The 230,686-nt window shown below is 49.4% G+C and carries 221 protein-coding genes, 1 pseudogene and 3 riboswitches (2 of these 225 only partly in view); of the genes and pseudogenes, 177 read left to right on the top strand and 45 right to left on the bottom strand.

All coding sequences use genetic code 11. The annotated features are described in order from the left end of the window. The 3 genes in view from AC0VZ8_RS20335 to AC0VZ8_RS20325 are tightly spaced (at most 51 nt apart) and all read left to right on the top strand, a layout consistent with a single transcriptional unit that may run on beyond the window. On the top strand, window positions 1–167 hold the 3' end of the coding sequence (locus tag AC0VZ8_RS20335) for a Gfo/Idh/MocA family protein (RefSeq protein WP_071220291.1). 994 nt of this gene lie to the left of the window's left edge; only the last 167 of its 1,161 coding nucleotides appear in the window; its start codon lies off the left edge, out of view; it ends in the stop codon at window positions 165–167. Window positions 168–218: 51 nt separating this feature from the next. After that, entirely contained in the window at window positions 219–950 is a 732-nt protein-coding gene (locus AC0VZ8_RS20330) for a ThuA domain-containing protein (protein ID WP_071220292.1), read from the top strand. A gap of 20 nt (window positions 951–970) precedes the next feature. Then, a complete protein-coding gene (locus AC0VZ8_RS20325; RefSeq protein WP_475484224.1) occupies window positions 971–2,077 on the top strand; it encodes a Gfo/Idh/MocA family protein in 1,107 nt (368 codons plus the stop codon). Window positions 2,078–2,212: 135 nt separating this feature from the next. On the opposite strand, the gene AC0VZ8_RS20320 is transcribed toward AC0VZ8_RS20325, so the two are convergent. Together AC0VZ8_RS20320 and AC0VZ8_RS20315 are read right to left on the bottom strand one after the other, a co-directional pair. After that, complete coding sequence (locus tag AC0VZ8_RS20320; protein WP_071220294.1) at window positions 2,213–2,905, bottom strand: pentapeptide repeat-containing protein; 693 nt, start codon at window positions 2,903–2,905, stop codon at window positions 2,213–2,215. A gap of 136 nt (window positions 2,906–3,041) precedes the next feature. Beyond that, on the bottom strand, window positions 3,042–4,871 hold the full coding sequence (locus AC0VZ8_RS20315; protein ID WP_475484223.1) for a DUF2334 domain-containing protein: 1,830 nt from the start codon (window positions 4,869–4,871) through the stop codon (window positions 3,042–3,044). 178 nt (window positions 4,872–5,049) lie between these two features. Between AC0VZ8_RS20315 and AC0VZ8_RS20310 the strand changes: the two genes are divergently transcribed. The 3 genes from AC0VZ8_RS20310 to AC0VZ8_RS20300 all read left to right on the top strand — a co-directional run bounded on the left by AC0VZ8_RS20310 (window position 5,050) and on the right by AC0VZ8_RS20300 (window position 7,184). Next, a complete protein-coding gene (locus AC0VZ8_RS20310) occupies window positions 5,050–5,577 on the top strand; it encodes an N-acetyltransferase family protein (RefSeq protein ID WP_475484222.1) in 528 nt (175 codons plus the stop codon). 97 nt (window positions 5,578–5,674) lie between these two features. After that, the gene (locus AC0VZ8_RS20305; RefSeq protein WP_475484221.1) at window positions 5,675–6,763 is read left to right on the top strand and encodes a redoxin domain-containing protein; all 1,089 of its coding nucleotides are present in this window, start codon (window positions 5,675–5,677) and stop codon (window positions 6,761–6,763) included. Window positions 6,764–6,860: 97 nt separating this feature from the next. Next, the gene (locus AC0VZ8_RS20300; protein WP_071220298.1) at window positions 6,861–7,184 is read left to right on the top strand and encodes a hypothetical protein; all 324 of its coding nucleotides are present in this window, start codon (window positions 6,861–6,863) and stop codon (window positions 7,182–7,184) included. Between the two features lie 209 nt (window positions 7,185–7,393). Here the strand turns inward: AC0VZ8_RS20300 and AC0VZ8_RS20295 are convergent, their stop codons facing one another. Beyond that, window positions 7,394–8,287, bottom strand: coding sequence for a hypothetical protein (locus AC0VZ8_RS20295; protein ID WP_475484220.1), 894 nt, complete (start codon window positions 8,285–8,287; stop codon window positions 7,394–7,396). Window positions 8,288–8,647: 360 nt separating this feature from the next. Here AC0VZ8_RS20295 and AC0VZ8_RS20290 point away from each other — a divergent pair, with 360 nt between their 5' ends. The 10 genes from AC0VZ8_RS20290 (at window position 8,648) to AC0VZ8_RS20245 (ending at window position 19,120) form a co-directional block, all read left to right on the top strand. Next, a complete protein-coding gene (locus AC0VZ8_RS20290) occupies window positions 8,648–9,499 on the top strand; it encodes a WXG100 family type VII secretion target (protein ID WP_475484219.1) in 852 nt (283 codons plus the stop codon). A 17-nt stretch (window positions 9,500–9,516) separates the two neighbouring features. Next, a complete protein-coding gene (locus AC0VZ8_RS20285) occupies window positions 9,517–9,717 on the top strand; it encodes a hypothetical protein (protein WP_260065386.1) in 201 nt (66 codons plus the stop codon). A gap of 5 nt (window positions 9,718–9,722) precedes the next feature. Then, window positions 9,723–10,043: a DUF4176 domain-containing protein gene (locus AC0VZ8_RS20280; protein WP_475484218.1), complete on the top strand. Its 321-nt coding sequence runs from the start codon at window positions 9,723–9,725 to the stop codon at window positions 10,041–10,043. A 201-nt stretch (window positions 10,044–10,244) separates the two neighbouring features. Beyond that, a complete protein-coding gene (locus AC0VZ8_RS20275) occupies window positions 10,245–12,314 on the top strand; it encodes a bifunctional aldolase/short-chain dehydrogenase (protein ID WP_475484217.1) in 2,070 nt (689 codons plus the stop codon). 109 nt (window positions 12,315–12,423) lie between these two features. Then, a complete protein-coding gene (gene rhaA / locus AC0VZ8_RS20270) occupies window positions 12,424–13,689 on the top strand; it encodes an L-rhamnose isomerase (protein WP_475484216.1) in 1,266 nt (421 codons plus the stop codon). A gap of 71 nt (window positions 13,690–13,760) precedes the next feature. After that, window positions 13,761–15,230 carry a rhamnulokinase gene (locus tag AC0VZ8_RS20265; protein ID WP_475484215.1) on the top strand — a complete coding sequence of 490 codons (1,470 nt, stop codon included), beginning with the start codon at window positions 13,761–13,763 and terminating at the stop codon, window positions 15,228–15,230. A 30-nt stretch (window positions 15,231–15,260) separates the two neighbouring features. Beyond that, window positions 15,261–16,037, top strand: a complete 777-nt coding sequence (locus tag AC0VZ8_RS20260) for a DeoR/GlpR family DNA-binding transcription regulator (protein WP_475487730.1) — start codon at window positions 15,261–15,263, stop codon at window positions 16,035–16,037. A 105-nt stretch (window positions 16,038–16,142) separates the two neighbouring features. Then, window positions 16,143–16,880, top strand: coding sequence for a (Fe-S)-binding protein (locus AC0VZ8_RS20255; protein ID WP_475487729.1), 738 nt, complete (start codon window positions 16,143–16,145; stop codon window positions 16,878–16,880). Then, window positions 16,867–18,387 (top strand): LutB/LldF family L-lactate oxidation iron-sulfur protein, encoded by a 1,521-nt coding sequence (locus tag AC0VZ8_RS20250; RefSeq protein ID WP_475484214.1) that lies wholly within the window; start codon window positions 16,867–16,869, stop codon window positions 18,385–18,387. The genes AC0VZ8_RS20255 and AC0VZ8_RS20250 overlap by 14 nt, the downstream gene beginning before the upstream one ends. Beyond that, window positions 18,380–19,120, top strand: coding sequence for a LutC/YkgG family protein (locus AC0VZ8_RS20245; protein ID WP_475484213.1), 741 nt, complete (start codon window positions 18,380–18,382; stop codon window positions 19,118–19,120). Before AC0VZ8_RS20250 ends, AC0VZ8_RS20245 begins: the two co-directional genes overlap by 8 nt. Before the next feature lie 185 nt (window positions 19,121–19,305). Here the strand turns inward: AC0VZ8_RS20245 and AC0VZ8_RS20240 are convergent, their stop codons facing one another. Continuing rightward, window positions 19,306–20,160: an SDR family oxidoreductase gene (locus tag AC0VZ8_RS20240; RefSeq protein WP_475484212.1), complete on the bottom strand. Its 855-nt coding sequence runs from the start codon at window positions 20,158–20,160 to the stop codon at window positions 19,306–19,308. 287 nt (window positions 20,161–20,447) lie between these two features. Here AC0VZ8_RS20240 and AC0VZ8_RS20235 point away from each other — a divergent pair, with 287 nt between their 5' ends. Together AC0VZ8_RS20235 and AC0VZ8_RS20230 are read left to right on the top strand one after the other, a co-directional pair. After that, complete coding sequence (locus tag AC0VZ8_RS20235) at window positions 20,448–21,956, top strand: UDP-N-acetylmuramoyl-L-alanyl-D-glutamate--2,6-diaminopimelate ligase (RefSeq protein ID WP_475484211.1); 1,509 nt, start codon at window positions 20,448–20,450, stop codon at window positions 21,954–21,956. Window positions 21,957–21,979: 23 nt separating this feature from the next. Continuing rightward, window positions 21,980–23,065, top strand: coding sequence for a PQQ-dependent sugar dehydrogenase (locus tag AC0VZ8_RS20230; protein WP_475484210.1), 1,086 nt, complete (start codon window positions 21,980–21,982; stop codon window positions 23,063–23,065). A 222-nt stretch (window positions 23,066–23,287) separates the two neighbouring features. Here the strand turns inward: AC0VZ8_RS20230 and AC0VZ8_RS20225 are convergent, their stop codons facing one another. Continuing rightward, entirely contained in the window at window positions 23,288–23,935 is a 648-nt protein-coding gene (locus AC0VZ8_RS20225; RefSeq protein WP_071220311.1) for a helix-turn-helix transcriptional regulator, read from the bottom strand. A gap of 293 nt (window positions 23,936–24,228) precedes the next feature. On the opposite strand from AC0VZ8_RS20225, the gene AC0VZ8_RS20220 reads away from it, so the two are divergent. The 11 genes from AC0VZ8_RS20220 to AC0VZ8_RS20170 all read left to right on the top strand — a co-directional run bounded on the left by AC0VZ8_RS20220 (window position 24,229) and on the right by AC0VZ8_RS20170 (window position 36,387). After that, complete coding sequence (locus tag AC0VZ8_RS20220) at window positions 24,229–24,465, top strand: indolepyruvate ferredoxin oxidoreductase subunit alpha (protein ID WP_015736133.1); 237 nt, start codon at window positions 24,229–24,231, stop codon at window positions 24,463–24,465. Between the two features lie 864 nt (window positions 24,466–25,329). Beyond that, entirely contained in the window at window positions 25,330–26,490 is a 1,161-nt protein-coding gene (locus AC0VZ8_RS20215; RefSeq protein ID WP_220684710.1) for an ROK family transcriptional regulator, read from the top strand. Window positions 26,491–26,518: 28 nt separating this feature from the next. Next, window positions 26,519–27,523, top strand: a complete 1,005-nt coding sequence (locus AC0VZ8_RS20210) for an asparaginase (RefSeq protein WP_194543403.1) — start codon at window positions 26,519–26,521, stop codon at window positions 27,521–27,523. A gap of 94 nt (window positions 27,524–27,617) precedes the next feature. Beyond that, window positions 27,618–29,207 (top strand): glutathione ABC transporter substrate-binding protein, encoded by a 1,590-nt coding sequence (locus AC0VZ8_RS20205; protein ID WP_260065404.1) that lies wholly within the window; start codon window positions 27,618–27,620, stop codon window positions 29,205–29,207. Between the two features lie 114 nt (window positions 29,208–29,321). Further along, on the top strand, window positions 29,322–30,248 hold the full coding sequence (locus AC0VZ8_RS20200) for an ABC transporter permease subunit (RefSeq protein ID WP_071220315.1): 927 nt from the start codon (window positions 29,322–29,324) through the stop codon (window positions 30,246–30,248). 12 nt (window positions 30,249–30,260) lie between these two features. Continuing rightward, window positions 30,261–31,169 carry an ABC transporter permease gene (locus tag AC0VZ8_RS20195; protein ID WP_071220316.1) on the top strand — a complete coding sequence of 303 codons (909 nt, stop codon included), beginning with the start codon at window positions 30,261–30,263 and terminating at the stop codon, window positions 31,167–31,169. A gap of 15 nt (window positions 31,170–31,184) precedes the next feature. Further along, window positions 31,185–32,189, top strand: a complete 1,005-nt coding sequence (locus AC0VZ8_RS20190) for an ABC transporter ATP-binding protein (RefSeq protein ID WP_071220317.1) — start codon at window positions 31,185–31,187, stop codon at window positions 32,187–32,189. Then, window positions 32,186–33,175 carry an ABC transporter ATP-binding protein gene (locus AC0VZ8_RS20185; protein WP_475484209.1) on the top strand — a complete coding sequence of 330 codons (990 nt, stop codon included), beginning with the start codon at window positions 32,186–32,188 and terminating at the stop codon, window positions 33,173–33,175. Before AC0VZ8_RS20190 ends, AC0VZ8_RS20185 begins: the two co-directional genes overlap by 4 nt. 46 nt (window positions 33,176–33,221) lie before the next feature. After that, on the top strand, window positions 33,222–34,682 hold the full coding sequence (locus AC0VZ8_RS20180) for a leucyl aminopeptidase family protein (protein ID WP_475484208.1): 1,461 nt from the start codon (window positions 33,222–33,224) through the stop codon (window positions 34,680–34,682). 29 nt (window positions 34,683–34,711) lie between these two features. Next, window positions 34,712–35,398 (top strand): copper homeostasis protein CutC, encoded by a 687-nt coding sequence (locus tag AC0VZ8_RS20175; protein WP_475487728.1) that lies wholly within the window; start codon window positions 34,712–34,714, stop codon window positions 35,396–35,398. A gap of 35 nt (window positions 35,399–35,433) precedes the next feature. Further along, window positions 35,434–36,387: an ROK family protein gene (locus AC0VZ8_RS20170; protein ID WP_071220321.1), complete on the top strand. Its 954-nt coding sequence runs from the start codon at window positions 35,434–35,436 to the stop codon at window positions 36,385–36,387. A 394-nt stretch (window positions 36,388–36,781) separates the two neighbouring features. On the opposite strand, the gene AC0VZ8_RS20165 is transcribed toward AC0VZ8_RS20170, so the two are convergent. Next, on the bottom strand, window positions 36,782–37,309 hold the full coding sequence (locus AC0VZ8_RS20165) for a hypothetical protein (RefSeq protein ID WP_475484207.1): 528 nt from the start codon (window positions 37,307–37,309) through the stop codon (window positions 36,782–36,784). Window positions 37,310–37,567: 258 nt separating this feature from the next. Then, window positions 37,568–37,698, top strand: a riboswitch (cyclic di-AMP (ydaO/yuaA leader). A 3-nt stretch (window positions 37,699–37,701) separates the two neighbouring features. Between AC0VZ8_RS20165 and AC0VZ8_RS20160 the strand changes: the two genes are divergently transcribed. Next, entirely contained in the window at window positions 37,702–38,178 is a 477-nt protein-coding gene (locus tag AC0VZ8_RS20160; protein WP_071220323.1) for a C40 family peptidase, read from the top strand. Window positions 38,179–38,403: 225 nt separating this feature from the next. Here the strand turns inward: AC0VZ8_RS20160 and AC0VZ8_RS20155 are convergent, their stop codons facing one another. Next, window positions 38,404–39,678 (bottom strand): stalk domain-containing protein, encoded by a 1,275-nt coding sequence (locus AC0VZ8_RS20155; RefSeq protein ID WP_475484206.1) that lies wholly within the window; start codon window positions 39,676–39,678, stop codon window positions 38,404–38,406. A 228-nt stretch (window positions 39,679–39,906) separates the two neighbouring features. Between AC0VZ8_RS20155 and AC0VZ8_RS20150 the strand changes: the two genes are divergently transcribed. After that, entirely contained in the window at window positions 39,907–40,296 is a 390-nt protein-coding gene (locus AC0VZ8_RS20150; protein WP_083397606.1) for a 2Fe-2S iron-sulfur cluster-binding protein, read from the top strand. 94 nt (window positions 40,297–40,390) lie between these two features. Here the strand turns inward: AC0VZ8_RS20150 and AC0VZ8_RS20145 are convergent, their stop codons facing one another. Then, entirely contained in the window at window positions 40,391–41,248 is an 858-nt protein-coding gene (locus AC0VZ8_RS20145; protein WP_475484205.1) for an AraC family transcriptional regulator, read from the bottom strand. A 205-nt stretch (window positions 41,249–41,453) separates the two neighbouring features. On the opposite strand from AC0VZ8_RS20145, the gene AC0VZ8_RS20140 reads away from it, so the two are divergent. The 4 genes from AC0VZ8_RS20140 to fucU all read left to right on the top strand — a co-directional run bounded on the left by AC0VZ8_RS20140 (window position 41,454) and on the right by fucU (window position 46,027). Continuing rightward, window positions 41,454–43,247 carry an L-fucose isomerase gene (locus AC0VZ8_RS20140; protein WP_475484204.1) on the top strand — a complete coding sequence of 598 codons (1,794 nt, stop codon included), beginning with the start codon at window positions 41,454–41,456 and terminating at the stop codon, window positions 43,245–43,247. 25 nt (window positions 43,248–43,272) lie between these two features. Further along, window positions 43,273–43,932, top strand: coding sequence for a class II aldolase/adducin family protein (locus AC0VZ8_RS20135; RefSeq protein ID WP_475484203.1), 660 nt, complete (start codon window positions 43,273–43,275; stop codon window positions 43,930–43,932). A 73-nt stretch (window positions 43,933–44,005) separates the two neighbouring features. Then, the gene (locus AC0VZ8_RS20130) at window positions 44,006–45,517 is read left to right on the top strand and encodes a rhamnulokinase (protein ID WP_475484202.1); all 1,512 of its coding nucleotides are present in this window, start codon (window positions 44,006–44,008) and stop codon (window positions 45,515–45,517) included. Between the two features lie 81 nt (window positions 45,518–45,598). Further along, window positions 45,599–46,027 (top strand): L-fucose mutarotase, encoded by a 429-nt coding sequence (gene fucU, locus AC0VZ8_RS20125; RefSeq protein WP_475484201.1) that lies wholly within the window; start codon window positions 45,599–45,601, stop codon window positions 46,025–46,027. A 332-nt stretch (window positions 46,028–46,359) separates the two neighbouring features. Here the strand turns inward: fucU and AC0VZ8_RS20120 are convergent, their stop codons facing one another. The 3 genes from AC0VZ8_RS20120 to AC0VZ8_RS20110 form a co-directional block, all read right to left on the bottom strand. Beyond that, a complete protein-coding gene (locus AC0VZ8_RS20120) occupies window positions 46,360–46,671 on the bottom strand; it encodes a YbjQ family protein (protein WP_260065419.1) in 312 nt (103 codons plus the stop codon). 250 nt (window positions 46,672–46,921) lie between these two features. Further along, on the bottom strand, window positions 46,922–47,647 hold the full coding sequence (locus tag AC0VZ8_RS20115) for a type II toxin-antitoxin system prevent-host-death family antitoxin (protein ID WP_475484200.1): 726 nt from the start codon (window positions 47,645–47,647) through the stop codon (window positions 46,922–46,924). Window positions 47,648–47,834: 187 nt separating this feature from the next. Continuing rightward, a complete protein-coding gene (locus tag AC0VZ8_RS20110; protein ID WP_475484199.1) occupies window positions 47,835–48,698 on the bottom strand; it encodes a helix-turn-helix domain-containing protein in 864 nt (287 codons plus the stop codon). Window positions 48,699–48,901: 203 nt separating this feature from the next. On the opposite strand from AC0VZ8_RS20110, the gene AC0VZ8_RS20105 reads away from it, so the two are divergent. Then, window positions 48,902–50,581 carry an ABC transporter substrate-binding protein gene (locus AC0VZ8_RS20105; protein ID WP_475484198.1) on the top strand — a complete coding sequence of 560 codons (1,680 nt, stop codon included), beginning with the start codon at window positions 48,902–48,904 and terminating at the stop codon, window positions 50,579–50,581. A gap of 124 nt (window positions 50,582–50,705) precedes the next feature. Further along, window positions 50,706–52,226, top strand: a complete 1,521-nt coding sequence (locus AC0VZ8_RS20100) for a glycoside hydrolase family 43 protein (protein WP_475484197.1) — start codon at window positions 50,706–50,708, stop codon at window positions 52,224–52,226. 138 nt (window positions 52,227–52,364) lie between these two features. Here AC0VZ8_RS20100 and AC0VZ8_RS20095 read toward each other — a convergent pair whose 3' ends face one another. Then, the gene (locus AC0VZ8_RS20095; RefSeq protein ID WP_475484196.1) at window positions 52,365–52,865 is read right to left on the bottom strand and encodes a DUF4183 domain-containing protein; all 501 of its coding nucleotides are present in this window, start codon (window positions 52,863–52,865) and stop codon (window positions 52,365–52,367) included. A 522-nt stretch (window positions 52,866–53,387) separates the two neighbouring features. On the opposite strand from AC0VZ8_RS20095, the gene AC0VZ8_RS20090 reads away from it, so the two are divergent. The 3 genes from AC0VZ8_RS20090 to AC0VZ8_RS20080 all read left to right on the top strand — a co-directional run bounded on the left by AC0VZ8_RS20090 (window position 53,388) and on the right by AC0VZ8_RS20080 (window position 56,118). Further along, a complete protein-coding gene (locus AC0VZ8_RS20090) occupies window positions 53,388–53,801 on the top strand; it encodes a DUF4183 domain-containing protein (RefSeq protein WP_071220334.1) in 414 nt (137 codons plus the stop codon). Window positions 53,802–54,064: 263 nt separating this feature from the next. Beyond that, complete coding sequence (locus AC0VZ8_RS20085; protein ID WP_475484195.1) at window positions 54,065–55,561, top strand: amidase family protein; 1,497 nt, start codon at window positions 54,065–54,067, stop codon at window positions 55,559–55,561. 20 nt (window positions 55,562–55,581) lie between these two features. Continuing rightward, window positions 55,582–56,118 carry a hypothetical protein gene (locus tag AC0VZ8_RS20080; RefSeq protein ID WP_475484194.1) on the top strand — a complete coding sequence of 179 codons (537 nt, stop codon included), beginning with the start codon at window positions 55,582–55,584 and terminating at the stop codon, window positions 56,116–56,118. A 144-nt stretch (window positions 56,119–56,262) separates the two neighbouring features. Here the strand turns inward: AC0VZ8_RS20080 and AC0VZ8_RS20075 are convergent, their stop codons facing one another. Further along, the gene (locus AC0VZ8_RS20075) at window positions 56,263–56,544 is read right to left on the bottom strand and encodes a CD3324 family protein (protein WP_006211013.1); all 282 of its coding nucleotides are present in this window, start codon (window positions 56,542–56,544) and stop codon (window positions 56,263–56,265) included. A gap of 439 nt (window positions 56,545–56,983) precedes the next feature. Between AC0VZ8_RS20075 and AC0VZ8_RS20070 the strand changes: the two genes are divergently transcribed. The 11 genes from AC0VZ8_RS20070 (at window position 56,984) to AC0VZ8_RS20020 (ending at window position 70,726) form a co-directional block, all read left to right on the top strand. Next, window positions 56,984–58,702 (top strand): GAF domain-containing sensor histidine kinase, encoded by a 1,719-nt coding sequence (locus AC0VZ8_RS20070; protein ID WP_475484193.1) that lies wholly within the window; start codon window positions 56,984–56,986, stop codon window positions 58,700–58,702. Next, window positions 58,680–59,345, top strand: coding sequence for a response regulator (locus AC0VZ8_RS20065; RefSeq protein ID WP_475484192.1), 666 nt, complete (start codon window positions 58,680–58,682; stop codon window positions 59,343–59,345). The genes AC0VZ8_RS20070 and AC0VZ8_RS20065 overlap by 23 nt, the downstream gene beginning before the upstream one ends. 179 nt (window positions 59,346–59,524) lie before the next feature. Continuing rightward, window positions 59,525–60,085, top strand: coding sequence for an NADPH-dependent FMN reductase (locus tag AC0VZ8_RS20060; protein WP_475484191.1), 561 nt, complete (start codon window positions 59,525–59,527; stop codon window positions 60,083–60,085). Then, window positions 60,082–61,794, top strand: a complete 1,713-nt coding sequence (locus AC0VZ8_RS20055) for a VOC family protein (RefSeq protein ID WP_475484190.1) — start codon at window positions 60,082–60,084, stop codon at window positions 61,792–61,794. Before AC0VZ8_RS20060 ends, AC0VZ8_RS20055 begins: the two co-directional genes overlap by 4 nt. A 103-nt stretch (window positions 61,795–61,897) precedes the next feature. Continuing rightward, window positions 61,898–62,440: an NADPH-dependent FMN reductase gene (locus tag AC0VZ8_RS20050; RefSeq protein ID WP_475484189.1), complete on the top strand. Its 543-nt coding sequence runs from the start codon at window positions 61,898–61,900 to the stop codon at window positions 62,438–62,440. Between the two features lie 119 nt (window positions 62,441–62,559). Beyond that, a complete protein-coding gene (locus AC0VZ8_RS20045; protein ID WP_475484188.1) occupies window positions 62,560–64,179 on the top strand; it encodes a response regulator in 1,620 nt (539 codons plus the stop codon). Next, complete coding sequence (locus tag AC0VZ8_RS20040; RefSeq protein ID WP_475484187.1) at window positions 64,176–65,972, top strand: cache domain-containing sensor histidine kinase; 1,797 nt, start codon at window positions 64,176–64,178, stop codon at window positions 65,970–65,972. Before AC0VZ8_RS20045 ends, AC0VZ8_RS20040 begins: the two co-directional genes overlap by 4 nt. Then, window positions 65,969–66,949, top strand: a complete 981-nt coding sequence (locus AC0VZ8_RS20035; protein WP_071220344.1) for a substrate-binding domain-containing protein — start codon at window positions 65,969–65,971, stop codon at window positions 66,947–66,949. The genes AC0VZ8_RS20040 and AC0VZ8_RS20035 overlap by 4 nt, the downstream gene beginning before the upstream one ends. Window positions 66,950–67,083: 134 nt before the next feature. Further along, the gene (locus AC0VZ8_RS20030; protein ID WP_071220345.1) at window positions 67,084–68,583 is read left to right on the top strand and encodes a sugar ABC transporter ATP-binding protein; all 1,500 of its coding nucleotides are present in this window, start codon (window positions 67,084–67,086) and stop codon (window positions 68,581–68,583) included. A 34-nt stretch (window positions 68,584–68,617) separates the two neighbouring features. After that, on the top strand, window positions 68,618–69,586 hold the full coding sequence (locus tag AC0VZ8_RS20025) for an ABC transporter permease (protein WP_475484186.1): 969 nt from the start codon (window positions 68,618–68,620) through the stop codon (window positions 69,584–69,586). A gap of 114 nt (window positions 69,587–69,700) precedes the next feature. After that, the gene (locus AC0VZ8_RS20020; protein WP_475487727.1) at window positions 69,701–70,726 is read left to right on the top strand and encodes a substrate-binding domain-containing protein; all 1,026 of its coding nucleotides are present in this window, start codon (window positions 69,701–69,703) and stop codon (window positions 70,724–70,726) included. Between the two features lie 223 nt (window positions 70,727–70,949). Here AC0VZ8_RS20020 and AC0VZ8_RS20015 read toward each other — a convergent pair whose 3' ends face one another. Then, window positions 70,950–71,495, bottom strand: coding sequence for an AAA family ATPase (locus AC0VZ8_RS20015; RefSeq protein WP_475484185.1), 546 nt, complete (start codon window positions 71,493–71,495; stop codon window positions 70,950–70,952). A gap of 395 nt (window positions 71,496–71,890) precedes the next feature. Here AC0VZ8_RS20015 and hxlA point away from each other — a divergent pair, with 395 nt between their 5' ends. The 3 genes from hxlA (at window position 71,891) to AC0VZ8_RS20000 (ending at window position 73,596) form a co-directional block, all read left to right on the top strand. After that, window positions 71,891–72,523, top strand: a complete 633-nt coding sequence (hxlA, locus tag AC0VZ8_RS20010; protein WP_475484184.1) for a 3-hexulose-6-phosphate synthase — start codon at window positions 71,891–71,893, stop codon at window positions 72,521–72,523. Between the two features lie 6 nt (window positions 72,524–72,529). Then, a complete protein-coding gene (gene hxlB, locus AC0VZ8_RS20005; protein WP_071220349.1) occupies window positions 72,530–73,093 on the top strand; it encodes a 6-phospho-3-hexuloisomerase in 564 nt (187 codons plus the stop codon). An 83-nt stretch (window positions 73,094–73,176) separates the two neighbouring features. Next, the gene (locus tag AC0VZ8_RS20000) at window positions 73,177–73,596 is read left to right on the top strand and encodes a winged helix-turn-helix transcriptional regulator (RefSeq protein ID WP_071220350.1); all 420 of its coding nucleotides are present in this window, start codon (window positions 73,177–73,179) and stop codon (window positions 73,594–73,596) included. A gap of 534 nt (window positions 73,597–74,130) precedes the next feature. On the opposite strand, the gene AC0VZ8_RS19995 is transcribed toward AC0VZ8_RS20000, so the two are convergent. The 3 genes from AC0VZ8_RS19995 to AC0VZ8_RS19985 are packed head-to-tail and all read right to left on the bottom strand — an operon-like array spanning window position 74,131 to window position 75,505. Continuing rightward, a complete protein-coding gene (locus AC0VZ8_RS19995) occupies window positions 74,131–74,427 on the bottom strand; it encodes a putative quinol monooxygenase (protein ID WP_475484183.1) in 297 nt (98 codons plus the stop codon). Between the two features lie 10 nt (window positions 74,428–74,437). Beyond that, window positions 74,438–75,076: a nitroreductase family protein gene (locus AC0VZ8_RS19990; protein ID WP_113061100.1), complete on the bottom strand. Its 639-nt coding sequence runs from the start codon at window positions 75,074–75,076 to the stop codon at window positions 74,438–74,440. A gap of 27 nt (window positions 75,077–75,103) precedes the next feature. Beyond that, complete coding sequence (locus tag AC0VZ8_RS19985; RefSeq protein WP_475487726.1) at window positions 75,104–75,505, bottom strand: MarR family winged helix-turn-helix transcriptional regulator; 402 nt, start codon at window positions 75,503–75,505, stop codon at window positions 75,104–75,106. Between the two features lie 255 nt (window positions 75,506–75,760). Here AC0VZ8_RS19985 and AC0VZ8_RS19980 point away from each other — a divergent pair, with 255 nt between their 5' ends. Then, window positions 75,761–76,012 carry a YolD-like family protein gene (locus tag AC0VZ8_RS19980; RefSeq protein WP_113061102.1) on the top strand — a complete coding sequence of 84 codons (252 nt, stop codon included), beginning with the start codon at window positions 75,761–75,763 and terminating at the stop codon, window positions 76,010–76,012. Window positions 76,013–76,093: 81 nt separating this feature from the next. Here the strand turns inward: AC0VZ8_RS19980 and AC0VZ8_RS19975 are convergent, their stop codons facing one another. The 3 genes from AC0VZ8_RS19975 to AC0VZ8_RS19965 form a co-directional block, all read right to left on the bottom strand. Further along, entirely contained in the window at window positions 76,094–77,197 is a 1,104-nt protein-coding gene (locus AC0VZ8_RS19975) for a CobW family GTP-binding protein (protein ID WP_475484182.1), read from the bottom strand. Beyond that, the gene (locus AC0VZ8_RS19970; protein ID WP_475484181.1) at window positions 77,197–78,171 is read right to left on the bottom strand and encodes a TIGR03943 family putative permease subunit; all 975 of its coding nucleotides are present in this window, start codon (window positions 78,169–78,171) and stop codon (window positions 77,197–77,199) included. Before AC0VZ8_RS19970 ends, AC0VZ8_RS19975 begins: the two co-directional genes overlap by 1 nt. A gap of 97 nt (window positions 78,172–78,268) precedes the next feature. Further along, window positions 78,269–79,279, bottom strand: coding sequence for a permease (locus AC0VZ8_RS19965; protein ID WP_475484180.1), 1,011 nt, complete (start codon window positions 79,277–79,279; stop codon window positions 78,269–78,271). A 157-nt stretch (window positions 79,280–79,436) separates the two neighbouring features. Next, window positions 79,437–79,516: riboswitch (ZMP/ZTP riboswitch) on the top strand. Between the two features lie 64 nt (window positions 79,517–79,580). On the opposite strand from AC0VZ8_RS19965, the gene AC0VZ8_RS19960 reads away from it, so the two are divergent. The 5 genes from AC0VZ8_RS19960 to AC0VZ8_RS19940 all read left to right on the top strand — a co-directional run bounded on the left by AC0VZ8_RS19960 (window position 79,581) and on the right by AC0VZ8_RS19940 (window position 84,008). Next, the gene (locus tag AC0VZ8_RS19960; RefSeq protein WP_475484179.1) at window positions 79,581–80,429 is read left to right on the top strand and encodes a bifunctional 5,10-methylenetetrahydrofolate dehydrogenase/5,10-methenyltetrahydrofolate cyclohydrolase; all 849 of its coding nucleotides are present in this window, start codon (window positions 79,581–79,583) and stop codon (window positions 80,427–80,429) included. A 324-nt stretch (window positions 80,430–80,753) separates the two neighbouring features. Next, a complete protein-coding gene (locus AC0VZ8_RS19955) occupies window positions 80,754–81,554 on the top strand; it encodes a Cof-type HAD-IIB family hydrolase (protein ID WP_475484178.1) in 801 nt (266 codons plus the stop codon). Between the two features lie 350 nt (window positions 81,555–81,904). Then, window positions 81,905–82,252 carry a PadR family transcriptional regulator gene (locus tag AC0VZ8_RS19950; protein WP_475484177.1) on the top strand — a complete coding sequence of 116 codons (348 nt, stop codon included), beginning with the start codon at window positions 81,905–81,907 and terminating at the stop codon, window positions 82,250–82,252. A 2-nt stretch (window positions 82,253–82,254) separates the two neighbouring features. Beyond that, window positions 82,255–83,271 (top strand): HAAS signaling domain-containing protein, encoded by a 1,017-nt coding sequence (locus AC0VZ8_RS19945; RefSeq protein WP_475484176.1) that lies wholly within the window; start codon window positions 82,255–82,257, stop codon window positions 83,269–83,271. Between the two features lie 257 nt (window positions 83,272–83,528). Next, window positions 83,529–84,008, top strand: a complete 480-nt coding sequence (locus tag AC0VZ8_RS19940) for a hypothetical protein (RefSeq protein ID WP_475484175.1) — start codon at window positions 83,529–83,531, stop codon at window positions 84,006–84,008. Window positions 84,009–84,371: 363 nt separating this feature from the next. On the opposite strand, the gene AC0VZ8_RS19935 is transcribed toward AC0VZ8_RS19940, so the two are convergent. Beyond that, window positions 84,372–85,415 (bottom strand): glycine-rich domain-containing protein, encoded by a 1,044-nt coding sequence (locus AC0VZ8_RS19935; protein WP_475484174.1) that lies wholly within the window; start codon window positions 85,413–85,415, stop codon window positions 84,372–84,374. A 222-nt stretch (window positions 85,416–85,637) separates the two neighbouring features. Between AC0VZ8_RS19935 and AC0VZ8_RS19930 the strand changes: the two genes are divergently transcribed. From AC0VZ8_RS19930 to AC0VZ8_RS19920, 3 genes are all read left to right on the top strand, one after another. Beyond that, window positions 85,638–85,841 (top strand): hypothetical protein, encoded by a 204-nt coding sequence (locus AC0VZ8_RS19930; RefSeq protein WP_475484173.1) that lies wholly within the window; start codon window positions 85,638–85,640, stop codon window positions 85,839–85,841. 28 nt (window positions 85,842–85,869) lie between these two features. Next, window positions 85,870–86,145 (top strand): hypothetical protein, encoded by a 276-nt coding sequence (locus AC0VZ8_RS19925; protein WP_071220365.1) that lies wholly within the window; start codon window positions 85,870–85,872, stop codon window positions 86,143–86,145. Between the two features lie 125 nt (window positions 86,146–86,270). Further along, window positions 86,271–86,897 (top strand): DedA family protein, encoded by a 627-nt coding sequence (locus tag AC0VZ8_RS19920; protein WP_071220366.1) that lies wholly within the window; start codon window positions 86,271–86,273, stop codon window positions 86,895–86,897. A gap of 19 nt (window positions 86,898–86,916) precedes the next feature. On the opposite strand, the gene AC0VZ8_RS19915 is transcribed toward AC0VZ8_RS19920, so the two are convergent. Further along, complete coding sequence (locus tag AC0VZ8_RS19915; RefSeq protein ID WP_260065457.1) at window positions 86,917–87,126, bottom strand: hypothetical protein; 210 nt, start codon at window positions 87,124–87,126, stop codon at window positions 86,917–86,919. A gap of 241 nt (window positions 87,127–87,367) precedes the next feature. Between AC0VZ8_RS19915 and AC0VZ8_RS19910 the strand changes: the two genes are divergently transcribed. The 7 genes from AC0VZ8_RS19910 (at window position 87,368) to AC0VZ8_RS19880 (ending at window position 94,273) form a co-directional block, all read left to right on the top strand. Further along, window positions 87,368–90,226 carry a Na+/H+ antiporter subunit A gene (locus tag AC0VZ8_RS19910; protein ID WP_475484172.1) on the top strand — a complete coding sequence of 953 codons (2,859 nt, stop codon included), beginning with the start codon at window positions 87,368–87,370 and terminating at the stop codon, window positions 90,224–90,226. 2 nt (window positions 90,227–90,228) lie between these two features. Continuing rightward, window positions 90,229–90,567 (top strand): Na(+)/H(+) antiporter subunit C, encoded by a 339-nt coding sequence (locus AC0VZ8_RS19905; protein ID WP_071220369.1) that lies wholly within the window; start codon window positions 90,229–90,231, stop codon window positions 90,565–90,567. Beyond that, window positions 90,560–92,041, top strand: a complete 1,482-nt coding sequence (locus AC0VZ8_RS19900; protein WP_475487725.1) for a Na+/H+ antiporter subunit D — start codon at window positions 90,560–90,562, stop codon at window positions 92,039–92,041. The genes AC0VZ8_RS19905 and AC0VZ8_RS19900 overlap by 8 nt, the downstream gene beginning before the upstream one ends. 5 nt (window positions 92,042–92,046) lie before the next feature. Beyond that, a complete protein-coding gene (locus tag AC0VZ8_RS19895) occupies window positions 92,047–92,526 on the top strand; it encodes a Na+/H+ antiporter subunit E (protein WP_071220371.1) in 480 nt (159 codons plus the stop codon). Then, entirely contained in the window at window positions 92,523–92,816 is a 294-nt protein-coding gene (locus AC0VZ8_RS19890) for a Na(+)/H(+) antiporter subunit F1 (RefSeq protein ID WP_071220372.1), read from the top strand. The genes AC0VZ8_RS19895 and AC0VZ8_RS19890 overlap by 4 nt, the downstream gene beginning before the upstream one ends. Next, window positions 92,800–93,195, top strand: coding sequence for a monovalent cation/H(+) antiporter subunit G (mnhG, locus tag AC0VZ8_RS19885; RefSeq protein WP_071220373.1), 396 nt, complete (start codon window positions 92,800–92,802; stop codon window positions 93,193–93,195). Before AC0VZ8_RS19890 ends, mnhG begins: the two co-directional genes overlap by 17 nt. A 196-nt stretch (window positions 93,196–93,391) precedes the next feature. Continuing rightward, entirely contained in the window at window positions 93,392–94,273 is an 882-nt protein-coding gene (locus tag AC0VZ8_RS19880; protein ID WP_475484171.1) for a GNAT family N-acetyltransferase, read from the top strand. Window positions 94,274–94,359: 86 nt separating this feature from the next. On the opposite strand, the gene AC0VZ8_RS19875 is transcribed toward AC0VZ8_RS19880, so the two are convergent. Together AC0VZ8_RS19875 and AC0VZ8_RS19870 are read right to left on the bottom strand one after the other, a co-directional pair. Continuing rightward, window positions 94,360–95,013, bottom strand: coding sequence for a TVP38/TMEM64 family protein (locus AC0VZ8_RS19875; protein ID WP_071220376.1), 654 nt, complete (start codon window positions 95,011–95,013; stop codon window positions 94,360–94,362). Between the two features lie 188 nt (window positions 95,014–95,201). Then, window positions 95,202–96,035: a lysostaphin resistance A-like protein gene (locus AC0VZ8_RS19870; protein ID WP_475484170.1), complete on the bottom strand. Its 834-nt coding sequence runs from the start codon at window positions 96,033–96,035 to the stop codon at window positions 95,202–95,204. A 339-nt stretch (window positions 96,036–96,374) separates the two neighbouring features. On the opposite strand from AC0VZ8_RS19870, the gene AC0VZ8_RS19865 reads away from it, so the two are divergent. Both AC0VZ8_RS19865 and AC0VZ8_RS19860 read left to right on the top strand, forming a co-directional pair. Beyond that, window positions 96,375–96,983, top strand: coding sequence for a TetR/AcrR family transcriptional regulator (locus AC0VZ8_RS19865; protein ID WP_071220378.1), 609 nt, complete (start codon window positions 96,375–96,377; stop codon window positions 96,981–96,983). Between the two features lie 108 nt (window positions 96,984–97,091). Continuing rightward, a complete protein-coding gene (locus AC0VZ8_RS19860) occupies window positions 97,092–97,958 on the top strand; it encodes a YitT family protein (RefSeq protein WP_071220379.1) in 867 nt (288 codons plus the stop codon). A gap of 259 nt (window positions 97,959–98,217) precedes the next feature. On the opposite strand, the gene AC0VZ8_RS19855 is transcribed toward AC0VZ8_RS19860, so the two are convergent. Continuing rightward, a complete protein-coding gene (locus AC0VZ8_RS19855; protein WP_071220380.1) occupies window positions 98,218–98,430 on the bottom strand; it encodes a hypothetical protein in 213 nt (70 codons plus the stop codon). Window positions 98,431–98,479: 49 nt separating this feature from the next. Next, complete coding sequence (locus AC0VZ8_RS19850) at window positions 98,480–99,052, bottom strand: thymidine kinase (RefSeq protein ID WP_260065463.1); 573 nt, start codon at window positions 99,050–99,052, stop codon at window positions 98,480–98,482. A gap of 337 nt (window positions 99,053–99,389) precedes the next feature. Between AC0VZ8_RS19850 and AC0VZ8_RS19845 the strand changes: the two genes are divergently transcribed. The 6 genes from AC0VZ8_RS19845 to AC0VZ8_RS19820 all read left to right on the top strand — a co-directional run bounded on the left by AC0VZ8_RS19845 (window position 99,390) and on the right by AC0VZ8_RS19820 (window position 111,669). Beyond that, window positions 99,390–101,138 (top strand): RNA polymerase sigma factor, encoded by a 1,749-nt coding sequence (locus tag AC0VZ8_RS19845; RefSeq protein WP_475484169.1) that lies wholly within the window; start codon window positions 99,390–99,392, stop codon window positions 101,136–101,138. 147 nt (window positions 101,139–101,285) lie between these two features. Beyond that, window positions 101,286–102,188, top strand: a complete 903-nt coding sequence (locus tag AC0VZ8_RS19840; protein ID WP_475484168.1) for an EamA family transporter — start codon at window positions 101,286–101,288, stop codon at window positions 102,186–102,188. 230 nt (window positions 102,189–102,418) lie between these two features. Next, window positions 102,419–103,162, top strand: a complete 744-nt coding sequence (locus tag AC0VZ8_RS19835) for a GTP pyrophosphokinase (RefSeq protein WP_100537787.1) — start codon at window positions 102,419–102,421, stop codon at window positions 103,160–103,162. Between the two features lie 534 nt (window positions 103,163–103,696). After that, on the top strand, window positions 103,697–105,094 hold the full coding sequence (locus AC0VZ8_RS19830) for a protoporphyrinogen oxidase (protein ID WP_475484167.1): 1,398 nt from the start codon (window positions 103,697–103,699) through the stop codon (window positions 105,092–105,094). After that, window positions 105,091–105,654, top strand: a complete 564-nt coding sequence (locus AC0VZ8_RS19825; RefSeq protein ID WP_475484166.1) for a DUF1697 domain-containing protein — start codon at window positions 105,091–105,093, stop codon at window positions 105,652–105,654. The genes AC0VZ8_RS19830 and AC0VZ8_RS19825 overlap by 4 nt, the downstream gene beginning before the upstream one ends. A gap of 792 nt (window positions 105,655–106,446) precedes the next feature. Continuing rightward, window positions 106,447–111,669 carry an S-layer homology domain-containing protein gene (locus AC0VZ8_RS19820; RefSeq protein WP_475484165.1) on the top strand — a complete coding sequence of 1,741 codons (5,223 nt, stop codon included), beginning with the start codon at window positions 106,447–106,449 and terminating at the stop codon, window positions 111,667–111,669. A 102-nt stretch (window positions 111,670–111,771) separates the two neighbouring features. On the opposite strand, the gene AC0VZ8_RS19815 is transcribed toward AC0VZ8_RS19820, so the two are convergent. The 3 genes from AC0VZ8_RS19815 to AC0VZ8_RS19805 form a co-directional block, all read right to left on the bottom strand. After that, window positions 111,772–112,722, bottom strand: coding sequence for a glycoside hydrolase family 43 protein (locus AC0VZ8_RS19815; protein ID WP_475487724.1), 951 nt, complete (start codon window positions 112,720–112,722; stop codon window positions 111,772–111,774). A gap of 292 nt (window positions 112,723–113,014) precedes the next feature. Beyond that, window positions 113,015–114,244, bottom strand: a complete 1,230-nt coding sequence (locus tag AC0VZ8_RS19810; protein WP_475484164.1) for an aminopeptidase — start codon at window positions 114,242–114,244, stop codon at window positions 113,015–113,017. 126 nt (window positions 114,245–114,370) lie between these two features. Beyond that, window positions 114,371–114,742, bottom strand: coding sequence for a MerR family transcriptional regulator (locus AC0VZ8_RS19805; RefSeq protein ID WP_071220396.1), 372 nt, complete (start codon window positions 114,740–114,742; stop codon window positions 114,371–114,373). A gap of 205 nt (window positions 114,743–114,947) precedes the next feature. On the opposite strand from AC0VZ8_RS19805, the gene AC0VZ8_RS19800 reads away from it, so the two are divergent. Continuing rightward, a complete protein-coding gene (locus AC0VZ8_RS19800) occupies window positions 114,948–116,534 on the top strand; it encodes an MDR family MFS transporter (protein WP_475484163.1) in 1,587 nt (528 codons plus the stop codon). A gap of 110 nt (window positions 116,535–116,644) precedes the next feature. Here AC0VZ8_RS19800 and AC0VZ8_RS19795 read toward each other — a convergent pair whose 3' ends face one another. From AC0VZ8_RS19795 to AC0VZ8_RS19785, 3 genes are all read right to left on the bottom strand, one after another. Beyond that, a complete protein-coding gene (locus AC0VZ8_RS19795; protein WP_113061135.1) occupies window positions 116,645–117,466 on the bottom strand; it encodes a carbohydrate ABC transporter permease in 822 nt (273 codons plus the stop codon). Between the two features lie 16 nt (window positions 117,467–117,482). Beyond that, a complete protein-coding gene (locus AC0VZ8_RS19790; RefSeq protein ID WP_071220399.1) occupies window positions 117,483–118,442 on the bottom strand; it encodes a carbohydrate ABC transporter permease in 960 nt (319 codons plus the stop codon). An 81-nt stretch (window positions 118,443–118,523) separates the two neighbouring features. Continuing rightward, window positions 118,524–119,780, bottom strand: coding sequence for an ABC transporter substrate-binding protein (locus tag AC0VZ8_RS19785; RefSeq protein ID WP_194543333.1), 1,257 nt, complete (start codon window positions 119,778–119,780; stop codon window positions 118,524–118,526). Between the two features lie 438 nt (window positions 119,781–120,218). Here AC0VZ8_RS19785 and yqeK point away from each other — a divergent pair, with 438 nt between their 5' ends. The 7 genes and pseudogenes from yqeK to AC0VZ8_RS19750 all read left to right on the top strand — a co-directional run bounded on the left by yqeK (window position 120,219) and on the right by AC0VZ8_RS19750 (window position 129,904). Then, on the top strand, window positions 120,219–120,848 hold the full coding sequence (gene yqeK, locus AC0VZ8_RS19780) for a bis(5'-nucleosyl)-tetraphosphatase (symmetrical) YqeK (protein WP_475487723.1): 630 nt from the start codon (window positions 120,219–120,221) through the stop codon (window positions 120,846–120,848). 29 nt (window positions 120,849–120,877) lie between these two features. After that, a complete protein-coding gene (locus AC0VZ8_RS19775) occupies window positions 120,878–121,609 on the top strand; it encodes a metallophosphoesterase family protein (protein ID WP_475484162.1) in 732 nt (243 codons plus the stop codon). A gap of 288 nt (window positions 121,610–121,897) precedes the next feature. Beyond that, window positions 121,898–123,329, top strand: a pseudogene (locus AC0VZ8_RS19770) (SWIM zinc finger family protein). A gap of 26 nt (window positions 123,330–123,355) precedes the next feature. Continuing rightward, entirely contained in the window at window positions 123,356–125,218 is a 1,863-nt protein-coding gene (locus AC0VZ8_RS19765) for a HEAT repeat domain-containing protein (RefSeq protein WP_475484161.1), read from the top strand. Window positions 125,219–125,234: 16 nt separating this feature from the next. Next, entirely contained in the window at window positions 125,235–126,338 is a 1,104-nt protein-coding gene (locus tag AC0VZ8_RS19760; RefSeq protein WP_071220404.1) for an ATP-binding protein, read from the top strand. Beyond that, window positions 126,317–128,689, top strand: a complete 2,373-nt coding sequence (locus tag AC0VZ8_RS19755; RefSeq protein ID WP_475484160.1) for a DUF5682 family protein — start codon at window positions 126,317–126,319, stop codon at window positions 128,687–128,689. The genes AC0VZ8_RS19760 and AC0VZ8_RS19755 overlap by 22 nt, the downstream gene beginning before the upstream one ends. A 3-nt stretch (window positions 128,690–128,692) precedes the next feature. Further along, window positions 128,693–129,904, top strand: coding sequence for a VWA domain-containing protein (locus AC0VZ8_RS19750; RefSeq protein WP_475484159.1), 1,212 nt, complete (start codon window positions 128,693–128,695; stop codon window positions 129,902–129,904). Between the two features lie 96 nt (window positions 129,905–130,000). On the opposite strand, the gene AC0VZ8_RS19745 is transcribed toward AC0VZ8_RS19750, so the two are convergent. Continuing rightward, complete coding sequence (locus tag AC0VZ8_RS19745; protein WP_201259381.1) at window positions 130,001–130,177, bottom strand: hypothetical protein; 177 nt, start codon at window positions 130,175–130,177, stop codon at window positions 130,001–130,003. Window positions 130,178–130,412: 235 nt separating this feature from the next. Between AC0VZ8_RS19745 and pxpB the strand changes: the two genes are divergently transcribed. From pxpB to AC0VZ8_RS19725, 4 genes are all read left to right on the top strand, one after another. Continuing rightward, entirely contained in the window at window positions 130,413–131,132 is a 720-nt protein-coding gene (pxpB, locus tag AC0VZ8_RS19740; RefSeq protein WP_475484158.1) for a 5-oxoprolinase subunit PxpB, read from the top strand. After that, window positions 131,129–132,133, top strand: a complete 1,005-nt coding sequence (locus AC0VZ8_RS19735; protein ID WP_475484157.1) for a 5-oxoprolinase subunit C family protein — start codon at window positions 131,129–131,131, stop codon at window positions 132,131–132,133. The genes pxpB and AC0VZ8_RS19735 overlap by 4 nt, the downstream gene beginning before the upstream one ends. Window positions 132,134–132,139: 6 nt before the next feature. Beyond that, the gene (locus AC0VZ8_RS19730) at window positions 132,140–132,898 is read left to right on the top strand and encodes a LamB/YcsF family protein (RefSeq protein ID WP_475484156.1); all 759 of its coding nucleotides are present in this window, start codon (window positions 132,140–132,142) and stop codon (window positions 132,896–132,898) included. A 65-nt stretch (window positions 132,899–132,963) separates the two neighbouring features. Next, entirely contained in the window at window positions 132,964–133,602 is a 639-nt protein-coding gene (locus AC0VZ8_RS19725) for a pyroglutamyl-peptidase I (protein ID WP_475484155.1), read from the top strand. Window positions 133,603–133,772: 170 nt separating this feature from the next. Here the strand turns inward: AC0VZ8_RS19725 and AC0VZ8_RS19720 are convergent, their stop codons facing one another. From AC0VZ8_RS19720 to AC0VZ8_RS19710, 3 genes are all read right to left on the bottom strand, one after another. Then, the gene (locus AC0VZ8_RS19720) at window positions 133,773–134,174 is read right to left on the bottom strand and encodes an immunity 7 family protein (RefSeq protein ID WP_475484154.1); all 402 of its coding nucleotides are present in this window, start codon (window positions 134,172–134,174) and stop codon (window positions 133,773–133,775) included. Window positions 134,175–134,193: 19 nt separating this feature from the next. Beyond that, on the bottom strand, window positions 134,194–136,347 hold the full coding sequence (locus tag AC0VZ8_RS19715; protein WP_475484153.1) for a restriction endonuclease fold toxin: 2,154 nt from the start codon (window positions 136,345–136,347) through the stop codon (window positions 134,194–134,196). Window positions 136,348–136,539: 192 nt separating this feature from the next. Further along, window positions 136,540–137,673, bottom strand: a complete 1,134-nt coding sequence (locus AC0VZ8_RS19710) for a phosphodiester glycosidase family protein (RefSeq protein WP_475484152.1) — start codon at window positions 137,671–137,673, stop codon at window positions 136,540–136,542. Between the two features lie 234 nt (window positions 137,674–137,907). Between AC0VZ8_RS19710 and AC0VZ8_RS19705 the strand changes: the two genes are divergently transcribed. The 3 genes from AC0VZ8_RS19705 to AC0VZ8_RS19695 are packed head-to-tail and all read left to right on the top strand — an operon-like array spanning window position 137,908 to window position 139,846. Continuing rightward, the gene (locus AC0VZ8_RS19705) at window positions 137,908–138,276 is read left to right on the top strand and encodes a GntR family transcriptional regulator (protein ID WP_009591066.1); all 369 of its coding nucleotides are present in this window, start codon (window positions 137,908–137,910) and stop codon (window positions 138,274–138,276) included. Next, window positions 138,276–139,166: an ABC transporter ATP-binding protein gene (locus tag AC0VZ8_RS19700; protein ID WP_475484151.1), complete on the top strand. Its 891-nt coding sequence runs from the start codon at window positions 138,276–138,278 to the stop codon at window positions 139,164–139,166. The genes AC0VZ8_RS19705 and AC0VZ8_RS19700 overlap by 1 nt, the downstream gene beginning before the upstream one ends. After that, entirely contained in the window at window positions 139,163–139,846 is a 684-nt protein-coding gene (locus AC0VZ8_RS19695; protein ID WP_475484150.1) for a hypothetical protein, read from the top strand. Before AC0VZ8_RS19700 ends, AC0VZ8_RS19695 begins: the two co-directional genes overlap by 4 nt. Before the next feature lie 17 nt (window positions 139,847–139,863). Here AC0VZ8_RS19695 and AC0VZ8_RS19690 read toward each other — a convergent pair whose 3' ends face one another. Then, a complete protein-coding gene (locus tag AC0VZ8_RS19690; protein WP_475484149.1) occupies window positions 139,864–141,189 on the bottom strand; it encodes a voltage-gated chloride channel family protein in 1,326 nt (441 codons plus the stop codon). 72 nt (window positions 141,190–141,261) lie between these two features. Continuing rightward, window positions 141,262–141,322, bottom strand: a riboswitch (Fluoride riboswitch). 233 nt (window positions 141,323–141,555) lie between these two features. Here AC0VZ8_RS19690 and AC0VZ8_RS19685 point away from each other — a divergent pair. The 4 genes from AC0VZ8_RS19685 to AC0VZ8_RS19670 all read left to right on the top strand — a co-directional run bounded on the left by AC0VZ8_RS19685 (window position 141,556) and on the right by AC0VZ8_RS19670 (window position 146,487). Then, on the top strand, window positions 141,556–142,611 hold the full coding sequence (locus AC0VZ8_RS19685) for a FecCD family ABC transporter permease (protein ID WP_475487722.1): 1,056 nt from the start codon (window positions 141,556–141,558) through the stop codon (window positions 142,609–142,611). Then, window positions 142,611–143,645, top strand: a complete 1,035-nt coding sequence (locus AC0VZ8_RS19680; protein WP_475484148.1) for a FecCD family ABC transporter permease — start codon at window positions 142,611–142,613, stop codon at window positions 143,643–143,645. Before AC0VZ8_RS19685 ends, AC0VZ8_RS19680 begins: the two co-directional genes overlap by 1 nt. A 94-nt stretch (window positions 143,646–143,739) precedes the next feature. Beyond that, window positions 143,740–145,455: an ABC transporter ATP-binding protein gene (locus tag AC0VZ8_RS19675; protein WP_475484147.1), complete on the top strand. Its 1,716-nt coding sequence runs from the start codon at window positions 143,740–143,742 to the stop codon at window positions 145,453–145,455. 33 nt (window positions 145,456–145,488) lie between these two features. Continuing rightward, entirely contained in the window at window positions 145,489–146,487 is a 999-nt protein-coding gene (locus tag AC0VZ8_RS19670; RefSeq protein ID WP_475484146.1) for an ABC transporter substrate-binding protein, read from the top strand. Window positions 146,488–146,656: 169 nt separating this feature from the next. On the opposite strand, the gene AC0VZ8_RS19665 is transcribed toward AC0VZ8_RS19670, so the two are convergent. After that, the gene (locus AC0VZ8_RS19665) at window positions 146,657–147,061 is read right to left on the bottom strand and encodes a winged helix-turn-helix transcriptional regulator (protein ID WP_475484145.1); all 405 of its coding nucleotides are present in this window, start codon (window positions 147,059–147,061) and stop codon (window positions 146,657–146,659) included. A gap of 191 nt (window positions 147,062–147,252) precedes the next feature. Between AC0VZ8_RS19665 and AC0VZ8_RS19660 the strand changes: the two genes are divergently transcribed. The 3 genes from AC0VZ8_RS19660 to AC0VZ8_RS19650 all read left to right on the top strand — a co-directional run bounded on the left by AC0VZ8_RS19660 (window position 147,253) and on the right by AC0VZ8_RS19650 (window position 150,327). Continuing rightward, window positions 147,253–148,458, top strand: coding sequence for an MFS transporter (locus tag AC0VZ8_RS19660; RefSeq protein WP_475484144.1), 1,206 nt, complete (start codon window positions 147,253–147,255; stop codon window positions 148,456–148,458). 110 nt (window positions 148,459–148,568) lie between these two features. Next, complete coding sequence (locus AC0VZ8_RS19655; RefSeq protein WP_475484143.1) at window positions 148,569–149,414, top strand: aldo/keto reductase; 846 nt, start codon at window positions 148,569–148,571, stop codon at window positions 149,412–149,414. Between the two features lie 118 nt (window positions 149,415–149,532). Next, window positions 149,533–150,327, top strand: a complete 795-nt coding sequence (locus AC0VZ8_RS19650; RefSeq protein ID WP_475484142.1) for an SDR family NAD(P)-dependent oxidoreductase — start codon at window positions 149,533–149,535, stop codon at window positions 150,325–150,327. Window positions 150,328–150,353: 26 nt separating this feature from the next. Here AC0VZ8_RS19650 and AC0VZ8_RS19645 read toward each other — a convergent pair whose 3' ends face one another. Next, window positions 150,354–151,214: an AraC family transcriptional regulator gene (locus AC0VZ8_RS19645; RefSeq protein WP_475484141.1), complete on the bottom strand. Its 861-nt coding sequence runs from the start codon at window positions 151,212–151,214 to the stop codon at window positions 150,354–150,356. Window positions 151,215–151,406: 192 nt separating this feature from the next. On the opposite strand from AC0VZ8_RS19645, the gene AC0VZ8_RS19640 reads away from it, so the two are divergent. Next, complete coding sequence (locus AC0VZ8_RS19640; RefSeq protein ID WP_475484140.1) at window positions 151,407–153,287, top strand: beta-L-arabinofuranosidase domain-containing protein; 1,881 nt, start codon at window positions 151,407–151,409, stop codon at window positions 153,285–153,287. A gap of 83 nt (window positions 153,288–153,370) precedes the next feature. Here the strand turns inward: AC0VZ8_RS19640 and AC0VZ8_RS19635 are convergent, their stop codons facing one another. Then, window positions 153,371–154,804 carry an MDR family MFS transporter gene (locus tag AC0VZ8_RS19635; RefSeq protein ID WP_475484139.1) on the bottom strand — a complete coding sequence of 478 codons (1,434 nt, stop codon included), beginning with the start codon at window positions 154,802–154,804 and terminating at the stop codon, window positions 153,371–153,373. A 238-nt stretch (window positions 154,805–155,042) separates the two neighbouring features. Here AC0VZ8_RS19635 and AC0VZ8_RS19630 point away from each other — a divergent pair, with 238 nt between their 5' ends. From AC0VZ8_RS19630 to AC0VZ8_RS19535, 20 genes are all read left to right on the top strand, one after another. Then, on the top strand, window positions 155,043–155,420 hold the full coding sequence (locus AC0VZ8_RS19630; RefSeq protein ID WP_475484138.1) for a winged helix-turn-helix transcriptional regulator: 378 nt from the start codon (window positions 155,043–155,045) through the stop codon (window positions 155,418–155,420). 185 nt (window positions 155,421–155,605) lie between these two features. Beyond that, on the top strand, window positions 155,606–156,139 hold the full coding sequence (locus tag AC0VZ8_RS19625; protein ID WP_475484137.1) for a hypothetical protein: 534 nt from the start codon (window positions 155,606–155,608) through the stop codon (window positions 156,137–156,139). Between the two features lies 1 nt (window position 156,140). Beyond that, the gene (locus AC0VZ8_RS19620; RefSeq protein ID WP_475484136.1) at window positions 156,141–156,989 is read left to right on the top strand and encodes an aminoglycoside phosphotransferase family protein; all 849 of its coding nucleotides are present in this window, start codon (window positions 156,141–156,143) and stop codon (window positions 156,987–156,989) included. Window positions 156,990–157,312: 323 nt separating this feature from the next. Further along, window positions 157,313–158,320, top strand: coding sequence for a LacI family DNA-binding transcriptional regulator (locus AC0VZ8_RS19615; protein ID WP_475484135.1), 1,008 nt, complete (start codon window positions 157,313–157,315; stop codon window positions 158,318–158,320). 41 nt (window positions 158,321–158,361) lie between these two features. Further along, window positions 158,362–160,158 carry an L-fucose isomerase gene (locus AC0VZ8_RS19610; RefSeq protein WP_475484134.1) on the top strand — a complete coding sequence of 599 codons (1,797 nt, stop codon included), beginning with the start codon at window positions 158,362–158,364 and terminating at the stop codon, window positions 160,156–160,158. Between the two features lie 12 nt (window positions 160,159–160,170). Continuing rightward, entirely contained in the window at window positions 160,171–161,847 is a 1,677-nt protein-coding gene (locus tag AC0VZ8_RS19605) for a ribulokinase (protein WP_475484133.1), read from the top strand. Window positions 161,848–162,062: 215 nt separating this feature from the next. Further along, window positions 162,063–163,172 carry a glycoside hydrolase family 172 protein gene (locus AC0VZ8_RS19600; protein WP_475484132.1) on the top strand — a complete coding sequence of 370 codons (1,110 nt, stop codon included), beginning with the start codon at window positions 162,063–162,065 and terminating at the stop codon, window positions 163,170–163,172. Between the two features lie 45 nt (window positions 163,173–163,217). Then, on the top strand, window positions 163,218–164,327 hold the full coding sequence (locus AC0VZ8_RS19595; protein ID WP_475487721.1) for a DUF4185 domain-containing protein: 1,110 nt from the start codon (window positions 163,218–163,220) through the stop codon (window positions 164,325–164,327). A gap of 73 nt (window positions 164,328–164,400) precedes the next feature. Continuing rightward, window positions 164,401–165,801: an ABC transporter substrate-binding protein gene (locus AC0VZ8_RS19590; RefSeq protein WP_475484131.1), complete on the top strand. Its 1,401-nt coding sequence runs from the start codon at window positions 164,401–164,403 to the stop codon at window positions 165,799–165,801. 91 nt (window positions 165,802–165,892) lie between these two features. After that, the gene (locus AC0VZ8_RS19585) at window positions 165,893–166,780 is read left to right on the top strand and encodes a carbohydrate ABC transporter permease (protein WP_260065530.1); all 888 of its coding nucleotides are present in this window, start codon (window positions 165,893–165,895) and stop codon (window positions 166,778–166,780) included. Between the two features lie 21 nt (window positions 166,781–166,801). After that, window positions 166,802–167,626: a carbohydrate ABC transporter permease gene (locus AC0VZ8_RS19580; protein ID WP_260065532.1), complete on the top strand. Its 825-nt coding sequence runs from the start codon at window positions 166,802–166,804 to the stop codon at window positions 167,624–167,626. A gap of 30 nt (window positions 167,627–167,656) precedes the next feature. After that, the gene (locus AC0VZ8_RS19575; RefSeq protein WP_475484130.1) at window positions 167,657–169,882 is read left to right on the top strand and encodes a DUF6259 domain-containing protein; all 2,226 of its coding nucleotides are present in this window, start codon (window positions 167,657–167,659) and stop codon (window positions 169,880–169,882) included. 68 nt (window positions 169,883–169,950) lie between these two features. Next, on the top strand, window positions 169,951–171,900 hold the full coding sequence (locus AC0VZ8_RS19570) for a DUF4185 domain-containing protein (RefSeq protein WP_475484129.1): 1,950 nt from the start codon (window positions 169,951–169,953) through the stop codon (window positions 171,898–171,900). 38 nt (window positions 171,901–171,938) lie between these two features. Next, entirely contained in the window at window positions 171,939–173,957 is a 2,019-nt protein-coding gene (locus tag AC0VZ8_RS19565) for a hypothetical protein (RefSeq protein WP_475484128.1), read from the top strand. A gap of 14 nt (window positions 173,958–173,971) precedes the next feature. Beyond that, window positions 173,972–175,054: a glycoside hydrolase family 172 protein gene (locus AC0VZ8_RS19560; protein WP_475484127.1), complete on the top strand. Its 1,083-nt coding sequence runs from the start codon at window positions 173,972–173,974 to the stop codon at window positions 175,052–175,054. A 100-nt stretch (window positions 175,055–175,154) separates the two neighbouring features. Further along, a complete protein-coding gene (locus AC0VZ8_RS19555) occupies window positions 175,155–176,168 on the top strand; it encodes a LacI family DNA-binding transcriptional regulator (protein ID WP_475484126.1) in 1,014 nt (337 codons plus the stop codon). A 331-nt stretch (window positions 176,169–176,499) separates the two neighbouring features. Further along, window positions 176,500–177,456 (top strand): acetamidase/formamidase family protein, encoded by a 957-nt coding sequence (locus tag AC0VZ8_RS19550; protein ID WP_475484125.1) that lies wholly within the window; start codon window positions 176,500–176,502, stop codon window positions 177,454–177,456. A gap of 41 nt (window positions 177,457–177,497) precedes the next feature. Beyond that, window positions 177,498–178,226, top strand: a complete 729-nt coding sequence (locus AC0VZ8_RS19545; RefSeq protein WP_475484124.1) for an alpha/beta fold hydrolase — start codon at window positions 177,498–177,500, stop codon at window positions 178,224–178,226. Between the two features lie 41 nt (window positions 178,227–178,267). Further along, a complete protein-coding gene (locus AC0VZ8_RS19540; protein WP_475484123.1) occupies window positions 178,268–179,314 on the top strand; it encodes a P-loop NTPase family protein in 1,047 nt (348 codons plus the stop codon). Between the two features lie 213 nt (window positions 179,315–179,527). After that, window positions 179,528–180,001 carry a DUF3574 domain-containing protein gene (locus AC0VZ8_RS19535; RefSeq protein WP_071220445.1) on the top strand — a complete coding sequence of 158 codons (474 nt, stop codon included), beginning with the start codon at window positions 179,528–179,530 and terminating at the stop codon, window positions 179,999–180,001. Window positions 180,002–180,097: 96 nt separating this feature from the next. Here AC0VZ8_RS19535 and AC0VZ8_RS19530 read toward each other — a convergent pair whose 3' ends face one another. Next, window positions 180,098–181,036 (bottom strand): DNA-3-methyladenine glycosylase family protein, encoded by a 939-nt coding sequence (locus AC0VZ8_RS19530; protein ID WP_475487720.1) that lies wholly within the window; start codon window positions 181,034–181,036, stop codon window positions 180,098–180,100. A gap of 195 nt (window positions 181,037–181,231) precedes the next feature. On the opposite strand from AC0VZ8_RS19530, the gene AC0VZ8_RS19525 reads away from it, so the two are divergent. From AC0VZ8_RS19525 to AC0VZ8_RS19435, 19 genes are all read left to right on the top strand, one after another. Beyond that, window positions 181,232–181,843: a bifunctional transcriptional activator/DNA repair enzyme AdaA gene (locus AC0VZ8_RS19525; RefSeq protein WP_260065547.1), complete on the top strand. Its 612-nt coding sequence runs from the start codon at window positions 181,232–181,234 to the stop codon at window positions 181,841–181,843. Next, window positions 181,815–182,363: a methylated-DNA--[protein]-cysteine S-methyltransferase gene (locus AC0VZ8_RS19520; RefSeq protein WP_475484122.1), complete on the top strand. Its 549-nt coding sequence runs from the start codon at window positions 181,815–181,817 to the stop codon at window positions 182,361–182,363. Before AC0VZ8_RS19525 ends, AC0VZ8_RS19520 begins: the two co-directional genes overlap by 29 nt. Next, complete coding sequence (locus AC0VZ8_RS19515; protein ID WP_475484121.1) at window positions 182,356–183,069, top strand: 2OG-Fe(II) oxygenase; 714 nt, start codon at window positions 182,356–182,358, stop codon at window positions 183,067–183,069. Before AC0VZ8_RS19520 ends, AC0VZ8_RS19515 begins: the two co-directional genes overlap by 8 nt. Window positions 183,070–183,155: 86 nt before the next feature. After that, entirely contained in the window at window positions 183,156–183,974 is an 819-nt protein-coding gene (locus AC0VZ8_RS19510) for an SPL family radical SAM protein (protein ID WP_475484120.1), read from the top strand. Window positions 183,975–184,150: 176 nt separating this feature from the next. After that, window positions 184,151–184,915: an SDR family NAD(P)-dependent oxidoreductase gene (locus AC0VZ8_RS19505; RefSeq protein WP_475484119.1), complete on the top strand. Its 765-nt coding sequence runs from the start codon at window positions 184,151–184,153 to the stop codon at window positions 184,913–184,915. A gap of 303 nt (window positions 184,916–185,218) precedes the next feature. Then, window positions 185,219–185,314: a competence inhibitor ComI gene (gene comI, locus AC0VZ8_RS19500; protein WP_427488427.1), complete on the top strand. Its 96-nt coding sequence runs from the start codon at window positions 185,219–185,221 to the stop codon at window positions 185,312–185,314. A gap of 451 nt (window positions 185,315–185,765) precedes the next feature. Next, window positions 185,766–186,326, top strand: a complete 561-nt coding sequence (locus AC0VZ8_RS19495) for a DEAD/DEAH box helicase family protein (RefSeq protein WP_475484118.1) — start codon at window positions 185,766–185,768, stop codon at window positions 186,324–186,326. Between the two features lie 302 nt (window positions 186,327–186,628). Next, window positions 186,629–187,174, top strand: a complete 546-nt coding sequence (locus tag AC0VZ8_RS19490; RefSeq protein WP_475484117.1) for a P-loop NTPase family protein — start codon at window positions 186,629–186,631, stop codon at window positions 187,172–187,174. Between the two features lie 24 nt (window positions 187,175–187,198). Next, window positions 187,199–187,795 carry a hypothetical protein gene (locus AC0VZ8_RS19485; RefSeq protein WP_475484116.1) on the top strand — a complete coding sequence of 199 codons (597 nt, stop codon included), beginning with the start codon at window positions 187,199–187,201 and terminating at the stop codon, window positions 187,793–187,795. A gap of 607 nt (window positions 187,796–188,402) precedes the next feature. Next, window positions 188,403–188,930 (top strand): AAA family ATPase, encoded by a 528-nt coding sequence (locus AC0VZ8_RS19480; RefSeq protein ID WP_475487719.1) that lies wholly within the window; start codon window positions 188,403–188,405, stop codon window positions 188,928–188,930. Between the two features lie 214 nt (window positions 188,931–189,144). Continuing rightward, entirely contained in the window at window positions 189,145–189,573 is a 429-nt protein-coding gene (locus tag AC0VZ8_RS19475; RefSeq protein ID WP_475484115.1) for a GNAT family N-acetyltransferase, read from the top strand. A gap of 107 nt (window positions 189,574–189,680) precedes the next feature. After that, window positions 189,681–190,280: a transglutaminase-like domain-containing protein gene (locus AC0VZ8_RS19470; RefSeq protein ID WP_475484114.1), complete on the top strand. Its 600-nt coding sequence runs from the start codon at window positions 189,681–189,683 to the stop codon at window positions 190,278–190,280. A gap of 73 nt (window positions 190,281–190,353) precedes the next feature. Next, window positions 190,354–190,866: a DUF6886 family protein gene (locus AC0VZ8_RS19465; protein WP_475484113.1), complete on the top strand. Its 513-nt coding sequence runs from the start codon at window positions 190,354–190,356 to the stop codon at window positions 190,864–190,866. 121 nt (window positions 190,867–190,987) lie between these two features. Beyond that, window positions 190,988–191,566 (top strand): P-loop nucleotide/nucleoside kinase family protein, encoded by a 579-nt coding sequence (locus AC0VZ8_RS19460; protein WP_475484112.1) that lies wholly within the window; start codon window positions 190,988–190,990, stop codon window positions 191,564–191,566. 3 nt (window positions 191,567–191,569) lie between these two features. After that, window positions 191,570–191,992, top strand: a complete 423-nt coding sequence (locus AC0VZ8_RS19455; RefSeq protein ID WP_475484111.1) for a hypothetical protein — start codon at window positions 191,570–191,572, stop codon at window positions 191,990–191,992. Window positions 191,993–192,022: 30 nt separating this feature from the next. Continuing rightward, entirely contained in the window at window positions 192,023–192,559 is a 537-nt protein-coding gene (locus AC0VZ8_RS19450; protein ID WP_475484110.1) for a hypothetical protein, read from the top strand. Window positions 192,560–192,622: 63 nt separating this feature from the next. Beyond that, window positions 192,623–193,156: a GNAT family N-acetyltransferase gene (locus tag AC0VZ8_RS19445; RefSeq protein WP_475487718.1), complete on the top strand. Its 534-nt coding sequence runs from the start codon at window positions 192,623–192,625 to the stop codon at window positions 193,154–193,156. A 147-nt stretch (window positions 193,157–193,303) separates the two neighbouring features. Further along, window positions 193,304–193,912, top strand: a complete 609-nt coding sequence (locus tag AC0VZ8_RS19440) for a YdcF family protein (protein ID WP_260065580.1) — start codon at window positions 193,304–193,306, stop codon at window positions 193,910–193,912. 383 nt (window positions 193,913–194,295) lie between these two features. Beyond that, window positions 194,296–195,756, top strand: coding sequence for a chitinase (locus tag AC0VZ8_RS19435; RefSeq protein ID WP_475484109.1), 1,461 nt, complete (start codon window positions 194,296–194,298; stop codon window positions 195,754–195,756). Window positions 195,757–196,035: 279 nt separating this feature from the next. Here the strand turns inward: AC0VZ8_RS19435 and AC0VZ8_RS19430 are convergent, their stop codons facing one another. Both AC0VZ8_RS19430 and AC0VZ8_RS19425 read right to left on the bottom strand, forming a co-directional pair. Next, complete coding sequence (locus AC0VZ8_RS19430; protein ID WP_475484108.1) at window positions 196,036–198,423, bottom strand: Ig-like domain-containing protein; 2,388 nt, start codon at window positions 198,421–198,423, stop codon at window positions 196,036–196,038. Between the two features lie 167 nt (window positions 198,424–198,590). After that, complete coding sequence (locus tag AC0VZ8_RS19425; RefSeq protein ID WP_475484107.1) at window positions 198,591–199,946, bottom strand: cytochrome P450; 1,356 nt, start codon at window positions 199,944–199,946, stop codon at window positions 198,591–198,593. Window positions 199,947–200,141: 195 nt separating this feature from the next. On the opposite strand from AC0VZ8_RS19425, the gene AC0VZ8_RS19420 reads away from it, so the two are divergent. The 12 genes from AC0VZ8_RS19420 (at window position 200,142) to AC0VZ8_RS19365 (ending at window position 211,066) form a co-directional block, all read left to right on the top strand. Continuing rightward, window positions 200,142–200,747 carry a TetR/AcrR family transcriptional regulator gene (locus tag AC0VZ8_RS19420; RefSeq protein WP_475484106.1) on the top strand — a complete coding sequence of 202 codons (606 nt, stop codon included), beginning with the start codon at window positions 200,142–200,144 and terminating at the stop codon, window positions 200,745–200,747. A gap of 182 nt (window positions 200,748–200,929) precedes the next feature. Next, window positions 200,930–201,625 carry a YkoP family protein gene (locus tag AC0VZ8_RS19415; protein ID WP_475484105.1) on the top strand — a complete coding sequence of 232 codons (696 nt, stop codon included), beginning with the start codon at window positions 200,930–200,932 and terminating at the stop codon, window positions 201,623–201,625. A gap of 87 nt (window positions 201,626–201,712) precedes the next feature. After that, the gene (locus tag AC0VZ8_RS19410) at window positions 201,713–202,984 is read left to right on the top strand and encodes an alcohol acetyltransferase (RefSeq protein ID WP_475484104.1); all 1,272 of its coding nucleotides are present in this window, start codon (window positions 201,713–201,715) and stop codon (window positions 202,982–202,984) included. After that, window positions 202,981–203,658, top strand: coding sequence for a DUF6320 domain-containing protein (locus AC0VZ8_RS19405; protein ID WP_071218661.1), 678 nt, complete (start codon window positions 202,981–202,983; stop codon window positions 203,656–203,658). Before AC0VZ8_RS19410 ends, AC0VZ8_RS19405 begins: the two co-directional genes overlap by 4 nt. A gap of 12 nt (window positions 203,659–203,670) precedes the next feature. Continuing rightward, window positions 203,671–204,273 carry a GNAT family N-acetyltransferase gene (locus AC0VZ8_RS19400; protein ID WP_311200623.1) on the top strand — a complete coding sequence of 201 codons (603 nt, stop codon included), beginning with the start codon at window positions 203,671–203,673 and terminating at the stop codon, window positions 204,271–204,273. 211 nt (window positions 204,274–204,484) lie between these two features. Further along, a complete protein-coding gene (locus tag AC0VZ8_RS19395; RefSeq protein ID WP_260065744.1) occupies window positions 204,485–206,224 on the top strand; it encodes a sensor histidine kinase in 1,740 nt (579 codons plus the stop codon). Window positions 206,225–206,255: 31 nt separating this feature from the next. After that, a complete protein-coding gene (locus tag AC0VZ8_RS19390) occupies window positions 206,256–206,993 on the top strand; it encodes a LytR/AlgR family response regulator transcription factor (RefSeq protein ID WP_260065596.1) in 738 nt (245 codons plus the stop codon). Between the two features lie 194 nt (window positions 206,994–207,187). Next, on the top strand, window positions 207,188–208,639 hold the full coding sequence (locus AC0VZ8_RS19385; protein ID WP_071218657.1) for a carbon starvation CstA family protein: 1,452 nt from the start codon (window positions 207,188–207,190) through the stop codon (window positions 208,637–208,639). Between the two features lie 197 nt (window positions 208,640–208,836). Further along, on the top strand, window positions 208,837–209,481 hold the full coding sequence (locus AC0VZ8_RS19380; RefSeq protein ID WP_260065598.1) for a hypothetical protein: 645 nt from the start codon (window positions 208,837–208,839) through the stop codon (window positions 209,479–209,481). A gap of 22 nt (window positions 209,482–209,503) precedes the next feature. Then, window positions 209,504–210,031, top strand: coding sequence for a MauE/DoxX family redox-associated membrane protein (locus tag AC0VZ8_RS19375; protein WP_475484103.1), 528 nt, complete (start codon window positions 209,504–209,506; stop codon window positions 210,029–210,031). Window positions 210,032–210,041: 10 nt separating this feature from the next. Continuing rightward, a complete protein-coding gene (locus AC0VZ8_RS19370; RefSeq protein WP_260065600.1) occupies window positions 210,042–210,581 on the top strand; it encodes a thioredoxin domain-containing protein in 540 nt (179 codons plus the stop codon). 14 nt (window positions 210,582–210,595) lie between these two features. Beyond that, the gene (locus AC0VZ8_RS19365) at window positions 210,596–211,066 is read left to right on the top strand and encodes a hypothetical protein (protein ID WP_071218653.1); all 471 of its coding nucleotides are present in this window, start codon (window positions 210,596–210,598) and stop codon (window positions 211,064–211,066) included. A 28-nt stretch (window positions 211,067–211,094) separates the two neighbouring features. On the opposite strand, the gene AC0VZ8_RS19360 is transcribed toward AC0VZ8_RS19365, so the two are convergent. Continuing rightward, entirely contained in the window at window positions 211,095–211,271 is a 177-nt protein-coding gene (locus AC0VZ8_RS19360) for a hypothetical protein (protein WP_260065603.1), read from the bottom strand. Window positions 211,272–211,309: 38 nt separating this feature from the next. On the opposite strand from AC0VZ8_RS19360, the gene AC0VZ8_RS19355 reads away from it, so the two are divergent. From AC0VZ8_RS19355 to AC0VZ8_RS19255, 21 genes are all read left to right on the top strand, one after another. Continuing rightward, the gene (locus AC0VZ8_RS19355) at window positions 211,310–211,714 is read left to right on the top strand and encodes a NusG domain II-containing protein (RefSeq protein WP_475484102.1); all 405 of its coding nucleotides are present in this window, start codon (window positions 211,310–211,312) and stop codon (window positions 211,712–211,714) included. Between the two features lie 409 nt (window positions 211,715–212,123). After that, window positions 212,124–213,080 (top strand): metallophosphoesterase family protein, encoded by a 957-nt coding sequence (locus AC0VZ8_RS19350; RefSeq protein ID WP_475484101.1) that lies wholly within the window; start codon window positions 212,124–212,126, stop codon window positions 213,078–213,080. A 53-nt stretch (window positions 213,081–213,133) separates the two neighbouring features. After that, window positions 213,134–213,259: a hypothetical protein gene (locus tag AC0VZ8_RS19345; protein ID WP_260065605.1), complete on the top strand. Its 126-nt coding sequence runs from the start codon at window positions 213,134–213,136 to the stop codon at window positions 213,257–213,259. Window positions 213,260–213,263: 4 nt separating this feature from the next. Then, a complete protein-coding gene (locus AC0VZ8_RS19340) occupies window positions 213,264–213,893 on the top strand; it encodes a hypothetical protein (RefSeq protein ID WP_475484100.1) in 630 nt (209 codons plus the stop codon). A 186-nt stretch (window positions 213,894–214,079) separates the two neighbouring features. Continuing rightward, a complete protein-coding gene (locus AC0VZ8_RS19335; RefSeq protein WP_475484099.1) occupies window positions 214,080–214,625 on the top strand; it encodes a GNAT family N-acetyltransferase in 546 nt (181 codons plus the stop codon). 23 nt (window positions 214,626–214,648) lie between these two features. Continuing rightward, window positions 214,649–214,927: a DUF402 domain-containing protein gene (locus tag AC0VZ8_RS19330; RefSeq protein ID WP_475484098.1), complete on the top strand. Its 279-nt coding sequence runs from the start codon at window positions 214,649–214,651 to the stop codon at window positions 214,925–214,927. 34 nt (window positions 214,928–214,961) lie between these two features. Further along, window positions 214,962–215,378, top strand: coding sequence for a hypothetical protein (locus AC0VZ8_RS19325; RefSeq protein ID WP_071218648.1), 417 nt, complete (start codon window positions 214,962–214,964; stop codon window positions 215,376–215,378). Window positions 215,379–215,412: 34 nt separating this feature from the next. Then, window positions 215,413–215,970: a GNAT family N-acetyltransferase gene (locus tag AC0VZ8_RS19320; RefSeq protein WP_475484097.1), complete on the top strand. Its 558-nt coding sequence runs from the start codon at window positions 215,413–215,415 to the stop codon at window positions 215,968–215,970. Between the two features lie 130 nt (window positions 215,971–216,100). Continuing rightward, window positions 216,101–216,847, top strand: a complete 747-nt coding sequence (locus tag AC0VZ8_RS19315) for a GNAT family N-acetyltransferase (RefSeq protein ID WP_220684822.1) — start codon at window positions 216,101–216,103, stop codon at window positions 216,845–216,847. Window positions 216,848–217,042: 195 nt separating this feature from the next. Next, a complete protein-coding gene (locus AC0VZ8_RS19310; protein ID WP_475484096.1) occupies window positions 217,043–217,765 on the top strand; it encodes a class I SAM-dependent DNA methyltransferase in 723 nt (240 codons plus the stop codon). Between the two features lie 15 nt (window positions 217,766–217,780). Further along, window positions 217,781–218,260: a GNAT family N-acetyltransferase gene (locus tag AC0VZ8_RS19305; RefSeq protein ID WP_475484095.1), complete on the top strand. Its 480-nt coding sequence runs from the start codon at window positions 217,781–217,783 to the stop codon at window positions 218,258–218,260. Window positions 218,261–218,381: 121 nt separating this feature from the next. Beyond that, window positions 218,382–218,966 carry a GNAT family N-acetyltransferase gene (locus AC0VZ8_RS19300; protein WP_475484094.1) on the top strand — a complete coding sequence of 195 codons (585 nt, stop codon included), beginning with the start codon at window positions 218,382–218,384 and terminating at the stop codon, window positions 218,964–218,966. 9 nt (window positions 218,967–218,975) lie between these two features. Then, window positions 218,976–219,209 (top strand): hypothetical protein, encoded by a 234-nt coding sequence (locus AC0VZ8_RS19295; protein ID WP_339218017.1) that lies wholly within the window; start codon window positions 218,976–218,978, stop codon window positions 219,207–219,209. 26 nt (window positions 219,210–219,235) lie between these two features. Further along, on the top strand, window positions 219,236–219,934 hold the full coding sequence (locus AC0VZ8_RS19290; protein WP_475484093.1) for a YjjG family noncanonical pyrimidine nucleotidase: 699 nt from the start codon (window positions 219,236–219,238) through the stop codon (window positions 219,932–219,934). Between the two features lie 142 nt (window positions 219,935–220,076). Next, complete coding sequence (locus AC0VZ8_RS19285) at window positions 220,077–220,724, top strand: HAD family hydrolase (protein WP_339294173.1); 648 nt, start codon at window positions 220,077–220,079, stop codon at window positions 220,722–220,724. 331 nt (window positions 220,725–221,055) lie between these two features. Further along, complete coding sequence (locus tag AC0VZ8_RS19280; RefSeq protein ID WP_339294172.1) at window positions 221,056–221,673, top strand: YqaA family protein; 618 nt, start codon at window positions 221,056–221,058, stop codon at window positions 221,671–221,673. Beyond that, window positions 221,673–222,209 (top strand): phosphatase PAP2 family protein, encoded by a 537-nt coding sequence (locus AC0VZ8_RS19275; protein ID WP_339294171.1) that lies wholly within the window; start codon window positions 221,673–221,675, stop codon window positions 222,207–222,209. The genes AC0VZ8_RS19280 and AC0VZ8_RS19275 overlap by 1 nt, the downstream gene beginning before the upstream one ends. Window positions 222,210–222,231: 22 nt before the next feature. Further along, window positions 222,232–223,473 carry an MGDG synthase family glycosyltransferase gene (locus tag AC0VZ8_RS19270; RefSeq protein WP_220684827.1) on the top strand — a complete coding sequence of 414 codons (1,242 nt, stop codon included), beginning with the start codon at window positions 222,232–222,234 and terminating at the stop codon, window positions 223,471–223,473. 17 nt (window positions 223,474–223,490) lie between these two features. Continuing rightward, complete coding sequence (locus AC0VZ8_RS19265; RefSeq protein ID WP_071218637.1) at window positions 223,491–224,126, top strand: DedA family protein; 636 nt, start codon at window positions 223,491–223,493, stop codon at window positions 224,124–224,126. Window positions 224,127–224,303: 177 nt separating this feature from the next. Further along, window positions 224,304–224,669: a glyoxalase superfamily protein gene (locus AC0VZ8_RS19260; RefSeq protein WP_194543251.1), complete on the top strand. Its 366-nt coding sequence runs from the start codon at window positions 224,304–224,306 to the stop codon at window positions 224,667–224,669. Then, window positions 224,666–225,574 carry a hypothetical protein gene (locus tag AC0VZ8_RS19255; RefSeq protein ID WP_339294169.1) on the top strand — a complete coding sequence of 303 codons (909 nt, stop codon included), beginning with the start codon at window positions 224,666–224,668 and terminating at the stop codon, window positions 225,572–225,574. The genes AC0VZ8_RS19260 and AC0VZ8_RS19255 overlap by 4 nt, the downstream gene beginning before the upstream one ends. A gap of 116 nt (window positions 225,575–225,690) precedes the next feature. On the opposite strand, the gene pdxR is transcribed toward AC0VZ8_RS19255, so the two are convergent. After that, window positions 225,691–227,118 carry a MocR-like pyridoxine biosynthesis transcription factor PdxR gene (gene pdxR / locus AC0VZ8_RS19250; protein WP_339294168.1) on the bottom strand — a complete coding sequence of 476 codons (1,428 nt, stop codon included), beginning with the start codon at window positions 227,116–227,118 and terminating at the stop codon, window positions 225,691–225,693. A gap of 113 nt (window positions 227,119–227,231) precedes the next feature. Between pdxR and AC0VZ8_RS19245 the strand changes: the two genes are divergently transcribed. The 4 genes from AC0VZ8_RS19245 to AC0VZ8_RS19230 all read left to right on the top strand — a co-directional run. Beyond that, window positions 227,232–228,212, top strand: coding sequence for an aldo/keto reductase (locus AC0VZ8_RS19245; protein WP_339294167.1), 981 nt, complete (start codon window positions 227,232–227,234; stop codon window positions 228,210–228,212). A gap of 60 nt (window positions 228,213–228,272) precedes the next feature. Continuing rightward, window positions 228,273–228,797, top strand: a complete 525-nt coding sequence (locus AC0VZ8_RS19240; protein ID WP_339294166.1) for a YfiT family bacillithiol transferase — start codon at window positions 228,273–228,275, stop codon at window positions 228,795–228,797. 158 nt (window positions 228,798–228,955) lie between these two features. Beyond that, window positions 228,956–229,957, top strand: a complete 1,002-nt coding sequence (locus AC0VZ8_RS19235) for a Gfo/Idh/MocA family protein (RefSeq protein WP_339294165.1) — start codon at window positions 228,956–228,958, stop codon at window positions 229,955–229,957. 30 nt (window positions 229,958–229,987) lie between these two features. Continuing rightward, window positions 229,988–230,686: the 5' portion of an AraC family transcriptional regulator gene (locus tag AC0VZ8_RS19230; RefSeq protein WP_475484092.1), read on the top strand. It continues 249 nt past the right edge of the window; 699 of the gene's 948 nt are visible here — the first part of the coding sequence; it begins with the start codon at window positions 229,988–229,990; its stop codon lies off the right edge, out of view.

Below are 230,686 nucleotides of genomic sequence, written 5' to 3'. Positions count from 1 at the left end.
GTTTCGAGCACACCTTTACGCATGAAATCCTGGAGCTATCGACCGCTATTTCCGAGGGAAGGCAGCCTGTGCCGAATTTCGAGGATGGCGTGAAATGTCAGGCTGTGCTGGAAGCCGTGGATAAATCCATTGAAGAACGCCGCTGGGTGCGGTTGTCGGAAATGTAATCAAGTCATTTGGCCAATTCTGGCCGGACACATAAAAAAGGAGTGCTACACATGAAAAAGGCTTTGATCGTATGGGGCGGCTGGGACGGACATGAACCTGAGCAGGTTGCCGGCATTTTCGCGGAATTGCTTCGGGCTGAGCAATATGAGGTTGAGGTATCCGACACGCTGGATGCTTTTAATGATGCAGAGAAACTTCAGGCCTTGGATCTGATCGTGCCGGTATGGACGATGGGAGAAATATCGAAGGAGCAGGTGGGCAACGTATCGCTTGCCGTGCAGAAGGGAACCGGCTTGGCGGGCTGTCACGGCGGCATGTGCGATTCGTTCCGCAACAATGTGGATTGGCAGTTCATGACCGGAGGTCAATGGGTTGCGCATCCGGGTAACGATGGCGTGAAGTACCAGGTTGAGATTAAATCGAGCTCCAGCCCGCTGGTGGAAGGGATGCAGGATTTCACGGTGGTCTCCGAGCAGTACTATCTGCATGTGGATCCGGCCGTTGAAGTGCTGGCAACCACTCGCTTTCCGGTTGTGGCCGGACCGCATCTGCTGAACAAAGCGGTTGATATGCCGGTAGTATGGACGAAGCGCTGGGGATATGGACGGGTCTATTACAATTCCCTCGGCCATCATGCCGACATCGTCGATATGCCGCAGGTGAAGGAAATGATGCGCAGGGGACTGCTCTGGGCTGCTGAAGGAAAAGCATTATATTCGGGTTCGGACATGAGTGTGTTTACGGAAGGTCAAGGCTACACAGGCATGGGAGACAGCCAATAAGGCAGAAGGAGACTTGGATCATGAAGAAAGTAAAGGTTGGCATCATTGGCTGCGGAAAAATCAGCGGCATCTATATGGAAAACTGCCATAAGTTCGATATCCTGGAGCTGACGGCGTGTGCGGATATCGATCGTGCCCGTGCCGAGGAACAGGCTGCCAAGTATCATATTCCGAATGTATACACTACCGATGAGCTGCTTGCAGATCCCGAGATTGAGCTGGTCATTAATCTGACGATACCTGCACTACACGCGCAAATTATGCTGGATGCACTGCAAGCCGGCAAGCATGTGTACGTGGAAAAGCCCCTTGGGGTAACCCGTGAAGAGGGTAAAGCGGTGCTGGATATGGCTGCGTCCAAAGGACTACTCGTCGGATGTGCTCCAGAGACATTTCTTGGAGCCGGTATCCAAACGGCACTGAAGCTGATTGAAGACGGGCGCATTGGCAAGCCGATTGCAGCGACCGCATTTATGATGAGCCGCGGACATGAGCATTGGCATCCCGATCCGGAATTTTATTACGCCGCCGGTGGTGGTCCGATGTTCGATATGGGGCCTTACTACCTGACGGCGCTGGTTCAGCTTCTGGGACCGATCCGTCGTATTAGCGGCATGACCGGAACGGCCCTTACGGAGCGGACGATTACCAGTGAGAAAAAACAGGGTCAGAAAATTCAAGTGGACATTCCTACTCACGTGGCTGGACTTATGGAGTTTCATAACGGCGCGATTGGCACGCTGATTACGAGTTTTGATGTATTTGGAGGCAGCACGCTTCCTAATATTGAAATCTACGGCACTAAGGGCACGATGCTCGTCCCGGATCCCAACGGCTTTGGCGGCTCGGTTCAATATCGATTGACCGGAGAAACCGAGTGGACGGAAGAGCCGCTGCTTCCCGGGTATAACGAGAATACAAGAGGGATCGGCCCGGCGGATATGGCCTACGCCATCCGCAGCGGAAGAGCTCATCGTGCGAGCGGCGAGCTTGCCTATCATGTGCTTGAAGCCATGTGGGGCTTCCATGATGCTTCCGATGAAGGCAAGCGCTATGAGATGGTCAGCACCTGTGATATCCCGGCGCCGCTCCCGCTTGATTTGCAGAAATACATCCTTGATCAATAATAGGATGATTTAAGAAAGCGGCTTAACCCGAAAGGTCCAAGCGGACCACGGAGTAAGCCGCTTTATGCTGTGCACGTATATACGTTCCCCTGTAAACGAACGATCCTGATTATATGGGCCAAGTATAACTTAAGGTCATTCTTTCACGACAAGACCGAATATTTTGGTTAACGGGATGGCTTGATGCGGCGATATGATGCATCCTTGAAGATCTTCCAGGGTCACGCCAATGTTATGAAAGTCCGTTCGGCTTAAGTCGATTCCCGCAAGCTTCGTGCCGGAGAACTGCGACTGGTCGATCTGGCAATCCACAAATTCCACCTTGCTTAATTCGGAATGATAAAAATCCGATTTTATGAGCGAGGTGGATTGGAAGGACACCTGCTTCATGTTAGCAAAACGGAACGTAGCGTAGTCGCCCGTACAATGATCGAATACGACATTACGGATGGTGGCTGCCGTCAAGTCGAGCCCCAGAATTTTGCAATGATTGAATTGTACGCGGTACATAATGGCCTCACTGAGATCGACGTTGGACAAGTCGCAGTGGTTAAACACAAGATCCGTTAGTTCGGCATGGTGGAGCGTGACGTGCTGGAACGTAACATTATGGAATATCATTTGATCGAATTGAACCTTGTCGGCTGAAATATAAGACAGGGTCTCGTCCTGACAAGAGGACTGAATGAATGAGGATTCATCGTCAACACCGGCATCGGATAGAATCATAGGCTCAAGCTGCTTGGGGAGCTTGGGTTTCACGATTTTGACTGGGGATGATGGAGTGGCTGTATTGTTGTTAGAATTGCTTTTGCTATTGGATGACATGAATTCTCCTCCAAATATAGAAATAAGTATAGAGATGATCCTATAGAGTCTTTCTACGTTCTTTCTCTGATGACAGACCGCGTATAGCGGAGTTTTGAAATGACCCGGTTTCGTTGTATAGAAGTATATCATGTCCTTATCCGATTGTCCGGTCCCTGGAATTGATGGCCGCGTCCAAGGTACCGCCAAGCCGATTCGGAGACCACGCCAGCAGACTGACACGGCCATTGCCCGTCAGATCGCCAAGGAAAGGTGTCATCCGTTCTCCGGCAACCCAGGGCCCAAACCGTTCTTCCTGCCGCCCGAAGGCGGTCCCGGAGCTATATAGAACGAACCAGTTCCCTGCGGTGTGTTCAATGAGAATTAAATCTTCCAGCCCATCGCCATCCACGTCGCCAAGCATCATGGATATGGATGAACCCATTGGACTCTTGGAGGAATACCAATCTCCCGCGTCCACGAGCTGTTTCCCGGTGCTTAACCAGACCTGGCATGTGCCTGAGTCGGAATTCCACACAACCAGGTCATCCAGCCCATCGCCATTCACATCTCCTATGGAGAGTATCATGCCTTCACCCCGTACGGAAACCTCATGCTGAATTAGGGGAGAATTAAAATCACGCCCGGAGCTATAAGCAATGGCGGCTTTCCCTGTAACAGGGTCCCATAAAAATAAATCATGTCTGCCGTCCCCGTCAAAATCTCCCGTAAGAGCTTTCCAGTCCACGGCTCCAGATTCACAGAGCCAATGACCCGAAGGTACTAAACGGCTGCCTGAGCCCAATGCAACCTCACATATCCCAAGCTCCGCATTCCATACAGCCGCATCGATGCTGCCATCTCCATCATAATCGCCAGCCATCGCAGTCCCACCCGGGTATAGCGGCCAGTCTGCCAACATGGGGCGTATATATCGTATGCCATTATGGATTTTCATGGGGAACCCGACCTCAAGAGCAGCGTCGTACCATAGGTTGTTGGTCTCGTCCCGGACGATCCATCGATCCGGCAGCCCTTGTCTCTTGGCGTGCAGAAACTTAGGGTCTTTCATGGCCATCCTGTCCAGCAATCGGGTTTCCCTGAAATCCGGTATGAAGGGCATGATCGAGGTTATGGACACAAACGTTTTAGACTCTCTCTTGAAGGCTTGAATGATTCTTCTGAGCGGTGAATGCTCGTCATACTGTACAGTGCCATCAGCAAGGAAGCGGATATAGGGAAATTCGAGATAGGGGTGGTAAAAGAATGAAGCCAGTTCGCGTGGACCTGTGAAATCCTGCAATGTCCGTTCCATCCGAGTGACTTCTTCCTCGATCTTATCACCTGCCACATAATAAAGCGGAGTGGGAACGTAGATCGTCCCGTTCGTTAACGGATCGTCCGGGATGTGCTGTAGTGCGGCTGTCCTTGCATCCGGGCTGGAAGGCGGTGATTCATAGAGGATGCCGTTACAGATCTCGATAATATGCCGCTGGACAGATGAAGCGGTATAATGAGGAGTTTCATACCAAACCGCCGGAAGACCAGCTCTTTGAAACATCTTATGAGCCTGCTGTATCCGCTGATAAGCATAAGATTGCTGCAGCTGACGGAGCGAATGGACCGTTTCGGGCGGGTCATCTGGAGGACAGTCGGCGCTGCATTCGGAATAAGCAAATTCGAATCCGTCGCCGCTAACCGATCCCCCGTACTGATGCGTATATCCATGAATACCAATCGAGGCGCCAAGGTCTACCATCGTCTGCAGCAGCCGGACAAATCGAAGGGAAGCTCCATCATGCTGATCATCTATCGACCGATCCACATGATGTGCCGGATCTACATACCGCGGAATGACGGCCAGATGAAAGGGAATCTGCAGCTGATGCAGGAACTGTGCGATTACCAGCAGCTTTGCCTGTTGTTCTTCCGTCTCATACCAGCCGCCCGGACCGATATCTTCAAGCCGTATCAATGCCTTATTCAATCAAGATGCGCTCCTTCCAATGCCAGCTGTTTTCGAGATAGCGATATCCGGATATATTTATGCCGGGAATGGGCATTTCGTCATCGGGGATGAAGCGTTCACGAAGAAAAAAGAGGATCGCGGAGCGTGTCCGCGAATACATAGGGATTAAGATATGGACAGGAGGAAGAGGAAGTTCATGCATATTAGACACGCAAATGAACAGGATGCAGCAGGCATCGCTAACGTCCATGTGAACAGCTGGAAAACGACGTATAAGGGGATCGTGGAAAATCGCTTTTTAGAAAATTTGTCTGCTGCGGATCGGGTTGAAAGCTGGCGCCGTAAGCTTGCCAATATGCCGGAGGACGAACAACTTCTGGTCATTGCCGATGAAGATGGCAAGGTATACGGGTTCATGTCTTACGGCACGGAGCGAGAGCAGAAGATTTCTGATGAAGGAGAACTATACGCGATCTATCTCCTGAAAGAGATTCAGGGGATGGGCTGGGGACGGGAGTTGTTTGCGAGGCTGAAGGAGTTTCTGCAAAAGAACGGGTATCGTTCTTTACTGGTCTGGGTGCTGGAAGGTAATTCGGCTGAGCATTTTTATAAACATATGGGCGGTCAGGAACGGAGACGAAAAGAAATTGTAATCGGCGGAAAAACGCATACGGAAGTGGCTCTGCTGTGGAGTTCCATTGACCGGATTGGCTCCTTCTCCTGAAAAATGCCCCGCTTAAGTTTACATTAGAGAGGGAATCTATTATGATGAGGATATACCCCGGTGGGTAATTGTTTTGCCGACCTGAGGAGGTTTGTATTTGAGTATAATTCCGATAGGTCCTTTTATGATGAGGGCCGACATCGTGATTTTTCTGATCTGTGCGGCGGCCGGATTTGCTGCGCTTCGAATTCGTTTGCGCCAGATGCCGCAGCGGGAATGGATCCTGGACACTTATTTATCTGTACTTATCATCGGTTTTATTTCATGGAAATTCGGGATGCTGGTGTTCGATCCGATCCGCACCATTCAGCATCCCGCCTCGCTTATTTACATGACCGGCGGCACGAAGGGAATATGGCTTGGGGCCGTTCTAGCCCTGGTCTACGCAGCTCTGCGCTGGAACAAAAAAAGGGAGAATTCAGGTTTGCTGCTGAAGTCCGCACTGTTGTCGGCAATTGCAGGCGGATGGGCCGGGTATGTATTCCAGTGGTTGTGGGCGGACGGGGCCGCTGTAAACTCTTCATTATTCTATATGCTATTATTCGGCATATTGCTAACGATGAGCTGGCTTCAATTCCATTCTCCGCTGTCCCGCTTTCTTACTCTGGGATTAGGAAGAAATGGAGCGGTGCTGCTCATCATGGGGGCTCTCTTCGTGTGGGTAATCTATGACTTTGCTTTGACCGCGGGCAGCGAGCGAGAAGCGAACGTATCTCCGAATGTGGAAAGCAATTCGGATACCATTGCTGAAGGCTTAAAGCCCGGACTTCGCGCACCGGATTTTTCGCTGATGAATCGGGAAGGGCAGGAGGTCAAACTGTCCGATTATCGGGGGAAAACCGTTCTTCTGAACTTCTGGGCCTCCTGGTGCCCGCCATGCAAGGTAGAAATGCCCTATATGCAGGATTTTTACGACAAATATCAGGATGAGAATGTAATCATTCTGGCTGTCAATATGACGCATTTGGAAAATAGCATGAGTGAGGTGCAATCTTTCATCGAGAAAAATGGCTTAACCTTCCCTGTCCTATACGACCAGAGCGGAGCAAGCACGAGACGATATGAGGTGGTGGCCTATCCAACCACCTACGTCGTTAAGCCGGATGGTGTGATATCAGAGCGGTTCCAAGGCGCTATCGACGAAGATTTAATGGTTAGGGCCTACCGTAAGGCTAGTGATAAGTAAGGTTCAATTGCGGATTTTTGGTGACGTGGACATCTATCTCTGCCGCCTTCTCCCCAGGGGGAATATAATACACAAACGCTGGGGAGGGGGAGATAGAGTGCAGCCAATACCAATTTCGGCAGAAGGATGCAAAGGTTACGTCGGCAAAACCGTTTGCGCTGTCATGCGTGATGGAACAGAAGTCGTGGGGACCATACGCGGTGTACATGATCGAGGCCTTGAACTCGAATTTGCGAACCCATCCGCATATATATTGTCCACAAAAGGCAAGAAGGGCAAAAAATCTTCGAAGTCTACTAAAGGCGGTGCGCACACGTCCGCATTCGGACCTTACGGTTACGGCGGATATGGTTGGGGAGCCAATGTGTTTGCTTGGGAAGCCATTGCGCTGTTGTTCCTCATTCCGTTTTTGTTTATTTAAGCGGTCAAAAAGGCTTTAGATTACGGGCGCAGTGTTTTTATAGAAGAGACAGGCGGGGAAATCCCCGGTACTGTCTCTTTTTTTTAGATATCAGAAAGTATAAACTTCGAAGCATGGGCCTTCCTGATACCGCAAGAAAAACATCCTATAAACGAGGTCTGTCTTCTGAGAAAGTTCGTCGATAGACGCTATTCTTTCTTGTGCTAGCCTTATACATTACGAGTGGAGTGGGCATTGTGGATGGGTTCAACGGATGTATTCGATTGACTGAGCAGCCATATAACCGGTGTGAATGAGACAAGAAAACAGCTGCCCGCCAGAATCGGAAGCAAAGACCATTCGGCGATGGAGTATCCAAGAAACGTCTGCCATCCAATGGCGATTAATCCGAGCAAATACGCCAAGCCGCTAATATGGATCAGTATCGGTTTAACCGCAGGATTGACGGATTTTCTGATGGACAGCCACGCCATAAAAGGGATCGCCTGCAGAGCATGGAACCCTAGACCGTGCAGCCAGATGATATTGCCGTCGATCCCGGTATAGCGTCCCGCATTGATGGAAATCCATATGCCGGCTGCAAAAGATACCAGCACCGCGATCATGGCATAACGAATGCCGAGTCCGAGTTCCGGATGGGCTTGCATTACACGCTTGCGGAAGTACTGTGCGCCAAGGATCAGGTAGAATACGATAAGCAGAATCGCAACAGCAGGAAAAATAGCCGAGATGACATGATCAAAGGTCGAGCCGTTCTGTACGAACCGCGGATCGACACCGCGGAAGTTTTGAACGGTTTCGGCGAAGTAGGAGAACAGAACGAGCGGAATATAACACCAGCGGTAGATCGATTTGCTTCGAGGCCTCATACCGGAAACCGGTAAAATGATGGCGGTTGATATGATAAAGATCCCCAGGGCCGCGTTGAAGGAAAACGCTTTGGAGATATCTCCATCAGGCGAGACAGGTCCTCCATTCAGCAATACCCATATCCCGCATATTCCGGCTAACAAAAACCCGAGCAGCCCCGTCAGCAAAAGCCAAGTCTCCTGCTTATACAGCTTGATCGCCCGGTTCGTCGCTTCACGTGCAAGTTGATTCATATGAATGACACCCTCTCCGTAAATATGAATTGTCTATAATCTACAGGAGAATGGGGGTGACTTTAACGGGCTGGGGATGTAAGGGGACCCTGTACGCCGGAATGATTTCAAGGCTGGACTAAAGCCGGGGATGAAGCGAGTGTTAATCAGGACGGGAGAGGAACGGAGCCAGTTCTTTTTTACTAGATTAGGCACTAAGAAATGAACCTCTCGCTTGATTGCCCCTTTCCTGTATACCTACTAAAATTGAAAAATGTGGTTATTCACGAGTTCGACCGGTTAATAGGTTTATGGAATTGAAATTTGCATTTAGACTGCCTGAAGAGCAGAGGCAAAAAAGACAGAAGGGGCGTCCGTATTATGTCCAATCGAATTTTAGTTACACCCGAGCAGTTGGAGCAGGTATCCACGCAATTTGCGCAGTCAGGGCAACTTAGCAGCGATATGGTGGAGCGGCTCCAGCGAAGCATTCATGAAATGGAAGGCCAGTGGCAGGGGATGACCCGTGAGCGGTTTTTCGGGGATTACCAGCAAGCCAGGGCAACCATGATCAAATTCGTAGAGTGCTTACAATCGATATCCACCGAACTGAAGCAAATTTCCGTCAAATTCCGTTCCACGGATGAGATGGTGAACGGTGCTTCCGCTGGAGGAGCAGTTGCCGGTGCAGGTATTCTGGCTGGAGCAGCCTCCGGAACCGGAATCGCCACGGCAGCTGCAGCAGGCTCTGCAACCATGGCTTTCGGTGTTTCTGCAAAATCTTCAAGTAACCCGCTGGATGCAGCACTTAAAGGTGTAAATGTGGAAGGCAGCGTAATCAAGCATGAAGAGAATGGGTTATTCGCCAAAGCCATAACAGGCAGCGCAGGAGCCAGCCTTACCGAAGGAGCGCATGCCAGCGGGGCCGTTGTAGAAGCAGGCTATGCTAATGATCATGTCGAAGGATCGGTTAGCCTGGTTAAGGCCGAGGTTGAGGCGGCCGTTAAGGATGGCACGCTCAGTGTTGGGGCTGAAGCTACATTAAACAAGTATGAAGGCGGCGTGAATATTCCGCTTCCATGGACGGATAAGGAGCTGCATATTGGAGGTTCCGCTTCACTCGGCGTACTCGGCGCATCCGCTGAGGTGGGGAAAAGCGGTTTAAAGTTCCACGTGCCGTTAGGACCTGGAGCAAGCCTTGTCGGGCTCGGAGGAGCGATTACGGTAAAATAGAAGGGGGAGCACCGCCGATGAGCGATAAACAAAAACGGTTCAAATACATAATGGTGATCATTGCTGTTGTCGGTGTACTGGGCACCGTGATTCCCAATCTGCTTGACACAAGTTACGCAGCTGCGGAAAAAGCAGTCATTTGCCTATCCTTTCTCATTGGAATACCGCTCGTTGTGTCGATTGTATATTGGATCGGTAAAAAAATATTGAAGGGTTGATTAACATGGAACAGCAAGAGCAAACGGAACAGAAGCTGCTGCCAATCGGATCTGTAGTCAAGTTCAAGGAATGGGACCAGACGCTGATGATCTATGGTCGGATGCAGAACGACTCCAAGACGTTGAAGCGTTGGGATTACGTGGCCTGCTTCTACCCTCACGGGAATCTGACCGCGGATTCCAATATCTTTTTCAACCATAAAGACATTTCGGAAATTGTATTTATGGGTTACGTCAATGAGGAAGAAATTGCGTTTCGTGATGCATTGATCGAAGGAATTGCGAAGGCGGATCAAATGGCAGCCGCAGGCCCGGACAAATCATAGGTTTATCATATAGCAGCATAGCAGCTCTGTTCAGAGGCAACTCTGGCAGGGCTGCTTTTTTGTTTGTAACAGATTCACAGTGCGTAATCAAATATAAATCTGTGTTTATTTTTGAAAATATACTATTCAAAGATAAACGGGCGTGATATTATGAGAAACAAATGAAAGCAAATTCATATGGTCAATCGGAGGGGAAACTTCATGGTTCAAAGCTTATGGGAACAGTCAAAGGCACAGCAGGCACAAAATACATTGGATGAGCTGGTCTACCGTTCGAATTTAATCGGGTCCGACCGGCGTGTATGCAACTGGGGCGGCGGCAATACATCCAGCAAAACAACGATTCAGGATTTTCGCGGCAAGGACATAGAGGTTATGTACGTAAAAGGCAGCGGATCGGATCTGGCTACCATGAAAGCGGGCAATTTCACAGGCTTGCGGATGGAGGACATCCGGCCATTGTTCGAAAGGGATTCGATGTCGGATGAAGAGATGGTGGCTTACCTGGGTCACTGCATGGTCGATTCGAAGCACCCGCGCGCATCCATTGAAACGCTGCTGCACGCGTTCTTGCCGTTTCGGCATGTGGACCATACACATCCGGATGCCATTATCAGCTTATGCTGCGCCCATAACGGCAAAGAATTAGCCCAGGAGATTTTTGGCGACCGATTTGTGTGGGTACCTTACGTTCGCCCTGGATTTACGCTGTCTAAGATGATTGCCGAAGGGGTGTTGGCTAATCCGAAAGCCGAGCTTGTGCTTATGGAGAAGCACGGGCTTGTCACTTGGGGCGATACATCGGAAGACTGTTACGCACAAACGATTCGTATCATTAGTGAAGCTGAAGCCTTCATCGAAGCGCGAGTGAATAACGACAAGCTGTTCGGTGGCCGGAAGTTCGCCCCACTGGCCTCGGAAGTGCGCCGCAGCATTGCCGCCGAAGTGATGCCCGCGGTCCGCGGTGCCGTCAGCGATGTGAAGAAGATGATCCTGTCCTTCGACGATCAAGAGGATGTGCTGGACTTTGTCGGCGGTATCGATTCGCCGAAGCTGTCCCAAGTAGGCGCAGCTTGCCCCGATCATCTGGTTCATACCAAGGTAGTTCCTCTCTTCATCGACTGGACACCTGATGCTGAAGATGTCGAAGGCCTTAAGGCAAAGCTGATCGAAGGCATTGCAGCATACAAAGAGCAGTATCAAGCTTATTTTGATCGCAACCATCATGAAGGCGATATCATGTTCGAGGCGGCTCCGCGCGTCATTCTTATTCCGGGCATCGGCATGATCAACACGGGCAAGAGCTGGGCGATGTCGCAAGTCAGCGGCGCCCTGTATCATCGGGCGATTGCGGTCATGCGCGGCGCGACGGCCCTGGGCGATTTTGTATCCCTGAGTGAAAATGAATCCTACAACGTGGAGTATTGGCCGCTGGAGCTGTATAAATTGAGTCTCGCACCGGCAGAAGCGGAGTTTTCGCGCCAGATCGCTTTTATCACCGGAGGAGCAGGCGGTATCGGAAGTGCCACGGCCCGCAGGCTGGTAGCTGAAGGCGCACATGTCGTTTTGGCGGATTTGAACCTGGAAGGCGCACAGCAGGTAGCCGAGGAGATCAATGCAAAATACGGGGAGAATCGGGCATTTGCTGTTAAAATGGATGTAACCGACGAAGAGGCCGTGAAACGCGCCTATCGAGAAACCTCCATCACTTATGGCGGTGTTGACATTATCGTCAACAATGCGGGCCTTGCGACATCCAGCCCGTTTGACGAGACATCGCTGAAGGAATGGAATCTGAACATGAACGTGCTGGGCACAGGTTATTTCCTGGTTGCGCGGGAAGCCTTCTCGTTGATGAAGACACAGGGCGTTGGCGGAAGCATGGTGTTTGTGGGATCGAAAAATTCGGTCTATGCCGGCAAAAACGTGACTGCATACAGCTCCGCAAAAGCATTGGAGGCTCACCTGGCTCGCTGCATTGCTGCGGAAGGCGGAGAATACGGCATTCGAGTCAATACCATTCTTCCGGATGCCATTCTGCAAGGCTCCGCGATCTGGAATTCGAACTGGAGAAACGAGCGGGCAGCAGCTTACGGGATTGAACCGGATCAGCTCGAAGAGCACTATCGTAAACGCACGACGCTTCTTGTCAACATCTATCCGCAGGATATTGCCGAAGGCATCGCTTACTTTGCATCATCAAGATCTTCGAAGACAACGGGCTGCATGTTGACAATTGACGGCGGAGTGCCTGCTGCGTTTACTCGCTAAATCGAATGAAGATATGACGCATCTACCGCAAGAAATCAAGATTTCTTATTAAGATGGGAAGCTGGGTCAGAGATGACCTAGCTATCCTTATCATACGGGAGGTTATGGGATGAGGCAGGATGTTGCAAGGAACTTTGAAGAAGCGAAAAAGCTCTATGGGCAGCATGGCATCAACGTGGACGAAATTTTGACGGAACTTGAACGCATCAAAATCTCCATTCACTGCTGGCAAGGAGACGATGTCCGGGGATTCCTGTTTCGCGACCAAGAGCTGTCCGGGGGCATATCCGTGACCGGAGAATATCCAGGCGCTGCAGGAACGCCGGAACAGCTGCGGGCCGATCTGGAAAAAGCGATGTCGCTCATTCCGGGATCCCACAAGGTGAACCTCCACGCGATCTACGCGGATACCGACGAGACTGTTGATCTGGATCATCTGGAGCCGAGGCACTTCCAATCTTGGGTGGATTGGGCCAAAGAGCAAGGAATCGGACTCGATTTTAATCCGACCTGCTTCTCCCACGACAAAGCGAAGGATGGGTTTACGCTGAGTCATGCCGATCCGGCAATCCGTCAATTTTGGATTGAGCATTGCAAGGCATCGCGAAGAATCGGGGCTTACTTCGGCGAACAGCTGGGTCAAACCTGCGTGACGAATATCTGGGTTCCGGATGGTTACAAGGATATGCCGGTAGACCGAATGGCGCCGAGGCAGCGGCTGAAGGATGCGCTGGATGAGATTTTTGCTGAAGATATTAATCCGCAATGGAACCTCGATGCCGTCGAGAGTAAACTGTTCGGACTGGGCTCCGAGGCTTACGTTGTGGGTTCGCACGAGTTCTACATGGGATACGGCATTCGGAACAACAAGCTGATCTGCCTGGATGCGGGTCACTTCCATCCAACCGAGAGCATTGCCGGCAAACTGTCATCGCTTGCTCTTTTCACCGACGGACTTCTCCTTCATGTCAGCCGGCCGATGCGCTGGGACAGCGATCATGTCGTCATCATGGATGATGAACTGACCGAGATTGGACGCGAGCTGGTGCGCAATAACCTGCTGGATGTTACCCATATTGGACTGGACTTTTTTGATGCCAGCATTAACCGCATCGCCGCGTGGGTTATCGGTACCCGAAATACGATAAAGGCGCTGCTGCGTGCCAAGCTGGAACCTGTCGATCGGCTGAAGCAGGCCGAACTTGAAGGCGATTACACGACCCGCCTGGCGTTAACGGAAGAGTTTAAATCCTATCCGTTTGGAGCGGTGTGGGATTATTACTGCGAACGTATGGGCGTACCTGTTAGAGAAGAGTGGCTGTCCGAAGTGAAACAGTATGAACGGGATGTATTGCTGAAACGTACGCAAGCATGAGAAGAGATTGAATATCACTCGGGCTCGTGCCTGAATCGTTGATTATGATCTGACAAGGAGGCTGGGGAGCGTTGAGCGTTCTTGCATTTGATTTGGGCGCAAGCAGTGGCAGGGCCATGCTGGGCCAATGGAACGGCCGAATCATCGACGTAACGGAAATTCACCGGTTCCCGAACGATCCGGTTCGAATCGGCGACCGTTTCCAATGGGATATATTGCGGATCTACCACGAGATGAAGCAGGGCTTGCTCCGATTGAAGGGGCAGCATAGCCTGCCGACGAGCATCGGGATTGATTCCTGGGCGGTGGATTTCGGGCTCCTGGATCGAAGCGGGGAGCTGCTCATGAATCCGTATCATTATCGGGACACGCACACGGATGGCGTGATGGAACAGGTCTTCCGGGATGTGCCGCCTGCCGAGATCTTTGATCGGACGGGGATTCAGTTCCTCTCATTCAACACGATCTATCAGCTGGCTTCCTTGCAGCGGAAGAAGCCCTACTTGCTTCAAGAAGCCGAGCGTTTTCTTATGATTCCCGATTTGCTGCGCTACTTCTTGACCGGCGAGATGGCGAATGAATTTACGAACGCTACTACAACGCAGCTGTATAACCCGCTTTCGGCGAGCTGGGATGATCATCTCTTGAAATCATTGAATATTCCTCATAAGTTATTTCATCCTGTTTCTCAGCCCGGTACGCATGTTGGAGCTCTGAGATCTTCCGTCACGGAGGAGCTGGGGATCCCGCCGATTCCGCTCTATACGGTTGCAGAGCATGATACGGCTTCCGCCGTGGTCGCGGTTCCGGCTATAGAGCGTTCGTTTGCTTATTTGAGCTGCGGTACCTGGTCGCTGATGGGAACTGAAGTCGATCAGCCTGTCATTCATGAACGGGCCAGAGAGCTGAACTTCACGAATGAGGGAGGAGCCTACGGCACGTACCGACTGCTCAAGAATATCATGGGGCTTTGGATTCTGCAGGAATGTCAGCGGACCTGGGGACGAGAAGGGTTAACGTACTCCTATCCCGAATTGGTTAAGATGGCGGATGCGGCGCCGGCATTTGCTTGTTTTATTGATCCCGATGATCCCGTATTCCTCCCAGCCGGAGATATGCCGAAGCGTGTAGTGGAATACGCGGCGCGCACAAACCAGAGCGTTCCGCAGGATGCAGGCGCTCTTGTACGCTGCATTATGGAGAGCCTGGCCATGCAGTACCGTTATGTGCTGGAGTTGACCGAGGAATTGTCGGGGCAAAAATTTCAGGGCTTGCATATGGTGGGCGGTGGCATTCATAATGAAACATTATGCCAGTGGACTGCGAATGCGATAGGGAAACCCGTATGGGCCGGACCTGCGGAGGGCAGTGCCATCGGCAATATGGCCGTGCAGTGGATCGCGCAAGGCGAGCTGTCCGATATATGGGAAGCACGCGCAGTCATTAGAGAGTCCTTCCCGGTCAAGACCTACGAGCCTAAGGAAACTTCCTTATGGGAGGAGGCCTACGGGGTGTTCGGTCAGCGAACCGGGAAGAGATAGAATATACGAACAGTAAGGATGGGCGGTATGATGCTGGTTGCAGAACGATATGAGAAAATAGTACAGTTGGTCAACGAAAGAGGGAGCATCCGAGTCTCCGAGCTGAGTCAGCTCTGCGGTGTAACGGAAGAAACGATTCGCCGCGATCTTGACAGGCTGGAGCAAGCAGGGCGCTTGCGCCGTTCCCATGGCGGAGCGGTTAGCGTGAAGGATCAACCGGAAATTCAGCGGTCGCAGCCGGAAATACCGTATGCTGAGCGGGAAATCATGCATGCGCTGGAGAAGCAGCGGATCGCGGAGGAAGCGGTCAAGCGAATCCATCCGAATGATCGCATCTTGCTGGATGCAAGCTCTACGGCTTGGTACATGGCAAAAATCATACCGGATATTCCGATGACCGTGCTGACGAATTCGATTAAGGTGGCCGCTGAGCTGAGCACCAAGGAAAGGGTTCAGGTGATTTCCACAGGCGGCATTCTGGCTCATCGTTCCCTGTCCTTTGTCGGTCCGCTTGCGGAACGCTCGCTGGATGCTTACTACGTGGATAAAGCCTTTCTATCCTGCAAGGGTGTGCATATCGAGCGGGGCCTTAGCGAATCCAATGAGCTTCAGGCGAGAATCAAGCATAAAATGATCGGAATGACAGATGAGACCATTCTGCTCGCCGATGCCAGCAAATTCGGCACGCAGGCTTTTGCGCAGGTTGCCGATCTATCCCAAGTGAATCTGATCATTACCGATCGCCGATTGACGGAAGAGGAAGCGGCACCTTATCGAGCTTTGGGCATCAAGATCGAATCTGTATAGAGCAAGCTTCTATAACATAGCAGCATGGAATCCCCCCGTTCCGGGGGGTTCTTGCTAGAGGCCGATTCTTCGGTCCATATCCTGATGATTAGCGGGGTGAAGATGTTGAAGATTTCATTATTTGTCACTTGTCTCAGCGATGCCTTGTTCCCACGGGTAGCTGAATCGATGGCAAGATTGCTGGCAAGGTACGGCGTGCAGCTGGAATTTCCGGAAATCCAGACCTGCTGCGGCCAACCGGCCTACAACAGTGGTTATTGGGATGATGCTCGCATCAGTGCCAAGACGATTCTGGACGCTTTTGACGATAGCGACTTTGTGGTGTCTCCTTCCGGCTCCTGCACGTATATGATTCATCATTACCCGGATTTGTTCAAGGACGATCCCTTATACTTGGATAAAGCGAAAGCGCTTCAATCCAAATGCTATGAGTTTACGCAATTCCTGGTTGACGTGCTGGGCGTGACCGATGTTGGCGCCGACTATCCACACAAGGTAACCTATCATCCATCCTGTCACGGAAGCCGCCTGCTCGGGGTGAAGGAGCAGCCAATGAAACTGCTTAGCCAAGTCAAGGGACTGGAACTTGTTCCCTTGCCTTTTGCCGAGGATTGCTGCGGGTTCGGGGGAACGTTTGCCGTGAAAATGGCGGATATTTCAGGCGCGATGGTAACGGAGAAAAGCGATCATGTGCTGGAGACCGAGGCGTCCGTGCTTGTCGGTCTCGATATGGCCTGCCTTATGAATATTGCCGGCAATCTGCGCCACCGGGGCGAGAAGGTTCAGGTCAAGCATTTGGCCGAACTGTTGTATGAGGGGGTGAGCGTACATGAGCACAGCTGAATCGAAAGCGCAAACGGTTAAGGAACGCGCAGGTTACGCTCTCAATAATGATTTTCTGCGCAATGCGGTGAAGTTTACGACAGAGCGGCTGCGTCTCGGCAAGAAGCTCGCGTCGGAGGAGCATGGCAACTGGGATGCGTGGAGGGAACGGGGACGCCAAATCCGGCTCCATACTATCGCTCACCTGGATTATTATTTGAATGAGTTTGCTGAGCAGGCCAGGGCGAACGGAGCCCATGTCCATTTTGCGGAGACGGCGGAAGAAGCCGTCGCGATCTCCCTTGAGATTGCGAAGCATAAATCGGCCAAGTCCGTCGTGAAATCAAAATCAATGGTGTCCGAGGAGCTGCATCTGAACAAGGCGCTCGACTCGATCGGAGTGGAGGCCGTCGAAACGGATCTCGGCGAGTATATTATTCAGCTGGCGGATGAAACGCCTTCTCATATCATCATACCCGCTATCCATAAGAACCGTTACCAGATTGCGGAGCTGTTGTCCGCAGAGGCAGGCGAAACGCTGCCGCCCGATACGGCGATTATGGCAGGTTTTGTCCGCATGAAGCTGCGAGAGAAGTTCCTTGAAGCGGACATTGGCATGACGGGGTGTAATTTTGCGATTGCCGAGACGGGTTCGATGGTGTTGTTCGAGAATGAAGGCAATGCCCGCATGGTGACGACGGTGCCAAAGACACAGATTACCCTGATGGGCATGGAGCGAATTATTCCGTCATGGGCGGATCTCGAAGTCATGGCTACCTTGCTGCCGCGTTCGGCGACCGGTCAGAAGCTGACGGTATACATGTCCGGTATCAGTGGTCCGAAGAGAGAACTGGATGCCGATGGACCGGATGAAATGCATATTATCATCATTGATAACGGCCGTTCTCTTCAGCTCGGGGACCCCGAATTTCAGGAGCTGCTTAACTGTATACGCTGCGGCGCCTGCCTGAATGCCTGTCCCGTATATCGCCATATTGGCGGGCACGCTTATGGGGGCACGTATAGCGGCCCAATCGGTGCCGTATTAACGCCTGCCTTGAACAAGAACGTCGCGGAATGGGACGATATTGCGAACGCATCCAGCCTGTGCGGCGCTTGTTATGAAGCATGCCCCGTGAAGATTCCGCTGCATGATATGCTGGTATCCCTGCGCCGTCGGAAGATTGAAGCCGGACGCGGTGACAAGCTGGAAGCGATGGGCATGAAGGGCTTCTCGGCGATCATGGGGAATGCCAAGCGTTATCGCAGCGTGGTATCCCTCGGAAAGTGGGGCCAGAAATTAGTGGTTCGAGGCGGGGAGATTCGAACGCGGATCGGACCTTTGAAGGGGTGGAATTCATACAGGGTAACCCCAAGTCTCCCCAAGCAATCCTTCCGTGACCGATGGTCGGAGATGGAGCAGGATATTCGCGGAACCTCCGGGACAATGGACCCTGAAATCGCCAACCGATTGAAGGAGCGGCTTCAGCAGCAGAAGTTCGGAAAGGGGGAGAAGGCCCATGACTAACGAAACCGATCGCAGCTGGCTGAGCCGTCTTGAAGAACAGTCTCGCAAGAAGCAGGAGCAGTTCATGAATGGAATTGCAGCGAAGCTGGGCAGAAGCCGGGTTCGCACCGCTCCGGAGCATCCTTTCCGCGGTGCCCCCGATTTCTGGAATGAGTTTGAGTGGCCGATTGAGGAGAGGATTACGCAGTTTACCGCCAACTTTGAAGCGGCAGGAGGCCATGTGGTAAGGCTGAGCCACCGCGAAGAGGTCAGCCGGTTTATTAGGGACAAAGCGATGGAGATGAGTGCGGCTACGATTCTTCGTCAGCAGGAAGACGCGCTGGACCGCCTGGGGCTGGAAGAGAGCTTGCCGGAGGCGCTTGTTCTCTCCTGGAATGAGGCAGCGGACACGGACTGGAGGGCTGTCGCTGCCAGAGCTGATTTTGGTGTCGTCATGGCGGATTATGCTGCGGCTTACACCGGTTCGATTACGGTGAAATCGACCCCGCATAAAGGACGTTCGGTCAGCCTGCTGCCGACCGTGTTGATAGCCATTATTCCAATAGAGCGAATGGTTACCCGACTAGGCGAGATTCTGGTTCAGTTTGATCAGGCCGGACGCGAGCAGCTGCCGGCGGGAATCCATTTCATCTCGGGCCCGAGCCGTTCCGCCGATATCGAGAACGATCTTACGATTGGCGTTCACGGGCCAGGCATCGTGTACGCCCTGCTGGTCGATTCCTATGAGAATTAACGAATAACACAGGTTACAGGATTAGCCCCAAGCAAGAGCAGTTACGGCATGCTCACTGGCTTGGGGCTAATTTTAGATAAGGGAATATATAAGTTTGCAGTGAAACTGATAATCGATAAGTTTCCTCTGAATGCAGTCTGTCAACTGTAGAAGCACGACGATAGATGTTTTTCTTAAGTATGGGGTTATTTGCCCCTGCGTGTCAGTTCGGCCAGCCGATCCCATTGCTCATGGGTCACTTCCGCCAGGTCGTTGAATTGTCCCGCGCCCTGCAGCCATTCGCCGCCATCGATGGTGATCACGTCACCATTAATATAACCGGCATAATCGGAAATGAGAAACGCGGCGAGATTAGCTAATTCCTCTGCATCCCCTACGCGCTTTAGGGGGATGCGGTCGATCATCTTTTGCTCCAGGTCCGGCGTGGGCGATAATCTTGACCATGCGCCTTCAGTCGGGAATGGACCCGGGGCGATCGCGACTTGTCGGATCCCGTAAGGGGCCCACTCCACCGCGAGGGAACGTGTCAGCGCAAGCACGCCCGCTTTTGCGGCTGCAGATGGGACCACATAGCCAGAGCCTGTTGAAGCATATGTTGTGACGATGTTGAGCATCGTTCCGCTTTTGCCCTGCTCAATCCAGCGTTTGCCGACTTCAAGGGTTGCGTAGAAGGTGCCGTGCAGCACGATGTTCAGCACGGCATCCACAGCCCGAGGAGAGAGGCGCTCGGTGGGGCTGATGAAGTTCCCGGCTGCATTGTTGACAAGCACGTCAATACCTCCATAATGCTGCTCTGCCGCATCAACAAGAGCCGATATCTGCGCAGGGTCTCGAACGTCGCAGCTTTTGTACCATACCTCGCAGCCTTGCTGTTTTAATTCTTCAGCGGTCTGCTGAAGAACTTCCTCCCGGCGTCCGCATATGGCGAGTTTAGCGCCAAGCTGCGCGAGCTTCTCTCCCATGGCCCGACCAAGGCCCGTGGCCCCTCCCGTAATCAATACGACTTTATTTTGAAGCAAATCGTCCGTGAACGGTCCCATCGATGGTTCTCCTTTCAAGCAGATATGGAATAACGGAGCGGATTCTCGAAACGCGTCCTATATTCAGCAGGCTGCATCAACCATTTCAAAAATTGCAACCGCTTACTTCCAGCGTAACATGGTTAACACTTCCAGTCATCACATTCTTGTTTCAGAATGCCCTTGCTTGGTTAGGTTAATAAGAAATGCTGGTTAAAACAATACATAGTCGTAAATTCTACATCCTATATATCACACTGCCACCTGACCCTGGGATTTTGATTACATCACGAGATGAGGAACTTGACATGATTCTGAAATCACTGACGGAGCGGCTGATTCTTAAGACGATAACGGGCAGCACTTCTGTGGATATCACGAACCTGGATACAGATTCAAGAGAGATCCGGCCTGGCGGCTTGTTCGTCTGTGTTCCAGGCTTTCACGTGGACGGTCATGACTATGCCCGGCAGGCGATACGTAACGGCGCTGTTGCCATTGTGGCTGAACGGGAGCTGCCGGGACTACCAGGAAACGTTACACATATAACGGTACCGGATACCAGAAGAATTCTGCCGATTCTTGCAAACGCCTTTTTTGGAGATCCCACGCAGCGATTGAAACTGATCGGAATTACCGGGACAAACGGCAAGACAACGACAACCCACATGGTAGAAAAGATTCTGAACGACGCTCACCGCAAAACGGGCATTATTGGCACACTGTATATGAAGATCGGAGATCATATGGAGAAAACGCTGAATACGACGCCGGATACGATTCAGCTGCAGCGTTATTTTCATACGATGGTCACCCATGGCGGAGACTATGCCGTATTGGAGGTGTCCTCGCACGGATTGGATATGGGGAGAGTGCGCGGATGCGATTTTCAGACTGTTGTCTTTACGAATTTGTCGCATGATCATCTGGACTTTCATCAGAATATGGAGAGCTATCGCAATACGAAGGAGCTGTTGTTCACCCAGTTGGGCAACAGTAATCGTGACATGCTGAAGAAGGCGATCCTGAATGCCGACGATGAAGCATCGTCCTATTATGCAAAACGGACATCCGCACAGATCGTAACCTATGGCATTCGTAACGAGGCCGATGTTCGGGCAACGCATATTCAAAACATGCCGGAGGGCTGCAAGTTTCATGTAGAAACGCCATGGGGACACGGCGACTTCAGTCTGAAGGTGCATGGTGTTCACAACGTGTATAACGCGCTTGCCGCCATGACCACTTGCTTGCTGGAAGGGATACCGCTTGAAGAAATCTGCAGAAGTCTTCAACATTTTGCAGGGGTTGATGGACGATTTCAAGAAATAGAGACGGGACGAAGATTTCGCGTGGTTGTGGATTATGCGCATAATCCGGATGGACTTAAGGCAACATTGCAATCGGCCAAGGAAATAACGGCGGGCAAAATGATATGCGTGATGGGCTGCCGGGGCGAAAGGGATCGGTTGAAACGTCCGATCATGGCGGACATTGCAGCTTCATATTCGGATTATGTGTTGTTCACGACGGACAATCCATTCTCGGAGGATCCGGAGCAGATTTTGGCTGAGATGCTGGGAGGCTTAACCTCACATGAGGCAGGGAATTGGGAGGTTATCCTGAACCGTAAAGAAGCCATTCAACGAGCTGTGGAATTGGCTGGTGACGAGGACAGGATCATTATTACCGGACGAGGACATGAGACCCGGTATGTAGCAGGCAGCCAGATCGAATCGTTTAGCGATGAGGATATTGTGATGCGTTCATTACAGGACATGGGGCAAGGCATCCAGATGATGACACCGGAGCTATAAAATTACCCGGGAGGTGCTGGATTTTGAAACGAAAGGGACTTGGCGCTGCGTTAACCGCGGTTGTGCTGCTTCTTGCTGCTTGTACACAGACACCCCCTGCTAAGGAAGAAGGGAGGCAGGAAGACCACCGGGAAGAGAAAAATGATTCCTCGTATCATGTGCTTGCAGAGCAGTTGAGGACACCTTGGTCGATCGATTTTGACGGCGATACGATATATGTCAGCGAGCGGGAAGGAAACATCGTTCAGATCAAGGACGGCACACGAACCAGGCAGTCGGTACAAACCGAGAAGCCGGTCGTCCACCAAGGAGAAGGCGGATTCCTGGGCTTTGCGTTAGCCCCGGATTTTCAGGATTCCGGCAAGGCCTTTGCCTACCACACCTATGATCAGGATGGAAAGGTTATGAACCGGTTGGTTCTTTTGAAGCAGGACGGGAATCAATGGACAGAGTCGCAAGTCTTCCTGGAGCGTATTCCCGGCTCTAATGTGCATAACGGAGGCCGAATTGCAATCGGACCCGACGATATGCTCTACGTAACGACAGGAGATTCGGGAGAAGGAGAGCTTGCGCAAAACCAGGAAAGTCTAGCAGGCAAAATCTTGCGATTGACGCTGGATGGCAAGGTCCCGGCGGATAATCCGACTGCAGGCTCTTATGTCTATACGCTAGGTCATCGGAATTCGCAGGGCTTGGCCTGGAATTCGGAAGGTGAATTGTACAGCTCAGAGCATGGACCGTCAGGTACGCCTGGCGGACACGATGAGATTAATGAGATCACGGCTGGCAGCAATTACGGCTGGCCCGAGATCTATGGCGATGATAGGTTAGAAGGCATGAAGCTCCCGATTTACCATAGCGGCGAAACGGCAATCGCACCTTCCGGCATCGCTTTTGATGATCAGGACCGCTTGTACATGGCAACTCTTCGCGGCCAGATGTTGTACCAATTTCGGCCGGAGAACGCCTCGCTTGAGGTCGTGTTGGAAGGTGAAGGCAGATTAAGAGACGTCAAAGTCCATGACGGCAAAACCTATGTCATTACCAACAATACGGATGGCCGGGGTGTGCCTTCCGATCAGGATGATCGACTGCTGGTGCTGAAATAATTCAAAGAATTGCACATGTCTTGCGATTTAAGAGAATAGATATAGGACAAGTACACTAAGAAAAACGTCTATCGACGTACTTTCTCAGAAGACAGACCGCATATAGCGGAAGTTTTTCTTGCGAGATAAGGTGGGTAAGCCACTGAAGTCTATACTTTCTTATCTCTTAACAAAAATGGCCCCTTCCCGTATGGAAGGAGCCTGATGTGGCAATAACAGATATTATGTTTGCTTGGCTTCGGTTTGTTTTCGAATACGGTATACACATTTTTTGTCGCCCTTGGCAAGGCATTCGGTCCGTTCCACATCCGCTTCCAGCAAAGATTGAAACAGGTCAAGCTCACAGCGGCATGCGTGTTGGAACCGGTTGGCTACCTGGGATATAGGGCAATTCAGTTCCTCGAGGAGATATTCTTCCTCGGTGACTTTTTTGTAATCCACCATATATCCGTTGTCATTCTGAATCTGAGCAAGGGCAGCAACCCGATCTTCTAGAGCATCGGCTTTCACCGTAGGCGTATACTTGTTCAGCAATGTATCCTTACGCTTGTCGAACAGCCGTGAAATCATTTCGTCACCGGCCTCATCCTGCAGCTCGTTCAGCAGATCGAGTGCAAGCGCATGATAGTTCTTAGGGAAAAAATCCTCGGCGGATTCCGTAAGACTGTATAAGGAGACGGGTCTTCCCATCGGCTGTTTCACGGTTCGATAGGTGATGTAACCCTCACTCTTCAAGCTTTCCAGATGGCGCCGGACGGCCATGCCTGTTATACCCAGTGCCTCGGTTATGGATTTTGTGCTGAGTTCACCATTTATTTTTAACATTTGCATGATATACTCGCGGGTACTGTATGCGACTTCTTGATCCACTATAATCACCGCCTTGTTTCTCGATGAATGCTTTCTTTTTCAACTAAAAAGGTTAAAAAGCAATATGTCTCATCTTATGTCTTTACCTTCTATAAGTCAACCGGAATGGCAGTTTTTGAGGCTATCAACACACGGTTTATTGACAATTGGCATGATTAACCACATAATTACGATATATTTTAGTATAAAAAGTATAGAAAACAAGGAATGGATGAAGATCGAGACTTTGCAATGATAGCCAGTCGAAAGATTTGAAAGAATTAATTATTACACTCGGGAAGGTGGAATGACGGATGTATGTTATTGGGTCAGCTTGTATCGAAGAGAAAGCGGGAGAATGCGTTGACGTTTGCCCTGTGGATTGTATAGAAGAAGGAGATGACCAGTTCTACATCGATACCGATATTTGTATCTCTTGCGGGGCTTGTGAAGCGGCTTGTCCGGTGGCGGCCATTTTCTATTTTGAGGATCTGCCGGAAGACCAAAAGCATTATTTCGATAAAGCGGTTGAATATTACAAGAACAAGTAGGGCGCTCGGGCGCTCCGGTTTGAGTCTATCGGGCGCTCCGGTTTGAGTCTATCCGCTCTGTTGTCCGTCCGTTTCCGGAATGGATATAGGCAAGGTAGAAACGGACTCCCAAAGGATCGGCTATCCTCAAACCTCCGCTGGTGGGAAAGTTCAAGAAGAAAGATCAAAAGACTAAAGATAAGAGATTAAAGATTCAATGATTAAATATAGAAGAGCAAGGATTACAAGTTCTAAATCTATATGTGATGCGATCAAATAAATGCGGCTACGATTAATAGTCGGAAAATAGAGCGATGTTCAAGCTGCGCTCATGCGTTAATCAAAAATACGTGTTCTAAATACATAAGCCATCCGGGATATTCGAGGCCCCTCGAATTAATTTCTCGGGTGGTTTAATTCGTTATGGGCGGATCGTGCAAGGAAGCACCTGAAAACCTAGGACCCTACCGAAAATATGACATGTTTCTTCCAATTAAAGCCACCCGGGATGAAGAATGTTCCAATCATTCTTTTCTTGGGTGGCTTTATTCATGAGTTGAAAGGGCGGTGTTATCTACATTTTAGAAGATTCTGCGTCAAGTTGATGTCATATTGTGCGCGCAGCGTGGTCATTTGTATGTATACACGAGATTGAATTTCTTTCGCAAAATAGTGAAACACTTACATTTCCAGAAACAAAAAAATAATAATTTAAATGTGTCATATATATTGACACATTTACAAAACACGTTTTATTATTAATATCACTGGAGAATAAAAATAATAAACTTGATAATAATCACGGTTTTTTGATGATTTCGGATCGTTTTATTTGAAAAAATGATCTTATTAATCTACTGGTGAAATTAAATAGGGGATGTCTTCATGAAAAAGCATGATCAAGACTTTATGAAGCGGCAGAACAGACTCACAGTATTCCAAATCATCAAGAACGAACAGCCGATTTCAAGAGCAGCTATTGCCAAACAGACGGGAATGAGTCCGACAACGGTCAGCCGGATCGTATCGGAGCTGACGGAAGAAGGGTACGTTCACGAAACCGAAGAACAAGCCTCGGCCGGACGCGGAAGAAAGTCCTCCTTAATAAGACTGCTGGATACGGCGGTCATCTCGATTGGCGTTGAGCTTGATCGCCATCAAGCCAATATTGGATTCATCGATGTTCAGGGAAGCGTATTGTGCAGCGGCAGTTTTCCGAGATCGCCGGAGGATACGGCAGAAGCCACAGTAGCCCGAATTGCGGACACCATTGAAGAACTCATCTCGGAATGCGATATCGATCGCAGACGGGTGGTAGGGATTGGCGTGGGACTGCCGGGCATTATCGATGTTGATGCCGGAGTGGTCAATTTCTCGGTACAGCTTGGTTGGAAGAATGTGAGGCTTGCCGAGAGACTCAAGGAATTAACCGGGCTTCAATCGGTCGTAGACAATGAGCTGAAGGTAAAGGCATTGGCGGAGCAGCTTAAAGGATCGGCATACGGCTCCAACCGGACGGTCCTCCTTGGGTTCGGTAATGGCGTAGGCTCAGCACTGATCCTGGAAGGGGAGATTTACCGCGGGGTGACCAACAGCGCAGGGGAAATCGGACACACGACGGTGGACCCTGAAGGTATGATGTGCGACTGCGGAAAAGCCGGTTGCCTCCAAACCTATATCAATATACCGTCCTTGTTGTCGGAAGCCAGCAAGATTAAACCCGTTCGTACGATTGAGGAACTGTTCGCGGAAAGACGGGCTGGAACACGATGGGCGACCTATTTAATCGATAGAGCCCTTGCGTATATGGCGATTACGATTAATAACGTCGTCAGCATGTATAATCCGGACAGCGTCATATTGAGCGGCGAGATCCTGGACAAGTTCCCTGAAGTTTACGAAGAGATCACCGATCTGTGCTACTCACAGTATATCTGGGAACCGCTTCAGGATTCCTTTACGATTGTCCGCTCCGAGCTTCACGAGCATGGGGTCATCATCGGATCGGGACTTGTCGCGCAGGATCGTTATTTTCAACTGAATTAATTCATCTGGAGATCGGGGGAGCAACATCATGGGATTTGTGCCATTAGTAGAGGAATATCGCGGGAATGTACTGGAGAACATCCACTACGGAGCGATCAGTGTTGTAGACGAGAACGGTAATGTGGTTTACGCAGCGGGTGATCCGCATCATATGACTTTTCTGAGATCAGCGGCTAAGCCGTTTCAAGCCATACCTGTGATGAAACGCCGGATTGACGAAGTGTATGGACTAACTGGGGAAGAAACGGCATTGTTTGCTGCCTCCCACCGTGGTGAAAGCTTCCACATTGATGCACTGGAATCTATTTTGAAGAAAACCGGGATTCAGGAAGAAGCGCTTCACTGCTGCGCAACTTATCCACTGAACGAGGATGCCAAGGCGCAGCGCCATAGGGATCATGAGGACAAACGTCGGATCTTCCATAACTGCTCGGGCAAGCACAGCGGCTTGATTGCCCTATGTAAGCATATGGGCTGGGACGAGAGCACGTATTACAAGCCGGAGCATCCGGTTCAGCAAGAGATCATTGAGACGCTGGCTTATTTTGCCGAGGTTCCAGTTTCCTCGATCCCGCAAGGCATTGACGGCTGTGGCCTTCCCATCTTCGCGCTTCCGCTGGACCGTATCGGATACAGCTTCCTTAAGCTGGCTTGCCCGGATTTGATCGAGGACGCAGAGACGGCGGAAGCAGCTGCCAGAATGGCAAAACGGATGAATGAGTATCCGGATATCATTGCAGACACCAAGTTTGTGTGCTCAGCCTTGCTCCGGGACCACAATCTGACTGCCAAGGGCGGCGCCAAGGGCGTGTACGGCATCGGTCTTCGGAAAGAACGCTTGGCGATCTCGCTTAAAGTGTCCGATGGCTCCGAGCAAGTCTGGCCATGCATCATCGCTTCTATTCTGGAGCGCCTGGGTTACAGCGATCAGTCTACGATCGACCGCTTGTATGCGCTGGTTCCGAATGAGATTTTCAATGATGGCGGTACGCTGGTTGGGAAGCGACGCGCGGTGTACGAATGGAATGTTTAAGCTGTGAGGAACTCAAGGCGATCGGCAGGAAGTTATATGCTGAAGCGGCGAGTGAATCTATAGATATTCACTACATCAAAGGGGGAGTAAAACAATGAGATTCAAAGGTAGAACATGGTCACTGCTCATGCTGCTGCTCGCATTTACGATTGTTGCGGCAGGCTGCGGCGGAAACAGCGGAAGCGGCAAAGGGGCAAGTGAAGGCGGCGAAGAGAGCAAGCCGGTGACAAAAGATAACAAAGATGTTGTCATTGCGATTAACGCCAACTTCATTACGCTTGACCCTCACAATGCCGGAGACACGCACTCCATTTCCGGTGCACGCACGATGTACGAAGGTTTGATGGGCTTCAACGAGAAGATGGAACTCGTTCCTGTACTGGCTGAAGACTACAAGATCAGTGAAGACGGCCTGACGTACACATTCAATCTGCGCCAGAACGTGAAATTCCATGATGGAACGGATTTCAACGCAGAAGCCGTAAAAGCCAACCTGGATCGCATCATGGATGAAAAGAACAACCTTAGAATGCGTAAAAGCTTCTCTGCCGTCGCCGATGTTCAAACTCCAGATGACCACACGGTTGTCATCACCCTTAGCCAGCCGTACAACGCTTTCTTGAACAAGACCGCGATGGCGCTGATGATCAGCCCGAAAGCGCTCAAAGAAAGTGCTGACATCACGAAGAATCCTGTAGGTACGGCAGCATACAAGTTCAAGGAATGGATTCAAGGTGACCGCCTTGTTGTTGTAAAGAATGAGGATTACTGGCAAGAAGGTCTTCCGAAGGTGGACAGCATTACGTTCAAACCGGTACCGGAGAACGGTTCCCGGATCGCGATGCTGAAAACGGGCGAAGCGGACTTCATTTATCCTATGCCGACTGAGCAGGTGTCCGAAGTAGAAGGTGATTCCAATATCGTCATTGACAAGATCGATTCCACGATCGTTCGTTATATCACCCTTAACACCATGAAGAAGCCTTACGACGATCTGAAGGTTCGTCAAGCCATCAACTATGCAATCGATAAAGATGCTTACATTAAAGTTGTTAAATCCGGACTGGGCTCGAAGTTGAAGTCTTCCATGTCTTCCATGACACAGCACTATTCCGAGCAATCCGGTTATGATTACGATCTGGAGAAAGCAAAATCCCTCTTGGCGGAAGCAGGCTATCCGGACGGATTCGAAGCAGAGCTCTGGGGAGAGAATGATTCCGAAACGATGAAAGGCATGCAGTTCATTCAGCAGCAGCTGGCTCTTGTCGGAATCAAAGTCGACGTGAAATCGATGGAGGGTGCAACCCTGTCCGACCAGATTAACTCGGCTACGCCGGAAAACGCAAAAATTCAAATGTGGTATGTAAGTTGGTCACCTTCGTCCGGTGATGCTGACGGCGCAACCAAAGGTCTGTTCAGCAGCGAGTTCTTCCCTCCGGCTGGTTCCAATACCGCTTACTATAAGAACGACAATGTAGACCAATGGATCAAGGATGCCAACGCATCCGTCAAAGCTGAGGATGCAAAAGAAATCTATGCCAACATCCAAAAGCAAATCTGGGAAGATGCTCCTTGGGCATTCCTCGGGGTCGATCAGGTCATTACCGGCAAGAGAGCTTATCTTGAAGGCGTTAAAGCCCTTCCGGACGGATCGATCAGCGTGATCAACGCAGAAGTCAAATAATCAGGCAGCGAAGAGCTTGTTAAACGTATACCTTGTGGTGGGCCGCCTCTTGAATCAATAAGGAAGCGGCCCATCGTATTTTAAAAGCAGGCATGTTGAAAGGAGGCACATCCTTTGGGAAGATATGCAATTCAGAGGCTGCTGGGTGTTATCCCGCTGTTGTTCGTTGTATCCATTCTTGTATTTATGTTCATTCACCTTATTCCTGGAGATCCGGCACGACTTGTTGCAGGTAAGGATGCCACCCTTGAGGAGATCAACGGGATTCGAGAGCAGCTAGGCTTAAACTTGCCGCTATGGCAGCAGTATGTGAACTACATGAGTGATCTGTTGAAGGGTGACTTGGGTGTATCTGTTACTTCCAATCTGCCGGTAACGGACATGTTGGAAAGCCGGTTTTTCCCGACCATTGTCCTGACCTTTACCAGCCTTGGCTGGGCATTGGTTATTGGTCTGATCATTGGTATCATATCTGCCGTCAATCGCGGAAAATGGCCGGACTATATCGGAATGTTGACTGCAATATCCGGTATTTCCTTGCCAGGATTCTGGCTTGGTCTTGTACTGATTCAAATTTTCTCCGTTGAGCTGGGTTGGTTTCCAACAGGCGGTGTCGACAGCTGGCAATCCTATATTCTGCCTTCTTTTACGCTAGGGGCCGGGATTATGTCCATGCTGGCGAGATACTCCCGTACGTCGATGCTCGAAACGATGCGCGAGGATTATGTCCGGACCGGACGCGCGAAGGGTCTGCGGGAATTCGTCGTTGTCGGAAGGCATGCGCTGCGCAATTCCTTGATTCAGGTCGTAACCGTTGCAGGGCTGCAGTTCGGATTTTTGCTGGGCGGTTCGGTTATGGTTGAGACCGTATTCAGTATTCCCGGCATGGGGCGTCTCTTGGTAGATTCCATCGCGTTCCGGGATTACACCGTGATTCAAGCGCTTCTATTGCTGTTCGCAGCCGAATTTATCCTGATTAACCTGATTGTTGATTTATTGTACGGTGTACTGAATCCAAAAATCCGGTATGCATCGAAATAGGAGGGGGAACCCATGAGCGACAATTCAACAGTGACGGTCCATTCCTCCGTACCGGAGGATATGCTTGCAAAGAGCCAGGCAACTGGCAAATTCAGAGCGTTTACATCTAAATTCATGAAGCAAAAGCTTGCCGTAATATCAAGCGGATTTATCTTGTTACTACTTGTGCTGGCGGTGATCGGTCCGCATATCGTTCCGTATCCTCCGAATGAGCCCAACTACGATGCGATGATGCAAGGCCCGTCGGCTGCCCACTGGGCGGGCACGGATGAGTACGGCCGCGATATTCTGAGCCGCTTGATTGACGGAACACGGTTGACCATGGCGGTCAGCTTAAGTGCTGTATTCATATCCGCAGTTCTTGGCACGATTCTCGGCCTGATCAGCGGCTATTATGGCGGCTGGATCGACCGTCTCATTATGCGGGGCAGTGACGTCATGTTTTCCTTTCCTGACCTGCTGCTAGCCATTGGAATCGTAGCGATTTTGGGGCCGGGATTATCCAATGTGGTGATCGCGGTGGCGGTCTTTGGCACACCGTCGTTTGCCAGAATTATCCGAAGTGTAACACTCTCCGCGAAGGAGTCTTTATATGTAGAGGCGGCAAGATCGATGGGGGCCAAGCATAACCGGATTATATGGAAGCATATTTTTCCCGAGACGGTTCCCAGCATCATCGTCAACGTGTCGATGCGAATCGGCGGCGCCATTCTGGCAGCTTCTTCGTTAAGCTTCCTCGGACTCGGGGCCAAGCCGACAGAACCGGACTGGGGCGCTATGCTCAGTATGGGACGCGATTACTTAAGTATTGCACCGCATATCGTGTACTACCCGGGACTTCTGATATTCCTGACTGTGCTTGCATTCAATCTGATCGGTGACGGACTGAATGATGCCCTTGATCCGAAGACCAAAAACTAATAGGGGGGATAGATCGTGACGCAAACATTGCTTGAAGTAAAGGGTCTCAAAACGGAATTCAAACGCGATGGCTCATCGGTGCTTGCCGTAGCAGGGGTCGATTTTCACATCAATAAAGGCGAAGTGCTTGGACTCGTGGGTGAATCCGGATGCGGCAAAAGCGTGACCTCCCTGTCCATCATGAGACTTCTTAAGGATACGCCCGGCCGAATATCCGGGGGCTCGGTAAGTTTTGAGGGCAAGGATCTCGTACAAATGTCGGAAAAAGAAATGCGCCGTTATCGCGGAAACGAGCTGGCCATGATCTTCCAGGAACCGATGACATCCCTGAATCCCGTCCTTCGTATCGGGAAACAACTGGAGGAATCCATCATGCTGCACTTGGGATATAGCCGCAAGAAAGCGCGGCAGCATGCCATCGACTCCCTCAAACTAGTCGGCATTCCGCGGGCGGACGAGGTCGTGGATGACTATCCGCACCAATTGTCCGGCGGTATGAGGCAGCGGGTCATGATTGCGATGGCGATGTCCTGCAATCCGAAGCTGTTGATTGCCGATGAGCCGACCACGGCCCTTGATGTCACGATTCAAGCTCAGATCCTGGATCTGATGAACCGACTCAAGACCGAGCAGGAAATGGGCATGCTGCTCATTACCCATGACCTTGGCGTCGTGGCCGAAATGTGCGACCGGGTGGTTGTTATGTATGCAGGCAGGGTCGTGGAAGAGGCAACGGTTGAAGAGCTGTTCGAGAACCCTCAGCATCCATACACCAAAGGGCTCATTCATTCAGTGCCCAAGCTTCGACAAAAGGTACGCCGTTTGGAATCCATTCCAGGGAATGTGCCGGATCTGCGGAACATGCCGCAAGGCTGCAAGTTTGCTCCGCGATGTCCGTTCGTCATGGAGCAGTGCCTCTCCCAGGAGCCGGAGCTTCTCCCTGTCGCACATGATGAACATCGCAAGAGCCGCTGCTGGCTGACACAGGAAGGTCACACGAAGGGAGGAGAAACCGCATGAAAGAAACACCTCTATTAGAAGTAAAGAATTTGCAGAAATCATTCACGGTGAAAAAAGGATTCTTCGGTACATCCAAGCAGCTTCGTGCCGTGGATGGAATCTCCTTCGCGATCCATAAAGGCGAGACCTTCAGTCTGGTTGGCGAAAGCGGCTGCGGCAAATCGACCACCGGCCGCCTGGTGACCCGTCTGCTGACGCCGAATAGCGGCGAGGTGCTGTTTAACGGAACGGATATTAGCGGATACAACGAGAATCAGATGCGCCCGCTGCGCAAAGACATGCAGATGGTCTTTCAGGATCCGTACGCCTCTCTTAATCCAAGGATGAAAGTCAAAGAACTGGTAGCGGAGCCCTTGCTGATTCATACCAAGCTGAGCACCAAAGAGCGGGACAAACTGGCCTGCGAGCTTCTGGAAACGGTCGGATTAAACAGTTTCCATGCCGAGCGTTTTGCTCATGAGTTCAGCGGCGGTCAGCGGCAGCGGATCGGCATTGCCAGAGCGCTGTCCGTGCGTCCGAATCTAATTGTTGCCGACGAGCCTGTGTCCGCGCTGGATGTTTCCATCCAATCGCAGGTGCTGAACCTGCTGCAGGATCTTCAAGAGGAATACGGCCTGACTTATCTGTTCATCTCCCATGATCTCAGCGTGGTTGAGCATATCAGCGACCGAATCGGCGTCATGTATTTGGGAGCGCTCGTGGAGACCGCCGATAAAGATACGCTGTATGATCGCCCGCTGCATCCTTACACTCAAGCGCTGCTATCTTCGGTACCCGTTCCGGATCCGAAGCAGAAGAAGGAACGGATCATTCTGAAGGGTGATCTGCCTAGTCCGGTGAATCCTCCGACAGGCTGCCGCTTCCATACACGCTGTCCTTCCTGCATGGAAGTGTGCAAACAGATTACGCCGGTCTATCGTGAGGTTGAGCCGGGCCATCAGGTGGCATGCCATTTATATGACGATGAAATCATGAAAAACGCTTAACAAACGCTTAACAGCGATGATTCTCTTATAGAGGAGGGAAGGCTCGATGAACATCACAATAGATGAAGCTCACCTGGCAGATACTTCGATTTATGTGGTTTATGAGGGCGAGGAGTCTCATTTTCGTTTAACGGAATCTCGAAAGCAGCGCATGACGCTGACGTGGTTCTTTGGCCGCTCCGATCAAGAAGCGGATGATCTAATTGTCGGCATGGGGCAGCGTTCAAAGCTGACGTTGGAGCAAGTGCGCAGAACAGGCGCATCAGCCGCGAGAGCATTGCTCAAGGAGAATAAAACAAGCGCAGCGCTGATTCGCCCCTCAGTCCGCGGCGTCGGGGCATCTTCCCGGATTTCGATAGAGGATGAACTCCAGGCGTGGGTTGAAGGCTGGATGTATGGACTATATCAATTCAATAAGCATCGCGGGGTCACGGCCAATCTGCAATCCCTGTCTCTTCATCTTCGACTGGAAGACTGGGAGGGGCTTTCCCGTGAAGATCTGGAAGCCATTATACAGACGGCAGAAATCCGGATCGAAGGGACGCAGTTCACCCGTGACCTGGTGAATGAGTCTCCGGAAACGTTAAATCCGGAAGCGTTCGTAGCGGTTGTTGAGGACCGTTTCAAGAAGGCACCCGTTCAGCTACATGTGTATCGCGGACAAGAGCTCCATGATCGGCAGATGAACGGTCTGATCGCCGTGGGAGCCGGCAGCAAGCATGAGCCTGCCATGATTGAGATTGCCTATAATGGGGCGGGTTCCGAGAAGGAGAGCCCTCATATTATACTCATCGGCAAAGGTGTAACCTTTGATATGGGCGGTATGAACGTTAAAATCGGCCGAGACATCAGCGATGCTCGTATGGATATGGGAGGCGCTGCAGCGGTCGTGGGTGCCATGGATATTCTGGTATCGCAAAAAGCTCCGGTACGCGTAACGGCGCTGATCGCCGTTGCGGATAATTTATCGGGACCGGATGCGATGCTACCATCTTCCGTCGTTCATTATCCGAACGGTTTAAGCGTTCAGGTCGCCAATACGGATGGGGAGGGCAGATTGATCATTGCCGATGCACTGCTGCATGCAGCGAATCTTGGCGCAGATAAAGTGATTGATATCGCAACCCTCACCGGTAATGTCGGAGCCGCATTGGGCTTGGAGATTGCGGGCATCTGGGGCGACCCACAGATTACGGCCGATTTGGTTGAGATCGGTGAGCGTAATGGAGAGCGCGTATGGCCTATGCCGCTGATGGACGAGTACGAATCAGAGCTTAGAAGCGATTATTCCGATCTGAAAAATGTCGGTACGTCCACTTTGGCTGGCGCTATAACGGCTGCGCTGTTTATCCGTCATTTTGTGGCGGATTCCATGGAATGGGTGCACATCGATATGGCGGGCACGGTCCAGTATAAACGGGAATTCCCTCATTCCGCAGCGGGTGCTACCGGATACGGCGCGAGATTGCTCGCGGATTATGTGGAGAAGCAGTTTTCCCATGCATAAAGAATCAACTTCAATAAGGAGTGACGATGATGCTGCTTGAAATAATCGCAACATGCGTGGATGATGCCATCACAGCAGAGCAGAATGGCGCGGACCGCCTGGAATTGATCACGGCGATCACCGAAGGCGGGCTTACGCCGGGAATCGGGCTTGTAGAAGAGGTTGTGAAAGCCGTTCAGATTCCTGTTCATGTCATGGTCAGACCTCATAGCAGATCCTTTGTGTACAACGAACATGATATAGCTACCATGATCGCGGAGGTGAAGGCGATCCGCAAGGCAGGCGCAGCTGGCGTAGTAATCGGCATGCTGACTCCGGAAGGAAAGATTGACGAGGTCTCCTTAGTCAAAATGCTGGAATGGACAGGGGATATGCAGGTCACGTTCCACCGGGCTTTTGATGAATTGGAGGATCAGTTCGAAGGGCTGCGTACATTGCAGAAATACCGGTCGGTTACCCGCGTCCTAACGTCTGGCGGACCGCAGCCTGCACCGCAAGCCATCCCGAGAATTCGGGAGCTCGTGGAACATACGGAAGGAAGCGAGCTTAAAATATTGGCAGGCAATGGCCTGAAGTGGGAAATCATACATGATTTTATCGACCAGACCGGCGTGAGCGAGGTGCATTTCGGCTCCGCTGTCCGGTATGGCCGATCAGGGCTGAAGCCCATTGATCCGGTTGAGCTGCGATCATTGGCTGACAGCTTACATCAATAGAAGTAGCAAACCTATCGGAAACAGGTGAACAAAAATTGCAAACCGTATTGAATAAACAGCAAGAATTTGTGGTTGGCGTTGACCTTGGGGGTACGAAGATCGCGGCAGCGCTCTTTGATTCCGAAGGACAGCTGCTGAACCGGGAGCAAATGGAGACGGCAGGAGCCCGTACGGCCGAGGAAGTGGTTACGAGAATTACGAATATGATTCGCAGCGTCTCGGGCGGCCAATCGCTCCGAGGGATTGGCATGGCTTCGCCGGGAACGGTTAACAGCCGGGAGGGCATTGTCATTCACGGGACGAATCTGCCGCAATGGACGAATGTTCCCCTCAAAGCATGGATGGAACGTGAGCTGCATACGGAAGTTCAGGTGCTGAATGATGCTAATGCAGCCGCATGGGGAGAGTATGTAAGAGGTGCTGGAAGAGGGGCGACGAACATGGTGTACGTGACGCTGAGCACCGGTATCGGCTCAGGCATCGTGCTGGATGGGAAGCTGTTCCTGGGCAGCAGTTCCTTTGCTGGGGAACTGGGACACCATATCATTGATCCCAGCGGTCCGCAGTGCAATTGCGGCAGCCACGGCTGTTGGGAGGTATTTGCTTCTGGAACAGCCATCGGACTCGCAGCATCCCAGCGAATGCTTACCCAGCCAAGTGTCATATCAGAACTGGCTGCAGCTGATGCGGGAGTGAACGCCAAGCATGTATTCGAGGCCAAACGTCTTCAAGACCCCGTTGCAGTGGAGGTCATTGATCGTGCCATCTATTACATGGCGCTTGGACTGGTTAACGTCATTCACAGCTTTAACCCCGATCGCATCGTCATTGGCGGGGGTGTGAGCAGAGCTGGTGAGCTGTTGTTCCCGCAGCTGCGGGAAATGACGGATAAGCTGGTCATGCCGTCCTATTTAGGGACGTACGAGATCGTTCCTGCAGGACTTCGGGACGATGTTGGTCTGGTTGGAGCTGCGGCTTTGTTCCAGTAGCATAGGCCTGAAGAGAATGATACGAATAGGATCAATGATAAATAGATACCAGAAAGAGCGCTCGGAATGACGACGTAGTATCAAGTTACCTAGCTAAAGAGAAATCAACAAAAGCCGCCCTTCTGAGGGCGGCTTTCCAATTATTTATAGAGAGAGCGGGAAACGGAGCGATCATTTATTTGCGTCATAAGTCCGTAACAAGTAACAAGTGATAGGAGTGAACCGTAAACCGTCATCCGTTTGCACTTGAGTCGATTTTTTTGGTTTCTGGTTAGGTTTGTTTGTATCCGACAAACAATAAACGGTTGCTCGCACTTTCCCGCCCGCCGGCGGAAACCGCCGGCTCCAAACCCGCACGTGGGGTGACCTGCAGGCTTGGAGCCGGCGGCTGTCGCTATTCCATGTACTTGGATGCGTCAAACGTAATCAGAGATGTATGATTGGCATGCTCAATCAGCGAAGAGAGCTTGGTTACCTCGCGTTCCTTCTTGCGGGCTTGCGCCTGATAAGCCTCCGGATCATATAAGGCGACGTTGAACAGCGTTATGGCACCGTCTCCGCTGCCACGGCTGCTCTGGCGCTCCAGCTTCTTGCGGGAGCCGAGTTGGGCAAGCTGTCCAATATCGCTGCGTATTTGTTTGGCCAGCTCGATCGCTTCCATGATCGTAATGTCGGAGCCGTTCCAGGGAATAGTCTGCGTGGTATTGGAGATTGCCATCAGCAAATCCAGCTTCCTATAATCCGCCGAGGCCGCTTCGATTTCTTCCGTAATGGCATCCACGCTGCGCGTAGGGTATTCCGCCGTCTCCCCTTTTTCAATGATCGTGCTGCTATTGTTCAAGCGTTCCGACATCAACTGATTGATGAGACGGTTAATTGCTGCCCGGACAGCTAGTGCTTCTGCCATCGTTATTTGACTCATAAGTGATGGATCACCTCTTTAATTTCATTCTATTATGTAAACGTAAAGATTTGTAAAAAGTTGCTAGATTAATTAAAAAAGCAGCGCGAAAAGAAAAACAGAGTTACATAATTGTCATGACTGAGTGAGAGGGTGAACTAAAATCCGACCGAAATTCTTCATCATTACGACAGCTCCGAACATAAAACGATAGATTTTTAGGATATGATTGACAGCATCCTTGCTTGTATACTATATTAAGAGAAGGTTACAAAACGTTAATGAATTTTGCCGAATTTCGTTTGTGAAAACGGGGGAACCGTCTTGGGTGAATTACTCTTGTATAGAGAGTATAGGGAACCTTCAACCGAACCCTTAGCTAACTCCGTAGGCATCGAAGGAGAGAACATATTTTGAAGAAGTTTGTCATCACCTTGCTAGGGTCTGCAATTATTTTTTCTTCTGGTGCCGTTTCAGCATTTGCTGATCAACAACCGAATTTTCAGTATCAAGTGAAGCAATTGGTAGGAACTCCATACAAATGGGGCGGAACAACTACCAGCGGGTTTGATTGCTCCGGATTTATACTGTACATGTTTAGAAATTTCGATATTGATCTTCCGCGCACTTCCCAAAGCCAGGCTAAAGCGGGCGAACATGTGGATCGTGAAGATCTGCGGGTTGGAGATTTGGTATTCTTCAATACAAGCGGTAGCGGAATTTCCCATGCAGGCGTATACATTGGTGACGGACAATTTGCACATGCTTCCAGCAGCAAGGGAGTCAGAATCAGCAAGCTTAGCGATTCCTATTACGAGCCGCGTTATGTCACGGCACGTCGTGTTTTGAGTCAAGAAAACTATGCAAAGCTGGTAGGAAGCGCAAGCTAATTGGATAACGCAGCCATTTAGGGTACGATACATAACCAGAAAGCCTGACAAAGGGATGACCTTGTCAGGCTTTCTTTTTTAGATATTGGAAAGTATAAACTTCGAAGCTTGTGACTTTCTGATATCGCAAGAAAAACTTCTACTAACTGCGGTCTGTCATCTGTGAAGGTACGTCGATAGACGCTTTTCTTACTAAAAGCTATCATCCCACAAGGGGGTGTTCGGTTACTCCTTAACAACAGAGGCATTCACGGCAGCTTCCATTCCATTGTTATAGAGGCGGAACAAGCCTAGGCGCCAAAAAGCAGCACCTTTCAGGTCATAACGTTTGGCCAAGCCGAGTTTATCGTCCACGGAAGTGGCGGTTTCGCTAAATAGGCTGATGCCGAGGAGGAGCTTCTGCTTCGGGACGCCTGCTTGGAGTGCCGACTGAATCGCTTGGTCCACCATACTGTTCGGTTCGGGAACCTGAGATTTGGTTCCGACCGGATTGTACTGATAAGCCATAACAATCAGGTCATCGGCGATGGAGGCCAGTGTTTTGTAATCATAGCCTTTATAAGCGCTGTTCAGTGGCGGCACCGCTAAGGATAGGGCAATGTCATGGGGCAATGCTGTCTTCAATTGCTTGACATAATCATTGAGCAGCTTCTGCTGTTTCACCGCATCCAGTTTAAAACCGAGCCCTTCAAAATCAAGCACAACTCCGCCAAATCCGTTCTCCGCTACCGCGGCTGTGATGCCTTCAATGGACTTTTGGCGCAGGCTGCTGTCGCTCAGAACTTTGGTTAATTCACCATTTCCGTCCAAGGCGTAAACCATAAGATATGGTTTAATCTCCCGATCTGCTGCGTTTGCCACAATCGATTGCGGCGTAACGTCGCCGGCCGCCGCAGGCAGACGATACTCGTCGCCTTGAAGTGTAAACTGACCTTCCCGATCAATGCGGCTCCAGCCGAAGGCGACTGAATTCATGGAGGCTACGAGATCCCGCTCTTGGAAAGATTGCAAAGCGTAAAAGGCTCTCAAATGCATTTCGCGCTGCGGCGACACGAGGGAGACCGTGCGAGTCGCCTGATTCCAGCCCACATTAACGCCGAATTGGCTGCTGAATGAGCTCAGCGGAATCAGAACGCGGCCTTCCCGCTGGACAGGGGGAGCGGCCAGCTTCACTTTTTTACCGTTGACGGTTGCGCTCGAGCTCCCGACTTGAAGCAGCACTTCCGTCGTTTGACCCTTCACCTCGCCAATGGCCTTCACGGTTTGCGTCTTGCTATTCCACGTGATTTGAATGCCCAGTGCTTCTCCAACCGTCCGGAATGGAACGTAGGTGACCCCTTTGTCAACCCGCGGAGCCGTATCGAAGGTTAGCGTAACGTCATCCAGCTTTACCGATATGGCAGGCTCTGCATGTACCTGGCTAACATGGGGGGTGATGCCGAGCAGGGATAAGGCAAGAACGGCAGCAGCAGCTGTTTTTCCTATTTGTTTGTGCAGCATGCTTATGTATTTCCTCCGATCCATTAAAATAATAGAATGATTTCATAGAATATGGAATTGGGTCTAGCATACGTTAGTATAGCAAAATTTTCATAGAGTTCCAATTCCATGATGTCAATGTCATAGAATCGATAAGAGTAAGCATGTTGAATTTTTAAACTTTCCAGTATAATAAATGAAGGATTTGATACATAACCTGATGATGACATGCATAGGGGGATAATACGGGTGTTTAAATTCTGGAAGAAGAAAAAGGGCGGGGATAGCGGAGACAAAGCCTCGATCCCTGCAGCGGAAGAGATGATGGAAGCCGTACCGGATCCGATCATTGAACTTGCAGGCCGTGAGGTTCGCCGCAGCGTGGCGCCTGTTCTTGGCATGACGGTGCTTGATCTGGCCGAGCGGAATGAGGTGGACTGGAACTCTTTTTGCAAAAGAGGAACTTGTGCGCGCTGCCGCTGCATGGTGGTGGAGGGAATCGAATATTTGTCCGAGCCCAGTCTGGCCGAAGAGCGGCGCCTGGATCCAGAAGAAATCGAAGAAGGCTACCGACTGGGATGCCAGAGCAAGATCGAAGCTGTCGGTCCCATCAAAATCAAGCATGCCCCATACTTTTGACGACATCGAAGGCAGATTGCCGTTCATATTTAAAAAGCAGGCAGCCGTACCACAACGGCTGCCTGATTTGCTGGAAAGATAAAATTGCAATCCCTTACTCCATACCCAGTTTGCTCTGTTCCCGGAACGAGCTCGGCGTTTGACCGGTAATTTTTTTGAATAACATCGAGAAGTACTTATCATTGCCGTAACCGACTTGGGAAGCAACCTCATGTACCGGCATTTCGGAATCCGCCAGCAGGCGCTTGGCCTCTTCAATCCGGCGGGATATCAAGTAATTGAAGGGGGAATCGCCGACTTCTTTTTTGAATAGATGGGATAAATAATGCTGACTGACATACATCGTATCGGCAATGTCCTTGAGACTGATGCTCTGGGTATAGTTGGTGTCGATAAAGTGTTTGGTCCGCAGCGCGATTTCGTTCTTGCCCTTCAAGGACTGGAATTGGTGTTTAACGTCCACAATGCGATAGATTACGGTAATCAATGACATCAGCAGGTTGGTGCTCAGCGTTTCATACCCCAGCACCTGCGAATCGCATTCACGGAGGATCTCGGAAAGATAGCTCTCCACTTTATAGGCGTATTTCTCACAGGATATGACTGGCTCCACATAGGCCGGGAGCAGCATTCCCTGGGGAACCCCTTCAATGTGAAGCGAATCCACGCCGCAGTAGATCACCTTGAAAGGTCCGTCCGTGATGGATCTTTCCTCATGAGGAATGCCGGGGTTATATATCGCGACATCGCCCTTGTGGAGTTCGTATATTTTTCCTGCAATCGTGAATTCTCCGCATCCTTCTACAACATAGATGATCTCGCAGAAATCATGAATTTGTGGCGGTCCATAAAAGAAGTCCTCGTCCACGACCTGCCCGGCAAAGAGCAGCTCCGGATTTTTGATGAAGCGGAAATGATCGCTTTTGCTATGCGAGATTTCAATCTTTGGCACGGTCTTGTCTCCCTCCTGGAAAGCAACATCCTCTACCTAATTATAATGCAAAACGCTGTTTCATGCGGAAATCGTTTACATCTGCTATTCGGGATGGTTCACTGTCTTGCTGAAATTAGGATCCGATATAACAAAATAGTGGGTTATCTCTTGCACCGAATCATCTTACAATGATGTCATAATCCTTATAGGGGGCGTTACATACATGACAATTGAAAACGATTACAGATGGCGGGACGGATTTCCGAGAATCGGGATTCGCCCTACGATAGATGGAAGACGGAGAGGGGTTCGCGAATCTCTCGAGGAACAGACCATGAATCTGGCAAAGGCCGTCGCCGAGATGTTGACGAAGGAGCTCAAATATCCGAACGGCGAGCCGGTTGAATGCGTGATTGCGGATACGTGCATTGGCGGAGTGGCCGAAGCGACTGCAGCCGCCAAAAAATTCAAAAATGCCGAAGTCGGCCTAACCATAACCGTTACGCCTTGCTGGTGTTACGGCACCGAGACGATGGATGTCGATCCTTCGCGTCCAAAGGCGGTATGGGGCTTTAACGGAACAGGACGTCCAGGCGCGGTTTACCTGGCCGCGGTACTGTCGGCCCATGCCCAGAAGGGGCTTCCTGCATTCGGTATCTATGGCGAAGACGTTCAGGATGAAGGGGATACTCGTATTCCGGACGACGTTCAAGAGAAACTTCTGCGTTTTGCACGGAGCGGTTTAGCTGCAGCGTACATGCGCGGACAATCGTATTTGTCCATGGGCTCGGTGTCGATGGGTATCGCCGGCTCGATCGTGGACGACAGCTTCTTCCAGGAGTATCTGGGCATGCGGAACGAATATGTAGATATGAGCGAGTTTACGCGCCGCTTGGAAGAGGGCATCTATGATCCTGAAGAATATGAACAGGCGCTTGCTTGGGTGAAGGAGAACTGTACGGAAGGACCGGATAACAATCCGGATCATCTCCAGAACAGCCGGGAGCGCAAAGATCTGGAGTGGGAAACCGTCGTCAAAATGACGCTGATCACCCGCGATTTGATGATCGGTAATCCGCGCCTGAAGGAGCTTGGCTTTGAAGAGGAGGCGCAGGGCCACAGCGCTATCGCTTCCGGATTCCAAGGTCAGCGGCAGTGGACGGATCATTCCCCTAACGGTGACTTCCTGGAGACGATCCTCAACTCCTCCTTCGATTGGAACGGCAGACGTTCGCCGTATATCGTGGCAACCGAGAATGACAGCCTGAACGGAGTCGGCATGCTGTTCGGATACCTGTTAACCAACACGGCACAGATTTTCGCGGATGTGCGTACTTACTGGAGTCCGGCTTCGGTAGAACGGGTTACCGGCTATAAGCTTGAAGGAAAAGCAGAGAATGGCATCCTGCATCTGATCAATTCCGGCTCGGCTGCATTGGATGGAACAGGCGAGCAGGAGTTAGACGGCAAACCTGCCATGAAACCATTCTGGGAGATCACGGATGAAGAGGTCGATCGCACGCTGAAGGCCACCCAGTGGAGACCGGCTAACTTGGAGTATTTCCGGGGCGGCGGTTACTCGACCGACTACTTGACGCGCGGCGGCATGCCGATGACGATGTTCCGTCTTAACCTGGTAAAAGGGCTTGGTCCCGTGCTGCAAATTGCCGAAGGCTATTCCGTGGATCTGCCGGCGGAGGTACACGACACGCTCGACAAGCGAACAGACCCGACATGGCCAACGACCTGGTTTGTGCCGAATCTTACGGGACAGGGTGCATTCTCAAGCGTTTATGAGGTCATGAACCAGTGGGGCGCTAACCACGGCGTAATCAGTTACGGACATATCGGAGCGGATCTCATCACCCTGGCCTCGGTCCTGCGTATTCCGGTCAACATGCATAATGTGCCAGCCGAAGAGGTGTTCCGCCCACGTGCATGGGGAATGTTCGGAACGACCGATCCGGAGAGCGCGGACTTCCGCGCTTGTCAGAACTTCGGTCCTCTATATAAATAAATGTTAACGAGAGGAGTAGGAGAACATGCTGAACATGGAAACGAGAAATGAGCTCTGCAAGTATGCCAAAAAAATCGTCGACAGCGGACTCGTTGTAGGACCGGGAGGAAACATCAGCGCGAGAGCCGGGGACAAAATGTATTTGTCTCCGAGCGGTTTTGCGCTGGAGGAGATTGAGCCGGAGCAATGGATCGAAGTCGATATCCCGACCGGCGATATTACCGATATAGGATTACGGCCTTCGTCCGAAGTGCTGATGCACCTGTATGGTTACCGCAGCAAGCCCGATATCGGGGCGATGGTGCATACACATCCATCCCACTGCATTGCCTTTACGTTGGTTGAGAGGGAGCTGCCGGTGATGTTTCCGGACCAGGCGGCATTGGTTGGACGTACGGCATACATCCCTTACATCATTCCTACGACAGATTTGCTGGCAGATGCCGTCGCGGAGAAAGTAACGACGGCCAGTTCCATCCTGCTTGGTAACCATGGACTGGTTACAACCGGCCGGAATCTGCGTGAAGCGTATTACCGAACCCAGGTAGTTGAGGAGAGCGCCAAAATTTTTCTGAGCGCCAAGGCTGCCGGCACACCGGTGCCGCTAACAGATCAGGAAGTGGATGATATCGCTGCGCTGGAGAGCGAAGATTATCGTATTCAGCTCCTGCAGAAGATGAAATAGAAAGATTGTGGATCAGATCCGGTTGTTCAAACTCGGATCGATATAGTACTCATGGTGAGAAAGGATGCGGCTTATGAGCAATTCATCCGCGGTGCTTGCGTTTGACTTGGGGGCCAGCAGCGGCCGGGCGCTGCTGGGCGAGATCACCTCTGCTGATCATGAATCGCCCGGCATGCTGAAGATTACCGAGATTCACCGCTTTGCCAATATACCCGTCCAGATGGGACAGCATTTGCACTGGAATTTCCCGATGCTGCTCCAGGAGGTTAAGCATGGCATCCGCAAAGCGTTCCAAGCCGGCTATCAGCCGGTCAGCTATGGCATCGATTCATGGGGCGTCGATTATGGACTGATTGACCGTAACGGGGAGCTCATCGGAGTTCCTTATCATTACCGGGATCTGCGGACGGAAGGCATGGTGGAGGAAACCTGCGAGCAGGTCGGGAGAGAACGTCTGTTTCAAGAAAGCGGACTGCAATTCATGCCGTTTAACACGATCTTCCAGTTAAATGCGATGCTCAAGTCAAAATCTCCGATGCTTGATATTGCAGATAAGTTCCTACTCACTCCGGATCTTCTGAACTATTATCTGACGGGGGTCCAGGCGTGCGAGTTCACCATGGCCACCACGACTCAGCTCTATCATGTTACAGAAGGCAAGTGGAATGAGCCCTTAATGGAGGAGCTGGGGCTTTCCGCATCCCTGTTCATTGAACCCGTACAACCGGGAACCGTAATTGGAAGGCAGCAGGATGCCGTAGCGCAAGAGCTGGGCGTTCCGGCGATTAAAGCGATTGCCGTGGCATCACATGATACGGAATCCGCCGTGGTAGCCGTTCCTGCAAACACCTTCCGATTTGCCTATCTTGTATGCGGTACCTGGTCGCTTCTCGGAACCGAGCTTCCGGAGCCGCTTGTCCATACGGATGTGCTGGAAGAAGACTTCTCCAATGAGGGTGGAGCTTATCAAACCTTTCAATTGCTGAAGAATATCATGGGTCTTTGGATTCTTCAGGAGTGCAAGCGGCAATGGGAGAATCAAGGATTGACGTATTCATTTGCTGAGCTAGTTGAACTCGCTCAGAACGCAGAATCGTTCCGCAGCTTCATTAACCCGGATGACCTGCGCTTCATGAATCCGGCGGATATGCCGGCTGAAATCCGGGATTATTGCCGGGAGACAGGGCAGCCCATTCCTCGTAGCACCGGAGAGTATGTCCAGTGCATACTGCAAAGCTTGGCTATGAGATACCGGGAAGTGCTTGAGCGAATGGAGGTTCTGACAGGGCACCGCTACAATGGGCTCCATATGGTTGGCGGCGGCATTCAAAACGAGCTGTTGTGCCGTTATACGGCCAATGCCTTGGGCCGAACGGTGTGGGCAGGACCGATTGAGGCAAGTGCCATCGGGAACATGCTGGTTCAATTTGTGGCGAACGGCACATTGCGCAATCGGGAAGAGGGAGTGGAACTCGTCAAGCGGTCTTTTCCGCTTGCCTGGTACGAGCCTGAGTCCAACGAGGATTGGGAGGCAGCATTCCAGCATTACAAGTCCATTGTCGAACAACAGCAGATACAACCGTAAGGTTAAGGAATTCTTAGAGAATGACGTCTCCTAACATATCCAAGCCTTACATCCAAATTCGATAGAGAAGGATGTCATATCATGCTAAAAGGCATATCTCATGTGCTCTCGCCTGAACTGTTGAAGATTCTGATGGAGATGGGGCACGCGGATGAAATTGTGCTCGGCGATGCCAATTTTCCTGCAGCCAGTCATGCCCAGCGGTTGGTCCGGGCAGACGGACACGGAATTCCTGCGTTATTAAACGCGATATTGCCGTTATTTCCGTTGGATACGTACGTTGAGTCCCCGGTAGCTCTGATGGCTGTGACGCCAGGGGATACCGTAGAAACTCCGATCTGGAATGAATACCGTGAGATCGTGAAGCAGTTTCATCCCGTTCCTGTACAATTTGATGAGGTAGAGCGATTCTCGTTCTATGAGCGGGCGAAGAATGCTTATGCCATCGTGTCAACCGGCGAAAAAGCGCTGTATGCCAATATTATCCTTAAAAAGGGCGTAGTCGTTTAGAATAATTGATTCAATAGTTAAAGATAAGATCGCTGCGGCGGTCTTTTTTTTCGGTTTCAGTTTGGGCTTTCATTAATATTGCTTCATTAATGACGCTTTCCAGACGAACCATGGACAAAACCATGACATGAAAGGGCTACAAAAAGAAGAGACAACCTGAGATCGACAAACAATCGAAAGATTTGCTGATACCTACATTCCAGCCATTTTGGTTATGTTTACAACACTGATTCAAGTACTTAGGTGATGGCACCATAAAGACAAACAGGCAGCCGGTTAGACCGGCTGCCTAGGAACTTCAAGAATTTCAAGAACTTTCAGAAAACTACCGGTTATACCACCACTGCTGTTCCGCTGACGGCCACCATCAGCATTCCCTCACGAATGACCTCATAGTCGATGTCCACCGCTACAATAGCGTTGGCCCCCATTCGCTCAGCCTTGTCTTTCATCTCGGTAAACGCTACATCCCTTGCTTCCTGCAGCTTGTTCTCGTAGGCACCAGAGCGCCCACCAACAAAATCGGTAATGGATGCCATAAAGTCCCTCACTACATTAGCGCCCATAATGACTTCGCCGTTCACAATGCCGATATACCTTTTAACCGGGTAACCTTCAATGGTAGATGTTGTTGTAATAATCATTGATCTTCCTTCTTTCAAGTGTTTTTTAAATAGCGTTTACGAGTAAAACCACCTTTCACCTGATGCTGATTTGGATTGCGGTACTAGGAAGTATACGATCGTTTACCAGCGTGAGTGCTTTCTTTTAGTACGCCGACAGAAGAGAATTGGTTTCATGAATGGGCGTAAAAAGACAATTATAAGATGGAAAATGCTTATTGAAGTTGCAAAACAGGTGGCTGAATAGGCGGTGTTTCCTAATGTATAGTAGTCACGCAAACAAATCTTGCATTGAAACCTGTAAGCCTGGATAAAGTTTGGATTCCGCAAAGGAGTCATGGGCATGCGAGAAGTAGTTCACATCCGCGATCTCGCCGTCGGACAAGGAAAAGAGGATGACTTGAGCTTTCATCGGATCAATGATCCAATACTCTTTTACGCCGCATTGCCGGTATAGATCAAGCTTCGGGATCATGTCCTTGCTAAGCGTGGACGGAGACAACACCTCGATGACGAGGTCAGGCGTACCCATATAATTCCCCTTCTCATTGATTTGATCTTTATCGCAAATGACGACCAGATCCGGCTGTACGACACAGATATTTGTCTCCTCCTTCTTCAATGTAATATCAAGTGGAGAAGTCAGCGGTGTACAGGGTTTTCCTTTGAACCAATTGTAAAATGTGCCGTGCAGTTCATTAACCGCATGTTGGTGGTTGTATGAAGGGGAAGCCATGTTATACACGACCCCGTCGATCAGCTCGTGGCGTTGTTCCGAGCCTTCGGTTAGTTCCAGGAAATCCTCGTAAGTGACGATGTCATTGTCGGCTGTATACTTCACAGCCCCCTCTCTCAGGACAGGTTCATCTGTGCCGGCATAGGCTATTAATTTGGCAATATCTCTGCCGTTTCTCGTCACGATGATGTCCTCGCCAGCCTCAGCTAACTTAAGATACTTTCCGAAATTGTTTTGCATATCGGTGGAAGTCATTCTCATAAATTTCACCTCGTTTTAGCTAATTTGAGTCTATAATAGCTAAATATAGGGAGTATTTCAATTAATTTAGCTAATTTAAAGGTGGAATGATATTTTTTCGAACAGTTTGCTTCTGCTGCAGGATCTAAGGTTGCATTGAAACTCACGGGTTTGTGGCGGACGGTATTTCTCGTGCCTTGCAAAGTGCTTACCTGCGCTTTCGGTACACTTTAGGAGATTGGCCAAACACCTTCGAGAACTGTCGGGTAAAATAATTGCTGTCGTTGAATCCGCTCTGATAAGAAATTTCCGAAATCGGAAGGGTTGTCGTCTTTAACAGCCTGCATGCGTGCTCCAAGCGGAGCTGCAGAAGATAGGCGAAAGGCGTTGTTTGGTAATAGGACTGGAATATCCGATTCAAATGCCTGACGGATATATTGGATTTGGCCGCAATTTCTTCGCGGGTAATGGGCTGCAAATAGTTATCCTCCATATAGGAAATGGCTTTCGCCAAATGCATCAGATTAATTTGGGCTCCGTGACGCTCTTGCTTTTCATACTGCCGTGACAGTTGGACGACGAGCTCCATAAATCGCGAACGCAGGATCGTCTGGTAGCCCTGCAGCTTGTTCGCGTATTCCTCAATCATGAAGTCAACAACCGAGGATACGTAATCCAGACTAGAGATCGGCAGGCTCATCTTGCTCATGGCGTGGTTGATATTGCGGTAATACGGCTCCAGAACGAAAAGCGCTTGGTACCCGTTCGATCTTTTGAACTCAGGACCCGCCAATTCCAGCATCTCGGGCTTATACATGATGTTGCAAATACGAAATTCATGCGGATCTTTATATCCATGGGAGGTTGTGCCGTTAATGACAAAGACGTCCCCTTTCTTGATAAACGATTCCTCTGTGTTGACGATATGGGTGGCATTCCCATGCAAAACGATAACGAGTTCGGAGAAATCAACATGGTGATGCACGTACATATCCTCTTCGTGTCCGCCGTATTGAATAAAGAACTTAAACTGCTCATCCGTCGTAAACCAGCCCAAATGTACGCTTCTCATTCGGCCACCCTCCCAAGTCTATTATCAGTATCTTGATGTCCTTATCATGCTATATTCAGGCTCTAATATCAAGGAATAAGGACACAACTAGAAGATATAATAGGGTCTGAGTGTGAGTCGTCCTGAACCATTCATACAAAAAAGGCTTTGAAAACTTGATCTGCTGGCGACTGACAAGAAGATATTGAACAGGGGGTAAAGGCATGAAACACTGGAAGGGATTATCGCGGCTCTTGGCCATGATGCTGCTGGTTACGTTTATTCTGGCTGCGTGCAGCAGCGGTGACAGCGGCAATTCCGCAGGCAGCGAAGGAGATGATTTGAAACCGGTTACAATTACGTATTTCAGCGCCGATTCGAATGCGAACTGGGCAAGTATGCAGGATGCCGTCGGCAAAAAGCTGGCCGAGACGACCGGCGTTACGATCCAAGCCGAATTTGCGGTTGACGGTTCCAATCAGAAGCTGCCGCTGATGGTAGCGAGCGGCGAATATCCGGATCTCGTTTACGCTAAAGGCGATGCGAATCTGTTCGTTGATTCGGGCGCTTTTATCGACCTTACCGATTTGATCGAAGAACATGCACCGAACCTGAAAAAGCTCTATGGGGATTACATGAACCGTCTGAAGTGGAGCAACGAGGATGAATCGATCTATGTCCTTCCGACGCTGAATGCCGTGGATCATCAGCAATTGGATGCCGGCGGAAACTTTCATATCCAGCATGAAGTGCTGAAAGAGCTCGGTTATCCGGAAATCAAGACCGTCGAGGATTTTGAGAAGGCGCTGAAGGATTATTATGAGAAACACCCGACGATCGACGGTCAGCCAACGATTCCGTTGACGCTCAATGCGGATGGCTGGCGATTCATGATCTCCGTAACGGATGCGGCCGTGATTGCTACCGGTTTGTCAGGGGACGGGGAGTATTATGTTGATCCGGAAACGTATGAAGCGAAATTGCATTACAGACGTCCGGAGGACAAGGAATACTTCCGCTGGTTGAATCATCTCAACGCCACGGGCATATTGGACAATGAAACGTTCGTTCAGAAGACGGACCAGTACGAAGCAAAGATCGCCTCGGGCCGCGTCCTTGGCGTCATTGACGCCGATTGGGGGTTTGGAAACCCGACGAATGCGCTGAGAACGGCCGGCAAAGAGAATCGTACCTATGCGAGATTCCCGATCCAATTGGATGAGACGACCAAGGACGCTTCGTTCCAGAATGCGGGGTATGCAGCAGGCTGGGGCGTAGGCATCACGACACCCGCGAAGGATCCGGTACGGATCATCAAGTTCTTGGATTATCTGGCTTCCGAAGAAGGGCAAATTTTGATGAACTGGGGCATTGAAGGGGAGCATTACGATGTCAAGGACGGCAAACGCGTCATTCCGGAGGACGTGCAGGACCGTAAAGTTAACGACAACGCCAGCTTTACCAAAGAGAGCGGAATTGGATTATACAACAGTTTGTTCCCTCGTTACGGTGACGGCGCGATGGATTCGACCGGAAATTATTATACGACCAACTTCCCAGAACAAATTAAAGCCAACTATACGCCATCCGCCAAAGAAACGCTGAAAGCGTATGGAGCGGAAATGTGGAAGGATCTTTGGCCAAAGTCGGAAGAATTTCCGACGAAGCCGTGGGGTGCGGCATATCTTATTTCCCCGCCGATCGACTCCAATATTGCAATCACCTACAAGCGGGTTGAAGAGATTGTTCGTAAACGCATTCCGGAAATCATCCTTGCGGACCCGTCCCAATTCGATGCCCTTTACGATCAGTTCATTCAAGATTTGAACACTGCCGGGGCGGAAAAAATGGAGCAGGAATATTCGGAGCTGGTTCGTGAACGGGTGGAGCTGTGGAATAACTGAACCGTTTGATTTGAGGGGCAGGCACAAAGCTGCCTCTCTTTTGTGCCAATCTGTTTATCACCATTGTTTCATAGACCATTGTTCCTTAGACATAAAATAAGGCGTGTAGAGGAGTGTCGATTTCATGAAGTTTAGCAACCCCATCCTACCGGGCTTTTATCCGGATCCCAGCATTTGCCGGGTTGGCGAAGATTATTATTTGGTCACGAGCACGTTTGAGTATTTTCCGGGCGTTCCCATCTTTCATAGCAAGGACTTGGTAAATTGGAAGCAAATTGGCCATTGCCTTACATCCGAAAAACAACTGCCCCTTAAGAACGCCGGGAGCTCAGGGGGGATTTATGCCCCGACCCTTCGCTATCATGAGGGCTGGTATTATATGACGACAACCAACGTCAGCGGAATCGGCAACTTTTACGTCAAAAGCAAGGATCCTGCAGGTCCTTGGTCTGATCCGATCCCTGTTGCCCAGCAAGGCATAGATCCTTCGCTGCTATTTGACGACGATGGTCGCGTTTATTTTCAGACGGCTTGCTACGGCGATGAGGGAGAGGGCATTTATCAATGCGAAATCGATATTGCAAGCGGCAAGAAGCTGACGGAGAGCCGCTTAATCTGGAGAGGAACCGGGGGAGCCAGTCCGGAAGCCCCGCATTTATACAAAATAGACGGTCTGTACTATTTAATGATTGCCGAGGGCGGAACCGAGTACGGACATATGGTCACGGTCTCGCGAAGCCGACATCCTTACGGGCCGTATGAGCCTTGTCTCCATAATCCGATTCTGTCCCATCGAAGCAGGAGAAGCCCCATTCACGCGACAGGGCACGCGGATCTGGTGCAGGCTCAGGATGGCACGTGGTGGGCCGTTTTCTTGGGAATCAGGCCGGTTTCATACCCCATGCGCCATCATCTCGGCAGAGAAACTTATCTGGCTCCAGTAACATGGACGGCGGACGGTTGGCCGAGCATCGGTTTCGAGGGAAGGGTCGAGCAGGTAATGGACAGTCCTCAGCTGCCGGAATGCCGATGGCCTGCAAAGCCGTCCAGAGACGATTTCGATCATGCCTCCCTCGGTTTGGACTGGGTCTTTTTGCGCAACCCATTACCAGGGAGCTGGTCGCTGCAGGAACATCCGGGATATCTCGTGCTGCGGGGCAACCCATCGTCATTGAACGACGCGGCATCCCCTGCTTTTGTCGGGCGACGATTAAGCCACTTTTCCTGCAATATATCCGCTGCTCTGGACTTTGAGCCTGCAAACGAGGGGGAAGAAGCGGGATTAACCGTTTTTATGAATGAAAGGTATCATTATGATCTGGCCGTAAAGCTTATAAACGGGGAAAAAACGATCATATTCAGACGTACCGTGGGGTCGCTAAGCGTAGAACAAACCAGCCGATGTCCGGAGGGGCCTGTCGTGTTACGAATCGAAGCAATGCCCGAGCATTTCCGATTCTCCATGGGGCAAAGCTCATCGGAGTTCCTGAATATGGGATCAGGTGAAACCCATCTGCTTGCGACGGAAGTAGCCGGCGGATTTACAGGGTTAATGATTGCTATTTACGCGTTCGGCGACAACGGAACAACCCCTGCGCTGTTCGACTGGTTTGATTATGAGGTCATCGATACCCGGGCCGAATAGTCGAAATCGATAAGATAAAAGAGATGGGACCGTTTCTTTCGGTAACATGTTAAGTAGCAGAGAAAGAAGACATCTTCCTTGCGGAGATGTCTTTTTCGTGAACCTTGCTACCCGCCGCAGCGGTTCTTTGCTCATCGTTCAAGCCACCACCTGAGCGGTAAGATACAGCACCTCCAGCAAGATCGGCGTTCCGGCCAGAAGCACATCGCCGGGAGAATACAAAGTTAGTGCCTCCGATGTGATGGTGTGGATTCGGCCTTCCTGAATCATGCCGTTGATATAAACCGTTGAGGAGGTGTTCTGACCGACCGAAATGCTCTGAAATGTATGATTTCCGTCATCATCCGTAAATTGTCCGGCAGATATGACGAAGGGAGCATCCAGATTAACCTCGGACATCAATACGTAAAAATAGCGAAGCGTGGTCGGCAGTACAATGATCTCCGGCACGATCACGCTTCCGGGTAATCCTTGGATGCCCTGTGGACCAGGGGGACCGGGAGGACCCGGAGGACCTTGAGAACCTGGGATGCCTTGCACCCCGGGAATGCCTTGAATCCCCGGAAAACCAGGCAGCCCTTGGGGACCCGTCTGACCCGGAATGCCGGATGCTCCGGCGGGGCCCGGTAGACCTGGCACGCCTGGAGGCCCTTGAATGCCAGGTTCACCTTGCAGACTTGGATTACTTGGCTGTCCAGGCAATCCAGGTAATTCAGGTAATCCTTTAGAGTTCCTTATCGGTTGTGTTTCCGACCATTCAGATGGAATGATGGCCGGATAATCGGATCTGGTCTTGCGCGGTCGGAATCTTTTTCTATTGCTAGGTGATACGACACGTTTACATTGGCGCTTCTTGAGGTTTCTGTGTTTGTGATGCCTAGAGGATTTTATTATTGGAGACCGCTTCCGTTTAATCACGGGAGTTTTCAGTCTTATCACCGCCCCGGATGAATGTATGTACTTAGTTTATGTCATCGGTGGGGGAGTCGAGTGGACATATATCCTTTGCTTACGGATATATTGACCGGATCATACGTCATTCTCTCATTTATTTTTGCTTGAATAGGGAGAATGCTGGGATCAAAACTTAAAAACTATCATTTAATGATAATATGGCAAAGAGTCATAGTTGCAACATCCCTAATTAGGAGGAGTGATGATATGCCCGTTATTAAACCTATCATTACCGCTATCGCAACGGTTCCCGTTGCAACTGGCGGAACGATCACCACAACGGTAACGCCAGCGGTAACCCGTTATTTTGCACTGATCGCCGAGGGTATGATTGGAGCAGACTCGATTACCATGCCGGCAACGAGTTTTGTCGATGATGCCGAAGCAGCCGTGACAGCATTCCCCGCGTTGACAGGTTCAGAATACTTTAATGTGTATATCAACGGCATGCTTCAACAACTTTCCTTATCGACATTAACAACTGCCAGCTTGGTGCTCGATACGACGGATGTTCCGGTGGGCATACCGGTGTTATTGGAAATCGCCAGTTTCACGAACACAGCATCCGCTATCACGACACAGCCGACGATATCAGCGCCGGTCATTACGATCATAAGTTAATCGTCAAGGAAAGGGTTGCCCTGATCAATAAGATTAGGGCAATCTTTTTTAAAAAAAGGAGCGGATCAAGAAGTCATTCTTGGTCGGCTTTAAAGTCTGATAACATGCAGGTAGTGCTCGCGATTACGCATTAATAAGAGGGATTTTGTTCCTATATCCCGAATTACATATAGGATCCTGAAACGTTTGGAGGCTAAAATATGAAACATTAATCCCCACCATCTACCGTAAGTTCAGAAAGATAAGTCAGGGGGACTATATATATGATCAAGGATAAAAAAGCATGGATTGTGGAAGCAACCATTTCGGATATGCAGCATGCAATGGCAGAGGGGTGGATGACTTCAGTAGAGTTGGTTCAATTGTATCTGGAGCGGATCGGGGTATATGATGGAATTCTCCGATCAATCCTTGAGGTAAACCCTGAAGCGCTGCAAATTGCCGAGGAGCTGGACCTGGAGCGCAAGGACCAGGGTGCAAGAGGATTGCTTCACGGGATTCCCATCCTGCTTAAGGACAATATCGACACCGGAGATCGGCTGCATACGAGTGCCGGCTCCATCACCCTTGCGGATTCGTTTGCTGCCAAAGATTCCTTTGTTGCTGCGAATCTGCGTAAAGCGGGTGCTGTTATTTTGGGCAAGAGCAACATGACCGAATGGGCGAACTTTATGTCCCCGACTATATGGGCAGGATATTCGTCAAGAAACGGTCTTACATTAAACCCATACGGTCCAGGGGAAATGTTTGTTGGTGGTTCAAGTTCAGGCTCCGGTGCTGCGGTGGCGGCGAATTTGGCCGCAGCGGCCATTGGGACGGAAACATCAGGATCGATTATCAGTCCTTCCAGCCAGAACAGCCTGGTTGGCATTAAGCCGACGATTGGACTGGTAAGCCGTTCAGGTATCATACCTATCACTCACACACAGGATACGGCAGGTCCAATGACCAGAACGGTGCAAGATGCAGCGATTCTGCTTAGCGCGATCGCGGGAGCTGATGATCTGGACGAAGTGACCAAGATCGATCCTCAAAAAAGGGTGGAGGACTACACGGAGTATCTGGATTCGAGTTATTTGAAGAAAGCCCGAATCGGGATCCCCCGATACTACTATAAGCACCTGGATCGGGATAGACTAGATATTGTAGAGTCCGCCATTGAAGTGCTGCGGAATCAAGGAGCTACCATAATTGATCCGGTGGAGCTGCCTTGCCAGGATACCAAATGGGACGCCAATGTCCTTCGCTATGAGTTCAAAAAATATGTCAATGATTATTTGGCGAACGTAGATGCGTCTCTGCCTGTTCATTCGCTAGCCGAGGTTATCGCTTATAATGAGGCACACGCCGAGGTTGCCTTGAAATATGGACAGGGCACATTGATTTGGGCCGAGGAAACGAGCGGCACGCTGACCGAAACAGAGTATCTTAAGAGCAAGCAGAAGAATAAAGAAATGGCGGGAGCTAGAGGGATTGACCATGTTTTGCAGGCGTATCAGCTGGACGCCCTGCTGTTTCTGGGTAATGAATATGGACCGGATTTGGCTGCCCGGGCAGGGTATCCATCGGTAACCGTTCCCGGCGGCTATGCCGAGAATGGCGTCATTGCGCCGGGAGGATATATTACGAAGGGGCCACAGGGCATTACGTTCATCGGGACGGCATATAGCGAGCCCGTGCTGATCCAATTAGCCTACGGCTTTGAGCAGGCTGCCCAGCATCGCGTGCCACCGAGGTTTTCATCCCCGTCATCAGAGTAAAAGAGAGGTGAAGTTCCATCATGCCGCGCAATTTGGAGTATGTTCCTTACGGTTACGAGCCCCCAAAGCCGACAACCAAAGGAACCTTAATATTCTACGACCTCTTCGAGCAGGTTCAGGAGGATTTGGAGCAGGCCGCTGCCATTTTAGAAGAACGGTCATTTGTAAAATTGGTGTTGTATCCGCTGCATGAAGAGACAGCGAAGCGGATGTTCAAGGAGCCGGTCAGCCCTTATTACAAGCGGGAGAAACAGCTTCAGGAATGGATCAAAGATCATGCAGGATCATCGGTTGTGATTGAACCTTTCGAGTCGAAACGAAAAAAATACACGCCGATCGATACTGCGCTTCGTCATCTGGCAGAGAAATACGGAAGTCCCCATTTTCTTATTCTGACACCTGAGATGGCAAATGCGTTTGCCTCCTTTTCCTCCTTCGAGGAATGGATTGTGAAGCTGAGGCTAATCCTCTTGTCTGAGCCGCCGTATCTGCACCCGCGATTGGAGAAATTTCGCCATCGTTGGGATGTCGCAGGGGAGAAGCCGGAAAATCGTTAGGGTATAACAAATGCCCGACTGTAGATTCGCCTGCAGCCGGGCATTTTCTGTTATGCAGTATCGTTCATATAAAATGGAAAGGACTGCGCCCCAAGGGAACAGTCCTATGTTAATCCGTGAGCAGACCGTTAAATCTCATCGATTTTAGGTCCCTACGCGGGTAAGTTTACTTATGATCTTGCGCACGCTTTCTCCAGACAGGAAGTAGGTCCGTTCCAATTCCTCAATGGACCGTCCTTTGCAATAAGCGCGATACATTTCTTTATTTCGACTTTCGATGCGTTGTTTGGAACCGCTTAACTCTCCCCAGCCGGCTCTTTGCTCGCTCTGTTTCGGTATGTAGAGTAATTCTCCATCTATATACTGTTGAATTTGCTGCAGCAGCTCGGGGGGAAGCACTTCTCTTCCGTTCTTGTAATGGCCCATCGATGCCCTCCTCTTTCTGTATACATATTTAAGCTATCGCTGAGTTTCAAAACAATTGCATTGATCATGCTTGCCCTCCTCCTTTCGTGATATTGGTTTTTTTGGATTTTTTGAATTATTGGATTTAAAAATAGATATAGGGAGCCCGCAGCGGGCTCCCATTTTAACGGATATTCGCTTTACGCGAATACCACCTCACGGATCTGAATCATTGCAATCAGCCTCCTTTCAGCTCATTTCGTCGGCCCCGACTTCTATATTAAGCCATATGTAGGTGGGAATTTGCAAGAGATAAAACAATATTAATTGTTTTTTACCAAAATTCATGGGGTGAATGATTTGAGAAAAGCCCGAAGGGCTCCATAGGGATTTTGATGGTGTGTGACAGGATTATATAATATAGTTACTTCAGAATGCAAAAAAGAAGGAGCTTTCATGTATGTCCAATCACGATCCGCATATTCAGGAGTTAATTACGCTGAAGACGATCGCAGAAACATTGAACGAGTCCAATGAGCTTGGCCCCATGCTGGACGTTGTTATTGCCAAGCTGTTGGAACTAACCGGACTTACGACCGGTTGGCTGTTCCTGGTGGAAGATCGGGGAACGCATGAATTCGTAGCCAGCCGGAATTTGCCGCCTGCCCTGAGCCGGAACGATAACGAACCTATGAGATGCGGCAGCTGCTGGTGCCTGGAGCGTTACGATGACGGACGTCTGAAAAATGCCGTGAACATATTGAATTGCAAACGTCTGGATAACGCCGTTCGGTATCAGTGGGGGGATACGGAAGGCATAACCCACCATGCAACCGTTCCGCTGCGATCCGGCAGCCGCAGGTTCGGCGTACTGAATGTGGCTGCACCCGGGAAGCTGCATTTCACTAAAGAGGAACTGGCGCTGCTGGAATCGGTTGCCTACCAAATCGGCAGCGCCATTGAGCGCATGCGGCTATATGCAGCGGAGCAGCGCCGAGCGGATTTGTTTGCCCGGCTTGGGGAATATAGCAGCGCACTCGGTGCTTATGCTTCCCAAGCGGTTAACCGGGCTGAATTAACGAAGCAAGTCATGAGTTTAATGGGCCGCTACTTTGACTGGCCGGTTGCCGCATTGCTGGAGCCTGTCGGCAGCGAAATGACGCTGCGTGCCCTCTACAGCAGAGGGCAGACGACGCTGCCCCATGCCGAATTTTCGCTTGCTGAAGCCGCACGAATCCGTGCTGGCAAGGGAGAGGTCAATCCGAACCTGGTGAGTGCACAAGACGCACAGCGGCTTGCAGATCTTTTGGTTGAACAGGGATGGATATCCTCCATCTCCCGAGCGGTTGCGGTTCGGCTGGCGGCTGCCGGGGACACCTCATTTGGACTGCTTTTGGTAGGGTTCGATCATTACGGCGATTCGTACTGGGCGGATATCGAGGTGGTCGAGGCACTGGCTGAACATATCGGCATGACCCTTCAACGCATCCGTCTGGAGGAAAACCGGCGGGAGCTCGCAAGAATGGATGAACGAAATCGTCTCGCCCGAGACCTCCACGACTCGGTAAGCCAAACCTTGTTCTCGCTGGTCATGATGTCCAAGGGGGTGGGGGGAATGCTAGCCGCGGAGCCACATGAGGAGACAGGCATGCTGCAGGACACCATCCATGATATACAGGTGTTATCGCAAAGCGCGCTTAAGGAAATGCGGGAGCTGATCATGCAGCTTCGCCCACCCGGACTTGAAGAAGGGCTTATGACAGGCCTGAAACAATACGGCGAACGATTGAAGCTTCATGTAAGTTCACATATCAACGGGATACGGGACCTGCCCCGGACCGTGGAAGAGACATTGTGGAGGATCGGTCAAGAGGCGCTGAACAATGTAAGCAAGCATGCGGATACGAGGGAAGTAAGGGTAGTATTAACCCTGCGGGAAAATGAAGTTGAACTCCGGATCGAAGATCATGGCTGCGGGATTTCCAAGCAACGATTGAACGAGCTGACAAGACATTCGATTGGGTTGTCCAGCATGCGGGAACGGGCTGAATCGCTCGGAGGACAATTCCGTCTATACAGTGTGTACAGAGAGGGAACCATTATTGAGGTTTCGCTGCCCTTAAGGTTGAGATCAATAGAGAATGGGGGGATCACCGATGATCCGATTGTTGATCGCTGACGATCATGCCATGGTACGACGGGGATTGCAGGTTTTTCTTGCTACGCAGCCGGATATCGAGATGGTTGGCGAAGCCGCGAATGGCGAGGAAACGTTAGAGAAGGCCAATCAGCTGAATCCCGATGTCGTGTTAATGGACCTGAATATGCCGATTCTCAATGGAATCGATACGACCGCACGGTTAAAAAAAGAACAGCCTCATATTAAAGTCATCGTGCTGACCTCGTTTATCGATTATGACCATGTGCTGCCAGCCATTCGGGCGGGCGCACGCGGCTATCTCCTTAAGGATATTGAGCCTGAGGATCTGGTGGCTGCGATCAGACGCGTGTATAAAGGCCAAGTTGAACTGCATCCGGATGCGGCAGGCCTGCTCATGACGCATGTTACATCACCGGCGGGGACGGATGAAACCGGCGGGTCCGGCCATCAGGAAGAGACTGCGCAGGTGGATAAACTTACCCGCCGGGAGCAGGAAGTACTGCAGCTGATTGCATCGGGCATGAACAACAGGGAAATCAGCGAAGCGCTTTACATTACCGAGAAGACAGTTAAAACCCATGTCAGCCATCTGCTCGATAAACTGGGGGTTGCCGACCGGACTCAGGCGGCCATTTATGCGCTCAAGCATGGAATCGTATAAGGATGGCTGTATCCGTCGTACATAACGATCATATCTAAGACTATAGTTGTAGAAGCTCTCAGCCGAAGGCATGAGAGCTTTTGCTTGTAAAATCACTCTAAATGTTGACGATTTCCATGGCATGCCTCCTCTACAATGTACTTAACAAAACCTTTGATACCCATAAGGGAGGAAGCACTATGAAAATCGTGATTATAGCTGGCAGCAATCGCAAGGAAGCCACAAGTACCGTTCTGGCCAAAGCCCTGGAAGCGCAAATGAATACGTTGTTCGTGGAAGTGAAGCTGTTTAATCTATATGAAACACCGCTTCCGTTCTATTCACCAGACGAGATATTCAACCGCCATGATGGCGTGCGCGAGCTGCAGCGTCTGTTGATGGAGGCGGATGGCATTATTTTGACGACACCAGAGTACCACGGAGGGATGAGCGGAGTCTTGAAGAACGCATTGGATCATTTGGGACAGATGCATTTCTCAGGTAAACCGGTTCTTTCGGTAAGCTCTGCGGGAGGGGCGGTCGGCGTGAGTTCACTGCAGCAAATGCAGGCTACCATCCGTAATTTGCACGGGATCAATAGTCCGGAATGGATATCCATTGGCGGTTCTCAGCGGACCATATACGAATCCGAAGCGGCAGAAGGAACGATAGTACTGGATTATCGGGCTAAAGAGGCGCTGTCCATCTTTATGGAACTGGTCAAGAAGATCAGCGGTAAAGAGGAGGTTGAGATCTCATGATTACTCATTTTGCCGGTCTGAAATTAAAGACGGTATCCATTCAGGGTGTGAAACAATTCTACCACGGGTTACTTCATTTCCCGGTAGCAAGCGAAAGCGAGGTTGAGATCGTATTTCAGCCTACACCGGATTTCACGCTCGCTTTTGAAGAAGCGTATGAACCTATAGCTCCTGCTCATATCGCGTTTGAAGTGCCTTATTCCCAGTTTGAATCCATGCTCCAGAAGCTTGCAGAGCAGGTACCTTTGTTGAAATGGCCTGACGGTGAAGCGGTTGAGCGTTTTGATACCGGCGTGAACGTATACTTCAAGGATGGCGATGGAAACTTGCTTGAGTTTATCGCACATGAAGATCTGAAGGAAGGGGTGCTTGCGCCGAACGGCACCTATGGCATCCTGTACTTGCGGGAGGTGGGTCTGCCTGTGGAGGATCCGGTAGCCGCAAGATTATGGATGAAGAGAACGCTCGGGTTAACGATCGCCAAGGAGTCGGAGCAATTCGCTTTTGCCATTGGAGGAACGGCTCATGCCGTTGTTGTATCAACAAAGCGCAAATGGATTCCGATCGCCATGAATGCGCTGGCACCATCCTTGGAGATCACTTACGGAGTAACGGACGAACGGTTTCTGGACCGGGTTCGCTCCATTCTGGATCAGCGGATGATGGTTTCGGATAACGAGGATGGTTTGCATTTTAGGATGTATGGTTACAGCATCCGAATGAAAATAACAAGCTTGCCCAAAGACATTGCAGCCAGGCTGAATCTGCCGAGTGCAATCGAAGGGAAGGAGGTGAATTCGGTCATTAGTGACCGGTATTTGGAGGATGGTCTTACGGCCTTGAGCCGCGGCGGCGAGGTTGGGTGGTTTGAAGGACATGTTGGCGGGGCGTATTTGGCGGCTTATTACATGCAGAAGGAGTTTGATTTGCCGCAAGATGTACTGCAGGGCCTGGCCGCCAATTGCCTGCATTTGCGTAATCAGCATGAAGATTGGTTTGAACCCTATCCTCCCGAGCCTGCGCAGCCTGAATTAATGAATCAACTCATTGAAGGACTGCTGCCTAACCTGACGAATCTGAGTACCTCCGGACACGGGGTAACCCTGGCCGTCTTGGGACTGAAAGCATTACGGGACCGTCCGGACTTATTGACGCCGTCTATCGTGCGAGGCATCCTCAAGCTGATGGAAGATGCAGCAGTAGAACACAAGCTTGCAAGGTATTATGGCATTGAAGATTATACGCAGCTGGATCTCGCGGAAATCTCACTTTCGGAAATACCTCCTTACCGGAATGCATCCGATTTGGCACGCCGTGCACTTTCCGAGCTGGAACTTGTGCTGCCGGATCAGCATGTTGATGGCAAATATTATTTTTTTGCCGGTGAGCTTGAGCATGGCATTACCCACGCACACGCACTCATTGAGCTGGAGCGACTCGGATACGCTCAGCTTGCCAAGCTTGGGCAAAGCAATCACCGGCTGCAAATGAAACTCAACCGTTTAAAGCCACAAGCCCTTTCGAATGAGGGAGTTGAAGCTGCCGAAGGTGCGTCGATTACGGATTCTGCCTATTGGAGCAAACGGTATGAAGATCCGCATGCCATCAAAGTACCTTATGCCGCACTGGCTCTGCTCCAGTACGTACCATCTGAACAAAGGGAAGACATGGAGCGCGATGTGTGTAAACTGCTCTCGTTGATGAAGTAGGACAAACGAGATTTTGACATTGGTAAAATATGGTGTTAGGCTGTGTATAGTTGTGAAAAAATGGAATGAAATGTGCGCAGAAAGCATAGAACTGGAGGGTATTATGAACGTTGCAATCGTTGTAGGAAGCATTAGAAAAGAGTCGTACAATATGAAACTGGCGGAATATTTAAAGCAGCGCTACTCGGATCAGATCACGTTTGAAATTTGGGGGCTGCGCGATCTTCCGTTTTACGATCAAGACATTGAGCTGGACCCTCCTGCGGCCGTCAAGGATTTCAAGGAGCGGATTGCTGCCGCTGATGCGGTGTTGTGGATCACGCCGGAGTATAATTACTCTATACCGGGCGTGCTCAAGAACGCGCTTGATTGGTTATCGCGCGTTGATAAGGTTATGAACGGGAAGCCTTCGTGGATCATGGGAGCGTCGATGGGACAGCTTGGAACGGTGCGCGCTCAAGAGCATCTCCGGGATATTCTGTTTTCTGTCGGCATTACTTCGCCGCTGCTCCCTAACAATGAGGTATATATCGGGGCGGTACATGAGAAGATGGATGAGTCCGGCAAGCTGATTCATGAGCCGACAATCGGTTTTCTCGATATCGTGGTGAACAATTTCATTACGTGGATGAACACCCGTAAATAAATATAAACTCATGGAGCCCTTTGGCAGTTGCCTGCCAAAGGGCTTTTCCTGTATATTGACCTCGTAACACGATATAACCTAAGCAAATGGGAATTGCTTTTGAACGGGGGAGGCTTTGATTGTATACGATTCTTATTGTGGACGACGAACCGATTGTAAGAGAAGGGATCCGAAACCGGATTCAGTGGGCAGATCATGGCTTTGAATGCATCGGGGATTGCGAGAACGGCAGGGATGCATTGGATGCTGTAACCCGCCATCAACCCGATGTGGTGTTAACGGATATCAACATGCCGTACATGGATGGCCTGGAGTTGTCACGCCATATTACGGATCGTTTTCCCAAGACAAAGATCATCATCCTTACCGGGTTTGACGATTTCGAATATGCCCAGCAGGCGGTGAAGCTCCAAGTCACGGATTTTATTTTGAAACCGGTTACGTCAGTGGAGTTAAGGGAGATGCTTGGTAAACTCAAGCTGGAAATGGATGAGGAGCGCGGACATACGGAGCACTTGAAAAGGCTCAAACATCAGTTGAATGAGAGTTTGGTCCTGCTTAAGGAACGATTTCTTGAACGACTGGCGTCGTCGCCGATGAAGCGATCCGAGATCGAGAGCAAGCTTGCATATTTTGATATTCGGCTTCCGGGGCCTCTTTATATCGCGATGGCAGCGGATATGGATGAGCTTCGTACGGATGAGCAGCATGTCGATAATGAGCTGTATGCATTTGCTTTATACAATATCATGCAGGAGATTTTGGCGGGTGAGCCCGGTACAGCTATTTTTAGGTACAAGGAGAACAAAGTTATGACCATCCTGTCGGGCTCCGGCGAGGAGGAGCTGCACGCTCGGGCGCAGGAGCTGGCGGAGGACATTCGCGCATCTACAAAGCAGTTCATGAAATTCACGGTTACGCTCGGCATCGGAACGATTTGCCGCGAGCTTCAGGATATCCGATACTCCTGCAGGGCTTCGGAAGCTGCACTGGAATACCGTCTCCTGATCGGCCGCGATCAGGTGGTTCATATCACGGATCTTGAAAAGCGGGGGGACGCTCCTCTCCAGGATGGGATCGAAACCGAGTCAGCGCTAATCTCCGCAATTCGGGCCGGTACGGACTTAGAGGTTAAGGCGTGCATCCGGCGGCTGATCAGCGAACTTGGAAGCGCTTCAATTTCAATCGAGCTCTGTTACGTGCGGGTCCTTCGGGTCATGCTTGCCGTGCTTCAAACTGTGATGGAAATCGGCAGCAATGGGAACGAGCTGATCGGCAAGGAGAAGAGGCTGCTGTCCGATCTGTATTCTTTTCGGTCCTTGGAAGAGATCGAGCGCTGGTTTAACGAGGTGTGCGAGCAGGCGTTAAGGGACGTTGCCAAGGCGAGAAAGGATATTACCCGCACCCAGATGCTGGAGGCGGTCGATTTCATCCAGCGGCATTATGAGGATGCCGAGTTATCGATCAAGACCGTATGCGGCCGGATCTTCATGAGCACGAGTTATTTCAGTGCTTTATTCAAGTCGCATACCGGGAAGACCTTCGTTGAATACGTAACGGATGTCCGCATGGAGAAAGCAAAGGAACTTCTGAAGCATTCTTTGTTGAAAACTTATGAAATAGCGGCGAAAACCGGTTATCAGGATCCTCAATATTTTAGCGTGCTGTTTAAGAAACATACCGGAGATACCCCGACGGAGTACCGGAATAAAATGACGTCAGGCGGGGTAAGGCCATGATGGCTCCGCAGCGTATCAAAAGCATTCAGTCCCGCATTGCCAGCTCATTCGTGATGCTTGTATTGTTTACGGCGCTGCTGTTGATCTTCATCTCCTACCGGCTGTCCGAATCGGCTGTTCGCGAAACGGCGGAGAGTTACACCTCCGAGCTGATCAATCAAGTGAATGCGAATATCCAAACTTACATCACCGGGATGAAAGACATCTCACTGGCGACGATGAACAACCCGAATGTGAGGGAATACCTCGCCTCGGCAGATGAACTGCAGCCTGCGGAACTTGCTATATTGAAAGCGAAGATATCGGAATATTTCCACTCGATTCGGGTTTCGCGCAAAGATATTGCGTCGATTAATATTTTTGGAGCCGGCGGCTCCTTTATCTCCGATCGGGCGGAAGCCGAACTGAATCCTTATATTGTGTTATCGGAGCAGCCCTGGTATCGGCAGGCGAAGGAAAACAAGGGACAGACGGTGATTTCCTCGTCGCATGTACAGCCGGTTATCAAAGGAGAGTACCGCTGGGTTGTATCACTAAGCCGCGAGCTCAGCGGCGTGAATTCTTCCAACGGGCTCGGCATTCTGTTGATCGATCTCAACTTCAAGGTGATTAACGATATGCTCAGCAAGCTCGATCTGGGGAACCGGGGTTACGTGTTCGTGATTGATCGTCATGGCCGGATTGTGTATCACCCGCAGCAGCAGCTGCTCTACAGCAATTTGAAGACGGAGAGATTAGAGCAGGTGCTTCAGGACAAGCAAGGAGGTTTTGTCGTGAAGGAGGGCGGAGCAAGCCGGATTTACAGCATCAAGGACACGGATTTCGGCTGGAAAATCGTCGGCGTTTTTTACGAGAATGAGCTGGTGGACAATAAGAAGCAGATGCAGCTTTCTTTTGCTATAGCGGGGTTGTTATGCCTTGGCGTCGGCGTGCTGTTCTCCGTCGTTATCTCCCGCAACCTGACGCGTCCCATCAAGAAGCTCCAGGATAAGATGATGGAAGTGGAGAAGGGGAATTTCGATATCCGGGTTCCTGTAGGGCATTCCAGGGAAATCTCCGGCCTGGCCCGCAGCTTCAATGTGATGGTGCTCAAGGTCAAGGAATTGATGGACCAGATCGTGATAGAACAGGAAATTAAGAGAAAAAGCGAATTGAATGCCCTGCAAGCCCAAATCAATCCCCATTTCCTCTACAATACGCTGGATTCCATTATATGGATGGCTGAGAGCAAGAAGCATGATGAGGTGATTCTGATGACATCGGCTCTAGCAAGGCTGTTTCGAGCTTCGCTCAGCAAAGGGAGGGAAATGATCCCGATTGCTACCGAGGTGGAACATATAACGAATTATTTAAAAATACAACAAATGCGATACCAGGATAAAATCCGGTTTACTCTGGATATGGACCGCGAACTTTATCCTTATCTGACGTTGAAGGTGCTGCTGCAGCCTCTGGTGGAGAATGCCATTTATCATGGCATCAAGAACAAGGAAGGGCCGGGCACGATCACGATTACGGGGAGACTTCAGGATGATCGGATTCGGTTTCAAGTGATGGATGACGGCATCGGCATGGATCGGTCCAAGGTTGAGACATTATTAATCTCTACAGGGAGCCAACATTCGAGAAACAGCGTTGGGATAGCGAATGTCCACCAGCGGATTCAGTTATATTTTGGAGCGGAATATGGTCTTAGCTATACGAGCGTGCCCGGAGCGGGGACAATCGTCACGGTGCTTATTCCGGCCGTTCATCCGGATGAATGGAGGAGCATGAAGGGGGAGGTGCCATGAAGTCGTACATGAGACCGCGATATGTTTTACTGCTGCTGATTCCGGTATTCATTCTGGGTTATGCCGTTTATCAGTGGTCCAAGGATGACCCCGGTCCCAAGAAGATTATCGTCGGCGTTAAAGCACTGGACGAAAATGAATTTTGGCGGGTGTTGATTGAAGGGGTGCACACGGCTTCCCGTGAATTCGGCGTGGACGTCTCGGTGGTAGGACCGACTCAGGAAATCGAAGTAGACTTGCAGATTCAATTGCTGGAGGAAGCCATCAAGCAGAAGCCGGATGCGATTGTTTTGGCCGCCGGCGATTATAACCGCTTGGTTCCCGTTGCAGAGTCGATTCGTAAGGCTGGCATCCCGCTCATTATGATTGATTCCGCCGTGAATGGTGAATATGCGCAGAGCTTGATCGCTACCGACAATGTGAATGCGGGACAGAAGGCCGGCAGGGAGCTTTCGTCACGGCTGCCGGAACAGGCCAAGGTTGCGATCATCAGTTTCGTGCAGGGCACCTCGACGCAGATCGAAAGGGAACAAGGGGTTCGAAGCATTCTGGAGCAGCGCAGCGGCACAGAAATCGTGGGCACTTACTACAGCGAGGGCAAGGAGGAGCGTGCCTATGACATCACGAAGAAACTGCTGTTGGAAAGGCCTGACCTGAATGGAATCGTGGGGCTGAATGAGCCTTCTACAGTCGGGGCAGGAAGAGCGATCCGAGAACTGGGGCTGGCGGGCAAGGTTAAGCTGGTCGGATTCGACAGCTCGGTGAAGGAAGTCAAGCTGCTCGAAGAGGGGGTTCTTCAATCCACCATTGTTCAGAAGCCCTTCAACATCGGCTATTTGGGCATCAAAACAGCCATATCCATCATCGAAGGAGACAAGGTGTTACGCAACGTGTACACCGATTCCGTTGTCATCAACAAAGACAATATGTATACCGAGGAGAACCAGAAGCTGCTCTTTCCCTTTGTGGAAGAGTAGCTTCTTCCTTTATGGGGGGGCCTGTTAACAGATCATAGATTATTCAACACGGATCAGAGAATATTCCATTCCTCCATCGGAGACCGATTTGTACAATGATTCATAAAAGGTGCCAGCTAGAGAGGTGAGGGTCTTTGAGCGAAGTATTGATACAAATGGAAGGAATCACGAAGGAATTTCCGGGCGTGCTTGCATTAAATCATTGCCGATTCGAGCTGCTGCGCGGTGAAGTCCATGCGCTAATGGGTGAGAACGGCGCCGGCAAGTCAACGATGATGAAAATATTGACCGGCGTATACCAGAAGGACGAAGGTACGATCAGGTACAAAGGGCAGCCCGTAGAGTTAACGAATCCGAAAGCGGCTCAAGACGCCGGGATCAGCATGATCCATCAGGAACTGAACTTGGCGCCTGATCTGACGGTTGCTCAGAACATATTCATCGGGCGAGAGCCGCGCAGAAAGCTCAGGTTGTTTCTGGACAATCAGGCGCTAAATCGGCAGGTGAAGGAACTGTTCGAGCGGATGGGGCTGGACATGGATCCATCCATCAAGGTTTCGGAACTAACGGTTGCCAAGCAGCAGATGGTGGAGATTGCCAAGGCATTGTCTTATAACGCCGACGTGCTGGTCATGGATGAGCCTACTGCAGCTTTAAGCGAAACCGAGATTGAGGATTTGTTCCGCATCATTCGTCAGCTTCGAGAAGGTGGAGTTGGAATCGTTTACATTTCCCATCGGATGGATGAGATCAAGCGAATTACGGATCGCATTACGGTGATGCGTGACGGACAGTATATCGATACGGTTTCAACGGATGAAGTCACCACACAGGACATTATTTCCAAAATGGTTGGCCGTCAGATCTACGAGACCTCGAAACCGGAGAAGAGCGCAGGTGAACGTGAGACGATATTGGAGGTTAAAGGACTGAATCAAGGCCGAATTTTGAAGGACATTAACTTCACTCTGAAAAAGGGAGAAATCCTTGGCATTGCAGGCCTGGTTGGTGCGGGGCGGACCGAGCTTGCCCGAGCGATCTTCGGTGCCGACCGCATTCAATCCGGCGAGATCCATGTTCATGGCCGCAAGATAACGATCAAGGGCCCCCATGATGCGGTGCGCCAAGGGATCGGTTATTTATCCGAGGATCGCAAGCGCTATGGATGTGTCGTCGATCTGGATGTGAAGAGCAATGTGGCTATCGCCTCATACCGTAACTTCCTGGGCCCAGCCGGCTGGATGAATACGACCAGGATTCGCAAGCAGGCGGAGGATATGGTCGAACGATTGAAGGTCAAAACACCGCATGTGGACCAAGAGGTCAAATTCCTCTCCGGCGGTAATCAGCAGAAAGTCGTTATCGGCAAATGGCTGACCCGAGATTGCGACATTCTGATCTTCGATGAACCGACGCGTGGGATCGATGTAGGGGCCAAGAGCGAAATCTATCGCTTGCTGAACGATCTTACGGCACAGGGTAAATCGATCATCATGATCTCCTCAGAGCTGCCTGAAATTTTACGGATGAGTCATCGGGTTCTCGTGATGTGTGAAGGCCGGATTACGGGCGAGCTGGATCAAGCAGAGGCGACCCAAGAAAGCATTATGCATCTGGCTACAGCAAGGATGTAAGCCGTTATCCATACACGTTAGGAGGAGTAAGCAGATGAACATTCAAATCAAATCGGGCGCACTTCAGCAAGTGCTGGCCTTAGCCAGCTTGGTTGTTCTCATACTATTCTTTACATTCTCATCCAGCAATTTCTTTCAATTCTCCAATATCGTGGGCATTCTTCTCTCGACCGCGGTGATCGGCGTTCTTGCCTTAGGATCTACCTTTGTCATCATTACCGGCGGCATTGATCTGTCTGTCGGAACGGTCATGACACTAAGCGGCGTTATGACCGGCGTCTGCATCACCTTCTGGGGATTGCCGGTTCCGGTCGGCATCCTTGGGGGGATCTTGACGGGCGCGCTGTCCGGGCTGCTATCCGGTACGGCGGTGGCGAAAATGAAGATCCCGCCTTTTATCGCAACGCTGGCGATGATGATGATCGCTAAAGGACTGGCACTGATTATCTCCGGAGCCAAGCCGGTCTATTTCAACGACGCCGAAATCTTTGCCGAGGTGTCCCAAGGCAGCGTGCTGGGCTGGCTGATACCGGGCCTCGATATTCCGAATGCGGTCGTTATTTTCTTCATCGCGGCGGTTGTGGGCTACCTCATCTTATCGAAGACCATCATCGGCCGGTATAACTTTGCGCTAGGCAGCAACGAAGAGGCGACCCGATTGTCGGGTGTCAATGTGGGCTTCTGGAAAATCGTCATTTACACTCTAACCGGCGCCTTTACCGGTTTGGCGGGTGTCATGATGGCATCGAGGCTGAACTCGGCAAACCCGGCGCTGGGGGCCGGTTATGAGCTGGAAGCCATCGCGGCGGTCGTGATCGGGGGTACTTCGCTCAGCGGCGGGAAGGGTACCATCATCGGCACAGTCATCGGCGCATTGATCATGAGCGTGCTGACGAATGGATTACGTATTCTGTCCGTGCCGCAGGAGTGGCAAACCGTTGTCGTAGGATTCGTCATTATACTTGCGGTGTATGCGGATATTTTGCGCAGACGCAAAGCGTAAGTCCTCTGTTAGGACTGCGATCCGCGCTCGGTTAGCCGTGTGCTAGCTTGATCTGGATAGAAGCTTCCTTGGATGGAAGTTCTATAGATGTACTATTTTGATAAACAAGGGGAGATGGAGATTATGAAAAAGCTTTCCGTATTGGCTCTGATTCTCATGCTGACTGCAAGCCTGCTGGCGGCTTGCGGTTCATCGGGCAAGAGCGCTTCAGGAACCGACAGTCCAAGCGAGGGCGGATCCGGCTCAGGCTCCGGTTCGGCTGCCGAAGGGGAAATCTATATTCCGATCATTTCCAAAGGCTTTCAGCATCAGTTCTGGCAGGCGGTAAAAACTGGTGCCGAGCAGGCAGGGGAAGAGCTTGGCGTAAAGATTACCTTTGAAGGACCAGAGACGGAATCCCAGGTGGATAAGCAGATCGAAATGCTGCAGGCAGCACTCGATAAGAAACCAAGCGCGATCGGTTTTGCTGCACTGGATAGCCAGGCCTCCATTCCTTATCTGAAAAAAGCCCAGGAAAACAACATTCCGATCATCGCCTTCGATTCGGGCGTGGAAAGCGACATTCCGGTAACGACGGCATCGACGGACAATATGGCTGCATCCGCGCTTGCGGCGGATAAAATGGCGGAGCTCGTCGGGAATGAAGGCAAAATCGCCATGGTGGTCCATGACCAGACCAGCGTGACCGGGGTTAGCCGCCGTGACGGCTTCAAGAAGCAGATCGAAGAGAAGTACCCGAATATCGAAATCGTTGACATCCAGTACGGAGGCGGGGATCACTTGAAGTCGACGGACTTGGCCAAAGCGATGATGCAGGCGCATCCGGATTTGAAAGGGATATTCGGGGCGAATGAGGGTTCGGCGGTCGGGGTCATTAATGCGGTAACGGAGATGAAGAAGGAAGGTCAGATTATCGTGGTCGGGTTCGATTCCGGAAAAGCGCAGATTGACGCAATCAAGAATGGAACGATGGCGGGAGCCATCACGCAGAATCCGGTCGGCATCGGATATGAGACGGTAAAAGCCGCCGTGGCGGCCATCAAAGGGGAGAAGGTTGAACCGCAGATCGATACGGGATTTTACTGGTATGACAAAAATAATATCGATAGCGACGAGATCAAAGCTGTGATCTATGAGTAAAATGAAATGAAGGGGAGCCCTATAGAGGGCTCCCCTTAACGTGACATCCGCTTACGCAGATGCCACCTCCATATTCTGAATCAATTCGTTCAGCCTCCTTTCCGATCATTTGGTCCAGCCGGACATCTATATTAAACCACGGCCGGCGGCAGGACTGAAGTGAATAAACAAGCTTAATTGTTTTTTACCAGGAATTTTTGTCATGAATGATACCGGGTTTATGTTAACGGATCTGCCCCTCGTTCCATATCCGCTTCCAAATCTCTTGGGCGGTCTCATCCGGAGATAAATCGGAGGTATCCAGCCACATGCCGATTCTCGGCGTTTCGTCGTTCAAACGCCGGTTCAGCTCATGGATGGTCCATACCCCGTAGCCTTTTTTGTTACGAATCTGCTCGCGTGCGCTGATGGCATTCTCAGATGGGTTCAGCACAACGACGTAAACGGGAAGGCCGTTTAGCATTTCGGTTATTTGCAGCAGCGCGGGGCCGAGAATGACGTCCTGGAGGACGACATGAAAACCCGCTTCAGCATAGGTTCTGGCAGTGGAGGCCGATAATCTGTAGCGCAGGGCGAGCTGCCGTTTTGCTTCGTCTGAAGCATCCGGAAGCATTTCTTCCCTGCCCTTGATAATCATTCTCCGAAACGCGTCTCCCCGCAAGTGGACTCCGCGTTCAAATTTCTCGGCCAGCAGCTGGGCTACCGTCGATTTACCGGAAGCCATGACACCAGAGACAATAATAACGGCTGGTTCAGATGAATGTGACATAATCATATCTCCAATGCTATCGGATTGTAAATGAAAGGGAGCCCTATAACGGGCTCCCCTAAACGTGACACCCGCTTATGCGGATGCCACCTCCATATTCTGAATCAATTCGTTCAGCCTCCTTTCCGATCATTTTGTCCGGCCTGACAACTATATTAAACCACAGCTGAATGCGAGCCGAAAAGTGAATAAACGGGCTTAATTGTTTTTTACCAGCGTCTTGGAGACAGTATGCATTGCTAATTAAACGGAGCCCATAAACCCTTGTCCCGCCTTATTACTTACTTCCACGTAAGTATCTCACTTCTAAGTACGTACTTCCGGAAAGTAAACTGTCTGCTCTACAATGGGCGTGTAGTTATTAACCAATACGTTCATAAGGAGAGAATAACAATATGGAACTTCAATTGGCATTGGATTTAGTAAATATTCCTGAAGCAAAACAAGTGGTGGCTGAGGTAGCCGAGTTTATCGACATCGTGGAGATCGGAACGCCGGTTGTCATTAACGAAGGACTTCATGCTGTAAAAGCAATCAAAGAGGCTTTCCCGCAGCTGCGTGTGCTTGCCGATCTAAAAATTATGGATGCGGGCGGTTATGAAGTGGCGAAGGCATCCGAAGCCGGTGCGGACATTATTACGGTGTTAGGCGTGTCCGATGATGCTACGATCAAAGGCGCGGTAGCGGAAGCCCTCAAGCAAGGCAAGCAAGTGATGGTCGATATGATCAATGTGAAGGACATTGAGAGTAGAGCAGTGGAGATTGACGCTTTGGGCGTGGATTACATTTGCGTTCATTCCGGCTACGACCACCAAGCGGAAGGCAAGAATTCATTCGAGGAATTGGCTGCGATCAAACGTGTCGTGAAGCACGCCAAGACGGCGGTTGCGGGAGGAATCAAAATGGAGACGCTCCCTGAGGTGATCCAAGCGAATCCTGATCTCGTGATTGTCGGAGGGGGAATCACAGGTCAATCCGATAAAAAAGCGGTTGCGGTCCAGATGAACCAGCTTGTTAAGCAGGTCTAAGTTACGATGAGTCAAAAGATATTTCAACATGCAGCTCTCATTGCCGAGGAGATCTCGGCATCCGTGCAGCAGATCAATGCTGGTCAGATTGAGGAGTTGATTGCACGGATCGTGCAATCCGATGCCATTTTCTTAGCGGGGGGCGGCAGATCCGGTCTGATGATTCGAGCTTTTGCCATGCGATTAATGCAGATGGGGTATAAGGTTCATGTCGTGGGCGATACGGTAACTCCGGCCATCGGCGCGCGGGATTTGCTAATTATCGGTTCAGGCTCCGGCGAAACGCAGAGCTTGGTGTCTATGGCTCAGAAGGCCAAGGGTATAGGCTCTGCCGTAGCGGTGGTAACCGTGAATCTCGAATCACGTATCGGTAAGCTTTCGGATGCGATCGTTCGGCTACCGGGCACAACGAAGGAGCAGAATCAAGGATCTCTTGTCACCGTTCAACCGATGGCCTCTTTATTTGAGCAAACGATGCTGATCGTCTTGGATGCCGTCATCTTGAGATTGATGGAGATGAAGGAACTTCACTCGGAAAATATGTTTGGGCTGCACGCCAATTTGGAATAAGAAGTCAAGGTGTGGGTATAGTTGCCGCTTTGATGATATAACCGCGACCGTTGTATACTGTAGGGAAGAAGGGGTGATGCATTATGGCAAGTGAAGTCAAGCAGCGAATCAATCTGAAGGAAATAAACTGCCATAAGGAGTTAACTCTGGCGGTCATCGGCGGCAAATGGAAGCTGATCATCCTATGGCATCTTGGTTTAGAGGGCGTTAAGCGCTTCGGTGAGCTGAATCGAATGATTCCTCATATCACGCAAAAAATGCTGACCAACCAGCTTCGTGAATTGGAGGAGGATCAGCTCGTTCATCGTGTGGTTTACCCCGAGGTTCCGCCTCGAGTCGAATATTCGCTCACGCCTTACGGGGAGAGCTTAATGCCGATCTTGAAGCTGATGTACGATTGGGGAAAAGATTACGGCGAACAGGTCGTCTGGAAAGACGGCGAGCTGTCTGAGCATAAAGACGATGGACAGGCAGCGGAGCAACCAGTCGCACAGAAGCTGTAATTTCTCGAACATGCATGCGAATGCATTAGCAAGGCGATCGGGCAGGGGTTTTTTCGAGTAAGAAGGTGCTGAGTTCTAAAGCATAAAAAAACGGCGAGCCAATAGGTTCGCCGCCGCTGGTTTGAGCTTCCTTGATCCATGTTATTATTGCTGGCTTTCAAGGTATTGCGCGAGTTGATCAAAAGTTCCGCCAAATCCTTGTTTCACCATCGGAGCCATTCCATCAAATGCTGCTTGTTCTTCTGCAGTTGCGTTGACAGGGCCTCCCTGCATGGTATGATTGGTCGACCTTTAACAATCCGCTGCCATGGATGGCTATCGAAGAGCTATCGCTGTAAGGTTTAGGATATGTTCCCCTTTGAGTAAACTGTGCAGAAGAAGACGCTACAGACGATACAGTTTACTTAAAGGGAACTTTTTTATGGGAGAGTTTATAAGATAGAATCCGAAGAAAATAGGGATATATCCATTTAATAAAAAAAGCCAAACTCGTCTGAACGAGTTGGCTTTTTAAACGTGACTGCAGTCTGTTCATTATTTGTTTATCGGTTGGCCTGCATATGCTTGCACATTTAGCGGAGCTGTCAGGTATTTTGGAGCTTCAGCTACAAATGCCTGAAAATGGCTGCTCGCATTGTGGAGCCCAACAGCTTCCTGGTCTTTCCACTGTTCAACCATGAGATACGTGTTATCCTGCTCCGTATCTTTAAGCAGCTTATAAGATTCATTTCCTTGTTCCGCGCGGGATGCCTCAATAAGTTTTTTTACGGATTCCAGAAATTCTGCCTCTAGCTCACGGTTTACTTTCATTTCTGCATGAATAATAATCATCGCTATGACCTCACTTCCACTCTGCAATACGATCAATAGGAAGACGGGTCGTCAAACGCGCTTCTTTGGCAGCTTTACCTACAGAGATGAGCATTACCGGCACATAACGTTCTTTCTCCATACCAAATGCTTCTGCAATTCGGGATTTGTCGTATCCGCCAATGGGGTTCGTGTCATATCCACGGGCACGAGCAGAAAGCATAAGCTGCATGGAAACCAAGCCGCTATCGATAAGGATCATTTCACGGAAAGATTGTGCCGGAATACGCCCGAACAGATCGGTATAGTTTGCCATCATCTGATCTTTAATCTCTTGTGGCAGATAACCGCGTTCCACAGCGCTGCCCATAATTTCATCTGCATTGTCGAATGCGTTCATATCTCCAAATACAGCAATGACTGCGGAAGAAGTTGAAACTTGCGTTTTGTTCCCTGGTGCAAGCTCTTCAAGCGTCGCTTTTCCTTCTGGGCTATCAACGACAAGAAATCTCCAAGGCTGAAGATTAACGGATGATGGAGCCAAAGTCGCTTCTTCCAAAATTTCAGTCATTTCTTCACGGCTGATTTTCACCGATGGGTCATATACCCGCACAGAGCGACGGGAAGTAATAATTTCTTTATAATTATTGTTTAGGGAAGTTACAGTCATGATATTCTCTCCTTTAATCTCTATAAGTTAATGGGTCTTACTTGGTTCTTTCATTAGTTGAATCTGGCTGTTCAGCTTCTGTAGCGTTTGAACAAACGCAAGTCGTTCTGATTCCGTGAGGTCTGCCTGCAGTTCCTCCATAAAGCGATCTTTCTCCGCCTTAAACGCTGCTACTCTACTTGTGCCCACTTCAGTTAGCTGAACCAACGTAATCCGGTTGTCATTCTCGCATCTGGTTCGGAGAAGTATTCCTTCCGCTTCCAACTGCTGAACATGACGGGTCACCGCAGCTGGATCAATAGACACAGCCTTCTGCAGATCCGATTGGCTAATTTGGCCCCCCGTCAGTTTGCATAGGAGTTCGAGTCGATTGGGACTAACTCCAGCACATCGTTCAAACCGGGTCGAAATATGCTTGTTTAAATGCATTAGCAAGTACAGCAGGTCTTCCGTATGGCACGTAGCGATTATAAAGACCCCCTTCAATTCATTGACTCATCAATGTTTGATGGGTCAATCATATACCTTTGTTTTCTGAAAATCAAGTCTTTTGCATAAAAAATTGAATCGGATTTCATGTATAATAGGAAGTAGATTCCTAATTCATAGGTTTGAGGAATGATTAGTTTTTCATGGAGAATGTAATGCTAATGCATGAACAACATAAATCAGGAGGACAAGGTTATGGCAAAAGCAAAAGTTCCAAAGAGACCCACTAGAGATGAGTTTGTACTGGAAGAGCTCGGAAATCAGCTTACGGAAGCTTACCAGGAGGAATCGGTCATCGTACTGACGGTCTGGGGATGGGAAGAAGCAGTCCGCGGACAAATCGATCAAATGGACTCCCGCACAGGGAAGGTGCACATGAAAGAAAATGGCGTCATTACGAAGGTTCCCTTTATGGATATTATGGAAGTGAATTATCCCAGGGACTAATCAGAATAATACCGAAAAAGGAGATCCTGCGAGGATCTCCTTTACTTTATCTCTGTCTAATTATAACCATCCATTCAGCTGTCATTGTACCACGCCACTGAGCAAGCTTTCCCACTCCTGAATAATGCGATTTTTATCCAGACGATGGCCGATCAGCGTAAGATATCCGCGTTGCAGCTGCAGCGTGCTTGGCTTACATTCAAGCTCTGATCCCGCCCACTGAACTAGAGAGGGACCCGTCGAGAGATGGATGTAACCTTTGGCCCGAATCAGGCTGGGGCCAAGTGCAGCGAGAAAAGTTTCGATCGCGCTCAACTGAAGCGGGAAGGGGGATGGAGCAGATAAGGTCAAGGTATCCATGCCCGTGAAGGATGTGCTGCTGTGTCCGGACTCTTCTCCGTGCAGATGGCTATGGTGGTCATTGGCAGATCTCTCTGGCTTGTGGTGCGCATGCTTGCTGTGATTTTCAGTCAACGGTTTGTCTTGCGAATGATCCGCAAGATCTCCTGGCTTCCATTGCGAAGTTGGAAACGAATGGCTCGGGTCCTTAGAGGCCTCAAGCTGAAGCTGAAGCGTCGAAAACACTTCATTTTCATCCAAACGGCTGTAGTCGGTTACGGACAGGCTTGCCGTCGTGTTTATTTTTCTAATGGAGGTCATGACTTTGTTGATCTGTTTATCGTCGCAGTCCCCGGCCTTGTTAAGGATGATCATATCCGCGAAGCTGATTTGTCCCCGCAGGGTACGCACCAGCTCACGACTGGATGCAAAGAAGCTGTTGTACTCGAGAAATTTGCTGCAGTCGGCCAAGGCAATTTTGTGCTGGATTGAGATTCGATCAGCCAGGGACGGATCCTGCAGATCCTCAAGAATCTGTTCAGGATTCGCCACGCCGGTTGTTTCGATGAATATGAGATCCGGCTTCTGATCTAACAGGGTTTGCAATGCTTGACCCAGCTCGTCTCGCCGGGTGCAGCAGATGCATCCGTCGAGCAGCTTCTCAATCGGAAGATCGGGGATTTGGTTGGAGACCGTATCACCATCCACATCTTGTTCGCCCATCTCATTCATAAGCACGGCGGTTCTCCACTGCCGCTTGGCGGCATATTCCAGCAGTCTGAGCAGCAGCGTGGTTTTGCCGCTTCCCAAAAATCCGCTAATCAATACAACGGGTATCTTGTTCATTAATTGATTTCCTCCTTGGTCTCGTTATCATTCGAATACAGCTCGTCAAACTCCGCGACGGAGTCCGGATTCGTGAAAATGTAAGGGGATGCCGGCTGCTCGATCGGCTGAATCTGCTTCGCTTGAATTTGCAGCGTCTCTTTACCATTCAAGGTGGCGACCTGGATCGTGCCATCAATCTGGACCCACGTATCATTAGCGAACGACGCAGCATTCGTGCCCCGCACAAGAACCCCGAACGGTACGGCGTCTGCCGTGCAGCACATCACGAGGAATCGGCTGACGGCAAAGGTATCCTCATTCATATGTCCGTCGCGGAAGACGAATCCTTGCACCGAGATGGTTTTTCCTTGAAAATGCTCTTTGTACATATCCATGGCCCCGACGGTTTCCGAGAAAATGTCCGGTTCCACCTTAATGACGGGCAGCGTATATAAGCGCTTGGCAAGCTCTGCAAACTCCACACTATAGATGTCCTTGGCAACGAATCGTTCGTTCAAAGCGATATTTTCTTCTGCTCCTTGATCCATGCCGGGTAATCGCTTATCCGTGCCTGAAAAGGCGGACGTGTTGCGGTCATCGGTTTTACGCCGTACATCGGGATTCGGATAGGTGTAGATCATTCCTTTTTTGGCTGCCATATCGCTGCCCAGGGCTTGGTCCGGCAGGAGCAGGCCAAACAGCAGCGGCACCGTGAATAACCCGTATACCGTTACGTTTTTGACAAGGCCGGCAGGCAGGGGATGCTCGCAATCACACACCTCTCCGGAATCGCCCGCAAGGGAATGCCACATCATCCCGAATGCAATGAACAACAACGGAACCGGGCAGAGAAGCAGTAGGGTCTGCATATGAGGCGCTAGGTAATATTCAAGCGAATCTGAAGCATTCAGATGCATGATATAAGCGGCGAGAGCCGCAACAAGCAGCGACCGGAGCGTATAGTGAATCCGTATCCTCAAACTGGACTTCATCCTCCCAATCACCTCCAATCTCAAGCGGATACCTGATGATCCTAAACGGTCCCGGCAATCTCGTTTGGTTTTTCATCAATCTTTCATCCTTAGGCAGCTATCCACCCAAAAGAGCGTTGACGGCTACAGAGCCGATGAAGACAAGCGTCATCACCAGCAGGCTTAAACCGATGACGAATTTAGTCTTGAAGGTAGCCGACAGCATGAGCAAGCTTTTGAAATCCAGCATCGGGCCGAGCACGAGGAAGGATACGAGTGGACCTACGGTGAAGGTGTGCGTGAACGCCGATGCCACAAATGCATCCGAAGTCGAGCAGAGGGATAGAATGAAAGCAAACCCCATCATGAACAGGTAAGAAGCGGTGGGACCGTTCCCCAATGCCAGCAGCTCTTCTCTAGGAATGAAGGATTGGATGCAGGCTGTCAGGAATGCGCCAAGAACCAGGTATTTGCCCATTTCGATCAATTCGTCTCCGGCGTGGACAAACAGGCTTCTCCAGGTTTTGGGATGCTCGTGCAGTTTGCGTTCACCAGCGGCGGAATCTTGTTCGGAAAACTCTTGTAAGGAACGCTTGAGCGGGTTGTTCCTTGAAAAAACATAGACAAGCAAACCTACCGTTACCGCGACTGCAAAAGCCAGTCCCATCCGGCCGATCGTCACTTCGGGATGCGAACGGAAGGCCATGATCGTCGCAGCGAACACAAGGGGGTTCAGGATAGGTCCGCTGAGAATAAAGGTTACAGCGATGTAGGCAGGCATCCCCTTAAGCATCAGCCTTCGGACGACCGGGATCATCCCGCATTCACAGATGGGAAACACGATCCCCAGCATGGAAGCGAACAGGACGCCGATGACCGGATTTTTGGGCGTGATCCGACGCACCCACTGTTCTTTAACGAACAGCTGAAGAAGGGACGACAGCAGCACTCCAAGCAGCACAAATGGAAGCGCCTCAAGGAAAATGCCCGTAAAAACCGTTTTTACCTGCTGTATGTCACGGCTAGATATTAGACTTGTATCGTTCTGCAGCCATATCGTCAAGACCGGTATCACGAAGACAAGCGGAATCATGAAGGGCAGCATTTTGAAGATTACCGGATATTTCATTCAGGCCTCCTGGAGCGAATTGTTCTTAAGACATTCTATGCTTGTACCATCGGCAACATACTAGATTCTTGCAAATTAATCAAAAGGATTACGATTTAATACGTGAACTTCATGACCGGTAGCGCGAAGTCCAAAGTCGTGGTATATTTAAAAAAAGTTATCTGTGTGTTACTGGCGTAGCTTGGGGTACCAAGAGGGAGCACATAGGATCATATGCCGTACGCCTGGGCAAGAGGTAAGGAGACGATCAGTCGCCTTGCCTCTTTATGTTTTTAATACAATGGCGAAGGAGCGGATTAGCATGAGTAAGGAACCCGTAATTTTGGATGGAAAAAAGGTATCCGATGATATTAAGGCAAAGCTGGCGGTGAAGGTACAGGAATTGAAGCAGCACGAGATAACGCCTTGTCTGGCAACGATTCTAGTTGGCGATGATCCTGCTTCTGCGACCTATGTGCGGATGAAGGGAAATGCTTGCGAGCGGCTTGGTATCATATCCAAGAAAGTGGTGCTGGAGACATCGACCTCGACCGAGGAGCTGATCGCCGCGATACAAGAGCTGAACGAGGATCCGAATGTCCACGGTATTCTGCTGCAGCATCCGGTGCCGCATCATATCGATGAACGGGCGGCTTTTGATGCCATTGCCATTGAAAAAGACGTGGATGGAGTAACCACGCTCGGTTTCTCGCAAAATGCGTTTGGTTTTGCCGATTATCCGTCTTGTACGCCTGCCGCGATTATTGCGATTATGGATTATTATGACCTGCCGATCGAAGGGAAGCATGCCGTGGTGGTCGGACGCAGTCCGATTCTGGGTAAGCCGGTATCGATGATGCTGCTCAATCGCAATGCTACCGTTACGATCTGCCACTCGAGAACGAAGAACCTCGGGGAGCTTGTGTCCCAGGCGGATATCGTGGTTGCGGCCGTAGGCAAACCTAATTTCATTCAAGGGAGCTGGATTAAGCCGGGTGCCGTTGTATTGGATGCCGGCTACAATAAAGGGAATATCGGCGACTGCGATTATGAAGCCTGCGCGAAGGTGGCATCTGCGATTACACCGGTACCGGCAGGTGTCGGCCCCGTTACGATTGCTACATTGCTGAAGCATACCGTCGAATCGGCCGAGCGAACCGCGCAAGCCTAAAGGAAAGTCACAGACCATTTGCATATGAATGAAGGTGCGCCCATGAAATGCTCGATGAGGTTCGCTCGGAAGTGAAATAAGCCCATAGAAGAAGTCCGTCTGCACAAGGCGGACTCTTTTGTTGTCAACGCTAATGTTAATGGAGAGGGTTATCTTGAATTCATCGATATGAAATACCATAGAAACCGTGCTACTGCGCGGTTATTTATGCGTTATCGGGATGTGTTCGAACAACCTTGCTGAAATAATGGCTTGCTCTGAAATGCTTTTCATCATTTACAATATGGTTACTGGCTAGAATCTACGGAAGAGGGGCGAGTTTCATTGAATAAGAAAATCATATTTTTTGATATCGACGGGACGCTGCTGGATCATGAAAAGAAAGTTCCGGCTACAACGAAAGAGTCCATTCAGGAGTTAAAGGATGCCGGGCACATCGTCGCTATAGCGACAGGGCGCGCTCCCTATCATTTTGAAGAGCTGCGGGAGGAGCTCGGTATCAATTCCTATGTTTGTATGAACGGTCAGTATGTGGTTCATGAAGGCAAACCGATCTATGGAAATCCATTGGCGCAAGATGCCTTGCAGAAGCTGACGGAGCAGGCCGTTGAGTTTGATCATCCGATCATATATGCCGGCAGTGAAGCCATGAAGATGAACGTAACCGAGCACGTTCATATCGATTCCAGCTGGGGGGAACTAAAACTCACGATCCCTGAATATGATCCGGAATATTACTTGGGCAGAGATATTTATCAGGCCATTGTATTCTGCACGGAGGATGAGGAAGCGGCTTACGTGAACAATTTTGCAGGCCGGTTCGATTTCGTTCGATGGGGTCCTTATGGAATCGATGTGTTGCCGTCCGGGGGATCCAAAGCCGAAGGGATCAAACACTTGATTCAGCTGCTGCACATCGATCTGGAAGATACGATTGCCTTTGGCGATTATCTGAATGATCTGGAGATGCTGTCGTACGTGGGCCACGGTGTGGCGATGGGCAATGCGCCGGAAATCGTCAAGAAGGCGGCCAGGCATATAACCAGGGATGTTGATCAAGACGGTATACAGTACGGCCTCCGTCTGTTGGGTCTACTGGGTAAGGAACCGCAGGAAATCGTGTAGTTATTTTACGATAAAAAGTCATGCAGCGTGTCAGTCTTCGTTCCTGAGGGACGATAAGGACTGACATGTTTTCGGTTTGAAGTGCATTTCGAGAAGCGCAGTTTTGACGATGGAATGAGGGAACAACATCGCTGTGAGATGAGAGCATTTAAGAAGGTTATCTTATGACCTGGGACAATCCCGGCCATAGGATAACCTTTTTTAGATGAAAGTGCAGGTCTTCACGCGGCCTGCTTCCTGGTTTAGCAGCCTTACAACAAGTATAATCAAAAAATAATTGTAAATAACTATTAATTGTCTATATACATTAGTGTGTGTCGTACAGTATAATGATCACAGGAGTTGATGATATGTCAGAGGATCAAGATATTCTGAACAGTTTGGTGCAGGAGCTTCGGCGAGGAACGATCATACTTGGTGTCCTCAGCCAATTGTCGGAACCTCAGTATGGATACTCTTTGGTGACCATATTGCAGGAGAAGGGGATCAGCGTGGAAGCGGGTACCCTGTATCCCTTGCTGCGGCGGTTGGAGAAACAAGGCTTGCTGGATAGCGAGTGGGATACGAATGAAGCTCGTCCGAGGAAATATTACATCATAAGTCAGACAGGGAAAGAAATATATCGCCAGCTTTACCATGAATGGAAAGATATGATGACAAGTCTTGATGGGCTTGTTGACGACAAGGGGGATGTTTAGTAATGGATCTGATTAACAGGTATATTTATGCAGTGACGCAGAAGCTGCCCGAATCACAAAGAGCCGACATTGAAAAGGAACTGCATGGACTCATCGAAGATATGCTGGAAGACAGGGGAGCAGGCGTCGGGATTGCGAGGACTGAAGATGTGGAACAGGTGCTGCTCGAGCTCGGGCCACCCGGAGACATGGCAGCTAGATATAGAGGAAGAGAACGGTATCTCATTGGACCCGGTTTGATCGGCAGTTATTGGTCTGTCCTGCGGATTGTGTTGTACTCGGTCGTCATCGCTCTTGGCATCGCGTACATGGTTGATTTCTTTACAAGCTCGGATCCTACCGCCGAGAAGCTTCTGGAGTACTTTGTCTCCTTGCTGAGTGTGGCTATTCACGGGTTCGCATGGGTTACCGTTATTTTTGCCTATATCGAATATCGCGGTGCTCGGCAAGTTTCTAAGGACGCTTGGAAACCATCGGATTTGCCTGTAATTCCGGAACCAGCCGTTCGGATTAAACCGATCGAACCGGTGCTGGGCATTCTATTTTCCGTGCTGTTCTTCGTCCTGTTCACGTTTTCCCTTAACCTGATCGGTGTTCATCGATTTGATGAAAACTCGATCGCCATTCCGGTGTTTGAACAGGCTGCCTTTGCCAAGTATTTGCCGCTGATATGGCTTCTTACCGCCTTCAGCATATTCAATGAAGCCAGGAAATTAATCACAAGAAAGTGGACGCCGCAGCTTGCCGTCATGCATGTCATATTTAACGTTGCTTCCGTTATCGTTGCGGTGATTCTGTTCTCCGATATGGCGATTTGGAATCCGACTTTCATGGAGCAGCTAGCACAGACGGGTTTCGTAACACCGGGAAGTGAATCGTACGACATCGTAAAATCAATTTGGGATCGATCCAGAGATGGTCTTATTTACGTCATCGTGATCATTACTCTTATTGATACCGTGTCCGTTCTGATGAAGAGGTTTCGGCGGAAAGAAGGAAATACAGCGTTAACCAAATAAAGACATAAGTGTTGAAGTTAAGGGTGTTCCAAAAGATCTTGGATCTGGCGGGATGCTCTTTTTTTGCTATTAGGAGACAATCCGTATACGAATCGTTCCAGGAACGACACGCAGCTTGTTGGATAAGCATAGGATAAGGAACGAAGCAAATAATTTTTTGACAAAAATGTGAATGATATGTGTCAAAATTATGTACAATGGTGTTATAATAAGGTAAGAGTTAAATGAAAACCCTTACAGAATGAACGGAGCTGATTATGATGAAATACGCAATCCATTACTCTACGAGAATGAAAGACGTTATTTTATTTTCCTTTGTCATTAGCATTATCCTGTTTCAGGTAGCTACCTTGACCCAATATTCCTATCCTGTCCTATTCTATATGCAGATGGCGGTGAATGTCGTTGTTGTTGCGGCACTAGCAATTGAAGGGTATGCCCGATTGGTGAAACGGGAAGTGAATATTCAGGAGAATTCGGATACGATTTCAATCAATGGCGTAGAGATTCATGCCGATCAGATTCGTGAGATCAAGGTTTCCGGATGCCATAAAGCCGCATTCCAGATAAACCTCAAGAACAAGAACGTGAATCCGATGTATTGCTGCTTTAAATTTGAAGAGAAGAATTGTGAAGGAATTCGGAGTCTCACGCGTTGGGCCGAGCGGAACCAGGTTTCCGTGCGTAAGGTCGGACCGCAAACCCGTTCCGGGTTGGTACTCACATCAAACCACTAGTTAGCCTAAATTATATTATAAGAATAGAAGCATCTGAACCTTGAAGAATGGGTTCAGGTGCTTTTTTGATGTAGTTGTAGAGGAAAGGGGGGCCGGGCATTTGTACCTATAGGAACTGAAATTTTAACCCATGTTAAGATCCTGTTTCAATGCAGGTTAATTTCGTCAAAGATCCAGCTAAGAATGAGAGTTACTTCGCGTTTGGAGAGGAGATTCAGGTTTGGTGAAATCAAGGTGAGACGAGGCCAAGCTGTATACGGCGGGGTTTGAACGCTGGATAAAACAAAAAGCATGGGCCTGAATTCTCAGTTCCATGCTTTTGTTCGATTCATTATAAACAGGCGTTGTCGTAAAGTTTGTAACTTAGCTGCTGCAGCCGCCGCCACAGCCACTCCCGCAAGAGGATCCGCTGCTGCAGGATGAACCGCTGCTGCAAGAGGATCCAGATCCGTCGCTTGAGGATCCTTCACCCGAATCGGATCCGCCGGACCCGCATGCCGAGGCGTAGGTGCATGAGGAGCTGCTGTTATTTTTATGAAGCTCGCGCTCATCAGGGATCATGTGGTCACCAAATTGTTCCGGTGCGTTCCAGGCAAAAAAGACGGCCGCTGCCAGGAGCATATCGCTATTTTGGAAATTGACCGACTTCTCTTGTCGCGCCGGCTTCTCTTGGGCGGTTCGAACCCGATCCTGCAGATCCTGGATGATCGCATCAATCGCCGTGCGGGCTGCAGGAATCTTCTCATAGGTCCAGGCATTAAAGCGCTTCTGTCCATGATTCACGGTGAAGTGGCGGGAAGTTACGGCCTCCAGTTCTTCGCGCGGCAGCGGGACCCGGAAGAAAGCTCCCCATAGCTTGGCGCTGTATTCATGGAAGCCGAATAATTGTACATATACCGTATCAAACCACGCACGTTCATTCGGAATAGGCACATGCTCGCTTCCGGTGTTTGGAGCGTGGTGAAGCATTTTGCCAAGAAAGCGTTCCGAGAATTGCTGGTACTCGTATGTATACATCAGCATTTCATGCCATACTTCATCCACGTCTTTGCTGAACATCGGGACACGATCCAGCACCGCGCACATGATAAAGAACCGTTTAAGCTCCTGCCATCTCCATTCGTACTCCTGTTCGGACAGATTCGGATGCTCACTCATCACTCGTTGCTTCAGCATGTTCTGATAGGTGTAGGGGAGCGCAGCCTCCAGTCTGCCGACAAGCTCACTCGCCGGGCTTCCTGCCTTGACGATCGGCGGCAGCTCGGGTAGCTTCCCGCGTCCGTGCTTATTGCCTTTTGGGAGCTGCTGACCGCTGTGTTTACGCAACGAGCGTTTCACGAAATAAGAAATAATCCATACATCCACCGCAACAAATAAAATAATCAGAATCCAGGTTGTTGTGTTCATTACATGTTCCTCCTTCTTTATGGTGTTCGGAGGTCGGCTTATTATTTCTCTCCTGAGTAAATTATGGCAAATGTGATGCGTGTTGGCAATTGAAATTGGAGAAGATCATAACTTGAATTTAGGGGCTTCTTTATGATACATTCCGTGTGTGTCAAGCGAGTGTTTGATCATGGGGCCATGATCTCGATGGATGGCCATTACGTTTACTTTAGGAGCATACATATGTTAACAGGTTGGAAACTATCCGTAATAGGTATTCTTGTTGTAGGCATTACCGGCATCGTTGCGTCGATTACCGGTCTGATCGAGCCCGGCCGGGCGATAGCGCTTTTCGTTGTATTCGTACTCTTTATTGGGGCGCTGGAGCTGCTGGAACAAATCAAGAGCCGCAGAAAGAAGAAGGGGGAAGTGCGATCTTCCAAATAAAAATGCACAGACAGCAAGGAGGGAGCTTGTGAATTGGGTAGCTGTACAGCCGTACTACAAAATCAACCGAGTGGTGGATGGTATCGAACAACGGACGGAAGAGCAGGGGCGGGAGATGTTCCTGTACGAGGATCGAATCGTAACGAAATACCGGGAGTTCCCGATCAAGCAGGTCTTTGATCTGTCGTATCGGCCTATGGGAGATGGCGGTGGTTTCTTATATTTGCACACCCAGCAAGGCGTGTATTCTTACACGGTGAAGGATGATCCGGGTTCTTTCATATCGGCATTTAAAAATCTCTAATGGCATGATCCATAAATAAAACTGGTCTCAGGTCCAGTTCATATCCTCGCCTGCAGCATGTTTGCGAAAGCCACGTTGTCATATAAGCTGATACTATATTCTAGGGACGGATTAGGGGGACAGGAGTGGATACGCTATTAGATTTTATTGAACAGATCGGGCACTACGCATTATTCCTCGTATTGTGCCTTGGCTTGGTCGGTCTTCCTGTGCCTAATGAAGTCGTGGCAATGACAGGCGGAGCGTTAGCGGCATCCGAGATTTTAACGCCGGTTCCGTCTTTTATCATGACGTTTCTTGGCGTGTGTTCGGGATCGACGGTAGGTTACATGCTTAGCCGCTTTACCGCGAGCAAGCTGTTAAACCGTGTAGGGGAAAAGTCGAAGATACGCCAGTTTCTCGATGTATCCGAACGTTTGACCCGTCAATATGGCAATTACGCCATATGTATCAGCGCTTTTTTGCCCATTCTGCGCAACGTCACTCCTTATGCGGTTGGCATGAAGGGGATGCCGTATCGCAGATTTGCGGTGTATTCGTATTCCGCGTCCTTTGTATGGACCATCGGTTATTTCTCTTTGGGCATGTTTGTCGGAGATCAGGTCGTCGATCATATTGGAGCCCTGATTGACCGGTATGGATATTATGCGGCGGGAATTGTCGCGGTGCTGGCCATCATTCTGATCATTTCATGGGTAATTCGAAGAAATAAACGAAGCAAGGAGAATAAAGAAATTCAGTTTCACGGATAAATGCCGTATGCCTGTTTAATTAGGGCTCATCCGGCAGGGGCTCGGGTGACGTTCGAATGATTTTTACGTATTCTCGGGGTAAGAACCATGGGGTTTCTTGAATTTGATAAACTCTGGTTGTCGAGTTGTCTTGTTGATATCCGGGATGCGTACGTATATTCGTTAAGATGGCGGCTGCCAATATTGCAAGAAAGATGAAAGCGCAGACAGCCGCTTTTTTGATCATCATGGGAATCACTCCTTTACATACAGTGATTTCCCAAAGGTCCTCTTTTCATTCCAAGATACCTTTGACAAAGCTTTGATCTCAAGATATACTGATTTTCAGTGTGATTCGAAAAAATACCATATGGTTTTACCTGGAGGAGCCTGCCATCAACGGGCTCTTTTTGTGTTTTTTTGGAGTTATACCTAAATAATGGGGAAATACTACTTATGAAGGAAAAATCGGACTATAGGAGGAGTAGACTTTGTCTTTGCTGCACATCGCCGTCATGGCACCTTTTATTGTAGCGCTTGTGGTTATGTTGACCTACAAGCTCATTGGCCGTGTCCACACCGGATGGGTCATTTTGCCGGTACCGGTTGTCCTGTTCGCCTATTTTTTAGGACTTATCCCAACCATTCAGGGAGGTGAACAGCTTCAAGCGGTCCTGGAATGGATTCCGAGCGTGGGAATAAACTTTACCGTTTATTTGGATGGACTAAGTTTAATTTTTGCACTATTAATATCTGGTATTGGTTCACTCGTTGTACTGTACTCCATCTTCTATATGGATAAGAACAAGGAAGCCGTCCATAAATTCTACATTTATCTGCTTCTGTTCATGGGCGCCATGCTTGGTGTCGTGCTCTCCGATAACCTGATGGTGCTGTACGGTTTTTGGGAACTGACAAGTATCTCGTCTTTCCTGCTGATTGCATTCTGGCATCATCGCGACCGCTCCAGATACGGAGCTTTAAAATCCATGCTGATCACCGTATTCGGCGGACTTGCCATGTTTGCAGGGTTTATTCTCCTTTATGTCATGACTGGCACCTTTAGTGTGCGGGAGATCGTAGCAAATGTGGGGAGCATTTCGGGAGACGCGCTGTTTATTCCGGCCATGATTCTGATCCTGCTGGGAGCATTCACCAAATCCGCTCAGTTCCCGTTTCACATCTGGCTGCCGGATGCGATGGAAGCACCGACTCCGGTTAGTGCTTATCTTCACTCCGCTACGATGGTTAAGGCCGGAATCTATCTGGTGGCCCGTTTTAGTCCGGTGTTTGCGGGTCAAGCTTCCTGGTTCTGGATCGTTGCGATTACAGGCTTGACCACGCTGATCTATGCTTCGATCCGAGCGATCAAGCAGACAGATCTGAAGGCACTGCTGGCATTCTCCACCATCAGCCAATTGGGACTGATTATGAGCTTGCTCGGTCTTGGCTCTGCCGCAGCTTATTATGGAGGCGGCGTGGACACGCTGCTCTATACGAAAGCAACGATAGCGGCCATCTTTCATCTGATGAATCATGCGATATTTAAGGGCGCTTTGTTTATGGTCGTCGGCATCGTGGATCATGAAACGGGCACCCGTGACCTGCGGAAACTCGGAGGTTTAATGTCCCTCATGCCGATTACGTTCACCGTGGCCGTCATAGGAGCATTTTCCATGGCCGGTCTGCCTCCGTTTAACGGATTCCTGAGTAAAGAGATGTTCTTTACGGCGGTCCTTCAAGCGTCTCAGATGAATTTCTGGAATGCCGAGACCTGGGGTGTGCTGATACCGGTCGTTGCCTGGATCGCCAGCGTATTTACGTTCCTGTACAGCATGATCCTGGTTTTCAAAACCTTCACCGGCCGCTACCAGCCTGAAAAGCTGGAGAAGAAGCCGCACGAAGCACCGCTGGGGATGCTGATTCCCCCGGTTATTCTGGCATCGCTGGCCATCGTGTTCGGACTGTTTCCGAACCTGCTGTCTCATGCACTGATTGAACCGGCGATGGCCGCCATTCATCCGGGGCTGCTCGTGGCAGAGGACCGGTTCCACGTGCATATCGAGATGTGGCACGGCTGGACAATGGAAATTTTCATGACCATCGGAATCATTGTTCTCGGTACCGTTCTGTACAAGCTTCACGGCAGAGCGCGTATCTTGAACACAACGATTTTCAAGCGATTTACATTGAACAATCTGTATGACGGGGGATTGCGCGTTCTCGAAAAAGGCGGCAAATCGCTGACCTCAACCTACATGACAGGTTCGCTGCGTCACTATGTGATCTATATCTTTGTGTTTTTCATAGCCGTTCTTGGCGGAGGTCTCCTGCTGGTCGATCATATCGGATTCGATATGACGGACTACGCACCGATGTCCTTCTATGAGGCTGTTGCCATACTCGGCCTGGTCATCCCGGTTATTGTGCTTCCGTTCGTACGGACACGATTGATGGCGATCATATTAACCGGGGCTGCGGGTTATATGGTGACCTTGTTCTTCGTCCTGTTCCGGGCTCCGGATTTGGCGTTGACCCAGATGGTTGTCGAGACCGTTTCTGTCATGCTGTTCCTGCTCTGTTTCTATCATCTGCCGAAGCTGAAGCGGGAGAAGGTGTCAATGAGCCTGAAGTGGAAAAATCTGCTGATATCTATAGGCGTGGGTGCTGTCGTAACCTTGATCGCGCTGGCCGCAAGCAGCGGCAGAACCTTCGACTCCATTGCGGATTACTTCATTAAAGAGAGCTACCGCTCGGCCGGCGGTAAAAATATCGTCAATGTCATTCTGGTGGACTTCCGCGGATTTGATACATTGCTGGAAATTATGGTTCTCGGCATTGCGTCCCTCGGAATCTATGCCTTGATAAAAGTTGATTTGGGTGAAGGGGTTATCGGTGAACGGGATCGTTATGAAGGTGCGTATTTGCCTAATAGCAATGATGTTATTTTGCGAACCATATCCAAGGTGGTCGTCTTTATCGTCGTAACATTCTCGTGGTTCCTGTTCAACTCGGGACACCATGAGCCGGGCGGAGGATTTATCGGGGGGCTGATGACTTCAGCCGCACTGGTTCTGTTATCAATGGCTTTTGGCATGGACATGACCCGCAAAATCGTGCCTTTCGAATTCCGGAAGGTTACGGCTGCAGGCCTTGCCATCGCCCTGCTTACAGGGATTGGTTCCTTTGCCTTTGACGCACCGTTCTTAAGTCATTCCTTCGATTATTTCAACCTGCCATTGCTCGGGGAAACCGAGCTGGCTACAGCGGTTCTCTTCGACCTCGGCGTCTATTTAGCCGTCGTTGGCGTGACGATGACCATCATCAATTCGATTGGGAGGGATAACTGACCATGGAACTATATATGTCACTTGCCATCGGAATTATATTCGCGGTTGGGATTTACCAGATCCTATCCAAAAGCTTGCTGCGGATCATTCTCGGTACATCACTGTTAACCCATGGTGTCCATCTGCTGCTGCTCACGATGTCTAGGCTGAAGACCGGTGCTGCTCCGCTGCTTGGCGAGAAGGCTTCATCCTATGTTGACCCCGTTCCACAAGCGTTGATCCTGACGTCCATTGTCATCAGTTTTGGCGTCACATCGTTCTTCTTCGTACTGGCGTACAAAGCGTATCAACGCTTGGGCACGGACAACATGGAGGAGCTAAGGGGGATGGATGATGAATAATGTAATTGTTCTGCCTCTCCTTATTCCGTTAGTTACTGCCGTTATTCTTATTTTTTGCTCCAAATACGTTCGTGTTCAGCGCTGGATCAGTGTGGTCAGTGTCATACTGAACCTGCTTGTGGCGTTGTTCATCGTGAATCAGGTAAACAACGAAGGCATCCAAACGCTTCATATGGGCGGATGGCTGCCACCTTATGGGATCGTGTTTGTAGCCGATATGCTCGCGGCACTGATGGTGCTCACGACGTTGATTGTGGCTGCTGCCTGTCTGTTCTATTCCTTTCGGAGCATCGGGGAAGAGAGAGAGAAGCATTACTTCTATGCCTTTTTTCAATTTTTGCTGGCTGGTGTGATCGGATCGTTTCTGACAGGGGATCTGTTTAACCTGTTTGTCTGCTTTGAGGTCATGCTGATCGCTTCCTATGCACTGATTGTGCTGGGGGGCACCAAGCGGCAGCTGAGAGAAACCCTGAAGTACATGCTGATTAATATTATTTCATCCACCTTGTTTGTTGCAGCCGTTGCTTATTTGTACGGCACGGTCGGCACGCTGAATATGGCGCATCTGTCCCTGCGCGTGGCAGAAGTACAGCAGGATGGAATATTATCGGTCATCGGCCTGTTGTTCCTGATTGTATTTGCCTTGAAGGCGGGCTTGTTCCTGTTCTTCTGGCTGCCCGGATCCTACAGTGCACCACCGGCGGCAGTTACAGCTTTGTTCGGCGCGCTGCTTACGAAGGTTGGATTATATGCGATTATCCGTACCTTTACACTGATCTTCCATCACGATACCGGCGGCATCCACGCCGTCATCGGCTGGATGGCCGCGGCCACGATGATTTTGGGAAGTTTGGGCGCAGTTGCGTATAAGGATCTTGGACGAATCCTGAATTATAACATTATTATCAGCGTCGGCTTTATCGCCTTCGGCATAGCGTCAGCATCTTCAGATTCCTTGAACGGGGCTGTATTCTACTTGATGCATGACATGATTGCAAAGGCGCTGCTCTTTATTCTTGGCGGAATCATCATTGCCAGTGCAGGTGCTAACAAGCTGAGTGATATGGGCGGCCTGATGAAGCGCCATCCCTTGGTGGGGTGGATGTTCTTTATCGTTGCATTGGCTCTGGTCGGCATCCCGCCCCTTAGCGGATTCCTTGGCAAGGTTCTTATCGTCCGCGGTGGTTTGAGCGAGGGGCATTTTTGGTTGACGGGACTGGCACTGGCATCAAGCCTGGCGGTATTGTATTCCCTGATCAAGGTATTTATGGGGGCATTCTGGGGCGAATCACCCGGGCATACGGAATCGCAGCCAGTCAGAATCCATCGGACAGCTTATGTGGCAGCTATTGGACTAACGGTTATGGTGATTGTCCTTGGGGTGGGTTCGGAGTGGATTTATTCCTACACCTCTCAAGCAGGCGCCGTATTATCCGATCCATCACTATACATTAACGCTGTACTAAAGGAGTAGTGGATATGGGCCATCAAATCCTGTTAAATATCATCATTGCCGTTGTCTGGATGTTCCTGAACAATAACTGGTCCCCCCAGCATTTGATAGTCGGCTATCTGATCGGTATGTTGCTGATTTATCTGTTGCGCCGCTTTTGGCCAAACGATTTCTATTTGCGTAAGCTGTGGTCTATTCTGATGCTGCTGCTTTTGTTTTTAAGAGAGCTGTTTAAATCAAGTATCACCGTCATCGGTCAGATTATAAGACCGAAGCTGAATGTCCGCCCCGGCATCTTCGCCTACGATACGGAGCTTAAGTCCGACTGGGAGATTACGGTCTTATCGTGCCTGATCTGCTTGACGCCAGGAACGCTTACCCTGGAAGTCTCTCGCGATGGTCAGACGCTGTATATCCATGCGATGGATATCGAAGATGTCGAAGAGCTGTCGAATCAGATCCGCGGTACCTTTGAACGCGCGATCAAGGAGGTGACCCGCACATGATCCATGGCATGCTGATAGCCTCATTGGTGATTTTGTCGCTTGCTATTCTGGGCTGTCTGTACCGATTAATCAAGGGACCTTCCATGAACGACCGGATCATGTCGCTGGATACGATCGGAATTATCCTGTTGTCCATGATCGCTGTCCTGTGCATGCTGTTCCGGACATCCGTGTATTTTGATATCATTCTGCTGATCGGAATTCTTACGTTCATCGGAACAACCGCGCTTGCCAGATATATTGAGAGGGGTGATGTCATTGAACGCACAAACGATGAGTCAGATCGGTGAGTTTCTGATCGCGCTGATGGTGCTGCTCGGCGCTTTGCTGGGTGCATTGAGTGCATTCGGCCTTATTCGTCTGCCGGATGTTTACATGAGGTCCCATGCAGCTACGAAAAGTGCCACGCTGGGCGTCCTCTTGATCCTTGCCGGCGCATTTCTGTATTTCACCTTCTACCTGGAGCATGTCAGTGCCAAACTGCTGCTGGGAATCGTATTCGTATTTATTACGGGGCCGGTAGCGGGTCACTTGAACGGGAGAGCGGCATATCGATCAGGCGTGTCCATGTGGGAGAACAGCGTTCACGATGACCTCAAGCCTGAACTGAAGCGCGAACGTGAGCGGATGCGAGCTTCCCGGAAGGGGGAGCATTCCGAGAAGGGATGACCGTCAACCGTAAACAAGGTCCCGATTGAATGATCGAGAAGATGAGATGGGCTTTCCAAGCATATGGGAAGCCCATTTCTTGTTTCATGTTTGGTTCACGGGTATCATCTCGTGGTAAAATTGACCAAAACAGGTTCGAGGAGCCTTTGGAAATCACGCTAGGAAAGCTGATTCTGAACAAGGAGAATGTGTACAGATGGTATTGGATAGAGATCAAACGAAATTAAGAGAGCTGTCTTCCTTTCTTGCCCGAATGAATGGAGATCGTCATCATCATGTCGGATATTGCGGCGAACAGGAAGGGGAGGTCTACAGCACGCTGCTGGAAGATTTTTCGGAAAATGGCCGGCTGAGCAGCCAGCGATTTACCGTGATCTATGATCAAGATCAGATGGTGGGCGCATTGGGATTCGATGTGGACGAAGAAGAGGGAACTGCTGAAATATGGGGACCTTTTATCGATGCGGAAGGCGAGCTTTGGCATCGATTGGCGAAGGAGCTATGGGTTGATGGAACAATGAAGCTGAATGGCAGCGTAACACGCTATTTCGGATTTTATAATGTAGCTCATCCGTCTGCTGCGAGGTTTATGGAGGACAAAGGGGGAAGAAAGACAGGTGTGCATCATGTACTGAAAATCCAAAAATCCACCTTGTTAGCGAATGCCGCGCCTGGATTGCAGGATATCACGCCCGAATATTGGGATGAGTTCGAGAATCTACATGGCACCGCCTTCCCGAATACCTATCTCAGCTCGGAGTCTATTTTGCAGAAGCTGGATGAGTATCACCGGCTCTTCATATTTACGGAAGAAGGCCGTTTCGTCGGGTATGTTTATGTGGAGGGAGACCCCGATTTCCAGGAAGGAAATATTGAATACATCGCGGTATCCGAACAATTCCGGCGCAAAGGCTATGGCGGGCTCCTGCTTGATCAAGCTCTCCATTATTTATTCCAAGTCCTGCAACTGGAAGAAATCTCGTTATGCGTGGACCAAGACAATGCAGGAGCGCTCCAGCTGTATCATCGTGCGGGCTTTGAGACGGTGCATAAACTGGCGGCTTACGTATTGGAGTGAACATAATGGTTTCCATCACGACCCGCCCATGCATAACAAGACCCGCCCATCCCAGCAACCGGGATCGGCGGGTCTTGTTTATACATCTAGCGCTTTGTCTTTTTGCTGCTAATCACGACACTTCCCGGCTGATCTTCATGATGGTAACGGTTTTCCATCTTTTTGCCGGCCAGCCACAGCAGCCAGAGGACGATGGCCGCGATAAGAATGCGCCAAGGCTGCTGGATAAAGGCTTGCCAGTCATGTCCAATGAATGCCACCATAAAAATCATCACGGATTTACCTGCCATAACGGCTATCGTGAACGTCGTTGCCGATATCGTGCTGATGCCGGATGCGATATTGATCAGTGAGGAAGGCGTGAAGGGAAAGCAGTACAGGATGAAGATCGGCGTAAAGCCCTTTTCTTCAATCCAATGGAAGAAGCGCTGGGATCCCGGCATTCTTTTTTGGATAAGCAATCCAAGCTTGCCTCCCAGCTTACGAACAATCCAGAACACCGTAACGGATCCAAGGCAAACGCCGATCCACGACAGCAAGAATCCCCACCATAATCCATAGGCTGCGGAGTTCCCCATCACCAGTACGATAAGAGGCAGAAAGGGAAGGAACGCCTCTATAAATGGAAGCAAAATACCCGGGATGGGACCCAGCTGCGAGTACTGCTGAAGCCATTCCTGCACTTGATCCATGTCAATTTCTTTCATATGGGTCCACAAGTTCTGAAGCCATTCCAACATGATGAGTAAATCCTCTCCCTGCCTAGGGTAAAATTATGTATTTTCCGGTCGATCACGGATGAAATATATTATAGCATAACCAGAATCAATATTATAAATTGCAAGTATTGAACCGGGAGGAGGGATACAGGAAAAGCTCAAACTCCCCTAAAGCCATGGTGAGTTTGAGCTATATCCTTTATCGGTTCTCATACAGATTGGGCGGGCAGCGCTTCCTTGGTTGCAGGATTCGAATCCGGCGGGAGATCCGGCTCGATCCCGTTCCAATCGATTCGGTTCTTGCTCCGCAGCGACCAGACGATCAATAGGATGATCCCAATAATGACCGAACCGATCGTTACCATATAATTGCCCCAGACCGAAAGGTATTCGATCTCGATGAATGCATATTGGGAGGGTACCACAACGTACCGGACCATCTCCAGCCAGGCCAGGTGAAAGCCGATGCTCATCCACAGATTGTTGGATACGATGCGGGACAGCTGCAATACCGTACCAAAAGCAACTAAATTGATGATATACTCCACCGTAATCAAATCCCATGTGCCTATTCCTATGGCCACCATGAATGCCGTTACAGCGATAGGCGCAAGCACGAACATTACGACCTGAAGGACCAAAGCAAGCCAGCGCGGAAAACGGGTGTTTAAGTTCCGGTACACATAACCGCGGAAGGTGATTTCTTCTGGAAAGGCTTCATAAAAAAATGCAATCGGGACATTGATGAGGATAACGAGCATCGTAACGATTGGGAAATGGAAATCCACGATCCGGAGCCATCCGGCGGCGCTGCCGATCAGCAAGGCTGCTGCCGTGACCAGGGCAAGGAAACCGATGCCGAGAAGGAAATAACGAAAACCGGAAGGAACAGAGCTAAGACCAAGTCCGTTCCAGGGCCGCTGATCGACATAACGCCTAAGCAGATAAATCAGCGGCACGGATATACTTGTTGTAACGACGGCAAGGAGGATTTGGAGCCCGAGCGTGGGGATCTCGTATGAACCCGCTACCGTGGCTATCACAACTGCTAGTCCGAGCCCTGCAACAAAAGCCAGCCACCCAAGGACGACACGCCAGAACAGATTTATACGGCCCTCCCGATCACGGAATGCCCGAGAGACACCATGCTTAGCCTTCGATTCAGTTAATGTGCGAATGACGAACTCGCTCCTCTCTTAAGAACACGCTGCCCGTGTTCCTATTCTTTTTGACATTAATATATATAGTATTGCTTCTATCAAGGTGTTCCATAGAAAGAACCTATTTTTACGAAGGTAGGCATTAAAGAATCAAATAAAAGAGGCTGAAATGTTGATTATGGTACGTTGTATTAAAAAAAACCGGAAGTGTATAATGGGATTATGCCGAAAATCGTAGATCATGATAAACAAAGACAACGGGTCGCTGAGGCTGCCCTGCGGGTGATTCAGAGGGGTGGACTCGAAAAAGCGACGGTTCGCAATATCGCCGAAGAGGCGGAGTTATCCGTAGGTTCGCTGAGACACTATTTTACCAGCCAAGCTGAGTTGTTGGCTTTTTGTATGAACCTGATGATCGAGAGGATTGAAGAACGCTTTTCTACTTTATCCTTGAAGGGACCCGTGTTTGAGGATGTAAAACAAGTATTGATGCAATTTCTGCCGATGGATGAGGATAGGACGATGGAAATGGAGGTGTGGATGTCGTTTGTTGCCAAAGCGCTAGTCTATCCCGAGTTAAGAATAATGACCGATCATATGTATGATGGATTAACCAAGGCGTGCCACTATGCGGTGGATACCCTGGTCGCACATAAGCTGGCTAAACCGGAGCTGGATCTTGATTATGAGAAGGAGCGCATATACGCATTGGTAGATGGATTAGCGATTCATCATATCATGAAGCCACAACAACTTGCCAAAGAAAAGATCGAGTGGATTCTCGAGCAGCATCTGCGTTCCTTATGTCTGGATGACAAGGCAATAGACTAAAAGACCCATGTCACTTAGCGTGTCAACATTGACATGCCATTCCTTTTTTTAATACAATGGTTCTTCGACAGGCACTTCGTGTGAAAAAAGATACAAAAGGAGAATGGCATGGTCAAAAAACACAAAAATCTGACAGTCGGCGAAATTCTGAAACGGTTCATCTTTATTACCATCGGTGCAGTTCTGATGGCCGTGGCGCTAGAAATATTCCTGGTGCCCAACGAAATTATCGACGGGGGTATTACCGGTATTTCCATCGTATTATCATCGATTACGCCCATCAAACTGGGTGTGTTCCTCTTCATTATCAACTTGCCGTTTCTGTTCATCGGTTATAAGCAGATCGGCAAAACGTTCGCATTTTCCACACTGTACGGGATCGTGGTATTGTCGGTGGCGACAACATTCCTGCATCATGTAGACCCGTTTACGAACGAGAAAATTTTGGCGGTGCTGTTTGGTGGTTTGATCCTTGGTCTGGGTGTAGGTCTTGTTATCCGTTACGGCGGAGCTCTTGACGGTACGGAGATCATTGCTATCCTGCTGTCCAAAAAGCTGCGCATGCCGGTCGGGCAGATCATCATGATTATCAACGTGTTTATTTTTATTACGGCAGGGTTTGTATTCGGTGCAGATTCGGCCATGTATTCGATTTTTTCATACTACATAGCGGCAAAAGTGATGGATATTGTGGTAGAGGGCTTGGACGAGTCCAAATCCGTTACGATTATATCCAATGAATATGAAGAAATCTCAAGTGCCATCATGCAGCGTCTGGGCCGCAGCACGACGATGATTTATGCCAAGGGCGGATATTCGAAAGAGGATACGCAGATGATTTATTGCGTCATCACCCGGCTGGAGATTGCGAAGCTGAAGACGGTTGTGCAGGAGATAGATAAGAACGCATTTATTTCGATTCAAAATGTCGCGGATGTGCTGGGTGGGAGTATGGCGAAGTCAGATATTCACTAGGTGCACGTACATGCTTTTGATGTGATAGGTTGATTAACGAATGGCGGTTTTTTGCAGATCCTTTTCTGCAGAAGGCCGCCTGTTTATTTAGAAAAACAAGTAAACCATTAAAGTCTTACCATCCTTACCTCGCAAGAAACATCTGCTATATGCGGACTGTATGCTGAAAAAGCACTGATCGAGGAGAAGGGATTGCCTGAGTGTCTGATCGAAGCTCCATGAAAGCCGTCAATCTAAAAGCGCTCAGGCCACCCATCTATCATTTCCGTACTTCAAAAAATTCGCATTCATCCCGCTTATGATAGCCGAGCGAACTGACGCTGGATTGCGTAATGACGGTTTCGTCGGTGAATCGGATGACGAGACTGCCGGAGTCAATCAGATGATTATCCTTGAAGATGCGTATACGGATCTGCTGCTCCATAACTTCCTGAAAGTCTTGGTCGGTTAATAGCGGTCTGACTATCGGCATGGGTCATCCTACTCCTTACGTTTTGAATGGTGGATTGTTCGTAAAAGTCCTATGATAAAGGGGGATTGGTATGACATTTGCGGCAAACAGGGAAGTAGGTATCATTCCCTCCGATCAGGATCTGCTCGCCGGCATATACGGGTTTACCGTCAATGACGCGAAGGTTCATGATCGCTTTACGCTCGCAGAACCAGCAGATCGTCTTCATTTCCTCGATTTTATCGGCGTAAATCAGCATCCAGCGGCTGCCTTCAAACAACTCGTTCCGGAAATCATTCTTCAAGCCGAAGCCCATGACAGGCACGTTAAGCTCATCTACGATCCGTACGAGCTGCAGGATGCTGTCCTTGGACAGGAACTGGCATTCGTCAACCAGAACGCAGTATGGCTTAGGCTGATGCTCCTTCACAATCCCGTAGATGTCGGTCGTATCGGATATAGGTATCGCTTCGCGTCGCAGGCCGATTCGCGAGGATACATACCCAACGGCATCCCGGTCATCGATAGCGGATGTAAAAAGGAGCACCGGTTTGTTCTGTTCTTCGTAGTTATGGGCGACTTTCAAAATTTCGATGGATTTACCACTGTTCATGGAGCCATACTTAAAAAATAATTGAGCCATGCTTTCGTTCCCTTCCTATAAGTGCAATGTTGCTTCTTTGAGTGTAGTGGTACAAATTCGTTATTCTTACTATATAAGATATGACATGCAGAGTATATTGTCGCATTATGGGTGTCTTTTGTCCATTGCCTGTATGGACTATATTCTGACATATATGACTTAATCGCGGAATGAAAAAAAGGGACAGGACTTCGCCGCGCAATCTGGCGAGGTTACTTCGTATCATGGCACCAGGCTTAATCAAAAAAAGGTATAATCTTTTTCAATTACGTTGTCAGAAATGACGAACTTCTCTGGTCATATAAGTAGTCAACGATACGAAAGAGGGTTTGAGCAATTGGAAACGACAGCAGACAGAACGGTCCAGTGGGATGAGATGGAAGATCAGGAGTTGGTGAAAAATGCGCAGGCAGGGGAGCGGGAAGCATTCGGGGAGCTTGTTCGGCGTCATCGGTCCAAGGTTTATGGCTATGCCAGAGCTATAACCCGGGAGTCCTACCTGGCAGAGGACGTTGTACAGGATGCATTGGTCCGGGCATTTTTGCACTTGGGCGAACTGGTAGATACCCGGCGTTTCCTGCCCTGGGTGCAGCGGATCGTACGGAATCAGGCCTATACCCGGCTTAAGGGAAGCTCCGCGATGAAAGAGCAGACATTCACTGAGCTTGAAGGCAGGGGAAGGTATGATAGTGCCGGGAGTGCAGATCAGTGGAATAATCTGGACAGCATTCTGGGAAGGCTCCATCATTCTTCAGCCAAAGCGGCCGCAGGATTCAACGTACCGGAGGAACGAATCGTCCAGCAAGAGACGCTGCGTGTTATAACGGACATCATTCAACGCCTGAAGCCACGCGAACGGCTTATTTTCGAATCTCATTTTTTCGATCAGCTGTCCCCGCAAGAAATCGCTGACTTGTTTCAGCTCTCTTCGGCCAATGTGTATCAGATTATTTCGAGATCACGGAAGAAAGTGATCCAAGAAAAAATTCGCGTCACCGTTGACTCTTATATTAAGACGAGAAGGGACTTGGGAATTATGAATAAGAAGATTCTACAGTACGAAGGATCGTTGAAAGAAATCAAAACTTGGACAACTGCTGCGGATGCCACGTTTAAAATGCTGCAATTTACAGATCGGAAGCTATCCCTGCCGATGGTTATGGGGCTTACAGGTCATGCATTCCGAATTAACATCATTCCGGATCAGGTTCACATTGCAGGTCCGACCGCGTATTTTTTTGGTGAAGTATTATCCCGGGGTCTTCATAATATCGGCTTCCATTCCAAATTCATCGACGGCATGTCGGACGGCATCGGTACCAATGCCAATCTGCTGGATCCATCTGCCTTGGAGAAGAGTGCCATGAGCAAGCGCAGCATTCATCAGGAGCTGCCAAGGGCCCTTGATTTGATTCATAGCTCGCTGGACCGAGGATACCCTGTGCTGGCATGGGATATTTTCTTTCCCGAATTTGGTACGTTGTATGGCTATGACGATGAAACCAGAACCCTCTACGGGGAAGTATGCGGAAAAGCGGATACGCTCCCTTATGAGAATCTCGGAAGGAGTGTGATGGAAGAGCTGTTCGTTCTGGCCATTGAGGGATCGGTCGATTTAACGCTTCAGCAGCAGCTTCGACTTGCGCTTGAAACCGCCATCGATCAATATGAGGGGAAAGAAAGTGTGGTTCCGACGGCAGTGAAGGGGATTGCGGCATATGATGCTTGGATCGAATCGCTGCAGGGGCGGAAGATCGAACCGAACGGCCATGCATACAACATCGAGGTATTAAGAGATGCCCGGTATTACGCTGCTGAGTTCTTCAAGGAACTGATAGCAGCATGGCCGGATGCGAATACCGAGGGACCGGAGCTCACGCAGCAGTTTAAAGAAGCCAGCGTGTTATATACGGGAATGTGCGAGAAATTCAGTGTCCTGCATCAGATGTTCCCATTTCCGGTAGGCGGAGAGCCTAATTCGGAGGATCAAGCAACGACGGCGATAACGCTGGTTGAGGCTATTAAAGCTCTGGAGATCGAAGCCGTTGCTAAATTGAAAGAGATTTTTGCAAAGTTGTCTTCTTAATTAGTGGTTGGTATTTACAATGTTGAGGTTTTGTCTTAAGATAAGACCATAATTCAATATCAAACAGAGTCAACTCCACTTTTTACTGTTTTCTGGATTCCAAAACAGTGAAAGTGGGGTTTTTGTTGCGTAAGGGGGAGTTTCACGTTGTTGCATTTGTTGAAAAATTCATTCTTCGTATTTTTGGGAGCCTGCTGTTTCGGAATTCTGTCAACGGTTGTAAAGCTTGCTTACCAGGAGGGGTTCCTATTTCAGGAGGTAATGATCAGCCAATTCGGGACAGGCTGGCTCATTCTGCTGTTGCTGATGCTGTTTTTTGGACGACAAAAGGTCACGGGCAAGCAATTCCTAAGGCTAGCCGGGGTTGGGTTATGCACATGTCTTACAGGCGTCACATATTACCTTGCCCTTCAGAGCATTCCGGCATCGATCGCCGTCGTTCTGTTATTTCAATTCACCTGGATCGGCGTCATTATCGAAGCTGTTGTGAAACGGCAATGGCCGGATAAGTCCACCGTCATCTCCGTTATCATCCTGTTCGTCGGGACGATGATGGCCGGGGGGATGTTGGGTGCAGGCGAGATTCAATTGAATTGGAAAGGGACATTATTGGGGCTGACCGCGGCTTTGATGATGGCTTTGTTTGTCTTCTTCAGCGGCCGGGTCGAGACGCAGATGTCACCCATTACGCGGAGCTTTTATACCTCAACGGGTGGCCTTATTCTGCTGACGATCCTGTTCACGCCGAAAGTGTACACGGAGATATCCCTGTTTGACAACGGGTTATGGCTGTTCGGCTTAATCTTAGGCGTATTCGGCGTTGTTCTTCCAGTTCTGCTATTCGCACTCGGTGCGCCCAAAATCAGTACGGGATTGGCAACCATTCTTGGGGCCGGAGAGCTGCCCGTTGCCGTTATTGCTTCGGTGCTGGTGCTGAGTGAGCAGGTGTCTGCGCTGCAATGGATCGGGGTTATCGTGATCCTGCTGGGCATTGCGTATCCGCAGATAGCGGCGCCGAAGCGGGGCGGGGTGCCAGCGGTACAAAGATAGGTGGCACAGCGATATCAAGCAGCACGATGCTGGCATAGGATAAAGGACGTTGCGACCTTCCGGTTGCAGCGTCTTTTTGACGTTACAACACTAAAGTTGCAGTTGCACCTCAATATCAACTACTATTTAAAGAGGGAACAGAACTTCTGGAATGTTAGCAGCGTGTTTTGTTTTTATTTACTACTTGAGTCATCACGGCTCTGAATCACACAATCGAAAGGAAGTATCCCATGAATTCTTTGCAAATCGAACAGCTCAAAATCATTCGGAATGAAATTACCCGATTCATGATGAAATACAAATTCGCCTTAGATGAGATTGAAACCAAAATGGAGATATTAAAAGAGGAGTTCCAGGCTCTTCATGATTATAGCCCGATCGAACATACGAAATCCCGCCTGAAATCGCCGGAGAGCATCATGAAGAAGCTGCTCCGAAAAGGCGGAAACATCTCTCTTAGCTCCATAGAAGATAATATCAAAGACATTGCGGGTCTAAGAATCACCTGCTCATTCATAACCGACATTTACAAAATTAGCGACATGCTGCAGAAGCAGAGCGATTTAACGGTGTTAAACGTCAAGGATTATATCAAGAATCCGAAGCCGAACGGATACCAAAGCCTGCATCTGTTAGTGGAAGTGCCTGTGTTTTTCTCCGACCGGGTGGAGAAGGTATGCGTTGAAGTCCAAATTCGAACCATTGCCATGGATTTCTGGGCGAGTCTGGAGCATAAAATTTTCTACAAATATAATAAGTCCGTTCCTCAGCATCTGCTGGAAGAGCTTAAGAAGGCTGCGGATACGGCTAACGCGCTGGACCGTCAGATGGAGCAATTGCACCACGAGGTGCAGGCCATTAAGGACTCGGAAAGCGATGATTCGCTGCTGGAGGAACTGAAGAGCATTCAGATCAACAACCGCAAGTATGAGCTTCCGGCGGGCTTGCTTGAAGTATTGACCGAGGATAAATAAAGTTCCTGGCGAAGCGAAAAAGAAGATAAAACTGTTTCACCATCCATGCACCGGGTATATATATCCTAAGTGGGAAGTGGAAACACACATCAACACCAGACGGATAACAAGACGTTAAGTCGGAATTACCGAAAGGATTTGATACCCATGTACAACATGACGAGGAATAAGGACGACACAATCTGAATGATTCCAAAGTACACCTTAAGCAATGGAACGATTGCGTTAGAATAGAAAAGACCGCTTCCCACGAAAAAAACTCTGCGAGTGATCTCGCGGGGTTTTTTGCTGTCAACAGCCATCCAAGCATGCTCCTGGACCCCGTCCGTGCACTAAGGGAGCAATACGCGTGTACTGATGGTGGGTTTTCTCGCGGGGCGGGAGGTCGTTAGTTAGGCGAACGGTTCTGTTCACAATATTGAGGGAATGGCGTCCCTCGGAAGCACGGGCTCTATGATATACTTAGAAATTGGATACAATGGTAACAATCATGATTAAGATGTTATGAACCTACATAATAGAGGTGTATGTACAGTGACAACTACCGTAGTTATCGGCGGCGGCATTACCGGACTTTCGACCTTATACTATCTGCAAAAAGAGTTGAAGCACCTTCAACAGAATATGGAACTGGTGCTTATCGAGGCAAGTGAAACGCTGGGAGGCAAAATCCGCACCGTTCAGAACGGTGAATTTATAATGGAAACCGGAGCGGATTCGATCGTATCCCGGAAAACGAATGTGGCACCACTTCTGGAGGAGCTTCAGTTAACAGACCAGGTTGTGTATAATGCCACGGGGACTTCTTTCATATATACGACTGCAGGTTTGAAAAGAATCCCGGATGAGAGCGTATTCGGCATACCGCTTAGCCTGAAATCCTTGGTGGAAAGCGAGCTTGTGTCTGCCGAGGGGAAGGTGGAGGCGCTCAAGGACTATTACACGCCGAATGAAACGTATACCAAGGATGATTCTTTGGGGGAGTTCCTTGAAGCCTTCCTTGGCAAGGAAATCGTTCAGAATCAGATCGCTCCGGTCATATCGGGCGTCTATTCCGGGGAGCTTCATGACCTGACCATTGCGTCAACGTTTCCCTATTTGCTGGAGTACAAAAATACGTACGGCAGCATCATGGGCGGTTTGGCCGAGAATAAACAGAAATTCCTTGGCTCAGGCAATAAGAAATTTCTTTCCTTCAAAGACGGAGTCTCCGTATTGATTGATGCATTGGAACGGACCGTGATACAAGCAGGCGTGAAGATATACAAAGGCGTTGCCGCAGAGAGACTGGAGAAAGCAGCCAGCGGCTACGGGGTGATGCTGGCAAATGGCGAAAAGCTTGAAGCTGATTTTGTTGTTTTAAGCACGCTGGGATCCGCCGCGAAGGATTTGCTGCAAGATCCGCTGCTTACTGAGGACTTTGACCAGATGTATACCAAATCGCTCATCAGCGTGTATCTTGCCTATGACATTCAAGACGAAGAGCTTCCCTATGATGGAACGGGATTCATTACGGCCAAGGGAACCCGGTTGAAGTGTGATGCTTGCACCTGGACGAGCCGGAAATGGGAGCATACCTCCGAGAACAAGCGGTTATTGATGCGATTATTCTACAAGAGCTCCAATCCGCATTATGAGGAGCTGATCCAGTTATCCGATCAAGAATTGAAACAGATCGGGATGGGGGATATCAGCCAAAGCCTTGGCATTAAGGCTGAGCCGATCTCTTGTGAAGTCACCAAATGGCATGACAATATGCCGAATTATCATTTGAAGCACCGGCAAATCGTGGAGTCATTAGAACAGAAAATGGATGACCTGTATCCTAACGTTATGCTGGCGGGATGCTCCTATTATGGAGTGGGGATACCGGATTGCATTGCGAACGGGGAGAAGACGGCAGGTCTGATTCTGGAAAGGATGCTCGGATGACAATCTACATTGCGCTGCTTAGAGGAATCAACGTAGGCGGACACAATAAACTCAAGATGGCCGATTTAAGAAAGATGCTTGAATCTATGGGACTAACTCGCGTGCAGACCTACATCCAGAGCGGAAACGTGCTCTTTGAATCCGGGGAATCCAAGGAAACGCTGCGCGTTCAAATGGTGCAGGGCATACTTGAAACGTTCGGCTTCCCGATATCGGTGATCCTTAGAACCTCCGAGGAAATCGAGGGGATCGTTCGGAACTGTCCATTTTCGGAAGAAACGCTGCGTCAAGCGGAGGCAGCATCGGAGTTTGAGAGTCTTTATGTTGCCATGCTGACGGAAGCGCCTGCTGCTGATGATGTGGAGAAATTAAAGCTTTATGTGAACGAAAAGGAAATCTTCGAGGTGATCGGTGAAGAGGTTTACTTGATGTTCAAGGAAAGCGTTCGGAATTCCAAGCTGGCGGTTCAGTTGTCGAAGCTCGGCGTTCCGATGACGATGCGGAATTGGAAAACGATGAACAAGCTGGTACAACTGTCCCAGACGATGGTGAGTGTGTGAGCAGCCGCAATCATTTAAACAAATAAAGGGGTACATAGCTGATCCCCATATTCGAAAGAAAGTTCGGGTCAAAAGTGTTTCACTTCCCGAGAACCGGGTAAATATAGAACAAGTGGGAAGTGGTATTGTCAATCGACGGACGGAAGAACATCATGTCATTCCGAAAGGCAGTTGATTCGCCATGAACACTCGTAAAAGGAGAAGGAGAGCGAAGTTTCTTCGATTCTTTTCTGGTAAGGCACCCTAGCAATTGGAAAATTGCTGCATAATGAGCAACAAAATCGCTTCCCACTGATAAGGATCCTGCGATATCATTCGCGGGGTCTTTTTTTGTGCAGAATAAGCACAAACTGCATCCTATGAGATAGGATGATGACCAATGCTTGCTCAAAGATGAAACGGATAAGAAATGAATAGACCGGAAGTAATGATCTTTAAACGCCATGCTGGTTCCGTTTGTGGATCTTGAGATATGGATGCTTACTTAAGATATAGTGATGAAGGTCTGTTCGGATATTATCCTATTTTACTAGATGGCTAGCTGATTTCCGGGACTTGCGTATCATTTATCAGTTTTTACATAAAGTGGTTTAAAAAACGAAGGGAATATGCAATTATTGATCTTAGGAGGTGACGTGCTAAATGGATCTCTCAAGGGAATAGCCTAAATCTGATAGAGTGAGGGATTTGATATTGAAAGCGCTTTAATTAAAATTTGGAGATCCCATGGAGACCTGGAGAATTGGGAAACTGAATTGATTGTTCAAAAAATCATTTCTAGGAGGTTTTCCATTGTCTAAGATCGTCCTGAATCGATGTATATCCTGCTTCTTGATCCTCTGTATCGTGTTGTCGGCCTCGTTTACCGGATTTGCAGGACAGGCTTCAGCCCAGTCATCCACCGCGCGTAACAACGTGCCTGAACTCCTGATCACCGAGCTTGTTCCTGATTCCACGAATGTAGGAACCGCCGACGGATATGAATTTATTGAAGTATATAACAATACCGATCAAGACATCGATTTCAGCCATTACAAAATTCGTTATCGTTACTTGGAGAGTGATACCCTTTGGGCTCATGTACCCGATGAGGTGATGATTCCATCCAGAGGCACGCTGGTGTTCTGGATCATTAATGCTCAGAACAGCAAATCCACGATTGCTGATTTTAATAAAAACTACGGCACCAACCTGATTGAAAACACCGATGTTGTCAAAATATTCTCAGGCGGCATGTCCAATTCACGCATGCGGGAGCTCGTGGTTGTGACAAATACCGGCCGTCCCATCGTGTCCGCATTTTACAATGACGGGGAGGTTCATAACGCCGCCGATCAGGGGATCTTCTATAAGTATCCCGAAGATGGCAGCCTGAAGATGCAGCGGATCTCCCAGCTGGAGCATAAGGCTACGCCGGGTTCGCTGCAGCATTCCGAGGTGCCTGCGGAGCCGGTACATATTGATGTGGCCAAGGAACCGACGGTCACTAACCGGACGACAACAACCAATGTGGAGCCGGGAGAAAATCTGGAGATTACGGCAGAAGCGTACGATGATCGTATGGTTACTTCACTTGCGCTATCTTATCGTGTAGATGGACAGAACGATTACAAGGTTGTACAGCTTCAGGAAGGGAAGCAAGGCCTTCGTCATACGATTTCTTATCTGGAGCTGCTGGGACACACCAAGCTGGAGTACTTTTTCACGGTGTCCAACACCTTTAAGAAAGTAGAGAGTCCTAAATATGAAGTCGACCTCACGGGGAACGGGGCCAGCGCCAGCCTGAATGTTGACGATCAACAGACCGTCACCGGGATAACGTATATTCGGGGTGCGGCAGACGGGGCAGAGCCTGCGGATCTCGAGCTTCATATCGACGGGCAGCCGGTTCAAGGTTCAGCTGTTATGGAGCATTCCGCTTATTTTGTTTTTGAAGGCGATGGTATTGACGATGGGATCAACACGGTGACCGTAGGCAAGAACGTTCTGTTCAAGACCGAGGCGAATATTGACGGTTATCAAACCATCGTTGTCCCCGTCGAACCGCAATGGCTGACAAGCGGCACAAACGAAATTACCCTGCGGGCCGGCGATAATGAGAAGACCTATTTCGAGGATGACAAGCCGACGGGAAACATGGATGATTTTAATGTCCGCAACGTGCGGCTATTGTTAGGAGACGGAACAGAAATCCGGGATCCGCAATTTAGCGATCCTGCGCTTATCCACGACCTAGGTGACGATGGACGGTTTCTGCCATTTGTAACGTTTCAATTTGATATTTCTCCCGATAAGGCAAAAGCCCTATCTTACGCATGGGATACCACGACGGTTACAGACGGGCAGCACAAGGTTGATTTGATTGTAAAGGGTAAGTCTGAAGCAATTGCCAACATACAGGTAGATAACAATGGACCCGAAATTAACGTGACTGTTGAAGAAGGCAAGAGCTATAAGGGAAGCATTCCCATTGATGTGACTGCACAGGATAGCGTATCCGGCGTTGAACAAGTGGAGGCACTGCTAGATGGTCGAGCCATCCAGGTGCCATACGATACTTCATCGTCCGAGCTTGAACCAGGCGTCCATACGCTGGACATTCGGGCAGTGGACAAGATTGGCAACATCTCGGAACGTACGGTAACGTTTAACACCGCACCGGAGCATCCGAATGCACCCGAATTGGTCTCACCTGCAGATATGGAGAGCGGAATCGGGTTATCGCCGGAGCTTAAGGTTCAAGTCAGCGATCCATCGGATGACGAGCTTGAGGTCTCCTTCCATCAGGCATATCCGTATCATACATTAAGTGGCGATCGGGTAAAATTATCCAAGAACGCCTCGGATGAAGAGCCTCCTAAGGATAGATTCCCGACTGGCGAAACCGCGCTGACCGAAGAGGAATTGAAGCTGGTAGCTGAATCCAACGATCAATATGTCACGGTGGATTCCACGTCCCAGTTCCCTTATATCCGGTTTGAGGTAGAGCTGGAGCATGCCGTGGAGCCGGGTGACCGTGTTGAAGTTACTTGGGAAGGACATACGGTGTCGGGCCGCAAGGTCACAATGTATGCGTGGAACCACAACCTGAACAAGTGGACGGAGATCACCAAACATATTGCCCAGTCTGAAGATGATTTTACGCTTCGAGGCGAACTGTCGGCAGCAGACTACGTACAAAACAGCAAAGTGGATGTCATTGTGCAGGATGAAATCCCTTCACGTGGAGATTATGATTACACTTTTGTATGGGTATCGGATACCCAATTCTTAACGGAGCTGTACCCGCATATACAGCAGAAGCAATTTGATTGGATTGTCGATTCCATCGATGATATGAACATCAAATATTTGTTCCATACCGGTGATATCGTGAATGACCCGACAGCTGAATATCAATGGAAACGTGCCGATGATTACATGAAGATGCTGGAGGATGCAAATCTGCCGCATGGCGTGCTTGCCGGGAATCATGATGTGGGAAGCTACGATTGGGACTACACGACCTACAGTCAATACTTCGGGGAGAACCGTTACAAGAATCAGCCATATTACGGAGGTTCCTACAAGGACAATCGCGGTCATTATGACCTTGTATCCGTTGAAGGCAACGACTTCATTATGATGTATATGGGATGGGGCGTTGAAGACGAGGACATCCAATGGATGAACGAGGTTCTCGCAGAATATCCGGACCGTATCGCATTTCTGAATTTCCACGATTACATGCTCGCGAACGGAACTCGTTCCGGTATAGGCAATAAATTGTACAAGGAAGTTGTCGTACCGAATCCCAACGTGTTTGCCGTGCTAAGCGGCCATTACACGGGAGCCAGTCTGCTTAAAAATGAATTGGATGATAATGGTGACGGGAATGTGGACAGAACCGTCTATCAGATGCTGGCAGACTATCAAGGTCATGCCGATGGCGGCAGTGGTTACTTGAGACTGCTGCATTTTGATAAGGAAAGCAATCAGATTTATGTGAATACGTACTCTCCTTATCTCGACAAATACAATTATTATACGAATGGCTCGGATGAATTCATGATGAACCTGGATCTTGAACCGAAATTAAAGCGGGTAGCAACGGATTCAATCCAAGTGAATCATCTAAGAGGTGAGTCCATAGGTACACCGCAGAACGTAGTTAGCGGCACTGAGGTTGTTCAGCAATGGGCAGGACTGCAATCCGATGGAACCTATTCGTGGTATGTAGTCGCACAAGACAAATTCGGAGGTAAAACCCTTTCGGATGTGTGGACATTCACGACAGATGGAGGGAATCTCGACGCTCCAACCAACCTGAAAGCACTGAATGTGACATCGTCAACGGTTCAAATCGGTTGGGATCCCGTGAGCAGTCCAGACCAACAAGCGATGAATTATAATGTATATCAGGACGGAGAGCGCGTAGCAACGGTCACGGATAGCGTATATGAAGCGACGGGGCTGACCCCGGACACGCTGTATGAATTCAAAGTAACCGCCGTGGACAAGCAAGGCACGGAATCGGCTCCGAGTGAGATATTAACGGTCGTCACTCAAGCCGTAGAGATTCCGGGAGCACCTGTGTGGACAGCCGGGGAGCTTGAATTTGCGGACATCACCTCAAACGCTGTATCCATGAGCTGGCCGGAGGCGACCGCAGATGATGGCGTGGATGGATATCGTGTATATCTGAAAGGGCGGAGTGAACCGGTTGTTACCGTGACAAATGATGTGTATTCGCATACCGCTTCCGGTTTGGAGCCGGACACCCGATATCATTTTACCGTAAAAGCCTATAACGCTGCGGGAGAGAGCGCCGGACTTCATAACTCGGTCACAACACCGGCAGCAGCGGTAGACAAGAGCGAGTTAATTGGATTTATCGCATCGGCACAGCAAAGACTTGACGAAACAAGGGAAGGCACATCGCCGGGGCAGTATCCAGCAGAAGCAAGGTCTGCACTCCGTGCTGCCATTGAAAGAGCCAGCGCCATAGCGCAGCAGGATCAGGCAACAGCCAAGGAAGTACAAGCTGCGATCAGCGCTCTGCAAGCCGCGATCCGTACCTATAACGCTTCGGTGGTACCTTCAACGGAGAACCCGCCATCATCGGGATCAGAATCGGGATCGGGATCCTCTGGAGGCCACGTATTATCTGGAGACAACCGTTTAAAAGGACTCGAAGTGATCATCGGCGGCAAAACAGCGGAACTCACCCCTGCATTTAATGAGAATACGACAGAGTACCGACTTGAGACGGAAGCCGAATCCGTGCAGCTCCGTGTGGATGCGGCGCATAACAAGGCAACAGTCCTTCTGGGGGAAGAATCCCTGAAGAAGGATCAGGTTATCGAGCTGAAGGAAGGGGATAACCTGTTGAAGCTGATGATTCGGGCTGAGAACGGTACGACCCGAACTTACCAGTTAACCATTCATCGTAAGGCGAAGCCGGGGACCGAAGAACCGAAGCCGGAGTCAAAGCCAGTGATGTTAACCGACATCGCGGGACATTGGGCTTCGTCGGCGATAGAGGAAGCCGTTCAGCTCGGTATTGTGGACGGCTATCCGGATCATACCTTTAAGCCGGACCGGCAAGTAACACGCGCTGAATTTATGGTGATGATGTTCAAAGCATTGAATGGACAAAGGGATGCTGGGAAGCTGAATTTCAAAGACAGTTCCCTCATCGGAACCTGGGCGCTTAAAGCGATTCAATGGGCTTTATCCGAAGGTATTGTGAAGGGATATCAAGACGGCACATTCAGACCGAATCAACCTGTCAACCGTTCTGAAATGGCGGTCCTGATCACACGTTACCTGGACCTTTCCTTACCAGAAGCAGAAACGGAATTCCTTGATCAGCAAGCCATTCCGGCTTGGGCAGAGAAGGAAATCGCTGCCGCCACCGCGGCTGGCATCGTGAATGGGCGCTTAGGTAACCGGTTCGCCCCACGGGAATCCGCGACCCGGGCGGAAGCCGTCATGATGATTCTTCGTATGATGGATAACATGGAGAAGAAGTAAGAAATAAGAACGGATAAGAGGCTGACACTAGAGCTTGAGCTTTAGTGTCAGCCTCTTTCGGGTGGATGTCTAAGGAAGATTCATATTATGGGTATGGAGCAGTCAATAAGTTGGCCAGCCCTGGGAATCCCAGTTCAAATCATTGATGAGCAGCTTCGGCGTGCCGTTATCGGTTGCGTCATACGCATGTCTAATAATGAGGTTATTATAGACATCCTGATGTCCGGGACCCTTCCACACTGCATTCCCGCTGTCCATAATCGTGCCGCCGCCATTCATCATGCTGGTACCGTTCTTGTCCACGTATGGACCTGTTATGCTGGTGGAACGGCCATAAGCGATTTTGTAGGTGCTGTTGACCCCCTGGCAGCAGGAATCGAAGGAGGCGAACAGATAATAGTAACCGTTTCTATAAACGATGGTAGGCGCTTCAACGGCCCCTCCGTTGTTCGGGCGTGAGGCAATGGAATACAGGTTTCCGGTCGGTTTCATTGTATTTGCATCAAGCCTGGTCAGCTTGAGTCCGCTCCAGAATGAGCCGTAGGCCAGCCACGGATTGCCGTCCTTATCAATGGTCAGCGTCGGATCAATCGCATTGTAATTATTGGTGGAGGTCGTACGCGTGACGAGACCGTCATCTCGCCAATTGCCGGAGGAGATGCTGGTCGTGGAAGCCAGGCCGATAGCGGATGTGTTGGAACCGAAGGAGGAGATCGAATAATAGAGCCAGTAGCGGCCGTTGAAATATTCAATATCGGGCGCCCATAGATCGTTGGTGCTTTGGTTTGGTACATAGGTTTTCCACCAGGACAGCGGGGAAGCAAATACCTGGTTCGATCTGGACCAGTTCGTGCCGTTGGTCGATTTCAGCAGTTGGATGCCCTGACCGGTAGAGAAAGTGTACCATGTGTTTCCTTCCTTGATGATGGTTGGGTCATGTACAACAATATCGCCGCTCAGGTTCCAGAATGCACCAAAAGCGGACTGCGTGCCTGCTGTGCATAAACTGATGGCAAGCAAAAGCGAGGTAAGCCATTTCCCTTTTTGTTTCATCATTGTTCTCTTCCCTTCATTGTGAAATGGGCATTGCTAATCCGTGCAGCGCCTATCTTTTCCCGGATCACCTCCAACATCTTGCGATATTAATTCATAATTATGTGAAATGTTTTATGTTATATTAAATTATAAAAGCGCTTCCAATATAAGTAAAGTAAAAAAATCGACTTCGTTTACTTCTTTTTAAATCAGCACAAAGAGTTACGGATATTAGTAAAGCCCCGCGAATTCCCGCAGGGCTTTGTTTCAAGTATACAGCTGTGAATCTGAACACGGATCTAGAGTGTAGTTAAACCCATCGTCCACCGCGAAATACAGGTTCAATCGTGCCGTCAGCCAGCACGCCATCAATGTCCAGCTCGGCCGATCCGATCATGAAATCAACATGCGTCAGACTGACATTGGCTCCGCGAGCTATAAGTTCTTCCTTGCTCATTTTGGTACCGCCCTCGATATTGACAGGGTAGGCGCTGCCCAGCGCAAAATGGCACGACGCATTCTCATCGATACCGGTGTTATAGAAGACACGGTTCAGCTGGGAAATTGGCGAATCATGCGGTACGAGTGCCATTTCTCCCAGATAAGACGCGCCTTCGTCCGTTTCCAGCAGTGTTGTGAGATGCTCCCGCCCGGATTCGGCTTCATACTCGACAACCTTGCCGTCCTTGAACGTGAGCTTCATGCCCTCCACCAGGCGGCCGTTTAGATTAAGCGGCAGCGTACTTGTTACGGTTCCGTTCACGCCTGTACGGTGCGGCATCGTGTAGATTTCTTCGGTCGGCATGTTCGCCACGAAATATACGCCGGCTTCATTCTCGTCGCCGCCACCGAGCCAGAGATACCCTTCCGGCATGTCCACGCGCAGATCCGTTCCAGGCGCACGATAGTGGAAGCCTTTATAGCGTTTGGCATTCATGTGATTCTGGCGCAGCTTCAGCTGAGCTATATGATCCCGCCAAGCGGCAACCGGATCTTCGCTGCCCACCCGGTTCATCTGGAATACCGCATCCCACATGGCTTGAATCCGATCCTCTTTGGGAAGATCCGCGAATACTTTATCGGCCCAGGCACGGGTAGGGGCTTTAATGAGCGACCAGCTGATTTTATTGTTGCGCACGTAAACCTGGTATTTCTCGTTGGCTACGGCAGCAGCTTTTACGGCTGTAGATACTTTGGTCGAATCAATGCCGCGGAACAGCTCCGGATCCGGGACTTTAATGCGCAGAATGGCGCCTCCGCCTTCAGCAAGCTGCTGCATGGCGTCGGCCTGCCACTGCGGATAATAACCGAAGGAGTCAGTGGGTGCTTTCTCGTAGCGAATGCGGGTGATTCTCTCATCATCCCAGTCGACTTGCACATATTTGGCACCTGCATCGTATGCCTTGGCCACGATGCGGCGTGTCAACTCTACGGTTTCGATTGGAGCATTGACGATCAGCACTTGGCCTGGCTGAATGTTTACGCCTACCTTAACGACCAGCTCCGCGTATTTCTCCAAATTTTTCTCGAAATTGTCCATATGTAGATTTCCTCCATTTCAGATGTACACCTTTATTTTAACATGTTAAGGAGGCATGCAGATAACGGATCTCATCATCGAATAGAACGGCCCCGAGCATCATGACGCTCGGGGCCGCGTATGTCGTCAGACGGGGACCTGGTTCTTTTTCTTCAACGTAAGGGAAATTTGCCGCTCAAGCAGCCTTTTCAACTCATGGAGAGCAGCGATCTGACCATCCACATGACTTAACTTCTCTTGGTAAATGGACAGCATTTCCTCGCAGTACTCGTAATCATCTGGAGAAGTAATTTCACCTTTGAATAAAGCTCTGATTTGATCCGTCGTTAATCCCAGCTTCAAATACAATTGAATCATTTTGACCCGCTCGATGGCAGATCTGTCGAAATGACGGTAATCATTCTCAAGCCTGTGGGCTTCAAGCAGGCCTTTTTGCTCATAATGCCGGATGGAGCGTGCACTGACCTGGCTGATTTGCGATAATTCACTGATCTTCATTCCACTTGAACCTCCTTGCATGAGTTGGATATCCCGATTATACGCTACCAGGGATGAGTGCATAAAGTGTCTGGGCTTTATTTATATGTATTTTGAAAAAAGAGGAATCGGGGATAAAAGTGTGACAGTCACCTGTCATACTTTCTGAATTACAATGACGACAGTAAAGAAGAAGGAAACCTACTTAGAAGGAGTGTATGAGAACTTGAAGACACATTCAACCAACAAATTACCCATCGTGCTTGCCGGCCTGCTGCTCGGCATATTAATGGCCTCCATGGACAATACGATCGTAGCGACCGCTATGGGGAATATCGTCGGGGAGCTGGGAGGACTTGATCATTTTGTATGGGTGACCTCCGCTTATATGGTCGCTGAGCTTGCGGGAATGCCGATCTTCGGCAAGCTGTCCGACATGTATGGGCGCAAAAAGTTTTTTGTATTCGGGATGATTGTATTTATGCTGGGCTCCGTGATGTGCGGTACGGCGAACTCCATTACGGAACTGGCGCTGTATCGTGCCGTGCAAGGTATTGGTGGCGGTGCGCTCATCCCGATTGCATTCGCGATTATGTTCGATACGGTCCCCCTCGAAAAGCGGGGTAAGCTTACCGGGTTATTCGGAGCCGTGTTCGGATTATCCAGCATATTCGGACCGCTCGCAGGTGCGTATATTACCGATCAGATTACTTGGCAGTGGATATTCTATATTAATTTGCCAATCGGCATCGTGGCTTTCATGATGGTGACGCTGTTCTATAAAGAATCGCATGAGCGCTCCAAACAGCCGATTGATTGGATGGGCGCCACTACGCTCCTGACTGGCGTCATCTGTTTCATGTTTGCTTTAGAGCTTGGCGGCAAGCAGTTGGCGTGGAATTCCTGGATTATCCTGGCGTTGTTTGCTGCGGCGTTTGTCATGCTGGTCCTCTTCGTGCTTGCAGAGAGAAGGGCGGAAGAACCGATCATTTCGTTTCGATTGTTCAAGAATAAACTCTATACTTCCAGTGTGCTGTGCGGCTTATTCAGCGGAGGATCCTTCATCGTGGCTTCCGTGTATATTCCAATCTTCATTCAAGGCGTACTTGGCGGAAGCGCAACGAACTCGGGGCTCGTCCTGCTGCCAATGATGGTGGGTTCGGTCATCACGGCTACGGTGAGCGGTTTTCTGATAAGTAAAATATCGTATCGTAACATCATGATCCCGACGCTTGTCCTGTTTACGGGAGGGATGGTGCTCGCTTCGACGCTAACGGCGGAATCCAGCAGGTTCATCGTAACCCTGTACATGGTTCTGATCGGGCTTGGCATCGGCGGGTCGTTCTCCGTGCTGAGTACTGCCGTGATGCATGGTTTATCCTATAAGCAGCGTGGAATGGCGAGTTCTACCTTTAACTTTACGCGGTCGCTTGGGATGACGATTGGGATTACGGTGTTCGGGCTGATACAGAGCCGATCCTTTGCCGGTTCCTTATCCTCGGGATCGAGCGTGATGAACACCGAGGCGCTGCCTGAAGGATTCGATCTCAAGGACCCTCACATCTTATTGGCGCCGGAGACGAGGTCGCTGATTCCGGCCGAGCTGCTCAAGCCGATCTCGGACTCGCTTGCTTCCTCTATTGCGGCTACGTTTGCTTGGGCTATCGTTCCTGCTGCGTTAGCACTTGTGGCAGCAACGGTAATGGGGCGCAAAAAGTTGGATGAAACAGCGGAGTTAAAGCGGGAGACGGTCGTTGATTCAGAAGAGGAGAGTGAAACTCCGGACAATGAGAAGCTGGCGATGGTGCCGTAATGGTTGCGGTATGGCGGTATGATCTGGGGTAAAATAAAAGAAAAGGCTGCTTACAACAAATAAGAGGGTATCCCAATAGATCTATGATCTTTTGGGATACCCTTTTACCGTTAACTCTTAATGGCACCTGCTGCAATATCGGAAATGAATTGCTTGCTAATGAACAGGAACAAAACGATCAGCGGAATGACGGCGAGCAGCGTACCGGCAATGACCATCGAATAGTCGGTCGTGTATATACCGTTCAATGAGGAAAGCGCAACCTGCAGGGTGAATTTGTTCTCATCATTTAGAATAATTAGCGGCCACAGGTAGTCATTCCATACGCCGATGAACGTGAAGGCAGCCAGGAACGATAGGGCGGGGCGCAGAATCGGCAGCGATATATTCCAGTAGAGGCGGAAGAATCCGCAGCCGTCGATTTTGCCTGCATCCAGCAGCTCCGAGGGCACCGACTCCTGTGCATATTGCCTGATCCAGAAGATCCCGAAGGCGTTTACCATTCCGGGAATGATCAGCGCCTTATAAGTTCCTACCCATCCGAACTCTGCCATAATGACAAAGGAGGGCACCAGGGACAGTTGGGCGGGCGCCATCATGGTAGCCAGCAGCAGCACAAACAGCCATTTTTTGCCCGGGAAATGGAATTTGGCAAACGTGAATCCGGCCAGGGAATCAAAGAATAAGACTAACAGCGTACAAGCGGAAGCCACGAACAGAGTATTCCAGAAGGCGCCGAAGAAATCAATGCTGCTCAGCACCCTCGACACGTTATCAAGCAAGTGAGGACCGAACCATAGTTTCGGAGGAAAGCTGTAAATATCCGAAGTGGTTCGGGTTGCCATGACAAGCAGCCAATAGAAGGGGAAAATCGACAGCAGCAGTCCAGCGATTAACCCGATGTGAAGGAATATGGATTTCCATTTGAACATACGATTCACCCCCATTTCAGTCATTGGACGGACTGCCCTGCACCATTTTCCAGTTCACGATGGAAAAGATCGCTATGAGCAGGAACATTCCCCAGCCGACGGCAGCGCCATATCCGAAATAGTTATTCACGAAGGCTTCACGGTACAGGTAGAGGACGATGGTCATACCGCCGCCGCTGACGCCGCCATCATTGCCAACAAGCACCTGCGGTTCGGTGAAGATCTGCATGCCGCCGATGGTCGAGGTAATGACCGTGAAGAGAATGATGGGCCTAAGATTGGGAATGGTGATTTTGAAAAAGGATTGAATGCCGGAGGCTCCGTCGATCTTGGCTGCTTCGTACAAGACGGTCGGAATGCTCTGCAGCCCGGCAAGATAGATAATGGCGTTATACCCTGCCCATCTCCATATGACCATGACCGAAATGGCGAGCTGTATGCCCCATGTTTTATTCAACCACTCGATGGAGTTCAGGCCGAGCAGGGACAGCATATAGTTGAGAAGGCCGTAATTGTTCGAGAATACGGTGCCGAACACGATGGCAACCGCCACGAGTGAGGTGACGTTCGGCAGGAAATAGCCGATCCGGAAGAACGTGCGGAACCGGACAAATGATGCATTAAGCAGGAAGGCAACGACCAGCGCGATAAACAGCATCGGTATCGTGGAGTAGATCCAGATGAGCAGCGTGTTGCCGACGGCTCTCCAGAATTCCGGATCGGTGAGCATGAATTGGTAGTTGCCCAGCCCGTTATAGGTCATCTCCCCGATGCCGTCCCATTTCTGAAAGGACAGGAACATCGAGAAGGCAATTGGGAAAAGGCCGAATATGGCAAATAGAATGTAAAAAGGGGAGATCGCCAAATATTCTTTGCGGTGTTTCCATATCTGTGCAGACAGTCGGTCTTGAGATTTCGGATGTTTAGGAACAGGCTTCTGTTCCACGGGCGTGCGATTCAGCATAGGATTATCCATCGTACTGTACCTCCTGTAGCGGTTGGTATTTAAGTACTCCTAACAATCGGAAAGCCATACCTCGCAAAACAAGAACCTTGGTCAGCGCAGCAGTTCTTTTTTGACTCTGGCCAGCGCGTCTTCCCAGGCTTTATCAGGATTTTTGCCCTGGAGCGCAACGGATGACAGCTCTCGATTGACAATGCCGTTTACATTAGCGAATTTACCACCGAAATAAGCAGGTTTGACGTTACGCGCAGATTCCGAGAACACCTCGCCAGTTGCCTGATTCCCGAAAAATTCCTCGGGCTCCTTCATCACGGGGGCATCCAGCGCGTCTTTGGCGGAAGGGAAGAGGTTGATCTTCTTAAAGGATTGAACCTGATTTTCCGGACTCTGAATATATTTCATCACTTCAAATGCTTCTTGCGGATATTTACTCGTCTTCATAATGGCCAGGAAGGAGCCGCCATTGTTGCCGTCCCCGCCAGGGGCGCGTGCTACTCTCCACTTGCCGCTGGTATCCGGCGCCGCCTGCATCAATATTTCCTTCATCCACACCGCACCGACAAAGGAAGCGACCCGTCCATTGTTCATGGCGGCATTCCATTCGGAGGAGGACGTATTGGCGTTGGCGCTTAGCTTCATCTGGGAAGCCTTCACCGCCGTATCCCACGCCGTTTTCATGGAGGACTCGGGAGTTTCGCCGATAAACGTATTGTCCTCGGCAAAATATATGCGTTCAGACTGAGCATTCATTTGCGTGTAAATGTTGGTGATGTTGTCGAGCATTTTCACTTTTTGATCAAAATGCTCCTGCAGCTTCTGCCCGGCTTCGAAGTATTGATCCCACGTGCCAAGCTGCGCGTGGACCTCTTCCGGTTCGGTCGGCAGCCCGGCTTCCCCGAACAAATCGGCCCTGTAATATAGGGCCGTTGGCCCCGTATCGATCGGAAGGGCAATCATGGTGCCTTCCGGGGTAACGCCAAGCTTCCATTTCCAATCAAGGAAATCCGGCTCGATATCCTTGGCGCCCAGCTCATACAGATCGTAGAAACGGTCCGAGCTCGTAAACAGCTCTGCCACCCAGTCGTTAAAAGCGACGATGTCCGGTCCTCCGGAACCGGCCGCCAACGTTGTCTTTAGCTTCGATTTGAAGTCGCCACCGATTTTTTGCGCATCGATTCGAATCCCCGGGAATTCTTTTTCAACAGACTTAATCAGCTCATCGTCCAGGCTTCGGTTCCAGTACCAGAGTGTAAGCGTTTTCGTTTTTTCGGTGGAAGCATTTCCCGTGCAACCACTGATGATCATAACAAGAATCAGTAACCCCAAGCTAACCATCCTGCGTGTATTCACTATCGTCAGCCTCCTAACGTGGTGAAGTCGGTGATGCTTAAATCTTATTCAGTTACCAAGCTCGCGTGAGTAAAATATATGATTACGTAAATAAACATTAGACTAAAAATCGAAACATTCCATATTAAGGAATAATAAATGGACAAACCGGGGGCCTTATAACGGATCGATCAAGTCTTTCCTAATATATCATTGCTTCCTCCTTCCAATAGGTTCGTTATGTCTTGCTCAACGTTGATATCCCGCATCATCTGCACGAATGGGTTTGGTCGATGATGCGTAGAATCGGATGACCTCCTTTCTTTGACTTTCTTGTATAATAGCTTCAAACTATTCTCAGTATAAGTTAATATTGTATGGAAAATGAAGTGCTAGATTGGTAAATTCAAGGAATTGGGTGAGGTGAAACGAGTGAACGACCCGCGTAAGCATCGCTTGATGATCAGCTCCTACCGTGAGCTTGGGGGACACGATCTCACCGGAAATCTTAGGAATGACGTGGTCCGCTTTCTGCAGAAACACCAATGCCCAAAAACAGCAGAGCATGTGCTTAAAGTGGGGGAGGAAGCCCGCAGAATTGCAATTCTCTATGGTGCCGATCCGAACGCTGCTGAATATGCCGGGTATCTGCATGATATTAGTGCCGTTTTTCCGAATTATGTCCGCATTCAAGTATCCCGTGAGATCGGTTTGGAAGTATTGCCCGAAGAAGAGTTATTTCCCATGATCATCCATCAGAAAATATCGGCATATATGGCTGAGGATTTGTTCAAGATTACAGAACCGGAAATATTGAACGCTGTTGGTTGCCATACGACGTTGAGATCCAAGGCTTCTTTGCTAGACAAGGTACTGTTCGTCGCTGACAAATTGGAATGGGATCAAACGGGAATCCCCCCGTATTCAGAGGAGGTTACGGACCAGCTGCAAATCTCGCTGGATCATGCGGCATTCGAATATATTCAATACTTATGGAATCGACGTGAATTGCTGAAGGTAGTCCATCCCTGGCTTCGAGACGCATATGATGAATTAAGGGATTCACTAAGCCATAACCACAGCAATTAAGAAATAAACGAAGCTTGGAGGCGGGTTCATTGACGCAAATTGCATTGATCTCCGACATACATGGAAACATCCCTGCGCTGGAAGCCGTTCTGAAGGATATCAAACAGCGGAGAATCGAAACCATCTACTGCCTGGGCGACTTGATTGGCAAAGGCCCGCACGGAGATATCGCGGTTGATATGGTGAGAACCCATTGCCAGCATGTCATCAAGGGGAATTGGGACGACTTTATAGGTAAGGAAACCGATGATCCGGTCCTCCTATGGCATCAGCATAGACTCGGACGCAAGAGGCTTCAATATCTTGCCGATCTTCCGTATATCCTTGAGTTCATGATGAGCGGTAAATGGATCCGGTTGTTTCATGCATCGCCCCGCAGCGTGTACGAGCGAATACAACCATGGGATGGCCAGGAGAAGCTTGAAACCTTGTTTCACAGTTCCCCGCTGGGCGGGGATCCGAGAATCGCGGACGTTGCTGGTTACGGGGATATTCATAATGCATATCACCAGCATCTGGACGGGAGAACGCTATTTAATACCGGCAGCGTCGGCAATCCCCTTGAAATGCCTGAGGCCTCCTATGTCATTTTGGATGGAATCTATGACAGCGAAGATCCGGCTCCTCTCAACATTCAATTTATTCGCGTGCCTTACCCTATTGAACAAGCCGTACAGGATGCCCTGGAATCCGGCATGCCTTTCCCTGAAGAATATATTCTCGAGGTTAGAACGGGGCGGTATCAAGTAAGGAAAGATTAATGATGGTATCGATTTCTGAAGAGCCGGTTTTGCCGGCTCTTTTTTTTAGAGATAAGAAAGTATAAACTTCCAAGGCTTAGCATCCTTATCTCGCATGAAAAAATTCCGCTTAATGCAGTTTCCTTTATTACCCATTAAAGGATGAAGATGATTGAATGAATAGGAATGAGTGTTCTTAAATAGGTCTTAAGAAGGGTAGGGAGTCTGGCGCAGATTCGATATGATTAAAAGCAATGGATAATTTTGCTGTGCATGACCGGCAGCGACTTGATTTAGGAGGGTATGAGTTTGGTTGAGATTACAGAGTCATGGATCGATTCGCAGGCACCGAATAGCGCGGCCATAAAGAATGGGCAGGGTCTTGTCAAAAAAGGACGGTTTCTGCAGCTCCATCATTCGGTGGATCATGCCGTACTTTTCGGCACATGTGCTGGCAGCGGAAGTTCCGATTACCAGCCGTCTGCCGATTTTGCGGTACCGGAGAAGCCCGTTATGCGGTGTACTTGCCCGAGTCGGCAGTTTCCGTGCAAGCATGTGCTTGGACTGCTCTATGCGTATGCAGGCGGAGCATCGTTTACACCCGCCGAGGTGCCGGAGGATTTGGCCGCCAAACGGGAGAAAGCGGAGAAGCGGGAAGAGCGTAAGCTCAAAGAAACAATCGAAGGGGCAGCGCCCAAACCGAAGAAGATCAACAAATCGGCATTAAAAAAGAAAATCAATGCGCAGCTGGAAGGTCTGGACGTATTAGAGAGGCTGATCCACTCGTTGATCCGGAACGGATTAGGAACATTGGATAAAAAGGAACAAAAGCTGATCCAGGAACATGTAAAGCAGATGGGCAACTATTATTTATCGGGTGCTCAGGCGGAACTTCGCCGCCTGGCGTTGGTGCTGTCAGACAAAGACCAGGAAAAAGCTTATACATATGCGGTGGAGCAGCTTGCTGTTATGAACGCAATCATTAAAAAAGGCAGACCATACCTGACTTCAAAGCTTGAGGATCCGGATATGGCGCTGGACCATGAGTCGACGATTGAGGAATGGCTGGGGCACGCCTGGCAGCTGACGGAGCTGCAAAGCTTCGGACTCGTAAGTGAAGAGGCGGAGTTGATACAGCTTTCCTTTCTGAGTTATGCCGACGATGCACGGCTGGAGCATGTGGATATCGGATACTGGATTCAGAAGGACAGCGGCGAAATTCACCGAACGATTCAGTACCGTCCCTATAAGGCCGCCAAGCTGATGCGTGAGGAAGACAGCTTTTTTCGAAAAAGCCCGAGTCCCAGTGCTTTATCGTTATCCGGGGGATATGAACCGACGGGTCCGCTTTGAAGAGATGGCTTCAACTCCGTTGACAGCGGAGGATTTCCTTTGGATTCACGAATATGCGGCGAACTCTTATGCTGACGCAGTTAAAAAGGTGAAGAACCAGCTGAAAAATCCGCTCGCGGACAGCCATCCCGTGATGCTGCTGCATGTTTCCCGGATCAGCCGGAACGACGAAGGTCAGTATGCCATCACGGATGAAGCCGGACAGTCGATTGCCCTTGGCGACGTGTTTTTACAGTCGACTGTGCCGATGCTGCGGTATTTGCCGGAGGAGAAGCTGAGCGGCGTTTCCATGCTGGTTATGTTTGAGCACAGCCTGACGACGGGCCGCCTCTTGGCGCAGCCGCTGACCCTTGTTACGAATAACGAAATCATCCGGCTGTTGTACTGAGCAGGGATAACGAAGGAGGAACGACCATGAGTACGGCATTACTGCAGGAGCTTAACCAGGAGGTTAGGCGTTTATATATTGCCGGCAGCGAACTCGCAGCCGGCGACTTTCGCCTCAAGAGGCTGCTGCCGCAGTTTCAGCAGTTGGGAGAGCGCGCTCCCGTGTTCAAGAGATTGGGTGAAGGGATAAGCGCTTTAATCGAACCGGAATCCGGAAAGGAGACTCCGTCGGCTCAGCTGCTTCAGGATTTGAACCAGCTGCTGAGCTCTGTGCTGCATACACAAGGAACAACAGCCCCTGAAGGAGAGCTCCATCCGGTAGACCATCATCCGGTTTCACTGTCATCCCATTTATCCTTCCGCAAGCTTTCCGCTGTACAGACAGCGCTGAGTACAACGGGCGGCGGTCGTTACGAGATCATAGAAGAAGCATGGAAGGAGGGCTTGTTCCGTGATTTCCGGCTGGTATACCTTGCGATTGAAGCGTTGAATGACCCTTATGTGGAGATTGGCGAGCTAGCGGCCAATGAGATCTTGCCGTCGTATGGACCGGAAATCATTCCATTTCTGATGGAAAGCTTTAATCCCGCGGGCGGAAAGTCGGAGTCGCGCAAGCTGAAGGTGATGGCCCAAACCGGCGGCAGGGAAATAGCGGAGCTGATCCGACAAGCGGCCGAGATCGGCAGCGACGAGGTGAGGTGCATGGCGATCAAATTGCTTGCCCGCTACGACGAGTATGAAGCTGATCTGATGGAATGGAGTAAGAGCAAGAAGAAAGTCATCCGCGAAGCCGCATACGACGCGCTTGCAGAGAACGGTTCGGAGCAGGCTGTGGAGCGATTGTATGAAGCGGCTCAAGGAAAAGACCAAGAGCTGGTTAACCCTGCCCTTGGCAAATGCCGGTCCGCCTTGTTGACGAATTGGCTTGTACGAGACATGTCCGCCGAGCTTCAAGCGGTTTCCGAATTTCCGGATGACAAGTCAAAGCTGGAGGAGAGCTGGAGCAAGGTGAAGCGCTGTTTGTGGGCACTGCACGATAAACAAAGTTCTGCTCTCGAAGAGCTGTACCGGAACGTGCTTCAGCAATATTCCTTATATATCAAGTCTTTGGGCTGGGCATACCTTATGAATGAAGCGGTCATTTACATGAATCGTGTAGATTCCGAGGAAGCCAGGGAACTGCTTCGCCAAAACGCGGAGAACGATTTGGAGCAATACAGACATAGCAGCTCATATGTCCGCGAGGTATTCCAAAAAGCCGCGCGCGTGCTGCCGCCGGACCGCGTATTTGAACAATACAAGGACGTTCTGCTGCAAGGCTTCGCCTCCTCGTCGCTTGGCAACGCGGCCAAAGAACGAAAAAGGCTTCTGGACACCCTGTCAGATATGGTTATCCATAGGCAGTATAAACCGTATGAGGAAGTTATGCCGTTTACGGGGAAGGAGAGTTACACGTATTACGTGGAAATGCTTCCGCAGGAGCAGCTGCAAGCAAGCTGGGATGACAGATGGCTTGAGCTGTTTATCGAGCAGGATGAGCTTGCGCTGGTAAGCGCGTTCGCCCGCCGGGGACATCACGGAGCCGAGTCGTATTTACTGGCGAAACTGAAGAACTCGCCGGAATTCCGCAACCGTTTTGCCAATTTGATCATTATGGGGCTTGTTCGTTCCGGCATGAAGGACGAAGCGTTATTTGAAGCGATCGTGGTCGCACTGGAGGATAAGCGCAATCAGGACTGCTACATGATTGAACCTTTTATATTCAAGCAGCTTTGCCGATTACCGGCAATGTATTATGACCGCGTTCTTGCGGTGCAAGGCAACTTTCGGGACAACGCCGAGGATCAGCTTCGTTACATCCTCCGGATGATGAGAGAGCAAGAAATTTAAAGGAGTGAATAAGCCCATGGCAGCAGGACAAGAGCAATTACAAGATATCATGCGGCAGCCCGCGGAACTACTGTTCCGTCACGAGCTGGAAGCACTGCGTAAGGAGGATTCGGGAAACATTCCAGCCGGATGGCAGATGTCGCCTCAATCCGTACTCAAATTCATCGTCGGCGGCAAGGCAGGCAAAACGGATATCACGCCTAAATATATCGGGAACAAGCGGCTGATCGAGATGGCGGTTGCTACCTTGGTCACCGACCGTGCTCTATTATTGATCGGGGAACCAGGCACGGCCAAATCCTGGCTGTCCGAAAATCTGGCCGCGGCGATCTACGGGAATTCCGGTCTGGTTGTTCAGGGAACGGCGGGAACGAGTGAAGAGCATGTCCGTTATTCCTGGAACTATGCCATGCTGCTCGCTCAAGGCCCGACTCCCGAAGCGTTGGTGCAGAGTCCGATCATGCGGGCGATGGAAGCGGGAGGGATAGCCCGCTTCGAAGAGATTTCCCGCTGCGCCTCCGAGGTACAGGATGCACTGATCTCCATTTTGTCGGAAAAGACGATATCGGTGCCTGAGCTCGGTAAAGAAATGAACGCGCGGAAAGGATTCTCTATTATCGCCACTGCAAATACAAGAGACCGCGGCGTCAATGAGATGTCCACTGCGCTTAAGCGCCGTTTCAATATTATCGTTCTTCCCGCTCCAGCGGATCTGAATACCGAAATCGAAATCGTAAAGAAACGGGTGTCGGAGATTGCCTCCTCGTATGATCTGCAGGCTGCTGCTCCCGCAGATGAAGCACTGCTCAAGGTCGTGACGATCTTTCGTGAGCTGCGCAGCGGCATGACGCTGGATAAAAAGGAAAAGGTGAAGTCCCCGGCCGGAGTGATCTCGACGGCTGAAGCGATATCGCTCCTGACGAACAGCATGGCGCTGGCAGCGAGCTTTGGCAGCGGTGAGCTGACGGACGAGGACTTGGCAGCGGGACTTCAAGGGGCGATTGTGAAGGACGATGATAAAGACCGGCTCGTATGGAAGGAATATCTTGATAACATTATGAAAAAACGCGGAGCGGAGTGGCGGGGCTTATATAACGCATGCAAGGAGATCAACCAGTGAATGCTGCCGGCATACATGTTTTTGGAGTTCGGCATTTGTCGCCCGCCGGTGCGAAGCATGTACTGGACTTTCTGGATGAGATCAATCCTACGGCCGTGCTCATCGAAGGGCCGTCGGATGCAAGCGGGGAAATACGTCATCTGACTCAGGCAACAACCAAGCCGCCGGTAGCCATATTGGCTTTTACCGAAGAACTGCCCGTACGAACGATTTTGTGGCCTTTTGCGGTATATTCCCCTGAATATCAGGCCATGAGGTGGGCGCAGAAGCACGGAGCTTATGCCGCATTTATCGACCTGCCCTCATCTGCTGCCGTCTGTCTGCAGGATCTGCGCCGCAGCTCGGATGACGAAGCGCGCGTGAAAGAACTTGAAGACGAGGAACTTGGTTCCGACTCGGTACCAGCTGGACCGATGGACGAAAGTCGGCCGGACGAAAAATCCATATATGAGCGGATTGCCGAGCTTGCCGGCGAATACGATTACGATATGTACTGGGAGCGGAGCTACGAGCATAATTTGAGCGAAGGATCTTACCGGCAATCCATATCAGCTTTTTCCATGGAGATGCGAGAGCTGTCGGAGGAGAAAGAGCGGCGGGAGGATAGTGTGAAATACGCCTACAATGCCGTCCGGGAGTCGTATATGCGCCGCCAGATTGTTGAAGCGATTGCGGCGGGGCATGACCCCGAGCGCATCGTAGTCGTGTGCGGGGCTTACCATGCCTCGGCCCTTCGCGATTTGTCCAGCCCGATGAGCGGCGAGGAATTGAATCAGCTTCCTTCCCGGATAACCAAGCTGACGCTTATGCCATATTCCTATTATAAGCTGTCGTCCATTTCCGGTTATGGTGCCGGGAATATCGCTCCCCATTATTTTGAGATGATGTGGGAACGAATGCAGGAGGGTTCTCTGGCGGAATTGCCGCATCATTATTTATCCATGGTGGCGGGCTCGATGAGAAAGAACGGCACCCACCGCTCCACGGCGGAGGTGATCGAAGCCGTCCGGCTGGCGGAGTCGCTGGCAGCGCTCCACGGGGGCGGTCTCCCGACACTTCGGGATTTGCGGGATGCGGCCCAGACACTGCTTGGGCGCGGCGAACTTGCGGTCGTGGCTGAGGAGCTTGCACGTGTGGAGATCGGCACGGCGATCGGCGAGCTGGCGGAAGGCGTCAGCCAAACCCCGATCCAGGACGACCTGAACCGCCAGCTGAAGAGGCTGAAGCTGGAGAAGTATAAATCGGTTGTAGCCAACGATTTAATATTGGATTTGCGCGAGAACCGGAGGGTAACCTCGAAAGAGTCCGCGTATCTCGATTTGAACCGGTCTTTTTTGTTTCATCGCCTGAAGCTGCTGGGGATTGAATTTGTTAAGTCCAGACCCAGCGGGCAGGAGCAAGGGGCATGGGCGGAGCACTGGGTTGTGCAATGGACGCCGGAGGTTGAAATTCAGGTCGTTGAATCAACGCTGCTGGGGGAGACGGTAGAGGTGGCTGCCGCTTATATGCTCCAGCAAAAGCTGGCGGGCTGCACCTCGATTGCCGAAGCTTCTACGCTGATCCGTATCGCGTATGAATGCGGGATGATTCATCAGATGGAAGCAGGTCGGCAGACCCTGCAAAAGCTTGCTGTGGACAGCCGCGATGTCGTTCAGATTGCGGCAGCCTCCCGGGAGTTATCCGTGCTGATCCGTTATGGCGGGATCAGGCGGATGGATACGGAACCCCTTGTACCGCTGCTGCAGCAGCTCTTTATGCGCGCTTGCTTGTTTCTGCTCGATGGCAGCCAGTGCAGCGACGAGGTATCAGGCTCGATGATAACCGCCATGAATGAGCTGAACAGCGTCGCATTGGAGCATGCGGGGCAGGTGGACGAGGAACTTTGGCTGCAAGAGCTCGGGCATTTGTCCGAAAGAGATGACCTGAACGCCCGTTTGTCGGGATATGCATGTGCGGTATTGATGGAACGGAATGCGATTTCCGCCCGGCAGTGTGCCGAAGAAGTGTCGCGGAGATTATCCCCCGGCATTCCAGCCGATTTGGGAGCAGGATGGTTTGAAGGCTTATCGATGCGGAACCGGTATGCTCTTCTCTCGCGGTTAAGCCTGTGGGAGCAGTTGAATGAATACATCCAGTCCCTGGAGGATGATGAATTCACTCGAGCGCTTGTTTTTTTGCGCCGGGCGTTCAGCAGCTTTTCGACGAAGGAGAAGACGATGATTGCCGAACTGCTTGGCGAGCTATGGGGTGTGAATGCAGAGCAGGCTGCCGAGATTTTGACCGGTGACCTGAAGGAGGAAGAAGCGAAGATGATTGACGACTTGAATGATTTTGACTTTGAGGACTTTTAGGCGATGAGCTGCATACCGGAACCCAACCAAATATCGCGTTGGCGGCTCATTCTGGGCCAGTCGGCTGAACCTCAGCTAGAGGGCTATAGCCCCGGGGGAAGCATACAGCTGTCGGAGGAAGAGATGATTATGGACCGCGCGCTGGCCGCGATTTATGATAATACGGACGGCGGGGCGGAAGCCGGAAGTGCGGCTGCGGGGCAGCGGGCAGCCGGGCAAGGAAAATCGGCTCCCCGGCTTGCGCAGTGGCTGGGGGATGTCCGCTCCTTTTTCCCCGAAGACGTGGTGTCCATTATCCAGAATGATGCCATGGAACGAAAGGGCTGGAAACAGCTGCTGTTTGAACCGGAGGTTCTGGCTACGGTCAAGCCGGATATACAGCTGGTTGGTACGCTGCTGTCCCTGAAAGGGAAGATTCCCGAGAAAACCAAGGATACGGCGCGCCTGCTGGTGAAGGCGGTTGTGGATGAGCTTGTCCAGCGTCTGCAGGAGGATATTCGCCGGGCTGTGACAGGGGCCTTGAACCGCAGACAGCATACCCCGCTTCCTTCGCTCAGCGGTATTGACTGGAAGCGGACGATACAGCGAAATCTGAAAAATTATGATGCGGACCGCAAGCAGATCGTGCCGGAGCGTTTTTATTATTTTGACAGGGCAAGACGGAGCAAAGAATGGACGGTTATCGTGGATATCGATCAGAGCGGTTCCATGGCGGAATCCGTCATCTGGGCTTCCGTTATCGGATCCATATTTGCAAGCATCCCCTCGCTAGACACCCGTGTGGTCGTATTCGATACGGAGGTCGTTGACCTGACGGAGCAGTGTGCCAATGATCCGGTGGATATGTTATTTGGCATCCAGCTTGGCGGCGGAACGGATATTCATAAATCGGTCGCTTATTGCGAGCAGTTTATTGAAGAACCGAAAAAAACGCTGTTTATCATCATTTCGGACCTGTATGAAGGCGGCAATCAAGCCGGGCTGATCCGGCGAATGCGTGAACTGCGGGAAGCGGGGGTCAAGACGATGTGTCTCCTCGCATTATCCGACGAGGGAAAACCGTTCTATGATGAGCAGGTAGCCAAGCTGCTGTCCAGGGACGGAACACCTTGCTTTGCATGCACCCCTGCACTTCTCCCGCAGTTGGTCGAAGGCGCCCTCAAAGGGCATGATCTGGCCGAACTAGCGAAGCGGTTAGGCACCAAGGGGATATAAACCGGAAACTCGAATGAAAAGAACATGATTTGCGAAAAAAGACCTCACAGAACGATCCTGCAAACAACGGATCTTCCGTGAGGTCTTCAACTTGTATTATTGTTGGTTCTCGGAGCTATGACCAGCGTTTGGCTGCTGCTGTTTAAATACCTCGGCTGCTTCTTCGGCAGAGATCTCGGTGTCGAATTCACCTGGAATCGGCATTTTGTTCAATTTCGTGGTTTGAACTTCTGCTTTTGTCGGTTCGTTACTGTTCTGGTTTTGTGGGCTCATGTTGGTGGCACCTCCTTATCAAAGTACGTCTTTTGTATTTTGCCAACCATTCCCTGAAATTATACAGATATACAGCATGGACGCTTGGCCTGATCCGTCAGAGTCAGCTGTTCCTGATCCCATCGACAAATAATAAAACTGCATATTCAACGGATGGCTGTTTCTCTGCTATCATAGGAATAATCATGCAATGATTGAGGATAATCAGCAGTACATATGGAATGGAGAATGTCCTATGAGCAAGTCTTATTCATTCTTCCCTTTAGGGGATTCGGCTGTTCATATTCAATTCGAAAATATCGTGAGTGAGAAGGTGCATCGCCAGGTCACGGCTATGACGAGACGAATAGAGCAGAACCCTTTTCCAGGCTGGATCGAATGCATCCATTCGTATACGAGCGTAGCGGTTTACTATGATTATGATAAGATCGGCAAACCGGACGGATTCGATACCGTGTTTGCTTACGTCTGTTCGATGCTCGAGCAGCGGATGGAGGCGGGAGCCGGAGAGAAGAACACCACGAAATATGAGGTTGTTGACATACCGGTTTGTTATGGGGGCGACTATGGGCCGGATCTGGATGAAGTAGCTCAGCAGAACCACCTTACCCCCAGGGATGTCATTCGTATTCATTCCGGGCAGGATTACTTGGTATACGCCATTGGATTCGCGCCCGGCTTCCCCTATGTTGGAGGTATTCCGGAGCAGATTGCGACACCGAGGAAACAGACTCCCCGGCTGCATATTCCGGCTGGATCCGTAGGAATCGCCGGCACGCAAACCGGCATATATCCGATCGAGACGCCGGGCGGGTGGCAGATTATCGGCCGGACGCCGCTCGTTTTATTTCGTCCCGAAGCCGAGCCTCCAACGCTGTTGAAGAGTGGGCAATATATCCGGTTTCGGCCTATTCAAGCGGAGGAATACGAACAGTTAAGGGAAGTGGGCCTATGAGTATAACCGTTATAAAGCCGGGACTTCTTGTGACTCTTCAGGATGCGGGAAGACGGGGTTACGGCAGATACGGGATTATCACGGCTGGAGCAATGGATAATTCCGCGTATCGGATCGCCAATCGACTAGTCGGCAATGAGGATGACAGGGCCGTTCTGGAAATTACATGGTCAGGATTCGCGGTTGAATTTCATAGCGATCGGTGGGTTGCCATTACCGGCGGGGATTTATCACCCTCGATAGAAGGCGTGAAGGTTCCGATGTGGCGTCCCGTGCTGATCAAAGCAGGCCGTGTTCTGAGGTTTCAACAGCCGGTAACGGGTTGCCGTGCTTATGTGGCGGTGTCGGGCGGATTTGATGTCTACCAGGTAATGGGCAGCAGCAGTACGTATTTAAGGGCCGGAATCGGCGGGTATGAAGGGAGGCCGTTGAAGACGGGGGATACGCTGCATACCCATCCTTCTATGCTTCCTGTGGTCTCGTCTGAACGATACCTTGATGATTATGGCGGTTTCCTTACCGTAAAATGGGCCGTCTTCTCTCCTGAAAGGTATCCTGGTCCAGGACAGGAGACGGTGGTACGTGTGCTGAAAGGGCGTCAATATGATGACTTTGATGACAGCAGCAAGCACGCGCTGTTCGGAGAACGGTTCACCGTAACTCCGCAATCGGACCGTATGGGCTACAGGTTGTCCGGTCCGCTGCTTCAATTAAGCCATGCTAAGGAATATATATCCGAGCCGGTAGCCCTTGGAACGGTACAGGTACCCGCAGATGGCCAGCCTATCATTCTAATGGCAGATCGGCAGACGCTTGGAGGCTATCCCAAAATTGCACAAGTGGCAACCGTCGATATTTCGCTGATCGCTCAGCTGTCGCCTGGAGCAACGATTCGCTTTGCGGGTATTTCGTTGGCTGAAGCAGAACAGCTCTACTCGGCTCATGTTCGAGAGTTTCGAATGTTGGAGGCCATGATCAAGATTAAATTAAAGGAGTGGTGAGTCAGCATGGTTCGAGTGGACCTGAACTGTGATATGGGAGAGAGCTACGGTGCTTACAAATTAGGCAATGATACTGAGCTTCTTCGCAGTATAACTTCGGCCAACATCGCTTGCGGATTTCATGCAGGCGATCCGGCGGTCATGCGGGCAACGGTCCGTCAAGCGATCGAGAGCGGTGCCGCAATAGGCGCGCACCCGGGCTTGCCTGATCTGGCCGGCTTCGGAAGAAGAAGAATGGAGATTACGGCTGCCGAAGCTTATAATATGGTAACCTATCAGATTGGAGCCTTGATGGCTTTTGCGATACAGGAAGGGTCCGGGCTGCAGCATGTAAAACCTCACGGTGCCCTGTATAATATGGCTGCGACCTCCAGACCCCTTGCGGATGCGATTGCATCGGCAATCAAGGATATCGATCCGACACTCATTCTGTATGGGTTGGCAGGCAGCGAGTTAATCGCAGCGGGGGAGAAGGCAGGGCTTCGCACAGCAAGTGAAGTGTTTGCGGATCGTACCTACCAGGATGACGGCACACTCACGCCGAGACATCTGCCGGATGCCATCATAACCGATCCCGAGGCTGCGGTCACGCAAGTAGTCCGGATGGTGAAAGACAGAGTGGTAGTTACCCTGAGCGGCAAGGTGATCCCCATTACGGCAGATACCGTCTGCATTCATGGAGATGGACCGCATGCAACGTTATTCGCGAGTGCCTTGCGATCACGGCTCGAGGCAGAAGGCGTAAGCGTTCAAGCACTGCTATAATAAAAGCTGGTATGCGATTTTCGTGACCCGGCAGCTTACATAAAAGAGTACAGGAGATATGATACATGCTAAAAATATTAATTTCAGGCTTTGAACCTTTTGGTGGGAGCTCTTTAAATCCAACGGAGAGACTGGTTGAGGAGATTAAGCACGACTCCTTCCCCGGCGCAGAGATCAGAACGCTGCTTCTTCCCGTACATTACGATGAGTGTGCGGAGATTCTGCTGAAAGAGATGAAGGCATACGAGCCAGATGCAGTCATTGCCTGCGGCGTGGCGGGTGGACGGACCGCCATTACACCGGAACGAATCGCCATTAATATCAAGGACATACCGCCGGAATCGACGATTTCGGATAATCGGGGAGTTAGACCTCAAGACGAGCCCATAGACGCTGACGGACCGGACGGACTGTTTTCAACCCTTCCCATCCGTTTGATGGTCAACCGGCTGAAGGAAGCGGGAATTCCAGCTGCGGTATCCAATACAGCCGGAACGTATATTTGCAATAATACGATGTATGCGATTTTGAACGATATTCGCCTAAAGCAAAAGTCTGCTATTGGTGGCTTTGTGCATTTTCCGGCATCGACGGAGATGGCCGTGGAGAAGCCATCCTTGCCGACGTTATCCCATGAAACGATGTTGAATGGCCTGAGGATCATCATACAGACAACGATGGATGAATTGAATGGACGAGCTTAAGTCACAGTGGCAATCACATTCTATTTGTGCAAAGAGTATGTAGTTACATCATTGAATAGATGATCCATATCCAGATAAACCATAAATCCCGTAACCCGCCATCCATGAGAACATCATGACATAGCGAGTAACGGGATTTCTTTTATTATCTAACTTTAGTTATCATGTCATTAATCGACTTCGTCTTCGATCACCGGGACGCAAGGGGAGAGAAACGGATCGCTTTGTTCCTTCAACTGCCCGCGTGCCAGCACCTTGACCCGGAACTCGTTATCATAGCCTTCCAGATTCTCATCATCTCTGGTATACAGAAGACCGTATGAACCGGGAGCGATTTCGCCGATCAATTGGTACAGCGCCTCGATCTCGGCAGCCTCGGCTCCCTTGCGGTTCGTAAAACCTCCGATATGAAGGTAATAGGAGCCGTTAGCCGCATTTAAGGATAACAAGCCGCTTCCCCATGCAAATTCGGTTATCTTAAGCTGTATTTTTTGAATGATCATGTCGAGCTGCCCGGCATCCGCCTCCGCAGGATTCTCCTGAATGGCAGCCCAGCCGTGAAATTCATACATGAATGCTCACTCCTTGTCGTTATAATGGATCGGTATCAATGTGGACTTCTATTCCATATCTTTGGCTGTATTCATGTAATTTGTCAATAACCGATTGGGCGGGCTCCCCTTCAAAATGATAATAGACCTTTCTGCCGGTCTGCTCCGCAGCTTCGAAGGTCGCTTTCATTTGATCGCGGACCTTTTTGTTAACCTGCTGCAGTGCAGGCTTGGTCTGGGCAACATATTCATCGCTAATGGCGTCGAATTCCCTGCCGATCGGGTCGGAATCAAACTTCATTCTCGATTCGCCGCCAAGTCGCTCCGCAAGCGCATCCGCGGCAGCATCCGGCTTGTTAACCTTCTGCAGCTCTCCGGAATATCTCGGTACCTCTTGCGGGGTTCCTTCCGTTTCGTCAGGTTTTTCTTCATCCGGTTTATCATTCGGCTTATTGTCATCGGGCTTTTCGTTGTCAGGCTTATCTTCCTCCGGCTTATGCTCACGGTCATCGTCCGGCTTTCTCGGAACCTCTTCCGGCTGTTCATTCGTAGTGTCCGGTTTCGGATCGCGCGTTCCGCCAGTGGGAGCATCCGGCTCATTGCGTGTTTTCAAACCTAGCTTCTCGGAAAGCGTATCCAGCCACCTTCTCGCAGTGGGACCCAGCTTATTGGACAGCCAAGATACTCCTTTACCTATCGGAATGCGGCTGAGGATGACGGCTAACACGGCAGCTGCCGCATTTTGAGGAGAAAGCAGCTTCTTCGGATCGCGGATGTATCCGGCAATCTCGTGTCCGCCACCCGCAATGCCTGCGCCGGTCAAGGCAATGCCAAGAGCAGGCCAGAAGCTGACAAACAGCAGGGAAAGGGCAAAGGCTCCCAGTATGATACCCGCTTGTTCCCAGCCGCTAAGCCGGTCCCACCAATTCTGGAGTGAGTCGAACAAGCATGAAAAACAGGAGGAGTCAGCAGCGATCATCGAAGTGCCGATACCGGAGAGAATCCCTGCAGCAAGCATGAGGATGCCGATAGCTCCCAGAACGGCAGTATACTGTCTAACCTTCTCCTGAATCTGATCCCTTTGGCTTGCTGCTTCAAGATTGCCATATAATAACGAATATCCGAGCTCGCGCCGTTCTCGGTAGAATGCCATCAGGTAACCTAGGCGTTTCCGGTCTGTTAAGAGAGCCCGCGCCATCTGCCAACACTCCGTTAATGGATTGATAAGGCCCTCACCCTTCAGAACCGGGAGACGGTCACGGATTCGATGCAAATCGAAGTAGTCGATGAACAAACCTGCAACCAGCAGGAGCAGGAAGAAGCCTTCGGTTCGGTAGCCTTCACCGGTCCAGTCATGAAGAGTCAGTATCCACTCCGGCAGCCGATTCTGCCCATTCCAGGCCGCATGGTTCAGGATCGCCCAGAGGAGAAGGACAGCCGGAAAAGCATAGGTCCAGCGAGAGAGACGCTTGGCGTACCGGAAAGCGATGCCGATTCCGAGGGCGATCATGGCACTATGTACAGGATGCGTAACATTCATCATGGTCGGAATAAAACTTTCCTCGAAGTAGCCTGGAAATAAATCAAAGAACTCCCAATGAAGCGTTTTACCGCCGAGAAACGACACCCCGTAATTGCTTTGGACCAGGCGCCTCGACAGCTCCTCCATAAATTGAAAGCCAATGCCGGGGGCAGCCCCTAACAATACATAATCGCTAAGGCTTAACGTCGTGGCTCTTCTTGAAAAAAACAAATACAGTCCGAGAGGCAATAGCTTGTAAATTTCCTCAACAATCGGGGTCATGACGGCAAATGACCATGTGTCGGTAGTGCGTCCTCCAAAAATCAAATGAAGTCCCTGCATGTTCCCATTGGTCAAGGGAATGACCAAAAGAACCCCTGAGAGAACAAACAAGCTGACCTGCTTCCAGGCAACGGTTTTGCTTCGGCTGAGCAGCCAAAATTGCAGCAATACGTAGAAAGACCACAAATATTGAACTAGCATGGTCCGTGATTCTTCGATCAGCACCAGACTAATAACGAGCACAAGTAGGGAAAGCCAGGAAAACAAGTGATACACCTTGGCAATGAAAGGGTATCTCCTAATCCATTCCCTCCAAACCCGATATATCCCCTCGATCATGTCCCTGATTTTCGTCCGAATGACCGCGATAGACGATGTAATGGAATCCACCCCCCGCTGAATGAACCACCAGCCTACGAATCGTTCACAAAAGACAGTTTGCTATATATTTACACAATTGGTGCTCATGGTGAAACATTTTCTTGATCAGCATATGCAGCTCGAAGCGGAGGTAGTGCTGCTTATGAAGAAAACCCCTGATCAGCCGGTAGAAGAACCGGATAAACAGGGGAGAGGAGGTAACTATTTATATTTTACGACAATGGCATTACTAATCTGCCGCCCAGGCGTCGTTAAGTACGATCCATTATAATACAAGCCGCTGGAGGCACCGCCATCCAGGTTCATTGCTTGGTATGCCCCGGCTTGCTTCATGATGTCCGCAAGCTGTGGAATGGTTGCTCCGCCAGTCGTTAACATGATCAGTTTATGATCCTTTGTGATACCTAACGCGCTCCGTGCGCCGCCGCCTGTTAGAATCTTCGGATCTTTGAAGCCTTCCTTCTTGACGTCCAGGGTGACCTTGCCGTCAGTCAGCAGACGCGGGCCAGCTTGAAGGGCTCCTTCCATATGTCCGGCATCATATACGGATTTGAAATCAAGTCCTGGAATCATGGCGGCCAGACTGTTGCTGTCATAGGTGAAGATCGTTCGATTATCCCCCGAGGCCTTGTGCAAAATATTGCCATTGCTGACCAAATAGCCGTAAGGCGCTTTGTATGCACCGGAAGTGTAGGCATCAAAGAATGTGCCGTTAATAGCTACTACGGCTTTGCTGCGCTTGGCTATACTGCGCAAATCCTCGACTTTCCCTGCTTTATTGCCTGCCAGAACAACGTCCAGTTCCACCTTCGGATGGAGAAGTGAAACGGTGACCACCTGTGCGCTGAAGGAACGGGAGCCAACCTTAAAGGTTTTTCTAGTCGACGTCACGGGCTTGGTTTGGCTGGATATGAATGTTCCTGATAGAACAGGAAGCGTGTGTGCTACATTCCTGTCCGTAATTTTCAGGGTGGATCTATTATGGCCCCAGGATAGCTTTAAGCCCAGATGTTGACTGACGAATTGCAGGGGTACATAGGTAGAGCCGTTTTCGGAGAACGGGATTGCTTTAGCCTGAACCCTTTTGCCATTTACGTAGGCATTCCGACTGCCCAGGTATAGGGTGAGAGCTGTATCTTCGCGTGTGATATGGAGTTTTTTTTCAGCAGCTGTATACGCCACTTTTACACCATCGTAGGTCTTGAGTACCCCGACCGAAATATAGGACTGGCCGTTCTTGTCCACATAAGCCAAATTCTTGGCGGCGGATGCGGCATACAGCGGTGTTATTACCGTCAGCATGGCTAGTACAACGATTGCAATGATTCTTTTCATGTTCCTCTCAAGCTCCTTCTTCTCTTTATCTGTAGTGGGCAACGCTGGATTTGCGCCTATACTTTATCGGAAGTTAAGGACTATTTGTTTAGGACAAAAGTCTGATGTTTGCTTAATATTTGTAAATATATTCCGACAACCCATTGACAAGGGGCTTCATCTCTTATATGGTTAATTACATGAGTAACTAACCAATGATGCAATGAAGGTTATAAACGAAAGTTGGTGAGGTAAATGGCATTTCAGATTGATGACAGCAGACCGATATTCATGCAAATTGCCGACAAAATTGAAGACGACATCATCGAAGCACGACTGCCTGAGGAGACACAGGTTCCGTCAACGAATCAGTTTGCAGCCTTTTACCAGATCAATCCGGCAACGGCTGCCAAAGGCGTAAATCTGCTGGTGGATCAAGGGATTTTGTACAAGAAACGGGGGATTGGCATGTTTGTAGCCTCAGGGGCTCGTGAATTGCTGATGGAGAAGCGCAAGACGGAGTTTTATGAGCAGTACGTTGTCGCCATGGTTAAGGAAGCGGCGAAACTTGGGATTACCAAAGATCAATTATCGGAAATGATCCGCAGAGGGGAGCAAGACTGATGAGCCAAACCGTGATTGAAGTCAAGAATTTGAGTAAGAAATATAAGGATACTATGGCCGTCGATAATGTGAGCTTTAAGGTAGAAGCCAACAAGATCTACGGATTGCTGGGAAGGAACGGAGCCGGCAAAACGACCATCATGCAGATGATCACAGCGCAACTATTCGCAACCCAGGGTGAGATCCGCGTATTTGGTGAGCATCCTTATGAAAATCTAAAGGTCATCCAGCAGGTATGCTTTATTAAGGAAGGCCAGAAGTATCCGGATCTGTTCACGGTTAGGGATGTGATGGAAACTGCAGCGAGCGTATATCCGAACTGGGATGCGGAATATGCCAAGGAACTGATCGAGGTATTTCGATTGCCCATGAAGCGACTCGTGAAAAGATTGTCCCGCGGTATGCTATCGTCGGTTGGCATCATTGTCGGACTCGCCAGCCGCGCACCCATTACGATCTTTGATGAGCCTTATCTGGGTCTGGATGCCGTGGCCAGAGAGCTGTTCTATGATCAATTGATCGAGGATTACACCGATCATCCGCGTACGATAATTCTGTCCACGCATTTGATCGACGAGGTTAGCAGACTGCTGGAGCATATCATTGTCATTGATGGCGGGAAAATATTGCTGGACGACGCCACGGATGATTTGCGGGGACGCGCTTATACGATCGTCGGTCCCTTCGGGATGGTCGAATCGTTCATCCAGGGGCAGGAAGTGATCCATCGGGAGTCTTTCGCTTCCATGTTGTCCGTTACGTTAATGGGAAGCGCATCAACGAAGTTAAAAAAAGAGGCGGAAGAATTGGGTCTGGAAACAGCCCCCGTCTCCCTTCAGCAGTTAATCGTATATCTGACTAAGCGTGAAAAGGTGGGGGGCCAACTATGAACGGAATTCCTGGCGTACTGCGTATTTATACGAAACAGAAATTATCCTGGATTTACTTGCCTTGGGCAATCACAGCATTCAGTTTTCTGACTAACTATTTTATCAGCCTAATGGTTAATGGAGATTCATTCTACGCCGGTGGCTTGGCTACGATTTTTATCTATGTCTTTGTCGGGGCTTTGGTTTCGGTGCTGCAGCTGTTTCCATTCGCCCTAGGGTTCAGTATTCGAAGAACGGACTTCTTTGCAGGATCTGTTCTTATGTTGGTTTTGTACAGCATCTTTACGTCAATCATTTTATTGGTATTAGCTGAAGTTGAACGGTCAACGGGTTCTTGGGGAAATCGGGTATCTTTCTTTAAACTGCCGTATTTAAATGACGGCACGTTGCTAGAACAATTTATGATCTATTTCATAGTACTGATTTCATTTGCCTTTATCGGGATAGGAATCGGCGTGTTCTATCTTCGTCATCGCGGCATGAAGACCTTTGTTATGTTTGCGGCCTATTTCATTCTATTGTCGGGGGCCAGCGTTCTGGTCACCCAATACGGCTGGTGGGGGCAAGTGTTTGACTGGCTTGTCAAACATACTGCCTTTGAATTATCCCTGTGGTTCATTCCGATCACGCTCATCCTTGCTCTCTTTAGTTACCGTTCGATTCGCAAAAGCTCGGTGTAAAGGCAAAAGACGTCCGATTACTTGGGCGTCTTTTGTTTGTGCTTCTGTTTATTTAACGTCTTCGCACCCGCAAGCGTTGTGCCCAGCGGAAACGAGAGGAGCGGGTGTTTGGATATGCCGATTTGTTGGGAGCTATAGATGCCGGAGTGCCCGGAGAACAGGTAACTGATAACGCAGGCCATCAACATATACACGGCGCCTTCCCCGCCGAACAGTTCGATTCCCATAATAAAGCAAGCAATCGGGGTGTTCGTCGCTCCGCAGAAGACGGCAATAAATCCTAGTGCAGCCAGGAACGGAGCGTATAATCCGATCCATTCGGATAACGCGTTGCCCAGCGTTGCCCCGATGGCGAACAGCGGAGTTACTTCCCCTCCTTGGAACCCTGCTCCGAGCGTCAGCGAGGTAAAGAGGATTTTGCCGAGAAAGGCGAGAGGTGATACCTCGTCTGTGAAGGAGGCTTCAATCAGGGGGAGTCCTAGCCCCAAATATTCGCGTGTCCCAAGCAGATAAACCAGCGCAATGATGATGATGCCGCCGACAGCGCTTTTGATCATCGGATTACGGAAGAAATAACCGTACCACTGCTTCAAGGAATGGGTTAGCTCACTGAATAGCCGGCTTGTCAGACCAAAGAGAATCGAGGCGAAAATCACCTTTAGGATCACGAGGAAACTCAAAGCCGGAATTTCTCCGATCGGATAATGCAGATGGCTGACGCCCCATAGGGAGGTGGCGATCAGATTCCCGACCAAGCTGGCTACGAATGCAGGGAAAAGGGCTTGATGCGAGATCAGTCCGATGGCAAGCACTTCAAGTCCGAATAGCGTTCCTGCCAGCGGTGTGCCGAAGATGGATCCGAAGCCGCCGCTAATTCCGCAGATTAGCAGTATTTTTCGATCCGCCGGCGTAACGCGGATAAGCTTACCGAACCACTCCGATAAACTTCCTCCCATCTGAACGGCAGTGCCCTCACGTCCTGCAGATCCCCCAAACAGATGCGTGATCAATGTCCCGATTAGCACTAAAGGTGCCATGCGCAATGGAATGGATTCCGTACCGCCATGGATTTGTTCAAGGATGAGATTATTCCCTTTGGTGCTGCTCTTGCCAAACTTGTAATATAGGAAGCTGACCCCGGCCCCTCCCAAGGGAAGGAAGAACAGCAGCCAAGGATTCTCCATGCGAAGGGAGGTAACATAGTCCAGACTGTAAAGAAAGAAGGCGGAGGCGCTGCCCGTCATCAATCCTATAAAACCTCCCAGAACCATCCATTTGATGAAGTAACCGGACAACAAGGCGTATGGCCATTTTTCGGCAGCGTTAAACCATTTTTTAATCATGAAATTTCACCCGTTTCTATATATTCGCCGCTAACCCTTCAATACACAAACAGACTCCTACCAGGAAAGCGACCTCTGGTAGGAGTCATTAGCTATCGAAGCGGTTATGGCGAACTCCATCGCCTCATTCAATTAGCATTTATTGTAATGGAATAGAGGTTTCCGTGTCAATGGCACAATCCATTAGGAGCGGGGCATTTAGTTAAGCCCAAAGCAGTATCGCTTATATTTGGAAAAAAACGCTTGACTTGGGCATGGACTTTTTTCAGGTGGGAAATTCAAGATGTCCATGGACGCAGGAAAGACCTATATTTTATAGTTACAGATGATAATGAGAATCAATATCATAGTATTGAGGGGAAAATGATGTCATCAAACACGTCCAATCCAAGTCTCACAGATTCCAAGACCGACGTTACACTCAAGGGGCGACCATGGGCTGCGACGCTGATTCTTACAGGCGGCGTTGCAGCGCTGGTGCTTGGCATAGCTTTATCGATATCGCTCGGAGCGGCCGAGATTGATCTGCGAAATGTATGGGAAGCGGTGTTCTTCTTTAATCCCGATGTGACGGAGCATCAGATCATACAGGAACTGCGCTTGCCGAGAGTCCTCGGCGGGGCGATGGTGGGCGCCTGCTTTGCCGTATCCGGCGCGATCATGCAGGGGATGACCCGCAATCCGCTCGCTGATTCCGGTTTGCTTGGATTAAATGCGGGAGCGGGTTTTGCCATTGCCCTCTGTTTTTCCTTTTTTCCGGGGCTGCCTTATATGTACCTGATTCTGTTCTCATTCCTTGGAGCAGGATTAGGTGCGGTTCTCGTGTATGGGGTCAGTTCCATGGCAAAAGGGGGGCTAACGCCGGTACGTCTCGTTCTTGCGGGTGCTGCCCTAAGTGCTTTGTTAAGTGCGCTTAGCGAAGGCATTGCATTGTATTTTCAGGTCGGACAGGATATGGCGTTCTGGTATGCCGGAGGAACCGCGGGGATTAAGTGGGTCCATCTGAAGATTATGCTGCCGTGGATCGTCGCTGCTATATTGGGAGCTATTGCATTGTCACGCTCTATTACCATGCTCAGCCTCGGCGATGAGATTGCCCGCGGGCTCGGGCAGCGAACGGGTCTCGTCAAGCTGGCAGGAACGGTGATCGTGCTGGTGCTGGCAGGGGCTGCCGTCTCGGTTGTCGGTGCGGTAGGCTTTGTCGGTCTCATGATTCCGCACGTCACCCGCAAGCTGGTCGGTGTGGATTACCGCCTCATCATTCCTTGCTCGGCCGTTCTTGGGAGCTTGCTGGTCGTCATTGCCGACTTAGCAGCAAGAATGGTGAACCCTCCTTACGAGACACCGGTGGGCGCGATCATCGCATTGATCGGGGTGCCCTTCTTCCTCTACTTGGCACGCAAAGAAAGGAGGGAGCTGTAATGGAGACCATCACGAATACCATGCATGGGCGAAAAGACAAGAAGCGCAAAATCATCACCCTGTCTGTGCTGGCTGCCCTGATCGTTCTAGTATTTCTAATCAGTATGAACACGGGGGTCATTCGTTTGTCGCCGCTTGAGGTCATAAAAACACTGTTAGGCGGCGGGACGGATAAGCAGGAGCTGGTGCTGTTCGAATTCCGCTTGCCGCGTATCGTCATCTCGCTGCTGATTGGGGCAGGCTTAGCAATATCGGGATGTGTGATGCAGGGAATATCCCGTAATGAGCTGGCGGATCCGGGTATCTTGGGGATTAATGCCGGTGCAGGCTTGATGGTGATGCTGTTCATTTCATTTTTTCCAAGTACGACTGCGGCTCCTGTCTATCTATTGCCGGTGCTTGCATTGATTGGGGCGAGTTTAACCGCTGCATTAATATGCGTGCTGGCCTATAAGAAGAATCAGGGCTTTAAGCCGACGGGGCTGCTCTTAACAGGGATTGCCGTTGCGGCTGGCATTAGTGCGGCAATGATTGTGCTAACGCTGCGCTTGAGTCCGGAAAAATATCAGTTTGTTGCCACTTGGCTGGCGGGCAGCATTTGGGGTTCGAGCTGGAAGTTTGTATTGGCATTGCTCCCATGGATCCTTGTGCTTCTGCCCTTCGTCATGTATAAAGCGCAGGTGATGAACGTTCTCAATCTTGGAGAACCGATGGCGACCGGACTCGGTGCTTCCGTCACGAGGGAGCAGCTGAAGCTGTTGGCAGCGGCGATTGGCTTGGCAGCCTCGTGCGTCGCAGTAAGCGGCGGAATTGGATTTGTCGGACTTATCGCACCCCACCTGTCCAGACGCTTGGTCGGTGCGAAGCATCAGCTGCTGCTGCCGGTAACGGCACTGGTTGGTGCACTGCTGGTTATCACAGCCGATACCCTTGGACGTTGGATCATCCAACCATCTGAGATTCCGACGGGGATCGTAGTTGCGGTGATCGGTGCTCCTTATTTCCTGTACCTGTTATCCAGATCGAGAGCATAAAAGGATAAGTTCGTCACGGATCTAAATGGGGCAATTGTTAAAAAGAAAGGACTTGCTCATTTCTATAGCGGAATATCGGATTAAGGAGGTCCTTATGCTGCGTCGATTTTTTTCCTATTACAAGCCTTATAAAGGGCTGTTTATCCTGGATTTTTGCTGCGCTATCTTTGCGGCTTTACTTGAATTGATATTCCCGGTTGCCGTCAACCGCGTGATTGACGACTTGCTGCCAAGCGGCAACTGGAAGTGGATCTTATACGCTTGTCTGGGTCTACTCGGCATTTATGTTGTCAGTTCCTTCTTTCATTACGTTGTCACCTATTGGGGGCATAAACTCGGCATCAACATTGAGACGGATATGCGCAAAAAACTGTTTGATCGGGTTCAGAAGCAATCCTTCCGTTTTTTTGACAACAACAAGACGGGACATCTAGTCTCGCGGATGACAAACGATTTGATGGATATCGGAGAAATTGCCCACCACGGTCCGGAAGATCTGTTCATCGCCGTCATGACGCTTGCCGGAGCTTTGGGCATCATGCTCGGACTTAACTGGGAGCTCGCGGTGATGACGTTTGTGATTGTTCCATTGATGGTCTATCTATCGCTGTATTTCAGCGGGAAAATGTCGGCTGCTTTCAAGCGCATGTTCTCCGATATTGCCGATTACAACGCACGGGTGGAGAACAACGTCAGCGGTATCCGAGTGGTACAAGCCTTCTCGAATGAGGAGCATGAAATGGCTCGTTTCGCGGAGAACAACAACCGCTTCCGCTTAACGAAACTGGTAGCTTACCGCATCATGGCTTGGAACTCTTCGATCAGCTTTATCCTGATGAAATTCATCTCCCTGTTCGTTTTGGTGTGCGGTACTTGGTTCGTGATCGAAGGGCGGATGACCAACGGGGAATTTATCGCTTTTGTCATGCTGTCCAACGTGTTCCTCGGGCCGATTAAACAGATCAATGCGGTGATTGAGATGTATCCGAAGGGAATCGCCGGTTTTAAGCGGTATTTGGAGCTGCTTGAGAGCGAACCGGACGTTGCGGATTCGCCGGGTGCCAAGCCAGTTAACCATTTGCGGGGAGACATTGCCTTTCACGGGATATCCTTCGGTTACGAGAACAAGGATCAAGTGCTGCAGGATGTTAATTTATCGATTCGAGCCGGTGAAACTGTTGCGCTTGTGGGTCCGTCCGGAGCGGGCAAGACCACCCTGTGCTCTCTGCTGCCGCGTTTCTATGATACAGCTGCTGGCCGGATTACGATTGACGGAATCGATATCCGGGACATGACGCTGCAATCCCTACGTTCCCATATTGGCATCGTGCAGCAGGATGTATTCCTGTTTGATGGCAGCATTCGCGAAAACATTGCTTATGGCCGACTGGATGCTGCAGATAGCGACATTATGAAAGCTGTGAGCCGTGCCCAGCTTGAGGATCTGGTCGCTTCGCTTCCGGATGGGCTGGACACCTTAATTGGAGAGAGAGGCGTTAAGCTGTCCGGCGGACAGAAGCAGCGCCTGTCGATCGCCCGGATGTTCCTCAAGAATCCGCCGATTCTTATTCTGGACGAAGCAACGTCTGCATTGGATGCGGAGACCGAAGCGGCGATTCAGCAGGCGCTGGCCGAACTGTCGGAGGGACGTACGACCCTGGTGATTGCACACCGACTAGCAACGATCAAAAATGCAGATCGCATTGTGGTTGTTGCAGACAAAGGTATCGCCGAACAAGGTATCCATGAAGATCTGCTCGCAGCGCATGGTATATACAGCCGATTGCATCGGGCTCAATTCGGTGCTTGATCCAAGCTTAAACTTTATGAGGAGGATGAAACTATGTTCACATCTAAATTTCGGGTAACTCTCTCCATGCTCATCCTATGTTCGTTCTTGATTTCCGCATGTGGCGGGAATGGAAATACCACCAACGAAGCGGGTTCTTCAGGCCAAACAGCTGCAGGCGCGGACAAGCCCCAGACTGAAGCCGCAGCTCCTACGATAAGAAAGGTGGATACGATTCATGGTCCGATCGAGTATCCCGCCGATCCACAGCGAATTGTAGTCGATGCATATTTACCTACCTTATTGCTGCTCGGAGAGAAGCCGGTCGGCGCGACAGCGACGGATCTCGAGAACGTCCATATCCAAGACCTGATTGAGGGCATAGAAAATACGGGGGAAAGCGCTCCGGAAAAGATAGTGGAACTGAACCCCGACCTGATTATCAGCGCTAACTCCGATCCGGAAGTTTTCGAGAAGCTGTCTAAAATCGCGCCGACGGTCATTTTGCCTTATGAAACCTATCGAAGCGTGCACGAAGAAGTAGAGGGATTGGGTGCTATTCTTGGCAAAGAAGTAGAAGCGAAGGAATGGCTTGCTGATTTTGATAAGAAAATAGAAGAACTGCGCGCGAAAGTGAATGGCGTTATTGATGAGGGTGAAACCTTTTCCATCTTTGGCGCTTTCGGCAAAACCTTCTACCTGTACGGCGACGGCATTTATCGGGGAGGATTGGCAATATACAAGGAGCTTCAGTTAACGCCTCCGGCAACGATTCAAAAAGAATTGATTGATGCCAACGTGACTTACAAAGAGGTTTCCCTGGAAGTTCTGAATGATTACGCAGGCGATTATATCTTCTTTGATGAGTCTAACGGTGCCGAGATGGATAAGAGGGACAAGGTGTGGACTTCGATTGAGGCCGTCAAACAGGATCGCGTGTTTTATCTCGATGCCAAACGGTTCTGGCCGTTCGATCCCATTGCTGTCCTGGCCCAGGCGGAGGAAGTGGCGGATATGATCGTCAGCCAAAAAGAGAAAGAGAACGCGAAATAACTACCGGTCTCGGCGCTTACGCATGGAATGTGCCGGTGGGCATTACATTTCTTTCATTCCCTGAATTGCTCTTATGATTTGATAGCATAGAGAGAATATGAAAAGGGCAAGGTCCGTGATCACGGACCTTGCCCTTGCTATTTGTATCAAGAGTGCTTATAAATCATGTCTAGCGTGCATCTGTGGCTGTGGGCTCGTCCGAGACTTTCAGTTTATCATTCAGGATACTGTCCTCAAGCACGCTGAATTTGTCCCCGTATACCTTCGTAATATGATTTTCGCCCCATGCACAGAGCATATCCAGAATTCCGCTCAAACTCATGCCGTACTCGCTCAGCTCATATTCCACTTTAGGCGGTACTTGATTATGAATAATCCGATTGATCACACCGTCGTCCTCCAGCTCCCGCAGCTGCTGCGTCAACATTTTTTGGGTGATGTGCGGCATGAGACGCTTCAGCTCATTCGTTCTTTTACGGCCATGGGTCAGATGGCAGAGGATCACGCATTTCCATTTGCCCCCGATCACTTCCAATGTCGCTTCGACGGCGATGTTGTATTTCTTCGTTTGCATATTCATCCTCCTATTCTTCATAGGGACTAAAAAGTACCTAGGGTACTGTCAGGTACCTACATTACAAAAAAGTACGTTCTTCACACAAGAAATGATATAGATCATAATAGCATTTGCCAGCTGGATTACACCATACTCAATATTTTTACAATATACAAGCAAGAGAATAGGAAAGGGGAAAAATTAACATCATGATGATCGATAAAAAAAGAAGTATGCTGGCTCTTATTGCGCTTGCCGTCAGTGCCTTCGCCATCGGAACTACGGAATTTATCAGTGTAGGGCTGCTGCCGTTGATTGCGGAGGATATGAATATATCCGTCACGACCGCCGGATTAACCGTCTCGATGTATGCGCTTGGTGTTACCTTCGGTGCGCCGATCCTTACGTCGCTGACATCAAGGATGTCCAGGAAGACTTTGCTGCTCTGGATTATGATCATTTTTATAATTGGTAACAGCTTGGCAGCGGGCGCATCTTCTATTGGTATCCTGCTTGCAGCACGTGTGTTTTCGGCCTTTTCGCATGGCGTATTTATGTCGATCGGCTCGATCATTGCCGCAAGCGTGGTGCCTGAGAACCGCAGGGCATCCGCGATCTCCATCATGTTTACGGGGCTGACGGTAGCGACGGTTACCGGCGTTCCGCTTGGTACGTTTATAGGTCAACAGTGGGGCTGGAGACTTGCTTTTGTCGCCATAGTCGTGGTCGGTATTGTTGCGTTGATCGCGAACAGTATCCTGGTCCCTTCCGACCTGCCGAAGGGAGAACGCACTTCATTCCGTGAACAGGCTAAATTGCTGACGAATGGAAGACTGCTGCTTATGCTCCTGATTACGGCCCTCGGTTATGGGGGGACCTTCGTCGTCTTCACTTATTTATCCCCATTGCTGCAGGATATAACAGGCTTCAAGGAAAATACGGTGGCCATCATCCTGCTAGTATACGGGATCGCCATTGCAGTCGGTAATGTGATCGGCGGGAAGGCAGCCAATCGCAACCCGCTTCGTGCACTATTCTATATGTTCATCGCCCAAGCGCTGGTGCTGATCACACTTACGTTTACCGCACCGTTTCAAGTGGCAGGACTGATCACGATTATTCTTATGGGATTTCTGGCTTTCATGAATGTGCCGGGACTACAGGTTTATGTCGTCATGCTGGCTGAGCGGTTTGCACCGGGGGCTGTGAATATGGCTTCCGCGCTGAACATTGCAGCATTTAATGCCGGTATCGCTATCGGCGCATTTCTTGGCGGCTTAATCACGAATTCCATGGGCCTGATTCATACGGCATGGATCGGGGCGCTGATGGTGCTCGGCGCGGTCGCTCTTACCGGATGGAGCTTGAAGCTGGAACGGAAGGAAACGGAGAAGCCGAGTAAGCAGGCGGCCTGAATGATCATTTTATGAAGGGTGGTGATGTCTAAGCGTATTATCGGGGATACTGCAGTATAGGCTAACTTTTTTACAACAAATAACAAAAAAATGTTCGGAGGTTTATCAACATGACAGCACAACACTTACAAGATACAACCACTTTATATAATGGCGTCAACATGCCTTGGTTTGGACTTGGCGTATTTAAAGTAGAAGAAGGACCGGAGCTGGTGAACGCTGTACGTACGGCTATCCAGCATGGATATCGGAGCATAGACACTGCCGCCATATACGGCAATGAAGAAGGCGTTGGACAAGGCATTCGCGAGGGCTTGGAAGCTGCCGGAATCAAGCGGGAAGATCTGTTTGTCACATCTAAAGTATGGAATGCCGATCTCGGTTATGAATCGACATTGAAGGCATACGATGAAAGTCTGCGAAAGCTGGGTCTGGAATATTTGGATTTGTACCTTATACACTGGCCGGTTGAAGGGAAATATATAGATGCGTGGAAGGCGTTAGAAACGTTGTACAAGGAAGGACGCGTCAAAGCCATTGGCGTGAGCAATTTTCAGATCCATCATCTGGAGCCTTTAATGAAGGAAACGGAAATTAAACCGATGGTGAACCAGGTGGAATATCATCCAAGACTAACGCAAAAAGAACTGCAGGCGTACTGCCAGGCGAATGGAATTCAGCTTGAAGCATGGTCTCCATTAATGCAAGGACAGCTGCTGGATCAAGAGGATCTTCAGCACATTGCAGAGAAGCATCATAAATCGATCGCGCAGATTATTCTTCGTTGGGATTTACAAAACGGCGTTGTCACGATTCCGAAATCGACCAAAGAACATCGGATCGCCGAAAATGCAGATATCTTTGATTTTGAATTGTCCGCTGAGGATATGCAGCGCATCGATAGCTTGAATCAAAATCACAGGGTAGGACCGGATCCGGACAATTTTGATTTCTAAGAAATCTGCGTTTATGTAAGGACAGAAGTTTAATGAATATTGTGGCTCTCCTGAACCTCGGGCGGTAACGACGGGAATCGGGAGAGTCATTCCTACATAACGGAAGGAGAGATGTTTAATGAATTTGGATCTAAAGGGAAAAGTCGCATTGGTAACAGGTTCGACGTCCGGCATTGGCAAAGCGATTGCCATGTCGCTTGCAGCCGAGGGAGCGTCCGTCATTTTGAATGGAAGACATGAGGACAAAGTAAAACAGACGATCCATGATATTCACGCTGTGCATCCGGATGCCGAGCTGCGTATTGCCGTGGCGGATCTCGGAACGGAGGAGGGTTGTCATCAGGTCAGGGAAGCTGCTCCAGTCGTTGATATTCTGATCAATAATTTGGGGATATTTGAGCCTGCCGAATTTTTCGATATCCCTGATGCGGATTGGTTCAGGTTCTTCGAGACCAATATCATGAGTGGAGTTCGGTTAACCCGGCACTATTTGAAGAACATGATCAATCGCAATGAAGGTCGAATTATATTTATCGCGAGTGAAGCGGCCGTCATGCCGTCCCAGGAGATGGCACATTACAGCGCAACCAAGACGATGCAGCTGTCCCTTTCCAGAAGCTTGGCTGAGCTGACGACAGGGACCCGCGTCACGGTGAATACCGTCATGCCTGGCTCCACGCTTACGGAAGGCGTTGAAACGATGCTGAATACGCTGTATCCGGATGAGGATCTTTCGATCGAAGAAGCAGAGCAGCGGTTTATGAAGGAGAATCGGCCGACTTCCATCATTCAGCGATTGATTCGACCGGAAGAGATTGCGGATTTTGTTACGTATCTCAGCAGTCCCAAATCCTCGGCGATTAACGGTTCAGCGCTTCGAATCGACGGGGGCTTGGTACGAAGCGTATTCTAAGCAATCGTGGTGTTGTGAACGCTTTGTTAGGAACGGTATTTCTGCCTAAAGGATTTGGGTTTAAAGCCTGTATACCGAATAAAGCAGCGAATGAAATACGGAAAAGAACCGAATCCGGATTCTTCGGCAATGCGTCCGATCGAATCGTTGGTGTGGATCAATAATCGCTTGGCTTGTTCGATCCGATGCCGCGTTAGAAATTCCAGGGGCGTGCAGCCGAACGTTTTTTTCATGCAGATCGACAGATAGTTCTGATGGAAGTGCATGGCATCGGATAATCTCTGATAGCTAACCGGTTCTTTGTAATGTTGTCTTAAATAGTTGGCGGTTCGTTCGGCTATGGCATACTGAGGATTCTGATGCTGGATCCCGTCCTCTTCGGCTTGAAGCAGCAGGAGCAGCTCATGCAGCAGCTGCTCCTGTTTCCAGCGTGCCGCGGAAGAAGACGATGACTGAAGGTTCTGCATTTGCTCTAACAGGAGTTTTGCCTGCTCTATCGACGGCAGCTCTCCGTACTTGGGTATATAAAAAGAGAAACGCTCGATCTGCACATAAGGCAGATCGGTTTGCGATAAGGCAAAAAGGGTCAGCTCCTCTGTTTCAATCCAAGACCCTAGCATCTGAAAATGCAGCCAATAAAAGTGCGTTTCCTCCTGACAGGGCTCAAATGTCCGGTGGGCTGCATCCGGTCTTAGAATCAAGTAGCATCCGGCCCTCACCCTGTAAGCAGCACCGTTCTCCTCCAGGAAAAGCGCCCCTTTTGTCACCAGAATCAGATCAAAGACCCCAATGTTATAGCGATCCGGATGTTTGTCTCCTACCTGATAGGTATCTTCTCCACAAATGATATAGTGGGGCAACGGCGGCGCCGTGAACTGGAAGATCATCTGCGACCAGGCCTCCTCCTCAAAACGGACTTTTCTCTATGATAATCGCTTTGCCGGTCCGGATTCAATACGCCAGCATGTTGCAATCGGATAAAAAGATGTTGTTTCTGTGTATAGGGCACCGCCCGGGTAAGATGGTATATTTCTACCAGAGTGCACCTACTAAAACAGAAACAAGGAGTGTGGAAGTTGATGCTGCATGAGACTGCGTTTAACAGTTTACCGCTTCGAGCGATTAAACCGTCCGGATGGCTTAAGAGTCAGTTGGAGATTCAAGCAAGCGGTTTTACCGGACATTTGGAAGAACAGTGGAAAGACGTAGGGGATGAGAACGGGTGGCTGGGCGGCCAGGGAGAGAGCTGGGAACGGGGACCTTATTATGTTGACGGTTTGCTTCCGCTAGCTCATTTGCTCGAAGACGAGACTTTGATTGCCAAAGCGAATCGCTGGATTGAGTGGTCGCTTGCGAGCCAGCAGGAGAATGGCATGTTCGGTCCGGCTCGCATAACCTCCGTCAATCAGGATATCGACAAGGAGCAGGACTGGTGGCATTACATGATCATGCTGAAAGTGATGATGCAGCATGAAGAAGCAACGGGCGATGAACGGATCATTCCTTTTCTGACGAAGTTTTTTACTTATGTCCATTCGGTTATCGAGGAACAGCCGCTGCGGGGCTGGGCGCAAACCAGGGGTGCTGAGATGCTGCTGTGCATCGTGTGGTTATATCGACGTACGAAGCAACCTTTTCTGTTAGAGCTTGCCGATATCGTTGCTGCACAAACAACGGACTGGAGCGATATCTTTCATGATTTTCCGTTCTGGCGAAAGGTCGAAGAGTGGGATTGGACAACCCATGTCGTGAATGTAGCGATGGGAATTAAAACGCCGGGCGTATTGTTTGAATTGAGTGGCAATCCGGTGGAGCGGGACAGCGTGCATCGGGGCATCGATTCCCTGATGACGTATCACGGTCAAGCGCATGGCATGTTCTCCGGAGACGAATGGTTATCCGGCACCCATCCGAGTCAAGGCGTAGAATTATGTGCCGTCGTGGAGTATATGTTCTCGATGGAGCAGCTGACGCGTATTTTCGGGGATGGACGTTTCGGGGATATTTTGGAGAAGGTCGCATTTAATGCGCTGCCCGCCGCCATCTCCCCGGATTGGACCTCGCATCAGTATGATCAGCAAGTGAACCAGATGATCTGCAATGTCGCTCCGCGGGCATGGAGCAACAGTCCGGATGCCAACGTCTTCGGCCTGGAGCCGAACTTCGGATGCTGCACGGCCAATATGCATCAGGGCTGGCCCAAGCTGACGTCGCACCTGTGGATGAAGGACCGGGAGGACGGGCTTGTTGCCGTTTCCTATGCCCCATGCACGGTGAGAACGACGGTCGGTCTTCAAGGTGTTCCGGCTGTCGTCGAGGTAACCGGGGAATATCCGTTCAAGGATCGCGTTCAAATCCATTTGTCGCTGGAATACGAGGCATCGTTTCCTCTATCGCTGCGCATCCCGGCCTGGTGCGACGATCCCGTCATTACTCTGAATGGGCGCGAATTGCCATTCCAGGTGCAGTCCGGTTATGCACGAATCGTACAGAACTGGCAGAACGGCGACCGATTGGATATTCATTTGCCGATGGAAGTGAAGACTGTTACGCGCAGCATGTACGCTACCAGCATTGAAAGAGGGCCGCTGGTGTATGTGCTGCCCGTGAAAGAGAACTGGCAGATGATCCGGCAGCGCGACATGTTCCACGATTGGGAGATTTACCCTGCATCTCCATGGAAATACGGTTTGGTCGCCGATACGTCATTCGAGGTGCTTGAGCAGGATATGGTCCGCCAGCCGTTCCTGGCGAAGGATGCACCTGTCAGGGTGAAGGTGAAAGGCCAGCTGATTCGGGATTGGAAGATGGAAGGCAACAACGCCGGAAACCCTCCGCTTCATCCGAATACGGACGGACAGCCCATTACGGAATTGGAATTGGTACCATACGGAAGCGCCAGGCTTCGGATCGGTGAATTCCCTCTGATTGGAGAGCGGAAAAGAGCCGTTAAGAAATAAGTGAAAGTAAGCATGTTTTAATTGGTTATAATGAAGAATCCCCCTGTTGAGGGGGATTCTTGTTTTATCCATCCTTCATCTTATCATGCTGTTGGCTGATCGATGGGTTTATCCACTTGTTCCGACGGCTTACTGAGCAATAATCCCATGACGACCCCAAGAGCGGCCACAGCCATCACAACAAGGAATGTAGACGAGAACGCATCAGCCCAAGCATCGATTTTCGGTACGGAATGAGAAGAAGCCGAAATACGGGTTGTCAACAATGTTGAGAAGACAGCCACGGCAAAGGAGCCCACCACTTGCTGTGAGGCATTGTTTAGGGATGTAACACGGTTGATTAATCCTTGCGGTGCAGCGTTCATAACGAAGGCGTTCAAAGACATAGCATATAATGCATGGCCGGATCCGGCTAAGGTCATTGCGACAATTATGATTCCCTTTCCTCTGCCAAATGAATCCGTAAAGAGCAAGAATGCTCCCAGACCTAGAAGTGCAGTACCGATAATAACAAGCAGCTTTACACTACGAAACCGATCATACATACGTCCACCAATCTGCATGAGTACGATACTGGCAATGGCAGGTGATATCATGAGAAGCCCAGTATCAAAAGCATTAAGTCCTTTCACCTGCTGGAGATAAACGGGAACCAGAAAGAAGTTTCCATAGAATGCGGCAGCAGTTATCCATAGAATTAACATAGCACTTGTAAAAGACTTGGAGCGGAACACTCGCAGCTCAAGGAGCGGCTCGCTCTTGCCAAGTTCAATCAGGATGAATAGTAGAAGCGCCGCAACACCAACCGCAAGGCCGATAACGGTCTGTATGGAGCCCCATCCGGCATCGCCCGCTTGATTCACGCCATATACGAGGGCGGCAAAAGCGATTGGACCAAAAATCATTCCGAGTTTATCCAGCTTAGCTTGAGTCTGACTCTTCAGTTTAGGAAGATAGCGTAGTCCAAACCAGATTCCTAATAAGCCTACAGGTACATTCACCCAGAATAAAAAGGGCCAGCTAACGCTATCCACCAACCACCCGGCAAACACGGGTCCGATGGCTGGTGCAATAAGAATGGGAACGCCCAAGTACGATCCCATTACGGTCCCTACCTTGTCCGGAGGACTGATCTGAAAGACAATGGCATAACCAATCGGCATGACTATGCCTCCTCCTAAGCCTTGAAGTACACGAAATAGTATAAATTGCTCTGCGTTGACCGAGAGTGCGCACAGAATCGAGCAGATTGTAAAAATGAAGATTGCCAGGATAAACATGCGCCTGCTGCCAAAACGGTCAGCCAGCCAGCCGGCTACAGGAATGATGGCCGCTTCAGCAAGAATATAACCCGTGGTCGCCCATTGCATAAATGATAATGAGCTTTGAAAGGAATTCATTAGATTAGGAATGGCCACATTCATGGCTGTCATATTAAGCAGGACCATAAACATGCCAATGATGATAGCGAATAAGGGTGCGCGAATTTCTTTTATGGTAGTAATGGTGGTCGACATGTATTGTCTCCTCCTGTTATATTTTTTTGTTCGAAGTCACATCTCCGGATATGTGACCCCATTCAGAAAGAGAATCGCGCGATTCCAGGTGATACGTGATGCAGTATTCAAGTTTGCACCTTGATCACAGCTATGTGCCAAATTATAATGACTCTAAATCAACAATAACAGTAGGCAATATTTATTGATTAGATCATTTAATATAGACCAACTTACTTTACGTTAGGGTGGCGATGACTTGAGCGATCGTTCAGAGCATAGCGAAGATTATGAAGAATGTACGGAGGTTATTGGCGAGGTTTTAAAAATAGTCGCAGTGAAACGCGCAGTTCACGTAATTGGTGAACTGCATGATGGTCCTCAGCGTTTTAACCGCTTGCGTCGGAGTTTGGGCAATATCAGCACGCAATCATTGACAGTGATCCTGAGGCATCTGGAGCAAAACGGCATCATTAACCGTCAGGTATTGCCGACTATGCCGGTTACCGTGGAATATTCATTGACAGACCAAGGTAGAGAATTTGAAGAGGTCCTAAATGTGATACATGATTGGGGAGCATCTAGGAGAATGCATCGGACTTTATTAGGAAAAGCAAGCTTCTCAGCAGAGAAATAGTAAACGGAAGTTCAAAAAAATCGCGAAACGCGTTTTTTTTGATGTGGAGATTTGCATTCAAGGTGAGATAAGTGTTTACGAAGCTTAAAAATACACATAATATGGAGTTATTGGAAAGGTGATTAATGGGATAAGAGACATGGAATGCGCTGGTGAGTAAGGGAAATTTGCCAAAGGAGATTTTCATGAAGAGAAGAATGATAGTGGTCCTATTACTCGTATTGGTTATTCTGATCAATGGCAATGCTCAACGAGATTCGATGGATACGCCCCTATATGATGGTAGAAGCCTCGTCATTGGTGTGATCGGAGAAACACCGCAAGTCAGGGAGAAGGGGCATGTGGGTTTTAAAGAAGTTACGTTTCAGCAGCTAGAGGATCTAGACCTTTCCGCGGAGCTTGACGCCATATTCATAACAAAAGAACATCTGGTGGAAGCTTCTGCGCCCAAGTATACAGAAGTATATAATAAGGCTGAAGTTCCCTTTTTCTATATTGAGTCTAAAAAATCTCATGTCCCCTTCACGATCGAAGAATTGTCTTACGATGAGGTTCCGGATCTTTCATCGGATATGTATGCAACCGGATATTACGGCAAGGATGCGGAGCATTGGGGTTACGGTTTATACAACGGTGTAATGAATGAGACCAATGTCCAGGCTGTTTATTCCCATATTTTCGCAACGATCGAGTCGCTGCATCATGACGGAGGTACGTAATTTGCGGGAAATCATTTGGTTGGAGAAAAGCCAGACGCTTGAGCTATTGTTGGAACATGAACCTGCAATGCAAGTCATCCCGTTAGATTCCGGTCTGGAAGCAGAGGTGGTGAAGATCGTCACGCCATCGGCAGACTACGTACTGAAGGTTTGGAATAAAGCGTCCAAGCCCGATGTTCTAATCCAGTATCAAATATTGAATGCATTGTATTCGCATGGAAGAGATGTATCGGAGCCCTTGGGCTGGGGGACAGACCGGTATAGCAATCCAGTAATGCTGACCAGTTACGACGGCACGCCCGTACTAAAAGTCAATCAGTCCAGACTAGTAAAGCTTGCGAAGATGCTAATGGATATACATAAGCTGCCCCTGGATAGTCTGAACGGCTCCAGGCTGCCGAGTTATGACTTCGTCTCTTATTTTTATCCTCGAATTGATGAGTTCCCGGATATCCAACATCCATTGATGGAGCTTGTTCAGCGTGCGAACATGAAACAAGAATGTATCATCCATGGCGATTATCACCTTGGCAATATTCTTGAGCATGAAGACGAACTGACCGTGATCGATTGGACGAATGTCCAAATGGGCGATCCCCGATATGATATCGCATGGTCGATTATCTTAATGTGGATATATGTAAGCGAGAAGCAAGCGTCTTTTTACCGAGCTGCCTTTTGTGACGAGAACCGTTACGAAGCCGTTGAGCTTGAGCTGTTTGAAGCCATTGCGTGTCTGCGCTGGGTTTTGCTTAGCAGAGTGGACCACCCCCCCATTAGAAAGGATACGATCGCTAGGGTAAGGTCGATATTGATGAGCAACACGTATTTAAATATCAGGTTTCTTTAAGTCTGATCCCTAATGACCAGCCAGGTTCCCTAATAATAAGAGGGAGATAGATTCGTGAAATATTACAGCAGTGCACGGAGCCCCCTGAAGCCACCTTGCATAAAGGTAAGGGGCTTTTTTCTTATATTAGAAGCAGCGTGATAAGCCATCCAATCGCCCAAGAATGAGATGAGTTAGAGCTATGCAAAAAGTCAGTGCAATTCTCTTCTGAAGTTTTAAAAAATAGGGTTGACATAAGCATGTCCCTTCTTGTAATCTGTGATTGTAATCGTTTACGTAATCGATTACATGGCGGAATCATGACGTTTTGAGGTGAACAATGTTTGGCAAAAGCAACGATTAAACAAGTAGCAGCGGCAGCAGAAGTATCCACGGCAACCGTTTCAAGAGTGCTGAACGACAGCGATTATGTAAGCGATGAAATTAAAGAGCGAGTGATGGCGGCGGTGAACCAATTGAATTACCGTCCAAGCGCCATCGCCCGCAGTCTGAAGCAGGACCGGACCTATATGATCGGGGTTATCGTCCCAGATATTTCCAACCCTTACTTTATGGGGATCTCCAGAGGCATTGAGGACATTGTAGGCAAAGAAGGCTTTCAGCTTATATTCTGCAGCTCGGATGAGAATCCGGACAAGGAAAGGCGATTGCTTAAGCTTATGCATGAAAAGCGCGTGGACGCCGTCGTACTGGCGACGTCGGGCGGCAATGATCCGGCGATCAAGCAGCTGGCGGATTCCAAAATGCCGATTGTTCTCGTAGACCGGAAGCCGGACTCGCCGGAAGCGGATTTGACTCTCGATCTGGTAGCCGAGGACAATACCGAGGGCGCATCCCGCTTGACCCGGAAGCTGCTTGAGGATGGTCATACGGCAATTGGTGTAGTAAATGGACCGACGAGATCCAGCACAGGAAGGGAACGTCTTGACGGTGTCCGGAAAGCGATGAAGGAATGCGGTCTGAACGAGGACCCCATGGTGTATAATGGAGACTTTTCAACGGAGGACGGAATCCGCGCGATACAGCATTTTCTGGCAGCGGAAAGAAGGCCAACTGCGGTTATATCCCTGAATAACCGCATGAGTCTCGGTGTTTTGCTTGAGATTGTGTGCAGCGGTCTAAAGATTCCGGCCGATATGGCCGTAGCTTCTTTCGGTGAAGTAGAGGCTGGTCCATTACTCAAGGAATCGGGACTCTATTATATGGAGCAGCATCCCTATGACATGGGGATCAAAGCCGGCGAGATTCTTCTGCGTCGAATTCGCGATGAGGCCCCGCTGTCTGAACCTGAAATAGCGATTTACAGCAATGAAGTGAAACGGCTGGATTGATTCTATATGCTGCCGCTCTAAAAACAGAGAGGATGATGACGATGCAATATCAAACTCATTACTGCAATCGATTGCAGAGCGAGCTGCCGAGGATTGGTATTCGACCTGTTGTAGATGGTCGGAGGGGAGGCATTCGGGAATCGCTTGAGGACGTAACGATGGATATGGCGAAGCGAACAGCGCGTCTGCTTACCGAACGGCTAAGGCATAGCAACGGGCTGCCGGTAGAATGCGTGATGGCTGACACCTGCATTGGAGGCGTAGCCGAAGCCGCACGTACGGAGGAGAAATTTTCCAGGGAGAATGTCGGTCTTACCATTTCGGTGACTCCCTCCTGGTGTTATCCAACGGAAACGATGGATACGCATCCGACAAGGCCGAAAGCCATTTGGGGATTTAACGGAACGGAGCGCCCCGGTGCCGTGTATCTGGCAGCAGCTCTTGGCGCGCATAATCAGAAGGGACTCCCGGCTTTCTCTATCTATGGTCGGGATGTGCAGGATATCGGGGATACCGAAATTACGGCTGACGTAGAGGAGAAACTTCTGCAATTTGCAAAGGCTGGCCTTGCCGTAGCGACCATGAAGGGGACTTCGTATCTGTCGATGGGCACGGTATCTATGGGAATCGCGGGCTGTATCGTCGACGAGGGCTTTTTCCAGAAGTATCTTGGGATGCGCAATGAATATGTGGATATGACGGAATTCGTAAGACGAATCGAGCTGGAAATTTACGATCATGACGAATATGAGCGGGCGCTTTCCTGGATTAAAGAAAATTGCAAACCTGGGGCGGACGTCAATCCAAAGCATTTGAAGCGAACCGATGAGCAGAAGCAGCAGGATTGGGAGACCGTCGCGAAGATGGCGTTGATTGCCCGCGATTTGATGGTGGGGAATCCGAAGCTGGCGGAAATGGGATACGGAGAGGAAGCGCTCGGGCGAAATGCGCTGGCTGCAGGTTTTCAAGGACAACGTGCCTGGACGGATTATTTTCCGACCGGGGATTTCATGGAGGCTATACTGAACTCCTCCTTTGATTGGAATGGTTTGAGAGAACCCTACATGGTCGCAACGGAGAACGACAATCTGAATGGGATCACGATGCTGTTCGGACATCTTCTCACGGATGCAGCCCAGGTATTTGCGGATGTTCGTACATACTGGAGCCCGGAAGCCGTAAAGCGTGTAACCGGGTATCGGCTTGAGGGAATTGCGGCGCAGGGCGTGATCCACCTGATCAATTCCGGGCCTGCTGCCCTTGACGGAACGGGAAGGCAGACGAAGGACGGCAGACCGGCGATGAAGCCGTTCTGGGAAATCACGCAGGAGGAAGTTCAGGACTGCCTCGATGCGGTTAAATGGTGTCCGGCTATTGATTTCTTTCGCGGGGGAGGCTTCTCGACTGACTTTACGACCCGGGAAGGAATGCCGATTACGATCGCGAGAATCAATAGGGTTGCGGGTGTTGGACCTGTCCTTCATATAGCCGAGGGGATGACCGTTGAGCTGCCGGACGCGGTACACGATATATTGGATCAGCGAAGTGATCCTACATGGCCGACGACCTGGTTCGTGCCGAATCTGACCGGTCATGGCCTGTTCAGGGATGTTTATACCGTGATGAGCAATTGGGGATCCAACCATGCCGCTATGAGTTATGGTCATATCGGCGGGGAACTGATCACCTTGGCATCAATGCTCCGCATTCCGGTATGCATGCACAACGTTCCGGAGGAACGGATATTCCGACCAAGCGCCTGGACCGCCTTTGGCGGACTGGAGCCGGTCTCGGCCGATTACCGGGCATGCGCAGCTTACGGTCCTTTGTACAAATAGGAGGCAGATAACATGAAGCAGTTATACACCATTGGCGTGGATTTTGGTACGGAATCGGGCAGAGTTCTGTTGGTTGATATCACGACCGGTCGAGAAGTTGCTACCCATGTGACGCCATACACGCATGGAGTCATGGACGAGGTGCTGGTCCACTCGGGTTTGAAGCTGGAGCAGGATTGGGCGCTGCAGCATCCAGATGATTACATAGAGGTGCTTCGGCAATCCATCCCGCGCGTGCTCTCGGAGGCTAACGTATCTCCGGATCAAGTCATCGGGATCGGCATCGACTTCACGGCATGCACGATGATGCCGCTGGATGCCGGGGGGACTCCGCTGTGCATGCTCGAGGAATGGAGGGACAATCCGCATAGCTGGGTAAAGCTGTGGAAGCATCACGCGGCTCAGGATGAAGCGAACCTGATTAATGAGGCCGCTAAGCGGCGAGGGGAGAAATTTCTTGCACGCTACGGAGGGAAGCTGTCCTCGGAGTGGATGCTTGCGAAGTCTTTACAGATTCTGAATGAAGCTCCCGAGCTGTATGAGCACGCTGTACTGTTTATGGAGGCTGCCGATTGGGTGGTCATGCAATTGACCGGTCAGCTCGCACGGAGCAGCTGCACCGCAGGCTATAAAGCCAATTGGCATAAACGGGATGGATATCCGTCCAAGGAGTTCCTCCAGTCGCTTGACCCGAGGTTCGGGACCCTTGTGGAGGCGAAGCTGCGAGGCCCGATCAAGCCACTGGGTTCAAAAGCTGGCGGATTAACCGACTCGATGGCAGCCATAACCGGGCTTCTGCCAGGAACCGCGGTAGCTGTAGCCATCATCGATGCCCATGCCATGGTGCCGGCCGTCAGTGTCGTAACCCCGGGTAAACTGGTGCTCGCCATGGGAACCTCTACTTGTCATTTGATATTAAGCGACAAGGAAGTGACGGGAGAAGGGATTTGCGGTGTCGTCGAGGACGGGATCATCCCCGGTTATTACGGGTATGAGGCAGGACAATCGGCCGTTGGCGATATATTTGCCTGGTATGTGGATGAGGCAGTGCCGGAATATGTAAGACGCAAGGCTGCCGAAGAGCGCCTCGGCATTCATGAGTGGCTTGAGAGTGGAGCGTCGCAATATGAGCCTGGCCAAACCGGCCTGCTGGCTCTCGACTGGTGGAATGGAAGCCGTTCCGTACTGATGGATGCCGATCTGAGCGGTGTCATCCTTGGATTGACCCTGCAGACCAAGCCAGAGGAAATATACCGGGCGCTTCTGGAGGCTACCGCCTTCGGAACGCGAGCGATCATCGAAGCCTTTACCGAAAGCGGCGTTGAAGTCCAGGAGCTCTATGCTTGCGGCGGATTGCCACAGCGAAACCGGCTGCTGATGCAAATCTATGCCGACGTTACCGGCAAGGAAATCAAAGTAGCGGATACCGTCCAGACGGCTGCCTTTGGAGCAGCTATGTTCGGCGCCGTGGCGGCAGGCACAGAGCGGGGAGGCTTTGGGAGCATCGTAGAGGCAGCAGAAGCCATTGCTCGTGTTCGTGAAGAGACCTTTAAGCCGCTTGAGGCCAACGTGCGTGTATATGATCAATTATACAAGGAATATAAAGGACTTCATGATTATTTGGGAAGAGGCGAAAACGGGGTGTTGAAACGCTTGAAGACATTAAAGAGCGGAAAATTACCGGAATGAATGAAAGATTTAACGCCTAAAATAAACGCCTATATGAACGTCTGGCCACGACGTAATATCGCCGGGTAGCATTGGACTCATAAACTGGGAATGCAGGTTCTGGAAAGACCTGCATTCCGTATTAACTAATTCTGCAATCGATGTCACAATTTGTGAAACGGCATTACGAAGTACGTTCAACCATCATCCGTAACCCATAAAGGAGCGAATCATTCATGAACAATCATGCAGCATTATCTTCACTTAGCCTTACCCGAACCGGAAAAAGAAAACGGGAATCCAGCTACAACCGTTCTGGAGGCAATAAAGACTACTTCTCCATCAACCCAGGCGATCTGACCGAAATTTGCAGTATTCCGGGCGCTGGCGCCATCACTCACATCTGGATGACAATGGCCAGCAACGTCCCTGCGGAGGAATTGTATTTGCCGCGTAAAATCGTTCTCCGCATGTACTGGGACCAAGAGACGGAGCCCAGCGTGGAAGCGCCGATCGGCGATTTTTTCGGAATGGGGCACGGGCTCACCAAAAATTATACGTCAGCGGCATTGATGATGAGTCCCGAGGACGGAAAGGCATTCAACAGCTTCTTCCGTATGCCGTATGCGGATGGAGCCCGCATTACGATTGAGAGCGAGGCGGAGCATCCAATCAAATTTTATTTCTATGTGGATTACGAATCCTACGATAAGCTGCCTGAGGAGGAGCTGAGATTCCATGCCCAGTGGCACCGGGAAAATCCGACCGACGGGATACCGGACAACGGGGTGGATAACGCCTACTACGAATTCGGCGGCAAGAATACGACCGGCAGCGGCAACTATGTCATTTTGGACGCGGTCGGTAAGGGCCATTACATCGGCTGCAACTTCAATGTCCACAACCTGCGCGATACGCGGGAATGGAACTGGTACGGCGAAGGCGACGACATGATTTTCATCGATGGGGAGCCGTGGCCTCCGACCTTGCACGGAACGGGCATGGAGGATTATTTCAACACGGCATGGTGTCCGCAGCAGGAGGTGTGCACCCCGTATCATGGCATTATTTTGGGAGGGGGACCGAACTGGAGCGGCAAAATCTCCACGTACCGTTATCATATCCTGGACCCGATCATGTTTGAGAGCAGCATCAAGGTCACGATTGAGCACGGCCATAACAATCATCGCAGCGACGATGTTTCCTCAACGGCGTATTGGTATCAGGCAGAACCGCATCGCCCTTTCCCTGAACTGCCAAAGGTTGATAAACGATTGCCTCTGCCGGATATCAAGCCGCTTAACCCTGCCAGCATGAAACAGATCTTCGGCCATTCTAACCCTTGATATCAAGGGTGGGATATCGAATCGAAAGGGGAGATGAGCTTGAGGGTGAAAACGGCTTTGCTTGCCGGCCTATTCTTACTGATTTGCGGCTGCGCGAACGGCAGCAAGGCGAATCCCCAGCTTGATGGAGCAGATAAGGAGTTTTTATTAAAAGGCATAACCGGCCTGGAACAAATTACGCAATTGACCGGCGAGCCATCGCCTAATCACACGGATCGTTACGCGGTGTACGGGACCGACCTCGGTTCCATGATGAACGACGGGGAACGAACTTACTTCGTGTTCGGGGATACGTTCGGCGAGAGGGAGCCGGGACAGACTGGCGGAGGAGGCAGCTACTGGCGCTCCAACACGATGGCCTATACAACGGATGCGGAGGCGGCTGACGGCATCACATTTGAAGGCATGGTGACGGATGAATTCGGAACGGCCAAGGAACTGCTGCCCTCCGCCAAAATCGACTACGAAGAAATGACGAAAATCCCGACCCACGGCATTGCGGCAGGAGGTGCATTGTATTTGTACTACATGTCGGTCAAACATTGGGGAGATCCGGGGAAGTGGGACGCCAATTACAGCAGCGTCGCCAAATCGGTTGATAACGGAGAAACCTGGGAGCTGCAGGACCAGCTCCGTTGGCCGGGGGATGGCAATTTCATTCAGGTAAGCCCCTATAAGGTGGAGAATGACGCAGGCGGCTCGTACATTTATTTCTGGGGTATTCCAGCAGGGCGCTTTGGCGGCGTTCAGCTTATGAAGGTGGGGGAGGAGCACATCGAGAAGCAGTCCAAGTACGAGTATTTTAGCGGCGTGGATGCTGACGGCAATCCCCAGTGGAGCACCGATATGAAGGATGCAATAGATGTGGTGGATGACACGGCAGGCGAGCTTTCGGTTGTATGGAATGCTTATCTGGAACGCTGGCTGATGACATATCTGAAGGAAGGTAGGGGTGTTGTCATACGTGAAGGCATAACGCCATGGGGACCATGGGGCAAGCCTCTGGATTTGGTCCGAGCCGAGGATTATCCGGGACTGTACGGTCCCTATATGAATGACCGGTATACCGAGAATGACGGGCAAACGATCTACTTTACCTTGTCTTTATGGGATCCATACAACGTCTTCTGGTTTAAAGCCTCGCTGGAAAAATGAAAACGGATTCAAGTCATGTTCGGTTTAAATGCGAGTCGCATTTAAATAGTTTGATCCATTATAAGGAGGGTTCATGATGCAGAAAACAACCATCAGCTTCAAATCCTGGCGTGTTCTGTTCTCCGCAATTCTGGTTCTCGTACTGTTCATTACAGGCTGCGGCGGACGATCCGGCGGTCCCGGAGGGGGAACCTTAAGCAATCCGACGGAAAATGAAAGCGTAAACAACGGAGGCGGCGCCGGCGACAAAATAGTGATCGATTTCTGGGCGCAAAAATTCGAGGATACTACCGATGCCTGGTTCAAAAAATGGGTCGGCGAGTTCAACAAATCCCAAAGCGAAGTCGAAGTGAAGCTGACGATTGTTCCGGCTGACGCTTGGGACCAGAAGATGAAGGCAGCGCAAGCCGCGGGGAAAGCGCCGGATATCCGAACGATCAACTACGGCAATGTGGCCAACGCGGCAAAGACGGGTCAGCTTATGGCGCTGAACGATTTGATGGATTCTGCGGCATTCGATGATTTGTACGACAACATGAAGGATTTTGTAGCCGTCAACGGTCAGTACTACGCTTACCCGAAGCTCGTTGAACCGTCAGCCGTGATGTTCTATCGGAAAGACATGTTCGAGGCAGCCGGGCTTGACCCGAATCTGCCGCCGACCACGTGGACGGAGCTTCTGGAGACGGCTCAGAAGCTGACCAAGAAAGGCGTGTTCGGATTATCGATCGCGCAAACGGCTCCGGATCTGGGCTGGTCGAGCTGGGGGCTGCAGTATAACGCGGCAGGACATCTTGCGGTGACGGAGGACTGGTCCAAAGCGGACGTGAACAATAACGGATACAAGGCGCTCCTGGATTTTTACCAGAAAGCCTACCAGTCCGGCGTTATGCCGAAGCAGGCTCTGGCCGGATATGCGGATATCAAGCCTTTCGGCGAGGGCAAGATTGCCATCCAGATTTGCGGTTCCTGGGCAATTGGACAGCTTCGCAACACTTATAAAGATATGGTTGGTAAAGTGGGGATCGCACCAATGGCATCGATGGACGGCGATTTGACGAAACCGACGGCAACGCTCGGCGGCTGGTCGCTGGCAGTTGACGGGAAATCCAAGCATCCGCAGGAATCGGCCGATTTCATCTCATACCTCCTCGCGGGTGATCCGAGCATCATGATCGACTTTTTCAAGACCTCCCAATTCTCCAAGTTCTCCCCGCGCAAATCGGTGGACGAAGCGATGAAATCCGATCCGGATGCATCGAAGGATGCATGGCGTTCGCTGGTCTCCGAACAGATCATTCCTTACTCCCAAGCTGAACCGGTCTATCCTTGGGACATCAGCTTCGCGCTTGCCACATCCATCGAGTCCGCGATGAAAGGAACGTCAGTGGACAAAGCGCTGGAGAAAGCGGAGAAGGATATTAACGATTTCATTACCAAAAACAAGCTTGCCGGCACAAATCCGAAAAATTAGCGCATAGGCGGCCATCGGGGATCATCTCTTCAGATACGGATATCCGATTTCGGATGGCTGCCTCATCCTTAGGTCATGGTGGTGACTCTACATGTTTAAGAAAAATTTCCGGCAGGATAATGGAGTGGCTTATTTGCTTCTCGCACCCATCGTCATTCTGCTAACGATCTTTGTCATCATACCTTTCTTCTATGCCCTGCGAGTGAGCTTCTATAATTGGAGCTTCTACCAGGATTCCACCTTTGTGGGCTTACAGAATTTCTATATGGTGCTGACGGATGACCTCTTTCTCCAGTCCATCTGGGTAGGGCTCAAGTTTGCCCTTATGGTCGTTCCGACGATGCTGATTCTCTCGTTTCTGTTCGCCAACATCATTAAGAACCTGGGCTCCGGCTTCGCAAGCGTCGTGAAGACCTCCGTGTACATCCCAACCATCATTTCCGGGATCGTGGCATCGGTCATCTTCGTTTTTATCTTCGATTATGCCGGCGGCTTAGCCAATTATATCATCGGACTGTTCGGATATGAGCCGAAAGCTTGGCTTGCGGATGTGGCTACGGCGCTGCCCAGTATCGCCGCTCCTGCCGTATGGCTGGGCTTCGGTCTCACAACGCTGATCATGCTGGCAGGTCTTCACGATATTCCGAAGAGCTACTATGAGGCTGCGGAACTGGAGGGAGCGGGCACCTTTGTCCGCATGTGGTACATCACGATTCCGCTCATGCGCAATGTGGTTCTGTATCTGCTCGTAACCGGATTTACGGCGCAAATCTCACAGTTCGAGCTGTCCCTCGTGATGACGGGCGGCGGACCGCTCAGCGAGACCACAACGCCGAACCTGTATATCTTGAACCATTTCCGCAACGACGTCATGGTCGGCAATTCCATCGCGGCATCGCTGCTGTTGTTCGTGGTTCTGGGCAGCATCTCGGCCATCATCTTCAGAGTATTGAATTCGGAAAAAGCGATCGACGGTTAGGGAAGACAGGAGGATAACTTGATGAAAACGTTCAACGGAGTTCAGAAAACATTGATGACACTTTTGACCGGTCTGGTGACAATTATGGCTCTGTTCCCGCTGCTGTGGGTCATCATCGCCGGGTTCAAAGACAAGGCGGAGGTGCTTGCCACGCCGTTCCGATTCTTCCCCAAGAAGTGGATGGTTCAGAATTATACGGACATTCTCGGCGATTCGGCCTTCATTCAGTCGGTGCTCGTCACATTCGGGGGCGCGGTATTATTTGCAGCGCTGAGCTTGGCCGTCAACGCTACGGCGGCATACGTCTTCGCCAGGCTCGAATTTCGGTTCAAGACGTTTCTGTGGGTCTACGTCATCATCACCATGTTCATTCCCGGCATGGCGATCCTGCTGACCTCTTTTATCGTGGTGAATGAGATGGGCATGCTCGATACGCTGGCGGTGCTCGTATTGCCGGGGATTGCTTCTGCGGGTCATATGTTCTTCATCCGCCAGTTCTATCTGAATATTCCAATGGCCTTGGAAGAGGCGGCACTGATCGACGGAGCGGGCAGGATCAAGATCTTTACTCATATTTTCATTCCCATGTCGTTCCCGGTCTTTGTCATTGTAGGTATCGGCTCCTATTTGGCCTATTGGAATTCCTTCGTATGGCCGACGATGACGGTTACCAACCCGGAGCTGTTTCAGATTATGCAGTATTTGTACACCTTCCGTTCCGAGCGTGCAACGGAAATGGGCATGCTGATGGCCGGATCGGCGCTTTCCTGTTTGCCGACCATTGTCCTGTTCCTCTTCTTCCAGAAGCACATCATTTCAGGAATCAAAATCTCCGGATTGAAATAGCGTTTCAATGCGAAAAAGTGGAGGTGGCGCATGATTATCATTGAGAACAGACGCATTCGGGTTGAGATAAGCGAGCATAACGGAACGATCCAAGCTGTTCGCGATCGCTTAAAGGGGATCGATTATATCGCGGACTCCGGCCGTGGCCGTACGGATCCGTTTCGACTTGAGACAGACGCGGGGGTTAGCAGTTCTTTTCAAAAATTTGAATGGAGCTGGGAACGTGCGGCATCCGGGCAAAATCAAGTTCAATTATGCTGGCACACGCAGGAAGACATGATTGTAACCTCGTCCGTAACACTCATGGCGGAAGAGAACGGTATTGAATTCAAATGCGGGGTTGATAACCACTCGGAAGACAGGGTGCTAAGCCTGGAATATCCGATTGTCCCGAACATGGCCACGATTACGGAGGATGGCGAGGAGGATTATATTGCCCATCCCTTCGCGACCGGATTTGAGGTTAACAATCCGATGAAGGTTTTTGAAACGAACGGGATCGGGTTTCGTTTTATGCCGTACCCGGAAAGCTTCTCGGGGGCGACGATGCAGTTCTTTACCTATTACGGCAAGGGCAGGGGCGGGCTGTATTTCGCGGCGTTGGACGGCGAAGGGCATCCGAAATGGCTGAATTTCTACAAGAACGGGAATGGCATGCTGGAAGCCTCCGTGATCCATGGCTGCAGCGATATGGGACCCGGCAAAGGGATACGGCCTCATTACCCGGTACAGGTGTCGCTTCTGTCTGGAGGCGGATGGTACGAAGCTGCTGACCAATACAAGAGCTGGGCCGTAAGGCAGAAGTGGTGTTCACGCGGCAAGCTTTCGGGCAGGGCTGCGAAGGAGGGCAGTCAATGGCTGCATGAGGACATGGGAGCAGCAACCTTCGGAATCAATGCGGGATCGGACCGCACGGCCTGGATTCAGAAATATCATGACAGCATCGGAACGTCGATGTTTCACATTCTGGGCCCCGACTGGACGCATCGGCCGCAGACGTTCGGCAGCGGCGTGCCGGGAGGATATGGCGATTGGTTCCCGACCCGGTTCAACCCGGAGAACATCGCCCTGATTCGAAAGCTGGGCCATCGCTTCGCCCCGTTCGAGTTCGATTACCTGTACCATTTTGACGGAGCCGACGGAGAGCTTGGCAAGGAAGCAGAACAGAAATTTCCCGAGTTGAAAAAAAGCGTGGATGCATACCGCTTCCCGTTCCTCTGTCCGGCACATCCGTATACCCATGATTTTCATGTGAAACGGGATGCGGCGCTGCAGCGAAGCGACGATATCGATGCGATTTACTATGATATCTCCGCCAACAACATTCTAAAGGTCTGCATGGATGAAAACCATGGTCATCCGGTGGGAGCAGGCAGCATCATCGAGGAGGCCTACCGGCGGAACTATGCGGATACGAAGGCGGCCATGTGCGAAATTGCGGAACGTTACATCCCCATGGGCACCGAGATGATCAATGAGACGATGCTCGATCTGATCGACTATTATCAGGCGCGGGCCGGAGGACAGCCCGCAGCGCCGCTTGAAGGGTGGCCGATCCGGGAGCTGTTAAAGTCAGGCGATGCCCGCCTGATCCCGATGTTCACATACGTGTATCATGAGTACGGCGCGCTGAGATTGGACGGCTGGGGCAAGCTGGCAGAGGAAATCGGGGAGCTTTACTATTTTACGGTGGCACGCACGTATATCTGGGGCGGTTTATACGAATTGAATTACGAATACAGTCCGATGGAGGCGCTGGACGGAATCGAAAATACGGCGGAGGAGCATTACTACCCGTTTGATCCTCGCGGGTATGCCTTTTCGACGGAGCGGGCCGAGTATTTGGCGCTGTATGCACGGCTTCGGACCGGAGCGGCGAAGGCGTACTGGTCGTATGGGACCATGCTTCGGCCCCTCTCCTTCGACAGCCCGCAGACTTCTATGAAATGGTTTCATTATAACCATGGCAAGGAAACGCTGGAATATAACAATGCAGGAGAATTGTTGACCGATTCCGTTATCCATGCGGCATGGCAGAATGAGCAAGGCGATGTTGGCTTGTTCTTTGCGAATGTGACCGAAGCGGAGCAAATGATACGTATAGATCTTCGACCGGAAGACTACGGGAAAACGGCAGTGAGCGGGCGGCTGTTCACGCTTACGGGAGAGCAGGCCGTTGATTGCGATCCGCAGCAAGATGATCGGCGCTTGCTCTCGCTTCCAGCCCGAAGCATCGCGATGCTGGAGTTGATCTAGCCTTGAACTCGAGAACATAGATATTACACGGCTGCTTGAGAGCGATAATGTGAAGGAGGGTATCTATAATGTTTATGAAGAAGATGACGACAGGTGTTCTCGCCTTTTCCATGATATTCGCTTCCACTTGGGCGGGCAGCGCCGAAGCGCTGACGCCAGAAGGCACGAAGATGATCGCCCGGGTTACAGGTGCAACGCCTGCCGGAGAGACCATGCCGAATCCGAATCAAATCCACATGAACTACGATGTCGGCGGGACGGATTTAGGCATCGTGTGGGATAAGGGCGGAGGCGAATATTTCATTGCTTTCGGCGATACCAACGATACGGCAGGTAACTGGAACCGAAGCAATGTGCTGGCCATTTCATCGGATACGAATCTGGAGGATGGTCTTGCATTCTCAACAATGATTCAGAGCAAGCCAGGCCACGCCAAGGAAATTCTTCCCTCCAAAAAAATCAACAATGATGAAATGACGGTCATCCCGACGGCAGGCGTAACCGTTGGCAACAGGCATTATATCCATTACATGTCCGTCAACCACTGGGGCCCAGCCGGCCGATGGTATACGAATTACTCCGGCATCGCTTACTCGGATGACAACGGACAGAACTGGACCAAGAGTCCCTCCGCCCGCTGGTATAACAACACGTCAACCTGGAACAATCCTTTTCAAATGGCAGCGTTCCTTAAGGACAGCGGATTCGTGTATATGTATGCTACGCCGAACGGCCGCTTTGGGGACGTATATCTTGCACGGGTACCGGAGAATGGGCTGCTGAATATCGGGGATTATCGTTATTGGGACGGAAGCGGCTGGTCGGCGGCCCAGTCTGCAGCCCGGCCGGTGGCGATCGGTGTGGCAGGCGAGATGTCCGTAGCTTACAACACCCACTTCAAACGGTATATCATGACCTATCTGAACGAAGATCGGCAGGCGATCGTCATGCGGGATGCGGCAACGCCGATCGGTCCATGGAGCGGAGAGAAAATTTTGGTGCCTGGAGATTTCACGGGCCTTGGTCAGTACAATGCGTATATGCATCCGCTGTCCAATAACGGGCCTCAGCTGTATTTTATCATGTCCACCTGGTACCCGGATTACAATACCCATCTAATGAAAACTACGCTGACCCCTGACATGCTCGGCGATAATATCATCTCGGACCCGGGCTTCGAAACGCAGAGAGAAACGCCGGTCATGGCCCCATGGTATGTTACGGGCGAAGGCGGCTTAGAGCGCCAGCTCGGAAATGCCCGAACCGGTGAGAATAATGGATATGTACGCAACGGCAGCGGCTGGAACGCGATCAAGCAGCGGGTGGTTGTGCAGCCGTATACCAACTATACCTTGAAGGGCTGGGTTCGTACGTCCAGCAACAATACGAAAGGCCACTTCGGGGTTAGGGAGCCAGTTGATGGGGCCGTTATTAAGGAAACCTCCTTTGCTCAATTGAGCGATTATACGGAACTGACCGTGACCTTTAATTCCGGGAACCGTTCCGTCGTGGAATTGTATACGGGATTGTGGGCAAACGGAGACACCTGGCTTCAGGTTGACGATATGTCCCTGGTGAAGGATTTGAATCTCGTGGGTCATGCCGGATTTGAATCCCAATCCTCTTCAAGTCTGTCGTCGCCTTGGTATTCGAACGGAACAGCCGGGGTAGACCGTAATCTTGGATTTGCACGCACCGGGGCAAACAACGGATATGCAAGGGCAAGCAGCGGTTGGAATGCGATCAAGCAGGAGATTTTTGTCGAGCCGGATACCGAATACACTTTATCGGCATGGATCCGTACTTCAGACAACAATAACGACGGATATTTTGGCGTAAGGCAGCTTGGCGATGGTCCGGTATTAAGTGAAATTTCATTTCAGAACATCCCTGGATACGCCCTGAAGACAGTTCGCTTCAACTCGGGCCAGTATCATAGTCTGGAGATTTACGCCGGGATGTGGGCCACATCGGATATGTGGATTCAGGTTGACGATTTCAGCGTGGTTAAGAATTGACGAAAGTGGCCGAGAGACCGGAAAGAAGGGAGACATGCATGAAACGATTACCGGATTCTTTTGTGAAGCAGTGGGTTTACGACGATATCGGGCAAACGGCGCCGGAGGTAAGTCTGCATCAGCTGGATAAAGAGACGATCCACTGCGTGCTGACATTCGAGCTGGAGCAGACGATTCAACAGGATGACTGGCAGATGCGTTTGGAGCCGGCATTCCTGCCACATTTTCACTGGGCGCCTCATTTAACGCCGACTTCCCGTCATGTGATGGATCAGCATTGCTTTCGTTCGCCCGCGCTCATTGTTCATGACGATACAAAGACGCTCATGCTCATACCGGATCTGGATCTGATCACGAAGGATGCAGACGCTCGTTGGTACATGGACCTGGATGCCCCTAATAACCAACTTGTCTTGGGAATGAGTCGAACTCGGGTGAGCGAGCATGTGCTGTTTGAGAAAGTGAATGGCGCTTCATATCCTTCCGGAACGATACGGTTCGGTTTCTATTTGAAAATGGCGGATCATGATCAGGCCGGATTGAACCCCTGGCGATCATTGCTGCAGTTTTTATGGGATCGATGGGGCCATGCCCAATTCGGTCAATCGATCCGTGAGGAGGTCCGCCTAGACAGCTATGTAAGGCATGCTTATGATTGGGCTTTTCGCAATTGGAAAGACACGGTCTGGCAGGAATTCGAATGGGACGGACGGAACGTAGGCGCACCGGTATTTATTGCCGATGTGAGTCAAAGTCCAAATTATCCGGGCGTGCCGAACGAAAGGGAGAGTCGATCGATCTGGAATCAGGCCTGGTTCAGCTCCCTTCGCTCTGCTCAAGGCATCTACCGATACGGTAAGGAACAGAACGATCCGGAGCTGGTTCGCAAGGCAATGCTTATGAAGGAGCTTGCGCTGGCGGCCCCGCAGCGAGGCGGGTTCTTTCCCGCTGTCATCGCGACGGAGATGAAGCGGGTGATGGTAGATGGACAGCAGGTCAATCGGTCCGGGAGCTGGGCGTTAGCCTTCTGGGGAAATTCCAATCGCAACCCGGTCGATCCTTGGGGGGCGATCGCTGCAGCGCCTTATCATGTGCTGGATATGAGCTGGACGGCGCTGCTCATGCTTCGATGGCATGATGAGCTCGAGCCGGATCCAAGGCTGTTGGCATATGCCGTGCGCTATGCGGATGCGCTCGTGGCCCTCCAGGACGAGAAAGGATATTTTCCAGCCTGGCTGGATCAGGATACGTTAGCACCGCTGGATATCATTCGGGAGTCCCCGGAAACGTCGCTCTCCGTCACATTTTTGCTTAAGCTGCACCAATTGCGCCCGGATTCCAAATACATGGAAGCGGCAAAGCAGGCGCTTAAGGTTGTTATCCAGGAGATCGTGCCGACCGGCAGGTGGGAGGATTTCGAGACGTATTGGTCCTGCTGCGGTTATGGGCGCGATGAGCTTCCAGGCAACAAAGTGGCTAGGAATAACATGTTCAAGCAGTGCAATTTCTCCATGTTTTGGACGGCGGAAGCGTTATACCATATGTATAAAACAAACGGTGACAAACGATATATGATCGTTGGCCAACGTGTGCTGGATGAAATGCTGATGACGCAGGCTTCCTGGCAGCCGCCCTATCTGTACGTCGACGTAGTAGGCGGATTCGGCGTCATGAACTGCGACGGGGAATGGAATGATGCCCGGCAAAGCCTGTTTGCTGAGCTGATTCTGCAATATGGCGTGGAGTTGGACCAAAAAGAATATATTGAGCGCGGGTTAGCCGCTTTGCAGGCCTCGTTCGTCATGATGTATTGTCCCGAAAACGAAAAAACAAAAGGGCAGTGGGAGCGGGCGTATCCTTTCTTTAACGAGAAGGATTACGGCTTCATGATGGAGAATTACGGTCATGATGGTGTTGTGGATGAGGAGGGGCGAGGCATGGGGACATTCACCATCTTCGATTGGGGGAACGGTGCGGCAGCTGAGGCTTACCTGCGGATTAAGGACCGTTTGGGTCAAACGTTGAAAGAGCGGTACGGATACGATATCACATACTAAAGGAGCGATAACAGATGATGAACTTTAATGGACTTAATATGCACCTCGGAAATTTATCAAGGCTGTCCAATGCGCAGACGAGATCCATCAGCGCGGAGAATTTTACCGGCGAAAAAGGAAAGGGCGGAATGGCCACCGACGGCACGGGCGCAGCGGCTTCCAGGGACTTGGGCGTGGGCTGGAAGGTCTCTCCTTCCGTGGAGATTTTACCGGGCGAAACGTTTACGATGGGTGACATTCAGGGTCCCGGGGCGATTCAACATATCTGGCTTACGTGCCATCCGACGCTGTGGCGCAATCTGATTATCCGCATGTATTGGGACGGCGAACAGGAAGCTTCGGTTGAGGTGCCCGTCGGTGATTTGTTCTGTAACGGATGGGGCGAGCGCAGCGATGTCAATTCAATTCCGGTTGCCGTGAATCCGGCCGGCGGCATGAACAGCTACTGGCAGATGCCCTTCCGCAAGCAAGCCCGATTGACGATGGAGAACCGTGCGCCGGAAAAGGCAGTCCTTTACTATCAAATTGACTATACGCTGACGGACATCCCGGAAGATGAGGCATATTTTCACGCGCAGTGGCGGAGAACGAATCCCGTTCCTTACAAAGAGGTTTATACCATTCTGGATGGGGTGACTGGACACGGGCACTATGTAGGGACTTACCTCGCCTGGCAGGTGAACAATAACGGCTGGTGGGGCGAAGGCGAGATCAAGTTCTATATGGACGGGGATCAGGATTATCCGACCATATGCGGTACGGGAACGGAAGATTATTTTGGCGGGGCCTGGAATTGGGAGCAGCCGATTGGTACCTACCGAACCTACTCGACGCCATATTTGGGGATGCACCAAGTGCTGAAGCCGGACGGATTGTATCGAAGTCAGCAGCGTTTTGGCATGTATCGATGGCATGTCATGGATCCAATCCGCTTTCAAAGCGATCTTCGCGTGACCATTCAGGATCTTGGCTGGAGGTCCGGAGGGAGGTATCTTCCGCAGCAGAGCGATATTGCATCGACGGCATTCTGGTATCAGGCCGAGCCCCATGCGCCATTTCCAGAGCTTCCGGGTAATGATGAGCGGGAGGTTATATAAAGAGGAGCTATTGCTTACCTGCCGGTAAGGTGATAGTGTGAATCCATGGACCCTTTTGCGGGAGCATATGGCGTTTCCATGGTTGTTAATGGAGGATAGGATGGACAAACATACGATTTATACGATTGCTGAACGGGTAGGCGTATCCCCTTCTACGGTGTCCAGAGCCTTGTCGGGAAGAGGTTACTGCAGTCCCAAGACGAAGAGCAAAATTCTGGCGGCTGCGAAGGAAATGAACTATGCGCCCGATCATGCAGCGAAGATGCTGAAAATGAGACAAACCAACAAAATTATTTTTGCCGTGCCCGATATATGCAACCCTTTTTATTTCGATATGATCAACGGAATCAATCAGGTGCTGGAAGAGCATGATTACCTGATGATTCTGTTTTACACCAAGCATAGGCTCCAGGAGGAGATGAAGGCGATCCAAACCCTGCGGGAAAATGTGGCCGACGGCATGATCATGGTGTCCTTTCATTTCGGTGAAGAGAATATCGGGGCCATCAATGCGCTGCAAGCACCTGTCGTGCTCACGAATAAATATGTCTCGCCGGAAGGGAATGACCGCTTCGATTATGTGTATGTGGACACGTATGACGGAATCAAGCAAAGCACGGAGCATCTGATCCGTCAAGGCCTGCGTTGCATCGCCTATATGGGCGGCAATCTGAGCGAGCAGACCGGCCATGAGCGGTTCTGCGGGTATCGGGATGCGATGCTGCAAGCGGGGCTCCCCTTGCTGCCTCGTTTTATCGCCGAATCCGATTATACTGAAAGCGGCGGTTATGCGATGGCAAAAGCGTGGGTTCAAGGGCCCGACCATCCGGAGGGCATTGTCGCCGCAAACGATTTAATGGCAATCGGGGTCATGAAGGCCTGCGAGGAAGCCGGTCTTCGCATTCCCCATGACGTTGCCGTTGTGGGCATGGATAATCTGGACCTTGCCTCCCGCGTATATCCCAAGCTGACATCCGTTGCCTTGCAGCAGGAGGAAATCGGCCGCAAGGCAGCCCAAATCCTGATGGATCGCATGTTGGGAATACCGAGGGAAGAGCGGTCCGTGAAATTGATGCCGCAGATCGTCGTGCGGGATTCCAGTGTAAGGATTTGAAGAAAGAATCGTGAGTAGTGAGAATGGCTGTGCACATAGTAACAGTTACCACCCCATGAACGCTCATCATTAGCTGATATAAAATTGAATTGACATGGAGATGAACCGTCCCTCGCAGTGAATCTGCGCAGTGGACGGTTTTTTGTGTTTCGACGACCAACCATGGTACAACCGGAAATGGGCAATGGTTTGTGTTTGGAGTAATTAATATTACGTTTAGGAGTAATTTTATATTGACTCTAAGAGTAATTTAAAATACCTTATAAAGTAACAGAGTGAATATGAGACATGGAATGGCCATTCTGATTACGGCTGTGAAGGGAGAAAGTTGATGTCACAGGTTCATATTTTACAACCGGATATTCATACGCTTCATGGATTTTTTAGCAGGGAATTGGAGCCCGCCCTATACATACAATCTGGGGATACTGTCGTGTATCAAACCTTAGATGCGGGTTGGGGACTGGAGACGCGTGCTGCCCCAGGCGCGGCGAGAATGAAGTTTACGAAGCGCAAGCCGGAGCGGCAGGAGAAGCAGTTCGGGCATGCGTTATTGGGTCCCGTCCACATTCAAGGTGCTAAACCAGGGCTTACATTGGAGATTCAGATCAACGAGATCGTTCCCGGATCTTGGGGATGGACCTCTGCCGGAGGTTATCCGAGCTATTGGAACGAGAAGTTGGGCATGGCCCATGCCAAGGAATTGACGCTCGACTTTGAATTGGATCCCAAGACCATGACAGGCAGAAGCCAGTTCGGAAATTTCAAGTATAGCGTCGGACTGAAGCCGTTTATGGGCATCATGGGCATGCCGCCGAATGAAAAAGGTCAGCATACGACTTTTGCACCGCGCCCTTATGGAGGAAATCTTGATTGCAAAGAATTAACGGCCGGCAGCACCTTGTATCTGCCGATCCCGGTGGATGGCGGGCTGTTCTCAACAGGGGATGGACATGCGGCTCAGGGAGACGGCGAAGTTAGCGGTCCCGCCCTGGAATGCCCCATGGAGAAGGTGAGTCTAACCTTTCATGTCCGAGACGACATGCCCATAACGATGCCCAGGGCCAAGACAAGTACCGGCTGGCTTACGATGGGGTTTCACGAGGACCTGGACGAAGCCATGTGGATGGCATTAAGCGGGATGCTTGATCTCATGACCGAGCTTTACTCTATTTCAAGAACGGAGGCGTACGCCTATGCCACCTTGACGGTCGATCTAAGGGTAACCCAGATCGTGAACACATGTAAGGGCGTGCACGCATTTTTACCTTTTGGGGCATTGAGGTAACACTTCATAGATAAATGTTAATTTTTAAGGAGGTCTAATGCATGCAGTTATACGAGACCATGGTCAATAACCAAGGGGTACATATTCATGTGACGGAGGTACATCGGGATCTTAGGAACGAACAAACCTCACTGGTCGTCATCCCGGGACTGTCCGAGTCGGCCGAGGATTATATCGCCATTATGGAAAAGCTGTCGCCCAGGCATATTGTTATCATCACGCTTCGCGGCCGGGGCCGAAGTGACTCGCCTGCTTCGGGTTATACGCTCGAAGACCATATCAGCGACATTGATGCGGCGATTCGTCATCTTGAACTTGAGCATTTCGTACTCATGGGATATTCTCGAGGGGTGTCCTATCAATTAGGCTACGCCGTTCAGAATCCGGAACGCATTCAAGGTTTGATCATCGGGGACTATCCTGCGGTTCATACCGAGTTGCCTGCGGGATGGGTGGAGTTCTTCACGTCACTGCCCCCTTGGAGAGGAAAGAAGCTGTCTGACCGAATGAAAATATCGGCTTTACAGGCACTGCAGCAGGAATCGGCTAAGGTCGAAATGTGGAACGACCTAACTAGACTGACTTGCCCAGTCCTTATTATCCGTGGCGTAAAACCACATCCCGGGTTATCATTAGAAGCAGTGGAACAATATAAGCTTGCGCTGCCTCAGGCAATCATCGTGGCGTTCGAGGAGCACGATCACAATATTTTTGAACCGGATGTGGATGTGTTTGTCCGCACCGCAGACTCTTTTCTAAAAAGAGATTAGGAAGAGCCATCAATCAATCACTTAAAAAAGGGTGTACGCACTTGGACAATCTGAAGCTGAATGTATCACTTTTACGACAAAGAGTTCCAAACCTGACCAGCGCAGCCAAATCCGTGGGATTACGACCGGCCACGGTTTCCAACCTATGTACAGGAAAAATTCCCGTTGGTCGGGCGGAAGTCCGCACCATTGCCGTATTGGCATCTCTGGCAAAATGCAGTCTGGATGAACTGATTCTGCGTGGAGAAAGTGTGGAGATGATTGAAACCGGCATCAAACCGCTTGATCTATTTGCTCCTTTGGCAAAAGGGGGTACCGTAGGTCTGGTCGCCCGTCCCGGAATGGGCCAACTGGTGCTGCTTGGTGAGTTGTTTCATCACTTCAAGAAGGAAGGGTATATGACGATTTTGCTAAAGCCGGAAGGCGAATATCCAGAGCTGCAGGACATGCTGAATGACGTAGAACGGGTAGCTTATTCTATAGAAGAAACCTATTCCATTGTGGCGAATGCGAATACCGATCATGAGATTGTGTTTGCAGCGGACAGGGAGCACGTCTTGACCGGCAAAATCTATGATCTTCAGGAACGTTTTCAACAAGAGGGCATACAGCACATCACGACGTTTCTTGTGGACCTCAAAGGTGCGGCTGTGGATGAAGACATGCCTTACGGCCCGCTGGAGACACTGTGGTATTTCGATGCCGATCTGGCGGCAAGACATATGTTTCCTGCCGTAAACCCGTTATACTCTACCTCTTCCGTATCGGAAGGCGTGCACCTGGATCAGGTTCATTTAGCGGTCCAACAGCGGGCCCAGAAGCTGCTGCGCCGTTATCGCGAGCTGCGTTCACTGGTTCAAGTACGAGGATTGCAGGCCATTCCGGCATCCGAGACAGAGGTTTATGAGCGGGGAGCACGGCTTGAGGCGTATCTGACGCAGCCTTTTTACGTTGCGGAGGCTTATACCGGTTTACCGGGCGAGCGAGTGGATTTGCAGGATATGCTGCATGATGTTCAAGCTATTTTGAATGGCAGCATGGATCATCGATCAGTGGAGAGTTTATCCTGGATCGGGACGCTGAAATAGCGATGTATTCATTAACGTAGTTTGTTTATCGGGAATATCGGCTTTTTTGCATGATTCCGCATAATATAATCCGTATGTCCCATAGCTGATAAGAAAAGGCCAGTATATAATATGTGCTAGTCTGTATCGTGCGGATGGCAGTAAGGTTGCACTGGACAACAGAAATGCCATGCTTGTACGGGACACGAGACCATACATAAAGGAGAAATGGGCATGAAGAGAAAAGGTTGGCTTATCGCATTCGCAGCGGCATTATTGTTAACACTTATCGTAGTACCGGTTCAGCAGTCTTTCAGCGCAGAGGGCAATCCAACGGCAACCGCCATTACACAGAGTGCTCTGAACGATCAGTTCCACTTGGATCATGTCGTTAAGATTTACGTGCCTTCAACGGTAAAGGGTGACATTCCGATTACGGATGCAGCTCATCAGAAGTTTGTCGACCAAACGCTTACGAAGCTGTCCGGCTGGTTTGGCGGGGCAACTGCGATTCCGGGCGAAGGGGCATGGGTGGACAATAACAAAACCCTGATCAAGGAAAAAGTAACGATTGTGTACGCGTTTGCCGAGAAGCTTGATAAGGACTCGCTTAATCAAGTGGTGGACTATGCGAAGAAGCTTAAGGACGATTTGTCGCAATCCGCGATCTCACTCGAGGTTGACGGCAAATTGTATTTCATCGAGTAGTTGATTCTCGAATCAGCGATGTGCTAATCAGAGGAGGTCTTCCTGCTGTCTGTCATGGCAGAAGTGGGAGACCTCCTCTTTATTGCGTTTGGACTATTAATAAAGAAATCTCCACAGATAAAAGGTGGCGTAGGATTCCCAGTTCGCCCATGCTGCCGATAGCTGCAGTATTTCCTTCTTCGTGGGTTTCGCCTCCAAGCCGAGCAGATGTTTGATGGCATTGTGCAGACCGACATCATCGATAGGAAATGCCGCCGGCATTCGCAAACAGCGCATCAGCACATAGTTGGCCGTCCATGGTCCGATCCCGCGGATGCTGACTAATTGTTTCTCCGCTTGTTTTAAGCTGCCTGCTTCAAGCAGCTGCTCCTTCGTCAATTTCCCTTCGACCATAAGCTGAGCGACTCCAATAAGATACTCGCCTTTTTTTACGGTCATACGAAGCCCGTCCAGGTCTTCAACAAGCAGATGTGCTATGTCCTCAGGTATTGGGAAGATCCAATAAACCTCTCCTTCACACTCCACGCGGCGGCCGAAGGCTTCAACGAAACGTCTTTTTAACGTATAGGCATAGGCCAGGTTAATCTGCTGCCCCAGGATGCCCCAGCACAAAGCCTCGAACAGATCGGGAATGCCCATGTTGCGAAGTCCATAGAAGGATTGAACGGCTTGACTGAGCAATGGATCTGCTTCCGCCATGTTATAGAACGGTACGAGATTGGTATTCAGATCGAACCAGTCCCGGACATAACCCGCTACTTCCGCCCGCTTGAAGGGATCGGAGGGGGCCGTATTCCCCAAAAACCGAACAAGGATGGCTTGCTCCTGAGGCTCCGCGCTGACTTCAATCACAGCGATGTCATCCTCAAGTGGGATAGCCCGGTAGATGCTGTCATTCCGGATATGATAAAGACATTCGTTCGGCGATCTTTGCAAATAACTGAGGTTCTCCGTAAAACTGAACTCCTTAGGTACGAACAGCCTGATGGCTTCCGCATGATCTTCCCAGCTGTCACGGGGGAGATGATTCTCCATTGTATATGGCTTATCGTCATGGTTGTGGTTTGGCACCTGCATCTTCATCGTTTCCTTTCGCATTCGAACTCGAACTCTTCTATACTAGTTGTACCATAAACGCAGACCGTATAATTTTGTTATCTTGCTCTTCTATTCCAAAAAGCGTACAACAGGATTATCCTGTGGTTATAATGTTAGCGGAGGTGAGGAAACGTGGCAAACCGAATACAACCGACCGAAGCCCAGTGGAAGGCCATTATCAACAACGACAAGGATAGTGACGGCAAGTTTTTCTATGCAGTGCAGACAACGAAAATTTTCTGCAGGCCATCCTGTAAATCCAGACCCCCGAAGTTTGAAAATGTGCGCGTGTTTCAATCGGCGGATGAAGCGAAAGCCGAGCGCTTCCGGCCATGCAAAAGATGCAAGCCGACGGGCGAGCGTTTACCGGACCATGAATGGATTGAACTTGTCACCGAGTATATCGATAAACACTATACGGATCATTTGTCGCTTGATGTCTTGGCCGATGTGAGCCACGGCAGTCCGTACCATCTGCACCGGATATTTAAGCGTGTCAAAGGTCAGACCCCGATGGAATACATTCAGGATTACCGGATTGGCAAGGCCAAGGAGCTCCTGACAAATTCCAGCTTGGCCATTTCGGATATCGGCCATAAGGTGGGCATGGAGAATACGGCTTATTTTATCACGTTGTTTAAGAAGAAGACGGGGATGACGCCCCTTAGTTATCGCGGGAAATATTTGAAAAATACAAATGCGGAGGTGCAAGATCATGAAATCCAATCATTCGATTACCATTAACTGGACCCAACTGCGTCATGATAACTGGAACGTATACATCGCGGCGACGGAGCAGGGCTTATGTTACGTCGGATCACCTGATAAACCTTTAACAGAGCTGGAGAACTGGGTACAGGCGAAATTCCCTGGCTGTGAACTCGTGCAGAACGATGAAGCCATGCAGCCGTATGCTGCCGAGTTGGTGGAGTATTTTCAGGGGAAACGCGCTCGGTTTGAAGTGGCTATGGATTATAAGGGGACCTCGTTTCAAATGGCGGTATGGAATGCGCTCTGCCAGATCCCGTATGGACAAACCTTCACGTATTCGGACATCGCCAACCAGATTGGAAAGCCGGCAGCTGTTCGAGCTGTAGGAGCGGCTATAGGCGCTAATCCGCTGCTGATAACCGTGCCTTGTCATCGGGTAATTGGCAAAAGCGGTGCATTGACCGGGTATCGCGGGGGGCTGGCCATGAAGACCCGGCTGCTGGAGCTTGAGGGTGAGCGAGCCAGGATGAGGGAGAAGGTGAATAATGCCTAATTCATTGCCGCAACGCATAGCAGGGCTCGATTGGACGGGGATACAAGGAGCTTTGGATGAGCAGGGATATGCGGTCATTCCAAAGCTGCTGCTGCCTGACGAGTGTGCGGAGATTATCAACACGTATTCGGAAGAGGAGCGGTTTCGCAGCACGATCAATATGGCTAGGCACCGGTTTGGGCTAGGAGAGTACAAGTATTATCAAGCACCGCTGCCAGAATCGCTGCAGCAGCTTCGGGAAGGCTTTTATCCTGAGCTTGCGTTGACCGCTAACCGCTGGTTGACGCAGCTTGGACATGAAGAGAGATATCCGGTGAGCCTGGATGAATTTCTTGGCATGTGCCATGCGCAGGGGCAAGAGCGTTCGACGCCGTTGATTTTGAAATATGAAGAGGGCGGCTATAATTGCTTGCATCAGGATTTGTACGGAGATGAATTTTTCCCGTTTCAAGTGGTGTTTGTTCTGAATGAGAAGGAAGTCGATTACACGGGAGGAGAGTTTCTGCTCATTGAGCAGCGGCCGAGGGCACAGAGCCGGGGACATGTGATCACGTTGGAACAAGGAGCGGGGCTAATCTTTCCGACCAACCATCGTCCCGTTCGGGGAACGCGAGGGTATTACCGGACCACGCTCCGTCATGGCGTCGGTACGATTACGTCGGGGACCCGATACAGCCTCGGGATTATTTTTCATGATGCAAAGTAGAGGGGCGCGTGTGTCCACTCATTCATTATGGGATGTGAGGAGAGAAATAGTATAATAGAAGAAAGTGTAGGAATGGGGTGTCCCAGGTGAAACAAGAAGTGCTCTACAAAACGCCGAAGACCCTGCTCAATAAAGGAACGGGATTCCTGAATGGATACAGCCATACCTTGAATCCGTATACGGGCTGCACCTTCGCTTGTTCTTATTGCTATGTCCGGCAAATGCCGGTATCGATGTTCCGCAATCAGGAATGGGGGAGCTGGGTTGACGTTAAGGTCGAATCTGCAGCTATCCTGCGAAAAGAACTGAAGCGTGCCAAGACCAAGGGACCCGTCACGATTTTCATGTCTTCCAGCACCGATCCTTACCAGCCGGTTGAGGCCAAGGAAGAAGTGACTCGCGCTTTGCTTGAGGTGATGGTCAGCGAACCGCCGGATTTTCTGCTCGTACAGACGCGCAGTCCGTTGGTCCGGCGGGATGTTGATCTGCTGCAGCAGTTAGGAGAACGCGTGCGGGTAAGCATGACGGTCGAGACGGACCGCGAGGAGATACGCAAGCATTTTACGCCATCAGCGCCGCCGATCCAAGCGAGACTGAAAACCCTCGAGCTGCTGAGGGACGCGGGGATTCCCGCTCAGGCAGCTATTGCACCCGTGCTTCCGAGCACGGAGGCTTTCCCGCAGATCCTGCGGCCGCTCGTTCACCGCGTGTGCATCGACGATTATTTCATGGGGGATGGCAGTGGCGGGAAACGTACGAAAAGACTGCCTGTTCAGGCTCTGTACGAGGAGCTTGGGGAGCAGGAATGGTACGATCCCGCCGCTTATCAAATGGTCTACGATCGATTTAGCAGGGAGTTTCCGGAAGAGCAGTTGTTTGTGAGCCAGAAGGGTTTTGAACCTTAGGGTTTAGATTGGCGAGTTTAGAAGATGATTCGTTACCCATGGATAGATTGATTATGATAGGTTTAGGCCAGGACCGGAAGATCGTTTCTGGTCTTTTTTTTGTCATGTCTGGCGGTAGATGATTATGGTATGATAGGCGAAAATAACCAGCCAATCGGTAGAGGAGCGAATGAACAATGAAGATGGATTTGACGGATAACATTGCGTTAATTACGGGAGCCGCGGGCCAATTAGGGCGTGTCATGGTCAGAACCTTGGCGGAATGCGGCGCGGATGTGATTATCCATTACCGGGGGAGCCAAGCCAAGGCAGAAGAGCTTCAGCGCGAAGTAGAGTCGATGGGAAGACGGGCTTTCCCCGTGCAAGCCGATGTGACGGATCAAGCTTCCGTGAATGCCATGCGGGATGCGGTGCTTGCACACTTCGGCGTGCTGCCCCATATCATTGTTGCCAATGCCGTTGAATCCTATCAATGGACATCCGTCTTGGAGCAAGCGCCGGAAGATTACGAGAGTCAGTTCCAATCCTGTGTCATGCAAAGCGTCTACCTGGCGAAGGCTTTTGTTCCTGCCATGATCGAGCGTCAAGGCGGCCGGTTCATCGGGATCAACACCGAATGTTCGATCCAAAACTTCCCGAGCCAATCGGCTTATGTAGCGGGAAAACGCGGCATGGACGGTGTCTACCGCGTGCTCGCCAAAGAGATCGGCGAGCACGGGATCACCGTCAACCAGGTCGCGCCGGGCTGGACGATCAGCGACCGTGATCGGGAGAACGGAACCGAACACAGCGCCTCCTATGAAGCCTCCGTTCCATTGAAGCGCCGCGGAACGGACCAGGAGATTGCCAATGCCGTGGCATTCCTGGCTTCGGACTTGTCGTCGTTCATTACCGGGGCATATATTCCAGTGTGTGGCGGGAATGTGATGGTGGGGATCTAGAGTTTCGGTAAATGGAGTGAGCTCAGTAGTGTCTATGAACTTGGTGGATTCTCATTGCGATGGGGATTTGCGAAGTTCGTGGATATGGAGTTATCGGAAATTCATGCCGCACAATAGTCGCATTCGCTCCTTTAAGCCTTTCGGGTTCGTGAATACTTACAACGTTAGATGAAATCAACGGATTTAAGATTGAGTAAAAAAACCGAACAATCGTTCTTCATGTCATTGGTAGATGATGGTACAATAGGGAAAGACAATTGAATCTTGGGTGGGCATGGTTTCCCTTCGAAAGGAGGTGAAGCCATGGAAGTTAAAGATGCGTTGACGATCATGTTTCTGTTTGGATCGTTTATCCTTGCACTTTTAGCATACATCAATTCGAACAACAAGAGAAAGTAAAAACCCACCCCAAGATTAGCGCCGAAGGTGGGTCTTTATTCTGATCGCTTAGAAGGGAATAAACCATCCAAGCCAATTGTTCAGCCGAGTGATCCCGCACTCGGCTTCTTTGTAAATGATGATAACACAATTGGAAAAAGAAGTGAACCTGGAAAGAGTAATTTGGGTAATTGAAAACCAATATAAATAGCGTATTAAACACGTATTTATGGACATAAGATCATTCGTGAGTAGAAGAGCGAAGCGTTAACTTCGTCTAACATCATTTTCAAGCATTGGTACATTCGCCCTCGGTCCAGCAGATGATACTAGCAAGGGAGTAGTGCAGCCGGACATATCCGACTTCGTCGGACGTCGTGCATTCGAGAACGTTAACTGGGGAAATGACAATTGGTGAGGCTATTTCAATCGACGATTCTAAAAAGTAAAACGGATGGAGTTGTTGCTTACTATGATATTCGTTTTAATCTTTGGACCACAAGCAGTTGGTAAAATGACAGTAGGTCAGGAACTTGAAAAAATTACAGGGTTGAAGCTTTTTCATAACCATATGAGTATTGAGTTCGTTACCCCTTTTTTCAGTTATAGTACTGCACCTGGAAAGAGGTTGGTGAGGTTAATCCGTAAAGCCATATTTGAAGAAGCAGCTAATAGTGACTTAAACGGATTGATTTTTACTTTCCTTTGGTCATTTGACAGCCGTGCAGATTGGGAGTATGTAGATGAGGTTTGTCATATCTTTGAATCAAAAGGTGGAGTAGTTTGTTTTGTTGAACTTAAGGCGGACATTGACATAAGACTAGAGCGTAATAAAAGTCCGAATAGACTTGAACATAAACCTACAAAAAGAGATATTGATTTCTCTGAAGGTAATTTACTAAATTCAATGGTCCAACACCGATTGAACTCTCTTGATGGTGAAATCAAAAGAGAAAATTACATGAAAATAAACAATGCAGCTTTGAAGCCAGAGGAAGTCGCAAGTATGATTAAGCAAAGGTTTAATTTGTAGCTAAAGCTAGGAGAATTGGTCGCAGTATTTCAAAAGTGATATAAATCGATCAATGATCATGTTGAAAACCTACGATATTGTCTAAGGTTTATATACGTACTATTTTTAGGTATCTCGAAGAAGTACACGCATCAGTTAACACAGCATTCACGCTGCGGGCTGCTGTCGAGTCCTTTGGTCCGCCCGAAGATTTTCTAGAAGAATAACCATGCTGACAACCTTGCACCATCTAACCGCATTGCGGTCGGAAGATCTGGGAGGCTTAGATAAGAGAAACTCTATTAAGTATAAGGGAGGGAATTATGAAGTTCACTCATAAGAAGATCCATATTATTGGATCGACAGGAAGTGGAAAGACATATTTAGCTAGAGAGATTTCCAAACGATTACATATTCCTTTCTTTGAATTAGATGATATTGTGTGGAATGGTGCAGTCGAATTGAGTGGGAAAAATTCGCCGGAGGTCCGAGATAAAATACTTGAAGACATTATAAATAAAGAACAGTGGATTATTGAAGGGGTATATCACAAGTGGTTGGGACGAAGCTTCGAAGAAGCAGATGTAATTATCTTTTTATCACCTAGACCAATGAATAGAGCATTTAGAATTATAACTAGATTTATCAAACAGAGAACAAAACTGGAGAGATCTAAATACCAACAAACCTTAAAAGGGTTAATCGAAATGTTGAAATGGAATAACAAATTTGATGCGGATAATAAGAAAAAGATACATGAAATGCTGGAAAAACATAAAGAAAAACTGATTGTAGTAAAGAGTAATAAGGAAATGATTTTGAGAGTAGCATATGAATGTGACATTCGATTAGATACAAGAACGTTATGAGAACTCTATGCAAAGGAGAATAACATGGGATCTAGAATCATGCATTATTGTATTTCTGCCCGTCTTGCTAAAGAATTAAAGATTGATGATGATCAATTTTTCTTAGGTGGCATTGCTCCTGATGTGAATAAAAATATGAAAACTCCTAAAAGCATTTCTCATTTCGTAAGGACAAATAATGAAGAACAAATATTTGCCGATTATTTGGGATTCCATGAGAAATATCTGAGATATATGAGAGAACCATTTTATCTAGGTTACTTTTATCATTTAATATCTGATGTTATATGGGTCGAAGAAATTTATTACAAGAAAATAAAGTGGTTGCCTCAACCGGATAAAAAAGAAGCGCAGTTAAAGTATTATAGAGATTTTTGGAGACTCAATGGAAAATTGATTGATTATTATTCCATTGAATATAGACCGTTGGAAGTCAAGTCTATCGAGATAGAAGAGATTGATTATAGATACCTGCCAGAATTAGTAAAAGATTTAGAAAATGATTTTGCAATGAAAGATGAGGCGAAAGAACAAGAGTTGGAAATTCTTGAATTTGAAGAAGTCATTGATATTCTTGAAAGAACAGTAAAGGAATGTGTTGAAATTTCGATGAAGACGTAGACTTCCGATAACGTAATATTCACGCTGGCCTCGGCTGAGGGCCGAGCTTTGACCGCTAGGGGGCTACTTGTCTGGAAACAGAATCAGGTAAATACAATCTATTCCCGGAAGACCATGAGTGTATATCATCCCACAACTTAACAGCTTCAAAGATTCCGATTAACTACAAGAAAATTTTGATCACATTATGACTAGTCGAGTGGGCACTTAGTTGGTTTATGAATTTCCGAGAAGTTGTGTACGTCATAAAGAGGTGAACGATCTGAAGATTAAGGTAGGCATATTTATAATTCTTGTTGTATTGATAGCATTGATAGTTATTTTCCAAAAGGATAAACCAAATGGCTACGCATCAATAGAAGAAGCAATGATTAATTCAAACATTGTTTATGATGAAATATATTATATTACTGAGTATGATTTTTGTTTTTCAGATACTCCAGTTAATTACGACCCGGATGTAGTAAGAATTTATAAACATGGTGAGACAAAGACCGGATCGTATTAAAACGAAGATTAATAGGTTTTTGGGGTAGAAGGGGTATCAGCTAGCAACTTATCATTCGTAGATATAAATCCATACCTATGGGGTGATTACGTGATTATCATGATTAATGGTACATTCGGCTCTGGCAAGACTTCGGCAGCTAACATACTTCAATCCTTAATCTCAAATAGCATGATTTATGATCCTGAAGAAATCGGATACATGTTAAGAAATATCATTAATGAAGAAACTAGATTAGAAGAAGAACGAACTGATGATTTTCAGGATCTGGAATTATGGAGAATCCTCACTGTTAAGACAGCTCATGAATTAATGAATAAGTATAAGAAACATCTTATTGTTCCGATGACGATTTATAAAGCTGATCATTTCGAATACATATTAAATGGATTTAAAAGCTTTGATCAAGACGTATTTCATTTTTGTCTCATTGCGTCTGGAGACACAATCAAAAAGAGAATTGAAGGACGTGGTGACCATTTTGGAACGTGGTATCAGACACATACAGAGGCTGGTTTACTTGCATTTCGGGATAGCAGATTTCGAGAACATATTGAAACGGACCATATAGGAACTGAAGAAGTTGTTAGACTAATCCTAAAAAAACTTGGTAAGAGCAATGTGTGAAGAGTTTAATGGAGGTTACTGGCCACACATAACACGATATGCGCCTTTTGGTCCGCCTCAAGACCTGGATCGTTCTGGAGGTGATACGGGCGGCACGCCCCGTACAACCTAACCCATCACGGCCGCTCACTTACGTTCGTTTTAAAGTTGGGTTGACGTCGTGAACATGGAAACTTTATATGAAATCAGTTTAAGAAAGGAAAGGAGAAAAACAATGATTCGAGAAGCGGAACCAAAAGATGCAGAACAAATTGAGGAATTATATAAGGAGTTATTACCTAACAGCACTGAAATATATGTGTCAAATGAAAGATTAAGTGAAGTCCAAAATAATCCGAATAGCTTCTTATTCGTCTACGAAATAGAGCAAAAGATTGTGGGAACTGCTCATTTGCATCTCTGCATGGACGCATTAGTGGGGTCCAGGCCGTTTGGTGTTGTAGAAAGAGTTATTATTTCAAGAGCACAACAAGGAAAGGGATATGGTTCAGAATTAATGAAATATATCGAAGGTTTATGCGCCGAGAAGAACTGTTTGAAGATATTTCTTACAAGTGGAAGTTCAAGGACTGAGGCTCATGTATTTTACGATAGGTTGGGATATGACGGTAATTCAAGTAGAGCATTCAAAAAATATCTGTAATTTAAAAAGGAATACCTGTCGATACGAAGTGTGAGCTTCTTGAACGTCGTGAATACGAAAGAAGGTTAGGCTGGAAATTTCTGTTATAACGACTAGGGGGAGAAATAATGAAGCAGTTAGCACAATTGGAAGCCTATTTACAGGCATCTGAGTATATTGATTATTTTGATGCTCAAATACAAGCTGTGATCTTATCTTTTACAGAAGAGACTGAAATCGAAAGAATACAGGCAACATTTGAATTTGTGCGCGATCAGATTGATCATTCTTTTGATATTAAAAGCGAAGAAGTAACAAGGAAGGCCTCTGAAGTATTGAACAAAAGACATGGAATATGCTATGCCAAATCTCATTTATTAACAGGAATACTGCGAGGAATGGGTATACCTTCAGGCATTTGTTATCAAAGGTTAACCCTATTCGATAAACCCGAGGATGGGTACTGTTTGCATGCTTTGAATACAGTGTATTTGAGGGAGCATGACAGGTGGATACGTTTAGACGCAAGAGGAAATAAGGAAGGTATTAATGCGCAGTTTTCAATAGATAAGGAGAGATTAGCCTTTCCTGTTAGAGAAGAATATGGCGAGAAGGATTATGAGATTAATTATGCACAGCCCCATCCAGTCATTATTCAAACACTAGAAACCTATTCAAATGCTATGGAGATGTACCTAGGCGGATTGCCAGAAGACCTGAGTCAGTGAAACTGTGACGGGTTTAGTAAGTGATTCAAGGATACGAAATTACTGAAATACATATATAAAATGAGGTGCATGAATGCTTTTTCATTTTAGCGAAGAGGCTGATATTGAAATCTTCATCCCACGTGAAAAACAGAACCGACCGGACTTTCCGGCAGTGGTGTGGGCAATAGATGCGGAACATGAATTCTCATATTACTTTCCAAGGGATTGTCCTCGAATTATATGTAGAAGAACAGAGGATATCAGTGAGAGAAACAATGAGTTGTTTTTTAACAACACGTTGGCTGACATTATCGTAACTGTAGAAAATGATTGGTACGCAAGAATCGATCAACAAACGTTGTACAGGTACCAATTTGAAGACGAGGGATTTGAAGTTTTCGATAAAACTGCAGGCTATTATATTTCCTATCAAACCGTAAAGCCAGTGGGTATAGAGAAGGTTGATAGACTGGTTGAGAGACTTTTAAGTAAGGGAATTGAATTAAGGTTTACACCGAATTTATGTCCTCTTCGGGAATCAATAGTTTCTTCAGATTTTAAGGAATTTGGAATACATAGATTTAATAATGCCAAGAGACTATAGAGGGATTTAACTACTGCATTCACGCAGCATAGGAATTATCCCTGCTGTATCTTGGCCATTACGGGGCTGACTTTTGCCTAACGAGCAATGCCAATGCCTTTAAAGGAGAACTGTAACGAATATGATCATATTAATCAGCGGGAACAGCTGCACGGGTAAGACCTATATGGCTCAACAATTGCTCGAGAGGTATCACGCTCCGTATCTTTCGATCGACCATTTAAAAATGGGCTTATACAGAGCGGATATGAAATGCGGTTTCACCCCCCTGGATTCAACAGAGGTTATCGGTGAGAAATTATGGCCGATCCTCAAAGAGATCATCAAGACGAACATAGAGAATAACCAGAATCTAATCATTGAAGGCTGCTACATCCTGCCTCACCATCTTCAAGATATCGAGCCATCCTACTCAGCGCACATCATACCGGTATTCTTGGGTTTCACAACCACCTACATCCAGCAAAACTTCCAATCCAACATCATTCAACATCGCAATGCAATCGAAACACGTACTTATCCTGAAGCAAGAACCATTACTGATTATATACTGGAGCATGATGCATTCCGTGAAAAGTGTTTGGCATCAGATGTCCCTTATTTTGAGATTAAAGAGAACTACGAAGAAGAGATCTCAAAAGTATACGACTACATCGAGGATGAAAAGGAGAGAATCGCGAGTGAAATCGATGTGGAGTAGCCTATGAAAAAACAATTATTACTTATCCTTGTTGTCGTCCTTTCCGTGTTTTTATTATTTCATGTTAATCAATGGATGAAGAATGAATATGAAATATGGACGGCCATTGAAAATCGGGAGTGGGAAGCAAGAGGGATTGGGGTGTATTTTTATGAAGAAAACAATCAAAAATATGGTCTCTACATGATTTATGGAAGTGGACTTCCCGTCATCTCTTCTCATAAATCCAAGGTCAGAATTATAAATGATGTTGAGATTGAGCTGGAGATTCCAGATCATTCTATAAATTTGCAGTCAACAGATCAACAAGTACAAGTATCCAGATTAAAATGGGATCAGGGTAAGTTGACCATGGACGGGCTAATATTTGAAGCCTCGGAAACTTCGGAGAAACATAAGTGGGTTTTAAATCTACGAGCGAAATAATATCGCTGTAATCGAGGAAAGGAAGAAGCCGTGGAATTATTCTTATATCATTATTATGATGCAGCAACCGGTCCCTTTCGAAATCTATCCGCACTATCTATCGAAGAAGCGAAGCAAGTACAGAGAAGACTCCAACAAAATAAAAATATGTTTGCGAGTCAACGCGGGGATGATTATATCGTAATCCGACGCGGATTAGAATCGCGTGCCAGAGATCTATTTATAGCCAAGGGTGGACGGCCGACCAATAAATATCCACATTACATGACACTTGGCCCTTGCGAATGGATTAAGCAGTGGTATCAGAGAGGGAGGGAAGTTAAGATACCCCTCGATGATGTTGATCCCGAGATGATTAGTTTTACTTATGGTGACTTATTTCCCACGATGCGCTTTAAAGACGACAAGCCTTACAGAGGGAAGGTCTACTTAAAGAACGAAATCCTCCGATTGGTAGACGAACATGGTTGGCCGCAAGAATGGAATAAAGACGGGGATCAAGGACCAGAACGATATGTAGAAGTACAGGTATGGGACTTATCGTGTGATTCGTCTTTTTTTGAATAATACTATGGAATGAGATGTAATTATAAAATCTAAAGAAGGATGTGAGTACTTACATTGATCATAGTGGATTTGTTAGAAAAGGATACTGATAAGATAAATCAAACAGCGAGATTACTGCATGAGAGTTTTGAAGCATGGCCCTCAATAGAATCTGCCTTACGTGAAGTTGTCGAATCAATTAGTGATGATTCTATTAGTAGAATATTAGTTAATGGGGATGATGAAGTTATCGGGTGGATTGGGGGTAGAAGCCAGTATGATGGTAATGTGTGGGAACTTCATCCGTTAGTTATTAGAAAAGATAGTAGAATACGAGGCCTTGGCAAGCTGTTAGTAATCGATTTTGAACGTCAGGTCTACCAACGTGGAGGTATAACCATCATATTGGGCACGGATGATGAGTATAATCAAACCAGTCTATCTAATGTGAATTTGTATCATGATACTCCGGCACACCTATCCAATTTTGAAAGTCTAGATCATCCAGCGAACTTTTATAATAAGTTAGGTTTTGCAATCGTCGGTGTTATTCCAGATGCGAACGGAATAGGAAAACCGGATATTATCATGGCAAAGCGTGTTAAACCTGTAGATTAGAGATTAAGTATAGAGTTTCCTATCGAATTCGGTTGCCGTTCACATGGAGGACTCCAGACGCTGCAAAGCAATTGCAATTTTATCGATATAAAGTCGTCAGGCATTGCTTGGGCTTTGATGAACATGAGACAACGGGAGGCGTTCTTATTGCTGATCTCACAGATGAATCCAGAGATATTGACGAGAGAACAGATCACAACGGTGGTATTCGGAGCGGAAACGGAAGTTGATGATGGAACGCAGTCTGGTGATTGTATCTTTGTGTTTGGCGGAAAAAACCTGGACCGGGTATGGAAAGCGGTTGAATTATACACAAACGGACGCGCCCCCTATCTATTATTCACGGGTGGAGACCGATTTGGCGAGTGGGAGCAGCCCGAGGCGGTTATGATGCGGAATGAAGCCATAAAAATGGGCATTCCGCCAGAATCCATTTTTATTGAAACGATGTCCAACCATACGAAGGAAAACATTATGGCCTCCCTAACCGTGCTTGATCGGGCATTGGGGTTACAACGAATCCGTCGACTCTTGCTCGTCAGTGCGCCTGGACATATGCGCCGATGCCAACTCATGCTCAGGACCTTTATGCCCCCTTGGTATGAGTATATATGGTGTCCGGACCATCGCTCTCTTGGGAGACGGGACAATTGGTGGACCGATCCTGACGAAGAGAAACGGGTGCTGAGTGAGCTTAACAAAGTGATTGGCGGGGTAAGTGGGCGATATTTTGTTGATGCGGATATTGAAATTTGAAAATAGTGCTGCCTCACCAGGAGTTGGGTGAGTATCACCATTACATACAATGATCGAAGCGGCCGTTCTCCTGAACACATTTCAAGGAGGACGGTTGTTTTTTGTGTTGCCTAGGCCAGGGGATATCTTGTTTGAAAATCTTCTTACATATACAAATTGATCCTTCAGAGCTATTGATAATAATTAACATATAAAGTAAATTTTTTACATATAAATCAACTTACGAATTATGTAAATGAATCAAAAATGAGTAAATAAAATGCATCGATATGGATTTAGAGAATTAACAAGATAATTGTATGTGATAAAGGAGGTGATGCCGTCTTATGCAAGATAGGCTAAAAGCTGAACGATCAATTTATTTATTGAGGAGGGATTAATGGATGAAGAAGGGTTTATTCAGAGTGCTGGACAAATCGAGAGTGATGATGTTGCCTTTATTGGTCGTCGTGTCTATGATGATGAACTTTTTTCCTCTTGAGGTTTCTGCAGCAGATCGGGGTGCTTGGGCCCCCAATGTGTCATATGCCGTAAACGACAACGTGACATATGATGGGAAAACGTACAAAGCTATTCAAGCTCATACCTCATTACCCGGATGGGAACCGCCCAATGTGCCTGCATTGTGGCAGTTTGTCCAAGGTGGTGGAGGTAATGATACTGCAGCCCCGACAACGCCTACGAATGTAATTGTAAGCGCAGTCACTTCTTCAAGCGTTACTTTATCCTGGCAAGCCTCTACGGACAATGTAGGCGTGACAGGATATGATGTATACCAAGGCACATCCCTTGCCATTTCTGTTACCGGTACGACAGCGACAATAACGGGGCTTTCACCGAACACGACATATTCTTTAAAGGTCATTGCTAAGGATGCTGCCGGCAACCTTTCTCCTGCCAGTGCGATCGTGAATGCAACCACTTCAGAGGGAACAGGAGGCCCCCAGCCGACGAAGCATATATTGACAGGGTACTGGCAGAACTTTGTTAATGGTGCGAGCAAGTTGAAAGTGAGAGATATACCCGATCAGTACGACATCATTGTGTTAGCGTTCGCCGAGATGGATCCTGCTAATCCTGGTGGTGTCACTTTCACTGTAGATCCTGCGCTATCCGCAGCGCTCGGCGGGTACACGAATGCCGAACTGATCGCGGATATTCAGGCCAAACGCGCTCAAGGCAAGAAGGTCATCATATCCATTGGAGGGGAATTGGGGAACATTAACTTGAATAATCCATCCCCGAATGTAATGAACTTTGTAAACAGCATGTACGGCATCATCACTCAATTTGGGCTTGATGGGATAGACATCGATCTGGAGCATGGCATGAATGTACCTAATTTAACCAATGCGATCCGCCAACTGAAGCAAAAAGTAGGAAATGACTTTGTTCTGACGATGGCTCCCCAAACGATAGACATGCAGAATCCAAACACCTCCTATATGCAGCTTTATAACAATCTGAAGGATATGACAACGGTAATTAACGTCCAGTATTATAATTCTGGATGCATGCTAGGCCGTGACGGTAAATGCTATTCCCAAGGCACGGTTGATTTCCTGACGGCACTTTCGGACTTAACGCTGCAGTGGGTATCACCATCCCAATTGGGATTAGGAGTGCCTGCTACCTCAGCAGCAGCTGGAGGCGGATATGTTTCTCCAACCGTCGTAAATAATGCCCTAAATTGTCTGGCAACTGGCAATAGCTGTGGAAGTTATAAACCCGTTGCTAAATACCCTGATATACGGGGAGCGATGACTTGGTCCATTAACTGGGATGCGACCACGAATTACACGCTTGCCAAAACGGTGAAACCATTCTTGAACACGCTGCCTTAACACTTATGATATTTGTACAACTTAAGTAGATTTTTTATAAAACAAGAAAACCTCTCTTTGATATGTGGCGGTATACACCTTCATTATCATAGAGAGGTTTTTGTCTGGTTTCCTTTCTCCAACGGAGAAGGCGGAATCATGCTGTAGAAGCAAAGCGGTCCCCTTTGTCCCCGGATTTCAACCTTGTCATAGGATCATAAGAAATCTGGGGGCAACATGGTTCGGAAGCATAATCTGCATGCGTAGTGCTGTATTCCTCAAACGCTGCATATTTGAGCCTCAAGGCTCCCATATCACCGTCGGGTACGGGAGTTGGTCATAAGCACTGGCCCAGTAATAGGAGTCGGCCATGATGCGCCGTGGCAGGAAGCCGATCTCGCCTCGGGATACGGAGATAAGCTCTGACTGCGATTGGAACACGCCGTCCGCAGTTGTCGCGGCATTGACATATTTGCCTGCCATATGGGTGAACCGTCCGCTGATCTTGGCTGAAACAGGCAGCCTTGTGTCCTTATCGACCATCTGCATGGTTACTCTGGCGATACCGGCAGAATAGGTGATGGCCATCTGATCAATGACCATCGGTTTCATTGTGGATGGCGCTGTTGTTGCTGAGGCAGCCGCGCTGGGAGCTCCTTCATTGCCGCTGATATCGACCGCTGTGATTTTATAATAATATGTGGTGTTCGGCAGCAGCCCGGTATCTTTATATGAAAGTCCTTTAGAGATTCCGGCGTAAGTAGCGGGCCCGATCTCAAAGTCGGCTTCGGTACCGCGGTAGATCCGATATGCATTTACTGCTGTGTTGTCCATCGCCATATTATAAGTTATATTAATCCGTTGAAAATCAAACGTGGCCGCTGTTGCCCCACTGACCGTGCTTGGCGGTTCATGGTCAGCAGGAGGCTGCCATGCGTAGCCGCCAGGTCCCCATTCGCTTGGAAAATCAACGATCGAGGAGTAGTGATGGAGAGCAATGCCTCCAAACGCTGAATCGTTCAGAAAAGCATCATAAACCTTGTTTAACTCCTGCTCCATATAAGTTCGCCCTTCTTCATGGAAGCTGATGGTTTCCGGATCTCCGCCATCGGCGATGTCTTTCGTCTCGACTCCGATCACAACCGACTTCGGCTTGCCGATCGTATTTGCATAGGCCACCTCGTTTAGCGCGTGTGCGATAATGCCGGCGCTGCCATCAGCCTGATCTCGGTAATTCATAATCGAGATATAATCGGCCGTGTCCTGAATATGCTCAGACAGCCATTTCGTTTTTCCGTTCCAAGAGATATTGCTGGCGTCCGCAGAAGTATCGTACCATCTTGGAATCGCTGCGCCGACGGACAAGGTGAGGCCCGATGCCTGTTTGCGTTCCATCAGCAGCTGCAGCATATCCAGGTACTGAATCTGAACAGATGGCTTTGCTGTTTTGAAATCCGGCAGGATATACGGTTCGGTATCCAGGTTTACGCCATCAAAGCGAGCCGATTCGCCGGAAGCCAAATTGTAATTCAAGATCTGCTCAAATTCCCTAACGGCTTGAGTCTGATATCGACTATAGGCTCCGAAGTAAGGCGGGGAGGTGCCGCCGGCGATCAACGCTTGAACATAGAAACCTTGTTCATGAGCCCACTCGATGAATTGTTGAACCTCACTTCGATGATCCTCCAGCATTTTTGCCCCGTTATATTGACCTACAGCCAAATAAAGTGTCGTAATCGGACGTTGATTAAAGGTGGTTGTATCCTTTGCCATGGAAGAGAGGGCTGCTCGGGAATTCGGATTAAGTACCAGTGGGTAGGAGGCATTTTCCCAGATCCAGATCGCACGATCCTGATCCGGCAGCGGTTCCGGGTGATAGGTGTTGCTAGTCACTGTTTCAGGATTCGTCGCGGAGGGATCGTATACATCATTTATTACGTTAACGGGAGTTGAGTTGGCAAGATCCATATAGACAGCGTCTGTCACCGTCGCGGGATGCTTGCCTTGGTTAGTCGGAGGCATCCCCCCTGTTCTTGCATAGACCGTTAGGCTATAGCCTGTATTGCCGTAAGAATCGGTTGCTCTTGCCTCCAGACTGTGAACCTGGTGAGGGGATTGACGCGAATCGAATGTATATTTATATCCGTTTTTGGCAGGGGGGGCCTGCAGCCAATCGCCTCCGTTGATGCGGAGCTCAACTTGGGCTATCGGATTTTTACCCGCTGCAGATATGTGAATATCCATTTTGTTGCGCTGCAACGTTTGCTCGCTTGGGCTGGTAATCTGCACTTCCGGGATATGAGCTGCAGGATTATCGACATTTAGGTGAATCCAAGGGGACCAGATACCATAACGCGTAACCGCATCGTTTGCTTTAAGGACCATTTCGACTGCACCGTCCAACTGACTTGTATCCAGCTTGTAAGACCAAGATCCGCTGTCATCGCCATTCGGGTCATCCATCTGAACATCCGTCACAAATTCACCGTTAACGATGAGCTGAAGTTCATACACGCCGGAGTAGGTTCCGAATAATTCAGCCACACCCGGCTGAAGCGTTTGCCCGTCCTGATGAGAATCAATAGTAATTAACGCCGCTGCCTTAGCGTGGGGAGGCGGGATACAGATTGTAGAAATCAGAACTGCCGCCAGCAACAAAAGCCCGCACCTACGTAAATGTGAAAGCATCTTTGTAGTCACATCCTTGTCAGTATGATGTAAACCTAATGGACTCTACGGCAGTTACAATGGCTTGCTTATCCTGTGAGCATACACTTTGCGTCAATATGAAGCGCTTACTTTTTAATATTACGAAAAAAATCGATTAGAACCGATGTCAGAGACGTGGCAGGTTATTATTTTTGAAGGGGAGCAGGATCGACTCCGTATTCGATAAGCCGATGAATGGTACCACGTACGTCATCAACCCGTTCAAATCTGCCGTTCTTCAAAGTTATACGTAAAGGCATGCCGTGAACGGGTCGCATCATCAGATTCGGTGTGATTTTGGCATTATGGACTAATGAAAATTGATATCGTTGAAGAAGAACAGCAAGGATAATCTTAAGTTCTTGCATGGCGAAGTGCCAGCCTATACACATATGAGGCCCTGCGCTGAATGGTAAGAATTCGTATGCGGCAGGTTTAATGGTCTCCCATCGATGCGGCTTGAATTGATTCGGACTTTCATAAAGCTCCGGGAGGCGATGGGTAATGAATTGGCTAAAAAAGATATTCGTTCCCGCCGGAAGGACATAACCATCCAATTCACAAGGCGCAGCCGTAATGCGGGTGCCGATGCTTGCCGGAGGAAGTAAACGAAGACTCTCTTTAACCACATGGTCCAGCAGGGAGAGTCGGCTCAGTTCCTCCCGAGTCGGATGGCTTCCACCCATCACGGCGTTCAATTCCTCCATTACGTTCGCATAAATGTCCGGGTGCTGTATCAGCAGAAAAAATGTCCAAGTCAAAGCATTTGCAGTGGTTTCATGACCAGCTGTATAGATTGAGAATGCATGCCCGACTAATTCCTCATCCGATAATGCAAAACCATCCTCATCATGTCCTCTAATTAGTGCGGCTAGCACATCCGTTGCATCTGACTCCTGCCGCTTCTCATGGATCATGGACCGAATTTGAGTATTAAGCTGTTGTGCAATTCGAAGAGAGCGACGATATGGAGTGAAGGGAAGATTAATGGGAGCGAGGGTGGTAAGCAAAAAAGACTTCGTAAACCGATTGATCAGCATCCCCATGGAGTCCATCATTTCAGTATGATGAACACCGAATAATGTCTTAAGGGCGATGCGCTGCGTTAACTTTTTCATTTCGGTGTTGATGTCAATCCGGGTACGTCCTCTCCATTCGTCTGCCAATAGCTCCGTTATGGATGCCATGTCCTGACCGTATTTTTCAATTTGGCCATGCAGAAAGGCGGGCTGGATCAGGCGACGGTGCTGTTTGTGCTTTTCGCCGCTCATCAGTAAAAGATTATGATAGAATAAATCCCCCATTACGGTGTCTTTGGGTATTTTAACAAGAGCCGTGCTCATCTCGAAAAAGTTCGGATTGGATAGGATTTGACGGTTCAGATCGGGTCCAAACGCAAATACAGATGAAGGCTTGTGGCTTTTCCCCAGGGCAGCGACCTTACCATACTGTTCAAATAATGTTTGCTGAAATGCGAACGGACTTCGGAAAAAATGAAACATATTTATCCTCCAATCAAGGGCAGAGTCGGGACCAGGTATACGGTTCATAATCACACTTCCTTTGTATGATTTGTAATAAAAACATTCATATATTTCATAATATTTCTTCGAGAAGAAATGATCAAGATATTTTTGAAATATATGAATTGCATTATTACAAAACATTCCGTATAGTTTTATCCGAGAGGTGAGTATATGAACGGTTATCAACTCCGCACAGTGAAGAAAAAAGAACAGATTATGAAGGCAACCTTCGATTTGATCAGGAAATACGGAGCCGAAAAGACAAGCATTGCAGAAATCTCCAAACACGCCCGCGTGTCCCCCGTCTCCATATATAATTATTTTGGCAGCAAGGAAGAGCTTATCCGGATGACGTTTATCGATTATATGAGTAATATCATGAACGAGTATGAGAAGCTGCTGGATAAGCCCCTCCCTTTTCAGGAGAAATTGGAGTTGTTGCTGGGGGCACGAATGAATAGCATGGATCAGATCAACTCGGATCTTATTCAAATCAGCGATGAACCGTCTGTTCAAGAGCATATCGAGGCATTTTACAAGGAGAGAACGATTCCCTTTTTTGTGAAATTGATTGAGCAAGGCAAGCAGGAGGGTTTTATTGATCCAGAAATTTCGATAGAAGCGGCATTGTTTTATATTCAAGTGTTTAAGGAGGCTCTGGCACGACCGGGATTCATTACACAAGCGAGCCCTACCATGCTTCGTGATATCGATCGCTTGTTTTATTATGGATTGATAGGGAAAGCGGAGCACGCTGGGACAGAGAGTGGCTATTGAGTTAATGACATAAGCGTTAAGGCCAGGCAACCTTTGGTGCAGACCAAAGGTTGTTTTGATTTGCATACAAAGTCACTAGCCAGCAACTGTTTTGACCCGCATCTCCGTCTTGAGACCGAGAGCAACTCTGTACCTGAGACGGTGGGAACCTGTGCAGATCTTCTTTATGATGAAATTAACGGATGACTACTGGAGAATCATGGAATGACATATTCAAACTAAAAAATAGTGAGGTGTTCCATCTGCTGCGAAAATTACTTAAAACCGTCATGCAAAGCTCCTGGATGATGTGGGAACGTATCTTCAGCTTCTTTTCCAGGTTCCGCAGCTCGCATATCTCGCGTTTTGGCATTTGCACAGTCATGATTAAGAAGCATCGAGGAGAGCGCATCGTCTGCGAGGACTCAACGATCATTCATAATGGAGATCTGGTAGGCGAGCTGCATTTGGACAATGAAACGATTCTCAAATTAATCCGATCGGAAGGGCCGGATCGTGCGGCTCTGAAAATAGCAAGACTTGCGAGAAAGTCCATGCTGCAGATTAGCCGTGCATATGAAGACCGGTCCGAGTTCAGCGAGGTCAGCGCGTTGGTCGGGATTACTTTGCTGCACCGTGGATTAACGCACGGTCTTGGTTTTGAGCATCAAGCGATGAAACCGGACTTGTTCCAGAAGCTGACCACGTCCTACCTGCGAATGCTGTTATCCGTGATGCACCCGGATGGCAAGAACCGGATTGATCGAAGAACGGAATTACTCGTTCCCATGATGTTAATACATACCCGCTCATCGCTGATGAAGCGATTTTCAATGGCGGATAAGCGGCCTTTACATGAAGAGGGGCATGCCATCTTGGTATCGGCGGTTGAAGCTTGAGTGAAAGTAGCATTGCCACGTACATAAGATAAGCCTGTTAAAAGTGCAGCTGAGTGGGAGTTCTAATAGAAATGAGGAGAGCAACAGATGGAAGAATGGTATAAACTTGACCACGCCGGGAAGCTGTTTCCCGCCGTTGCAGGAAGGGAAAATTCATCAACCTACCGGTTATCCATGATGCTGACAAGTGATGTGAAGCCACCGGTGTTGCAACAAGCGCTCGATAGCGTAATGAAGAGATTCCCTCTATTAAACGTCGAGCTTAGAAATGGCCTGTTCTGGAAATTTCTGCGGGAGAAGGAGACGCGTTTGATGGTGGAACCGGAATCCACCTATCCTTGTGCACCTGCAGCTCTCTCGACTGAGGGCGGAAGCTTGGTGAGGGTTTTATATCATGGCAACAAGATCAGCGTGGAGATTTTTCATGCGCTAACAGACGGGGGTGGGGCACTAGAGTTTCTCAAAACCTTGGTGTTCCAGTATTTATATCTGCTCGGCGAAAACGTAGAGGACAAGGAAGGTCTGATTTTGCCGCCCGCTTCATTTGCTCGATATGCCGAAGCACAGGATAGCTTTAAAGCTCATTATACATCGGCCACGGCCGACTCCAGAATGCCGGAGGCCCTGCAAATTCCCGGTACCCGATTCTCGCCTTATGGACACAACGTCATCCACGGCGTGATTCACGCCTCGCGGCTGAATGGGGCGGCCAAGCAGAAGGGAGTAACGCTCACCGCTTACCTGACAGCGATTTTGATTATGGCGGTTTATGAGACGACGTTGCCCTTCAACAACGATAACCGGCCGATTGTGATCAGCATGCCGGTGAACCTGCGTAAAATCTTTCCTTCGAGCAGCCTGCGAAACTTTTTTGCGGTCATTAACATTGGCGTACAGATGAAGGAAGGCATGACATTGGATGAGGTACAAGGTATCGTGCATGCACAGATGAAAGAGAAAACGACGAAGTCTTATCTAACCCAAGCGATGGCCGGCAGTATGAAATATGAGAAGAACCTGTTATCCCGATTCACGCCGCTGAAATTAAAGGATCTGGCGATTCGTTATGGGTTCGACCATTACGGTGAAGAAGCCAAAACGCTTACGCTTACCAATCTGGGCCGAGTCGATATCCCAGCGAGTATGGCTGCGCATATCGAATCAATGGAAACCACGATGTATCCTACGGCCAAGAGTCCAATGAACTGTGCCGTCAGTTCGATCAATGACCAGCTATCCATCACCTTTGCCAGGAATATCGTTGAGAGCGATGTGATCAGGCACTTTTTTCGTCAGCTTGCCAGCCTAAGCGGATTGGATATAAGGATTGTCAGCAATGATTGGGGGATGGGCGCATGAGATGCGAGAGCTGTGGGGTATCCGTAGACCCGGCGCACGCAGCATGTCCCTTATGCCGGAGAAATTTACATGGTAAGGGCGATGCACCATCAACAGGAAATTCTTGGTACCCCATCTATGAGGCTGTAGAGGAGCAGCGTGCGAGCAGTCTGTTATCCAAGTGGCTTACCTTCATTGCAGTGTCTGTCATCGGCTTATCATTACTTATCAATATTCTGGGAGACCACGAAGTATGGTGGAGTCTGTACCTCATGCCCTGCGTGCTCTATGCATGGCTGTTCATCAGACATACCTTGATGTCCAAGTCGCACCTCGGCGGTAAAATCGTCGTACAGCTGCTCGGGCTGTCCGGCATGCTGCTTTGGCTTAACGTGGCAGCGGGTACGAATTACTGGTCGACCGGTTACGTCATTCCGTTCCTGATGATGGCGGCAACCCTTCTGATTACCGTTATATGCTGCACCAGAAAAATGCGTTGGCGTGAGTTCGCAGGTTACTTGTTAACCCTGATCTTGCTTGGGTTTGTTCCCTTATTACTATATGCCGTCGGCATGACGCACGTATTATGGACAGCCGTTGCGACGGCCGTATATGCCTTACTAACGTTCGGCGGGATGTGTCTGATTGCAGATAAGGGATTCCGAAAGGATATGAAGCGCAGATTACATTTTTGACAGGAGGATAACATGATGTGCTCCATTACGATTAGAAGAATGGCAGATTATGAACGAGACGTTCGCGAGGAAGTGGCGGAAGTGTTTGTTGATGGGTATTATAACGAACTGTCCTATTTCACAGAGGATCGAAGCACGTTAAAGAAAGCATTCCGGAGTCTGTTCAGTCCTGAGGTGTTTTATGTGGCTGAGGTCCAGGGCGTCATTGTCGGGATTTTAGCCTGTTCCCATCATAGGCAGCGGGCCATGCCGGTCGAGTTAGCTCCGCTTCAGGAGGCTTTTGGAGAGAAGACAGGGGAGCTTGCATATAACGTCATGAAGAATGAATTTAACCCGGCACTGCCTTATGATGAGGAAACGGGTTATATCGAATGTGTGGCAACTACTACGAAAGCTCGCGGCAAAGGCGTTTCCACCGCTTTAATGCAGCATGTCAAAGAGGAGCTGCCATACAAGCGTTATGTTCTGGAAGTGACCGACAGCAACCAGGTCGCGCTATCGTTATATCAGAAATTAGGATTCCGGGAGATTGAACGCAAATCCGAGATAGATGCAGAGGAAAAAGGGTTCAGCGACCGTATTTACATGGAATGGAGAAAGCCGGTCTTCAGGTGATATCCATATAAACGAGAGACCTTCAACCGAATAGGATGGTATGGCGTTTAACAACCTCCGCTTTAGAACGAATTGAAGCGGGAGGTTTTTTTGTTGTTTTTTGAGCCTCTGCCATGATAATTTAGTATGTATTGCCAGGTTTACGGTAAACTTCTTAAGGAATCTATTCGTGACAAGTAAGCGATTCAAAATCAGATTGCGGGGTGACGCCATGTTTGAACTGCTGATTACAATGACCGAGCGGATTGGAATTATTGTGACGATTGCATTTATCGTAACCCGGTTGAGGTTCTTTCGGTCGATGATAAGTCAGGACAAGCTGACGTCAGTACAACAGATTCAGGCCGTATTAGTCTTCGGGATTTTAGGGATTATCGGGACGTATACCGGAATTACGGTGAACACTGAATCCCTTGAAGTCAACAAATGGATGATGCAAGTTTCCGGAGACGAAGCGATTGCAAATTCAAGAGTTGTCGGTGTTGTTATGGCCGGATTGTTCGGAGGCTATAGAATCGGGCTTGGTGCAGGACTGATTGCAGGACTTCACCGTTTTACATTAGGCGGGTTTACGAGTTTGGCCTGTGGGCTCGCGACCATACTAGCAGGTCTTCTGGCCAGCCTGTTTCATAAAAAGAATGAGCAGGTTCGTTTCTCAGCTGCGCTTCTAATGGGGGCATTGGCTGAGTCCCTTCAGATGCTGATCATCCTGCTTTTGTCCAGGCCATTCGAGCAGGCGATGTCCTTGGTCGGCTATATTGGAGTACCAATGATTGTAGCAAACGGAATCGGTTGTGCATTGTTTCTGCTCATTATCCGATCCGTTTTGAATGAAGAGGAGAAGGTGGCGGCTCAGCAGGCGCAAGCTTCTCTTCGGATTGCCCGCAGAACCATTGGGTATATGCGTCAGGGGATGAATGCGCAATCCGCGGAAGCGGTGTGCCAGATTCTTTACGAGGAAGTCAATGCCAGTGCGATTGCGATTACGAATGATCGGATGATTCTGGCCCATGTCGGAACGGGGGATGATCATCATGCGGCAGGTCGTCCGCTGCAGACGGAAGTGACGCGTCGGGTCATTGAACAAGGGGAGCAGCTGATCGCGGATCGAGCGCATATTCAGTGCCAGAAGCCGGATTGTCCGTTGGGAGCCGCTGTCATCGGACCTTTGAAACAGGGCGGTCAGACCGTGGGCACACTAAAGTTCTATTTTCGAAGTCCGAAGGACATTACCCATGTTACAACAGAATTGATGTCAGGTCTTACGATGTTGTTAAGCTACCAGCTGGAGGCTGCTCAATTGGAGGAAACCAAGGAACTTGCCAGAGAAGCTGAGATCAAGACGCTTCAAGCACAAATTCATCCGCACTTTTTGTTTAATGCATTAAACACAATACTCTCTCTAACACGAATTGATGCGGAGAAGGCAAGAAAGCTGCTGCGGAGTCTATCGGACTACATCCGCCAGAATTTGACCGCCGCAACTGCCGAGAAGGCCACGCTTCAGGATGAACTGCAGCATATACGATCTTATATGAGCATTGAACAAACCAGATTCGAGGATAAACTGCAAATTCAATATGAAGTAGAGGATTCCGCGCTGCAGGCGCTTGTACCGCCGCTGACCTTGCAGCCATTAATAGAGAACAGCATACGCCACGGTTTCAGGAACAAAACAGACGATTGTGTCATACTTATCCGCATTCAGGGTGATCCGGCTAACGGTGTATTCGTTACGATCAAGGACAACGGAACGGGGATTACGCCGGAACGGCTTCGGTTATTGGGGCGCCAAATGCTCGATTCTTCATCGGGTACGGGAATGGCTGTGTATAACGTGAACAGAAGATTGGCTTTGATGTATGGGCCCCATGCATCATTAAGCATCCAAAGTGATGAAGCGGTCGGGACTGAAATTCAATTCCAGATTCCCGCAGCCGCTAACGTATAACTCTACTCATGAAGGCAGGGATTTCTTACACATGATCGAACGCATCCGAACACTCATCGTGGATGATGAACGTTACAGCCGTGAAGAACTGATCTATTTACTGAAGCAGCATCCTACACTCGAGATCGTTGGAGAAGCGGATTCCGGGGAACAGGCGGTGTTAAAGACCATGCAGTTGAAGCCGGAAGCCGTGTTTCTGGATATTGAAATGCCCTTAATGAACGGGCTTGAAACGGCAAGAGCCTTGAACGAGTTGAAGCTCCCTCCAAAAATCGTGTTTGCCACGGCGTACCCTCAATTCGGTGTAGAGGCCTTCCGGTTCGAAGCGCTGGACTATTTGTTAAAGCCCATAGACGAAGAAAGACTGGCGGAGACGGTAAGGCGCCTTGAGCAATCATTACGAAGGGAAGGCCCGACAGCACCCGGTCATTCCAAATCTTCGGGCAAGCTGTCGTTGGATGTGGATGGGGAAATTATGTTCATAGACCCGAAAGATATTATTTATATCTCACGGGAGGATGCATACTCCAAGATCGTCACAGTTGATAAGCAATATCATGTTAAAACGCCACTCAAGGAGCTGGAAACGAAGCTTCGGCAGTATCCGTTCTTCCGGATTCATAAAAGCTATGTGGTACATCTTGATTATGTCAAAAGCCTGGTTCCTTGGTTTAACGGCGCATTCCAGCTTGAGCTGAAGGGGTGCAGCGACAAACTAGCCGTAAGCCGTAATTATGCCAAGGCATTTCGAGAGGCTTTGGAGCTTTAATGAAACGTGGATGTGTTAAGGATGGAACGCTCATGATGTGAATGAAGACTGCATGAGAGCCCTTTAATGTGCATAATAACCTTAGATTTGAACATCTTAATGCGTCTAGACGACATGTTAGTTCAAAATCGCCCTCTGATCTCGATAATTTCTTATAATCGATGTAAGCGATTTCAAGAAAAGGGGGCGAAGGCATGTATACCTTCATCATATCGATCATTCTGCTGGTTATTGGATATTTCACTTATGGAAAATACATTGAAAAAATGTTCGGAGTTAAAGAAGAGCGGGCAACGCCTGCTTATGTCAATCAGGACGGCGTTGATTATCTGCCGATGAGCTCGAACAAAAACTCGCTGATTCAGCTCCTCAATATAGCCGGTGTGGGACCCATCTTCGGACCCATTATGGGCGCGCTCTATGGACCGGTTGCTTTTATCTGGATTGTGCTGGGGTGTATTTTTGCCGGGGCTGTGCATGATTATCTGACGGGTATGATCTCCATCCGCAACCGCGGCGCGCATCTGCCGGAGCTTGCTGGCAAGTTTCTGGGCAAAGTGATGAAGCATGTTGTGAACGCTTTCGCGATTCTTCTGCTGGTCTTGGTAGGTACCGTCTTTGTGACTTCACCGGCCAGCCTGCTTCACAATCTGATGAACGGCAAAGTCAGTTTGTGGATCATCACCCTGTTTATTTTCGGCTATTACATTCTGGCTACACTGCTGCCCATTGATAAAATCATTGGCCGCTTCTATCCGATATTCGGCGCTCTGTTACTCATAGCATCTCTTGGTGTCGGCGGGATGCTGATTGTACAGCAGGTACCGATACCGGAATTGACATTAGCCAATTTGCATCCGGATCATATGCCGATTTTCCCGCTATTGTTTCTGACGATTACGTGCGGTGCCTTATCCGGATTCCATGCTACCCAGACACCGATTATTTCCCGGACTACACAGACCGAGAAGCAGGGACGTAAAATTTTCTATGGCATGATGATTGCCGAGGGGATTATTGCCATGGTATGGGCCGCAGCGGCGATGAGTTTGTTCCAGGGGTCTAACGGCTTGAACGAGCTTCTGGCAACCGGCGGAACGGGTCTTGTCGTAAGCGAGGTCGCGAAGGTGACGTTAGGTGCCGTTATAGGCACATTGGCTGTGCTGGGCGTGATCGTGCTGCCGATTACGTCGGGGGATACCGCATTCCGGAGCGCGCGCATGATCATTGCGGATTATATCAAGCTGCCACAATTCAGCATGAAGCGGCGCCTTAGCATTGCCATTCCTTTGTTTGTCATTTCCATTGCCTTAACGCAGATTGATTTCAATATTCTCTGGAGATACTTCTCCTGGGCCAATCAGGCCACCGCGGTTATTGCTTTGTTTGTCAGCGCGATGTATCTGTTCATTGCCCGTAAAAATTACTGGGTAGCGCTGATTCCGGGTGCGTTTATGCTCTACACAACGACGGTGTATATTCTGAACGCGGAGATCGGATTCAGGCAGTCCATGAATGTTTCTTATATCGCGGGTGCTGTCATCAGTGTCATACTGGTCATCGTATTCTTTAAAGCAGCCCAAAAAGCGCGCGCAGCCGAAATGCCGCTTGAGGTTGATATCTCGGATTATCATAAAGTCGCATAACCATATCATCGAGCATGCTTGCATAAATCCAAACCGTTTTTGGAGATTATCCATGGACGGTTTTTTTGTTCTCAATGAGATAACCTTGTAGCGGCATTCCCAGCGGATCGGATATTTGTATAAATAATCGACAGGCTGTCACTCATAAGATGAAGGAGTGAAGGGTTCATTTAGGGATGACGGGGAGGTGGCATGGCTTGCTGTCGATATTGCTCTTTATATTTGCCGTCGGTGCCGCGGTAGCCAGCGTCGATACCACCTGTGGGCTGAATGTGTTAGGCAGTCTGGAGGGCACGAAGGTCAGTAAATCCAAATATGCGCTGGTGTACATCGTGTCTTGTACCCTGGGCGGCGCTATGACCGGACTGGCGATCGGATGCATCAATTTTGGGCTGAAATTAACCCCTGTTGGTTTATATCAAAACTATATTATTGTGGTGCTGTTTGCGATACTCCTGGGCTTGGAGCTCATTCATAAAACGGGGATTCTCCCATCCGGCAATTTCATCGTTCCCTCCGAATGGATCAAGCATGCAGGGTACCGTTCGGCGGCATTATGGGGCCAGATTCTGGGCTTGGGTTTCATCACATTGCAGGTGGGCGTCCTCTTTCACGCTTATATCCTGGTCTCCTTATTCGCGGCTCCATGGTGGCTTAGCTTGCTGGCAGGGGCAACATTTGGAGTCGTTCGCGGCACCGTGTTCAGTCTCCCGCTGATCCGATCCATCGTATACCGTATGCTTGAAAAAAGGGTGCGCAATCTCACGCTGCTCTCGGCCGTGCGGCAAACGGTCTCCATGCTGTTGATCATCGGTTCCATCATCTGGATCATCAGCTATTGAAGAGAAAGGAGCATATGGGCCCATGTATGATTTGCTCGCAATATCCGTTACGCTGCCCATGCTGTTGTCCGTGGTGAGCTTTGGCTGGAGCCGTGCATTCGGTGATACGGATCGGTTCCCCGGAAGTGCCCGATTGCATGCGCTGCTCATCCTCCTGCAGGTCTTGTCAGTGACCATGGTATATGGTTTTCCATCGCGGTTCAGCTTCCTGGTCATCTCTTTACTTTATTTTGTTCAGGGTGTGGGCGTCGCTTATTTCATCCGAAAAAAAGGGAGGGTGGACTGCGGCTGTCTCGGGCCTCAGATCAGCTCCAAGCTAGGCTTTCCATTAATTGGGTTCAATCTGGCGATGGGACTCATGGGGTTGGCCTACAGCCATCCTGACTGGTTTGCGCATCGCCACTCATTTGATGTCACCGGTCTGCTTATGGAGGGGATGCTGCTGCTGCTATCGCTCTTTATCATCATAGGGGTTCCGGATGCCCTGCATGCGATCCGAATATACCGCGAGATTGCAGCAACTCATATTTCCAAAATAAAAAGGTTGTAAGGGGGCCGCGATGAACACCTTCTTCTGGATTTCATATACCATGCTGTGGATTCTGGTTGTACCTTTGGTCATTCTGAACCTGGTCCTGTTTCGGCAGTTGGGGATTATGGTGATGGGTACCGCGAGAGGCGTGAATCAGTCCGGTATTCCGGTCGGCCATAAAATCCCCGGGGCCACAACGACAACCCTGCGGGGTGCCGAGTGGTCCACAAGCGAGCTGATTGGCACGCCTTCCATCATGCTGTTTGGATCGCCGACGTGTAAGGAATGCGCCGATATTTTGCCGGATTTTAAGCGGATCGCCAGGATGAATAACGTGAAACCCATCCTTTTGCTATTCTCGTCCGCGGATTTGGCATCGGAGTATGTCCGAAAAATAGGTTATGACGATGAGGTGCTGATCGTTAGTTCGGAGTTTGCGAATCATCTCGATGTGCAGGTCACCCCTTATGCCTACGCGGTGGATATGGACGGTGTCATCAGGCATAAGGGATTGGTCAACAGTCGGGAACAGCTTGAAGCGTACGCGAAAGCATCAAGGGCTTCTTAAGACGAGGTGAGAGTATGTGGCGGAAGCCGGAGAACAAGGACGAAGAGATGCAGGTGGTGATCAGCCGGGTTACCCGGAAGATGAATCGGAAGTCGCTGTTGAATAAATTTGCGCAAAAAACGGCCGAGACGCTTGCCAAAGTATTAGTCCGTCCCGATGATAACGATATCGTTAAAATCTCGTTTGCTGCGGGGCCCTGCCGGCCTCCGCATGGACAATATTGCTCAGGCTGCGGCGCAGATGCCTCCTGTCCGTCGGATTATATTATTTGCACCCCCAAGACGGTGATCGACGATTGTAAAGGCTTATGCCCTTATCCTTCCGGCTGGTGGTATACGAGTGATCCTGCGGGACAACGGGCCAAGTGCCAGGATTGCATCTCGCGTTATGTACATCCGTATGTCGGAAGGAATTGGTGCTATCAGGGAGCACGGGTCTATGGGCGGTATGTAATCTGTGCATGCAGGTCAACGGAGTTGTATTGATAGAAAAGAGGGAAGTGATTCAAGCAATTTATGATGAAATCACTGCCTCCAACACATGATCGAGTCCGTTCCGGGCAGCCGGCAGGTTGCCCCATAGCGAGAGCTGCATCAAGGCTTTCGCGGCTTGCTCCTTCGGTTGTACAAGCTGTTCACATGGATAACGAATGTGACAAAATTCATTTCGGTGGTTTCGTACATCGTTCATACTGGGGTTCCAAAGACTGTGCATGTGGAGGAGGGAACATGTTGTCCAGAATAAGACGCGGAGATATGATACTGTTTGCCTTGATCCTGATCCTTGGCTCCTTCACGGGACTGCAGTGGTGGAAGCATAGCCATGTAGATTACCAGCAGGGAGAACTCAAGGCTTTGATTACAGTGAATGGCAAAGAATACGAGACTGTCCCGCTGACCGCGGACGAACGTATCATTGATATTAAAACCAAGTTTGGACACAACACACTGAAAGTGTATGACTACGGGATCCAGATGATATACTCGGATGCTCCGAAGCGAATTGCACTGGATATGGGATTTATCTCGGAACCCTACGAGCAGATCATCTGCGTACCGACTAGAGTCGTGGTTGAGGTGTTAGTTCCCGAACACGAACAGCGTGAGACGGAACTGGATGCCGTGGTAGGCTAAGATCAAGGTACTAGAGCGTATGACTACCATAAATTTTACTGAGAGCCGGGGGTTAATACCGGTTCTTTTCGTTATGTAGGACAATGGTGTAAATGCAAGGTTAGCGTAACTTTTTAGCAGAAAGAATAGTTATAATTAGAGAGGAAACGAAGTCAGATAACCACCATTTTCCGATGAATAAATCCGAAGGAGGCTGTTACATGCTTTCCATTGTGAAAGGACCGTACCTGCAAAACCCGACCGGGCACAGCATGACCGTGATGTGGGAAACGTCGCTCCCTGCAACTTCCAGGGTGGACGTCTTGCATGCTGAGAGAATACATAGCGGACATCAAGGGAACTACAAGCAGCCAGTTCACCTTTCGGTACTTTTGCCGATGGGTCTCCAACACGGATACACCAAATCAGCGTGGAGGGCCTCGAGCCCGGAACCACTTATTATTACAAGGTCTACTCCCAGCATGAATCGGATGAGATTGAGTCTGACTTTTATATGTTGAAGACGGCAGCAGGACAAGGTGAGCCATTCTCTTTTACGGTGACCAGTGAAACCGGAGGTTATAGCGGGTTCGATTCGTCGGGAGGACGTATTAATAATAGAATTTTCAGCCGAATGAAGCAGTATCGACCCGATATCGCATTGTTTGTAGGAGATGTCGTCCATGACGGGAAGAACGCCGAGGATTGGGACAAGTATTTCTTTGGACCAGGGCGTGATTTTTTTGTGGATACACCTTTTTACAGCTGCCTGGGAAATCATGAGGACAACGCGTCATGGTATTACGATCTGTTTGCATTTCCGGAGCCGAAGAATTTCAACGCATTTCATTACGGAGACGTTCATTTCATCTGCCTGGACAGCACGGATTTGATCAGAAAAGAAGATTATCCTCGCAGCTCCGGCGTGATGAGTCCGGGAAATGCGCAGTACGATTTCTTGGAACGTGAGCTCTCAACAAGTAATGATAGGTGGAAAGTTGTATATTTTCACTACCCGCCATATGTTTCAGGCGGATATCAAGTCGAGGATCTACGACAGCTTTCCCCGGTCTTTGAACGGTATGGGGTGGATCTGGTTATCAACTCGCATACAATTGTATATGAGCGAAGTCACCCATTGACGAAAGGGACCGTGGATTATGACAATGGCATCGTGTACATCGTAGCAGGCGGCGCCGGAGCCATGCCGGACTGGTTACTGCCCAAGAGGGAATGGCATACCTCGCAATCCTTGGCGGTGCCTCATTTTCTACAAGTCGTTGTAACGATGGACCGCTTGGAAGTGCGTGCCATCGATGATGAAGGGCGATTGTTTGATACGATGCGGATTCGAAAAAGCCCTGAGGGCAAGAGGGATTACACATAGAAGAGCTATGTCGATTGGAGGTCTCCAGTCAGAGCAGCAAAGGTGGAGAGATTATGGATATGATCGCATTGATATTGATTGTAGGCTTTTTATTCATTGTGGTATATTTGCGGGCGATCTGGAACGTATTGCTGGACATTCGAAACGAGTTAAGAAAAGATAACGACAGAGGGGCATGATTAGATGATGAACGAGAAAAAAGACTACTCCCACGTATACTGGATCGGAGGTTCCCCTTGTTCAGGCAAATCCACGATTGCCGAAATGATCACGAAAGATTACGGCTACACCTATTATCAATGTGATCTGTTCAACGAGAAGCACGTAAACGCATGCAATCCGTCGGAGCATCCCACCATGTTCCGTTTGAAGGATATGGGCTGGAATACATTATGGTCACGACCGGTTGAGCAGCAGATTCATGAGGAGCTGGAGTTTTATCGCGAGGAATTTCCGATGATCGTGGATGATATATCGGCCATGCCGGCCGGCCCCCCCATCATTGTAGAGGGAGCAGCCCTTTTACCTGAAAAAGTAGCACAGCTGGTATCCAGCCCGCATCAGGCAATATGGATCGTACCGGTTCCGGATTTCCAGAAGGAGCATTATGCGAAGCGCACATGGATCCACGATATTCTGAATCAATGCGATGATCCCGACAACGCGTTTCAGAATTGGATGGGACGAGATATCGGTTTTGCGGCATATGTGGCCAAGGACGCCATGAATCGGGGGTTCAAGGTTATATTCGTGGACGGAAACAGAAGTATTCAGGAGAACTATGAAGAGGTTAAACGGCATTTTAATCTATGAAAATATTAGGGAAATAAAATGAAGAAACTCAAAATTACAATTTTGGTTTTGTTGGTGTTCGTGCTTGCCGATTGACTCCAGAGGGGGAAGCCCGTGGAATTACCCGCTCGGAGCTAAAACATTATATTCCCAGGGACGGATAGGTAATTGTCTAATTTTAGTTAAGTAGTTCAAGGGGGGCGTCGCATGACCATAACGATACAAACTTCTCGTCTGCAATTGAAGACGATTGATCGGGATCGGGCAGGGGATGTGGTGGATTTTATCGTCAAGAACGATGAGCATTGGAAGGTATGGGAGCCAGCTAGAGAAGCTGAGTTTTATACCATCGATAAGCAGGCGGAGATACTGGGAGCGGAGAGTCGAAGCATAGCAGACGGATTTCTGTTTAAAGTGTGGCTGCATAAAGATGATGAGATTATCGGTTCGATTGCGATCAGCAATATCGTTCGGGGCGTCTTTCAATCGGCCCATGTGGGATACAAGCTGGCAAAGGCTCATACGGGGCAAGGGTATATGACCGAAGCGCTAAGGGCCGTGGTTGCCTATTGTTTTGATACGATGGGGCTGCACCGGCTGGAAGCTAACATTATGCCAAGAAACATAGCTTCGTTGAATGTAGCGAGAAGATTAGGCTTTTACGGAGAAGGACTGGCCATCAAATATTTGAAGATTAACGGCGTCTGGGAAGACCACCTACATATGGTAATCCGCAATGAACGCATGGAATAACGCATGAGAACGATATTTCTAGGGTGAATGGAGTTAGTGACGAAGGGATCCCTTATTGGGATGATCTCTATCTGGATGTTATTGTGCTTCCAGACGGAAAGCTCTTCATTCAAGATGAAGAAGAGCTTGAGGAAGCCTTACGCCAAGGGCATATTGAGTTTCAAGATTATAAGCTGGCTAAAGAAACGGCGGCAAAGATCATTTTGGAGATCCGGTCTGGAGAAAACAAGGTGATCAACAATAGTATCAGGCACTTTTGGCAATTGATTACGGATATAGGGGGGTGTAGCTCTGAAGAGTAGACGTCGAGTTGGTTTATGGATCTGTATAGTTTGGATGGTATTAGTTTTGTGCTCCTGCCAGAGCGAAGGGGAAAAGGTAGAGCATGTTGAGGCTTTTATTGTTGAAAATACAATAATGAATGCTGGTGGATTCTATGTGCCTGCAGGTTATAAAAAAGTGAATTCCATTACCAACCATGAAGATAATCGAGGAGCAACGCTGTCGCGAGTACGGGCGATTGAAGACTATTATGATAGCGACGGAAACTTTATTCTAACAAAGGTGTACGATCAGAGTCATAAACGATTGAAAAATCTACAGACGGAGGATACAAACAATCTCGAGCAGGAGCTTGATCAACCTCTAACCATCCACATCCCTGATGATCATGCTTGGAAACCTGTCCAGTTAACCGATGAACAAAAGGATGAGGTTAAAGCCCATGTTATGAAACACACCAAAGATCTGTGAGACTATTGTAATTGAAGCTACAAGGAGGCCTAACATGCTTCAAGTAGAAGTCAGGCGACCAAATCGCGGCGATATAAAAGCTATGGAGCATTTTTTCAGGTTCGTAATTACCGATACTTTTGCCAAAGAAGGCTTGGTAGATTTACTGGAGGATATTGAACAGGAGATTGACAGCAAAAATAGGTACCTGAACGCAGATTTTGAAACGAACGGAGAGCAGAGATATTTTCTCATCGGACTGCTAGATAGCAGCATTGTGAGCTGCATCGAGTATGGACCATCTAATGCATTGATCCGGGAAGCTACCGATGGGAGATTGCGTGATGTGGTTGAAATCGGAACGGTATTTGTTCATCCGGATTGCCAACAGCAAGGGATCGGAAATCTAATGTTAAATATCATGTATCTTACGCTTCTCAATAAAGGATTGACGGAATTTTGTTTGGATAGCGGATACGCTCGTGCACAGAAGATATGGAAGAAGAAGCTGGGTGAACCCGATTATGTCCTACAGGACCATTGGGGGAGTGGAGTTGACCATATGATATGGAAACGAAGACTCGCAGATGTTCCAGTTATATTCAGTTTATAAGGCGCTTAATTCCACTAACGAAACAGGGTGAACGGTCTGGTTCAGAGTAAGGAATAATACATTTTATTTATTGAATAAAAATGCATATTAACGTATATTTATTCCTAACATATTTGTAGGAGTGATTTACGTGCATAAGAGAATCGAGGAGCTTACCTTAAACGCTTGGCCAGCGCTCCAAACCTTGACACAACAGGGATGGTTGTTACGATTTGCAGACGGCTATACCAAGAGATCCAACTCAATTCAAGCTCTCTATACGGAGTCTTCGATCGACCTTAATAGCCAGATTGAACAATGTGAGCGTTTATATGTTAAGGCCGGACTTGACGTCGTATTTAAAATCACACCATTCAATCCGCAGGAACTCGATCCTATTTTAGAATCCAGGGGTTATACCCTATTGGATCCTACCAGTCTTCGAGTATTGGCTCACTTGGATGATATGGAGTCCCCATCCCATAAGGAAGTTCAGATCGAAGACAAGCTGACCGATGAATGGCTGGATGTGCTTGCGGACTTAACCGGAATATCCGAGAAGAACAAGGCTGTAAAAAGAAAGCTGTTTAACTATTCCGTGATACAATATGGATTCTTCATCCTATATGATCGTACTGAACCTGTAGCATGCGGAATTGGTGCATTGGAGCAGGGCTATGTAGGAATATATGATCTGGTTACCGCTCCGGCCTGTCGAAATCATGGGTACGGCAAACAGTTAATGTTACATATTCTGCATTGGGCCAAGAAACATGGGGCTACAAGCAGCTATTTACAGGTGGTACAGAATAATTTTGCCGCAAGCCGATTGTATGATCATCTTCAGTATAAAGAGATCTATTCCTATTGGTATAGGCACAAGCATATCGAAGGGTAAGCACAACCATAATCATGGATGTTCATAAGTCTGCTGCTTACTTGAACAAAGGGTTACTCAATCTGAGGAACGGTTGTATAATCATGGAAGATGACTGATGCGGATATCCCGGCTTTAGATGATGTTATCTAAGTAGGGTGTTTTTGTCTACGAACTTTTATTTGGCTGCAGATTAAGACGTGAAGGTTACTTACGATGCGGAAAGTTGGTGTATCCATGTTTGATTTATCGTCGAAATATTATGACGTGATTTACAGCTTTAAGGATTATGAGCAGGAGGCGCAGCAGGTCCGGCAATATATTAGAAGACAGGGTAAGGATTACCGGACTTTACTCGACGTTGCCTGTGGAACCGCGGAACACGCCTTTTTCTTAAAGCAGCACTATACGATCGATGGTATCGATTTAAATCCGGAATTCGTTTCGATCGCGAAGTCGAAAAATCCGGATGGTCATTATTCGGTTGCCGACATGACCCGTTTTCGCTTGGACCGGAAATATGATGTGATCTTATGTCTGTTCAGCTCCATCGGGTATGTGAAAACGCTGGATCGGTTGGTGCAGACCCTAACGCAGTTTAAGGAGCATCTGAACGAGGAGGGTGTCATTCTGGTTGAGCCGTGGCTGACACCGGATGTCTGGACCACCGGAAGAGTGGACACGATCATGACCGAGCATCGCGGGATCCATATGAGCAGGATGTCCCATTCGGACCGCGAAGGCGATATTTCGATCATGAAAATGGAGTATTTGTTTGGAAGCGAGCATGGTATCGAGCATTATACGGAGGAGCATCGCTTGGGGCTCTTTACCGTGAAAGAGATGATCGAGGCATTCCAGGAAGCGGGCCTTCGCGTGGAGCACGATCCGGAAGGCATGATTGGAAGAGGCATGTATATTGCACAAAATGTGAAGTAAGGAGGACCTTGTATTATGTACATCCATAGGCCGCTGGCAGACGAGGATCTATCAACGTTATGCAGCTTTCCTCAGACGCCGGAGGAGCTGTTTTATGTTAGTCCCAGATCGGAGTTCCCTTGGACGCCGGAGCAAGTCTTGAGTTTGCTGGAAAATCGATATGATCCCACGGTTATTGTTGAAGAATCTAGTGGGCAGGTAGTGGCTTACGCAAATTTTTATGAGGATATTGATCAATCTCTGTGGCTTGGCAATGTTATTGTTGCTCCGTCGCATAGGGGAATGGGAGCCGCGCAGAAGCTGTTACAGACCATGATGGATATAGCCAAAGAGAAATATGGAATGTCTCGCTTTTATCTTAGCTGCCATAATACCAATTCCAGAGGGCTTGTTTTTTATCATAAACTTGGTTTTGAGCCCTACGATGTCCGAATTACGACGTTTGATGATGATCGGAAGATGATTACCATCCAGATGAGGCTGAATTTGGTCTGAGCTGGAAGGAATATTTAAAGCCGTTCAACTGTTGAGCCTGATGGTACTTATACTCGGGCCGGTCAATTGATGCCATCGTCATGGGCCAGGGAACATAAGCAAATCAATACAGGAGGCTAAATTGAACCACAAGATAAATATCGATGCTCAAGAAATATCCTTTACAATTGAATGTGAGGACATCCTGCTCAGGGAATATATGGTGAAAGATGTTGATGCGATCTTTAAGATCACGCATGAACCGGAGATCAGACAGTTCCTGCCCGGTTGGGATGTACCCAGGGAACAGCGGCTTGAATGGTTAACCAACTATGAAATTGTGGAGAATCGGCAGTTCTTGCAGGCTGTTCAAAACGGCGGGGATGTGGGAGAGCTTCGTCTGCGACTAGCCATGGTCTTGAAAGCAACAGACGAATGTATCGGCTGGTGCAATACAGGTCCTAAAGAGGAGCTGCCCCAGCCCAATCGAGAAATTATGTACGGAATCTCGAATCAGCATTACAATAAGGGATATACCACCCAAGCTGTAAGGGCATTAATCCAGTTTTTGTTCCAAAATACAAGCGAGCGCGAGCTGAGTGCATTAGCCGTTCTTCATAATCATGCCTCCAATAAAGTGATCCAAAAATGCGGGTTTAAGTATGTGGGCGAAATTGAGCTTGAGCAGGAGCGGCATCATCTCTATAAACTCCGAAGAGAGAGTTAAGGAGGTATTATGAAACAGCTTGCTTTGGGTGCAGGGTTCTTTATTTTGATCGAATTGCTTCTATTTATGCTCTTCGGAGTAGACGAATGGGTCATGATAATACTGGCAGTAGGGGTAATCATTACATTGTTATTGTTAATACTTGTTCGTCTAACGGAGCTGGTAAAGAGTAACAGGGATCGTCTAAAGCACCAACAAAGGCAGAAGATTCGGGAATTGAATCAACAATCCAGATTGGAATAAGTAAGCAGCATGTAAGGAGGGCAGCTGTGCGTTACAACGTTATTTTATTTGATGCAGATGAAACCTTATACGACTATGCCAAGTCGGAGGCTTTTGCGTTATCCGGCGTATTTGGCGAAATTGGTCAGGAGTGCACGGATGCCATCGTAGACAGCTACAGACGCATTAATCAGCAGTTGTGGAGTGATTTTGAGCAGGGGAAGGTTACACAGCGTGAATTGCGTACGGCCAGGTTCGAGCGTCTGTTGGCAGAACACGGCATTACGTGCGCCTTGGATGCCGATGCCTTTAGCGATGTTTACATAAAATATTTAGGGCAAGGCTCCTTCCTAATGGAAGGGGCGGAAGAGCTGTGCAGACAACTGACCGAGCGCGGTCAACGAATGGCGATCATTACGAACGGAATTAAGGAGGTGCAGTTTAACCGTATTAGCCGATCGTCGTTATGCGATTCCTTTGAATGCATCATTGTTTCAGAGGATGCAGGGTCCCAAAAGCCTCATGAAGGCATATTCGATTATGCCTTTGATAAGTTGAACCATCCCGACAAGAGCGAGGTTCTTATTGTTGGTGATTCACTAACTTCCGATATACAAGGAGGTATTCGTTACGGGATCGACACCTGCTGGTATAACCCGCTGCGCAAGGCAAACCCGACAGCCATTCAACCTAAATATGAGATTCATTCCCTTATGGAGCTGCACGATATCCTTTCATTTGAGTGATGTCTTTGTATCCTGCACCCGCTGCGGCTTCGTCGAAGTATTCAATCCCGATGTCCTCAGAGGCCATAAATCCGGAGTGCTGGGAACGGTACTCGATATAATCTGGCGTTAACTAAAAACATTTCATCAAAGGAGTTTGAACATGATACAGGCATTTATTTTTGACATGGATGGGGTTATTATTGACAGTGAACCGCTTCACTTTGAAGTCGATATTCAGGTGATGAACGACTACGGATCGGCGATAACCCATGAACAGCTGGAGCAGTATGTAGGTATGACCAATCCGGAGATGTGGGCAGCCATTAAGGATGAACATCAGCTTACCCAATCCGTTTCGGAAATCATTGAATACCAATTGTCCAATAAAATTGAAATGCTTACTTCCCGGGAAATGGAGCCTATTGATGGCATACGGGAGCTCCTTGCGGAGCTTAAAGCACGAAACATACCGGCGGCTATAGCATCTTCATCGCCACCTGTATTTATTTCAGCCGTTTTGCGTAAGTTTGATCTCCTGGATCATTTTCAATGCGTTGTGAGCGGTGAAGAAGTGGAGAAGGGAAAACCGGCGCCGGATGTATATCTGAAGGCGGCTGAATTGCTCGGTGTGGATCCGGAGCATTGCATGGTGCTTGAGGATGCAAGGCACGGCGTTGCTGCAGCGAAGGCGGCTGGCATGAAATGCATCGGCTTCGTGAACCCGAATTCGGGGAATCAGGACTTATCGCAGGCCGATCATGTGGTGAACTCGGTCCGAGAAGTCCCGCAAATTTGTCAATTTGAATAGCACATGGTCTTAGAACTTGGCAGCCTGGCCGCGCATTGCGGCTAAGCTGTTTTTTTGTTTTTGGTCCAAATGGTTATAAACTCAACTTATTGATCATAAAACTCGTTTATACTATATCTACTATATTATATCTACTATTAGTATCTAGACCTAAGTCTAGGTTCATTATCGTCTGAAGACGGAAGTCATCCTTTCCCAATCATGATATCCTTTCATTAACATGATTTCGGAGAGGAATGTGAACGGATGAATTTGATTTTAAATGTAACCAACGATATCGCACAGCATACGGGCTGCCAAGTAGAAAGCCTAGCAGAGGAGACAAGGCCAGATGGATTTTTTACGTAATTTAGGCGATATCGGATTATTTATTCATGCTATGATCGATGCGATTATTTTTCCGATTCCGGCTCTTTTCTCGCAATTGTCTTTAAGTGCATTGAGTCCAGATCGTGCGATCTGGCTTGCCACGATCGGATTTGTCGGCTGCCTGATCGGAACGCCGATTGGTTATGGAATCGGCAAGGTTTCCGGAAATTTGGTCTTAACCAAGATCATGAAGAAAAAATGGTACGATTCGGCCACCACTTTGTTCACCAAGCATGGGGAAGCCGCTATTCTTGTCGGTGCGTTTACGCCGATTCCGTTCAAAATCTTCACCATCCTCTCCGGTTGTATGAGTTATCCTTTATGGAAACTACTCAGTTACGCAGCCCTCGGGCGTGCCGTGAAGTTCTATACCGTAGGTATCCTGTTCTACGTGTACGGGCGTGCTGCAGAGCATATGGTGGACGGTGTACTTACGATCATTCTACTGTCTGTAGGTGCTCTGATAGGAGGGATCTGGCTGACAGTGCGTCTTGTCAAGAACCGCAAGAAGAAACGTGCGGAGGTCCCTGTTGTGCAGGGTCCACCAGAATCGACGGATGTAACGGCAGGTGAAGAGTAATGATAGAACGATTGCGGAGATTCGATCATCGGGTATTCGTCTGGTGCAACCAGACCATCAGCAACAGAGCTTTTGATCGGTTGTTCGGAGGTATCACCCATCTCGGTGGAGCCACCTTCACGATCCTGAGTGCACTGCTCATCGCCTGGGTAGCGTTTGAAGCATGGGACATAACGGCATATCAGAGTGCCATTGCCTTAACCGTTAGCCATCTGATTGTTGTCCTCATCAAGAAGATCGTCAGAAGAGATCGCCCATTCCGGGTTCTGGAGCAGGTGAAGATTGGAAATTTCCCATTGAAGGACTATTCATTCCCGTCAGGACATACCACAGCGATCTTTGCCGTGATTACACCACTGCTCTTTCTGGTATCACCGCTGCCGACGATACTGCTGCTTATCCTGGCTGTGCTGGTCGGTCTATCCCGTATTTATTGGGGATATCATTACCCGACGGATTGTCTCGCAGGCAGTCTGATTGGATTCGGTTCAGGATGGCTGGTCGTTTACCTGATGCATGTCATTGGAATCACATAACGTTAGATAAGGAGTAATATTCATGAGATCCATATATGAGCAAAAAATCATCATATTAACCGGAAGTCTGGGAGAGGGTCACAACCAGGCATCAAAGGCCATTGTGGAATCAGCAAAAAGAAACTACCCTCATCTGCGCGTTAAAGTCATTGATTATATGGAGTTAACCCATCCGCGGCTGCATGTGGCCGGTCAGTTTTTCTTTATGCAGTGGATGAAGCATTTCCCATCCGTTTACGGCTATTTATTTCAAAAAACGCGCGAGGAAAACACGCTCATCCATATGCTGAAACGCTTCAGCACCTTCAGTCTTCACAAGCTCAGCACGATGCTGGAAACGGAAAATCCGGCTATCGTGGTCAGCACGTTTCCGCCGGCAGCAGCAGGGATGTCTCTGCTGAAAGGGATGGGCTTTACCAATGTACCGACGGCAACCGTCATGACGGACCATACGGATCACAGCTACTGGATACACGCTCATACGGATTATTACATGGTTGGTTCCGATGTGGTGCAGGTTGCGTTGGAGCGCAAAGGCGTGCCAAGCGAAAAGATTTCCGTAACCGGCATCCCCGTCAATCCGCTGTATAGTCAGCCAATGGATCCCGGACGGCTCCGAGCTCATTATGGCTTGCGTCCATCCGAGCAGGTTGTGTTGATCATGGGCGGTGGAGAAGGGATGATCGATAAAGAAATTATCGAGCTCTTGAAATCAAGGTCATACCCGGAGGATGTTCGGTTTATGGTCGTGTGCGGCCGTAATATGAAGTTGTATCAAGCTTTGCTGGAGGAGTTTGCTGGTCATCCGCAAATCACTGTTATGGGTTATGTGGATCGCATGCATGAATTGATGGCGATAGCGGACCTGATGGTGACAAAACCGGGAGGACTCACGATTTCCGAGGCGTTAACGATGGAGCGGCCGATGCTGTTAGTAAAACCCTTGCCAGGCCAAGAGCAGGATAATGCGGATTATCTGGTTGGAATAGGCGTGGCACGGCAGGCCATGGCCGGTGAATTGAAGCATCAACTGCTGACATTAATTAAGAGTCCGTCCTTGTTGCGAGAGATGAAACGACAGGCCGCCTTGAACACGCATAAAGATTCGGCTTTGCTGGTCCTGACAAGACTGATGGATATACAGCAGAATCAGCGCTTTTCCCGTGAATGGTCTGAAGAGGTGAATCCGGTGCCCTACGAGGTCCTGAACAGAGAAGTTTATGTAAATGAAACGCTGCAACATTACTATGACAGTTATCGGTAAGATGAAGGAGTTTTCCCATGAATTTGTTTGAATTGGTTGAGCAGTTATTTGAACAATATGGTTATCTAGTGTTATTGATTGGGCTCCCCCTTGATTTTATTGCTCTTCCAATTCCTCCTGGAAACAGCACATTGACCTATACCGGTTTTTTAACCTATAAAGGAATTATCGATATGGTACCTGCAGTTGGATCTGCTTTTATGGGAGCGGCCATGGGGTTAACCATTACCTATATCCTGGGATACAAACTCGGGATGCCGCTTATCGAGCGATATGGAAAATGGCTATTTATCAAGCCGTCCCTTGTAGAGAAGACGCAGGCCTATTACAACAAATATGGAAATAAGCTGCTCATTATTTGTTTTTTCATACCCGGGGTCAGGCAGTTTATCGGGTATTTTATCGGCATGATTCGGGTTCCCTATCGGACGGTGTGGCTGTATGGATATACGGGCGTGGCTGCATGGGTATTGGCTTTTTTCAGCATTGGTTTTATATTCGGCGAGCAGTGGCAGTACATTCTGAACGTGGTGGAGCATTATTTGAAAGTGATCTTCATTTGCCTGGCCAGTTCATTTGTCGTTTTGCTGGTGTGGAGTCGTATAAAACGCGAGAAGGCCAAGAAGTTGGCCAAAGTGACCAGGAATGAATAATGATATAATTAAAATGAATACTTGAAAAAGATGGCCCAGCAATGTGGATGCATGGATCTGTGCTGGGTTTTTAGATTTAGGACGAGCCTGGCGGAATTTATGATATATTCTAAATAAGTCAACGGCAGCGCATACATAACGAGTTAGAAAAAATACGGGTGTAGTTAGGGGCAGACCATGAGCAAAGTCATACCTTTATTCAGAGTGTTTGATGAACCGAAGGCAAGGGAATTCTATATTCACTATCTTGGTTTTACTTTGGATTGGGAACACCGCTTTGATGAAACGGCACCGCTTTACATGCAAATATCAAAGGAATCGGTAACGATTCATTTGACGGAGCATTACGGTGACTGTTCCCCGGGAGCAGCTATTCGCGTGGAGATGGCGGGGATTGAGGGGTTTCACGAACAGCTGTTAAACCAGAACTATCCGTATTCCAGACCCGGGATAGAGATTGCGCCATGGAACAGCAAAGAGCTATGTGTCACAGATCCATTCGGCAACCGAATCACTTTCTACGAGGAGTTGGAACCCAAGTGAAGAAGCTAAACAGGATGCGATTTGAACAAGCCAGGCAATATATGCTGCACCGGGCCAGGGATCTTGAACGGTCATTGTTCCGGTATGATTTCGAGAACGAGTCGTTTACGGACGTGTTGACTGAGTTGGATAGCTATCAGAATGAGGACGGTGGATATGGTCATGGACTTGAGCCTGATCTTCGGTGCAGAGAGTCATCTGCTCTGGCAACAACCAGAGCGCTGGAGATTCTTCGCTTGAATCCAGATCATCCGGAGCGGAACGAACGGGTAATATCCGCTTTAAAGTATCTCGAGCATTCCTATGTGCCAGAACGGTCAGGGTGGGATATCATCCCTAAGGAAGCCGAGCAGTCTCCAAGGGCGATATGGTGGCAGTATGGTGCCTTCAAAGATCATTGGGGAAATCCGAATGCGGATATTATCGCCTATTTTATCGACGAGCGGGAGTTATACCCTTTGGAGTTTTTGGAATCAAGGATTGATTATGCTGTGAACTACCTGAAACAATCCAGCGATCTTCATGAAATGCATGAATTGTTTTGTTATTTGCGTTTGAACGAAAGATTGTCAACAGAACAGGCGTCCGAGATCGGAGAAACACTTGAGGTCTTCATGGATCATTGCATAAGCAGGGATCCTGGCAGCCGCGAGGGATACGGAGCAACGCCCCTCAGTATTATGGATTCGCCGGATTCGCCCTATTTTGCCAAATACCGCGAGCTTCTTCCGCTGGAACTGGATGAGCTTATAGGGAATCAAGGGGAAGATGGTGCCTGGGAGCCCAATTGGAGCTGGTACCAGTACGAAGAGGTATGGCCGTTGGCCAAGGAGGAATGGAAGGGCGTTCTGACATGGAATGCACTTCGGACGCTGCGTAATTTTGAACGGATTGAGGGAGTTTGACATCGAATCCCTGGATAAAACAGAAATGGCTCGGTTCCCATACAGCGGACGAGCCATTTTTTTAATATAGTTGTTGAAAGCATGAATCCATCTAAAATCCATATCATGTCAAATATTCAAGTGAGTATCTTGCAAGAGGAAGCAAACAAGTAAAGTCGGCGTAATCCTTCCTCGATTTCTTCGGATGACAGGTTTCCATATCCTAACACGATACCGGTTGTACGCAGGGGGCTAGAGGATGAGATTCTGTAATTCGATACAGGCTCAACACGGAACCCGTAAGAAGCCGTGTCATTCCATGGAAGAAGGGCGTAGGGCTGTGGATGGAAAATAATCTGTAGATGCATTCCCGCATCATCGCCGAGAACGGAAATATCTGCTCCGAATAAGTGCTGAAGCTGCTCCGTCATGACATTGCGCCGTTTCTTGTACATTTTCTTCATCGTATGGATATGCCGTTCCAGATACCCATCCAACATGAATTGGCTTAATGCTTTTTGAATGATGTACGGAGTATGTAAATTCAATTTATCTTTCATTTCGGCAATGGTATCGGTTAGACTCGGTGGTACAATCATAAATCCGATCCGAAGGCTGGGCGACAGCGTTTTGCTGAATGTTCCTACATAGATAACCCTTGAAGGTGACAGCGTCTGTAGAGGAGGCACAGGGATCCCTCGAAGCCGGAACTCGCTGTCATAGTCATCCTCGATAGCGAAAGAGTCGGCTTCCTCCAGCATCCCTATGATCTGATGTCTCCGCTGAATGGATAATACGCTGCCGGTTGGAAACTGATGTGATGGCGTTAATAAAACCAGATGACCTGGAGCGATACTCGACAAGGCGTCGACGCGCATTCCGCTATGATCAACCTCGACCGGAACAAGATTATAGTTCATCGTCTGAAAAATATCCCGGGTAATATCGATTGTCGGGTCTTCGATATAGATGGAATGAAACTTGGAAGATAACGATTTGGCAAGGAGAAGGAACCCTTCAGTGGCACCGGACACAATCACAATTTGTTCGGGTGAGCATTGGATGCCTTTAGCCCGGAATACATAGTCGCAGATGGCAGAGCGCAGCGTCGAATCCCCTTTGATGTGACCGTAATCATGGTCTTCATATTCGGAAGATTCAGAGGCTGCTTTCAAATACTTGGCCCAGATGTGTCGTGGAAACATGTTCCGATCGGGAACGCCCGTGGCAAAATCAATGACGTGTTCATGCTGAGTGGTTGTCTGCCTCTGGAACGGCTGCTTGCTCGAAGAGGGAGCGGTACGCGGATTGGGAACGGGGATGATACCTTCCGCTACATAGGTGCCGGAGCCTACACGCCCCTCCAGATATCCTTCAGCCGTCAGCTGCTCATATACCTCAATGACGACATTGCGCGCAATCCCCCATTCTTTTGCCAGAACGCGCGTAGGAAGCAGACGAGTTCCGGCTGTCAGTTGTCCCGATTCGATGATCCTTCGCAACTGCTGACATATCTGACGGGTTACCGTCAGTTTAGATTCACGGTCGATCTGAATGCCGTACACCGTATCCCTCCTCTAATTGGTTCCTCCAAATTCCTTATCATTGGATCTCATCAGAGACCATTCTCCTTATTATAATGATGACGAACTGATTCGAAAAGGGAGGAAATATAACAATGAAACGAATGTTAGGCAGATCGCAAATATCGGTAAGTCCGCTCGGTCTGGGCTGCTGGGCCATAGGCGGGAAATTTACATTGGACGGCTTGGCGGATGGATGGGGAGAGGTGAATGAACGCGAATCCATAGCGGGGATTCACGCTGCGTTGGAACGGGGCGTTAACTTTTTTGATACTGCAGATGTATACGGAACGGGCCATAGTGAACGGGTCCTGGGCCAAGCGTTAAAGGGAAGGCGGCAGGAAGCGGTGATTGCCACCAAATTCGGTTTTACGTATGATGAGTCAACAAAGGAGGTTTTCACTCGTCACAATGTTTCAGCGGATTATGTCCGCAGCGCTTGCGAGCGATCACTTCAACGCCTGGACACTGATTATATCGATGTCTATCAAATTCATGTAGGCGGATTAAGTCTTGGCGAGGTGGAGTCGGTGATTGATACCTTGAACGGTCTTCGTCAAGATGGGCTGATCCGAACATATGGCTGGAGTACATGGGATGTGGCCAATGCAGAATGGTTTGCTCGAAAATCGGAAGCCGCGGCAATTCAACATGTGCTGAATGTTCTCAGTGACGACAAGGAGATGCTTGCCCTCTGTGAGCGTTACGGTTTAGCAAGCATCAATAATACACCTTTGGCTATGGGGCTCTTAAGCGGGAAATTCAACCATGACTCCAGGTTCAGTGATCAAGATGTAAGGGGGAGCGGTCACGATTGGGTTTCCTATTTCAAGGATGGTAAACCGGTACCATCGTTTCTGGCTAAACTTGAGGCGGTTCGAGAGATTTTAACCAGTGAAGATCGGACTTTGGTGCAAGGGGCGCTGGCATGGATTTGGGGGAGAAGCCACGTCGCGATCCCGATTCCGGGTTTTAAAACGAGGAAGCAAGTGGAGGAATTGACTGGGGCCGCTCTTTTCGGACCACTATCGGACGGTCAAATAAACGAAATTGAAGATATAATGGGCTCGTTGTAAAATGCTATTATCATTACTATACGAATGATTCAAAAAATGATGGTCAAGGAGTGAGGGAACATGGACTTGAGATACCCGATAGGACAATTTGAATGGGAAGGGCCATCGACGCCTGAACAGAGGGAGCTCTGGATTGAAGAGATTAAGAGCCTGCCGGAGAAACTGAGGGCTGCCGTGCAGGGGCTAAGCCAGGAACAGCTGGATTTATCATATCGAGATGGAGGCTGGAGCATCCGACAGGTCGTTCACCATCTGGCCGACAGTCATATGAACAGCTATATCCGGTTCAAACTTGCTTTGACGGAAGACAACCCAACGGTTAAGCCTTATGACGAGCAGAAGTGGGCAGCCCTTGAGGATTCAATGACGGCGGATGTTGATGCTTCACTCGTTTTGATTGATGGCATACACGCCAGATGGGTCGCTTTATTAAACATCATGAATACCGAGGACTATCTCAGAACGTTCTATCACCCCGAGAACCAGCGAAAAACGAGCCTGGAATACGCAACGGGCATGTACGCCTGGCACGGTAAACATCATACTGCACATATCACAACTGCAAGAGAACGCTTGATACTGTGAGTTTTCAGATGATTCTGCTCCGTCAACTGGCGGAGTTTTTGTTTGCCATCATGTCGTGATATCTAACTTGATTGTCGCAATTTTACACTGTGAATCGGGCGGTTCGTGTGATAGATTAATGGCATGATGTCTTAATATTAGATACTGAGGTGACGAGAATGATTAGAATCGGAAAAATTAGTTATTGGCATGTACACGCGTGGGATTATACGAAACAAGCGCAGGAGCATCCGGATGCTCAAATCGTAGCGGTATGGGATGAGAACCCGGGGCGCGGAAGAGAAGCTGCAGAGAAGCAAGGCGTACCTTTTTATGAGTCCCTGGACGACATGCTGCAAAGTGACGATATCGATGCCGTGATCGTGGATGCTCCGACATCCATGCACAGAGAAGTCATGTTGAAAGCTGCGGCGGCAGGCAAACACATATTCACGGAAAAAGTAATTGCGGCCACCCTGCAAGAGGTCAACGATATCATCAATGCCGTGAATGAGCACCAGGTCAAATTAACGGTATCGCTACCGCGGCTGAATGACGGCTATACCTTGGCGATCCGCGAGGTATTGCAGCAAGAGCTGCTTGGCACCGTAACACTCGTTCGTGTACGCTTGTCTCATAATGGCGCGACTGCCGGTTGGCTGCCTGAGCATTTCTACAGCCTGGAGGAGTGCCGTGGAGGCGCATTAATCGATCTGGGATGCCATCCGATGTATTTGACACGCTTGTTCCTCGGTGAAGAAGCGGTTGATGTCCATGCGAATTTCGGATACATCACGGGTAAAGAGGTGGAAGACAACGCCGTTGCTACGCTTTCTACGGCTACGGGAGCTGTCGGTGTGGTTGAAGCCGGATTTGTAAACAACTTCTCGCCATTTACAATTGAAATTCATGGTACGGACGGAACGATTCTGTACGGAACGCCTGACGACAAACTTCTGATTCGTTCAACGAAAAAAGAAGAGTACAAGGATGCCTGGGTAGAGCTGCCGGTGCCTGCGAATCGTGCAAGTGCATTTGAGCAATGGATTTCCCATATTCAAGAAGATACCATTGCAGAGGAAAATATCGCATATGCGGTTGAATTAACCAAACTGATGGAAGCCTCCAACCGTTCGGCCAATGAGCATCGCGCCATTCGTTTGGATGAACTGCAAGCATAAGAGCATAAGATACAGGGATGATGCATCAGGATGAATAACCATTTTCCATACGAATTGATGAAAGATCGGCAGGATGCCTTGGAGCGACTTGACCTGAGAGTTTATTGGGGACGTTATGAAATCCGTGTTCTTCGGTTTCATCTCACCACCTTTCCGCCAGGAAAGATTGTCTCTTTCCATAAGCATGCGGAGTATGAATTTCATTTCATACCCCGCGGCAAGGGGAGCGTTATTATGGAAGAAGAGCCTTATGCGCTGCGGGAAGGCATGTTTTATCTAACAGGTCCGAATGTGCTTCATTATCAGGAGGCGGATGCAGCGGAGCCGATGGATGAATTATGTCTGCACGTGGACATTATTCCGCGCGATGAGGTGTCCGATCATGAGAGTCCGGCACTGCCTCCTTCGGATCCATGGGAAATGGCGGAAGCCGATGACTGTATGGAGAAGCTGAGAGGATTACCGCTGAAGCCAACGATGGATATCCATCGTGCGATGCCTTATTTCCTTGAGGCTTATCAGGCTTCTCAAGAGAAGTATTCGGGTCTGTATACAACGATTAAACAGTGCATTATTCAGATACTGCTGCGCGCTGTACGCGCATATGAATCCGAGCCATCGGAAGCGGAACTGCCTTCACGGGATATGAAGGCTTACCGCTATCAATTGGCACTGGAGTATATTCATGCGAACTCTTCGGGAGAGGTTGTATTGGATGACGTCGCGGAG

The organism is Paenibacillus sp. QJM3NY_38 (assembly GCF_056173265.1).
The sequence above is the reverse complement of the archived record's forward strand: the minus strand, read 5'-3'. Positions and strand labels throughout refer to the sequence as shown.

Coding starts and splice junctions, on each gene's coding strand:
- AC0VZ8_RS20330 (WP_071220292.1), top strand. CDS start 219: ATGAAAAAGGCTTTGATCGTATGGGGCGGCTGGGACGGACATGAACCT.
- AC0VZ8_RS20325 (WP_475484224.1), top strand. CDS start 971: ATGAAGAAAGTAAAGGTTGGCATCATTGGCTGCGGAAAAATCAGCGGC.
- AC0VZ8_RS20320 (WP_071220294.1), bottom strand. CDS start 2,905: ATGTCATCCAATAGCAAAAGCAATTCTAACAACAATACAGCCACTCCA.
- AC0VZ8_RS20310 (WP_475484222.1), top strand. CDS start 5,050: ATGCATATTAGACACGCAAATGAACAGGATGCAGCAGGCATCGCTAAC.
- AC0VZ8_RS20295 (WP_475484220.1), bottom strand. CDS start 8,287: ATGAATCAACTTGCACGTGAAGCGACGAACCGGGCGATCAAGCTGTAT.
- AC0VZ8_RS20290 (WP_475484219.1), top strand. CDS start 8,648: ATGTCCAATCGAATTTTAGTTACACCCGAGCAGTTGGAGCAGGTATCC.
- AC0VZ8_RS20285 (WP_260065386.1), top strand. CDS start 9,517: ATGAGCGATAAACAAAAACGGTTCAAATACATAATGGTGATCATTGCT.
- AC0VZ8_RS20280 (WP_475484218.1), top strand. CDS start 9,723: ATGGAACAGCAAGAGCAAACGGAACAGAAGCTGCTGCCAATCGGATCT.
- AC0VZ8_RS20275 (WP_475484217.1), top strand. CDS start 10,245: ATGGTTCAAAGCTTATGGGAACAGTCAAAGGCACAGCAGGCACAAAAT.
- rhaA (WP_475484216.1), top strand. CDS start 12,424: ATGAGGCAGGATGTTGCAAGGAACTTTGAAGAAGCGAAAAAGCTCTAT.
- AC0VZ8_RS20260 (WP_475487730.1), top strand. CDS start 15,261: ATGCTGGTTGCAGAACGATATGAGAAAATAGTACAGTTGGTCAACGAA.
- AC0VZ8_RS20250 (WP_475484214.1), top strand. CDS start 16,867: ATGAGCACAGCTGAATCGAAAGCGCAAACGGTTAAGGAACGCGCAGGT.
- AC0VZ8_RS20245 (WP_475484213.1), top strand. CDS start 18,380: ATGACTAACGAAACCGATCGCAGCTGGCTGAGCCGTCTTGAAGAACAG.
- AC0VZ8_RS20240 (WP_475484212.1), bottom strand. CDS start 20,160: ATGGGACCGTTCACGGACGATTTGCTTCAAAATAAAGTCGTATTGATT.
- AC0VZ8_RS20235 (WP_475484211.1), top strand. CDS start 20,448: ATGATTCTGAAATCACTGACGGAGCGGCTGATTCTTAAGACGATAACG.
- AC0VZ8_RS20220 (WP_015736133.1), top strand. CDS start 24,229: ATGTATGTTATTGGGTCAGCTTGTATCGAAGAGAAAGCGGGAGAATGC.
- AC0VZ8_RS20215 (WP_220684710.1), top strand. CDS start 25,330: ATGAAAAAGCATGATCAAGACTTTATGAAGCGGCAGAACAGACTCACA.
- AC0VZ8_RS20210 (WP_194543403.1), top strand. CDS start 26,519: ATGGGATTTGTGCCATTAGTAGAGGAATATCGCGGGAATGTACTGGAG.
- AC0VZ8_RS20205 (WP_260065404.1), top strand. CDS start 27,618: ATGAGATTCAAAGGTAGAACATGGTCACTGCTCATGCTGCTGCTCGCA.
- AC0VZ8_RS20195 (WP_071220316.1), top strand. CDS start 30,261: ATGAGCGACAATTCAACAGTGACGGTCCATTCCTCCGTACCGGAGGAT.
- AC0VZ8_RS20185 (WP_475484209.1), top strand. CDS start 32,186: ATGAAAGAAACACCTCTATTAGAAGTAAAGAATTTGCAGAAATCATTC.
- AC0VZ8_RS20180 (WP_475484208.1), top strand. CDS start 33,222: ATGAACATCACAATAGATGAAGCTCACCTGGCAGATACTTCGATTTAT.
- AC0VZ8_RS20175 (WP_475487728.1), top strand. CDS start 34,712: ATGCTGCTTGAAATAATCGCAACATGCGTGGATGATGCCATCACAGCA.
- AC0VZ8_RS20165 (WP_475484207.1), bottom strand. CDS start 37,309: ATGAGTCAAATAACGATGGCAGAAGCACTAGCTGTCCGGGCAGCAATT.
- AC0VZ8_RS20155 (WP_475484206.1), bottom strand. CDS start 39,678: ATGCTGCACAAACAAATAGGAAAAACAGCTGCTGCTGCCGTTCTTGCC.
- AC0VZ8_RS20140 (WP_475484204.1), top strand. CDS start 41,454: ATGACAATTGAAAACGATTACAGATGGCGGGACGGATTTCCGAGAATC.
- AC0VZ8_RS20135 (WP_475484203.1), top strand. CDS start 43,273: ATGCTGAACATGGAAACGAGAAATGAGCTCTGCAAGTATGCCAAAAAA.
- AC0VZ8_RS20130 (WP_475484202.1), top strand. CDS start 44,006: ATGAGCAATTCATCCGCGGTGCTTGCGTTTGACTTGGGGGCCAGCAGC.
- fucU (WP_475484201.1), top strand. CDS start 45,599: ATGCTAAAAGGCATATCTCATGTGCTCTCGCCTGAACTGTTGAAGATT.
- AC0VZ8_RS20120 (WP_260065419.1), bottom strand. CDS start 46,671: ATGATTATTACAACAACATCTACCATTGAAGGTTACCCGGTTAAAAGG.
- AC0VZ8_RS20115 (WP_475484200.1), bottom strand. CDS start 47,647: ATGAGAATGACTTCCACCGATATGCAAAACAATTTCGGAAAGTATCTT.
- AC0VZ8_RS20110 (WP_475484199.1), bottom strand. CDS start 48,698: ATGAGAAGCGTACATTTGGGCTGGTTTACGACGGATGAGCAGTTTAAG.
- AC0VZ8_RS20105 (WP_475484198.1), top strand. CDS start 48,902: ATGAAACACTGGAAGGGATTATCGCGGCTCTTGGCCATGATGCTGCTG.
- AC0VZ8_RS20100 (WP_475484197.1), top strand. CDS start 50,706: ATGAAGTTTAGCAACCCCATCCTACCGGGCTTTTATCCGGATCCCAGC.
- AC0VZ8_RS20090 (WP_071220334.1), top strand. CDS start 53,388: ATGCCCGTTATTAAACCTATCATTACCGCTATCGCAACGGTTCCCGTT.
- AC0VZ8_RS20085 (WP_475484195.1), top strand. CDS start 54,065: ATGATCAAGGATAAAAAAGCATGGATTGTGGAAGCAACCATTTCGGAT.
- AC0VZ8_RS20080 (WP_475484194.1), top strand. CDS start 55,582: ATGCCGCGCAATTTGGAGTATGTTCCTTACGGTTACGAGCCCCCAAAG.
- AC0VZ8_RS20075 (WP_006211013.1), bottom strand. CDS start 56,544: ATGGGCCATTACAAGAACGGAAGAGAAGTGCTTCCCCCCGAGCTGCTG.
- AC0VZ8_RS20070 (WP_475484193.1), top strand. CDS start 56,984: ATGTCCAATCACGATCCGCATATTCAGGAGTTAATTACGCTGAAGACG.
- AC0VZ8_RS20065 (WP_475484192.1), top strand. CDS start 58,680: ATGATCCGATTGTTGATCGCTGACGATCATGCCATGGTACGACGGGGA.
- AC0VZ8_RS20060 (WP_475484191.1), top strand. CDS start 59,525: ATGAAAATCGTGATTATAGCTGGCAGCAATCGCAAGGAAGCCACAAGT.
- AC0VZ8_RS20055 (WP_475484190.1), top strand. CDS start 60,082: ATGATTACTCATTTTGCCGGTCTGAAATTAAAGACGGTATCCATTCAG.
- AC0VZ8_RS20050 (WP_475484189.1), top strand. CDS start 61,898: ATGAACGTTGCAATCGTTGTAGGAAGCATTAGAAAAGAGTCGTACAAT.
- AC0VZ8_RS20040 (WP_475484187.1), top strand. CDS start 64,176: ATGATGGCTCCGCAGCGTATCAAAAGCATTCAGTCCCGCATTGCCAGC.
- AC0VZ8_RS20035 (WP_071220344.1), top strand. CDS start 65,969: ATGAAGTCGTACATGAGACCGCGATATGTTTTACTGCTGCTGATTCCG.
- AC0VZ8_RS20025 (WP_475484186.1), top strand. CDS start 68,618: ATGAACATTCAAATCAAATCGGGCGCACTTCAGCAAGTGCTGGCCTTA.
- AC0VZ8_RS20020 (WP_475487727.1), top strand. CDS start 69,701: ATGGAGATTATGAAAAAGCTTTCCGTATTGGCTCTGATTCTCATGCTG.
- AC0VZ8_RS20015 (WP_475484185.1), bottom strand. CDS start 71,495: ATGTCACATTCATCTGAACCAGCCGTTATTATTGTCTCTGGTGTCATG.
- hxlA (WP_475484184.1), top strand. CDS start 71,891: ATGGAACTTCAATTGGCATTGGATTTAGTAAATATTCCTGAAGCAAAA.
- hxlB (WP_071220349.1), top strand. CDS start 72,530: ATGAGTCAAAAGATATTTCAACATGCAGCTCTCATTGCCGAGGAGATC.
- AC0VZ8_RS20000 (WP_071220350.1), top strand. CDS start 73,177: ATGGCAAGTGAAGTCAAGCAGCGAATCAATCTGAAGGAAATAAACTGC.
- AC0VZ8_RS19995 (WP_475484183.1), bottom strand. CDS start 74,427: ATGATTATTATTCATGCAGAAATGAAAGTAAACCGTGAGCTAGAGGCA.
- AC0VZ8_RS19990 (WP_113061100.1), bottom strand. CDS start 75,076: ATGACTGTAACTTCCCTAAACAATAATTATAAAGAAATTATTACTTCC.
- AC0VZ8_RS19985 (WP_475487726.1), bottom strand. CDS start 75,505: ATGCATTTAAACAAGCATATTTCGACCCGGTTTGAACGATGTGCTGGA.
- AC0VZ8_RS19980 (WP_113061102.1), top strand. CDS start 75,761: ATGGCAAAAGCAAAAGTTCCAAAGAGACCCACTAGAGATGAGTTTGTA.
- AC0VZ8_RS19975 (WP_475484182.1), bottom strand. CDS start 77,197: ATGAACAAGATACCCGTTGTATTGATTAGCGGATTTTTGGGAAGCGGC.
- AC0VZ8_RS19970 (WP_475484181.1), bottom strand. CDS start 78,171: ATGAAGTCCAGTTTGAGGATACGGATTCACTATACGCTCCGGTCGCTG.
- AC0VZ8_RS19965 (WP_475484180.1), bottom strand. CDS start 79,279: ATGAAATATCCGGTAATCTTCAAAATGCTGCCCTTCATGATTCCGCTT.
- AC0VZ8_RS19960 (WP_475484179.1), top strand. CDS start 79,581: ATGAGTAAGGAACCCGTAATTTTGGATGGAAAAAAGGTATCCGATGAT.
- AC0VZ8_RS19950 (WP_475484177.1), top strand. CDS start 81,905: ATGTCAGAGGATCAAGATATTCTGAACAGTTTGGTGCAGGAGCTTCGG.
- AC0VZ8_RS19945 (WP_475484176.1), top strand. CDS start 82,255: ATGGATCTGATTAACAGGTATATTTATGCAGTGACGCAGAAGCTGCCC.
- AC0VZ8_RS19940 (WP_475484175.1), top strand. CDS start 83,529: ATGATGAAATACGCAATCCATTACTCTACGAGAATGAAAGACGTTATT.
- AC0VZ8_RS19935 (WP_475484174.1), bottom strand. CDS start 85,415: ATGAACACAACAACCTGGATTCTGATTATTTTATTTGTTGCGGTGGAT.
- AC0VZ8_RS19930 (WP_475484173.1), top strand. CDS start 85,638: ATGTTAACAGGTTGGAAACTATCCGTAATAGGTATTCTTGTTGTAGGC.
- AC0VZ8_RS19915 (WP_260065457.1), bottom strand. CDS start 87,126: ATGATGATCAAAAAAGCGGCTGTCTGCGCTTTCATCTTTCTTGCAATA.
- AC0VZ8_RS19905 (WP_071220369.1), top strand. CDS start 90,229: ATGGAACTATATATGTCACTTGCCATCGGAATTATATTCGCGGTTGGG.
- AC0VZ8_RS19900 (WP_475487725.1), top strand. CDS start 90,560: ATGAATAATGTAATTGTTCTGCCTCTCCTTATTCCGTTAGTTACTGCC.
- AC0VZ8_RS19895 (WP_071220371.1), top strand. CDS start 92,047: ATGGGCCATCAAATCCTGTTAAATATCATCATTGCCGTTGTCTGGATG.
- AC0VZ8_RS19890 (WP_071220372.1), top strand. CDS start 92,523: ATGATCCATGGCATGCTGATAGCCTCATTGGTGATTTTGTCGCTTGCT.
- mnhG (WP_071220373.1), top strand. CDS start 92,800: ATGAGTCAGATCGGTGAGTTTCTGATCGCGCTGATGGTGCTGCTCGGC.
- AC0VZ8_RS19880 (WP_475484171.1), top strand. CDS start 93,392: ATGGTATTGGATAGAGATCAAACGAAATTAAGAGAGCTGTCTTCCTTT.
- AC0VZ8_RS19875 (WP_071220376.1), bottom strand. CDS start 95,013: ATGTTGGAATGGCTTCAGAACTTGTGGACCCATATGAAAGAAATTGAC.
- AC0VZ8_RS19865 (WP_071220378.1), top strand. CDS start 96,375: ATGCCGAAAATCGTAGATCATGATAAACAAAGACAACGGGTCGCTGAG.
- AC0VZ8_RS19860 (WP_071220379.1), top strand. CDS start 97,092: ATGGTCAAAAAACACAAAAATCTGACAGTCGGCGAAATTCTGAAACGG.
- AC0VZ8_RS19855 (WP_071220380.1), bottom strand. CDS start 98,430: ATGCCGATAGTCAGACCGCTATTAACCGACCAAGACTTTCAGGAAGTT.
- AC0VZ8_RS19850 (WP_260065463.1), bottom strand. CDS start 99,052: ATGGCTCAATTATTTTTTAAGTATGGCTCCATGAACAGTGGTAAATCC.
- AC0VZ8_RS19835 (WP_100537787.1), top strand. CDS start 102,419: ATGAATTCTTTGCAAATCGAACAGCTCAAAATCATTCGGAATGAAATT.
- AC0VZ8_RS19825 (WP_475484166.1), top strand. CDS start 105,091: ATGACAATCTACATTGCGCTGCTTAGAGGAATCAACGTAGGCGGACAC.
- AC0VZ8_RS19815 (WP_475487724.1), bottom strand. CDS start 112,722: ATGAAACAAAAAGGGAAATGGCTTACCTCGCTTTTGCTTGCCATCAGT.
- AC0VZ8_RS19810 (WP_475484164.1), bottom strand. CDS start 114,244: ATGGACAATTTCGAGAAAAATTTGGAGAAATACGCGGAGCTGGTCGTT.
- AC0VZ8_RS19805 (WP_071220396.1), bottom strand. CDS start 114,742: ATGAAGATCAGTGAATTATCGCAAATCAGCCAGGTCAGTGCACGCTCC.
- AC0VZ8_RS19795 (WP_113061135.1), bottom strand. CDS start 117,466: ATGTTCAAATGGAAATCCATATTCCTTCACATCGGGTTAATCGCTGGA.
- AC0VZ8_RS19790 (WP_071220399.1), bottom strand. CDS start 118,442: ATGGATAATCCTATGCTGAATCGCACGCCCGTGGAACAGAAGCCTGTT.
- yqeK (WP_475487723.1), top strand. CDS start 120,219: ATGATCAGCTCCTACCGTGAGCTTGGGGGACACGATCTCACCGGAAAT.
- AC0VZ8_RS19765 (WP_475484161.1), top strand. CDS start 123,356: ATGAGTACGGCATTACTGCAGGAGCTTAACCAGGAGGTTAGGCGTTTA.
- AC0VZ8_RS19760 (WP_071220404.1), top strand. CDS start 125,235: ATGGCAGCAGGACAAGAGCAATTACAAGATATCATGCGGCAGCCCGCG.
- AC0VZ8_RS19755 (WP_475484160.1), top strand. CDS start 126,317: ATGCAAGGAGATCAACCAGTGAATGCTGCCGGCATACATGTTTTTGGA.
- AC0VZ8_RS19750 (WP_475484159.1), top strand. CDS start 128,693: ATGAGCTGCATACCGGAACCCAACCAAATATCGCGTTGGCGGCTCATT.
- AC0VZ8_RS19745 (WP_201259381.1), bottom strand. CDS start 130,177: ATGAGCCCACAAAACCAGAACAGTAACGAACCGACAAAAGCAGAAGTT.
- pxpB (WP_475484158.1), top strand. CDS start 130,413: ATGAGCAAGTCTTATTCATTCTTCCCTTTAGGGGATTCGGCTGTTCAT.
- AC0VZ8_RS19735 (WP_475484157.1), top strand. CDS start 131,129: ATGAGTATAACCGTTATAAAGCCGGGACTTCTTGTGACTCTTCAGGAT.
- AC0VZ8_RS19730 (WP_475484156.1), top strand. CDS start 132,140: ATGGTTCGAGTGGACCTGAACTGTGATATGGGAGAGAGCTACGGTGCT.
- AC0VZ8_RS19725 (WP_475484155.1), top strand. CDS start 132,964: ATGCTAAAAATATTAATTTCAGGCTTTGAACCTTTTGGTGGGAGCTCT.
- AC0VZ8_RS19720 (WP_475484154.1), bottom strand. CDS start 134,174: ATGTATGAATTTCACGGCTGGGCTGCCATTCAGGAGAATCCTGCGGAG.
- AC0VZ8_RS19710 (WP_475484152.1), bottom strand. CDS start 137,673: ATGAAAAGAATCATTGCAATCGTTGTACTAGCCATGCTGACGGTAATA.
- AC0VZ8_RS19705 (WP_009591066.1), top strand. CDS start 137,908: ATGGCATTTCAGATTGATGACAGCAGACCGATATTCATGCAAATTGCC.
- AC0VZ8_RS19700 (WP_475484151.1), top strand. CDS start 138,276: ATGAGCCAAACCGTGATTGAAGTCAAGAATTTGAGTAAGAAATATAAG.
- AC0VZ8_RS19695 (WP_475484150.1), top strand. CDS start 139,163: ATGAACGGAATTCCTGGCGTACTGCGTATTTATACGAAACAGAAATTA.
- AC0VZ8_RS19690 (WP_475484149.1), bottom strand. CDS start 141,189: ATGATTAAAAAATGGTTTAACGCTGCCGAAAAATGGCCATACGCCTTG.
- AC0VZ8_RS19685 (WP_475487722.1), top strand. CDS start 141,556: ATGTCATCAAACACGTCCAATCCAAGTCTCACAGATTCCAAGACCGAC.
- AC0VZ8_RS19680 (WP_475484148.1), top strand. CDS start 142,611: ATGGAGACCATCACGAATACCATGCATGGGCGAAAAGACAAGAAGCGC.
- AC0VZ8_RS19675 (WP_475484147.1), top strand. CDS start 143,740: ATGCTGCGTCGATTTTTTTCCTATTACAAGCCTTATAAAGGGCTGTTT.
- AC0VZ8_RS19670 (WP_475484146.1), top strand. CDS start 145,489: ATGTTCACATCTAAATTTCGGGTAACTCTCTCCATGCTCATCCTATGT.
- AC0VZ8_RS19665 (WP_475484145.1), bottom strand. CDS start 147,061: ATGCAAACGAAGAAATACAACATCGCCGTCGAAGCGACATTGGAAGTG.
- AC0VZ8_RS19660 (WP_475484144.1), top strand. CDS start 147,253: ATGATGATCGATAAAAAAAGAAGTATGCTGGCTCTTATTGCGCTTGCC.
- AC0VZ8_RS19655 (WP_475484143.1), top strand. CDS start 148,569: ATGACAGCACAACACTTACAAGATACAACCACTTTATATAATGGCGTC.
- AC0VZ8_RS19650 (WP_475484142.1), top strand. CDS start 149,533: ATGAATTTGGATCTAAAGGGAAAAGTCGCATTGGTAACAGGTTCGACG.
- AC0VZ8_RS19645 (WP_475484141.1), bottom strand. CDS start 151,214: ATGATCTTCCAGTTCACGGCGCCGCCGTTGCCCCACTATATCATTTGT.
- AC0VZ8_RS19640 (WP_475484140.1), top strand. CDS start 151,407: ATGCTGCATGAGACTGCGTTTAACAGTTTACCGCTTCGAGCGATTAAA.
- AC0VZ8_RS19635 (WP_475484139.1), bottom strand. CDS start 154,804: ATGTCGACCACCATTACTACCATAAAAGAAATTCGCGCACCCTTATTC.
- AC0VZ8_RS19625 (WP_475484137.1), top strand. CDS start 155,606: ATGAAGAGAAGAATGATAGTGGTCCTATTACTCGTATTGGTTATTCTG.
- AC0VZ8_RS19610 (WP_475484134.1), top strand. CDS start 158,362: ATGCAATATCAAACTCATTACTGCAATCGATTGCAGAGCGAGCTGCCG.
- AC0VZ8_RS19605 (WP_475484133.1), top strand. CDS start 160,171: ATGAAGCAGTTATACACCATTGGCGTGGATTTTGGTACGGAATCGGGC.
- AC0VZ8_RS19600 (WP_475484132.1), top strand. CDS start 162,063: ATGAACAATCATGCAGCATTATCTTCACTTAGCCTTACCCGAACCGGA.
- AC0VZ8_RS19590 (WP_475484131.1), top strand. CDS start 164,401: ATGATGCAGAAAACAACCATCAGCTTCAAATCCTGGCGTGTTCTGTTC.
- AC0VZ8_RS19585 (WP_260065530.1), top strand. CDS start 165,893: ATGTTTAAGAAAAATTTCCGGCAGGATAATGGAGTGGCTTATTTGCTT.
- AC0VZ8_RS19580 (WP_260065532.1), top strand. CDS start 166,802: ATGAAAACGTTCAACGGAGTTCAGAAAACATTGATGACACTTTTGACC.
- AC0VZ8_RS19575 (WP_475484130.1), top strand. CDS start 167,657: ATGATTATCATTGAGAACAGACGCATTCGGGTTGAGATAAGCGAGCAT.
- AC0VZ8_RS19570 (WP_475484129.1), top strand. CDS start 169,951: ATGTTTATGAAGAAGATGACGACAGGTGTTCTCGCCTTTTCCATGATA.
- AC0VZ8_RS19565 (WP_475484128.1), top strand. CDS start 171,939: ATGAAACGATTACCGGATTCTTTTGTGAAGCAGTGGGTTTACGACGAT.
- AC0VZ8_RS19560 (WP_475484127.1), top strand. CDS start 173,972: ATGATGAACTTTAATGGACTTAATATGCACCTCGGAAATTTATCAAGG.
- AC0VZ8_RS19555 (WP_475484126.1), top strand. CDS start 175,155: ATGGACAAACATACGATTTATACGATTGCTGAACGGGTAGGCGTATCC.
- AC0VZ8_RS19550 (WP_475484125.1), top strand. CDS start 176,500: ATGTCACAGGTTCATATTTTACAACCGGATATTCATACGCTTCATGGA.
- AC0VZ8_RS19545 (WP_475484124.1), top strand. CDS start 177,498: ATGCAGTTATACGAGACCATGGTCAATAACCAAGGGGTACATATTCAT.
- AC0VZ8_RS19535 (WP_071220445.1), top strand. CDS start 179,528: ATGAAGAGAAAAGGTTGGCTTATCGCATTCGCAGCGGCATTATTGTTA.
- AC0VZ8_RS19530 (WP_475487720.1), bottom strand. CDS start 181,036: ATGGAGAATCATCTCCCCCGTGACAGCTGGGAAGATCATGCGGAAGCC.
- AC0VZ8_RS19520 (WP_475484122.1), top strand. CDS start 181,815: ATGAAATCCAATCATTCGATTACCATTAACTGGACCCAACTGCGTCAT.
- AC0VZ8_RS19515 (WP_475484121.1), top strand. CDS start 182,356: ATGCCTAATTCATTGCCGCAACGCATAGCAGGGCTCGATTGGACGGGG.
- AC0VZ8_RS19505 (WP_475484119.1), top strand. CDS start 184,151: ATGAAGATGGATTTGACGGATAACATTGCGTTAATTACGGGAGCCGCG.
- comI (WP_427488427.1), top strand. CDS start 185,219: ATGGAAGTTAAAGATGCGTTGACGATCATGTTTCTGTTTGGATCGTTT.
- AC0VZ8_RS19495 (WP_475484118.1), top strand. CDS start 185,766: ATGATATTCGTTTTAATCTTTGGACCACAAGCAGTTGGTAAAATGACA.
- AC0VZ8_RS19490 (WP_475484117.1), top strand. CDS start 186,629: ATGAAGTTCACTCATAAGAAGATCCATATTATTGGATCGACAGGAAGT.
- AC0VZ8_RS19485 (WP_475484116.1), top strand. CDS start 187,199: ATGGGATCTAGAATCATGCATTATTGTATTTCTGCCCGTCTTGCTAAA.
- AC0VZ8_RS19480 (WP_475487719.1), top strand. CDS start 188,403: ATGATTAATGGTACATTCGGCTCTGGCAAGACTTCGGCAGCTAACATA.
- AC0VZ8_RS19475 (WP_475484115.1), top strand. CDS start 189,145: ATGATTCGAGAAGCGGAACCAAAAGATGCAGAACAAATTGAGGAATTA.
- AC0VZ8_RS19470 (WP_475484114.1), top strand. CDS start 189,681: ATGAAGCAGTTAGCACAATTGGAAGCCTATTTACAGGCATCTGAGTAT.
- AC0VZ8_RS19465 (WP_475484113.1), top strand. CDS start 190,354: ATGCTTTTTCATTTTAGCGAAGAGGCTGATATTGAAATCTTCATCCCA.
- AC0VZ8_RS19460 (WP_475484112.1), top strand. CDS start 190,988: ATGATCATATTAATCAGCGGGAACAGCTGCACGGGTAAGACCTATATG.
- AC0VZ8_RS19455 (WP_475484111.1), top strand. CDS start 191,570: ATGAAAAAACAATTATTACTTATCCTTGTTGTCGTCCTTTCCGTGTTT.
- AC0VZ8_RS19435 (WP_475484109.1), top strand. CDS start 194,296: ATGAAGAAGGGTTTATTCAGAGTGCTGGACAAATCGAGAGTGATGATG.
- AC0VZ8_RS19430 (WP_475484108.1), bottom strand. CDS start 198,423: ATGCTTTCACATTTACGTAGGTGCGGGCTTTTGTTGCTGGCGGCAGTT.
- AC0VZ8_RS19425 (WP_475484107.1), bottom strand. CDS start 199,946: ATGTTTCATTTTTTCCGAAGTCCGTTCGCATTTCAGCAAACATTATTT.
- AC0VZ8_RS19420 (WP_475484106.1), top strand. CDS start 200,142: ATGAACGGTTATCAACTCCGCACAGTGAAGAAAAAAGAACAGATTATG.
- AC0VZ8_RS19415 (WP_475484105.1), top strand. CDS start 200,930: ATGACTACTGGAGAATCATGGAATGACATATTCAAACTAAAAAATAGT.
- AC0VZ8_RS19410 (WP_475484104.1), top strand. CDS start 201,713: ATGGAAGAATGGTATAAACTTGACCACGCCGGGAAGCTGTTTCCCGCC.
- AC0VZ8_RS19405 (WP_071218661.1), top strand. CDS start 202,981: ATGAGATGCGAGAGCTGTGGGGTATCCGTAGACCCGGCGCACGCAGCA.
- AC0VZ8_RS19400 (WP_311200623.1), top strand. CDS start 203,671: ATGATGTGCTCCATTACGATTAGAAGAATGGCAGATTATGAACGAGAC.
- AC0VZ8_RS19395 (WP_260065744.1), top strand. CDS start 204,485: ATGTTTGAACTGCTGATTACAATGACCGAGCGGATTGGAATTATTGTG.
- AC0VZ8_RS19390 (WP_260065596.1), top strand. CDS start 206,256: ATGATCGAACGCATCCGAACACTCATCGTGGATGATGAACGTTACAGC.
- AC0VZ8_RS19385 (WP_071218657.1), top strand. CDS start 207,188: ATGTATACCTTCATCATATCGATCATTCTGCTGGTTATTGGATATTTC.
- AC0VZ8_RS19375 (WP_475484103.1), top strand. CDS start 209,504: ATGTATGATTTGCTCGCAATATCCGTTACGCTGCCCATGCTGTTGTCC.
- AC0VZ8_RS19370 (WP_260065600.1), top strand. CDS start 210,042: ATGAACACCTTCTTCTGGATTTCATATACCATGCTGTGGATTCTGGTT.
- AC0VZ8_RS19365 (WP_071218653.1), top strand. CDS start 210,596: ATGTGGCGGAAGCCGGAGAACAAGGACGAAGAGATGCAGGTGGTGATC.
- AC0VZ8_RS19360 (WP_260065603.1), bottom strand. CDS start 211,271: ATGAACGATGTACGAAACCACCGAAATGAATTTTGTCACATTCGTTAT.
- AC0VZ8_RS19355 (WP_475484102.1), top strand. CDS start 211,310: ATGTTGTCCAGAATAAGACGCGGAGATATGATACTGTTTGCCTTGATC.
- AC0VZ8_RS19345 (WP_260065605.1), top strand. CDS start 213,134: ATGGATATGATCGCATTGATATTGATTGTAGGCTTTTTATTCATTGTG.
- AC0VZ8_RS19340 (WP_475484100.1), top strand. CDS start 213,264: ATGATGAACGAGAAAAAAGACTACTCCCACGTATACTGGATCGGAGGT.
- AC0VZ8_RS19335 (WP_475484099.1), top strand. CDS start 214,080: ATGACCATAACGATACAAACTTCTCGTCTGCAATTGAAGACGATTGAT.
- AC0VZ8_RS19325 (WP_071218648.1), top strand. CDS start 214,962: ATGGTATTAGTTTTGTGCTCCTGCCAGAGCGAAGGGGAAAAGGTAGAG.
- AC0VZ8_RS19320 (WP_475484097.1), top strand. CDS start 215,413: ATGCTTCAAGTAGAAGTCAGGCGACCAAATCGCGGCGATATAAAAGCT.
- AC0VZ8_RS19310 (WP_475484096.1), top strand. CDS start 217,043: ATGCGGAAAGTTGGTGTATCCATGTTTGATTTATCGTCGAAATATTAT.
- AC0VZ8_RS19305 (WP_475484095.1), top strand. CDS start 217,781: ATGTACATCCATAGGCCGCTGGCAGACGAGGATCTATCAACGTTATGC.
- AC0VZ8_RS19295 (WP_339218017.1), top strand. CDS start 218,976: ATGAAACAGCTTGCTTTGGGTGCAGGGTTCTTTATTTTGATCGAATTG.
- AC0VZ8_RS19285 (WP_339294173.1), top strand. CDS start 220,077: ATGATACAGGCATTTATTTTTGACATGGATGGGGTTATTATTGACAGT.
- AC0VZ8_RS19280 (WP_339294172.1), top strand. CDS start 221,056: ATGGATTTTTTACGTAATTTAGGCGATATCGGATTATTTATTCATGCT.
- AC0VZ8_RS19275 (WP_339294171.1), top strand. CDS start 221,673: ATGATAGAACGATTGCGGAGATTCGATCATCGGGTATTCGTCTGGTGC.
- AC0VZ8_RS19270 (WP_220684827.1), top strand. CDS start 222,232: ATGAGATCCATATATGAGCAAAAAATCATCATATTAACCGGAAGTCTG.
- AC0VZ8_RS19265 (WP_071218637.1), top strand. CDS start 223,491: ATGAATTTGTTTGAATTGGTTGAGCAGTTATTTGAACAATATGGTTAT.
- AC0VZ8_RS19260 (WP_194543251.1), top strand. CDS start 224,304: ATGAGCAAAGTCATACCTTTATTCAGAGTGTTTGATGAACCGAAGGCA.
- AC0VZ8_RS19245 (WP_339294167.1), top strand. CDS start 227,232: ATGAAACGAATGTTAGGCAGATCGCAAATATCGGTAAGTCCGCTCGGT.
- AC0VZ8_RS19240 (WP_339294166.1), top strand. CDS start 228,273: ATGGACTTGAGATACCCGATAGGACAATTTGAATGGGAAGGGCCATCG.
- AC0VZ8_RS19235 (WP_339294165.1), top strand. CDS start 228,956: ATGATTAGAATCGGAAAAATTAGTTATTGGCATGTACACGCGTGGGAT.